This window comes from Aeromonas eucrenophila, from assembly GCF_000819865.1.
Classification (GTDB): Bacteria; Pseudomonadota; Gammaproteobacteria; order Enterobacterales; family Aeromonadaceae; genus Aeromonas; species Aeromonas eucrenophila.
The window spans coordinates 1-201,243 of record NZ_CDDF01000018.1; the positions used below are offsets into that span (position 1 = coordinate 1).

177 protein-coding genes and 5 tRNA genes are annotated in these 201,243 nt (G+C 62.0%); 72 read left to right on the forward strand and 110 right to left on the reverse strand.

The genetic code is table 11. The annotated features are described in order from the left end of the window. Positions 1-122: 122 nt before the first annotated feature. The 20 genes from fusA to BN1124_RS18795 all read right to left on the reverse strand — a co-directional run bounded on the left by fusA (position 123) and on the right by BN1124_RS18795 (position 19,627). The gene (gene fusA, locus BN1124_RS18700) at positions 123-2,228 is read right to left on the reverse strand and encodes an elongation factor G (protein WP_042644429.1); all 2,106 of its coding nucleotides are present in this window, start codon (positions 2,226-2,228) and stop codon (positions 123-125) included. A 74-nt stretch (positions 2,229-2,302) separates the two neighbouring features. Beyond that, entirely contained in the window at positions 2,303-2,773 is a 471-nt protein-coding gene (gene rpsG, locus BN1124_RS18705) for a 30S ribosomal protein S7 (RefSeq protein ID WP_033129801.1), read from the reverse strand. A 93-nt stretch (positions 2,774-2,866) separates the two neighbouring features. After that, positions 2,867-3,241 (reverse strand): 30S ribosomal protein S12, encoded by a 375-nt coding sequence (gene rpsL, locus BN1124_RS21040; protein WP_005306278.1) that lies wholly within the window; start codon positions 3,239-3,241, stop codon positions 2,867-2,869. A gap of 182 nt (positions 3,242-3,423) precedes the next feature. After that, on the reverse strand, positions 3,424-3,702 hold the full coding sequence (tusB, locus tag BN1124_RS18715) for a sulfurtransferase complex subunit TusB (protein WP_042644433.1): 279 nt from the start codon (positions 3,700-3,702) through the stop codon (positions 3,424-3,426). A 7-nt stretch (positions 3,703-3,709) separates the two neighbouring features. Next, entirely contained in the window at positions 3,710-4,066 is a 357-nt protein-coding gene (tusC, locus tag BN1124_RS18720) for a sulfurtransferase complex subunit TusC (protein WP_042644435.1), read from the reverse strand. A 9-nt stretch (positions 4,067-4,075) separates the two neighbouring features. After that, a complete protein-coding gene (gene tusD, locus BN1124_RS18725) occupies positions 4,076-4,468 on the reverse strand; it encodes a sulfurtransferase complex subunit TusD (protein ID WP_042644437.1) in 393 nt (130 codons plus the stop codon). Between the two features lie 86 nt (positions 4,469-4,554). Continuing rightward, positions 4,555-4,935 carry a RidA family protein gene (locus tag BN1124_RS18730; RefSeq protein ID WP_042644438.1) on the reverse strand — a complete coding sequence of 127 codons (381 nt, stop codon included), beginning with the start codon at positions 4,933-4,935 and terminating at the stop codon, positions 4,555-4,557. 25 nt (positions 4,936-4,960) lie between these two features. After that, entirely contained in the window at positions 4,961-5,677 is a 717-nt protein-coding gene (locus tag BN1124_RS18735) for a helix-turn-helix transcriptional regulator (RefSeq protein ID WP_033129797.1), read from the reverse strand. Between the two features lie 196 nt (positions 5,678-5,873). Then, the gene (gene rpoC, locus BN1124_RS18740) at positions 5,874-10,178 is read right to left on the reverse strand and encodes a DNA-directed RNA polymerase subunit beta' (protein ID WP_042644440.1); all 4,305 of its coding nucleotides are present in this window, start codon (positions 10,176-10,178) and stop codon (positions 5,874-5,876) included. Between the two features lie 80 nt (positions 10,179-10,258). After that, entirely contained in the window at positions 10,259-14,287 is a 4,029-nt protein-coding gene (rpoB, locus tag BN1124_RS18745) for a DNA-directed RNA polymerase subunit beta (RefSeq protein ID WP_042644442.1), read from the reverse strand. 222 nt (positions 14,288-14,509) lie between these two features. Further along, entirely contained in the window at positions 14,510-14,872 is a 363-nt protein-coding gene (rplL, locus tag BN1124_RS18750; protein ID WP_033130100.1) for a 50S ribosomal protein L7/L12, read from the reverse strand. Positions 14,873-14,923: 51 nt separating this feature from the next. After that, the gene (gene rplJ / locus BN1124_RS18755) at positions 14,924-15,424 is read right to left on the reverse strand and encodes a 50S ribosomal protein L10 (protein WP_033130101.1); all 501 of its coding nucleotides are present in this window, start codon (positions 15,422-15,424) and stop codon (positions 14,924-14,926) included. 257 nt (positions 15,425-15,681) lie between these two features. Further along, positions 15,682-16,383: a 50S ribosomal protein L1 gene (rplA, locus tag BN1124_RS18760; protein ID WP_033130102.1), complete on the reverse strand. Its 702-nt coding sequence runs from the start codon at positions 16,381-16,383 to the stop codon at positions 15,682-15,684. A gap of 4 nt (positions 16,384-16,387) precedes the next feature. Beyond that, positions 16,388-16,816 carry a 50S ribosomal protein L11 gene (rplK, locus tag BN1124_RS18765; RefSeq protein ID WP_042644444.1) on the reverse strand — a complete coding sequence of 143 codons (429 nt, stop codon included), beginning with the start codon at positions 16,814-16,816 and terminating at the stop codon, positions 16,388-16,390. 134 nt (positions 16,817-16,950) lie between these two features. After that, positions 16,951-17,502, reverse strand: a complete 552-nt coding sequence (gene nusG, locus BN1124_RS18770; protein WP_005323644.1) for a transcription termination/antitermination protein NusG — start codon at positions 17,500-17,502, stop codon at positions 16,951-16,953. A gap of 9 nt (positions 17,503-17,511) precedes the next feature. Further along, positions 17,512-17,883 (reverse strand): preprotein translocase subunit SecE, encoded by a 372-nt coding sequence (secE, locus tag BN1124_RS18775; protein ID WP_033130104.1) that lies wholly within the window; start codon positions 17,881-17,883, stop codon positions 17,512-17,514. A 60-nt stretch (positions 17,884-17,943) separates the two neighbouring features. Next, positions 17,944-18,020, reverse strand: a tRNA-Trp gene (locus BN1124_RS18780). Between the two features lie 52 nt (positions 18,021-18,072). Next, positions 18,073-19,257, reverse strand: a complete 1,185-nt coding sequence (gene tuf / locus BN1124_RS18785; protein WP_042644447.1) for an elongation factor Tu — start codon at positions 19,255-19,257, stop codon at positions 18,073-18,075. A gap of 173 nt (positions 19,258-19,430) precedes the next feature. Then, positions 19,431-19,505, reverse strand: a tRNA-Gly gene (locus BN1124_RS18790). A gap of 37 nt (positions 19,506-19,542) precedes the next feature. Then, positions 19,543-19,627: transfer RNA gene (locus tag BN1124_RS18795), tRNA-Tyr, on the reverse strand. Positions 19,628-19,888: 261 nt separating this feature from the next. Here BN1124_RS18795 and coaA point away from each other — a divergent pair. After that, the gene (gene coaA, locus BN1124_RS18800; protein ID WP_033131263.1) at positions 19,889-20,827 is read left to right on the forward strand and encodes a type I pantothenate kinase; all 939 of its coding nucleotides are present in this window, start codon (positions 19,889-19,891) and stop codon (positions 20,825-20,827) included. 75 nt (positions 20,828-20,902) lie between these two features. Here the strand turns inward: coaA and birA are convergent, their stop codons facing one another. Together birA and murB are read right to left on the reverse strand one after the other, a co-directional pair. Continuing rightward, positions 20,903-21,868 carry a bifunctional biotin--[acetyl-CoA-carboxylase] ligase/biotin operon repressor BirA gene (gene birA, locus BN1124_RS18805; protein ID WP_042644449.1) on the reverse strand — a complete coding sequence of 322 codons (966 nt, stop codon included), beginning with the start codon at positions 21,866-21,868 and terminating at the stop codon, positions 20,903-20,905. After that, positions 21,865-22,902: a UDP-N-acetylmuramate dehydrogenase gene (gene murB, locus BN1124_RS18810; RefSeq protein WP_042644451.1), complete on the reverse strand. Its 1,038-nt coding sequence runs from the start codon at positions 22,900-22,902 to the stop codon at positions 21,865-21,867. Before murB ends, birA begins: the two co-directional genes overlap by 4 nt. A gap of 126 nt (positions 22,903-23,028) precedes the next feature. Between murB and BN1124_RS18815 the strand changes: the two genes are divergently transcribed. Both BN1124_RS18815 and BN1124_RS18820 read left to right on the forward strand, forming a co-directional pair. Further along, complete coding sequence (locus BN1124_RS18815; RefSeq protein ID WP_042644453.1) at positions 23,029-23,682, forward strand: potassium channel family protein; 654 nt, start codon at positions 23,029-23,031, stop codon at positions 23,680-23,682. Beyond that, positions 23,679-25,034, forward strand: a complete 1,356-nt coding sequence (locus tag BN1124_RS18820) for a TrkH family potassium uptake protein (protein ID WP_042644455.1) — start codon at positions 23,679-23,681, stop codon at positions 25,032-25,034. Before BN1124_RS18815 ends, BN1124_RS18820 begins: the two co-directional genes overlap by 4 nt. A gap of 83 nt (positions 25,035-25,117) precedes the next feature. Here the strand turns inward: BN1124_RS18820 and BN1124_RS18825 are convergent, their stop codons facing one another. Then, positions 25,118-27,100 carry a DNA topoisomerase III gene (locus BN1124_RS18825; RefSeq protein ID WP_042644457.1) on the reverse strand — a complete coding sequence of 661 codons (1,983 nt, stop codon included), beginning with the start codon at positions 27,098-27,100 and terminating at the stop codon, positions 25,118-25,120. 332 nt (positions 27,101-27,432) lie between these two features. On the opposite strand from BN1124_RS18825, the gene BN1124_RS18830 reads away from it, so the two are divergent. Next, positions 27,433-28,563, forward strand: a complete 1,131-nt coding sequence (locus BN1124_RS18830) for a NapC/NirT family cytochrome c (protein ID WP_042644459.1) — start codon at positions 27,433-27,435, stop codon at positions 28,561-28,563. A gap of 22 nt (positions 28,564-28,585) precedes the next feature. Then, entirely contained in the window at positions 28,586-31,066 is a 2,481-nt protein-coding gene (gene torA / locus BN1124_RS18835; RefSeq protein WP_042644462.1) for a trimethylamine-N-oxide reductase TorA, read from the forward strand. A 144-nt stretch (positions 31,067-31,210) separates the two neighbouring features. On the opposite strand, the gene BN1124_RS18840 is transcribed toward torA, so the two are convergent. From BN1124_RS18840 to BN1124_RS18855, 4 genes are all read right to left on the reverse strand, one after another. After that, a complete protein-coding gene (locus BN1124_RS18840) occupies positions 31,211-31,672 on the reverse strand; it encodes a hypothetical protein (protein ID WP_042644464.1) in 462 nt (153 codons plus the stop codon). Between the two features lie 128 nt (positions 31,673-31,800). After that, a complete protein-coding gene (locus BN1124_RS18845; RefSeq protein ID WP_042644466.1) occupies positions 31,801-33,150 on the reverse strand; it encodes a sensor histidine kinase in 1,350 nt (449 codons plus the stop codon). 49 nt (positions 33,151-33,199) lie between these two features. Next, positions 33,200-33,856 (reverse strand): AHA_4052 family stress response regulator transcription factor, encoded by a 657-nt coding sequence (locus BN1124_RS18850; protein ID WP_005306366.1) that lies wholly within the window; start codon positions 33,854-33,856, stop codon positions 33,200-33,202. Positions 33,857-33,968: 112 nt separating this feature from the next. After that, entirely contained in the window at positions 33,969-34,301 is a 333-nt protein-coding gene (locus tag BN1124_RS18855; protein ID WP_033131253.1) for a PepSY domain-containing protein, read from the reverse strand. A gap of 63 nt (positions 34,302-34,364) precedes the next feature. Here BN1124_RS18855 and BN1124_RS18860 point away from each other — a divergent pair, with 63 nt between their 5' ends. Next, positions 34,365-34,616: a PepSY domain-containing protein gene (locus BN1124_RS18860; RefSeq protein WP_033131252.1), complete on the forward strand. Its 252-nt coding sequence runs from the start codon at positions 34,365-34,367 to the stop codon at positions 34,614-34,616. 12 nt (positions 34,617-34,628) lie between these two features. Here BN1124_RS18860 and msrQ read toward each other — a convergent pair whose 3' ends face one another. Then, the gene (gene msrQ / locus BN1124_RS18865) at positions 34,629-35,297 is read right to left on the reverse strand and encodes a protein-methionine-sulfoxide reductase heme-binding subunit MsrQ (RefSeq protein ID WP_042644469.1); all 669 of its coding nucleotides are present in this window, start codon (positions 35,295-35,297) and stop codon (positions 34,629-34,631) included. A 172-nt stretch (positions 35,298-35,469) separates the two neighbouring features. Next, a complete protein-coding gene (gene msrP, locus BN1124_RS18870; RefSeq protein WP_042644471.1) occupies positions 35,470-36,486 on the reverse strand; it encodes a protein-methionine-sulfoxide reductase catalytic subunit MsrP in 1,017 nt (338 codons plus the stop codon). A 365-nt stretch (positions 36,487-36,851) separates the two neighbouring features. Between msrP and BN1124_RS18875 the strand changes: the two genes are divergently transcribed. Next, positions 36,852-37,325: a DUF1097 domain-containing protein gene (locus BN1124_RS18875; RefSeq protein ID WP_042644473.1), complete on the forward strand. Its 474-nt coding sequence runs from the start codon at positions 36,852-36,854 to the stop codon at positions 37,323-37,325. Positions 37,326-37,406: 81 nt separating this feature from the next. On the opposite strand, the gene BN1124_RS18880 is transcribed toward BN1124_RS18875, so the two are convergent. From BN1124_RS18880 to cydH, 4 genes are all read right to left on the reverse strand, one after another. Then, positions 37,407-38,687, reverse strand: coding sequence for a sigma 54-interacting transcriptional regulator (locus BN1124_RS18880; RefSeq protein ID WP_042644475.1), 1,281 nt, complete (start codon positions 38,685-38,687; stop codon positions 37,407-37,409). A gap of 40 nt (positions 38,688-38,727) precedes the next feature. Then, positions 38,728-39,234 (reverse strand): hypothetical protein, encoded by a 507-nt coding sequence (locus tag BN1124_RS18885; RefSeq protein WP_042644477.1) that lies wholly within the window; start codon positions 39,232-39,234, stop codon positions 38,728-38,730. Between the two features lie 97 nt (positions 39,235-39,331). Then, entirely contained in the window at positions 39,332-40,732 is a 1,401-nt protein-coding gene (locus BN1124_RS18890; RefSeq protein ID WP_042644695.1) for a sensor histidine kinase, read from the reverse strand. A gap of 101 nt (positions 40,733-40,833) precedes the next feature. Next, positions 40,834-40,926 (reverse strand): cytochrome bd-I oxidase subunit CydH, encoded by a 93-nt coding sequence (gene cydH / locus BN1124_RS21455; protein WP_126623226.1) that lies wholly within the window; start codon positions 40,924-40,926, stop codon positions 40,834-40,836. A 127-nt stretch (positions 40,927-41,053) separates the two neighbouring features. Between cydH and BN1124_RS18895 the strand changes: the two genes are divergently transcribed. Beyond that, positions 41,054-41,602: a 2-amino-4-hydroxy-6-hydroxymethyldihydropteridine diphosphokinase gene (locus tag BN1124_RS18895; RefSeq protein WP_042644478.1), complete on the forward strand. Its 549-nt coding sequence runs from the start codon at positions 41,054-41,056 to the stop codon at positions 41,600-41,602. 74 nt (positions 41,603-41,676) lie between these two features. On the opposite strand, the gene BN1124_RS18900 is transcribed toward BN1124_RS18895, so the two are convergent. Next, positions 41,677-42,381, reverse strand: coding sequence for an SDR family oxidoreductase (locus BN1124_RS18900; RefSeq protein WP_042644479.1), 705 nt, complete (start codon positions 42,379-42,381; stop codon positions 41,677-41,679). Between the two features lie 74 nt (positions 42,382-42,455). Beyond that, complete coding sequence (locus BN1124_RS18905) at positions 42,456-42,992, reverse strand: DUF2301 domain-containing membrane protein (protein WP_042644480.1); 537 nt, start codon at positions 42,990-42,992, stop codon at positions 42,456-42,458. An 82-nt stretch (positions 42,993-43,074) separates the two neighbouring features. Here BN1124_RS18905 and BN1124_RS18910 point away from each other — a divergent pair, with 82 nt between their 5' ends. Then, entirely contained in the window at positions 43,075-43,839 is a 765-nt protein-coding gene (locus BN1124_RS18910) for a substrate-binding periplasmic protein (protein WP_042644482.1), read from the forward strand. 194 nt (positions 43,840-44,033) lie between these two features. Here the strand turns inward: BN1124_RS18910 and asnC are convergent, their stop codons facing one another. Further along, positions 44,034-44,495: a transcriptional regulator AsnC gene (gene asnC / locus BN1124_RS18915; RefSeq protein ID WP_033131242.1), complete on the reverse strand. Its 462-nt coding sequence runs from the start codon at positions 44,493-44,495 to the stop codon at positions 44,034-44,036. Between the two features lie 153 nt (positions 44,496-44,648). On the opposite strand from asnC, the gene asnA reads away from it, so the two are divergent. Beyond that, positions 44,649-45,641 (forward strand): aspartate--ammonia ligase, encoded by a 993-nt coding sequence (gene asnA, locus BN1124_RS18920; protein WP_042644484.1) that lies wholly within the window; start codon positions 44,649-44,651, stop codon positions 45,639-45,641. Positions 45,642-45,803: 162 nt separating this feature from the next. Here asnA and BN1124_RS18925 read toward each other — a convergent pair whose 3' ends face one another. The 4 genes from BN1124_RS18925 to rluD form a co-directional block, all read right to left on the reverse strand. Beyond that, positions 45,804-46,628: an MBL fold metallo-hydrolase gene (locus BN1124_RS18925; protein WP_042644486.1), complete on the reverse strand. Its 825-nt coding sequence runs from the start codon at positions 46,626-46,628 to the stop codon at positions 45,804-45,806. A 59-nt stretch (positions 46,629-46,687) separates the two neighbouring features. Beyond that, positions 46,688-49,264 carry an ATP-dependent chaperone ClpB gene (clpB, locus tag BN1124_RS18930; protein ID WP_042644488.1) on the reverse strand — a complete coding sequence of 859 codons (2,577 nt, stop codon included), beginning with the start codon at positions 49,262-49,264 and terminating at the stop codon, positions 46,688-46,690. A gap of 164 nt (positions 49,265-49,428) precedes the next feature. Beyond that, a complete protein-coding gene (pgeF, locus tag BN1124_RS18935) occupies positions 49,429-50,166 on the reverse strand; it encodes a peptidoglycan editing factor PgeF (RefSeq protein ID WP_042644490.1) in 738 nt (245 codons plus the stop codon). A 96-nt stretch (positions 50,167-50,262) separates the two neighbouring features. Then, positions 50,263-51,243: a 23S rRNA pseudouridine(1911/1915/1917) synthase RluD gene (gene rluD / locus BN1124_RS18940; RefSeq protein ID WP_033131237.1), complete on the reverse strand. Its 981-nt coding sequence runs from the start codon at positions 51,241-51,243 to the stop codon at positions 50,263-50,265. A 116-nt stretch (positions 51,244-51,359) separates the two neighbouring features. On the opposite strand from rluD, the gene BN1124_RS18945 reads away from it, so the two are divergent. Beyond that, positions 51,360-52,115 (forward strand): outer membrane protein assembly factor BamD, encoded by a 756-nt coding sequence (locus tag BN1124_RS18945; RefSeq protein WP_042644697.1) that lies wholly within the window; start codon positions 51,360-51,362, stop codon positions 52,113-52,115. A 252-nt stretch (positions 52,116-52,367) separates the two neighbouring features. Here BN1124_RS18945 and BN1124_RS18950 read toward each other — a convergent pair whose 3' ends face one another. The 6 genes from BN1124_RS18950 to yqhD form a co-directional block, all read right to left on the reverse strand. Continuing rightward, positions 52,368-53,696, reverse strand: coding sequence for a CoA-disulfide reductase (locus BN1124_RS18950; protein WP_042644493.1), 1,329 nt, complete (start codon positions 53,694-53,696; stop codon positions 52,368-52,370). Positions 53,697-53,778: 82 nt separating this feature from the next. Continuing rightward, positions 53,779-55,179 carry an L-cystine transporter gene (locus tag BN1124_RS18955; protein ID WP_042644495.1) on the reverse strand — a complete coding sequence of 467 codons (1,401 nt, stop codon included), beginning with the start codon at positions 55,177-55,179 and terminating at the stop codon, positions 53,779-53,781. A gap of 155 nt (positions 55,180-55,334) precedes the next feature. After that, a complete protein-coding gene (locus tag BN1124_RS18960) occupies positions 55,335-56,627 on the reverse strand; it encodes an L-cysteine desulfidase family protein (protein ID WP_042644497.1) in 1,293 nt (430 codons plus the stop codon). A 343-nt stretch (positions 56,628-56,970) separates the two neighbouring features. Continuing rightward, positions 56,971-58,455, reverse strand: coding sequence for a Re/Si-specific NAD(P)(+) transhydrogenase subunit beta (pntB, locus tag BN1124_RS18965; RefSeq protein WP_042644498.1), 1,485 nt, complete (start codon positions 58,453-58,455; stop codon positions 56,971-56,973). Positions 58,456-58,466: 11 nt separating this feature from the next. Further along, positions 58,467-59,993, reverse strand: a complete 1,527-nt coding sequence (locus tag BN1124_RS18970) for a Re/Si-specific NAD(P)(+) transhydrogenase subunit alpha (protein ID WP_033132136.1) — start codon at positions 59,991-59,993, stop codon at positions 58,467-58,469. A 506-nt stretch (positions 59,994-60,499) separates the two neighbouring features. Continuing rightward, positions 60,500-61,663, reverse strand: coding sequence for an alcohol dehydrogenase (gene yqhD / locus BN1124_RS18975; protein WP_042644500.1), 1,164 nt, complete (start codon positions 61,661-61,663; stop codon positions 60,500-60,502). A 142-nt stretch (positions 61,664-61,805) separates the two neighbouring features. Here yqhD and BN1124_RS18980 point away from each other — a divergent pair, with 142 nt between their 5' ends. Both BN1124_RS18980 and BN1124_RS18985 read left to right on the forward strand, forming a co-directional pair. Beyond that, positions 61,806-62,708, forward strand: a complete 903-nt coding sequence (locus BN1124_RS18980) for an AraC family transcriptional regulator (RefSeq protein WP_042644502.1) — start codon at positions 61,806-61,808, stop codon at positions 62,706-62,708. Positions 62,709-62,712: 4 nt separating this feature from the next. After that, positions 62,713-63,219 carry a lipocalin family protein gene (locus BN1124_RS18985; RefSeq protein WP_042644504.1) on the forward strand — a complete coding sequence of 169 codons (507 nt, stop codon included), beginning with the start codon at positions 62,713-62,715 and terminating at the stop codon, positions 63,217-63,219. Between the two features lie 59 nt (positions 63,220-63,278). Here the strand turns inward: BN1124_RS18985 and BN1124_RS18990 are convergent, their stop codons facing one another. Then, positions 63,279-65,168 (reverse strand): methyl-accepting chemotaxis protein, encoded by a 1,890-nt coding sequence (locus tag BN1124_RS18990; protein WP_042644506.1) that lies wholly within the window; start codon positions 65,166-65,168, stop codon positions 63,279-63,281. Between the two features lie 235 nt (positions 65,169-65,403). Here BN1124_RS18990 and BN1124_RS18995 point away from each other — a divergent pair, with 235 nt between their 5' ends. Beyond that, positions 65,404-65,928, forward strand: coding sequence for a class IV adenylate cyclase (locus BN1124_RS18995; RefSeq protein ID WP_042644508.1), 525 nt, complete (start codon positions 65,404-65,406; stop codon positions 65,926-65,928). Between the two features lie 47 nt (positions 65,929-65,975). On the opposite strand, the gene BN1124_RS19000 is transcribed toward BN1124_RS18995, so the two are convergent. Both BN1124_RS19000 and BN1124_RS19005 read right to left on the reverse strand, forming a co-directional pair. Beyond that, entirely contained in the window at positions 65,976-67,346 is a 1,371-nt protein-coding gene (locus tag BN1124_RS19000; protein WP_042644510.1) for a phosphatidylserine decarboxylase family protein, read from the reverse strand. Positions 67,347-67,639: 293 nt separating this feature from the next. Continuing rightward, positions 67,640-67,716, reverse strand: a tRNA-Trp gene (locus BN1124_RS19005). Positions 67,717-67,917: 201 nt separating this feature from the next. Between BN1124_RS19005 and BN1124_RS19010 the strand changes: the two genes are divergently transcribed. The 4 genes from BN1124_RS19010 (at position 67,918) to BN1124_RS19025 (ending at position 70,829) form a co-directional block, all read left to right on the forward strand. Then, complete coding sequence (locus BN1124_RS19010; protein ID WP_042644512.1) at positions 67,918-68,460, forward strand: hypothetical protein; 543 nt, start codon at positions 67,918-67,920, stop codon at positions 68,458-68,460. 274 nt (positions 68,461-68,734) lie between these two features. Then, positions 68,735-69,655, forward strand: coding sequence for an aspartate carbamoyltransferase (gene pyrB / locus BN1124_RS19015; protein ID WP_042644514.1), 921 nt, complete (start codon positions 68,735-68,737; stop codon positions 69,653-69,655). A gap of 16 nt (positions 69,656-69,671) precedes the next feature. After that, a complete protein-coding gene (pyrI, locus tag BN1124_RS19020; protein ID WP_042644516.1) occupies positions 69,672-70,136 on the forward strand; it encodes an aspartate carbamoyltransferase regulatory subunit in 465 nt (154 codons plus the stop codon). A gap of 201 nt (positions 70,137-70,337) precedes the next feature. After that, positions 70,338-70,829 carry an arginine repressor gene (locus BN1124_RS19025; RefSeq protein ID WP_033128966.1) on the forward strand — a complete coding sequence of 164 codons (492 nt, stop codon included), beginning with the start codon at positions 70,338-70,340 and terminating at the stop codon, positions 70,827-70,829. A gap of 196 nt (positions 70,830-71,025) precedes the next feature. On the opposite strand, the gene BN1124_RS19030 is transcribed toward BN1124_RS19025, so the two are convergent. The 4 genes from BN1124_RS19030 to arcA all read right to left on the reverse strand — a co-directional run bounded on the left by BN1124_RS19030 (position 71,026) and on the right by arcA (position 75,837). Then, complete coding sequence (locus BN1124_RS19030) at positions 71,026-72,432, reverse strand: YfcC family protein (RefSeq protein WP_042644518.1); 1,407 nt, start codon at positions 72,430-72,432, stop codon at positions 71,026-71,028. A 121-nt stretch (positions 72,433-72,553) separates the two neighbouring features. Continuing rightward, positions 72,554-73,558 carry an ornithine carbamoyltransferase gene (gene argF / locus BN1124_RS19035; RefSeq protein ID WP_042644520.1) on the reverse strand — a complete coding sequence of 335 codons (1,005 nt, stop codon included), beginning with the start codon at positions 73,556-73,558 and terminating at the stop codon, positions 72,554-72,556. A 69-nt stretch (positions 73,559-73,627) separates the two neighbouring features. Continuing rightward, positions 73,628-74,554, reverse strand: a complete 927-nt coding sequence (gene arcC, locus BN1124_RS19040; protein WP_042644521.1) for a carbamate kinase — start codon at positions 74,552-74,554, stop codon at positions 73,628-73,630. A 62-nt stretch (positions 74,555-74,616) separates the two neighbouring features. After that, positions 74,617-75,837 (reverse strand): arginine deiminase, encoded by a 1,221-nt coding sequence (arcA, locus tag BN1124_RS19045; RefSeq protein WP_042644523.1) that lies wholly within the window; start codon positions 75,835-75,837, stop codon positions 74,617-74,619. Between the two features lie 747 nt (positions 75,838-76,584). Between arcA and BN1124_RS21610 the strand changes: the two genes are divergently transcribed. Continuing rightward, positions 76,585-76,761, forward strand: coding sequence for a hypothetical protein (locus BN1124_RS21610; RefSeq protein WP_197066237.1), 177 nt, complete (start codon positions 76,585-76,587; stop codon positions 76,759-76,761). Between the two features lie 861 nt (positions 76,762-77,622). On the opposite strand, the gene BN1124_RS19050 is transcribed toward BN1124_RS21610, so the two are convergent. The 6 genes from BN1124_RS19050 to BN1124_RS19075 all read right to left on the reverse strand — a co-directional run bounded on the left by BN1124_RS19050 (position 77,623) and on the right by BN1124_RS19075 (position 87,880). Beyond that, positions 77,623-79,356 carry a methyl-accepting chemotaxis protein gene (locus BN1124_RS19050; RefSeq protein WP_042644525.1) on the reverse strand — a complete coding sequence of 578 codons (1,734 nt, stop codon included), beginning with the start codon at positions 79,354-79,356 and terminating at the stop codon, positions 77,623-77,625. 58 nt (positions 79,357-79,414) lie between these two features. Next, positions 79,415-80,425 (reverse strand): galactose/methyl galactoside ABC transporter permease MglC, encoded by a 1,011-nt coding sequence (mglC, locus tag BN1124_RS19055; RefSeq protein ID WP_042644527.1) that lies wholly within the window; start codon positions 80,423-80,425, stop codon positions 79,415-79,417. Between the two features lie 15 nt (positions 80,426-80,440). Beyond that, entirely contained in the window at positions 80,441-81,961 is a 1,521-nt protein-coding gene (gene mglA / locus BN1124_RS19060) for a galactose/methyl galactoside ABC transporter ATP-binding protein MglA (protein WP_042644529.1), read from the reverse strand. 54 nt (positions 81,962-82,015) lie between these two features. Next, on the reverse strand, positions 82,016-83,002 hold the full coding sequence (gene mglB, locus BN1124_RS19065; RefSeq protein ID WP_033128974.1) for a galactose/glucose ABC transporter substrate-binding protein MglB: 987 nt from the start codon (positions 83,000-83,002) through the stop codon (positions 82,016-82,018). A gap of 224 nt (positions 83,003-83,226) precedes the next feature. Continuing rightward, complete coding sequence (locus BN1124_RS19070; RefSeq protein ID WP_042644531.1) at positions 83,227-86,268, reverse strand: beta-galactosidase; 3,042 nt, start codon at positions 86,266-86,268, stop codon at positions 83,227-83,229. A gap of 607 nt (positions 86,269-86,875) precedes the next feature. Further along, positions 86,876-87,880 (reverse strand): substrate-binding domain-containing protein, encoded by a 1,005-nt coding sequence (locus BN1124_RS19075; RefSeq protein ID WP_042644533.1) that lies wholly within the window; start codon positions 87,878-87,880, stop codon positions 86,876-86,878. A gap of 218 nt (positions 87,881-88,098) precedes the next feature. Here BN1124_RS19075 and galE point away from each other — a divergent pair, with 218 nt between their 5' ends. The 6 genes from galE (at position 88,099) to bacA (ending at position 94,822) form a co-directional block, all read left to right on the forward strand. Next, on the forward strand, positions 88,099-89,112 hold the full coding sequence (gene galE / locus BN1124_RS19080; RefSeq protein WP_042644535.1) for a UDP-glucose 4-epimerase GalE: 1,014 nt from the start codon (positions 88,099-88,101) through the stop codon (positions 89,110-89,112). A 171-nt stretch (positions 89,113-89,283) separates the two neighbouring features. After that, complete coding sequence (locus BN1124_RS19085; protein WP_042644537.1) at positions 89,284-90,342, forward strand: UDP-glucose--hexose-1-phosphate uridylyltransferase; 1,059 nt, start codon at positions 89,284-89,286, stop codon at positions 90,340-90,342. After that, positions 90,339-91,487, forward strand: coding sequence for a galactokinase (gene galK / locus BN1124_RS19090; RefSeq protein WP_042644539.1), 1,149 nt, complete (start codon positions 90,339-90,341; stop codon positions 91,485-91,487). The genes BN1124_RS19085 and galK overlap by 4 nt, the downstream gene beginning before the upstream one ends. 11 nt (positions 91,488-91,498) lie before the next feature. Further along, positions 91,499-92,479 (forward strand): galactose-1-epimerase, encoded by a 981-nt coding sequence (galM, locus tag BN1124_RS19095; RefSeq protein ID WP_042644699.1) that lies wholly within the window; start codon positions 91,499-91,501, stop codon positions 92,477-92,479. Positions 92,480-92,720: 241 nt separating this feature from the next. Then, positions 92,721-93,716 (forward strand): aldo/keto reductase, encoded by a 996-nt coding sequence (locus tag BN1124_RS19100; protein ID WP_042644701.1) that lies wholly within the window; start codon positions 92,721-92,723, stop codon positions 93,714-93,716. A gap of 290 nt (positions 93,717-94,006) precedes the next feature. Further along, on the forward strand, positions 94,007-94,822 hold the full coding sequence (gene bacA, locus BN1124_RS19105) for an undecaprenyl-diphosphate phosphatase (protein ID WP_042644541.1): 816 nt from the start codon (positions 94,007-94,009) through the stop codon (positions 94,820-94,822). Positions 94,823-94,886: 64 nt separating this feature from the next. On the opposite strand, the gene BN1124_RS19110 is transcribed toward bacA, so the two are convergent. The 3 genes from BN1124_RS19110 to BN1124_RS19120 form a co-directional block, all read right to left on the reverse strand. After that, entirely contained in the window at positions 94,887-95,543 is a 657-nt protein-coding gene (locus tag BN1124_RS19110) for a ChrR family anti-sigma-E factor (protein WP_042644543.1), read from the reverse strand. Beyond that, positions 95,536-96,105, reverse strand: a complete 570-nt coding sequence (locus tag BN1124_RS19115) for a sigma-70 family RNA polymerase sigma factor (RefSeq protein ID WP_042644545.1) — start codon at positions 96,103-96,105, stop codon at positions 95,536-95,538. The genes BN1124_RS19110 and BN1124_RS19115 overlap by 8 nt, the downstream gene beginning before the upstream one ends. A 126-nt stretch (positions 96,106-96,231) precedes the next feature. Further along, positions 96,232-96,798, reverse strand: a complete 567-nt coding sequence (locus BN1124_RS19120; protein ID WP_042644547.1) for an LON peptidase substrate-binding domain-containing protein — start codon at positions 96,796-96,798, stop codon at positions 96,232-96,234. Between the two features lie 315 nt (positions 96,799-97,113). Here BN1124_RS19120 and argS point away from each other — a divergent pair, with 315 nt between their 5' ends. The 4 genes from argS to hslU all read left to right on the forward strand — a co-directional run bounded on the left by argS (position 97,114) and on the right by hslU (position 101,786). Next, positions 97,114-98,859 carry an arginine--tRNA ligase gene (argS, locus tag BN1124_RS19125; RefSeq protein WP_042644549.1) on the forward strand — a complete coding sequence of 582 codons (1,746 nt, stop codon included), beginning with the start codon at positions 97,114-97,116 and terminating at the stop codon, positions 98,857-98,859. A gap of 3 nt (positions 98,860-98,862) precedes the next feature. Beyond that, positions 98,863-99,684: an SPOR domain-containing protein gene (locus tag BN1124_RS19130; protein ID WP_042644550.1), complete on the forward strand. Its 822-nt coding sequence runs from the start codon at positions 98,863-98,865 to the stop codon at positions 99,682-99,684. 185 nt (positions 99,685-99,869) lie between these two features. Next, positions 99,870-100,403: an ATP-dependent protease subunit HslV gene (gene hslV / locus BN1124_RS19135; protein WP_042644552.1), complete on the forward strand. Its 534-nt coding sequence runs from the start codon at positions 99,870-99,872 to the stop codon at positions 100,401-100,403. A 54-nt stretch (positions 100,404-100,457) separates the two neighbouring features. Then, positions 100,458-101,786: an HslU--HslV peptidase ATPase subunit gene (gene hslU, locus BN1124_RS19140; protein WP_042644554.1), complete on the forward strand. Its 1,329-nt coding sequence runs from the start codon at positions 100,458-100,460 to the stop codon at positions 101,784-101,786. Positions 101,787-101,847: 61 nt separating this feature from the next. On the opposite strand, the gene BN1124_RS19145 is transcribed toward hslU, so the two are convergent. Next, a complete protein-coding gene (locus BN1124_RS19145) occupies positions 101,848-102,864 on the reverse strand; it encodes a LacI family DNA-binding transcriptional regulator (RefSeq protein ID WP_042644556.1) in 1,017 nt (338 codons plus the stop codon). A 508-nt stretch (positions 102,865-103,372) separates the two neighbouring features. Between BN1124_RS19145 and BN1124_RS19150 the strand changes: the two genes are divergently transcribed. The 3 genes from BN1124_RS19150 to BN1124_RS19160 all read left to right on the forward strand — a co-directional run bounded on the left by BN1124_RS19150 (position 103,373) and on the right by BN1124_RS19160 (position 107,147). Next, positions 103,373-104,806 (forward strand): glycoside hydrolase family 32 protein, encoded by a 1,434-nt coding sequence (locus BN1124_RS19150; protein ID WP_042644558.1) that lies wholly within the window; start codon positions 103,373-103,375, stop codon positions 104,804-104,806. A gap of 65 nt (positions 104,807-104,871) precedes the next feature. Beyond that, positions 104,872-105,831, forward strand: coding sequence for an aminoimidazole riboside kinase (locus BN1124_RS19155; protein ID WP_042644560.1), 960 nt, complete (start codon positions 104,872-104,874; stop codon positions 105,829-105,831). Between the two features lie 71 nt (positions 105,832-105,902). Continuing rightward, entirely contained in the window at positions 105,903-107,147 is a 1,245-nt protein-coding gene (locus BN1124_RS19160; RefSeq protein WP_231553680.1) for an oligosaccharide MFS transporter, read from the forward strand. A gap of 41 nt (positions 107,148-107,188) precedes the next feature. Here BN1124_RS19160 and BN1124_RS19165 read toward each other — a convergent pair whose 3' ends face one another. Continuing rightward, positions 107,189-108,571, reverse strand: a complete 1,383-nt coding sequence (locus tag BN1124_RS19165; protein ID WP_042644564.1) for an MFS transporter — start codon at positions 108,569-108,571, stop codon at positions 107,189-107,191. A 182-nt stretch (positions 108,572-108,753) separates the two neighbouring features. On the opposite strand from BN1124_RS19165, the gene BN1124_RS19170 reads away from it, so the two are divergent. The 7 genes from BN1124_RS19170 to rraA all read left to right on the forward strand — a co-directional run bounded on the left by BN1124_RS19170 (position 108,754) and on the right by rraA (position 117,389). Further along, the gene (locus BN1124_RS19170) at positions 108,754-109,689 is read left to right on the forward strand and encodes a LysR family transcriptional regulator (RefSeq protein WP_042644566.1); all 936 of its coding nucleotides are present in this window, start codon (positions 108,754-108,756) and stop codon (positions 109,687-109,689) included. A 294-nt stretch (positions 109,690-109,983) separates the two neighbouring features. Further along, positions 109,984-112,530, forward strand: a complete 2,547-nt coding sequence (nirB, locus tag BN1124_RS19175) for a nitrite reductase large subunit NirB (protein WP_042644568.1) — start codon at positions 109,984-109,986, stop codon at positions 112,528-112,530. Then, complete coding sequence (gene nirD / locus BN1124_RS19180) at positions 112,530-112,847, forward strand: nitrite reductase small subunit NirD (RefSeq protein ID WP_042644570.1); 318 nt, start codon at positions 112,530-112,532, stop codon at positions 112,845-112,847. The genes nirB and nirD overlap by 1 nt, the downstream gene beginning before the upstream one ends. 51 nt (positions 112,848-112,898) lie before the next feature. Next, positions 112,899-113,705, forward strand: coding sequence for a nitrite transporter NirC (gene nirC, locus BN1124_RS19185; protein WP_042644572.1), 807 nt, complete (start codon positions 112,899-112,901; stop codon positions 113,703-113,705). 12 nt (positions 113,706-113,717) lie between these two features. After that, the gene (gene cysG / locus BN1124_RS19190) at positions 113,718-115,124 is read left to right on the forward strand and encodes a siroheme synthase CysG (protein WP_042644574.1); all 1,407 of its coding nucleotides are present in this window, start codon (positions 113,718-113,720) and stop codon (positions 115,122-115,124) included. A 149-nt stretch (positions 115,125-115,273) separates the two neighbouring features. Continuing rightward, positions 115,274-116,698 carry a magnesium transporter gene (gene mgtE / locus BN1124_RS19195; protein ID WP_042644576.1) on the forward strand — a complete coding sequence of 475 codons (1,425 nt, stop codon included), beginning with the start codon at positions 115,274-115,276 and terminating at the stop codon, positions 116,696-116,698. Positions 116,699-116,903: 205 nt separating this feature from the next. Then, complete coding sequence (rraA, locus tag BN1124_RS19200) at positions 116,904-117,389, forward strand: ribonuclease E activity regulator RraA (RefSeq protein ID WP_042644578.1); 486 nt, start codon at positions 116,904-116,906, stop codon at positions 117,387-117,389. A gap of 281 nt (positions 117,390-117,670) precedes the next feature. Here rraA and BN1124_RS19205 read toward each other — a convergent pair whose 3' ends face one another. The 3 genes from BN1124_RS19205 to BN1124_RS19215 form a co-directional block, all read right to left on the reverse strand. Further along, a complete protein-coding gene (locus tag BN1124_RS19205) occupies positions 117,671-118,345 on the reverse strand; it encodes a 7-cyano-7-deazaguanine/7-aminomethyl-7-deazaguanine transporter (RefSeq protein ID WP_033128995.1) in 675 nt (224 codons plus the stop codon). Between the two features lie 93 nt (positions 118,346-118,438). After that, positions 118,439-118,726, reverse strand: a complete 288-nt coding sequence (locus BN1124_RS19210; RefSeq protein ID WP_042644580.1) for a DUF3630 family protein — start codon at positions 118,724-118,726, stop codon at positions 118,439-118,441. 26 nt (positions 118,727-118,752) lie between these two features. Beyond that, positions 118,753-120,180, reverse strand: coding sequence for a protein adenylyltransferase SelO (locus BN1124_RS19215; RefSeq protein ID WP_042644582.1), 1,428 nt, complete (start codon positions 120,178-120,180; stop codon positions 118,753-118,755). A gap of 111 nt (positions 120,181-120,291) precedes the next feature. Here BN1124_RS19215 and BN1124_RS19220 point away from each other — a divergent pair, with 111 nt between their 5' ends. Beyond that, on the forward strand, positions 120,292-120,597 hold the full coding sequence (locus BN1124_RS19220) for a c-type cytochrome (protein ID WP_033128998.1): 306 nt from the start codon (positions 120,292-120,294) through the stop codon (positions 120,595-120,597). A gap of 190 nt (positions 120,598-120,787) precedes the next feature. On the opposite strand, the gene recQ is transcribed toward BN1124_RS19220, so the two are convergent. Continuing rightward, complete coding sequence (gene recQ, locus BN1124_RS19225; protein WP_042644584.1) at positions 120,788-122,635, reverse strand: ATP-dependent DNA helicase RecQ; 1,848 nt, start codon at positions 122,633-122,635, stop codon at positions 120,788-120,790. A gap of 133 nt (positions 122,636-122,768) precedes the next feature. On the opposite strand from recQ, the gene BN1124_RS19230 reads away from it, so the two are divergent. After that, positions 122,769-123,233 carry a thioesterase family protein gene (locus BN1124_RS19230; RefSeq protein WP_033129000.1) on the forward strand — a complete coding sequence of 155 codons (465 nt, stop codon included), beginning with the start codon at positions 122,769-122,771 and terminating at the stop codon, positions 123,231-123,233. Between the two features lie 122 nt (positions 123,234-123,355). Beyond that, a complete protein-coding gene (locus BN1124_RS19235; protein ID WP_033129001.1) occupies positions 123,356-123,883 on the forward strand; it encodes an AbiTii domain-containing protein in 528 nt (175 codons plus the stop codon). Between the two features lie 236 nt (positions 123,884-124,119). Here BN1124_RS19235 and BN1124_RS19240 read toward each other — a convergent pair. The 9 genes from BN1124_RS19240 to BN1124_RS19280 form a co-directional block, all read right to left on the reverse strand. Beyond that, positions 124,120-124,196, reverse strand: a tRNA-Pro gene (locus BN1124_RS19240). A 147-nt stretch (positions 124,197-124,343) separates the two neighbouring features. After that, positions 124,344-125,063, reverse strand: coding sequence for an MOSC domain-containing protein (locus tag BN1124_RS19245; RefSeq protein ID WP_042644586.1), 720 nt, complete (start codon positions 125,061-125,063; stop codon positions 124,344-124,346). A 75-nt stretch (positions 125,064-125,138) separates the two neighbouring features. Further along, positions 125,139-125,981, reverse strand: coding sequence for an ABC transporter permease subunit (locus BN1124_RS19250; RefSeq protein WP_042644588.1), 843 nt, complete (start codon positions 125,979-125,981; stop codon positions 125,139-125,141). A gap of 73 nt (positions 125,982-126,054) precedes the next feature. Then, entirely contained in the window at positions 126,055-126,960 is a 906-nt protein-coding gene (locus BN1124_RS19255) for an ABC transporter permease subunit (RefSeq protein ID WP_042644590.1), read from the reverse strand. Next, entirely contained in the window at positions 126,957-128,111 is a 1,155-nt protein-coding gene (gene potA / locus BN1124_RS19260; RefSeq protein WP_042644592.1) for a polyamine ABC transporter ATP-binding protein, read from the reverse strand. The genes BN1124_RS19255 and potA overlap by 4 nt, the downstream gene beginning before the upstream one ends. A 58-nt stretch (positions 128,112-128,169) precedes the next feature. Next, a complete protein-coding gene (locus tag BN1124_RS19265; RefSeq protein WP_231553678.1) occupies positions 128,170-129,249 on the reverse strand; it encodes a polyamine ABC transporter substrate-binding protein in 1,080 nt (359 codons plus the stop codon). Between the two features lie 130 nt (positions 129,250-129,379). Further along, positions 129,380-130,477 (reverse strand): extracellular solute-binding protein, encoded by a 1,098-nt coding sequence (locus BN1124_RS19270; protein ID WP_042644596.1) that lies wholly within the window; start codon positions 130,475-130,477, stop codon positions 129,380-129,382. Between the two features lie 54 nt (positions 130,478-130,531). Beyond that, positions 130,532-131,893 (reverse strand): aspartate aminotransferase family protein, encoded by a 1,362-nt coding sequence (locus tag BN1124_RS19275; RefSeq protein WP_042644598.1) that lies wholly within the window; start codon positions 131,891-131,893, stop codon positions 130,532-130,534. A gap of 356 nt (positions 131,894-132,249) precedes the next feature. Further along, complete coding sequence (locus tag BN1124_RS19280) at positions 132,250-133,581, reverse strand: glutamine synthetase family protein (protein ID WP_042644599.1); 1,332 nt, start codon at positions 133,579-133,581, stop codon at positions 132,250-132,252. Positions 133,582-134,056: 475 nt separating this feature from the next. Between BN1124_RS19280 and BN1124_RS19285 the strand changes: the two genes are divergently transcribed. From BN1124_RS19285 to malZ, 9 genes are all read left to right on the forward strand, one after another. Beyond that, positions 134,057-134,443, forward strand: a complete 387-nt coding sequence (locus BN1124_RS19285; protein ID WP_033129010.1) for a TraR/DksA family transcriptional regulator — start codon at positions 134,057-134,059, stop codon at positions 134,441-134,443. A 199-nt stretch (positions 134,444-134,642) separates the two neighbouring features. Then, positions 134,643-135,506: a type 2 periplasmic-binding domain-containing protein gene (locus BN1124_RS19290; protein WP_042644602.1), complete on the forward strand. Its 864-nt coding sequence runs from the start codon at positions 134,643-134,645 to the stop codon at positions 135,504-135,506. A gap of 123 nt (positions 135,507-135,629) precedes the next feature. After that, positions 135,630-136,076, forward strand: coding sequence for an Mpo1 family 2-hydroxy fatty acid dioxygenase (locus tag BN1124_RS19295; protein ID WP_042644604.1), 447 nt, complete (start codon positions 135,630-135,632; stop codon positions 136,074-136,076). A gap of 17 nt (positions 136,077-136,093) precedes the next feature. Beyond that, entirely contained in the window at positions 136,094-136,561 is a 468-nt protein-coding gene (locus BN1124_RS19300) for a CreA family protein (RefSeq protein WP_042644606.1), read from the forward strand. Between the two features lie 77 nt (positions 136,562-136,638). Then, entirely contained in the window at positions 136,639-137,628 is a 990-nt protein-coding gene (locus BN1124_RS19305; protein ID WP_042644607.1) for a 2-hydroxyacid dehydrogenase, read from the forward strand. Positions 137,629-137,720: 92 nt separating this feature from the next. After that, a complete protein-coding gene (gene yegD, locus BN1124_RS19310) occupies positions 137,721-139,085 on the forward strand; it encodes a molecular chaperone (protein WP_042644609.1) in 1,365 nt (454 codons plus the stop codon). Positions 139,086-139,288: 203 nt separating this feature from the next. After that, positions 139,289-139,708: an META domain-containing protein gene (locus BN1124_RS19315; protein WP_042644611.1), complete on the forward strand. Its 420-nt coding sequence runs from the start codon at positions 139,289-139,291 to the stop codon at positions 139,706-139,708. An 80-nt stretch (positions 139,709-139,788) separates the two neighbouring features. Further along, positions 139,789-140,637: an HDOD domain-containing protein gene (locus BN1124_RS19320; RefSeq protein WP_042644613.1), complete on the forward strand. Its 849-nt coding sequence runs from the start codon at positions 139,789-139,791 to the stop codon at positions 140,635-140,637. Between the two features lie 239 nt (positions 140,638-140,876). Continuing rightward, positions 140,877-142,706, forward strand: a complete 1,830-nt coding sequence (gene malZ / locus BN1124_RS19325; RefSeq protein WP_042644615.1) for a maltodextrin glucosidase — start codon at positions 140,877-140,879, stop codon at positions 142,704-142,706. A 152-nt stretch (positions 142,707-142,858) separates the two neighbouring features. On the opposite strand, the gene BN1124_RS19330 is transcribed toward malZ, so the two are convergent. Together BN1124_RS19330 and BN1124_RS19335 are read right to left on the reverse strand one after the other, a co-directional pair. Next, complete coding sequence (locus BN1124_RS19330; RefSeq protein WP_033129019.1) at positions 142,859-143,392, reverse strand: ATP--cob(I)alamin adenosyltransferase; 534 nt, start codon at positions 143,390-143,392, stop codon at positions 142,859-142,861. Between the two features lie 91 nt (positions 143,393-143,483). Next, on the reverse strand, positions 143,484-144,599 hold the full coding sequence (locus BN1124_RS19335) for a DUF5610 domain-containing protein (RefSeq protein WP_042644617.1): 1,116 nt from the start codon (positions 144,597-144,599) through the stop codon (positions 143,484-143,486). Positions 144,600-144,768: 169 nt separating this feature from the next. Here BN1124_RS19335 and trmA point away from each other — a divergent pair, with 169 nt between their 5' ends. The 4 genes from trmA to BN1124_RS19355 all read left to right on the forward strand — a co-directional run bounded on the left by trmA (position 144,769) and on the right by BN1124_RS19355 (position 148,340). Further along, on the forward strand, positions 144,769-145,875 hold the full coding sequence (gene trmA / locus BN1124_RS19340; protein ID WP_042644619.1) for a tRNA (uridine(54)-C5)-methyltransferase TrmA: 1,107 nt from the start codon (positions 144,769-144,771) through the stop codon (positions 145,873-145,875). 137 nt (positions 145,876-146,012) lie between these two features. Then, positions 146,013-146,720, forward strand: coding sequence for a two-component system response regulator RstA (rstA, locus tag BN1124_RS19345; RefSeq protein WP_042644621.1), 708 nt, complete (start codon positions 146,013-146,015; stop codon positions 146,718-146,720). A 45-nt stretch (positions 146,721-146,765) separates the two neighbouring features. Further along, positions 146,766-148,091 carry a two-component system sensor histidine kinase RstB gene (rstB, locus tag BN1124_RS19350; protein ID WP_042644623.1) on the forward strand — a complete coding sequence of 442 codons (1,326 nt, stop codon included), beginning with the start codon at positions 146,766-146,768 and terminating at the stop codon, positions 148,089-148,091. A 54-nt stretch (positions 148,092-148,145) separates the two neighbouring features. Further along, positions 148,146-148,340 (forward strand): hypothetical protein, encoded by a 195-nt coding sequence (locus tag BN1124_RS19355; protein WP_033129024.1) that lies wholly within the window; start codon positions 148,146-148,148, stop codon positions 148,338-148,340. 82 nt (positions 148,341-148,422) lie between these two features. Here BN1124_RS19355 and BN1124_RS19360 read toward each other — a convergent pair whose 3' ends face one another. The 3 genes from BN1124_RS19360 to rpmE all read right to left on the reverse strand — a co-directional run bounded on the left by BN1124_RS19360 (position 148,423) and on the right by rpmE (position 151,652). Beyond that, a complete protein-coding gene (locus BN1124_RS19360; protein WP_042644625.1) occupies positions 148,423-149,667 on the reverse strand; it encodes a malic enzyme-like NAD(P)-binding protein in 1,245 nt (414 codons plus the stop codon). A gap of 177 nt (positions 149,668-149,844) precedes the next feature. Continuing rightward, positions 149,845-151,278 carry a DUF2867 domain-containing protein gene (locus tag BN1124_RS19365; RefSeq protein WP_042644627.1) on the reverse strand — a complete coding sequence of 478 codons (1,434 nt, stop codon included), beginning with the start codon at positions 151,276-151,278 and terminating at the stop codon, positions 149,845-149,847. Between the two features lie 158 nt (positions 151,279-151,436). Continuing rightward, the gene (gene rpmE / locus BN1124_RS19370; RefSeq protein WP_033129027.1) at positions 151,437-151,652 is read right to left on the reverse strand and encodes a 50S ribosomal protein L31; all 216 of its coding nucleotides are present in this window, start codon (positions 151,650-151,652) and stop codon (positions 151,437-151,439) included. Positions 151,653-151,798: 146 nt separating this feature from the next. Between rpmE and priA the strand changes: the two genes are divergently transcribed. Then, positions 151,799-154,006, forward strand: a complete 2,208-nt coding sequence (priA, locus tag BN1124_RS19375) for a primosomal protein N' (RefSeq protein ID WP_042644703.1) — start codon at positions 151,799-151,801, stop codon at positions 154,004-154,006. A gap of 135 nt (positions 154,007-154,141) precedes the next feature. On the opposite strand, the gene ompA is transcribed toward priA, so the two are convergent. From ompA to ilvG, 6 genes are all read right to left on the reverse strand, one after another. Beyond that, a complete protein-coding gene (gene ompA / locus BN1124_RS19380; RefSeq protein ID WP_042644705.1) occupies positions 154,142-155,263 on the reverse strand; it encodes a porin OmpA in 1,122 nt (373 codons plus the stop codon). Between the two features lie 377 nt (positions 155,264-155,640). Continuing rightward, the gene (ilvA, locus tag BN1124_RS19385; RefSeq protein ID WP_042644629.1) at positions 155,641-157,161 is read right to left on the reverse strand and encodes a threonine ammonia-lyase, biosynthetic; all 1,521 of its coding nucleotides are present in this window, start codon (positions 157,159-157,161) and stop codon (positions 155,641-155,643) included. Between the two features lie 3 nt (positions 157,162-157,164). Beyond that, positions 157,165-159,006 (reverse strand): dihydroxy-acid dehydratase, encoded by a 1,842-nt coding sequence (gene ilvD, locus BN1124_RS19390; RefSeq protein ID WP_042644631.1) that lies wholly within the window; start codon positions 159,004-159,006, stop codon positions 157,165-157,167. A 143-nt stretch (positions 159,007-159,149) separates the two neighbouring features. Then, positions 159,150-160,091, reverse strand: a complete 942-nt coding sequence (locus BN1124_RS19395) for a branched-chain amino acid transaminase (RefSeq protein ID WP_042644633.1) — start codon at positions 160,089-160,091, stop codon at positions 159,150-159,152. Between the two features lie 12 nt (positions 160,092-160,103). Next, entirely contained in the window at positions 160,104-160,364 is a 261-nt protein-coding gene (ilvM, locus tag BN1124_RS19400; protein ID WP_042644635.1) for an acetolactate synthase 2 small subunit, read from the reverse strand. Continuing rightward, the gene (ilvG, locus tag BN1124_RS19405; RefSeq protein WP_042644637.1) at positions 160,361-162,007 is read right to left on the reverse strand and encodes an acetolactate synthase 2 catalytic subunit; all 1,647 of its coding nucleotides are present in this window, start codon (positions 162,005-162,007) and stop codon (positions 160,361-160,363) included. Before ilvG ends, ilvM begins: the two co-directional genes overlap by 4 nt. 383 nt (positions 162,008-162,390) lie before the next feature. Here ilvG and BN1124_RS19410 point away from each other — a divergent pair, with 383 nt between their 5' ends. The 3 genes from BN1124_RS19410 (at position 162,391) to BN1124_RS19420 (ending at position 165,903) form a co-directional block, all read left to right on the forward strand. Continuing rightward, positions 162,391-163,905, forward strand: a complete 1,515-nt coding sequence (locus BN1124_RS19410) for a YifB family Mg chelatase-like AAA ATPase (protein WP_042644638.1) — start codon at positions 162,391-162,393, stop codon at positions 163,903-163,905. A gap of 138 nt (positions 163,906-164,043) precedes the next feature. After that, complete coding sequence (locus BN1124_RS19415; protein ID WP_042644639.1) at positions 164,044-164,943, forward strand: acyltransferase; 900 nt, start codon at positions 164,044-164,046, stop codon at positions 164,941-164,943. 9 nt (positions 164,944-164,952) lie between these two features. Next, entirely contained in the window at positions 164,953-165,903 is a 951-nt protein-coding gene (locus tag BN1124_RS19420; protein ID WP_042644640.1) for an acyltransferase, read from the forward strand. Here BN1124_RS19420 and BN1124_RS19425 read toward each other — a convergent pair. Both BN1124_RS19425 and BN1124_RS19430 read right to left on the reverse strand, forming a co-directional pair. After that, on the reverse strand, positions 165,852-166,334 hold the full coding sequence (locus tag BN1124_RS19425; RefSeq protein WP_042644641.1) for a 2-thiouracil desulfurase family protein: 483 nt from the start codon (positions 166,332-166,334) through the stop codon (positions 165,852-165,854). The two genes, BN1124_RS19420 and BN1124_RS19425, sit on opposite strands and share 52 nt — an antisense overlap. A gap of 109 nt (positions 166,335-166,443) precedes the next feature. Beyond that, entirely contained in the window at positions 166,444-167,094 is a 651-nt protein-coding gene (locus tag BN1124_RS19430) for an NUDIX hydrolase (protein ID WP_042644642.1), read from the reverse strand. A 74-nt stretch (positions 167,095-167,168) separates the two neighbouring features. Here BN1124_RS19430 and BN1124_RS19435 point away from each other — a divergent pair, with 74 nt between their 5' ends. Both BN1124_RS19435 and pncB read left to right on the forward strand, forming a co-directional pair. After that, positions 167,169-167,804, forward strand: a complete 636-nt coding sequence (locus tag BN1124_RS19435) for a nicotinamidase (RefSeq protein ID WP_042644643.1) — start codon at positions 167,169-167,171, stop codon at positions 167,802-167,804. Between the two features lie 71 nt (positions 167,805-167,875). Continuing rightward, positions 167,876-169,054 (forward strand): nicotinate phosphoribosyltransferase, encoded by a 1,179-nt coding sequence (gene pncB / locus BN1124_RS19440; protein ID WP_042644644.1) that lies wholly within the window; start codon positions 167,876-167,878, stop codon positions 169,052-169,054. Positions 169,055-169,118: 64 nt separating this feature from the next. Here the strand turns inward: pncB and BN1124_RS19445 are convergent, their stop codons facing one another. The 9 genes from BN1124_RS19445 to rph all read right to left on the reverse strand — a co-directional run bounded on the left by BN1124_RS19445 (position 169,119) and on the right by rph (position 178,808). Then, entirely contained in the window at positions 169,119-169,727 is a 609-nt protein-coding gene (locus BN1124_RS19445) for a thiol:disulfide interchange protein DsbA/DsbL (RefSeq protein WP_042644645.1), read from the reverse strand. A 305-nt stretch (positions 169,728-170,032) separates the two neighbouring features. After that, on the reverse strand, positions 170,033-171,022 hold the full coding sequence (locus BN1124_RS19450) for a serine/threonine protein kinase (protein WP_042644646.1): 990 nt from the start codon (positions 171,020-171,022) through the stop codon (positions 170,033-170,035). 87 nt (positions 171,023-171,109) lie between these two features. Then, positions 171,110-172,558, reverse strand: a complete 1,449-nt coding sequence (gene ccoG, locus BN1124_RS19455; protein ID WP_042644649.1) for a cytochrome c oxidase accessory protein CcoG — start codon at positions 172,556-172,558, stop codon at positions 171,110-171,112. A gap of 195 nt (positions 172,559-172,753) precedes the next feature. Further along, positions 172,754-173,017, reverse strand: a complete 264-nt coding sequence (locus tag BN1124_RS19460; RefSeq protein ID WP_033129044.1) for a YihD family protein — start codon at positions 173,015-173,017, stop codon at positions 172,754-172,756. Positions 173,018-173,047: 30 nt separating this feature from the next. After that, positions 173,048-174,202 (reverse strand): GGDEF domain-containing protein, encoded by a 1,155-nt coding sequence (locus tag BN1124_RS19465; protein ID WP_042644651.1) that lies wholly within the window; start codon positions 174,200-174,202, stop codon positions 173,048-173,050. A gap of 181 nt (positions 174,203-174,383) precedes the next feature. Further along, positions 174,384-174,773 carry a Cu(I)-responsive transcriptional regulator gene (gene cueR / locus BN1124_RS19470; RefSeq protein WP_042644653.1) on the reverse strand — a complete coding sequence of 130 codons (390 nt, stop codon included), beginning with the start codon at positions 174,771-174,773 and terminating at the stop codon, positions 174,384-174,386. Between the two features lie 10 nt (positions 174,774-174,783). Continuing rightward, positions 174,784-177,195, reverse strand: a complete 2,412-nt coding sequence (locus tag BN1124_RS19475; protein ID WP_042644655.1) for a heavy metal translocating P-type ATPase — start codon at positions 177,193-177,195, stop codon at positions 174,784-174,786. 161 nt (positions 177,196-177,356) lie between these two features. Then, complete coding sequence (gene pyrE / locus BN1124_RS19480) at positions 177,357-178,010, reverse strand: orotate phosphoribosyltransferase (protein ID WP_042644657.1); 654 nt, start codon at positions 178,008-178,010, stop codon at positions 177,357-177,359. An 81-nt stretch (positions 178,011-178,091) separates the two neighbouring features. Then, positions 178,092-178,808, reverse strand: coding sequence for a ribonuclease PH (rph, locus tag BN1124_RS19485; protein ID WP_042644659.1), 717 nt, complete (start codon positions 178,806-178,808; stop codon positions 178,092-178,094). 146 nt (positions 178,809-178,954) lie between these two features. Between rph and BN1124_RS19490 the strand changes: the two genes are divergently transcribed. Next, positions 178,955-179,818: a YicC/YloC family endoribonuclease gene (locus BN1124_RS19490; protein ID WP_042644661.1), complete on the forward strand. Its 864-nt coding sequence runs from the start codon at positions 178,955-178,957 to the stop codon at positions 179,816-179,818. A gap of 94 nt (positions 179,819-179,912) precedes the next feature. Here the strand turns inward: BN1124_RS19490 and BN1124_RS19495 are convergent, their stop codons facing one another. The 3 genes from BN1124_RS19495 to waaF all read right to left on the reverse strand — a co-directional run bounded on the left by BN1124_RS19495 (position 179,913) and on the right by waaF (position 183,065). Then, positions 179,913-180,473, reverse strand: a complete 561-nt coding sequence (locus tag BN1124_RS19495; RefSeq protein ID WP_197066238.1) for a tetratricopeptide repeat protein — start codon at positions 180,471-180,473, stop codon at positions 179,913-179,915. Between the two features lie 224 nt (positions 180,474-180,697). Further along, complete coding sequence (gene waaA, locus BN1124_RS19500) at positions 180,698-181,966, reverse strand: lipid IV(A) 3-deoxy-D-manno-octulosonic acid transferase (RefSeq protein WP_042644663.1); 1,269 nt, start codon at positions 181,964-181,966, stop codon at positions 180,698-180,700. A 1-nt stretch (position 181,967) separates the two neighbouring features. Continuing rightward, positions 181,968-183,065, reverse strand: coding sequence for a lipopolysaccharide heptosyltransferase II (gene waaF, locus BN1124_RS19505; protein ID WP_042644665.1), 1,098 nt, complete (start codon positions 183,063-183,065; stop codon positions 181,968-181,970). 317 nt (positions 183,066-183,382) lie between these two features. On the opposite strand from waaF, the gene BN1124_RS19510 reads away from it, so the two are divergent. After that, positions 183,383-184,159: a glycosyltransferase family 2 protein gene (locus BN1124_RS19510; protein WP_042644709.1), complete on the forward strand. Its 777-nt coding sequence runs from the start codon at positions 183,383-183,385 to the stop codon at positions 184,157-184,159. A gap of 73 nt (positions 184,160-184,232) precedes the next feature. On the opposite strand, the gene BN1124_RS19515 is transcribed toward BN1124_RS19510, so the two are convergent. Beyond that, positions 184,233-185,276 carry a glycosyltransferase family 9 protein gene (locus BN1124_RS19515; RefSeq protein ID WP_042644667.1) on the reverse strand — a complete coding sequence of 348 codons (1,044 nt, stop codon included), beginning with the start codon at positions 185,274-185,276 and terminating at the stop codon, positions 184,233-184,235. 136 nt (positions 185,277-185,412) lie between these two features. On the opposite strand from BN1124_RS19515, the gene coaD reads away from it, so the two are divergent. Further along, positions 185,413-185,895, forward strand: coding sequence for a pantetheine-phosphate adenylyltransferase (coaD, locus tag BN1124_RS19520; protein ID WP_042644669.1), 483 nt, complete (start codon positions 185,413-185,415; stop codon positions 185,893-185,895). 59 nt (positions 185,896-185,954) lie between these two features. Here coaD and BN1124_RS19525 read toward each other — a convergent pair whose 3' ends face one another. The 6 genes from BN1124_RS19525 to radC all read right to left on the reverse strand — a co-directional run bounded on the left by BN1124_RS19525 (position 185,955) and on the right by radC (position 189,617). Beyond that, positions 185,955-186,827: a VirK/YbjX family protein gene (locus tag BN1124_RS19525; protein WP_042644671.1), complete on the reverse strand. Its 873-nt coding sequence runs from the start codon at positions 186,825-186,827 to the stop codon at positions 185,955-185,957. Between the two features lie 176 nt (positions 186,828-187,003). After that, positions 187,004-187,816 (reverse strand): bifunctional DNA-formamidopyrimidine glycosylase/DNA-(apurinic or apyrimidinic site) lyase, encoded by an 813-nt coding sequence (mutM, locus tag BN1124_RS19530; protein ID WP_042644673.1) that lies wholly within the window; start codon positions 187,814-187,816, stop codon positions 187,004-187,006. Positions 187,817-187,843: 27 nt separating this feature from the next. Continuing rightward, positions 187,844-188,299, reverse strand: coding sequence for a hypothetical protein (locus BN1124_RS19535; protein ID WP_042644675.1), 456 nt, complete (start codon positions 188,297-188,299; stop codon positions 187,844-187,846). A 90-nt stretch (positions 188,300-188,389) separates the two neighbouring features. Continuing rightward, positions 188,390-188,557, reverse strand: a complete 168-nt coding sequence (gene rpmG, locus BN1124_RS19540; protein WP_005323752.1) for a 50S ribosomal protein L33 — start codon at positions 188,555-188,557, stop codon at positions 188,390-188,392. Between the two features lie 11 nt (positions 188,558-188,568). Continuing rightward, positions 188,569-188,805, reverse strand: coding sequence for a 50S ribosomal protein L28 (gene rpmB / locus BN1124_RS21050; protein ID WP_005307492.1), 237 nt, complete (start codon positions 188,803-188,805; stop codon positions 188,569-188,571). Positions 188,806-188,942: 137 nt separating this feature from the next. Further along, entirely contained in the window at positions 188,943-189,617 is a 675-nt protein-coding gene (gene radC, locus BN1124_RS19545; RefSeq protein ID WP_033132073.1) for a RadC family protein, read from the reverse strand. A gap of 147 nt (positions 189,618-189,764) precedes the next feature. On the opposite strand from radC, the gene coaBC reads away from it, so the two are divergent. The 5 genes from coaBC to pgi all read left to right on the forward strand — a co-directional run bounded on the left by coaBC (position 189,765) and on the right by pgi (position 195,403). Next, entirely contained in the window at positions 189,765-190,967 is a 1,203-nt protein-coding gene (coaBC, locus tag BN1124_RS19550; protein WP_042644678.1) for a bifunctional phosphopantothenoylcysteine decarboxylase/phosphopantothenate--cysteine ligase CoaBC, read from the forward strand. A 122-nt stretch (positions 190,968-191,089) separates the two neighbouring features. Next, positions 191,090-191,548: a dUTP diphosphatase gene (gene dut / locus BN1124_RS19555; protein WP_042644680.1), complete on the forward strand. Its 459-nt coding sequence runs from the start codon at positions 191,090-191,092 to the stop codon at positions 191,546-191,548. 70 nt (positions 191,549-191,618) lie between these two features. Further along, positions 191,619-192,215: a nucleoid occlusion factor SlmA gene (slmA, locus tag BN1124_RS19560; protein WP_042644682.1), complete on the forward strand. Its 597-nt coding sequence runs from the start codon at positions 191,619-191,621 to the stop codon at positions 192,213-192,215. Between the two features lie 276 nt (positions 192,216-192,491). Then, positions 192,492-193,328, forward strand: coding sequence for a mechanosensitive ion channel domain-containing protein (locus BN1124_RS19565; protein WP_042644684.1), 837 nt, complete (start codon positions 192,492-192,494; stop codon positions 193,326-193,328). A gap of 425 nt (positions 193,329-193,753) precedes the next feature. Further along, positions 193,754-195,403 (forward strand): glucose-6-phosphate isomerase, encoded by a 1,650-nt coding sequence (pgi, locus tag BN1124_RS19570; RefSeq protein WP_042644686.1) that lies wholly within the window; start codon positions 193,754-193,756, stop codon positions 195,401-195,403. A gap of 152 nt (positions 195,404-195,555) precedes the next feature. Here the strand turns inward: pgi and ilvC are convergent, their stop codons facing one another. After that, positions 195,556-197,037: a ketol-acid reductoisomerase gene (gene ilvC, locus BN1124_RS19575; RefSeq protein ID WP_042644688.1), complete on the reverse strand. Its 1,482-nt coding sequence runs from the start codon at positions 197,035-197,037 to the stop codon at positions 195,556-195,558. Between the two features lie 212 nt (positions 197,038-197,249). On the opposite strand from ilvC, the gene ilvY reads away from it, so the two are divergent. The 3 genes from ilvY (at position 197,250) to BN1124_RS19590 (ending at position 201,155) form a co-directional block, all read left to right on the forward strand. Next, positions 197,250-198,143 (forward strand): HTH-type transcriptional activator IlvY, encoded by an 894-nt coding sequence (gene ilvY / locus BN1124_RS19580; protein WP_042644689.1) that lies wholly within the window; start codon positions 197,250-197,252, stop codon positions 198,141-198,143. A gap of 147 nt (positions 198,144-198,290) precedes the next feature. Then, complete coding sequence (locus tag BN1124_RS19585) at positions 198,291-198,482, forward strand: hypothetical protein (protein ID WP_042644691.1); 192 nt, start codon at positions 198,291-198,293, stop codon at positions 198,480-198,482. Positions 198,483-198,572: 90 nt separating this feature from the next. Then, complete coding sequence (locus BN1124_RS19590) at positions 198,573-201,155, forward strand: bifunctional acetate--CoA ligase family protein/GNAT family N-acetyltransferase (protein ID WP_042644693.1); 2,583 nt, start codon at positions 198,573-198,575, stop codon at positions 201,153-201,155. Positions 201,156-201,243: the final 88 nt, after the last annotated feature.

Genomic DNA, 201,243 nt, shown 5'->3' on the forward strand with positions numbered 1-201,243 from the left:
TGGTCAACGTGGCCGATGGTGCCGACGTTTACGTGCGGTTTGTTACGCTCAAATTTTTCTTTAGACACGACGTAGTCCTTCTAGGTTAAACCCGCCTACCGTCGTAGGCGGGGAATCATAAATTACTTGGATTTGCGCTCTTCGATAACTGCCTGAGCCACGTTGTTCGGGGCATCGGAGTACTTAGCGAATTCCATAGCGTAGGAAGCACGACCTTGGGTTGCGGAACGCAGGGCGGTCGCATAACCGAACATCTCGGCCAGCGGCACCAGGGCGCGTACGATCTTGCCGGACGGGCCGTCTTCCATACCTTCGATCAGGCCACGACGACGGTTCAAGTCACCGATAACGTCGCCCATGTAATCTTCCGGAGTTTCGACTTCGACCTTCATGATCGGCTCGAGCAGGACCGGGCTTGCCTTCATGTAACCAGCCTTGAAGGCCAGGGAAGCTGCGATCTTGAACGCCAATTCGGAGGAGTCGACATCGTGGTAAGAACCGTAGTGCAGACGCACGCCCAGATCCATTACCGGATAACCTGCCAGCGGGCCGGATTTCAGCTGCTCACGGATACCCTTGTCAACGCCCGGGATGTATTCACCAGGAATCACGCCGCCCTTGATGTCGTTAACGAACTCATAGGCTTTGCCGGCTTCCAGCGGGTACATGTCGATGATGACGTGACCGTACTGACCACGACCACCAGACTGCTTGGCGTGCTTACCTTCGATATCCTTGACGGTTTCACGAATGGTTTCACGGTAGGCAACCTGCGGCTTACCTACGTTCGCTTCAACCTTGAACTCGCGACGCATACGGTCAACGATGATGTCCAGGTGCAGCTCACCCATACCGGCGATGATGGTTTGGCCAGATTCTTCGTCAGTCCATACGCGGAAAGATGGATCTTCCTGCGCCAGACGGCCGAGTGCCAGACCCATCTTCTCTTGGTCAGCCTTGGTTTTCGGCTCAACTGCGATGGAGATTACCGGTTCCGGGAATTCCATACGCTCGAGGATGATCGGCGCTTTTTCGTCACACAGGGTGTCACCAGTGGTCACGTCTTTCAGACCGATGGCAGCAGCGATATCGCCTGCGCGAACTTCTTTGATCTCTTCACGCTTGTTGGCGTGCATCTGAACGATACGGCCAAAACGCTCGCGCTTCTCTTTAACGGAGTTCAGCACGGAGTCACCGGAGTTAACCACACCGGAGTAGACGCGGAAGAAGGTCAGGTTGCCTACGAACGGGTCGGTAGCGATCTTGAATGCCAGAGCAGCGAACGGCTCTTCATCGGAAGCATGACGTTCGTCTTTGGTGACGCCATCCAGCTTCAGACCGTCGATGGCGGCTACGTCGGTCGGCGCCGGCAGATAGTCAACCACGGCATCCAGCATGGCCTGTACGCCCTTGTTCTTGAACGCGGAGCCACAGGTAACCAGGATGATTTCGTTGTTCAGAACGCGCAGACGAAGAGCTTTCTTGATCTCTTCCTCGGTCAGTTCTTCACCACCCAGGTATTTTTCCATCAGGTCTTCAGACGCTTCGGCAGCGGCTTCAACCAGGGTCATGCGCATTTCTTGCGCTTGTTCCAGCAGCTCGGCCGGGACGTCTTCGTAATCGAAGGATACGCCCTGGTCAGCTTCGCTCCAGTTGATGGCTTTCATCTTGACCAGATCGATAACGCCCTTGAAGTTCTCTTCTGAACCGATGTTCAGTTGCAGCGGAACCGGGTTACCTTTCAGGCGGGTCTTGATGTGCTCAACGCAGCGCAGATAGTTGGCGCCAGTACGGTCCATCTTGTTGACGAACGCGATACGGGGAACCTTGTACTTGTTAGCCTGACGCCATACGGTCTCAGACTGTGGCTGTACGCCACCTACGGCACAGTACACCATCACGGCACCGTCCAGAACACGCATTGAACGCTCTACTTCGATAGTAAAGTCAACGTGGCCCGGGGTATCGATGATGTTGATACGGTGCGGTTGGAACTGTTTGCCCATACCGGACCAGAATGCGGTGGTCGCGGCGGAGGTGATAGTGATACCACGCTCTTGTTCCTGTTCCATCCAGTCCATGGTGGCAGCGCCATCGTGAACTTCACCGATCTTGTGACTTACACCGGTATAAAACAGAACGCGCTCGGTAGTGGTAGTCTTACCGGCGTCGATGTGAGCAGAGATACCGATGTTACGATAACGCTCAATGGGGGTTGTACGAGCCATTGTCATCCTCTTACTAGGAGCGTGCCCCTAGATAACTGAAGGTGCGCAGAGCCAAAAGACCCTGCGCAAGCGGATTACCAGCGGAAGTGAGCGAAGGCCTTGTTCGCTTCAGCCATACGGTGAACGTCTTCACGTTTCTTGACAGACGAACCCTTATTGTCAGCGGCATCCAGCAGCTCGCCAGCCAAACGCTGAGCCATTGATTTTTCACCACGTTTACGAGCGGCATCAACCAACCAGCGCATTGCCAGGGCATTGCGACGGACCGGGCGAACTTCTACCGGTACCTGATAAGTTGCACCACCGACACGACGAGATTTAACCTCGACGGACGGACGGATGTTGTCCAGAGCGACTTCGAACAGGGCCAGGTGCTCTTTGCCAGATTTGGTGGCAATGATGTCCAGGGCGCCATAAACGATGGCTTCTGCAACAGATTTCTTACCGTCAACCATTACTACGTTGACAAATTTAGCCAGCAGCTCTGATCCGAACTTAGGATCCGGCAGGATTTTACGCTGACCAACAACACGACGTCTTGGCATTTCAAATTCTCCGTAACTTCAGGGATTACCCAAAACTAGAAAGTTATCTAACTAGAAACGAATTAACGTTTGGCCTTACTTAACGGAGAACCATTAAGCTTTAGGACGCTTCACGCCATACTTGGAGCGAGCCTGCTTACGGTCTTTAACACCGGCACAGTCCAACGCACCACGAACGGTGTGATAACGAACACCTGGCAAATCCTTGACACGACCGCCACGGATCAGAACAACGGAGTGCTCCTGCAGGTTGTGACCTTCACCGCCGATGTAGGAGGTGACTTCGAAGCCGTTGGTCAGACGTACACGGCACACTTTACGCAGTGCAGAGTTAGGCTTCTTCGGGGTGGTGGTATATACACGAGTGCATACGCCACGCTTCTGAGGGCACGCTTCCAGCGCCGGCACGTTGCTTTTTACAACGAGCTTGATGCGTGGCTTGCGAACCAACTGGTTAATAGTTGCCATCAAAAGGCTCCTGATAATGACTTCATAAACGTGTGAAAAATCCTCCCCGCAGATACGGGGACGCGAAATTTTATGCCCTGTTGTCTGGGGAGTCAAGATTTATACAATTCGTACGGCCAAAGGGCAAATGACATCCTGACAAGAGTGTGGTAACCATCTGAGCTACCGAATAAAAATAGAAACTAGCCAGCCCAGGTCTGCGGCGATCCCTGCTCGGCGATCAACGCGATCAGGCCAGCCATATCGAGTTCCATCCCGATCCGGCCCTGCAATCCCCGCGCCTTCAGGTCTTCTTCCATCACATAGAGCGGGATCCCGACCAAACGTGCGCACCATTGCGGGGCCGTTGCCGCCACCACGGCGTCCTGCATCAGCACCAGCACATCCTCGGTATCCCGATAACGCAGCGCCTGCTCCAGATCCTGGCTCAGGAAGGGGGAGTTCAATACCAGCTGTATCATGGGGACCTCAGAAGCTAATGTGGGTTGTGCAACCGTTCCACTGATGGCGGATCTCGGCAGGTGACAAAACCGTCACGGAGATCAGCAGATCCGAGGCGGTCAGGCCCCGTTCTGTCAGCGACGCCGCACAGACATAGGCCTCTTCGATATCGTACAGTTCCAACATCTTGAAGGTCGGCGCGTAGTGGCGCTGCAATATCCCCTGCGGTGACTGCTCCCTGACCAGTTGCAACACCCCGTCCCCGACCAGGAACAGGGCCAGAGATTCAGTCAATGCCGAGGTCGCCAGCAAGGCATCCAGTCCCTCCCGACCATTCGCCGTGCCGTGGGGACCCCGTCGACAGATAAAGGCAATCTTGCTCATCGCGCCTCCCTAGAACTGGACGAAGCGATCGGCGGTCAGGCTGGCCTCGGCCAGCTGTCCCAATCCACTCAGGCGAAACGGGGCCTGCAGGTTGAACTGGGTCTTGCCAACCCCTTTCGCCTCGGTTTCATCGAGCACACCGCGCCGCATGGCGGCCGCGACACAGACATCGATGGCAATGCCTTGCGCCAGCGCCAGCTCGCGCCACAGCGTCACCAGGTCGGTCTCATCGGAGGCAGGGGCATGCAAGCTGCTGCCGTTATGAACCCCATCCTGATAGAAGAACAGGTGAGACAGGCGATGACCCTGCTCGATGAGGCTCAGGGCAAAACGATAAGCGGTGCTGGCCGTCTGGGTACCATAGGCGGGCCCGGTCACCAGCAGGGCAAAACTCAGGCTCATATCCGGGATCCTGTGCAGGTTTTCATCCATTCTACCCCAAAGACGAAAAAGCCCCTCCAGAGAGGGGCTCTTCCTGTCACCCTGGATCAGACGTAGGCGATGGCTTCGACTTCGACCAATACATCCTTGGGCAGGCGTGCCACTTCCACGCAGGAGCGTGCCGGCGCGGCTTCACCGAAGTAGCGGGCATACACCTGATTGAAGGCCACGAAATCGTTCATGTCGCTCAGGAAGCAGGTGGTCTTGAGGACCTTGCCGGTATCGGCACCGGCCGCTTTCAATACTGCAACCAGGTTCTTCATCACCTGCTCGGCCTGCGCTTCGATGCCACCGGCGACGATATCCATGGTGGCGGGATCGAGCGGGATCTGCCCGGAGGTAAAGACCAGCTCGCCCAGCTTGGTGGCCTGTACATAAGGGCCAATCGCGGCGGGAGCCTTGTCGGTTGCAATCACTTCTTTAGCCATTCTTATCTATCCCCTTCTATGGCGCTTATTCGCTCTCTTCTTCACCCTGCTTGCGCTGTCGGATATAGAGATACACGGTATGTTTGGAAATGTTCAGCTTGTCGGCGACCAGGTTGATCGAATCCTTGATATCAAATATGCCCTTCTCGAACAGCTGGGTCACGATAAAACGGTTCTTGGCGTTGTTCGCCACGGACGGATCGCGATTGATCTCGTCGATAGTGTTGTCCACCGTCTGGGCGACCAACTCCTCCACGCTATTGGCGAAGGTCTCCGGCGATTGACGCTCCACTTGCTGTGGCGTCGGGAAGAACTCGGCCACGAACTCGTGGAAGGGCGCATTGATGTGCAGGTTGATGCAGATAAGGCCGATCACCTGCTTGTCGCCATTGCGGATGGCGATGGTGCTCGACTTCATCAGGGCACCGGTCCGGCTGCGGGCGAAGTAACTCTGGGTGTAATCCTGGCCCGTACTCTCGATGTCTTTCAGCATCCGCAGGGCCAGATCGGTGATCGGCGCCCCAAGGGTTCGACCCGTGTTGAAGCCGTTCGCTATCTTGATCACCGACTCGTGCAAATTCTCCAGGGAGTGCAGCACCACTTCGCAGTGCTTGCCGAACAGTTCGGCCAGGCCCTCGATGAGGCCCTCGTAAGAGCGTAACAACTCCCTGTCTTCGTCTGTAAAAGCGCGACCGCTCAGCTGCTCTTCGGGAAGCAGCACCTCCTCGATACCGACCGCCATGTTCTACCCCTGTAATAACCATTCAACTTTCCCGAGTTTTCAATTGCGGGGGATCAATGTCAACTTTTTTTGATTTTTTGCTCGATAAGCTTGCACTGGATCATCCCCTGCCCCAGCCCGGTGCAGGGCTTGCGCTCGGTCCCAGACAAAAAAAGGGCCCCATCAAGGGGCCCTTTCTCATCGCTACAGCGGAAGATTACTCTTCGTCAAAACTGCCGGCTGCGTTGAGCAGATCCGCCAGGTTTTGCTGAGCCTCATCGGCAGTCACCTGCGGCACACCGACAGCACGAGCTGCGGCGGCACGCTGGTTGATCCGGGTGTGGTGGTAGGCAAAGCCGGTACCAGCCGGGATCAGACGACCCACGATCACGTTCTCTTTCAGGCCACGCAGTTCATCACGCTTGCCGCCAACGGCCGCTTCGGTCAGAACCCGGGTGGTTTCCTGGAAGGAAGCCGCGGAGATGAAGGACTCGGTGCTCAGAGATGCCTTGGTAATACCCATCAGGATGTGACGGTAGGTGGCCGGGGTCTTACCCTCGGCAACCAGCTTACGGTTGGCAATCTTCACACGGGCCACTTCAACCTGCTCGCCTTCGATCAGGTCGGTGTCGCCAGCGCTCAGGATCTCGCACTTACGCAGCATCTGACGAACGATGACTTCGATGTGCTTGTCGTTGATCTTAACGCCTTGCAGACGGTAAACGTCTTGCACTTCGTTGGCGATGTAGTTGGCGACCGGGCTGATACCGCGCAGACGCAGGATGTCGTGAGCAGACTCAGGACCGTCCGCCAGCACTTCACCCTTCTCAACTTTTTCACCTTCGAACACGTTGAGGTGACGCCACTTCGGAATCATCTCTTCGTAGATGTCGCCACCGTCGGTCGGGGTGATGACCAGACGGCGCTTGCCCTTGGTCTCTTTCCCGAAGGAGATGGTACCGGAGATCTCGGCCAGGATAGCCGGTTCCTTCGGTTGACGTGCTTCGAACAGATCCGCAACGCGCGGCAGACCACCGGTGATGTCCTTGGTACCGCTGGATTCTTGCGGGATACGCGCAACCGCGTCACCCACACCCACGTTGGCACCATCTTCCAGGTTCACGATCGCCTTGCCCGGCAGGAAGTACTGGGCGGCTACATCGGTACCCGGGATCATGACATCCTTGCCGTTCAGGTCGACCAGTTTCACGGTCGGACGCATCTCTTTACCGGCACTCGGACGCTCGTTGACATCCAGCACGACGATAGAGGAGAGACCGGTCAGCTCGTCGGTCTGACGAGTGATGGTCACACCTTCGATCATGTGTTCGAAGTCCAGACGACCTGCTACTTCGGTGATGATCGGGTGGGTGTGCGGATCCCAGTTGGCGACGGTGTCACCGGTGCTCACGGCCTGGCCATCCTTCACTTCCAACACGGAACCGTAAGGCAGCTTGTGGCTTTCCTTGGTACGGCCCATCTCGTCCATGATGGTCAGTTCGGTAGAACGGGAGGTGATAACCAGCTTGTCGGCACTGTTGGTAACGAACTTGGCGTTCTGCAGCTTGATGCTACCGGTGTTCTTGACCTGGATGCTGCTCTCGGCAGCAGCTCGGGATGCGGCACCACCGATGTGGAAGGTACGCATCGTCAGCTGGGTACCCGGCTCACCGATGGACTGGGCGGCGATAACACCGACAGCCTCACCCTTGTTCACCAGGTGACCACGGGCCAGATCACGGCCGTAGCAGTGAGCACAGTTACCGAAGTCGGTCTCACAGGTGATGGCAGAACGTACCTTCACCCGGTCGACGGAGTTGCGCTCCAGCAGGTCACACAGATACTCGTCGAGCAGAGTGTTACGCGCTACCAGCACTTCTTCTTCAGTACCCGGCTTGATCACGTCTTCGGCGACCACACGACCCAGCACGCGCTCACGCAGCGGCTCGACCACGTCACCACCCTCGATCAGCGGAGTCATCCACAGACCTTCGGTAGTTCCGCAATCGTCCTCGGTGATCACCATGTCCTGTGCCACGTCAACCAGACGACGGGTCAGGTAACCGGAGTTCGCGGTCTTCAGTGCGGTATCCGCCAGACCTTTACGCGCACCGTGAGTGGAGATGAAGTACTGCAATACGTTCAGACCTTCACGGAAGTTCGCCACGATCGGCGTTTCGATGATGGAGCCATCCGGCTTGGCCATCAGGCCACGCATACCGGCCAGCTGACGGATCTGGGCGGCGGAACCCCGTGCACCAGAGTCGGCCATCATGAAGATGCTGTTGAACGAAGCTTGCTCTTCTTCTTCACCCAGGGAGTTGACGTTACGCTCCTTGGACAAGTTATCCATCATGGCCTTAGAGACGCGATCGTTCGCGCTGGCCCAGATATCGATAACCTTGTTATAGCGTTCGCCCGCGGTTACCAGACCGGACAGGAACTGGTCCTGGATCTCGGCAACTTCGGCTTCGGCAGCGGCAACGATGTCTTTCTTGGCATCCGGGATGACCATGTCATCGATACCAACGGAAGCACCGGACAAGGCCGCATAATGGAAACCGGTATACATCAGCTGGTCAGCGAAGATGACGGTGTCCTTCAGGCCCTGCTTGCGATAGCAGGTGTTCAGCAGACGAGAGATGAGCTTCTTGCCCAGCGCCTTGTTGGAGACGCACTTGATCCAGTTCTGCGGATTGGCAGCCAGATCAGCCTCTTCGGCAGCGGTCAGCACCTTGGGCTCGTCGATCAGCGCGTATTCCATGCCTTTCGGCAGGATCAGGCTCAGGATCGCACGACCAACGGTGGTGTTCTTCATCTCGGTGTGCGCGACCAGGGAATCATCTGCCTGACGCAGGTATTCGGTGATACGCACTTTCACGCGAGCATGCAGATCGGCCAGACCGGCGCGATACACCTTCTCGGCTTCTTTCGGGCCGGCCAGCACCATACCTTCGCCCTTGGCGTTGATACGGGCACGGGTCATGTAGTACAGACCCAAGACCACGTCCTGGGAAGGAACGATGATCGGCTCACCGGAAGCAGGCGACAGGATGTTGTTGGTAGACATCATCAGGGCGCGCGCTTCGAGCTGGGCTTCCAGGGTCAGCGGTACGTGGACCGCCATCTGGTCACCATCGAAGTCGGCGTTATAGGCGGCACAGACCAGCGGGTGCAGCTGGATGGCTTTACCTTCGATCAGGGTCGGTTCAAACGCTTGGATACCCAGACGGTGCAGGGTCGGTGCACGGTTCAGCAGCACCGGGTGTTCGCGGATCACTTCGTCCAGGATGTCCCAAACGACGGCTTCTTCGCGCTCCACCATCTTCTTGGCGGCCTTGATAGTGGTCGCCAGACCGCGGGATTCCAGCTTGCCATAGATGAAGGGCTTGAACAGCTCCAGCGCCATCTTCTTCGGCAGACCGCACTGATGCAGACGCAGGGTCGGGCCTACTGTGATAACGGAACGACCGGAGTAGTCGACACGTTTACCCAGCAAGTTCTGACGGAAACGACCTTGCTTACCCTTGATCATATCGGCCAAGGATTTCAGCGGACGCTTGTTGGAACCGGTGATGGCACGACCACGACGGCCGTTATCCAGCAGGGCATCCACGGACTCTTGCAGCATGCGCTTTTCGTTGCGCACGATGATGTCCGGGGCAGCCAGGTCCAGCAGGCGCTTCAAACGGTTGTTACGGTTGATCACGCGACGATACAGATCGTTCAGATCGGAAGTCGCGAAACGGCCGCCGTCCAGCGGTACCAGCGGACGCAGGTCCGGCGGCAGCACAGGCAGCACTGTCATGATCATCCACTCCGGCTTGTTGCCGGACTGTAGGAAGGCTTCCATCAGCTTCAGACGCTTGGTGGTCTTCTTGCGCTTGGTCTCGGAGTTGGTCTGTTCCAGCTCCTCGCGCATGGTCTTGACTTCACCTTCCAGATCGATGGCGCGCAGCAATGCCAGGATTGCTTCGGCACCCATCTTGGCGTCGAATTCGTCACCCCACTCTTCCAGTGCGTCCAGATAGTTCTCTTCGGACAGCATCTGGCTGCGCTCGAGGTTGGTCATGCCGGGTTCGATAACCACATAGGATTCGAAATACAGCACGCGCTCGATGTCACGCAGGGTCATGTCCAGCAGCAGACCGATACGGGACGGCAGGGACTTCAGGAACCAGATGTGGGCAGTCGGGCTGGCCAGCTCGATGTGGCCCATGCGCTCGCGACGGACCTTGGTCTGGGTCACTTCTACGCCGCACTTCTCGCAGATCACACCACGGTGTTTCAGGCGCTTGTACTTGCCGCACAGACACTCGTAGTCCTTCACCGGTCCGAAGATACGGGCGCAGAACAGACCATCACGTTCCGGCTTGAAAGTCCGGTAGTTGATGGTCTCAGGCTTTTTGACTTCACCGAATGACCAGGAGCGGATCATGTCAGGAGAGGCCAGACCGATCTTAATACTGTCAAACTCTTCGGTCTTAGTCTGAGCCTTCAAAAACTTGAGTAAGTCTTTCACGTGTTTCCCCTGTCAGGAGTCTAACCTCGGCGCCCCTTTCGGGGCGCCCACGTCAATTCTCGAACAATAAGAGCGAGCTCTTACTCTTCGTCCAGCTCGATGTTGATACCCAGAGAGCGTATTTCCTTCAACAGTACGTTGAAGGATTCGGGCATGCCCGGCTCCATACGGTGGTCGCCATCCACGATGTTTTTGTACATCTTGGTACGGCCATTCACATCGTCAGACTTGACGGTCAGCATTTCCTGCAGGGTATATGCCGCACCGTAAGCCTCCAGGGCCCACACTTCCATCTCACCGAACCGCTGGCCACCAAACTGTGCCTTACCACCCAGCGGCTGCTGGGTAACCAGGCTGTAGGAGCCGGTAGAACGCGCATGCATCTTGTCGTCTACCAAGTGGTTCAGCTTCAGCATGTACATGTAACCCACGGTGACCTTACGCTCGAAGGCGTTACCGGTACGACCGTCGAACAGGGAGATCTGACCGGATTCCGGCAGATCGGCCAGCTTCAGCAAGGCCTTGATTTCGCGCTCTTTGGCACCATCAAAGACAGGTGTAGCAACCGGCAGACCCTTACGCAGGTTACCCACCAGGGTACGCACGTCGTCGTCAGACAGTTCGGCAATGTTCACTTGCTGGGTGTCTTTCTCGCCCAGGTCATAGACCTGTTGCAGGAATTCGCGCATCTCGTGCAGCGCACGCTGCTCTTTGATCATGCGGTCGATCTTCTCGCCGATGCCCTTGGCCGCGAGGCCCAGATGCACTTCGAGGATCTGACCGATGTTCATACGGGATGGTACGCCCAACGGGTTCAGTACGATGTCGACCGGACGGCCGAACTCGTCATGGGGCATATCCTCGACCGGACAGATCTTGGAGATAACACCCTTGTTACCGTGACGGCCCGCCATCTTGTCACCCGGTTGGATGCGACGCTTGACTGCCAGGTAAACCTTGACGATTTTCAGTACGCCCGGCGCCAGATCATCACCCTGGATAATCTTGCGACGTTTGTTCTCGAACTTCTTGTCGAAGTCGGCTTTCAGCTCGATGTGCTGTTCAGCGATCTGTTCCAGTTCGATCTGCTTGGCTTCATCTTCGATGGCCAATTCAAACCACTTGGTACGATCCAGCTTGTTCAGACGATCTTCGCTGTAACCGGCGGCCAGCAGCAGGTTGCGGGAGCGGCCAAAGATGCCGTCTTCCAGGATCTTGAACTCTTCGGTCAAGTCCTTCTTCGCTTCCTTCAGCTGCATCTCTTCGATTTCTTTGGCACGCTTGTCTTTTTCCACACCATCGCGGGTAAAGACTTGCACGTCAACCACGGTACCGTACACACCGTTCGGCACACGCAGGGAGGAGTCCTTCACATCGGAGGCCTTCTCACCGAAGATGGCGCGCAGCAGCTTCTCTTCCGGGGTCAGCTGGGTTTCACCCTTGGGTGTTACCTTGCCGACCAGGATGTCGCCGCCCTTCACTTCGGCACCCACGTAGACGATACCGGACTCGTCCAGCTTGGACAGAGCGGCTTCACCCACGTTCGGGATGTCGGCAGTGATCTCTTCCGGACCCAGCTTGGTGTCACGGGAGATACAGGCCAGTTCCTGGATGTGGATGGTGGTCAGGCGATCTTCCTGTACCACGCGCTCGTTCACCAAGATCGAATCTTCGAAGTTGTAACCGTTCCACGGCATGAACGCGACGCGCAGGTTTTGGCCCAGCGCCAGTTCGCCCAGATCGGTAGACGGGCCGTCAGCCAGCACGTCGCCCGCCATGACCGGCTCACCCAACATCACGCAAGGACGCTGGTTGATACAGGTGTTCTGGTTGGAACGGGTGTACTTGGTCAGGCTGTAGATGTCGATGCCGGCTTCGCCTGGCAGCAGCTCATCTTCATTGACCTTGATAACGATACGGGAGGCATCGACATAGTCGATCATGCCGCCACGCTTGGCCACTACGGTTACCCCGGAGTCAACGGCCACGGCGCGTTCCATACCGGTACCTACCAGCGGCTTGTCGGCACGCAGGGTCGGTACGGCTTGACGTTGCATGTTCGAACCCATCAGGGCTCGGTTAGCATCATCGTGTTCCAGGAACGGGATCAGAGCGGCAGCCACAGAAACGATCTGTTGCGGGCTCACGTCCATGTACTGGATCTGGTCGGCATTCATAAAGGTGGATTCACCCTTATGACGGCACGGGATCAACTCATCTTTCAGACGGCCATCTTCGGAGGTCGCGGCGTTAGCCTGTGCGATCACGTACTTGCCTTCTTCGATTGCAGACAGGTAATCCACTTCATCGGTGATCACACCGTCGATGACCTTGCGGTACGGGGTCTCGAGGAAACCGTACTCGTTGGTGCGGGAATACACGGACAGCGAGTTGATCAGACCGATGTTCGGACCTTCAGGCGTTTCGATAGGGCACAGACGACCGTAGTGAGTCGGGTGTACATCTCGAACTTCAAAGCCAGCACGCTCACGGGTCAGACCGCCCGGGCCCAGCGCGGAAATACGACGCTTGTGGGTCACTTCGGACAGCGGGTTGTTCTGGTCCATGAACTGGGACAGCTGGCTGGAACCGAAGAACTCTTTAACCGCGGCGGAGATCGGCTTGGCGTTGATCAGATCCTGCGGCATCAGGGTGTCCAGGTCGCCCAGGGAGAGACGCTCCTTGACCGCACGCTCGACACGCACCAGACCGACACGGAACTGGTTCTCGGCCATTTCACCGACAGAACGAATACGACGGTTACCCAGGTGGTCGATATCATCCACCTCGTCATTGCCGTTACGGATGTCGATCAGGCGCTTCATGACTTCGACGATGTCGTCTTTGGTCAGCACGCCTACGCCGGTCTCGTCTTCACGACCCAGACGGCGGTTGAACTTCATCCGACCTACGGTAGACAGGTCATAACGCTCGGAAGAGAAGAACAGGTTCTCGAACAGCTGCTCGGCCGCTTCGCGGGTGGGCGGCTCGCCCGGACGCATCATGCGGTAGATCTCGACCAGGGCTTCCAGACGGCTGGAGCTGGAGTCGATGCGCAGGGTCTCGGACATATAAGCACCGTGGTCCAGTTCATTGGTGAACAGAACCTCGAAGTGCTTGAAGCCGGCTTGGGACAGGTTGGCAACCGCTTCCAGGCTCAAGGCCTGGTTGGCAGTCACGACCATCTCGCCAGTCTGCGGATGTGCGTAGTTCTTGGCTGCAACTTTGCCAACAACGTACTCCACCGGCACCTCGATCTGGGTGATGGCGTCTTTTTCCAACTGACGGATGTGGCGCGCGGTCACACGACGACCGGTCTCGACCACCACGGTGCCATTGGCAATGATGTCGAAGGTCGCGGTTTCGCCACGCAGGCGCTCGGGCACCAGGTCCATCATCAACTTGCCATCTTTAACCTCGAAACCGATGGTCTCGAAGAAGGTGGCCAGAATCTGTTCGGAACTGAAGTCCAGGGCGCGCAGAATAATGGACGCTGGCAATTTACGACGACGGTCGATACGGACAAACAGGTTGTCTTTCGCATCGAACTCGAAGTCCAGCCAGGAGCCACGGTAAGGGATAACGCGGGCGTTATACAGTACCTTACCGGATGAATGTGTTTTGCCTTTATCATGGTCGAAGAAGACGCCCGGGCTGCGGTGCAGCTGGGAGACGATGACCCGCTCGGTACCATTGATAACAAAGGTGCCGTTTTCGGTCATGAGCGGAATTTCGCCCATGTAAACTTCTTGTTCCTTGATGTCTTTGACGGTGCCGGCAGCTGCTTCACGGTCGTACAGAACCATACGAAGCTTGACACGCAGCGGCGCGGAGTAGGTCACTCCACGGATCTGGCATTCTTTTACGTCAAATACCGGCTCACCCAGGCGATAGCTGACATACTGAAGCTCAGCACTACCGGAGTAACTGGTGATCGGGAAAACGCTACGGAAAGCGGCCTCTAGGCCATATTCACCTTCCGGGTCAGCCTCGATGAACTGCTTGAAGGAGTCCAGCTGAATGGACAACAGATAAGGCGTGTCCAGTACCTGGTCTCGCTTACCGAAGTCCTTACGAATGCGTTTTTTTTCGGTATAAGAGTAAACCATAGGGTTCCTCAGCTCGCTGATAAGTGACCCACTCTGTCCCGCAGGACAGCTCTGTCTCAACACCGTTTTGTGTTGGCCCGGACGATGAGGCGGTCCGGATTGCTGGTGCACCGAGAGTCGTAAACGGCGTGAAATGCTCTCAGTCTACAGCGCAAAAAGGCTGGTGAACAAATATTCACCAGCCCTAGCCTGTTTTATCAGGCTAATCTACATAAATGCAGATTATTTGATCTCAACAGAAGCACCAGCTTCTTCAAGCTGCTTCTTCAGAGTTTCAGCTTCGTCCTTGGAGACGGCTTCTTTCAGGTTGGTCGGTGCAGCTTCAACCAGATCCTTGGCTTCTTTCAGGCCCAGACCGGTGGCAGCACGAACGGCCTTGATGACGGCAACTTTGTTGGCGCCAGCAGCAGTCAGAACTACGTCGAACTCGGTCTTCTCTTCTACTGCTTCAGCGGCCGGACCGGCAGCTACAGCAACAGCAGCGGAAACACCGAACTTCTCTTCCATTGCTTCGATCAGCTCAACAACTTCCATTACGGACATGGAAGCAACGGCTTCGATGATTTGGTCTTTAGTGATAGACATGACAAAAATTCCTGATGTTGAATAAACTCAAACAGCCTAAATAGGCGAGAATCAAGCAGCAGCTTGTTTCTGGTCGCGAACAGCAGCGATAGTACGAACCAGCTTGCCAGCAGAGGCTTCCTTCATGGTAGCCATCAACTTCGAAATCGCTTCGTCGTAGGTCGGCAGCGTGGCCAGACGATCAATTTGTGCTGCGGCGATAAACTCACCGTTAAAAGCGCCAGCCTTGATTTCGAACTTTTGGTTCGCTTTGGCAAACTCTTTGAACAGACGAGCGGCAGCGCCCGGGTGTTCGTTAGAGAAAGCAATCAAGGTAGGACCAGACAATACGTCGTTCAGGCAACCGAATTCGGTACCTTCAACTGCGCGACGCAGCAGGGTGTTACGCACAACGCGCATGTACACACCGGCTTCGCGAGCAGATTTACGCAGGCTGGTCATCTTTTCTACAGTCACACCGCGAGAATCGGCTACAACTGCAGAAAGAGCGCCTTTGGCAGCTTCGTTGACTTCAGCAACAATTGCCTTTTTGTCTTCGAGTCCCAATGCCATTGGCTTAACTCCTGGATTGAATCCGGGTCTATAGACCCAGTACTGACACATCCCCCCTACCTTCACAACAGAGGGGAACGATGCGGTAGCAGGATTCCAGAAGAGAAAGAAAACTTTCTCGCTGGGTTTCCGGCACCGTCTACGCAGGTAAGATTAAGGCCTCGCAGCCACCTGCGGTCTTGGACGGAGGTCGAAACCCCCAACCAATCAAGGCGCAAAATTATAGATTAAATTTTGCGCCTTGTAAAATCCATCAATTAGGCCTGAGCTTCCAGAGAAGCTTGGTCTACGGCAACACCGGCACCCATGGTGGTGGAGATGCTGACTTTCTTGATGAAGATACCCTTGGCGGAAGAGGGTTTGCCCTTTTTCAGAGCAACCAGCAGCGCTTCCAAGTTTTCTTTCAGCTGAACTTCGTCGAAAGAGACCTTACCCAGAGTGGTATGGATGATACCATTCTTGTCATTGCGGTAACGAACCTGACCGGCTTTAGCATTCTTCACAGCTTCAGCAACGTTCGGGGTAACGGTACCCACTTTCGGGTTAGGCATCAGACCACGCGGGCCCAAGATCTGGCCCAGTTGACCAACAACGCGCATGGCATCCGGGGATGCGATCACGACGTCGAAGTTCATCTCGCCTTTCTTGACCAGCTCGGCCAGGTCATCCATACCAACCAGTTCAGCACCGGCAGCCTTGGCGGCTTCGGCGTTGGCACCCTGGGTGAACACGGCGACGCGAATGTCACGACCGGTACCGTGCGGCAGTACAGTAGCACCACGTACGTTTTGGTCGGATTTACGAGCATCGATACCCAGGTTGACAGCAACGTCAACGCTTTCAACGAACTTGGCGGTAGCCAGTTCTTTCAGCAGGGCAATGGCTTCGTTGATGGAGTACTCTTTGGTACCGTCAACTTTTTCGCGAATAACGCGCATACGCTTGGAAAGTTTTGCCATTGTCTTAATCCTCCACTACCAGGCCCATGGAACGAGCGGAGCCTGCGATGCAACGTACTTTTGCATCCAGATCGGCACCAGTCATATCCGGCTCTTTGGTCTTGGCGATTTCTTGCAGCTGGGCAACAGTCACCTTACCAACTTTGTCTTTGTTCGGCTTGGCGGAACCAGAAGTGATACCAGCGGCTTTCTTCAGCAGGAAGGAAGCAGGCGGAGTCTTGGTTTCGAAGGTGAAGGAACGGTCACTGTAAACGGTGATCACGACCGGAGTCGGTGAGCCTTTTTCCAGTTTTTCTGTACGAGCGTTAAACGCCTTACAGAATTCCATGATGTTAACACCGTGCTGACCCAGAGCAGGACCAACGGGAGGGCTGGGGTTAGCACTGCCAGCCTTAACTTGCAGCTTGATATAAGCTGTGACTTTCTTAGCCATTACAAAAATACCTCAAAAATGGGTTCTAACGCCTCGGAGACATGCTCCTGCAAACGGCTCCCCAACAAATAAAGGGGCAGCGAATTATAGAGATATTCGCTGCCCCTGACAACCGTTAAACGTACAGACTTTAATCAGCCTTTTTCGACCTGACCAAAATCCAGTTCTACCGGCGTTGAGCGACCGAAGATCAGTACCGAGACCTTCACGCGACTCTTCTCATAGTCCACCTCTTCAACGGTACCGTTGAAGTCGGCGAACGGACCATCGGCAACCCGCACCATTTCACCCGGTTCGAACAGGGTTTTCGGACGCGGCTTGTCGTGGGCATCTTGCAGACGATTGAGGATGGCATCAGCTTCTTTATCAGAGATAGGAGCCGGACGATCGGAGGTGCCACCGATGAAGCCCATCACACGCGGTACGTTACGTACCAGGTGCCAGGTGGTCTCATCCATCATCATCTGAACCAGGACATAGCCTGGGAAAAATTTGCGCTCACTCTTGCGCTTCTGGCCAGCACGCATCTCGACCACTTCTTCGGTCGGGACCAGCACTTCACCGAACAGCTCTTCCATGCCATGCATCTTGATATGTTCACGCAGGGATTTGGCAACCCGGCCTTCGTAGCCGGAAAATGCCTGCACGACATACCATCTCATACGTTGTTCACGTTGTTCAGTCATGGCTTTTCCTTACACACCGGTAATCAGGTTGACCAACCACACCAAGGCGCCGTCCAGAATGAACAGCAGCAGCCCCATCACGGCGGTCACCGCCAGCACAATCAGGGTTGTCTGAATGGCTTCCTGACGGGTCGGCCATACGACCTTGCGGACTTCCAGGCGTGACTCACGGGCAAATGCCAGTGTTGCCTTACCTTTGGTGGTTTGCAGGGCCACAGCACCCGCTGCGGCGATGACAACGACCACACCCAGGGCGCGAACGGCGGCAACAACGTCATGGAGCAGGTAGTTACCTACTACAGCCGCCGCCAAAATGATGAAAACCAGACCCCACAGAAGGGTATCCTTGCTTCCGCCCTGTCCCTCAGAACTAACACTCATACAACCCACCTGTATCTGACGTAACCAAAGACACAAAAGCCCCGTACGAGACGAGGTATATGGCAGGGGCGGCAGGACTCGAACCCGCAACCATCGGTTTTGGAGACCGCTGTTCTACCAATTCGAACTACGCCCCTACATAAGAAAGCCCCTATTATAGGGGCTTTGCTTTATTTATGTAAGCCAAGATTAAGCGATTACGCTAGCTACAACACCAGCACCTACGGTACGGCCACCTTCACGGATAGCGAAACGCAGGCCGTCGTCCATCGCGATCGGTGCAATCAGGGTAACAACCATTTTGATGTTGTCGCCTGGCATTACCATTTCCACGCCTTCCGGCAGTTCGATGGTACCGGTCACGTCGGTAGTACGGAAGTAGAACTGAGGACGGTAGCCCTTGAAGAACGGGGTATGACGACCACCTTCTTCTTTGGACAGGACGTACACTTCAGATTCGAACTTGGTGTGCGGCTTGATGGAACCCGGCTTGGCCAGAACCTGACCACGCTCTACGTCTTCACGCTTAACGCCACGCAGCAGGGCGCCAACGTTCTCACCGGCACGACCTTCGTCCAGCAGCTTGCGGAACATTTCAACACCGGTACAGGTGGTGGTCACGGTATCTTTGATACCGACGATTTCGACAGACTCACCAACTTTAACGATACCGCGCTCTACACGACCGGTAACTACGGTACCACGGCCAGCGATGGAGAAAACGTCTTCGATAGGCATCAGGAACGGCAGGTCGATTGCGCGCTCCGGCTCCGGGATGTAGGTATCCAGGTGGCCAGCCAGCTCGATGATCTTCTCTTCCCAAGCAGCGTCGCCTTCCAGTGCTTTCAGTGCGGAACCACGAACTACCGGCAGGTCATCACCCGGGAAGTCGTATTCGGTCAGCAGCTCACGCACTTCCATTTCGACCAGCTCGAGCAGCTCTTCGTCGTCGACCATGTCGCACTTGTTCATGAACACGATCATGTACGGGATACCAACCTGACGACCCAGCAGGATGTGCTCACGAGTCTGCGGCATCGGGCCGTCAGTCGCTGCAACTACCAGGATCGCGCCGTCCATCTGGGCAGCACCGGTGATCATGTTCTTAACGTAGTCGGCGTGACCCGGGCAATCTACGTGAGCGTAGTGGCGGGCAGCGGTGTCGTATTCTACGTGGGAGGTGTTGATGGTGATACCACGCTCACGCTCTTCCGGCGCCTTGTCGATCTGGTCGAAGGCGAAAGCTTTACCACCGAAGTGCTTGGCCAGCACGTTGGTGATGGCGGCGGTCAGGGTGGTTTTACCGTGGTCAACGTGGCCGATGGTACCCACGTTAACGTGCGGTTTATTACGCTCAAATTTTTCTTTAGACATGATCGTCCCTCTAAACTAACGCTGAGTACGCGGTGGCAAGCTAACCACAGAACAGTTTATATGATGGATTTGAATCAGGGGGAGTAGAGAGGATGGAGGCTGACAGGCAGGTTCGATTGCCGAACTCACCCTAGGGTGTGGCTCTCAGTATTACCTGAGCCATATCAGCATCTTGGAGCGGGCAGCGGGAATCGAACCCGCATCATCAGCTTGGAAGGCTGAGGTAATAGCCATTATACGATGCCCGCATTTCTCTCACCCAAAGAACTCAAACCGCGAGAAATATGGTGGAGGGAGAAGGATTCGAACCTTCGAAGGCAGAGCCGTCAGATTTACAGTCTGATCCCTTTGGCCGCTCGGGAACCCCTCCAGTGCACAAATGCCACAACGGTAATTCTGCTTGCACCCGTTGTTTTATCGCTTTTGCTGGGCAAATAGGCGACAGACATCTAAGCGTCGCGCATTTTATGGGAAGGATTTTGGGGATGCAACCATTGCACTCGGCAAAATGTGCATTATTGCCGGGAACTATGCAAAAAAGTGCTCCTTCCTCGTCCGAACCAACCGCGTCCCTTGTCGCTCCCGATCCCTTGGTGTATGGTCGCCCTGCCCAAGAAACAGTGATGACACCATGACGACAGAGCATAACCCCTATTTGCAATTCACCCGCGAACAATGGGCGTTATTGCGCGATGCGGTCCCCCTGACCCTGACCGAAACCGACCTGCACACCCTGCGCGGGATCAACGAGAAGGTGTCATTGCGGGAGGTAGAAGAGATCTATCTGCCCCTCTCCCGTCTGCTCAATCTCTACGTCAAGGCCAAGCAGCGCCGCAGTCGGGTGCTGGAACAATTCCTCGGCCAGTCCCGTGGCAAGGGCACCTACATCATCAGCATCGCCGGCAGCGTGGCGGGGGGCAAGAGCACCACGGCCCGCATCATGCAGGCGCTGCTTGAGCGCTGGCCCGAGCACCCAAGGGTGGAGCTGGTCACCACAGATGGCTTCCTCTATCCAAACAAGGAGCTGGAAGCACGCGGCCTGATGCGCCGCAAGGGTTTCCCGGAATCCTACGACATCCGCCACCTGGTGGAGTTCGTCACCAAGATCCGGGCCGGTCACGAGCGGGTCGAAGCCCCCGTCTACTCTCACCTCATCTACGACATCCTGCCCGATGAGAAGAAGGTGGTGGAGCAGCCTGACATCCTGATCCTGGAGGGGCTCAACGTGCTGCAAAGCGGCATGGATTACCCCCAGGAACCCCATCGCGTCTTCGTGTCAGACTTCGTCGACTTCTCCATCTATGTGGATGCCGATGCCGAGTTGCTGCGCAGCTGGTATGTGGAGCGCTTCCTCAAGTTCCGCAGCGGCGCCTTCTCGGATCCGGACTCCTACTTCCATCACTACGCCAAGCTGGCGGAGACGGAAGCGACCGAGATCGCCAACAACATCTGGCAGGATATCAACTACCTGAATCTGCAAGAGAACATCTTGCCGACCCGGGAACGCGCCAACCTGATCCTGACCAAGGGACAGGAACACGCCATCGAGCAGATCAAGCTGCGCAAGTGATGGCAGTGGCCGGGGGAAACGAACAGAGGGGGCCATGGGCCCCCTCTGTTATTGGTGTCATCTCTGGCTCCGGGTTCAGTCGCCCCGGCGCAGGGAGATCTCTCCCCCCAGATAGAGCTTAACACCCTCCTCCGTCTCCAGCCGCAGGGCGCCGCGATCGTCGATGCCACGGGCGATGCCGCGGATCACCTGCTCCCCCATCAGCAACTTCACCGGCTGACCGGCGAAATAATCGAGCCGGTTCCAGCTATCGACGAAGCTGGCGAGGCCATTCTGTTCGAAGGTGATCATGGCTTGCTGCAGGTGCAAGAGCACGCAGGCCGCCAACTGGTTGCGATCCACCAGTTCGGGCTGGACGTGGCGCAGCTCTGACCAGGCCTGATCGATCTTCTCCCCCTGCCGCTGTGGCATCGCCAGATTGAGGCCGATGCCGATCACCAGATGACAGCTGGCGCCGGCGCTGCCGCTCATCTCCACCAGGATGCCGGCCAGCTTGCGGCCCTGATAGTAGAGATCGTTCGGCCATTTCAGCTCGACACCCGGATACCCCAGGGATTCCAGCGCCTCCACCACGGCCACGCCGACCGCCAGACTCAGCCCCATGGCTGCCGCCATGCCCTGCTCGAGGCGCCAGTACATGCTCAGGATCAACTGGCAACCGAAGGGGGAGACCCAGGGCTTGCCGCGCCGGCCCCGCCCTGCGGTCTGGCACTCGGCCAGACAACTCTCGCCGGAGCGCAGCTGATTGACCCGCTCCAGCAGATGCTGGTTGGTGGAGTCGATCACCGAGAAGCAGTGCACCGGCGCCATGGGGGCCAGGGCCTGCAACTGCGCCTCGTCGTAGAGCGCCATGGGCACCGCCAGCCGGTAACCCTTGCCGGTCAGGCTGAACAGGTCCAGCCCCAGATCCTTGAGGGCCGCCATGTGTTTGCTCACCGCGGCGCGACTGATGCCAAGCTGTTCGCCGAGCTGCTCGCCGGAGTGGAACTGACCGTCGCTGAGCAAGCCGATCAGCGTCTGCCTGATGGGAGTGAGTGTCATGCCAGCACCTCGTCGAGCCAGGTCTCACCGGTGAGCCCCATGAAACGCACCTCGTGCTCAAGCACGACTCCAAATTTCTGTTCCACGCTGTCACGCACGTGGGCGGCCAGGGCGATCAGCTCCATGGCGCTCGCCCCGCCGAGGTTGACCAGCACCAGCGCCTGCTCCTGATGCACGGCGGCGCGGCCGATGGCAAAGCCCTTGAGGCCGCATTGATCGATGAGCCAACCCGCTGCCAGCTTGGCCTGCCCCTCCCCGGCCGGATACAGCGGCATCTGCGGATGGCGCACCTTGAGTTCCTCCGCCAGCGCCATGGGCACCAGGGGATTCTTGAAGAAGCTGCCGGCGTTGCCAAGCACAGCGGGATCCGGCAGCTTGGCCATGCGGGTCTCGCAGACGGTATCGAAGATGGCCTGAGCACTCGGCATCTCCCCCAGTGCGGCAAGGGGGCCATAAGCCGCCACCGGCTGCCAGGCCTTGGGCAGACGCAGACCGACGGCGGTGATGAAGTGGGAATCCTGACAGGCGTGCTTGAAGATGCTGTCACGATAGCCGAACTGGCAATCGGCGGCCGCGATGCGCTCCAGCTCCCCCGTCTGCCAGTTGAACGCCTCCACGTAGGCGCAGAAGCGGGCCAGCTCGACCCCGTAAGCGCCGATGTTTTGCACCGGGGCGGCGCCGACGGTGCCCGGGATCAACGCCAGATTCTCCAGCCCATGCCAGCCCTGCTGCAGGGCATGGCACACCAGCTGATGCCACCCTTCCCCGGCGGCCACGTGCAGCAACCAGTGATCTCCCTCATCCTGCATCGAGATGCCTTGCAGACGGTTCTGCACCACCAGACCGGCGAAGTCATTGCAGAACAGGATGTTGCTCCCACCGCCCAGCACCAGGCGCGGCAAGGCCGCCAGTTCGGGGTTGGCCAGCAGTTGCCTGAGATCATCCAACTGGGTCACTTCGGCCAGCCAGAGGCAATGCGCCTCGAGGCCCAGGGTGTTGAGGGCCGCCAAGGGGGCGTGGGGGGTGAGTTTCATCTGCGTGTCCCGACAAGAGCAAGGGGGGCAGTTTACCCCAGATCCTCCGGGACGAAAAACCCGGGTACTTCTCGGACTCATTTCGCTGGAGTAGAGTAACTCCTTCAGTCCGTTGAGGAAGTACCAATGAACAACCAATTTGCCGTCATCGGCCTCGGCCTGTTTGGCAGCGCCCTGTGCGAGGAGTTGCAACGACAGGATGCCGAGGTGCTGGCCATCGACATCGATGAGGTCAAGACCCGCCAGATCGCGACCCTGTGCAATCACGTCATCGTCGCCGATGCCACCGATGAGGCCACGGTCGCCGAGCTGGGCCTCGCGAATTTCGACATCGTCTTCGTGGCCATCGGCGACAACCTGGAGACCAGCATACTCACCACGCTGGTGCTGAAGGAGGCGGGGGTGAAGAAGGTATGGGTCAAGGCCCGTGACAAGTTCCACGCCAAGATTTTGCAGAAGGTGGGTGCCGACAAGGTGATCAACCCGGAGTGGGACATGGGGCGCCGGGTCGCCCAGAGCATGCTGGACAACCGGCTGTTCGACTACCTAGAGCTGGGCCACGACATGGTGCTGACCGAGTTCGTCATCGGCCTGCAGCAAAACAGCCGCACCCTCGGCGATCTGCACCTGCTGCAACAGAGCGACTTCCAGCTGCTGGCCATCAAGCGCGGCGAGGTGCTGCACAACGTCCTGACCGGCAAGATGGAGCTGCAGCTCGGTGACATCCTGATCCTGGCCGGCAACAAGCACGCCATCGACCACTGGCTCGACACCCTATGATCCACTGGCGCAGCAACTACGCCTTCGCCTTGCACCGGGATAACAGCTCCCGCTGGAGCGAGGCCAAGCTGATCCTGGGCAGCTTTCTCATCATCCTGATGATAGGCACCCTGTTTCTGGTGCAGCCCTCCAGTCACAACGGCGAAGTCACCTTCATCAACGCCCTCTTTACCGCCACCTCCGCCATCAGCGTGACCGGTCTCGGGGTGGTGGATACTGGCACCGCCTTCACCCTGCAGGGGCAGATCATATTGCTGATGCTGATGGAAATTGGCGGCCTCGGCCAGATGACCATGACGCTGCTGCTCATCGCCATGTTCAGCAAGCGAGTCGGTCTGCGCCAACAGGTGCTGGCCAAGGAGGCGCTGGGGCAGGAGGGTTCGGTCAACATCATCCAGCTGGTCAAACGCATAGTGCTGTTCGCCCTCATCGCACAGCTCATCGGCACCGCCATCATGGCCATTCGCTGGGTGCCGGAGATGGGCTGGCACCACGGCCTCTACGTCAGCTTCTTCCACGCGGTGTCGGCCTTCAACAACGCCGGCTTCTCGTTGTTTGCCAACAACCTCATGGACTACAGAGACGATCCCATCATCAGCCTGACCATACCGGCCCTGCTGATCCTCGGCGGGATCGGCTTCACCGTCATCGTCGATCTGGTGCGCAACCGCCGCTGGCGCAAGCTCAAACTGCACAGCAAGCTGATGCTGCTGATGACGCCGGCCCTGCTGCTGCTGGGCACCCTGATGTTCTGGCTGCTGGAGCACAACAATCCGGGCACCTTCGGCAAGGCAGGCATGGGCGGCCAATGGCTGGCGGCCTTCTTCCAGTCCGCCACGGCGCGCACCGCGGGCTTCAACACGGTCGACATAGGCCAGATGGTGCCCGCCTCCCTGCTGTTCATGATGATGCTGATGTTCATCGGGGCCGGCGCGACCTCCACGGGGGGCGGCATCAAGGTGACTACCTTCGCCGTGGTGTTGCTGGCGACCAAGGCCTTCCTGACCAAGCGGCCCCATGTCACCGCCTTCGGCCGCACCCTCTCCCCCCAGATAGTGACCCGATCGCTGGCCATCATCATCGTCAGCACCATGGTGCTGATGCTCGCCATGTTTCTGCTGACCCTGACGGAGTCGGTGTCCCTGGACAAGATCATGTTCGAGACCATCTCGGCCTTCGCCACCGTGGGGCTCACCACCGGCATCACCCCCGGCTTGAGCTCCCCTGGCAAGTTCATCCTGGTGCTGGTGATGATCTGTGGCCGTCTCGGCCCCCTCACCCTGGCGCTGATGCTGGCCAGACCGAGCGAGACCCGCATTCGCTACCCGGAAGAGGGAGTCTACACTGGTTAATTCACTGCTTTAGATCGTAATTTCGATACAAAAGAGGGGCGAAAGCCCCTCTTTTTATATCACGACATCGGTCTCGGAACGACTCAGGCCGCCTTGGTGCGGGTGGTGCGCTTGCCCGTGCTCTTGCGGGGGCTGGCCCCGGTGCTGGCACTCGCCCCGCTCTTGCTTCCCTTGCGGGTGAAGCGACGCTTGGCGGCCCCTTCCGGTGCCTTGGGCAGGGCGCTGAAGCTGGCGCCGGAATCCTGCCTCGCCCCCTCGATCAGGCCGTGCAACTGCTCGGTGAGCGGCCCCATGAACTGCTGGTAGCTGGCGTGGCGCTCGGCGATCTTGCCGAGGTGCTGCTCCCAGAGCGCCGTCATGTCCGGCGTGGTGGCGCTGGGGGGCAGCGCCAGGATCAGTGCCCGCCCGGTGGGGGTGGCCTTGATGCTCTTGCCCTGGCGCACCAGGAAGCGGCGCTTGAACAGCAGATCTATGATGCCGGCCCGGGTCGCCTCGGTGCCGAGCCCATCGGTCTCCCGCAGGGTCTTGCGGATCTCGGGATCCTGCACGTAGCGGGCGATGCCGGTCATGGCGGCCAGCAGGGTGGCATCGGTAAACGCCTTGGGGGCCTGGGTCATCTTCTCCAGCAACTCGCCCCGCTCGCACAAGAGCCTCTCCCCCTGCCGCAGGGCGGGCAGGGTGCCGGCCTTCTCCTCGTCGTCATCTTCCTCGACCCCGAGCAGCGCCTTCCAGCCTGCCTTGAGGATGCGTCTGGCCTTGGCCTGGAACAGGCCACCGGCGATGCGCAGCAGCACCTTGCTGTCGTTGTACTCGAACGGCGGATAGAACTGCAGCAGGTATTGGCGGGCGACGAGGCCGTAGATCTTGCTCTCCTCGGCGGACAGGCTGGCCTCGTTGCCCCGCTTCTCGGTGGGGATGATGGCGTGGTGGGCGTCCACCTTGCTGTCGTTCCAGGCCTTGCTGCGCAGCTTGCCGTCCGCCTCGCTCACCGCCTTGGCCAACGCAGGAGCCGTGGCGGCGATGGCCTCACGCACTTGGGGAGCCCGGCTGAAGTGATCACTCGGCAGGTGGCGGCTGTCGGATCTGGGATAGGTGATGAGCTTGTGGCGCTCGTAGAGCCCCTGGCAGATGTCCAGCACCCGCTTGGCATCCATGCCGAAGCGCTTGGCCGCATCGATCTGCAGGCTGGAGAGGTTGTAGGGCAGCGGCGCCGTCTGCTTGCGGGCCTGCTCCTCCACCTCCTCCACCAGGGCATCCTGACCCTGAATGCGCTCCACCACCTTGGCGGCCAGCGCCCGGTTCAGCACCCGTCCCTCCTCATCCTGCCAGGGGGCGCAGGCCTCGGACGGCAGCCACTTGGCGCTGAAACGCTCGTTGCCCTGGGTCACCACCTGGGCCAGCACCTCGAAGAAGGGTTTGGGCACGAAGGCGTCAATCTCCAGATCCCGCCGCACCACCAGCCCCAGCAGCGGGGTCTGTACCCGACCGACCGACAGCAACTCGCTGCAGCCGCCCTTGCGACCCAGCAGGGTATAGGCGCGGGTCATGTTAATGCCGTAAAGCCAGTCGGCGCGACTGCGGGCCAGGGCCGACACCGCCAGCGGTACGAACTCCTTGTTGTCGCGCAGCTTGTCGAGGGCACGGCGCACCGCGGGCGGGTTGAGATCGCTGATGAGGCAGCGCTGGACGGGCTTGGTCTTGGGGTAGCCGAGAAAATCGATCACCTCGTCCACCAGCAGTTGGCCCTCCCGGTCCGGGTCACCGGCGTTGACCACGCAGTCGGCCTGCTTGATCAGCCGCTTGATGGCACTGAGCTGGGGCTTGGTCTTGGGCTTGGCCACCAGCTGCCACTGGCTCGGCACTATGGGCAAGGATTCCATGCGCCACTGCTTGTAGGCGGCATCATAGGCATCGGGCTCAGCCTGCTCCAGCAGGTGACCGATGCACCAGGTCACCACGTCCCCCCCTGCGGTCTCGATGAAGCCATCCCCCTTCTTGTGGGGCTTGGGCAGGGCATCGGCGATGGCGCGGCCCAGGCTGGGTTTCTCGGCGATAAAGAGTCGCATGGCTGGCATACCTGAATACTGTATATGCGAACAGTATACATTGCGCCCTCTCCAAACCCCAAACCCGGCGTTGGCCACGGCCCTTGGTGAAAGAGAGGCGCCACTGCCCGGTTGGCCCCTGCCTACGGCCCAGGCCCTGGAGGGCTTGAACACCCCAATTTCTGCCATGGAGCAGGCGCTTGATTTGGTAAAAATTCAAAATAAAAACAAATTTCGAAATTTAAATCTTACAAATAAACAATTTCAAAATAAAAACCATGACCGAGGTCAACCCCTCAAATATCATGACTACTACTATATTGGTAATACTCGATTCATAGGGAACTGCCGCCATGCTTGGAAAAATGTTGAGAAAGTCCTGGTTCTGGCTCCTGCTGCTCGGAGCCCTGCTGGGGGTGGCGGCGCTGGGGGTCACTGTCACCGTGTTGCACAAGACCAGCTCCACCGAGTTCTGCGTCTCCTGCCACAGCATGCAGACACCGCTCGCCGAGTATCAGGGCAGCGTGCACTTCCAAAACGTGAAGGGGATCCGCGCCGAGTGCGCCGACTGCCATATCCCCAATGATCCCGCCTCCTACCTGTGGACCAAGATCCGCGCCGTGAAGGATATCTACCACGAGGCCCTCGGCACCCTGGACACACCCGAGAAATACGAGGCGCACAAGCTGCGGATGGCCCAGACCGTCTGGGATCAGCTCAAGGCCAACGATTCGGCCACCTGCCGCAGCTGCCACAGCTACGACGCCATGGACATCCTGGCCCAGCGCCCGAACGCCCGTGCCGAGCACCCGGTCGCCATCAAGGAGGGTCAGACCTGCATCGACTGCCACCGTGGGGTCGCCCACATCATGCCGGACATGAGTGAGCTGGCCGCCGCTGGTGCCAGCGAACTGGCGGCAGCCGCCGCCCAGACCCCGGCCAGCGTCACCACCCGCTATGCCATCGCCACCACCCCCCTGTTCCTCGACGCCAAGGCCACCACGGACGAAGGCACCCTGATGCCGTCCACCCAAGTCGAGATCCTGGCCAACGACAACGGCCGTGCCCAAGTGCGGATCCAAGGCTGGCAACAGGACGGGGTGAGCGAGGTGTTCTATGCCGCGCCCGGCAAGCGGATCCTGAGCGTGTTGGTCGGCGACGCCGCCAGGCAGGCGCTGGTCACAAGCAAGAGCGAGACCGACGCCGCCACCAATCTGACCTGGCATCAGGTCCAGCTGACCGCCTGGGTAGACCAGGCCCAGCTCATCGGCGATCAGGGCAAACTGTGGCAATACGCCTCCACCCTGATGTCCAACAACTGTACCGGCTGCCACGGCCTGACCGCGCTGGATCATTTCAATGCCAACCAGTGGATCGGCGTCATCAAGGGCATGGAATCACGCACCTCTCTCACCCCGGAGCAGGCCCGCATGCTGACCCAATACGTGCAGAAAAACGCCAGCGACATGAGCGCGGCCCACTGAGGCTGGAACAGAGGAATTTCCTATGACTTTTTTCAATGACCAAGAGACCAATCTGTCCCGCCGCAGCCTGCTCAAGGGGTTGGGCGCCTGCGCCGCCCTGCCGCTGCTGGCTGGCATCTTCCCGAAAAATGCCCTGGCCCAGGCCATCAGCACGGCGCTTGAGCAGTTCCCCACCCTGGTGCCGGCCCAGAAGGGCATTCTCACCGGCGCGCACTGGGGAGCCTTCGAAGCCATAGTCGCCGATGGCCGCATGGTCCGGGTGCAACCGGTCGCCGATGATCCGGCGCCGAACGATCTCATCGACATGGCGCCCTTCCAGGTCCACGCCAAGAACCGCATCAAGTACCCCATGGTGCGCAAGAGCTGGCTGGAGCATGGCCCCGGTGCCAGCCCCGAGCTGCGCGGTGCAGACGAATGGGTGCGGGTGAGCTGGGACAAGGCCATCGCCCTGGTCGCCGGCGAGATCAAGCGGGTACAGGGCGACTTCGGCCCCCAAGCCATCCATGCCGGCTCCTACGGCTGGAAGAGTGTCGGCATGTTCCACAACAGCCGCACCCTGCTGCATCGGCTGATGAACCTCGCCGGTGGCTTCACCGGCTACGCCGGGGATTACTCCACCGGGGCGGCCCAGGTGATCATGTCCCATGTGATGGGCTCCATCGAGGTGTACGAGCAGCAGACCGCCTGGCCAAACGTGGTGGAAAACGCCGAATTGGTGGTGCTCTGGGGGGTCAACGCCCAGGTGACCCTGAAGAACAGCTGGAACATGCCGGACCACGAGGGTCAGGCCGGTTTCAAGGCGCTGAAGGGGAAGGGCACCCGCATCATCAGCATCGATCCCGTCTACAACGAAACCGCCAAGCTGGCGGGGGCCGAGTGGATTGCCCCTAACGCCTACACGGACGTGGCCATGATGCTGGGGGTGGCCCACACCCTCTATAGCGAGAAGAAGCACGATCAGGCCTTCCTCGATCGCTACACGGTCGGCTTCGACAAGTTCCTCGCCTACCTGCTCGGCAAGGATGACGGTCAGCCGAAGAGCGCCGAGTGGGCGGCCGCCATCAGTGGCGTCGAGGCGCCGGTGATCCGCCAGCTGGCCCTCGACATGGCGTCCAAGCGCACCATGATCATGGCGGGCTGGGGCATGCAGCGGCAGCACCACGGCGAGCAGCCGAACTGGATGCTGATCACCCTCGCCTCCATGCTGGGGCAGATCGGCCTGCCAGGGGGTGGCTATGGTTTTAGCTACCACTACTCCTCCGGCGGCAGCCCGACCGCCAAGGGCGGCATACTGGCTGGCATCTCGGCGGGCAACGCGCCGCAAAACAGCCCGGCCCCCATCCCGGTGGCCCGCATCGCCGATTGCCTCGCCAACCCCGGCAAGATCATCGACTTCAACGGTCGCAAGCTGACCTACCCGGACGTCAAACTGGTCTACGTGGCGGGTGGCAACCCCTTCCACCACCATCAGGACACCAACAACCTGCTGGAGGCCTGGCGCAAGCCGCAGACGGTGATAGTGCACGAGCCCTACTGGACCGCCACCGCCAAGCACGCCGACATAGTGCTGCCGGTAACCACCAGCTACGAGCGCAACGATCTGGAGATGGGAGGCGACTACTCCCAGCGTTACGTCTTCCCCATGCACCAGTGCGTGCCGCCCCAGCACGAGTCGCGCAACGACTTCGACATCTTCAGCGCCGTCGCCGACAAGCTCGGCCTGCAGGAGGCCTATACCGAGGGCAAGGACGAAATACTCTGGCTCAAGCAGATGTATGACGGCATGGCCGCCCAGGCCCGGGGCGCCAAGGTGGCGCTGCCGCCGTTCAACATGTTCTGGGAGTCCAACAACTACATCCGCTTCCCTATCCCGGAGGCGAACCGCCAGTGGATCCGTCACGCCGATTTTCGCGAGAACCCGCTGCTCAATCCCCTCGGCACCCCGTCCGGCAAGATAGAGATCTTCTCCAACACGGTGGCGGGCATGAACTATGCCGACTGCGCCGGTCATGCCAAATGGTTTGAGCCCAAGGAGTGGATCAAGGGGGAGCAGGCGAGCCGCTATCCGCTGTCCCTGAACACCTCCCACCCGACCCAGCGGTTGCACTCCCAGCTGGATAACACGCCGCTGCGGGACAAGTTCGCCGTCGCCGATCGGGAGGCCATCCTGATCCACCCGGACGACGCCAAGGCCCGGGGCATAGTGGAAGGTGACTTGGTGCGCGCCTTCAACGAGCGCGGCCAGATCCTGGTGGGCGCCCTGATATCGAAGGACATTCGCCCCGGGGTGGTGCGCGTCTGCGAGGGAGCCTGGTTCGATCCGGCCAAGCCCGGTGAGGTCGGCTCCATCTGCAAGAACGGCAACATCAACTGCCTGACCTTCGACGAGGGATCCTCCAGCCTGGCGCAAGGCAACTGCGGCCACATGGCCCAGCTGCAGATCGAGAAGTACAGCGGCCCCGAGCTGCTCAACACCGCCCATGCCGTTCCCGCCAACGCTTGAGTGAGCGGTTGACCAACAAAAACGGCGCCATTTTGGCGCCGTTTTTTTATTTATCACTGTTGTGGAGGTCCGGGAGCCGTTCAGCAGCCCTTCGTTTCACCATATAGTTCGCTAGTATCTAGCAAAATACATGTCATTCATCGATTAAAAATCGCCTTCGACCATATATTCTTCCGCACATTCCACCAGCTGCGGCCAGAGATCCTCCGGCACCCAGGCTTCGGGATCGTCCTCGTCGCCATCGTATTGGGTCCAGAAGAAGGCACGCAGCCCGCTGGCGAAGTCGTCGCTGATCTCCGCCAGCTCGGACAGCGGCCCCAGCCAGGCGATGCGGCGCAGGCCGGAAGCGAGATCGTTGATGGCATCCATCAGACCGCGATCATCCTGGCTCTGCTCCACCAGCAGGGTGAAGCGCTCGCGCGCGCTCTCGGTCTGATCCTCATCCAGCTCACCTGCGTCGGCCAGCAGCTCGACGAAGTCTTCCAGCAAGAATTCGATCAAGGATGCCCTGTCCTCGAACCACTGGAGCTGGGCGCCCTTGGTGCCCAGCACCGAGGCATCGAATGAATCATCGAGATGGCACAGTGCCCATGGATCGTCAGTCATTGCTACCCTTCCTACCACTTGAAATAAGGACCATATATTAAGCCTAGCTCTCGACCCATGCCACCTTGGGCAACGACAAAGGGCAAGACAGCCCGGCATGTAGCCTGTCGCATGATGAGACGGCGTTGCTAGCTCTCCACCCTGGCCACCTTGGGCAACGACAAAGAAGCGGCAAGACCGCCCAGCTCGGCTCGTCCCATGATGAGACTGCCTCTGTAGGCTTCCGCCAGGTCTGACACTATGTTGAGACCCAGGCCCGAGCCCGGCACCTTCTCGTCGAGCCGTACTCCGCGCAGCACCGCCTTGGCGATCTGATCCTCGCTCATGCCGGGGCCGTCATCCTCGATGCGCAGGGTGATCCAGCCCCCCAGCTCGGCGCTGGAGATGCGAATTTGAAGGCGAGACCACTTGAAGGCGTTCTCCAACAGGTTGCCCACCATCTCGTCGAAGTCCTGCTCCTCCACCCCGACCGCCAGGTTGGCCGGCACCTGCAGGTCCACCTCCTTGCCCGGATAGAGGCGGGAGAAGGCGCGGCAGATGTATTCCACCCGCGCCCGCACAGGCGTCGAAACCCCCAGGATCTTGGCGGCCCCTGTCACCCTGGCCTTGCCGAGGTGATAATCGATGTGGCGCTGGATCTGGTCGAGCTGCTCGCCGATGGCGGCCTGATCCTCGGGTGGCAACTGGGTCACCTGATTGCGCATGATGCTGAGCGGCGTCTTGAGGGCATGGGCCAGGTTGCCGGTGTGGGAGCGGGCCCGCTGCAGCAGCTCGCCGTAGTGGTGCAACAGGCGGTTGATGTCCTCCACCAGGGGCTGGATCTCCAGCGGGTAGCGCAGCCGGAATCCCTCCTGGTGGCCCTGATGCACCCGGCCGAGCTCACGGCGCAGCAGATGGAGCGGACGCAGGCCATAGATGATCTGGAACATGAAGCCGAGCACCAGGCCGGTGGCGGCAAAGCCGAGCCCCAGGAACAGGCTGATGCGGGTCTTCTTCAGGGTCTGGGTCAGGACTGTGCTGTCCTTGGCCATCGCCAGGGTAAACACCCGATCCGACCCCGGCAGCAGCACTGTGCGGGTCATGATCAGCAGCGGCTCCTTGTTGGGGCCCTTGCCGACGAAGAGATCCGGGTCACCGAAGGCCGACTTCAGGCCGTGAGTATTCAGATGGGCATCCCACAGGGAGCGCGAGCGGCTGATCACCTCCCCTCCCAGCTCCAGCTGCCAGTAGTAGCCGGAGTAGGGCTGGAGGTAACGGGGATCCGCCATGGGCTCGGTGGCCAGGGGCAGGCCGTTGGGCTGGATCTCGAGACGAGAGAGCAGATCGTAGAGCTGCAACCGCAGGCTATCGGCTTCTGCCTCCTGCCAGTAGTTGCGCATCATGGTCTGCAGGCTGAAGCCGGTGGCGAACAGGAACAGGCCGCACCAGACCAGTGCTATGACCACCAGCCGGCCGCGCAGGGTACGTACCAGTCTCATGGCATCAGCCCAGGTACAAGGTCAAGCCAGAGTCCGCGCCACACCAGTGTCATTCGTTTATCCTGTACCCGAGGCCGCGCACCGTCTCGATCAGATCGGCGTGGGTCTTCTTGCGGATCCGGCCGATGAACACCTCCACCGTGTTGGAATCGCGGTCGAAATCCTGAGCATAGATATGGTCGATGAGCTCGCTGCGGGACACCACCTTGCCCCTGTGCTGCATCAGGTAGCCCAGCACCCGAAACTCGTGGGCGGTGAGCTTGATGGGGGTGCCCTCGTACCAGACCTGGGAGGCCGCCATGTCGAGCCGCACCCCGCCGATCTCGAGGATCGAGCTGGCGTTGCCCGCGGCGCGGCGCACCAGGGCATGAACCCGGGCCACCAGCTCGGCGACCTGGAACGGCTTGGTGAGATAGTCGTCGGCGCCGGCGTTGAGCCCCTCTATCTTCTCGTGCAGCTGACCACGGGCGGTCAGCACCAGCACAGGAGTGTCGATACCCTTGCTGCGCCACTCTTTGAGCACGCTCAGACCATCCCTGCCCGGCAGGCCGAGATCCAGGATGATGGCGTCATAGGGTTCGGTCTCACCGAGGAAGCCGGCTTCGTTGCCATCGTGGCAGAGATCGGTCACGAAACCGGACAGGCGCAGTTGTTCTGCCAACTGGCCCGCCAGGGTCTTCTCGTCTTCAACTATCAGAATGCGCATGGTTTTTATCCAAAATGAGGGCTGTTTTTATCGGCTTTCCTGGCTCAAGGCCAAGCTGCCGACACAGATCCTGAGTCATCGCCCGGCGGACGGGCGTGAGAACCGTTCGGGCTCACTCTTCTTCCGGTGGCGGAGGAGATTCGAACAAGCGCTCCAGATGATGCCCTTTTAGCCACACCATCTCCAGGTTGTCGGCGCGGTAGCCCACCTTGATCACGCTGTTCTCGCTGTCGATGAGCTTGAGCTCATACAACCAGACGCCATCTTCCTCTCCCAGATCGACACGCAGCACGCGCACCGGCAGATGGGAAGCCACCTCCATCAGCTCATGAAAAGGTCTGATCCGCCCCTCGCTGACAGCCTGCTGCAGCAAGGCCTCGTTCGGCTGGGCTGCCTGCGCCAGCAACGGCAGCAGCAGTCCACACAGGGGCAGCGCTCTATTCATGGATGATTCATCTCTCAAAACCTAACATAATGCCGTTTATAGTGTGCCAGCCATGAATCCGGAATGAATATGATCCCACGCAGTATCCTGCTGATCCTTTGTCTCTTTTCCACTTTTGGCTGGGCGGCACAGACGCGCCTCGACATGCCGGGGCTGATCAAGATGCTGCTGGCACAAGGGTATCACGACATTCGGGAAGTCGAGCTGGAAGGCGACAGATTCGAGGTCAGCACCCTGAATGCCAAGGAGCAGAAGGTGCGGCTCAGCGTCGATGCCTACACCGGCGAGATCACCCAGCAGAAAGAGGCCGATTAGGCCTCTTTTTTGTTATGTGCGATCCACGCCGGTGAGCGGGGGACAGGCCTCTCTCAGGCGCTGGCGTTTCTGCTGCCACTGTCGCCAGGGCCGCAACAGCTTGTCGCGCCGCGGCACCAACAAGGCGCAGGCCAGCAGCAGATAGATGAGCGGCTCCTGCCAGCCGCTCTTGACCGACCACCAGTAGTGGATCGGCACCAGCAGGGCCACGGCGTAGATCCAGTTGTGCAGCCTCTGCCAGCTCGGGCCCATGGCCCGCAGCAGGGCCGGGATCGAGGTCAGACTCAGCGCCGTCAACAGCAGCAGCGCTACCGCCCCCACCACTATGTAGTTGCGCTTCACCAGCTCGCCGCCGATCAAGCGCCAGTCGAACTGCAAATCCAGCCCCAGCCACACCATGAAGTGCAAGCCCGCCCAAGCCGCGCACCAGAGCCCGAGGGGACGGCGCAGCTTGATGAGCTGCCCCTGCCGCCAGCGCTTGGCGAGCGGCGACACCAGCAGGGTCAGCAGCAGCAGGTGCAGAGCGCCCTTGCCGAGGTAGTGGGTCAGCCCCTGTATCGGATCCCCCCCCAGCAGACCCGCCGGCACCGCATAGCCCAGCCAGAGCAGGAATCCCAGAGAGCCCAGGTGTACCAGCGCACGCAGCATGCCGATGTGGCGATTGGTCAGTCTCAGTGCCATGAGTTCGATTTCCTCTTTAAGTCCGCTTTTAAGAGCCTGTTCACGATCTGTCGCGAGAGGTCGTCAACAAGGTAAAGAGCAGCGCAGGAACCGGAGTGTGTAAATACACATGAGATTTCGAGCAGCACATGAGCCTTGATCACGACCTCGCAGTAAGAGCGTGCACAGGTTCTCAATACCACTTGCGCAAATCCATGCCCTGATAGAGGGACGCCACCTCGTCACCGTAGCCGTTGAACAGCAGGGTGGGCTGGCGCTTGGCGCCGAAGATGCCGCCCTCGCCGATGAAGCGCTCGCTGGCCTGGCTCCAGCGCGGGTGATCCACCTGCGGATTGACGTTGGCATAGAAGCCATATTCATTCGGTGCCAGCAGATTCCAGGTCGTCGGTGGCATCTCCTCCACCAGCCGGATGGAGACGATGCTCTTGATGCTCTTGAAGCCGTACTTCCAGGGCACCACCAGCCTGATGGGCGCCCCGTTCTGGGCCGGCAGCGTCTTGCCGTAGAGCCCCATCGCCAGGAAGGAGAGCGGGTGCATCGCCTCGTCCATGCGCAGCCCTTCCACATAGGGATAATCGATGCCGCCCCCGAGGTTGCTGGAGGCCTGCCCCGGCAACTGCTCGGGATCGTAGAGCGTCTCGAAGGCCACGAACTTGGCGCGACTGGTGGGTTCGGCGCGACGGATGAGATCGGCCAGGGCGATGCCGCTCCAGGGCAGCACCATGGACCAGGCCTCCACGCAGCGCAGCCGGTAGATCCGCTCCTCCAGCTCGCTCTTGTTGATGAGATCCCACACATCCAGGGTGAAGGGCTTGGCCACCTCCCCCTCCACTTTGAGCGTCCAGGGCTCGGGCTTGAGGTAGTGGGCATTGCGAGCCGGATCCCCCTTGTCGGTGCCGAGCTCATAGAAGTTGTTGTGGGTGGTCGCCTTCTCCAACGGGGTGAGGGTCACTCCCTCCGGCCGGGCGGCGGCCTTGTAGTGAAGCGCCTTGGTGGCGGGGGCCGGGGCGGCTTTCTCATCGGAGAAGAGATCCAGCAGGCTGGCCTGGGCCGGGAAGGCCAGGCTGGCGGCGCCGGCACCCAGCCCAAGGCCAAGCCCCTTGAGGATGAGGCGGCGATCCTGATAGACGGCTTCCGGGGTGACATCCCGCTCGGTGGGGTGATGGGGGGTAGAACGCTTGATCAACATGAAGAAACTCCCGGGGCTGTGAGGCAACATTCATAAGACCGGCCCCGGTGAGGTTTTATTTCACGGCTTACATCATCTGGTAGAGAGGCAGCGCCTTGGCCATGGTTCCAACCAGGAACAACAGGATGAACACCAGCAGAGGAACGATCACATTTGGCACCATCAGACTCACTCCATGAGCAGGACAGGGCCTCTAACTATGGTGCAGGGTCCAAGACGCCACCATGAATTTTTTTCGCGAGCGCAAGCGTATTCCCGAGTTGAAAAGAGTGACCAAGATCACACACAATCCGGCCCCTGCTTGCCGCCCCTTCGCCGAAGGGTAGGCTGCCTCCTTTTCCAAATTCAACCACGAGAGTCATGTCATGAGCCCATTGATCGCCATCGCCATCACGACCGGGATCCTCTCCGCCGTCTGGGGTGGATTGGCAGCCGCCCTCGGCCTCATCTCCTGGGTCGGCTTCCTCGGTTGCACCAGCTACTTCGCCTCGAGCGGCGGCTACAAGGCGCTGCTGCAGACCCTGCTGTGCAATGCGAGCGGCATGCTGTGGGCACTGGTGCTGATCCACGGGGAAAACTGGTGGGGTGCCGGCATGGCGGGCTATCTGATGACGGGAGCGGTGGCGACCCTGATGTGCGCCCAGGCCAAGCAGCGGTGGCTCGGCTACATCCCCGGCACCTTCGCCGGTTGCTGTGCCACCTTCGGGGCGGCCGGCGAGTGGCGGCTGATCCTGCCTTCCCTAGTGATCGGCGCTCTGTTCGGCTACCTGATGAAGGCGAGCGGCCTCTGGCTCTCCCGCAAGACCCAGGCCACCACGGGTGTCACCGACCCCGCCTGATCCTTGATGCGAATACTCTGTTGCTGAATAGCAAAACGCCCTGACCACTGTGGTCAGGGCGTTTTCTGTTTGCCCTTCAGATCAGTTCTTCAGCTTGAAGTTCGCCGCCTCTATGCCGTGCCGGTTCAACAGCTTGTAGAAGTCGGTGCGGTTGCGTCCCGCCATGTTCGCCGCCAGGGTCACGTTCCCCTCGGTGGTGCGCAGCAGCCGGATCAGATACTCCTTCTCGAACTCGGCGCGCGCCTCGTTGAACGAGGGGATGCCGCCGACACCGCCGCTCAGCGCCGACTCCACCATGGCGGCGCCGATCACCGGGCTGCAGCAGAGGCTGGCAAGCTGCTCCACCACCCCGCAGAGCTGGCGCACGTTGCCGGGCCAGGCCGCGGCCGCCAGCAGGGCCAGTGCCTCCGGCGAGAAGCCGAGGGCGGCGCAGTTGTCATGGCGGCTACGATAGTCGTCGAGGGCCTGGCGAGCGAGCAGCGGTATGTCCTCGCTGCGGGCGCTCAAGGGAGGTAGGGTGATATTCGCCACGTTGAGGCGGTAGAAGAGATCCTCCCGAAAACGCCCCTCCTCCATGGCCGTCACCAGATCCTGATGGCTGGAGCTGATGACCCTGACCTCGGCGGTGCCCTGACCGTACTCCGCCAGCACCTGCAGCAACTTGGCCTGCAGCGACTCCGACAGATTGCCTATCTCGTCCAGGAAGAGGGTGGCCCCCTTCGCCTCGGCGAACAGGCCCGACTGTCCATCCTCCCCAAACAGCTGCAAGTCCAGCACCGGCCAGGGCAGGGCGGCGCAGTTGATGGTGTGCAGCGGCTTGTCCCGCCGGTTGCTGGCCTGGTGCAAGGCCTGGGCCATCACCCCTTTCCCCGAGCCGGAGGGGCCCAGGATCAAGACAGGTACCTCCATGGTGGCGATGTTGCTCGCCTGGATCAGCAGCTGCTCCATCTGCGGATTGCGGGTCAGGATGAGGGACTGCCACTCCTGCTGCTGTTTGGGGCGGGTCAGGCTCAGGGCATGTTCTATGGTGACCAGCAGCTCATCCTTGTCGATGGGCTTGGTGAGAAAGCTGAATACCCCGGAGCGGGTCGCCTGGATGGCATCCGGGATGGTGCCATGAGCAGTCATGATGATGACCGGCATGCCAAGCCACTGGGCCTGGATCCGCTCGAACAGTTCCAGCCCGTCCATGCCCCCCATGCGCAGATCGCTGAGCACCAGATCGGCCCGCTGCTGGCGCAGCCTGTCCAGCGCCCCTTCGGCGCTATCGGCGGTGTCCACCTCGTAGCCCTGACTGCGCAGGCGCATGCTCATCAGTTTGAGCAGGCTGGCATCATCATCGACCAGCAGGATGCGACTCATGCTTGTACTCCTTCCTCGCCCAAGGCGGTATTGGCGGCCATCATGGCTTGGCTCCGCCATTGAGCTTACGCTGATTCAGCTGCTCGTCGATGGCGGTGAGCTGTTCTATCTGGCGACGCAACCGCTGCACCTCCTGACTCTGATCCGTGCGTCGGCTGTCGCGGGCCAGCAGCTCCTCACCGAGGGCGATCCAGCTGCGCAGGAAGGCCTGGGCATCCAGCCCGAGCTCAGGCAGCAGAGACTTGAGCCTGTCCAGCCCGGCCCGGCGATTTGCCACCGATTCGGACGGGTGGGTGTTGACCATGGCGAGGCTGACCCGGCTCTCGAGATCGGTGGCGCCACTCAGACGCTGGCGCTCCTGCACCCGTTGCTGGGGGTGACTGGCCAGCAGCCAGTCCGAGTATTGCAGGCGTACCTGCATCTCTTTGTTGGCAAATTCCATCCGCTTGGCGACGGCCTGATCCGAGGGATCCGTCAGGCCGGAATGCGGCAACAGGGAGCAGCCTGAGAGCAGGCTCATCAATACGGGAATAAAAAATCGTTTCATCTTTGGCTTCACTTCAGCGTCAACCGGGAACAGGCATCCGCCTGCTCATCTTTAATCAGTGTCATTGCCCAGGCTCTGGGCCATCTCATCCAAGGCCTCATTTCAGCGTCAGCCGGAAGCAGACATCCGCCTGCTCATCCTCGATCAGCGTCAGCTCTCCCCCCAGGCTCATGGCCGATTCGCGGGCGATGGAGAGGCCCATCCCGGAGCCTTTCAACAGGCCATGGCGCACCGTGCTGCCCTGCTCGAACGGCTCGAAGATCCGTTCCCGCTCGGCCAGCGGGATGCTGGGGCCCTCGTTGGCCACCTCCAGCCAGCTGCCATTGGCATCCTGGCCGGCACGGATCCAGACTCGACCGCCCTTGGCGCCGTAGCTGACCGCGTTGGAAAACAGGTTGTCGAGTATGAGGCGCAGACGATAGGGCTCGGCCTGCAGAACGATGGGCTCGGGCGGCAAGTGTACACTGATTTGTTTGGATTCCAGCGCCAACCGGTATTCTGCCGACAGTTCAAGCAGCAAGGGGGTCAGCGGCACCGGCGTCAGGCTGAAGGCCTCCTGCTGGCTGAGGCGGTTGAAATCGAGCAGCCGCTCGATCAGGGTCTGCAGCCGACGGCTGTTCTCCTCCAGCATCTGGCAGATCTCCTGCTGATCCCCGTTGAGGGGCCCCATCAACTGCTCGGACAACAGATCCGCTCCCTCCCTCAGCACCGCCAGCGGCGTCTTCAGCTCGTGGGAGACATGACGCAGGAACTGATACTTCTGCTGCTCCAGCTCCTTGAGCTTGTCGTGCAGCCAGCCGATCCGCTCCCCCAGCAACACCAGCTCGGCGGGGCCATCCACCGGTCGCTTGTCCGGCTCTATGCCGGCCCCCAGGCTCAGGATCCGCGACTCAATCTGACGCACGGGGTGGATGATGAGGTAGGTAAACAGCAGGATCAGCAGCAGGCTGAGCACCGCCACGAAGCTGCTGATCCACCAGATCTCCGTTCTCAGCTCGGCGATGGCCGCCCGCATACGCACCACGTGCTCATCCACCTGGCTGCGGGTGATCACCTCCAGCTGCTGGTTTGACTCGTTGAACCGATCGAATTGGGGGCTGGTCGCCTCGGTCTTGGCCCTGGCCAGATCCTGCAAGCCGTCTAGCCAGCTCAGGGCGGTGTCGAGATCCCCATAGACGGCGGCATCCGGAATGGATTGCCGATGGACCTCGAGCAGCTCGCGATAGCGCGCCAGCTGCTGCCGATAGGTGTCGAGGATGCGCTCGTCCCCCAGCACCGCATAGCGGCGCAGGGTGCGTTCCAGATCGATGGCCTGGGTGGTGAGCAGGGTCGCCCGGCGGGTATCCCGGACCGCGCGCTCCACCTCGTCGCTGGTGAGCTGGCTCAGGTGGGAGAGGGCCTGACTGTCGTGCCAGATCATGCCTCCCAGGGGCATCAGGACCAACACGAAGCCCATCAATACCACCTGGAGCAGGGAACGCGGCCGAACCTTGGTCATCTCGAACAGTCTCTCTTCATCTTGGGGGGCCAGCATATCCGCACTCCCCCAAAAAGCAAAACCGGCCAAGAGGCCGGTTTGGTTGCATTCGGGAACAGGCGTCACGCCAGACCGACGGATGCCACACAGATGATCAGTATCACGGCGAGGGCCCCGGAGGCGGTCAACAGCGCCCATTTCAGCTCCACACTCATACGAACCTCCTTTTTTTACCAATCAGAGTTGGATCACAGTAGATAAAACTATGTTAATTCATAGTAAATCCGATAACCGTGAGCTGCGTATATATTTCAGACGAGCCCAACTCTAGAAAGGGAAAGCATGTTCTACCTGTGTAGCATTGGATCGAATCTTGACCCCGTCCAGCACGTCAGCCAGGCCGTGGGAGAATTGCTGGCGCGCTTCGGCCACCTGCGGCTGAGCTCGGTGATCCAGACCAAGCCGGTGGGCATGCGCTCGTCCCATGACTTCCTCAACTGCCTGCTCGTCGTCGAGAGCGAACTCTCGGCGTCCCAGCTGAAGGCCGAGTTCGTCACCATGGAGCTGACCCACGGCCGGGATCGCAGCAACCCGCTGTGCAAGGTGACGGACAGGCCGCTCGACATCGACATCCTGGCCAGCGCCCCCCTCGACAGCTTCGCCGCGGCCGAGGTGGACGCCTATCTCGGCGAGCTGCTGGCCGAGCTGTATGAACGGCGCTCGGTGCAGGCCCACAAGGTGGCGCTGCGCCTGCCGACCAGCAAGGTGTTTGCCGAGCAGATCTTTGGTCACGAGAGCGTCGAGCTCTGGTCCCATGCCGATGACCGCCAGGGTCTGGGCAGTCTCCCCCTCACGACGGATCCCCGCCCTGCCCCTCCCCGCCATCAGTAACCGGGATGACAACGAGGCCCCGGCCAGCCTCCACCCGATACACTTTTCCCTCGTCGTCATCGGCAGCCTAGGGCCTAGATGACGGCGAGGGCCCGGCCACCATCGACCCTGATGCTGGCCCCCGTCATGTAGTCGTTCGTCATCAGCAGCTGCACCGCCTGCCAGATGGGCGCCAGTCCCCCCTCCTTCGCCAGCGGCGTCCGGGCCAGCACCTGCTGGCGCCACGCCTCCCCGTGCTCGTCGAGGAACAGTATGGGGCCGGGCTCTATGGTGTTGACCCGCACCGCGGGGGCCAGCTCGCGGGCGAAGCTCATGGCCAGCGAATGGGCCCCCGCCTTGGTGGCCACATAGGCGGCGAACTGGGGCGCCGGGGCGTGGATGTAGATGTCGGTGATGTGGATGATGCCGGCGTTGCCCTGGCGTGCCAGTCGGGGTGCCAGCGCGCGATTGAGCTGGAAGGGCGCCGCCATATGCACCCGGTAGAACTGCTCGAACTGGGCGAGCTGGGCCGCCGGCTCCGCCGCCTGCGGCTCAAATGCCGAGGCGTTGTGGATGACCAGCGCCAGATCCTCGTGGGCGGCCAGGGCCGCGATCAGCCCCTCGACCTCCTCCTCTTTCGCAAAATCCGCCTGTACCAGCTCCACCCCCAGGGCCCGCAACTGCGCCAGCTCGGGGCGCTCGCTGCGATAGCTGCCCGTCACCTGCCAACCCGCGGCCACCAGCTGCTCGCACAGATAAAAACCCAGTCGACGGCCACACCCCGTCACCAATGCACGCATACCCTCTCCTTGTCGTTTGGCCACTCGGGCCCTGTCACTGCGCCATGCCGCCCGGGTGAACCGGGGCGGGCCACCTAGAGCTGATAACGCCCGCGGTCACCGATATCAAAATGCAGCGGCATGCGCCACTTCGCCAGGCACAGCAGGCAGAGCAGCAGGCCGCTCACCAGGGCCACCAGGGCGCTGGCCCAATCCAACCTGAGCCCTTCCAGCAGCCACAGCAAGGGCAGCAGCAGCGGCAACAGCCGGATGCCCGGGATGGCGAAACAGAATTGCTCCTTGAACGCCAGGCCGGACAGGGTGGCCAGGGCCGCCCCCAGCAGCAGGGCATCCGGCGCGCCACAAGCGGCCAGCAGCAGGCCGCCCCACCCCAGCCCCTGCAGGATAAAGCGGATCCGTTTGTCATAGATGTGCAGGCAGAATCCGCACAGGCCGCTCCCCACCACCAGCGCCATCAACCACAGCCTTGTCGGCAAAAGATCCTGCCCAATCAACAAGCTAACCCCTCGACACAACAGCAGCAAAGCTGCCAGACTCAGGCCGAGACGATAGAGACAGACCGAGAGCCTGTCGATGCCGTCCAGTTCGCTTTCAATTTCAGGATTCGCCATTCGGGGTCGCCTCTGTGAGATGTCTGCCGGTCACTATACCGAAATGATCGTGAGCCTGCCCCGTGCGCACAGGAGATGTGATTTGCGACGCTTGCTTCTGCTCTGTCTGCTACTGCCTTGCTGGCTGTCGGCCAAGGAGCTGATCATCGGCGGCACCCTGGAGCCGCCCCTGAAATGGCTGGATGAGGGCGGTCAGCCCCGTGGTCTGGATGTGGACTTGGTCACCGCCATCTTCGGCACCCTCAGGGTGCCCATCAGGATAGAGCTGATCGATTCCGGCGCCCGCCTCACCCGCGGGGCCGAGACCGGTGTTTACGATCTGGTGATGACCCACTCCTACAAGCCGGAGCGAGAGGCCTATCTGCTCTATCCGAAGCAGTCCCATCTGCGCCACAGCTGGCACTTCTTCGTGCGCAAGGGGGACGCGGGCAAGATCCACTACGAGCAGTTGGCCGATCTCAAGCCCTGGCGCATCGGCATCACCCGGGATTTCTCCTACACCCCCGAGCTGACGGCGGCCATGAGGGATCCCGGTTATCAGTTTCAGGAGATCCCCATCAATGCGCTGCAACTGCGCAAGCTGATCGCCGGCCGCATCGATACCGTCCCCATGCCGTTGGTCACCGCCTTCGCCCAGATCAAGCAGGAGGGGCTGGAAGGCCGGCTCGACTACCTGCCCAAGCCGCTCAAGACCGGCCTCTACTACAGCGTCTGGACCAAGGCTCGGGCCGATGCCGACACCCCGACGCTGATGGCGGCCTACGACGCCGAGCTGCTGCGCATGAAGCAGGACGGTCGCCTCAAGGCGCTCTACGACAAGTACGGCATCCCCTATGTCGCCCCCTGACCCCGGCCTTCCCCTCCCGAGATCCCGTCTTTAGCCCCCGCAGGCAGAGGGAGCCACTGAAATGAAATGCATTTTCATCATGTTAACTCCGTAAAACGTAACAAAAATAGCGTATTTATCTGCCTCGACGGGGTTCTTTCACCAGGGTCTCGCATAGAAATGGCTCTCGTTCCATGGCCCCGCACCTGCCCATATCAGGGCTTTACATCCCTCAATATCGGGTTCTGCAGCGAGATCAGCGTCTCGGTGGACTGGATCTCGTCTATGGTCTGGATCTTGTGGATCAACACGGTCTGCAGCTCGTCGATGGAGCGGGTCATCACCTTCATGAAGATGCTGTAGTGACCCGTGGTGTAGTAGGCCTCCACCACCTCGTCCAGGGCCTGCAACTTGGCCAGGGCCGAGGGGTAATCCTTGGCGCTCTTGAGGTTGATGCCGATAAAGCAGCAGACGTCATAGCCCAGCTTCTTGGCGTTCACCTGCACCCGGGTACCCTCGATGATCCCCGCCTGCTTCATCTTCTCCACCCGCACGTGAATGGTGCCTGGGCTGACGGTCAGTTGCTTGGCGAGCTCGGCGTAAGGGATCCGCGCATTCTCCATCAGGGCGGTGAGGATGGCCTGATCGAGATTATCGATCCGATAATTTTCCGGCACTTTTTTGTACTCCCGTTAACGATATCTCAGTAACTCAGCGGTTATTTTGAAGAAAAAAACACGTAAAGCCTATTTCTATTATCGAATATTGAATTTAGTGCACCATCTGTTGAAGAATCGCCATATCCAACGGGTTTTAGACAGGTAATCACCATGAAACAGCACTACATTCGCAGCCAACAGCAGATCAGCTTCGTCAAAGAGATGTTCTCCCGCCAACTCGCCTTGCAGCTCGGCCTGATGGAGGTGCAAGCCCCCATCCTGAGCCGGGTCGGTGACGGCACCCAGGACAACCTCTCCGGCTGCGAGCATGCGGTGCAGGTCAAGGTGAAGACATTGCCGGAGCACAGCTACGAGGTGGTGCATTCCCTGGCCAAGTGGAAGCGCCAGACCCTGGGCCGCTTCGGCTTCGGGCCCGGTGAGGGCATCTATACCCACATGAAGGCGCTGCGTCCGGACGAAGACCGCCTGACCCCCATCCACTCCGTCTACGTGGATCAGTGGGACTGGGAGAAGGTGATGCCGAGCGAGCGCCGGGATCTGGCCTACCTGCAAGACACGGTGCGCGGCATCTGGACCGCCATCAAGGCCACCGAGCGCGCGGTCTGCGCCGAGCACGAGATGACCCCCTTCCTGCCGGCGGAGATCCAGTTCCTGCACAGCGAAGAACTGCTGACCCGTTACCCGGATCTCGACGCCAAGGGCCGCGAGCGCGCCATCGCCAAGGAGCTGGGGGCCGTGTTCCTCATCGGCATCGGCGGCGATCTGTCCCACGGTGAGCGCCACGACGTGCGTGCCCCGGACTATGACGACTGGAGCAGCCAGAGCGAACTGGGGCTGGCCGGTTTGAACGGCGACATCCTGGTGTGGAACCCGGTGCTGCAGGATTGCTTCGAGATCTCCTCCATGGGGATCCGGGTAGACGCCGAGGCCCTGCGTCGCCAGCTCGCCACCACCGGCGACGAGGATCGCCTGCAGTACGACTGGCACCAGGCCCTGCTGGCGGGCGAAATGCCGCAGACCATAGGCGGCGGCATCGGCCAATCCCGCCTCGCCATGTTGCTGCTACAAAAGGAGCACATTGGTCAGGTGCAGGTCGGCGTCTGGCCGGCGGAAATGAAGGCCAGCATCCCGGGCATGCTGTAAGCGAATTGTGGCGGTTCGGGATGAGAGAGCGCATCCCGGACATGCTGTAAGGAGGGTGGCCGCTGGCCCTCTTCGACACCGGGGCTTGCCCTGCGACCCGCTCAACCCACCTCAGGTCGCTTCACTACATTCCTCTCGGCAATCCTCGGATTGCCGCTTTTTTTAGGGCAAAAAGCGGTATTCGAAGCCCGCCCCGATCCGGGTCTGCCCCGGCAACCCCGATTTGCGCTTGCCGGTGCAGTGGCAAGCGAACAGCTTGTCCACCCCTTCCCGCGCCAGATACAGGCCCAGTGCCCTCGCCCGCTGCGGGCCGGAGAATTTCAGGTGCAAGCCGCCGATGATGGCGTGCACCCGCTCCTCGCCGCAGACCTCTCTGGCCCGCTGCACTATGTTCTCGACCCCCGCATGGCCGCAGCCGATAAAGATGATGAGCCCTTGCTCACCCTTGTAGGCAATGGCGGAATCATCGCTGATGAGATCCTTCTCCACTCGCCCGCCGCGCACTATGTAGCCGAGCAGGGAGGGTTTGGCCTTATCCCGCCTCAGGATGGAGCCCAGAAACACCAGGTGCTCGGACAGCCAGACCGGCTCGGCCGAGCAGCGGGGGATCAGCCCTCTGGAGCGCAGCCGGGCGGGCTCAAGCTCCCCCGAGAGGCGGTAAAGGTTGTGGCGCCGAAACGGCCAGGGCAGGAAGTAACCCCGCTCATGAAATACATCCGGGCAGGCGATCAGGGGAATGGGGCTGGGAAAGACGGGCAGAGCGCCGACGCCGCCCACGTGATCGTAATGACCGTGGGACAGCACCAGGTGGGAGAGGGAAGCGAGATCCACCCCCATCGCCGCGGCATTGGGGCCCAGGGCCTGCCCTCTGCCGCTATCGAACAACACCCTGAGGCCGTCGCATTCCAACAGCAAGGCCAAACCTCTTTCCGGAACACAACCTGGACGATGGACCTCGTCGTCCACCAGCACAGAGAACTTGAGCATCTCGCCTCCCTAAAAGAAAAACGCAGGCACGAGGCCTGCGTTTTTTATCGATGACACCATCACGGCTGGCTCATGGTGAGCCCACTGCTGTCGGCCCCCAGCAACAGTTTCTTGCCGGGGATGACCCGACCGCTGAGCAGGGCCTGGGCCAGGGGGTTCTCCACCTTCTGCTGGATCGCCCGCTTGAGGGGACGCGCCCCGTAGACGGGATCGAAGCCGGCATGCACCAGCTTGGTCAGCAGCTCCTCGCTCACCTCCACCTCGAAGCCCTGGGACTCCAGACGGCCCATCAGGCTCTTGAGCTGGATGCGGGCGATGGACTTGATGTGATCCTCGCCGAGGGGGTGGAACACCACAGTCTCGTCGATCCGGTTGATGAACTCCGGACGGAAGCTGCGGGTCAGCAACTCCATCAGCAGGGACTTCATCTCCTCATAGTCCTTCTCGGCATAGTGCTCCTGAATGAGATCCGAGCCGAGGTTGGAGGTCATGATGACCACGGTGTTGCGGAAGTCCACGGTGCGGCCCTGACCATCGGTCAGGCGACCGTCGTCCAGCACCTGCAACAGGATGTTGAACACATCCGGGTGCGCCTTCTCCACCTCGTCCAGCAGGATCACCGAGTAGGGGCGACGGCGTACCGCTTCGGTCAGATAACCCCCCTCCTCGTAGCCCACGTAGCCGGGAGGCGCCCCCACCAGACGGGCCACGCTGTGCTTCTCCATGAACTCGGACATGTCGATGCGCACCATGGCGTCCTGGGTATCGAACAGGAACTCGGCCAGTGCCTTACACAGCTCAGTCTTGCCCACCCCGGTCGGGCCGAGGAACAGGAAGGAGCCGATGGGCCGGTTCGGATCGGACAGCCCGGCCCGGGAGCGACGAATGGCATTGGAAACGGCGTTCACCGCCTCTTCCTGGCCGATCACCCGGCTGTGCAGCTGATCTTCCATCCGCAGCAGCTTGTCGCGCTCCCCTTCCAGCATCCGCGCCACCGGGATCCCGGTCCAGCGCGCCAGCACATCCGCGATCTCCACATCGGTGACGCGGTTGCGCAGCAGGCTGGTCTCCTGCATCTCCGCCTGAGTGGCGAGATCCAGCTGTTTCTCCAGCTCGGGGATGCGGCCGTACTGCAGCTCGGACATGCGGGCCAGGTCACCGGCGCGGCGTGCCACCTCCAGATCCTGACGGGCCTGCTCCAACGCCGCCTTGATGTGCTGGGTACCGGCAAGGGCGGCCTTCTCGGCCTTCCACACCTCTTCCAGCTCGTTGTATTCCCGCTCCTTCTCGGTCAGCTCCTGATTGAGCAGATCGAGCCGCTTGCGGCTGGCATCGTCGTCTTCCTTCATCAGCGCCTGCTGCTCCAGCTTGAGCTGGATGATGCGGCGCTCGAGCCGGTCCAGGGACTCCGGCTTGGAGTCTATCTGCAGCCGGATGCTGGCCGCCGCCTCGTCGATGAGGTCGATGGCCTTGTCAGGCAGCTGGCGATCCGCAATGTAGCGGTGGGACAGCTGAGCCGCCGCCACTATGGCCGGGTCCGTGATCTGCACATGGTGGTGCAGCTCATAGCGCTCTTTCAGGCCGCGCAGTATGGCGATGGTGTCCTCCACCGAGGGCTCCTCCACCAGCACCTTCTGGAAGCGGCGCTCGAGCGCGGCATCTTTTTCTACGTACTGGCGATACTCATCGAGCGTGGTGGCACCGACGCAGTGCAGCTCACCGCGCGCCAGGGCCGGTTTGAGCATGTTGCCCGCGTCCATGGCCCCCTCGCCCTTGCCGGCGCCGACCATGGTGTGCAGCTCGTCGACGAAGAGGATGACATTGCCCTCCTCCTTGGCGAGATCGCTGAGCACGGCTTTGAGCCGCTCCTCGAATTCGCCGCGATACTTGGCTCCGGCCACCAGGGCCCCCATGTCGAGGGACAGCACCCGCTTGTTCTTGAGCCCTTCCGGCACCTCACCGTTGATGATGCGCTGGGCCAGCCCCTCGACGATGGCGGTCTTGCCCACGCCGGGGGCACCGATCAGCACCGGGTTGTTCTTGGTACGGCGTTGCAGCACCTGGATGGTGCGGCGGATCTCTTCATCCCGCCCGATGACGGGGTCGAGCTTGCCGAGTTCGGCCCGCTCGGTGAGATCTATGGTGTATTTCTCCAGCGCCTGGCGGTTCTCCTCGGCGTTGGCGTCATCCACCTTCTTGCCGCCGCGCACCTTGTCGATGGCGGCGTCGAGTTTCTCCTTGGTCAGGCCATGGCGGCGCAGCAACTCGCCGAGCGTGCCCTTCTCATCGAGGGCCGCCAGCACGAACAGCTCGGACGAGATGAACTGATCCTTGCGCTGCTGGGCCAGCTTGTCGCAGACGTTGAGCAGCCGGCCGAGGCCGTTGGAGAGCTGTACATCCCCCTCCACGCCGCTCACCTTGGGCAAGCGATCGAGCTCTTCGCCGAGGCGCGAGCGCAGGGCATTGATGTCCATCCCGCACAGGGTCAGCAACGGACGAATGGAGCCGCCGTCCTGATTGAGCAGGGCGGTCATCAGGTGGACGGGTTCGATAAACTGGTGATCACGACCCAGTGCCAACGACTGGGCATCGGAAATTGCGACCTGGAACTTGCTGGTCAGGCGATCTAAACGCATCGCACTCCCCCTTTGAAACGAGGCCGCCGCAGCGGCAACAACAGAACTTTCTGACAAGGAAGATGAGGTCTGGGGCCCGAATTTCAAGGGGAAGGGCTGTTTATTTTTTCCTCAATAGCGGAGCCAGAGGCACAGCGCCCCCGCCAGAGCGGGGGCGCTGTCATTCACTCGGCGAGCCAGATGAGGGAGGCCATGCGGCCGGTCTGACCGTCGCGACGATAGGAGTAAAAGCGCTCGCCATCGCCGTGGGTGCAGTACTCGCCCCCATAGACGGCGCTCACCCCGGCGCGGGCGAGGCGCAGCCGGGCCAGCCGGTAGATATCCGCCAGCCACTTGCCCTCGTTGGGGGAAGGTTTGAAGGCGGCAGCGGCCTCGGCCTGTTCGGCCATAAAGGCCTCGCGCACCTCGCCCCCGACTTCGAACGCCTCGGGGCCTATGGCCGGCCCGAGCCAGGCGAGGATGTCGGCGGGATCGCCCCCCATGGCGGCGAGGCTGGCCTCCAGCACCCCGGCCTGCAGCCCGCGCCAGCCAGCGTGGGCGGCGGCCACCCGGGTACCGGCTCTGTCACAGAACAGCACCGGCAAGCAGTCGGCTGTCATGACGATGCAGGCCAGCCCGGCCTCGTGAGCACAGGCGGCATCCGCCTCCGGCGCACTTTCGTATTGATTGCTGACCGGATGGACCGCGGTACCGTGCACCTGATTGAGCCAGTTGAGCCGACCCGGGATCTCGGCAACCTGTTGCAACAGGGTGCGGTTCGCCTCGACTTTCACCGCATCGTCGCCCACGTGGGCGCCGAGGTTCAGACCACGAAAGACACCCTCGCTGACGCCCTCGTCCCGGGTGGTCGACAGCGCCCGTACAGAGGCCGGTGCGGGCCAGTCGGGTTCGATCCAGTTCATCTGCGACTCCTTCATATCACTGATAAAAAAACGGGGCGCCTCATCAGAGGGCGCCCCGTTTGGCATGCTATCTGGGCGTTGCCAGGGCAAACCTCATCAACCCCAGACCAGATCGTCCGGGTTGGCGAGGGTATCCGCGCGCAGCACTTCCATCAGATCCAGCATGTCCTGCGGGGTGGACGAGTGCCACTCCATGACTTCCCCCGTGATGGGGTGAGCCAGTTTCAGCATGGTCGCGTGCAGCGCCTGGCGATTGAATTCGCGCAGGGCCTGGGTCAGCTCCGGGGTCGCGTTGCGCAGCAGGCGCAGACGACCACCGTAGGCGGGATCCCCTACCAGCGGGTGCTTGATGTGGGACATGTGTACCCGGATCTGGTGGGTACGACCGGTTTCGAGGCGCAACCGCAACCGGGTGTGGCCACGGAACTTCTCGTGCACCCGATAGTGGGTCACGGACGGACGACCGTTCGGCACCACAGCCATGTGGGTACGCTGGGTCGGATGACGACCGATGGGGGCATCAACCGTACCGCCGGCGGTCATGTGACCGATGGCGATGGCCTCGTACTCACGGGTGATCTGGCGCGCCTGCAGCGCCTCCACCAGATGGGTCTGGGCCGGTACCGTCTTGGCCACCACCATCAAACCCGTGGTGTCCTTATCCAGACGGTGCACTATGCCGGCACGGGGCACCTCGGCAATGCCGGGGTAGCGGTGCAGCAGCGCGTTGAGGATAGTGCCGTCCGGCGTGCCGGCGCCTGGGTGGACCACCAGACCGGCCGGCTTGTCGATCACCAGAATGTGTTCATCTTCATAGACGATGTTGAGTTCGATGTTCTGGGCATCCCAGCGGGTGTCATCTTCCAACTCGACATCGACATGTACCTGTTGTCCAGCCAGCACTTTTTCGCGCGGGGTATTGGCAACCTGACCGTCCAGGGTCACTCTGTCCTGTAAAATCCACTCCTTGATGCGGGTTCTGGAGTAGTCTGGAAACAATTCGGCCAGGGCCTGGTCGAGCCGTTGCCCGAATTGGTGATCCTGAAATTCGCCTGTCAGTTCAATATGCTGGCTCATGTATGGTCTCTTGAGCGGGGGTATCAATTCGAAATAATCCGGGTATTCTAGCTTTTCTTTTAGCCAAGCATAACGGATACTTTGCCAATTTCGTGGAAATGGACCGGATGTTGTTGATGGGAAAGAAGTCTCACCTGCTGATGTCGCTCGCCTTGATCGCTACCCTGATCACTGGTTGTTCCAGCACCAAACCCAAGGTTCCCGACGAACCGCCGGAAGTTCTGTACCAACAAGCCCGTCTCAAACTGGATACTGGTAACTACCTGAACGCCATCGAATTGCTGGAAGCGCTGGACTCGCGTTACCCCTTCGGTGCCTACTCGAGTCAGGTTCAACTCGATCTGATCTACGCCTACTACAAGCAGGATGACACCGCTCAGGCCATCGCCAATATCGACCGGTTCATTCGCCTCAATCCGGCCCACAAGAACATCGATTATGTGTTCTACATGCGTGGCCTGACCAACATGGCGGCAGATTACAACTTCTTCCAGGACTTCCTGGGGATCAACCGGGACGACAAGGACCCTTCCTACGCTCGTCAGGCCTTCCAGGACTTCAAGACCCTGTTGCAGAACTATCCCAACAGCGTCTATGCCGCCGATGCCCGTGCTCGCATGGTCGGTTTGAAGACCCGTCTCGCCCGCTACGATCTGAGCGTGGCCGAGTACTACGTCAAGCGCGATGCCCTGATCGCCGCCGCCAACCGCGCCAAACTGGTGGTCGAGACCTATCCGGACACGCCCGAGACCGAGAAGGCACTGGAGATCATGGTCAACTCCTACGATACCCTGAAGATGCCGACCCTGGCCCGCCACGCCCGCGAAGTGCTGGCCAAGAACTACCCGGACAATCGCCTCGGCCGCAGCTGAGTGCAGGCATTCGTTGAATGAAAAACCGGAGCCAATGGCTCCGGTTTTTTTATGGGAAGATCCCGTCAAGTTCCTATCTGTTCGCCCCGTTTCGCGGCACAACACGCCAACTTTGACTCATCTTCCTGCGTGGAACGAGACGGCGCAGCGATCTGCGCCGTCATGGCTTTCAGGCTACTTGGCGACGTTGTCCACTACGTTCAGCACGTCCCAAGTCCGGGTGGAGAGAGACGGCGCGCTATCTGGATTCCCTTATTTCGCGACGTTACCCGCCACGTTCAGCACGTCCCAGGTGCGGGAGAAAGGCGGCGCGTAGGCGAAGTCCAGCATGCCGAGCTGCTCCGTGGTGACCCCCATGGTGATGGCGACCGCCAGCGCATCGATGCGGTGCACCGCCCCCTTGCGCCCCAGGATCTGGCCGCCGAGCAGACGCTTGCTGCCCGCCTCATACACCAGCTTGACGTGGATGTCGGACTGACCGGGGCAGTAGTTGGTGTGGCACTTGTCCTTGATGACGACGGTACGATAGTCGATGCCCAGCGCCTGCGCCTCCCGCTCACTGAGGCCGGTGCGACCCGCCTCCAGCCCCAGCACCTTGAGCGCCGCCGAGCCCAGGGTGCCCGGGAATTCCTGCTCGGCGCCGGCCAGGTTCTCTCCCACCATGCGGCCCAGCTTGTTGGCGATGGTGGCGAGCGGCACATAGACCTGCTGCTGCTTCACGCTGTGCCAGACGCTGGCACAATCTCCGGCGGCCCAGACGTTCGGCAAGGAGCTGCGACCCTGACGGTCCACCTCGATGGCGCCGTTGGTCAGCCGCGCTATGCCGGTGCCGGCCAGAAACTCGGTGTTGGGTTTGACGCCGGTGCAGACCACCACTATGTCGGCCTCGTACTCGCCCTGGTCGGTGCGCACGCCGCTCACCCGCCCCTCCCCCAGCAGGGCCTCGACCCGCTCACCGAGGTGCAGCGAGACGCCCTGCTCCCGCAGCTCGCTCTCGATATGCTGGGTAATCTCCTCGTCAAACGCATCCGGGATGACCCGCTCGGCGAGTTCGATGAGACGCACCTCCTTGCCCTGATGGACCAGCGCCTCCACCACCTCAAGCCCGATGAAGCCGGAGCCGATGACCACCGCCTTTCGCTTGCTGGCGTCCTGCACTGCAGCCTTGAGGGCCAGCCCATCGGCCATGCGGCGCAGGCCGAACACCCCTTCCTGCTGCAGGCCGGGGATGGGCGGCATCACCTCACGGGCACCGGTGGCGATCATCAGCCGATCGTAGCGATCGCTGAAGGTATCGCCGCCGTGCTCGACGACCAGGGTCTGGGCCCCGGCATCCAGCGCGGTCACGCGATGGCCGGTCTTGACCTCAATGCCCTTGGCGGCGAACTGCTCGACGCTGAACTCGGCCATGAAGCCCGGCTCCTGAAAGTCGTCGCCGACGAAATAGGGCAGGCCGCAGGCGCCGAAGGAGATCACCTCCGAGGCCTCGTACACCACTATGTCGGCGTCCTTCGCCAGACGCCGGGCCTTGGCGGCCGCACTCATGCCGGCGGCTTCGCCACCGATGATCACAATACGCATTGTTTGACTCCTGTAACGACAGGGGAGGCAGCGCCTCCCCTTTACTATTCAATGACCTGAGGATGGGGTCCCCCAAGCGGGATCAGACCACGGCGTCCTCACCGTCCAGACTGACCTCGGCATCGCCGTTGAACACCGTCATGTCGGTCTGGCCCATCAGCCGGCTGGTGACGGTGCCGGCGGTGATGGAGCCGGAGACGTTGAGGGCGGTACGGCCCATGTCGATGAGAGGCTCGATGGAGATGAGCAGCCCCGCCAGCGCCACCGGGAAGTCCAGGGCCGACAGCACGATCAGCGCCGCGAAGGTGGCGCCACCGCCCACACCGGCCACCCCGAAGGAGCTGACGGTGATGATGGCAATGAGCGTCATGATGAAGCCGGGATCCAGGGGGTTGACCCCCACGGTCGGGGCTATCATCACCGCCAGCATGGCCGGGTAGATGCCGGCGCAGCCGTTCTGGCCAATGGTGGCACCGAAGGAGGCGGCAAAGTTGGCGATGCCGTCAGGGATGCCGAGTGCCTTGGTCTGGGTCTGCACGTTCATCGGGATGGAGCCCGCGCTGGTGCGCGAGGTGAAGGCAAAGGCCAGTACCGGCATGATCTTCTTCAGGAAGCGCCAGGGGTTGAGGCCCACCAGGCTCACCAGCAGCAGGTGCACGCCGAACATGATGGCGATGGCGCCGTAAGAGGCCAGCACGAAGTTCAGCAGGTTGAGGATGTCCGCATAGTTGGAGCCCGACACCACCTTGGCCATCAACGCCAGCACGCCGTAGGGGGTGAGTCGCAGCACCAGGGTCACCATCCGCATCACTATGACGTGGGCGACCTGCATGAAGTTCGCGAAGCTTGCGAAGATCTCCGGCTTCTTGCGGGCGATGCCCGTGGCCGACAGGCCGATAAAGATGGAGAAGATCACCACGGCGATGGTGGAGGTCTTGCGGGCGCCCGTCATGTCGAGGAAGGGATTGGCCGGGATGAACTCCAGCACCATCTTGGCGAAGGACATGCTCTCGACGCTATGCAGGCTGTGGTCCAGATCCGCACCACGAGCGATTTCGGCGGCGCCGACGGTGAGCCCCTCGGCGGTCAGGCCGAACAGGTTGGACATCAGTATGCCCGCCCCGGCCGCGATCATGGTGGTGAAGATCAGCACGCCTATGGTCATGGCGCTGATCTTGCCGAGCGCCGTACCGCCATTGAGCTTGAGGATGGCCCCTATGATGGAGACCATGATCAGCGGGATGATGATCATCTGCAGCAGCTTCACATAGCCGCTGCCGACGATGTCCAGATAGTCGTTGGTCTTGACCAGCACCTCGGCACCGGCGCCGTAGATCAGCTGCAGGGCAGCCCCAAACAGAATGCCAAGCCCCAGCCCCGAGAAGACCCGACGGGTGAAGCTGACGTGCTTTTGCTGCAGCCGATAGAGAAACAGCAACAACATGGCCAGGATAGCCAGATTACCGATAACGCTAAGTGTCATGACGATATTCCCCAAAAAAACCGGGACGGGCCCGCGATAATGGGACGAGTGCCGGGTATGCACACTCTTCCCTGAAAGGTGCCGCTCTGTGGCGGTCTGCCCCCCGGTTCAGCCGGAGCGACAAAAAACAGGGGTGGCCAGCGCCACCCCTTGCATCACTCGGCCTTGCCCTGTTGCTTGGCCCGCATGATGTTGATGATTTCGATATCGGTGTCCAGCATCCCCCGTTTGGAGAGGCGGCCCAGGTTGGCAATGGTCTGATCCACGTCGTCGGAGACGATGCCCTCGCTCTGGGGCACGTGCAGGTTGTTGATCGCCATCAGCGACGACTTGACCGCCGCCGAGGTGGAGGTGGAGACCTTCATGGAGCAGGCACTGCCCGCGCCGTCGCAGATGATACCGGAAACATCGCCAATCATGTTGTTGATGCAGTGGCTGATCTGCTCGAACTGGCCACCCAGCAGCCAGGTGATGGCGGCACCGGAACCCATGGCGGCGGTGCTGGCGGCGCACAGGGCCGACAGCTTGTTCTGGTACATCTTGATGTAGATGGCCACCAGATGGCTCATCACCAGCGCCCGCACCAGCTGCTCGTCGCTCGCCTTGAGGAAGCGGGCGGCGGCGACCACCGGCATGGTGGCGGCGATGCCCTGATTGCCGGAGCCGGAGTTAGACATGGCGGGCAGCATGGCGCCGTCCATGCGCGCATCGGACGCTGCGGAGGAGAGCCGCATGGCCAGGGTCATCAAGTCGTCCGACAGCAGCTTGCGCTCCACCTGCTCGGTCAGGATCTTGCCGATGCGCAGGCCATAGCCCTGCAGCCCTTCATCCGCCAGCGCCTGGTTCATGCTGGCCGCCTCCTGAATGAAGGCGATCTCCGTCAGCGGCACCTCCAGGGCGAAAGCCACTATCTCGCGCAGGCTCATGGCGGGCTTGTCGGATTTGGCCGGCTGGATCTGCACGCCGGGGGCGCTGGCCTGCTCCATCAGCACCTCGCCATCCTTCTCCAGCAGCACGATGCGGGTGTGATCGGTGCAGATCACCACTCGGGCGCTGTGGCCATCCGCCTCCGCCAGCACCTCGGCGTAGAGCACGTCAGGCACGTCCTTCACATCCACCTTGATGAGCGGCAACAGCGCCTTGGCAGCCTCCACCTGGGCCTGATTGAGGTGCTTGAGCACCTCCAGCCCGCCCTCGGGGTTGCCCCCGGTGATGCCGACGGCGGCCGCCACCGGCAGCCCTATCATGCCGGTGCCGGGCACACCGACCCCCATGCCGTTCTTGAACAGGTTGCCGCTGACCCAGACGCTGATGCGAGTCGGATCCTGTCCCAGCAGCTTGCGGCAGTTGGCCGCAGCCAGAGCGACCGACATCGGCTCGGTGCAGCCAAGGGCCGGCACCACTTCACGCTTGAGCAGGGTTATGAAATCGGTCCATTGTGCTTTCATCTGTGGGTTCTCGTGTTCACTATGCCGCAGCATACATCTGCCAGTATCGGGTCAAATTTGACGGTGACCTGGGACGCCGGAGAGCCCCATTCATTTCATGTAACTTTAGTTGATCATAAAAACAAATTAATCAAATAAAATTGAACCTGTTCACCTTTTGTCGTCATTATGCCTTCCAGCAGGGGCAACGTCACCGGATTGCGATCCCGATCACGGCCAGACGCCGGGGACCGGGCTCGCCAACGGGGATCTATGCCTTTTCCATCAATGCCTTGGCGCAGATGATAAAAAACGGGCAATAAAAAAGGAGGCCGAAGCCTCCTCTTGTCAGACCCTCTGCCGCTTACAGCGCCTTGAGGATCGCCTCGACGCTGGCCTTGGCATCGCCAAACAGCATCTGGGTGTTCTCCTTGAAGAACAGCGGGTTCTGCACACCGGCGTAGCCAGTGTTCATGGAGCGCTTGAAGCCGATGACGTTCTGCGCCTTCCACACTTCCAGCACCGGCATGCCGGCGATGGGGCTACCCGGATCTTCCATGGCGGCCGGGTTGACGGTGTCGTTGGCACCGATCACCAGCACCACGTCGGTGTCGTTGAAGTCCTCGTTGATCTCGTCCATTTCCAGCACGATATCGTAGGGGACCTTGGCTTCCGCCAGCAGCACGTTCATGTGACCAGGCAGACGACCGGCCACCGGGTGGATGCCGAAGCGCACCTTGACGCCGCGCTCGCGCAGCTTGTGGGTGATCTCGGCCACCGGATACTGCGCCTGTGCCACCGCCATGCCGTAGCCCGGGGTGATGATGACGGAGCTGGCATTTTTCAGCATGTCAGCCACGTCTTCGGCGTTGGTCTCGCGGTATTCGCCCATCTCCTGGTCAGCCGTGGAGGCCACACCGTCGGAGCCGAAGCCACCGGCGATCACCGAGATGAAGGAGCGGTTCATCGCCTTGCACATGATGTAAGACAGAATCGCACCGGAGGAACCCACCAGGGCACCGACCACGATCAGCAGGTCGTTGGAGAGCATGAAGCCCGCCGCTGCCGCCGCCCAACCGGAGTAGGAGTTCAGCATGGAGACCACCACCGGCATGTCTGCGCCACCGATGGAGGCGACCAGATGCCAGCCGAACGCGAAGGCGATCAGGGTCATCAGCAGCAGTGCGAAGGTGGAGCCACCGGCGTTGACGAAGTGGATCATCAGCGCGAGGGAGACCACCACGGCCAGCAGGTTCAGCTTGTGGCGATGGGGCAGTTGCAGCGGCTTGGAAGAGATCAGGCCACGCAGTTTGCCGAACGCAACGATGGAGCCGGTGAAGGTCACGGCACCGATGAAGACGCCGAGGAACACTTCCACCAGGTGGATGTTCAACATGGCGCCGGTCAGGTGCTCGACCTGGACCACGCTGGCCGCCTGCTCGAACGCCGCCCGGGCCGCGGCCAGGGTCGCATCCAGGTTGGAACCGACGGAGACCACGACTTCAGCCGGAGCGGAGGGGTGCAGATCGATGAAGCTGTTGAAGCCCACCAGCACCGCCGCCATGCCCACGAAGCTGTGCAGCACGGCTACCAGCTCGGGCATCTCTGTCATCTCGACCTTGAGTGCCAGCCGCACGCCGATGGCGCCGCCGATGACCATGGCCAGGATGATCCAGTGCACACCACTGGTTTCCGGATTGAACACGGTCGCGAGCAGGGCGATGGCCATCCCCGCGATACCGAACAGGTTGCCATGTTTGGCCGTTTCTTGCTTCGACAGTCCCGCGAGACTGAGGATGAAGAGCACGGCGGCAACGATATAGGATGCTGTTACCAGTCCTTGAGACACGTTAAACCCCCTTAATCCTTACGGAACATCTTCAGCATGCGCTGAGTGACGGTGAAGCCACCGAAGATGTTGATACTGGCAATCAGCACGGCGATAAAGGCCAACACGGTGACCAGGGTCGACCCTTGCCCTATCTGCAGCAGCGCACCGACCACGATAATGCCGGAGATGGCATTGGTGACCGACATCAGCGGCGTGTGCAGGGAGTGAGACACGTTCCACACCACGTAGTAACCGACCACACAAGACAGAATGAAGACGGTGAAGTGGGACAGGAACTCGGCAGGCGCCACCGCAGCCACCCAACCGAAGGCGGCGATGCCGAGGGCACCGAACACGAACTTCTTGTTGGAGGGCTTGGCCTCTTCCTTCTTCACGGCGGCAGGCTTGGCGGCCGGCTTCTGTGGTGCGGCGGAGACGGCGATGGGGGGCGGCGGGAAGGTCACGTCACCGGCCTGGATCACCGTCATGTTGCGCTGGACCACGTCCTCGAAGTCGATGGCGACCTGGCCGTCCTTCTCCTTGCACATCAGCTTCATCAGGTTGACCAGGTTGGTACCGTAGAGCTGGGAGGATTGGGCAGGCAGGCGACCCGGCAGGTCGGTGTAACCTATCACCTTGACGCCATTGGGCGTCACGAACAGCTCGGTCGGCACTGTGTATTCGCAGTTGCCGCCGGTGGCCGCCGCCAGGTCCACGATGACCGAACCCGGCTTCATGCTGTCCACCATCTCTTTGGTGATCAGCTTGGGAGCGGGACGACCGGGGATCAGGGCGGTGGTGATGATGATGTCCACTTCCTTGGCCTGCTGGGCGAACAGCGCCATCTCGGCCGCGATGAACTCATCGGACATGACCTTGGCATAACCATCACTGGAGGCGCCATCTTCGCTGCCGAAGTCCAGCTTGAGGAATTCACCCCCCATGGATTCGATCTGCTCGGCCACTTCCAGACGGGTATCGAAGGCACGCACTATGGCGCCCAAGGAACCGGCGGTACCGATGGCGGCCAGGCCGGCGACGCCGGCACCGATCACCAATACCTTGGCAGGGGGAACCTTGCCAGCGGCGGTGATCTGACCGGTAAAGAAGCGACCGAACTGGTGGGCGGCTTCGACCACGGCGCGATAGCCACCGATGTTCGCCATGGAGGAGAGGGCGTCGAGAGACTGGGCACGGGAGATCCGCGGCACCATGTCCATCGCCATCACATTGATGTTGCGCTCGGACAGTTTCTTGACCAGCTCGGGATTCTGGGCGGGCCAGATGAAGCTCACCAGAGTAGCACCATCCTTAATTTGTGCGATCTCGGCATCGGTCGGCGCGTTGACCTTGAAGATAAGGTCGGCTTGCCAGACGCTCGGCACCACGTTGGCACCGGCGGCCTCGAAGGCGGCATCATCAAAGCTGGCCAACAAGCCGGCACCGGCCTCGATGGCGACCTCGAAGCCGAGCTTTCTCAGCTGCTCGACGGTGGCCGGGGTCGCTGCGACCCGGGTCTCACCGGCGAGACTCTCTCTCGGTATTCCAATCTGCATGACTATTCCCTGATGGTTAATAAACAATCATTACCCAGTCTCTCATGTCTGAGCCGACAAGGCATGACCAAAGTGCAGGTCACGGGCCCTTTGTTATGAAAATCAGCAGGCTTTACCTCAACCTCCTGTCATGGCCAGGCCCCCGCTTTTCAGGCGCGAAGGTGATTAGTATCAAATTTTGGAGTTTTATTACAACCACGCCCCCCGCACCACGAGTACAGAATTCAGCCCATCTTGGCCCATGGTTTAAAAAAACAAACTAAATTAACGACTTATACCAGCAAAATACGCTGAAAAAAGTGATCCAACCAGTCAAAAAAAATGTTTTGCCGGCCCTCTATCTTAGCGTTTTTTGTTCTTACGAAATCTGCCATTGGCACATCGGATGAGATGAAAGGGGGAAAAGTAACTGTTTTGTAACGGACAGGAGGCCAGGTCCCTGCCAAGCGGCAGGTCAGGCCCCCTTCATTCACACCCGGCTGGCACCGGGTGTCGCGTCTGACGCCTTACCAGGCCGCCTCATAAATATGCCGGCTCTGCACCAGATCGATGTCGCCGTGCTCGCCCAGGCTGGTCATGCCGTGCTCCGCCAGCTTGGCCACCAGGGTATCTATGTTGGCATCGGCCAGGCCGTAGTCCCGCAGCCGGGTCTTGACGCCCATCCGCTCGAAGAAGTCGCGGGTGGCGGCGATGGCGCCGTCGATGCGCTCTTCCTCGCTGCCGCTGCGCAGATCCCACACCCGCTCGGCGTATTGCAGCAGCTTGGCGCGCTTCTGCTCACGCTTGGCCTGCAGTAGGGCCGGCAACACCACCGCCAGGGTCTGGGCATGGTCGAGACCGTGCAGGGCGGTGAGCTCGTGGCCCAGCATGTGGGTTGCCCAGTCCTGCGGCACACCGGCGCCGATCAGGCCGTTCAGCGCCAGGGTGGCGCTCCACATGATGTTGGCGCGCACATCGTAATTTTCAGGCTCCACCAGCGCCTTGGGGCCCTCTTCGGCCAAGGTCAGCAGCAGGCCTTCGGCGAAGCGATCCTGCACCTTGGCGTTGACCGGGTAGGTGAGGTACTGCTCCAGGGTGTGGATGAAGGCATCCACCACACCGTTCGCCACCTGACGGGCCGGCAAGGTGTAGGTGAGCACCGGATCCAGCACGGCGAAGCGCGGCATCACAAAGGGGGAGAAGAAGTGCTGCTTGTCGCCGCTGCTCTTGCGGGTGATGACGGCGCCCATGTTCATCTCGGAGCCGGTGGCCGGCAGGGTCAGCACGGCGCCGAGGGGAATGGCGGAGGCCACTTCACCGCCAACGGTCTCGAGGATGTGCCAGGGATCCTTGGCCAGATCGTAGTGGGCGGCGGCGGCGATGAACTTGGTGCCATCCAGCACGGAACCACCGCCGACGGCGAGCAGGAAGTCGACCTTCTCGGCGCGGGCCAGCTCGACGGCGCCCATCAGGGTTTCATAGGTGGGGTTCGGCTCTATGCCGCCGAATTCGAACAGGCTCATGCCCGCCAACTCGCTGCGGATCTGGGCCAGCAGGCCGCTGCGCACCACGCTGCCACCACCGTAGGTGATCAGGATGCGGGCGTCGCTGGGAAGCTGTTCACGCAGCTGGGCTACCTGGCCCTTGCCGAACAGCACCTTGGTCGGGGTGTGCAGAGTGAAATTGTGCATCGCTATTACCTTCATGATGACGGGGCGGCCGGGCCGCAAAATGTTGATTGCATTTTTCTACAGACAACCTCTACCATCAAGGCAACATTCTGCACATTGCTTGCCTATTTCTACAAACTATTGAATGTCACTCGGAGCGACCATGTCCAACCGCTACACCGAACTCGCCGCCAGGCTGACCCGCCACGTGCGCGAGCCCGGCATCACTGCCTCCCCGGTGGAGCAGGTGAGCCTCATCTACACCACCGAGTATCACGGCCGCACCCCGGTACTCTATCAGCCGCGGATGATAGTGATATTGCAGGGCCACAAGGTGGGCTACCTGGCGGATCAGGTGTTTCGCTACGATCCCAGCCACTACCTGCTGATGACGCTGCCGCTGCCGTGCGAGTGCGAGTGCTTCGCCTCCCCCGAGCAGCCCCTCATCGGCTTCACTCTGGAGATCAACGTCGCCACCCTGCAGGAGCTGCTGCTGGAGCTGGGGGACAGCCTGCCCGCGCCGCCACCCCAGAAGAGCGGGGTGCATTCGGTGCCTCTCTCCGAGGAGATGTTCTGCGCCGCCGAGCGGCTCATCGATCTGATGGACAAGCCACAGCACGCCCGGGTGCTGGGGCCGCAGACGGTGCGGGAGATGCTGTTCTACGCCCTCCATGAGGGGGGCGGGCCGGCGCTGCAGGCGCTCGCCAACCGCCACAACCACATGGGGCAGATTGCCCGGGTGCTGCGCCTCATCGAGCAGCGCTATGCGGACAGCCTGACCATGGAGGAGCTGGCGCGGGAGGTGAACATGAGCGTGTCCGCCTTCCATCACCACTTCAAGGCGGTCACCGCCACCTCGCCGCTGCAGTACATCAAGTCGTTTCGCCTGCACAAGGCGCGCATGATGATGCTGCACGACGGCATCAAGGCCGGCACGGCGGCGGCGCGGGTCGGTTACGAGAGCGGCTCCCAGTTCAGCCGGGAGTACAAGCGCTTCTTCGGCAGCACCCCCACGGATCAGGCCTCCCGCTTCCGGGATGGTCAGCTCAGCATCATGGAAGGCTAAACCTATGCGTTCACTGCTTTGCCTGCTCGGCGCCCTGCTGCTGACGGCCTGTACCGGCCTCGCCGACGGCATCCGCCCCGTCACCGGCTTCCAGCTCGATCGCTACCTCGGCACCTGGTACGAGATAGCCCGTCTGGATCACAGTTTCGAGCGGGGACTGGAAGAGGTCAGTGCCAGCTACAGCCTGCGAGGCGATGGCGGTGTCAGGGTAATCAATCGCGGCAAACAGAGCGATGGCAGCTGGCGCGAGGCCGAAGGCAAGGCCTACTTCGTCGACAAGCCGGACGAGGCGCGGCTCAAGGTGAGCTTCTTCGGCCCCTTCTACGGCGGCTACAACGTCATCGACCCCGACTACCGGCTCTCTCTGGTGACCAGCTACAACCACGACTATCTGTGGATCCTCTCCCGCTCCCCCAATCCGCCCAAAGCCAGGGTGGATGCCCTGGTGGCCAAGGCGAAGGCGCTGGGCTTTGCCACCGACCGCCTGATCTGGGTAAAGCAGACCCCCTGAGTCTCCACAGGAATGCAAAAGGGCAGCCCGCGGGCGGCCCTGTCTTTATGCGTAGCGGATCAGAGCCTGAAACGCCCAATCTCCTGCTCCAGTCGCTCGGTCAACCCCTTGAGGGTAGCGGCCTGGCTCGCCTCCTCCCGCGCCTGCTCCGCCAGCGCCTGGGAGACGTGGCGGATGTTCTCGGTGTTGCGGCTGATCTCGCCGGTGACCGAGGTCTGCTCCTCCGCCGCCGCCGCTATCTGGGTCGCCATGTCGCTGATGGCGCCGATGGCCTCGTTGATCTGGCCTAGGCTCAGGTTTGCCGCCTGGGCATCCTCCACGCTGGTACCCGCCAGCTGACGGCTGCTCTCCATGCCGTTGACGGCGCGTCGGGTGGTCTGCTGCAGGGTCTCGATCATCTGCTGGATCTCGGCGGTGGAGTCGTGGGTGCGGCGCGACAGCACCCGCACCTCGTCCGCCACCACGGCGAAGCCGCGCCCCTGCTCCCCGGCCCGGGCCGCCTCGATGGCGGCGTTGAGCGCCAGCAAGTTGGTCTGCTCGGCGATGCCGCTGATGGTGGCCAGGATGCCGCTGATCTTCTGGGCATGGGTATCCAGCTCGTGGATTGTCTGGCTCGCATCGGCTACCTCGTCGGCCAGCCCGGTGATGCTGCGCTGGCTCTGGCCAACCTGGGACTGGCCGGCGACGGCGAGCTTCACCGCCTCCCCCGAGGTGGTGGCGGCAAACTCGGCGTTGCCGGCGATCTCCTGGGTGGCGGAGGCCATCTCGGTCACCGCCGTCGCCACCATGACGATCTCGTCCTGCTGCTGGCGCACCCGCTGGCTGCGTTCCTCGGCACCGCTCGCCTGAACTCGGGACTGGGCCGCCAGCTCGGCGGTGACGTCCCGCAGGCGGCTGACGATGCCGTGCAGCCGGCCCACGAACTGGTTGAAACTCTGGGCCAGCTGGCCCACCTCGTCACGGCTGCGGGTGGCGATCTGCACCGTCAGATCCCCCTCGCCGTGGGCGATATTCGCCAGCGCCTTCGACACCCGGCCGAGATCGGCGAACAGGTAGTTGAAGGTGGCGATGAGCAGGGCGCTGAACAGCAACAGCAACACCAGGGTCAGCCCCACCAGCTGCCACAGCAGGGTGGCGAAGGGCGCCTCCAGCACGTCCTTGTACATCACCATGGCCAGCAGCCAGTCGGTGCCAAGCACCTGCTGCACCGACAGCAGCACCTCACGCCCCTCTATGGTGGCGGCATGCAGCTCCCCATCCCGGCTCCAGCCATCCAGGCTCGCGCCCGAGAGGCCGGGATCCAGCTCGGCCACCTGCTTGAGGGCCAGCTCCTTCTGCGGGTGGCCGACGATGAGACCGGAGCGATCCAGCAGCATGGCGTAGCCTTCCCCCTGCACCTTCATGGCCAACACCTCGTCGATGAGGGCGTCCAGGGAGAGATCCGCACCGGCGGTGCCGATCACCTGGCCCTGGTGCAACACCGGCTCCGCCAGGGTCACCACCAGCTGCTGCATGGTCACGCTGACGTAGGGGGCGGTGACGATGAACTTGCCCGCCTTGACCGCATTCTGATACCAGGGGCGCTGGCGCGGATCGTAGTTGGCGGTGTTGAGAGAGGGATCGTGGCGGGTCATCTCCCCCTGCGCCGAGCCGAAGTAGGTGAGGCCGAAGCCGCCGGAGGTGCGGGTCTGCAGCAGGTGCGGCACCAGGGTCGCCTCCGGGTTGTCGGCGATCACGGCGGCCAGGGCATCGACCGCGTGTTTGCGATCCGCCATCCAGTTGCCGATGGCCACCGAGTTGGCGTGACCGTAGTTGAGCGCCTCGCTCTGGATGGCCGCCAGGGTACGGGACTTGAGGGTGTGAAAGGCGACCACGCCGAGCAGGGCCGCCATCAACAGCACTACCCCCAGGCTGGTCGCCAGCAGCTTGCCGCGCAACGAGAGTGTCATGACTACAGATCCTTGTGGTGACAGGAGGCCAATGAGAGTCCCCATACTGACCAAGGCTATCGGCGCCACAGCCTCCTGACTTTAGTGAATCCGATTAATTTCGCGCTTCCTGACAACAGGACGTGCTGCCAGTCACGAAAATGACAGAAACCTCGACTGCCACTACCCTCCCACGCCGCCTTGGCCGGCCACATCCGTGATAGGTTGGACGGCCATCGTCCTCAAGGAGACTCCCATGCCCCGAAATATCGAGATCAAGGCCAGCATAGCGCGGGTCGATGCCCTGCTCCCCAAAGTGGCCGCCATCGCCGATCGGGGGCCCGTCGAGATAGCCCAGGATGACACCTTCTTTCGCTGCGACGCTGGCCGCCTCAAGCTGCGCACCCTGTCCCCTTCGGCCGGCGAGCTCATCTTCTACCGCCGCGCCGATCAGCAGGGTCCCAAGGAGAGCTTCTATCATCTGACCCCGACGAGCGAGCCGGACCGCCTGCGGGAGACCCTCAGCCTGGCCTGGGGCCAGATCGGCAGGGTGCAGAAGACCCGTACCCTGTTTATGGTCGGCAGGACCCGGGTTCACCTCGATCGGGTGCTGGGGCTGGGCCACTTCCTCGAACTGGAGGTGGTACTGGAGGATGACGAGCCCCTCGAGGCGGGGATGGAGGAGGCCCACGAAATAATGGCTCGCCTCGGGGTGGCGCCATCCCAGCTGATCGAAGGCGCCTATCTGGATCTGCTGACCCAGCAACAGAGCCCGCGCTGAAATGAAGAGGCCGCCCTGGGGCGGCCTCTGTCGATGTCTGGCGGGTCCTACTTCACCCTGGCCAGGGCGGTGTTGACCCGCAAGTTGGTGGCCTCCAGGCTCGGGGTCTGGCCATAGAAGTCGAACGCCAGCTCCACCCCCTTGCGAAACAGCAGGCAGTGGGTGGAGCCACCGAAGTGGAACATGCCGAGCTGATCCCCCTTCTTCACCCTGTCCCCCGCCTTCACCGTGATGTCGCAACTCGACACCTCCGCCATGCCCACCGGCACCACGCACATCAGGCCTATCTTGGGGTTGTCCGCCTCGATGAAGATCAGCGCCCGGGTCGCCACCGAGGTGAGGAAGGGCTGGGAGTTGTTGGGGGCGCTGGGATCGGCGCCGTCGGCGTCGAGGAAGCCCTCGTACTGGTTCTCCAGGTAGTAGGTGCCGTTGACCACCCTGACCTTGCGGATGGTGCCGCTCACCGGGCTGTGCCAGCGGTGGTAGCTCAGGGCGCTGAGGAAGGCCTGATAGACTGTGCCTCCCTCGAACTGGGAGGCGGTCTCGTCAAAGTCGAGCATGTTGTCCAGGGAATAGGGCTGGCCCTTGAGCCAGAAGCGATCGCTGCGGCTCACCCCTGTCTTGACCTGCAGCGGCGCCGACTCGCAGGCGTTGACGATGACACCGTCATTCCCCTGCGCCGACACCGGCCGCACGCCGGGGCGGAAGGTGCGGGTGAAGAAGGCATCCCAGCAGCCAAAGCCATAGTGGGGATCTGCCGGATCGCACTGGAAAATCTGCTCGAAGCTGGCCGGCGTCGGGTTGCTTCCCTCCCCCAGTGCCGCTCGTGCCACCTGCACCATCTCGGCCTGGGCCACCTGGCCGAGCCAGGGCACAATCAGGGTCTCTGCATCCAGCCGGCTGACCGGCTCGGTCAGCACGTAGCGGGAGGCCGGGCTCTGCAGGAACAGCGCCCAATGGCCGAGGATCTTCTTGAATTGCTGGTTGATCAAGGCATTGGCGAAGAACAGGTAGCCGGAGCGGGTCGCCATGGGCCAGTCCAGCAGGGCGTTGATGGGGAAGCCGATGAGGCCGGAAGGGGCGTGGGTGGGGATGTCCTGATAGGCCTCGGGGGCCGTGGTCATGATGCCGTTGAGCAGGATCAGAAACTCGTCGAAGTTCTTCACCTCGATCTGACCGAGGGGGGTCAGGTGCTCGTGGCGCCAGGCCTCTTCGAACATGGCGTCGGCCTGGGCGTGCAGGGCCGGATCGGCGTTGACCAGATCCCGCAGCTGGGCGATGGGCGGCACCAGTGGCCGCGGCTGTTGGGCGACGTATTTCTGCAGCCGCGCAATCCAGCGCTGGATGTGGACCTGGTCCTGCGGCACCCAGCCACCGGGGCGGGACTTGTTCAAACGGGTTTCAACGGCCTTGTTCATGACTCATCTCCTTCACGCTCGCTTCGCGCCTCCTCTCGGTCGGCGCTCCGGTGCCATGCGGCTGCACAGCCCATGTGATCTAGCACAGGGCGGCGGCTGGCTCGATTGCCAGAAACGACAGTGTGAAACGGCCGGGCAGCGACTAGCGCAAAGGGAGCACTACAACGCCTTGATGGACAAGAGATAACGAGCGAGGGCTGGCAGAAGAGAGCCACCGGGTGGGCGATTCGGGGAGAAAAAACCGGGGAGCGGAAATGCGAAAGGCCAGCTCAATGAGCTGGCCTTTCTAAAAATGGCAGGGGCGGCAGGACTCGAACCCGCAACCATCGGTTTTGGAGACCGCTGTTCTACCAATTGGAACTACGCCCCTGCAACAAACGAGGCGAATTATACAAAGCCGGGATCAAAGGTAAAGGCTTTTTTCGCACTTTTGATGCGATTGCACAAATGACGAGCAGATCCCGCCAATTCACGCAGCCACTCGGGGTAACTTGCTGTATTTACAGCCTGGCCCGGGTAGGAAAGTCCCAGGAATAGGGGTAGGGTGGATCCAGGCAAGAGGAGGCTGCTCATGCTCAATTACCGCTTACTTCAACAACTTGCACCGCTCAACTTCAGGGATGAGAGCAAAACCGAGTCCCTGCCAGACTATCTCGATCGGGTCGCCCCCCGGGTGCCTTCCATTCCCCCCAATGTGCTGGCCCAGTGGATTTACCGCCATTGGCGCGGGTTTGAGTCCAACTGGAGCTTTATCGATCTCGCCAGCCACCAGTTTGAGTGCGAGAGCTGGCCCACGACACGGGTGCTGACCGAGATAGACTCCCGCCACATGGAAGTGATCGAGCGCTGGGGCGAGATGCTGCGCCACAATCGCTACGTGCGCCGTTCCTGGCTCGGGGAGAAGATGCTGAGCCAGGGCACCTGGTCCGAGCCCATCATAGTGCTCGCACCCGGCCCCGGCGATTGCTACCCGGACGGCCAGCCCCTGCCCCGCCCCTATTGCCTGCTGGAGGGACACCACAGGCTGGGTTATCTGCGCAGCATGGCCGAAGATGGGCTGCCGCTGCAGGATCGGCACCAGCTGTGGGTTTGTCGGCCCATTCGCGACAGGTAAACGTTTTTTTGCCGAAAAAGTGCCTCTGAAATAAATTTTTGACAATTCAAAAAGCGACTCTATAATCTGTCCGGTTTTGAAAAAGATCAGGACAGGACGATGCAGTTTTTGATGGAAAAAACAGCCTTGCAGACGGGTGGAGCGCACCAGAGCGGCCCCGTTGTTTCCGGTTCCCGACCCACAGATCCCCAGTTATTTTTAAAAAGAGCCCCTGTTTCAGGGGCTTTTTTTTGTGCCCGAAAAACCCTTATCAACGCCACAGGGAATGCAGACGATGACCAATCCACTCTATAACAAACACGTCATCTCCATCTCGGATCTGACCCGGTCCGACATGGAACTGGTGGTCGCCACCGCTCAGCGGTTGAAGGCCGAACCCGACACCCGCCTGCTGAAGGACAAGCTGGTCGCCAGCTGCTTCTTCGAGGCCTCCACCCGTACCCGCCTCTCGTTCGAGACCGCGGTGCAACGCCTTGGCGGCAACATCATCGGCTTCGCCGACGGCGGCAACACCAGCGCCAAGAAGGGTGAGACCCTGGCCGACTCCATCAAGATCATCGGCTCCTACGCGGACGCCGTGGTGATGCGCCACCCGAAAGAGGGCGCCGCCCGCCTCGCCTCCGAGTTCTCCCGGGTCCCTGTCATCAACGGCGGTGACGGCTCCAACCAGCATCCGACCCAGACCCTGCTCGACCTCTTCTCCATCCACGAGACCCAGGGCAAGCTGGACGGCCTCAACGTCGCCTTCGTCGGCGACCTCAAGTACGGCCGCACCGTTCACTCCCTGGCCCAGGCCCTGAGCCTGTTCAACTGCCGCTTCTTCTTCATCTCCCCCGAGGCGCTGGCGATGCCGGACTACCTGTGCGAGGAGCTGGAAGAGAAGGGCATCCAGTTCAGCGTGCACGAGACCATGGAAGAGGTGATGCCAGAGCTGGACGTGCTCTACATGACCCGGGTACAGAAGGAGCGCTTCGACGAGACCGAATACAAACACATGGCCGCCAAGTTCGTGCTGGAGCTGAGCACCCTGGAAGGGGCCAAGCCGACCATGAAGATCCTGCATCCCCTGCCCCGCGTCGACGAGATCGAGGTGGCGGTCGACAAGACCCCGCACGCCTACTACTTCCAGCAGGCGGAGAACGGGGTCTATGCACGCCAGGCTCTGCTGGCACTGGTACTGAACGAAAACGTCTAAGGGAAAGGGGAACATCATGTCCGACAAGAACCAACTGCAAGTCGAAGCCATCCGTCACGGCTCCGTCATCGACCACGTCCCCGCCGGCCAGGGCATCAAGATCCTCAAGCTGTTCCAGCTGATCGAGACCCAGGAGCGCATCACCGTCGGTTTCAACCTGAAATCCGGCGCGCTGGGCAAGAAGGACCTCATCAAGATCGAGAACACCCGCCTGACCGAGCAGCAGGCGAACCAGCTCGCGCTGTTCGCCCCCAAGGCGACCGTCAACATCATCGAAGACTTCGTGGTGGTGAAGAAACACCAGCTGGCGCTGCCGGAGTTCATCGCCGGGGTGTTCCACTGCCCCAACTCCAACTGCATCTCCCACAACGAGCCGGTGGACAGCTACTTCCGGGTGCGCGAGGTGAAGGGTGTGGTGCGCATGAAGTGCAAATACTGCGAGAAGTCCTTCACCCAGGACATCGTCAGCGAACGTTACTGATATTCGATTGGGCCCGACAGGGCCCAATTTTGACCCCTGTCACATCACTTATTCCTCCTTTGGTTATAATTTGCCATCTCATAACGGCTATACATCGCTCATCACCTGCCTCACGCCTCACCATTAGAATTTTTTACTGTCAAAGACATGAGTGGCAGATTTAAGAGCGATAGCCATTGGTTATCATCAAAGGACATTTCCGTGGTCAAGACCCTCAGTCGCCCCGTTGAACAAGAGTCCGACCTGGCCCAGCTCGATGCCTGCCGCCAGATCATCGGTCAGCACTGTTACAGCACCCAGGAAGAGATCCGCCGCGAGCTGACGGTGCGGGGTTTTGCCGACATCAGTCAGTCCACCATCTCCCGCCTGCTGCGCCGCCTCGGCGTGGCCAAGGCCCAGAATGCCAACGGCAAGAAGGTCTACACCCTGGTGGACGACCAGCTGGAGCCCGCCGGCAGCACCCGCTCCGTCCACGACATGGTGCGCGGCGTGGTCCATAACCAGCAGATGGTGCTTGTGCACACCACCCCGGGCGCCGCGACTGTGGTGGCCCGCCTGCTGGATCGCAACGCCGACCCCGAGATCCTGGGAGCCGTGGCCGGCAACGACGTGGTGCTGGTCGCCCCGCGCCACATCAGCCGCACCCGTCAGGCCCACGCCGCCGTGGTGCGCACCCTGGCCCAGGCGCGCTGATCTTTCTCCCTGAATACAAGAGGCGACCCCGGGGTCGCCTCTTTCATCTCAGTATCTTGCTCTTTCTGTCGTATCTTCCTGCTGCCGTCGCGGACCTGCGAGCCATCCCTGCCCCCTCTCCCACGGGCTCTACCGCTTCGTTAGCTCAATAAAAAACGGGAGCCAGCGGCTCCCGTTTCATCACAAGGGCAAGGGCTTAGGACAGCATGGCCCCCAGGCTCAGGCAGACCACGATCAGCACGGTCAGGATGCCGAGCAGCGGCGCCACCCACTTCAGCCAGCGCACATAGGGCACCTTGGCGATGGCCAGGCCACCCATGACCACGGCGGAGGTCGGGGTCACCAGGTTCACCAGGCCGGAGGCAGACTGGTAGGCGGTGACCACCAGCTCGCGACCCACGTTGGCGAAGTCGGCCAGCGGCGCCATGATCGGCATGGTCAACACCGCCAGACCGGAGGAGGACGGCACCAGGAAGGAGAGCACCACTTCCAGCACGAACATCACGTTGATGAACACTACTGTGGAGAGGCCGGTGACGATCCCTTCCGCGCTGTTCAAGATGGTGTGGGTGATCATGCCGTTGTCCATCACCACGACTATACCGCGAGCGATACCTATGATGAGGGCCACGCCGAGCAGGTCACGGGCACCGTCGATGAAGTTGGAGGTCAGCTCCTCCTCGCTCATGCGGGAGATGAGGCCGACGATGATGGCGGCGGCCAGGAAGACGCCGGAGATCTGCGCCATCCACCAGCCGAGTACGGCCACACCGTAGATCATCACGGCGAAGGCGGCGACGAAGATACCCAGCACGATTTTGCGAGTCAGAGTGAACTCCAACATCTCGTCACTCTTGTTGCCGAGGAAGTGGGCACGGTTCTCGTCCCACTTGTCGGCCACCAGGGACTTGCTGGGGTCATTGCGCACCATCTTGGCGTAACGCATCACATAGGCCACACACAGCAGCCAGCCGGCCACCAGCATGGCGACCCGCAGCCAGATGCCGTCGGTGAAGGAGATGCCGGCCGCGTTGGCGGCAATCACGGTCGCGAACGGGTTGATGGTGGAGCCCAGAGTACCGATACCGGCGCCGAGCAAGACGGTTGCGGCTGCCACGACCGGGTCGAAGCGGGCGGCCATCATCACCGGCACCAGCAGGGTGTAGAACGGCAGGGACTCTTCCGCCATGCCGTAGATGGTGCCCCCTGCGGCGAACAGCGCCATCAGGATCGGGATCATCCACTCCTCGCGGCCACGCAGACGATCGGTGACGCGCTCGATACCGGCATCGATGGCACCAGTCTTGGTCACTATGCCAAGGAAGCCGCCGATGATCAGGATGAAGAGGGAGACGTCGATGGCGCCAGCCTCATAGGTATCGTGGTTGTAGAGGCCATCGATGGGTGCCAGCAGCACGTCGACTATGCCTTGGGGATTGGCCTCTACCAGCTTGTAGGTGCCTGCCACCGGCACTTCTTTGCCGAGGGCTTCATTCATTACCATGTCGTATTTGCCGGCCGGCACTATCCAGCTCAGGGCGGCCACCAGGGCGATCAGCACAAACAATATCGTGTAGGCTGACGGGAACTTGAATTTGGTCATGGTCCAGCTTCCTTCTGTGGTGCGGTATCCATGTATCTGCGGGTCGTAGGGTTAGAGGTATTATGCCGCCGTCACATGGTCGAAAAGCCGGGGGTCACCCCCCGGCACCACTACTGCGACCTTAGTCGCCCAGCGTAGCAACCATCACTGCCTTGATGGTGTGCATCCGGTTTTCGGCCTCGTCGAAGACAATGCTGTGCTCGGATTCGAACACGTCCTCAGTCACTTCCAGACCCTTCATGCCATATTTGTCAGCCACTTCCTTGCCCATGGTGGTCTCATCGTTGTGGAACGCCGGCAGGCAGTGCATGAACTTCACATCCGGGTTCTTGGTGGCGTTGATGACGTCCATGTTGATCTGATAGGGAGTCATCAGTTTCACCCGTTGATCCCAGGCTTCTTTCGCTTCACCCATGGAAACCCAGACGTCGGTGTAGAGGAAGTCGGTACCCAGCACACCCTCTTTCACGTCTTCGGTCAGGTGAATGCGCGCGCCGGTTTCTTCGGCGATCTGACGGCACTTGGCAACCAGCTCTTCTTCCGGCCAGAAGGCCTTGGGAGCAACCAGGCGGATGTCCATGCCCATCTTGGCGGCACCGACCATCAGGGAGTTACCCATGTTGTTGCGGGCATCACCCAGGTAAGCGAACTTGATCTGATCCAGGCGCTTGCCCTTGCCGTGCTCCAGCATGGTCATGAAGTCGGCCAGGATCTGGGTCGGGTGGAATTCGTTGGTCAGGCCGTTCCAGACCGGGACGCCGGCGTAGGCACCCAGCTCTTCCACGATTTCCTGGCCATAGCCACGGTATTCGATGCCGTCATACATGCGGCCCAGTACACGAGCGGTGTCCTTCATGGACTCCTTGTGACCGATCTGGGAACCGCTTGGGCCGAGGTAGGAGACCTGGGCACCCTGGTCGAAGGCCGCCACTTCAAACGCACAACGGGTGCGGGTGGAGGTCTTCTCGAAGATCAGGGCAATATTTTTTCCGCTTAGATGCTTACGCTCATAGCCACCGTATTTGGCCTTCTTCAGGTCGATGGCCAAGTCGATCATGTATTGGATTTCGCGCGGGGTGAAGTCCAGCAGTTTCAGGAAGTTACGGTTACGCAGATTAAAAGCCATGATGAGTTCTCTCTATATTTGTTCAGACCAATTTGGGCAGTGTTGTTAACTACGCAGTTATTCAACGACTCAAGCATTCACGGTATGGGTGGCGACGATATTGGTGCCGGCTTCGCCTCTGAGGATGGCCAGACCATCTTCCAGGGAGCCGATCCCGACCATGCCGCCGGTCGCCTTGACGAATTCACAGGACGCTTCGACCTTGGGCCCCATGGAGCCTGCATCGAACTTGACGCCCGCCAGTTCGGCCGGGCTGGTCACCCGCAGCGGATGCTGGGTCGGCTTGCCCCAATCCAGGTAGACGGCGTCGGCGTCGGTCAGGATCAGCAGGGCGTCGGCCTTGATCTGCTTGGCCAGGTAGGCGGCAGACATGTCCTTGTCGATGACGGCTTCGATGCCGGTCAGGCGCTGGCCATCCCAGGTCACCGGAATGCCACCACCACCGGTACAGATGATGAGGTGACCCTGGGCGATCAGGGTTTCGATGGCATCGCCTTCGACGATGCGTTGGGGCAGCGGGGACGGCACCACACGGCGGAAGAACTTGCCGTCGGCCTTGACGCTCCACTGCTTCTCGGCAGCCAGGGCGCGGGCTTCGGTCTCTTCGTAGACGGGACCGATGAACTTGGTCGGGTTGGCGAAGGCGGGATCCTTGGGATCAACCTGTACCTGGGTCAGCAGCGCGGTGACGTTGCGGCTCGGCATCAGGTTCTTCAGTTCCTGGATCAGCATGTAGCCGATCATGCCTTGGGACTCGGCGCCCAGCACATCCAGGGGATAGGGAGCGACCTTGGTGTAGGCGCTGTTTTGCAGAGCCAGCAGTCCGACTTGCGGGCCGTTGCCGTGCACCAGCACCACGTTGTAATCCTCGGCGATGCGGGCGATGGTCTTGGCGGCGGTGGCGATGTTCTTGCGCTGAATGTCAGCTTCAAGCGGCTCGCCGCGACGGAGCAGGGCATTGCCACCCAGGGCGACGACGACAGTTGGTTTTTTCATGAGTGTTACTCTCGAATCTTGGGGTATGTGGCGCCAGCCTCTGCCGGCGCCACGCCGTCTAGTTAGATGCCGTCACGTTCCATCGGGCAGCTCATGCAGCGGGCGCCGCCGCGGCCACGGCCCAGTTCTTCACCTGGGATGGACAGCACTGTGATGCCGGCCTTGTCGTACTTCTCGTTGGTGTAGGTGTTGCGCTCGTAACCCACGACCACGCCGGGGCGCACGGTCAGCACGTTGTTGGCGTCGTTCCACTGCTCGCGCTCGGCCTCGAAGCTGTCACCACCGGTGGTGATGAGCTTGAGCTGATCCACGCCCAGCGCCTTCTCGATGGCGGTCACGAAGTAACCTTCTTCCTTGATGTTCATGCCGGTGGCACCGCCCGGGGTCAGGCTCCAGCAGTTCACATCCTTGCGGATGACTTCCGGATAGACGGAGAAGGTGTCTATGTCCATGTGGGTCATGACGGTGTCGAGGTGCATGCAGCTGCGGTGTTTCGGCAGTTGCATGGCGATGACTTGCTTGGCCTGGCCATGTTTGAACAGGCTGCGAGCCAGGTGCTCGACCCCTTGCGGTGTGGTGCGCTCGGACATGCCGATGAGCACGGCGCCGCGGCCGATGACCAGCACGTCGCCCCCTTCGATGGTGGAGTTGTCGTAGTCACGATCCTCGTCACCGAAGTACTTGATGAAGTCCTGACCGGCAAACTGCGGGTGCCAGCGGTAGATGGCCTTCACGTGGTTGGTTTCGCGGCGACGGGCGGCCTTGGCCATGGGGTTGATGGAGACGCCACCGTAAACCCAGCAGGAGGTGTCACGGGTGAAGAGGTGGTTGGGCAGCGGTTCGATGATGAAATCGGTCGGGGCGTGCATGCCCACTACCATGTTGACGCCGCTGAACGGCATCTCGGAGTAAGTCAGGCCGCCGGAGAGGATGCGGGCCAGCTCGCGGTGTGGCATGTCGGCAAGGAAGCAGCGCACGTCGTTGGCCAGTGCGGTGCCGAGGCGGTAATCGGAGACCTGATGTTGCAGCAGCCAAGCTTTGGCTTCCGGCACATCCAGGGTTTCGGCCAGCAGATTGGTCAGCAAGAAGACTTCGACATTCTGATCGCGCAGCACTTGAGCGAATTTGTCATGCTCCTGGCCGGCACGTTCAACCGACAGGACATCATCAAACAGCAGATCCTGACAGTTGGAAGGCGTCAGACGCTTCAGACTGAGGTTGGGGCGGTGCAACATGACACGGCGCAATTGGCCAACTTCAGAACCTACATAAAATTTGCTCATGATTATATTCCGTCTTGCAGTGGTCCCTGCGAGTGATTGAATAGATTCCTTCTATTCATGCTCGTGGCTAAGGCGGGATATTCTTTATGTAGGGTACTCGGCTTGTGTTCTATCCTGCCCTTGCCTTTCGTGACAGAGGTTAGGCCTGCGAATCACCTAAAACTTGGACATTGATCACATTCACTCAGAACTGAATAAAATCAGGAGTTAATTTTTGATGGAGTTTACATAAATGACATTTCCTCATTAAACACCACAGCATGAACATGCATAAAACCCCTTGTTTATTTCAATTTGAGACCGATTTCATTCATTGAAAATATCTACAAAGGGATAATCACAATAATGAATTACCAATAAAATCATAAAGATAAAAAATAAAATCAATTGAATTGAATTTTATATGCAGATGTATGAATTTATCTCCGATAGAGTCTCCACAACTCCCCACATAAATAGTCATAATCACCGCCCAGCCTGAATAATCTGTTTTTTGTCCCAGATCATGGCATCCGGGTCAGGCCGCACCAGCAGGCCCTCAGATGATGCGGCTCATCTCATGTCTCTTATATGGATATGCATTCTGAACGCATCCTGTCGGTGATTTTCTCAGCGAGGCTACCTCATCCTGTTTTTAAACTTTTTTCATTAGTTGAATTTATTTCACTCCCTTGCGTAGCACGACGGCTCGGCTTAACTCAAAAAGTGATCCATGTCACACCGAGTCCTATCACCAAGGAGATAATCATGAAGGTCAAATCGCTGTTTCTGCTCGTCGCCCTGGTTCTTCCCGCCACTCCCACCCTGGTCAGTGCCCAGGGAGCCCCCGCCATGCCGCTGGTGGTGTGCCATGTTGGCCAGGCTCCCCAGATGCTGGTGCCCGAATATGTGTGCCTGTGGCAGGGTGGCAGCCAGCACTACTAGCAGCTCAAGGGAGGCAGCCTCCTCTTGGCTTGCCTCTCTCCTCGTTATCAAACAGCCTGCCCGCCACCTGGCGCTCGATCCGCACCGCCCCGATGAACCGACAATCAATCGCACGCTGAGATGATCTGGCGCTTTCCTCTCCCCTTCTGATGAAGCAACCAGTCGATGGACTCCCCACCGGCGATGAGCGGCATTTCGCTGAGCCCACCTCCAACCCCATGAGGTCCTATGACGGCCTCATGGGCGATGGCTTGCACTCATACGCAGCCCCCGATCCGGTGAACGTCGCCGGCCCTTGTTAACTTTCTGAACCTCAGTTAAACGACGTGTAAGACATTCGCCATTGCAGACGTAAGTCAAACACCTATAAATCTCTCGCCATAGTCGGAAGAGAAGATCGAAAAACCTGCACATAGAAATTACAACAAAATGATTTACAACAATAAAATGCCATTATCATTTCTTGGGAAACCAGTTACATAAAAACGTTTTTCAAGGTGCCGTTGTCGTCCCCGCCGAAATCCTTATAGTTACTCCTGCACGGACGCAATGAAGTCGGTCAGGAAGACTGGCTGCCAGGGTTGGGCAAATGGACTCACCACAGGATGTGGTAAAGGACACCTCCCAGGACGGAGAAAGTGCGACGGGAATGGATGACTCGTCAGGCCAAGATGGCTAAAGGACACCCCAAAGGATTGGGAAGGGGAAACCTAAAGGAAGAGGTATAGTCAGGGATTGCAGGGAGCAACTTCGTTCAAGGACATGAGCGATAAGACTATCGGGGGCGACGCAAGTCGCCCCCATCTTTTTGGCCGCTTTTCACGGCGGCCATTCTGTCAGATACCGCAACGCCAGCCGCCATTACTCCAGCCGGAAGTGCCCCACTATCTCCCTCAGCCTTTCGTAGGTGTGCTGCATCGAGGCTGAGCTGTCTGCCGTCCGCTCGCCATTGCCCTTGAGCTGGGTGATCACCTCGGCAATCGCGCTCATGTTGCGGTTGATCTCCTCGGCGACGGCGCTCTGCTCCTCGGCCGCCGTGGCAATGTGGCTGATGAGGTCGTTGATCTCCACCACCTCCCCCGCCATCAGATCCAGAGACGCATTCACCTTGTTGGTATTCTCCGCCGCGTCCTGGCAGCTCTGCCGGGTGTTGCCCATGGCGACCACCACGGTCTGGGTGCCGCGCTGCAATCTAGTCAGCATGGTCTGGATCTCGGCGGTGCTCTGCTGGGTGCGCCCAGCCAGGGAGCGCACCTCATCGGCCACCACGGCAAAGCCACGCCCCTGCTCACCGGCCCGTGCAGCTTCTATCGCCGCGTTCAGGGCCAGCAGATTGGTCTGCTCGGCGATACTGCCGATGACCCCGAGGATGGAGCCTATCTGCTGCACGTCTTGCTGCATGGCGGCGATGGAGTTCGCCGTGGTCTCCACCTCGGCCACCAGCGCGGTCACGCTGGCCATGGCCTGATCGACCACTCGCCGCGACTGGCTGGCCAACTGCTGGCTCTGGCCGGTCAGCTCGGCCGTGCTGGCCGCACTCTCCGACACCGAGACGGCAGTGCGGCTCATCTCGTTGATGGCGGTGACCACCTGCTCCGTCTCGCGCACATGCTCCGCCAACAACCCCTGCGCCGAGCCCGTTTGCCTGGCCAGCCCCGAGATCCCCTCGTTGAGCTGCCCGCTGGCCTCCCTCACCTCCCCCATCATCTCCTGCAGCCGCTCGATGAAGCGGTTGATGCCGGTCGAGATCTGGCCGAGATCGTCCTTGCTGGTCACCGTCAGGCGGCGGGTCAGATCGCCGCTGCCCTGTGACAGCTCCTGCACCAGATCCCGCAAGGAGAGAATGGGCCTGTAGGCCAGATTGAGCGCCACCATGGAGATCAGCAATACCAGGGCCGCCACCCCGAGCAGGGCCAGGGTGATCTTGCCGTTGAGTGCCTGGGTCATGGCCTGGATGTGGTCGAGATCCACGTAACCGGTCAGGGTCCACTGGCTGCCCCGGATATCCAGCTGGTTGGGGCGAGTCTCGCTCTCTCCCTTGGGCTTGCTGCTGTAGAGCACATTGCCCTTGCTGTCGCTCAGGGAGAAGTAGCGCCCCTCTCCGCTCACCCGCTCGAGCAACTGCTTGAATTCGCTCATGTCGAGGTAGTAGAGGTAGGCGGAATCGGCACCGCGCGGCACCAGGATCGAGATGACGGGCTTGCCGTCCTGCTGCTCCAGCGAGCCGACGGTGATCTGGTTATTGGCAGCCGGGATCAGCTTGCGCAGGGCCTCGACCCTGGCGGCATCGTCGATGACTCCGTTCACGTCGAACGCCATGTCGCCGATCAGCTTGACGATGTTGTGAAAGCCGGTCTCTTGCAGTGCCTTCTTGACGCTGGTGACACCCAGGTTGAGGTTGGCCGCCAGCAGCACCTTCTGATTGATGTCCCCAGCCAGCTTCTCTTTGACCAGGGTGATCTGCTCGTTGATGTTCTGGGTGGCCTGGGTGCGGATGTAACCGCTGATGAAGTGATTCACGCTGAGCCAGGCGGTGCCGATGGTGACCAGGATGGCGAGCAGCAAGAGGACGTTGATCTTGACTTTGAATGGCATGGATTGGGTCCCTCCAAATAGAGAGGGCCGGAATATTTCCGGCCCTCTCTGGTAACGCTTACTTCTTCTTGGCGTATTTCATGGAGTCCAGTGCGACCGCCAAAATGATGATGCCGCCCTTGATGATGAACTGCCAGTAGGGGCTGACGCCGATGTAGGTCAGACCGTAGTTGATCAGGGTGAAGATGAGCACACCCGTGATGACACCGGCTACGGTGCCCACACCGCCGGCGAAGGAGACGCCGCCCACCACGCAGGCCGCGATGGCATCGAGCTCATACATGAAGCCGAGGTTGTTGGTGGCACTACCGACCCGACCCGCTTCCAGCATGCCGCCGAAGGCGTAGAAGACACCGGCCAGGGCGTAGATGATCACCAGGTTGACGGCGACGTTGACGCCGGACACCTTGGCCGCCTCGGGGTTGCCACCGATGGCGAAGATGTTCTTGCCGAAGCGAGTCTTGTTCCACAGTACCCAGACAAACACGCTAGCGATGGCCGCATAGAAGGTCAGATACGATAGTTTAAAGCCCCCTATCCGGATAAATCCCTGCGCGAAGCTGGAGAAACGGGGATCGAAGCCGGCCACCGGAGAGGCACCCACGGAGTCGAAGTACAGCGAGTTGATGCCGTAGACGATGATCATGGTACCCAGGGTGGTGATGAAGGGCGTCACGTTCAGGTAGGCCACGATCAGACCGTTGACCAGGCCGATCAGGGCCCCCACGGCGCACACCAGCAGGATCACCACCGGAATGGGCACTTCACCCAGGGTCGGGAACACCTTGTTGACGTTGGTCAGGGCCTGCAGCATGGTGGCCGCGATCAGCGCCGCCAGGCCGACTTGGCGACCGGCCGACAAGTCGGTCCCCTGGGTGATGATGATACCCGCCACCCCGAGGGCGATGATGACCCGCACCGAGGACTGGGTCAGGATGTTGCTGAAGTTGGTGAGGCTCAGGAAGGAGGGCTCCTTGATCACGATGATCATGAGCAACACCAGCAACACCACATAGATGCCGTTCTCTTTGAGCGCCTGCATCAGATTGAAATTTTTAGCCGACTCCATAAATGTCTTCCTGTCTTATAGGTACAGAGATGCCAGGCGCAGGATCTCGCTCTGGTCAGTTTCTTTGGTGTTGACGATCCCCGCGACCCGGCCATTGCTCATGACCAGGATGCGATCCGTGATCCCCAGCAATTCCGGCATCTCTGAGGAGATGATGATGATGCCCTTGTCCTTCTTGGCCAGCTCCAGAATGAGCTGATAGATCTCGAACTTGGCGCCCACGTCGATGCCGCGGGTGGGTTCGTCCAGCATCAGGATCTCCGGCTGGGTCAGCAACCAGCGGCCTATGATGACCTTCTGCTGGTTGCCACCTGACAGGGAGCCTATCTGTGTCTGTTGGGTCGGGGTCTTGACCCGCATGGAGTCGATGACCCACTGGGTATCGCTCTTCATCTTGTTGTTGCTGAGCAGCCCCATGGAGCTCTTGTAGCTGTCCATGTTGGCGATCAGGGAGTTGAAGGCGATGTCGAGACGGGAGTAGATACCGGTGGAGCGACGCTCCTCGGTCACCAGCGCGAAGCCGTTCTGGATCGCCTCGTGAGCATTGTGATTGGCCACCACCTTGCCGTGCAGCTTGATGACGCCCTCGTTGTGATCGCGGATGCCGAACAGGGTCTCGACGATGTCGGTACGCTTGGCCCCCACCAGTCCGGCGATGCCGAGGATCTCCCCCTTGTGCAGGTCGAAGGTCACATCCTTGATGGAAGGCTGGTTCTTGGCCGTCAGATGCTCGACCTCGAGGATGACTTCTTTCGGCTGGTTGGTTTTCTCCGGGAAGCGCTGGGTCAACTCACGACCGACCATCATGCCGATGATCTGATCCATGGTCATGCCCTTGAGCGGCTGGGTGGCCACCCACTGCCCATCCCGCAATATGGTGATCTCGTCGCACAGCTGGAAGATCTCTTCCATCTTGTGGGAGATGTAGACGATGCCGCAGCCCTTTTCCTTGAGCTTGTTGATGATCTTGAAGAGGTGATTGACCTCTTTCTCGGTCAGTGAGGAGGTGGGCTCGTCCATGATGACGATCTTGGCGTCATAGGAGAATGCCTTGGCGATCTCGATCATCTGCATCTGGGAGACGGAGAGGGTCGCGACCTTGACTCTGGGATCGATGTCGATGTCCAGTTCGTCGAAAATTTGTTTGGTGTCGTGGTACATCTTGCCGTGGTCGACGAACAGACCCTTGGTGGGGTAGCGGCCGAGCCACATGTTGTCCATCACGGTGCGTTGCAATACCAGGTTCAACTCCTGGTGCACCATGGAAACGCCGTTTTCCAGGGCTTCTTTGGAGGAGGTGAAGTTGATCTCCTCGCCCTTGAAGAAGATCTTGCCCTGATCCTTTTCATAGATGCCGAACAAGCATTTGAGCAGCGTGGACTTCCCTGCGCCATTCTCGCCCATCAACGCATGCACAGAATGAGGACGGACCCGTAAATTGACATTATCGAGTGCCTTGACGCCGGGAAAGCTCTTACTGACGTCAATCATCTCCAACAGCCATTCTGATTGTTGCCGTGTTGTCATATCAGCCATCACATCTGGTTGAAATAGAGGGCAAGGGGGTCTCCCTTGCCCAGGAGGAGGGAATTATTCGAATTGAGACAGGTTGTCTTTATCTACACCCACGTAGGCAACGCGGACGACCTTGTTATCGATCTTCCAGTTGGTGCCTTCACCGGCCGGCTTGCCTTCAGCCAGGTTCTTGGTCAGCTCGAAGGTAGCCTTGGCCTGGTTGGCCGCATCGTTCAGCACTGTACCCGCCATGGCACCGCTCTTGACCATGGCCAGGGCTTCCGGCAGGGCATCGACGCCGAACACCGGGATGGCGGTCTTGCCTTGAGCCTTGAGGGATTCAACAGCGCCCATTGCCATGCCGTCGTTGTTGGCGATGACCACTTCGATCTTGTTGGCGTTCGGGCCAGAGATCCAGGCGTCCATCTTGTCCTTCGCCATGGCGGTATCCCACATACCGGTATCCATGTGCAGCTGCTGGGTCTTCAGGCCGCCATCGTTCAGAGTCTTGATGACGTAGGTGGTGCGGGCTTCCGCATCCGGGTGGCCAGGCTCACCCTTCAGCAGCACGAACTGGATGACGCCATCCTTGTTCAGATCCCACTCAGGGTGTGCCTTCCAGTGCTTGGCAATCAGCTGACCCTGGATGATGCCTGACTCCTTGGAGTCGGTACCCACGTAGTAGGCCTTGTCATAGCTAGCCAGATCCGCTGCGCTCGGTTCCTTGTTGTAGAACACCACGGGGATCTCGTCGGCACGGGCCTTCTCGATCACGACAGGGGCCGCCGCCGGGTCAACCAGGTTGATCGCCAGCGCTTTCACGCCCTTGGCCAGCAACACGTCGACCTGATCGTTCTGCTTGGACTGGTCATTCTGGGAGTCATTCATCAGCAGCTCGACCCCGGGGTTGGCCACCGCTTCCTTCTCGATGGCCTTGCGCACGACGGCCATGAAGTTGTCGTCATATTTGTAGACGGTGACGCCGATACGGGTGTCGGCTTGTGCTTGGGCTCCCGCCATCAGTCCCATCAGCAGGGTGGCGACTGTCGTGAGTTTTTTCATTGTTATGCTCCGATCTCTGATATCTGTTTTTGTAGGGAATGCTGTACACCGTTTGAACTGGCGCCAGCCTAATGTAATCAGTTTGTTGTTCGATGATCTGTGATCCTGACGACAAAATGAAAACGTTTACACTCTGTTACATAGAGACAAAATCGTTATAAATTAATTACTTGAGCCATTTTGGCGTCTAACGGGTCTTTTTGCGGTTCAGGGCCGAGTCAGATTCAGCGTAGAACACAGTTCCAATGGTAGCTCCCCGGCCGCAACCAATATTCGGATCGCACGCTCTGGCTCCAGGAATCATCGCCCCCCACGCCCATGTGGAAGCCATCGAGGCAGAGATGCAACCCTCCCTCTGCCCGCAGATCGGTCTGGTGGCGCGCCTGGGCGAGCTGTTGCTGGCTGTAGCGGCTGACGCTGAAGTGGAACTGGCCCTCGACCGCAATCTCGCCAAGCTGCAGCTGGCGGGTGTCGCAACGCAGCCCGTTGTCGGTCGGAAACACGTAGCCGGTGTGCAGGGCATCGAGCGGCAACTGCCAGCGATCGATGTCGGCGGCGAGCAGCCTGTCCGGGTAGTTCTCGTGGGGACCGCGTCCCAGCCAGCTCACATCGCTTGTTTCCTCCACCAGCCAGAGCTTGGCGCCGATGCGGGGCAAGGAGGGCATGTCGGGAGCCACCTCCACCCGGATATCGAGTCTCATGGCCCCATGGATATCGAAGCCGTGCTGCCAGCGCGTCAGCAGCTTGAGTTCCTCGCCGACGAAGTAGCCATGGCGGACCAGGATCACGCCTTGGTCAGGGCTCACTTCCAGCCCGAGGCAACGGTGGCTCAGATCGTTCAATCCAGCCTCCTGCCAGCGGGCGATCCAGGCGTTGGGATCGGCGTGATCCGCCTCGCTGGTGCCGATGTCATTGTCGAGCGGCGCCCGATAGAAGTGATCGGCGATGACCTCTCTCAACTGCTCCCGGCCCTGCTTGTGCCAGCTGCTGATGCGACCGCTGGTTTTGTCCAGTCGCCATTCACTGCCTGAGGCGGTGATTAGCCAATGATCTGACTGCTCACTCAAGGTGGCGCAGTCAGAGACCGCAGGTAATGCCAAAGGTGTTGGCAGAATAAACTGCTGGCGTGCCACCTCGTGCCCCGCCTCGACCCAGGCCGTGGCCTCCGGTTGCACCACGGCGAGATCCAGCCAGGCCTGTGAGCCGGCGGTGAAGCTTGGCAGCCCCTCGAGCAGAGTCAGCGTCACGCTACCCTGGGGGGCCAGCGTGAGCGGGCACTCACCCTCCTGCAGGACCACACCGTCCTCGCAGAGCCGCCAGCGCAGCGACTCGTTGTCGGTGGCGCGGAACAGATACTCGCTGCGGATCTCAACCACCAACGGCCTTTGGCTGCTAAGCGCCAGCACGAAGGGCTGCTGGGCGCGCTTGGCCTCGAACAGAGAGGGGTGAGGCGTCCTGTCCGGGAACAGCAGGCCGTTGCAGCAAAACTGGCGATCGTTGGGGGTGTCGCCGAAGTCGCCGCCGTAGGCCCAATAGTGGCGCCCGTCATCGGTGTGTTTGTCGAGCCCCTGATCGACCCAATCCCAGACGAAGCCGCCCTGCAGTCGGGGATGATCGCGAAATGCCTGCCAGTAGTGGGCATAGCCCCCCAGGCTGTTGCCCATGGCGTGGGCGTATTCGCACAGGATCAGTGGCCGGGTCTCGTCCGGCAGGCCTATCCACTTGGCCAGCGCCCACTTGGGCACCGCCGGGAAGGGTTGATCCTGATGGGTGCGGGCATACATGGGGCAGATGATGTCGGTGGCCGGGGTATCGGCACCGCCGCCCTCATACTGGACCGGGCGGCTCGGATCGGCCCGTTTGACCCACTGATACATGGCGTCGTGGGCCGCGCCATAGCCGGATTCGTTGCCCAGCGACCAGATGATGATGCTGGGATGGTTGAAGTCCCGTGCCACCATGCGGGTGACCCGCTCCAGGAAGGCGCAGCTCCAGGCGGGATCCCGCGCCAGCCGCCCCATGGGGCTCATGCCGTGGGTCTCCAGGTTCGCCTCGTCCACCACATAGAGGCCGAGCCGGTCGCACAGTCGATAGAAATCGGGGTGATTGGGGTAGTGGGAGCAGCGCACCGCGTTGAAGTTGTTGCGCTTCATCAGCAACAGATCCTGCTCCATGGCGGCGGGGGTCACCACGTGACCGAGGGCGGGGTCATGTTCGTGGCGATTGGCGCCACGGATCAGCAGGGGCTGGCCGTTGACCCGTAGCAGACCGCCACAGATCTCCACCGCCCGAAAGCCCACATCATAGGCCTCGCTCTCGATGGGCCTGCCCTGCTCGTCCAGCAGGGTCAGGGTCAACCGATAGAGATAGGGGGTCTCGGCGCTCCACTTGTGCGGGGCAGGCACCTCCAGCCACAGCTCGCCCCTGTCCCCGTAGGCGCCCTTCTCGTCGATGGGGTCAGTACCCAGGGGCTGACGCAGGCGGGCGACCGGCTGCTCACCGAAATAGAGGTTCGCCTCCACCGCCAGCCCGGCACCGTCGTTGACCTGCAGCTCCACCTTGAGGCGGGCATCCCGATAGCAGGCGTCCAGCACCGGCGTCAGCCGGATGTCCTGCAGCTGGCGCGCCGGCTTATGGAGCAGGCTGACGGAGCGGAAGATGCCGCTCATGCGCCACATGTCCTGATCTTCGAGGTAGGAGCCATCGGACCAGCGCAGCACCAGCGCCGCCAGCCGGTTGGTGCCGGCGTGCAGGTAGGGGGTCAGATCGAACTCGGCGGGCAGCCGGCTGTCCTGGGAGTAGCCGACCCAGCGACTGTTGCAGAACAGATAGAAGGCGCTGTCCACCCCGTCGAAGATGATGCGGGTCTGGCCGTTGGCCAGCCAGTCGGCGGGCAGCTCGAGCTCGCGGGAGTAGCAGCCGGTGGGATTGAGTGCCGGCACCCTGGGTGGATCACAGGGGAAGGGGTACTTGATGTTGGTGTAGATGGGGCGATCGAAGCCTTGCAACTGCCAGTTGCCAGGCACCCGTATGCTGGTCGCCCCGGGGAGATCCTGCTCGAGCCAGGCATCGGGCACCTGCTCGGGCGCCTCGAAGAAGGAGAACTGCCAGTCACCGTCGAGCAACATCCGTGACGACGAGGGGAGCCCCGCCCGCGCGGCGGCTTCACTGCGCCAACTGGACAGAGGGGTATGAGCGGCCAACCGGTTGACGGACGTAATCGCCTGGGTCTGCCAGTCCTGACGGGCCAAGATCTCCCTGAGCATCCTCTTCTCTCCCTGCATGAATATTGAAAACCCATGCAGTGTAGGAGAGTTTCACACCAGAAACGGCGATCCTGCTCACACAGGTGTAAACGATTACACCATAATTGTTAAGTAAAACGGGGTAAAAATTATTAAAGATGAGTAAAAATGAGCAGCCGTCGCCATCAACCGGCTGATGAGGACGATGGAGGGAGGGATCGAGGGCTGATCGCACGGCAGAGTAACGACTGAGGGGATGACCCGGCGGGTAGCTGACACCTCAACCCCGTCATTGCAGCGGCAAAGTAGCCGCAACCAGGGTTGGACTGACGTAGCAGAGTGACGACTGAGGGGGTGACCTGGTGGCTAGCTGACACTTCAACCCCGTCATTGCAGCGGCAAAGTAGCCGCAACAAGGGTTGGACTGGCGTGGCAGAGTGACGACTGAGGGGGAGACCCGGCGGGTAGCTGACACCTCAACCCCGTCATTGCAGCGGCAAAGTGTCCGCAACAGGGGTGGACTGACGTGGCAGAGTGGCACAACAAGGGGTCGACTGGCTCGGGAGCCTTGGCGGTTATACGCCACTGCGGCCCCATCGTTATCGAGGTGGCAAAATAGAAACCGGGATCAGGGTCTGACTGGTGCCACCGAGTGGCGATTGATCAGGGTCGGCGTGTAGACGCGGCTCTGCACCGCCTCACTCTCCCCCGCGGCGAGCTGCAGCGCCAGCTTGGCGGCCTGGGCGGCCATCAGCTCTATGGGATAGCGCATGGTGGAGAGCTTGGGTCTCAGGTATCTGGCGTAGATGATGTCATCGAAGCCGACCACCGAGACCTCTTCCGGCACCTTGAGGCCGTTGTCCGCCAGCACCGAGATGGCACCGGCCGCCATGGCGTCGTTGTAGGCCACCACGGCCGTGATGGGCAGCCCCTTGGCCAGCAGGTTGAGCATGGCGCGCTCTCCCCCCTCTTCATTGGGCATGCCGCTCTCGACCAGTTCGGGATCCGCGCTCAGGCCCGCCTCGAACAGGGCGTCCTGATAGCCCTGGTGACGCAACAGGGCATCCTCGATGGCGTGATCCGAGCTGACGAAGGCGATGTGGCGATGACCCAGCTCCAGCAGATGGCGGGTGGCGGTGGCCGCCCCCTGCCGGTTGTTGAGGGAGATGCAGCGCCCCTTCAGAGCCGGAATATCGCGGTTGATCAGCACCATGCCCGGGGCCCGCAGGGCGTAATCGATCAACTCCTCATCGCTCAGCGCCTTGCTGTGCACCACCAGTGCCTCGCAGCGTTTACCGATCAGCAGGTCGATGGCTTCCCGCTCTTGCTGCGCCCGGTGAAAACCATTACCCATCAACAGATGCAGCCCTTGCTCCACCGCCACCGCGGACACCCCCTTGACCAGAGCGCCGAAGAAGGGATCCGCCACATCGCCGACCACCACCCCCATGGTGTCGCAGGTCTGGCTGACCAGCGCCCTGGCGTTCGCATTGGGGGTATAGCCCAGCTCGGCCATGGCTTTCTGCACGACCTCGCGGGAGGCGGCGCTGGCCTTGGGTGAGTTGTTCATCACCCGTGAAACCGTTGCCACCGATACATTGGCCAAACGGGCGACATCCTTGATGGTGCTCATGCTGTTTTCACTTCTTTCACGGTTCGAGACGGAGCCATTATACCGGGCAATGCCAGTGATGACAGGGGAAATGCCGCTGCTGTCTAATCTTCATCCAACCAAGAATAGTGTAATCGTTTACACGATTATGTTACGCTGCTCACAGTTTAAGGTGGAACGCCTCGGCTAGACTCCTGTTCAGGCTTTCCTTTGTGTGGGGAACGAGTGTGGAGAAGAGGATGAAAGTACTGGTCACCGGCGGTTGCGGCTATATCGGCAGCCATACCTGCCTTGCCCTGCAGGCGGCGGGCATGGAACCCGTGGTAGTGGACAATCTGTGCAACAGCAAGCGCGGCGTGCTGGCCAGGATCGCGGCCATCAGCGGGCAAGAACCCCTGTTCTATCAGGGAGATATTCGTGATGAGGCCCTGCTGGATCGGATCTTCGCCGAGCAGGAGATCACCGCTGTCATCCACTTCGCCGCCCTCAAGGCGGTCGGCGAATCGACCCGCATTCCGCTCGACTACTACCAGAACAACCTCGGTGGCAGCCTCACCCTGCTGCAGGCGATGAAACGCGCCGGCGTCCACAACCTGGTGTTCAGCTCGTCGGCCACCGTCTATGGGGATCCGGCCAGCACGCCCATCCGCGAGGATTTCCCCCGCAGTGCCACCAACCCTTACGGCCAGTCCAAGCTGATCATCGAGCAGATCCTCGAGGATCTGCAGGCCGCCGAGCCCCACTGGAGCATGACGCTGCTGCGCTACTTCAACCCGGTCGGCGCCCATGAATCCGGCACCCTGGGGGAGGATCCGCAAGGCATTCCGAACAATCTCATGCCATTTTTAACCCAGGTGGCCATAGGTCGCCGCGACTGCCTCTCCGTCTTTGGAAACGATTACAACACCCCGGATGGCACAGGAGTGCGCGACTACATCCACGTGATGGATCTCGCCGAGGGCCACGTCAAGGCGCTGCAGCATTGCACCCACAAGGGTGGCGTGCACGCCTATAACCTGGGTACCGGCCAGGGTCAGAGCGTGTTGCAGATGGTGGCGGCCTTCGAGGCGGCCAGCGGTCGCCCCCTGCCCTATCGCATCGAACCCCGGCGCCCCGGCGACATCGCCGAATGCTGGGCCGACCCGACCAAGGCGGAGCGCGAGCTGGGCTGGCATGCCAGCCGGGATCTCGCGGCCATGTGCGCCGACAGCTGGCGCTGGCAGTCCACCAATCCACAGGGCTACGAAGCCTGATGCGCTGTGACCTGCTGACACTGGCAGTCCGCGATCAAGCCAGCAGAGTCATGAGGCGTGATGTCCGTTTTGCCCCCTTCTCCCCTCATGGGAGAAGGGCCGGGGATGAGGGGCGCAAATCCCCTCACCCTGCTACCCGCAACCCTTTTCATTCAGTTTTGAGGAGTGACGATGTTCAACCCGGTTGATCACCCCCACCGCCGTTTCAACCCGCTGACCGGCCAGTATGTGCTGGTCTCCCCCCACAGGGCCAAGCGCCCCTGGCAGGGACAGATCGAGAAGATAAGTCAGGCACCGAGCCAGTCCCACGATCCGGACTGCTTCCTCTGCGCGGGCAATCATAGGGTCACCGGCGATATCAACCCCGACTATCAGGACACCTTCGTCTTCACCAACGACTTCGCCGCCCTGATGCAGGACACCCCGGCCGCCGGCGACGAGCAGGATCCCCTGCTCAAACTGGAGGCTGCCCGTGGCACCAGCCGGGTCATCTGCTTCTCGCCGGATCACGGCAAGACCCTGCCCGAGCTGCCCCTGCCCGCCATAGAGGCGGTGATCCGCACCTGGATGAGCCAGGTTGCCGAGCTGTCCCAGCAGTGGGAATGGGTGCAAGTCTTTGAAAACAAGGGCGCCGTCATGGGCTGCTCCAACCCGCATCCCCACGGTCAGCTGTGGGGCAGCGACTTCCTGCCCAACGAGATCGCCCGTGAAGAAACCAATCAGCGCGACTGGCTGGCCGAACACGGCCGTCCGCTGCTGCTCGACTATGTGGAGCGGGAGCTGAAGGATCGCTCTCGCATCGTGGTGGAGACGACACACTGGCTGGCGGTGGTACCGTTCTGGGCCGCCTGGCCGTTCGAGACCCTGCTGCTGCCCAAGACCCATGTGCCCTCCCTGTTGAGCCTCACCTCCGATCTGCAACAGGATCTGGCGGTGGCGCTCAAGGAACTCACCAGCCGTTACGACAACCTGTTCGAATGCAGCTTCCCCTACTCCATGGGCTGGCACTTCGCGCCGCCGAACTCGGATTGTCCCGAGGCCTGGCAACTGCACGCCCACTTCTACCCGCCCCTGCTGCGCTCAGCCACAGTGCGCAAGTTCATGGTGGGCTTCGAGATGCTGGCGGAAACCCAGCGGGATCTGACCCCGGAGCAGGCCGCCGAAAGGCTGCGCGCCCTCTCCCCCATTCACTACAACCAGACCAATCAAGCCAATGAGGTAACCCCATGACCCCCAGCCAACGCGTCAGCGCCGTTTTTGCCGAGCAGTTTAAGCAGCAACCCGAGCTGCTGGTGCGCGCCCCCGGCCGCGTCAACCTCATCGGCGAGCACACCGACTACAACGACGGCTTCGTGCTGCCCTGCGCCATCGACTACGAGACCTGCGTCGCCATCGGCCTGCGCAGCGACAATCTGGTGCAGGTTGTGGCCGCCGACTACGACAACCAGCAGGACCTGTTCAGCCTCGATCAGCCCATCAGCCATCACCCGGACCAGCGCTGGAGCGATTACATCCGCGGCGTGGTGAAGCACCTGCAGGAGCGCGGTTACTCGCTGCGCGGCCTCAACCTGGTGGTCTCCGGCAACGTGCCCCAGGGCACAGGGCTCTCCTCCTCCGCCTCGCTGGAGGTGGCCATAGGCCAGGCCTTCAAGGAGGCGCTGGGGCTCGATATCAGCCAGGCCGAGATCGCGTTGAACGGTCAGCAGGCGGAGAACCAGTTCGTCGGCTGCAACTGCGGCATCATGGATCAGATGATCTCCGCCAGCGGCAAGACGGACCACGCCCTGCTGCTGGACTGCCGCTCCCTGGAGACCCGCCTCATCCCCATGCCGAGCGATCTGGCGGTGCTGATCATCAACTCCAACGTGCGCCGCGGTCTGGTGGACAGCGAATACAACACCCGCCGCCAGCAGTGCGAACACGCCGCCCGCCACTACGGGGTCAAGGCGCTGCGGGATCTGGATCTGGCCGCGCTGGAAGCCGGCAAGGCCGGTCTGGATGAGACAAGTTATCGCCGCGCCCGCCACGTGGTCGGTGAGAATGCCCGCACCCTGGCCGCTGCCGATGCCCTGGCCAGCGGCGATCTGGTGCGCCTCGGCGAGCTGATGGCCGAGTCTCACGCCGCCATGCGCGATGACTTCGAGATCACAGTGCCCCCTATCGACGGTCTGGTGGAGATCATCAAGGCCAGGATCGGCACCCAGGGCGGCGTGCGGATGACAGGCGGCGGCTTCGGCGGCTGCGTGGTCGCCCTGCTGCGCCCGGAACAGGTGGACGAGGTGATCGCCCTGGTCGAGGCCGAGTACCCAGCCAAGTTTGGTCTCACCGCCGACTGCTATGTGTGCAGCGCCAAAGCCGGGGCTGGCAGACTATGACCAACCAGGCCATGAAGTCGTTCGAGCTGGAAAACGAAGAGGGGCTGCGCCTGCGCGGCCTCGATTTCGGCGCCACCCTCAGCTCTCTGACCCTGCCGGTCGGGGGGGAGCGACGCGAGGTGTTGCTCGGCTGCGCCGATGACGCCTATCCAACCCAGCAGGTGTGGCTTGGCGCCATCGCCGGACGTTTCGCGAACCGGATCGGTGGCGCCACGCTGCTGCGCGATGGCCAGCACTGGTCGCTGGATGCCAATCAAGCGCCCCACTGCCTGCACGGCGGGCGGGAGGGATTTCATCGCCGTCAGTGGCAGATCAAGGAGCTGGAGCCGGATCGGGTCAGGCTGGCCCTGCTGTCACCGGCGGGGGATCAGGGTTTTCCCGGCAACCTGAGGGTGACGCTGGAGTATCGGCTGGAGCAGTGCGATCTGGTGGTGGAGTTCAAGGCCACCACGGATGCACCGACGCCGGTCAGCCTCACCAGCCACGCCTACTTCAATCTGGATGCCAGCCATCAGGAGGGTGACGTGCGCAGCCACCGCATCCGGCTCAACGCCGATCGCTTCCTGCCCACCGATGAGCGCGGCCTGCCGCTCGCCGTTGAACCGGTGGAGGGCCCCTTCGATCTGCGTGCCGAGCGCCTCATCGGTCAAGAATGGCTGAGCCACCCCCAGCAACAACAGGCCAAGGGTTACGATCACGCCTTTCTGCTGAACGGCCCCGAGCAGGAGTGCGCGGCGCGGGTGCTGTCGGGGGATGGGCAACTGGCGATGGAGGTCTACACCAACCAGCCTTCGATCCAGTTCTACACCGGCAACTGGCTGGCCAACACCCCGGATCGGGCGGGCGGTTGCCATCAGGACCACGCCGGCTTCTGTCTGGAGGCGCAACAGCTGCCGGACAGCCCGAACCGGCCCGAGCTGGGGGACCCCTGGCTGCTGCCGGGCCAGCTGTATCACCACCAGACCCGCTACCGCTTTATCCCCGCAGGCTAAGAACCTGTCACGATCTGTGGCGAGAGGTCGTCAGCAAGGTAAAGAGCAGCGCAGGAACCGGAGTGTATAGGGATACATGAGGATTCCGAGCAGCACACGAGCCTTGATCACGGCCTCGCAGTAAGATCGTGAACAGTTTCTAAGGCCTGGACAGGCCCCTTCTTCCACTTGCTTGAGCAACAGAGTGGAAGCAGGGGCCGAACCTGCTACTTATCGAGCCAACTCAGGAGTCTTGATGAACATGGATGAAAGCTATCTCGCCGCTACCGACCGCTACCAGCGCCAGCCTTATCGTCAGGCCGGTCGTCACGGCCTGCGCCTGCCCAGCATAGGGCTGGGGCTATGGCACAACTTCGGTGAGGGCAGCGATCCCGCCAGGGTGAAGGCCATGGTGCACCAGGCCTTCGATCTCGGCATCACCCACTTCGATCTCGCCAACAACTACGGCCCGCCGCCGGGCTCCGCCGAGACCACCTTCGGCGCCGTGCTCAAGGGCAGCCTGGCGCCCTACAGAGACGAGCTCATCATCGCCAGCAAGGCGGGCTACGTGATGTGGGACGGTCCCTATGGCGACGGTGGCAGTGCCAAGTACCTGTTCGCCAGCCTGCACCAGAGCCTACGCCGCCTCGGCCTCGACTATGTGGATATCTTCTATCACCACAGACCGGACGCCCGCACCCCACTGGAGGAGACCTGTCAGGCACTGGCCTTGATGGTGCGCCAGGGCAAGGCGCTCTACATCGGCCTCTCCAACTACCCGGCCGAACTGGCCGCCCAGGCGGCGACCCGGCTGGCCGAGCTCGGCACCCCCTGCCTGGTCAATCAGCTCAAATATTCCCTGTTCCAGCGGGAGATAGAGGCGCAAACCCTGCCGGTCTGCCGCGAGCAGGGGGTGGGCGTGGTCGCCTTCTCGCCGCTGGCGGGGGGCCTGCTGAGCGATCGCTATCTGGCCGGGATCCCCGCCGACTCTCGCGCCGCCAGCAACAGCCCCTTCCTCCAGCCCGATCAGATCACCCCGCAGAAGCTGGCCACCATCCGGGCCCTGCACGGATTGGCCCAGGAGCGCGGACAGGCGCTGTCCCAGCTCGCGCTGCAATGGGTGTTGCGTGACCCCGTGGTGAGTTGCGCCCTGATCGGTGCCAGCAGCCCGCAGCAGATAGTGAGCGCGGTCGATGCCCTGAGTCTGCCGCCGCTGGACGGGGAGACGCAGCACAGGATAGAGGCGGCGCTGGCCTGACGAAACCGGCCGCCAGCCGGAGCGAGATCCCGACGAGGCGCCTCAAACGACGGGCGGCAGCAAAAGATGCTGGCTACAGCACCCCAAGCAGCCAGCATGAGCGGCACCATCCACCCGCGCGATGGGTCACGCTGAAAAAAATGGCGGTGAATGCCGAAAATCCTGCCATCACTCCCTCCAGGGCGCCGCAATATTCTCTGGTTGCCCGCCCGCTTTTCCTCCATCATTGGCTACCCCGACTCCGCTCGGGGCTGCTTTTATCCGGACCCATCAACCAAGAGATCTGAATCATGACAGAGTCCTACGCCCTCTTTGTCGCCTTCGTGCTGGGCATAGTGGAAGGCCTGACCGAGTTTCTGCCCGTTTCCTCCACCGGCCACATGATCATCGTCGGCCATTTGCTCGGTTTCGAAGGCCCCAAGGCCGCCACCTTCGAGGTGGTCATTCAGATGGGCTCCATCCTGGCGGTGGTGGCCGTGTTCTGGCGCCGGCTGTTCGGCCTGATCGGCATCCATTTCGGCCAGAAGCCGGCCCCCGGCCACGCCACCCTGTCCCTGGTGCACATCATCCTCGGCATGCTGCCCGCCGTGATCATCGGCCTCGCCATCCACAGCTGGATCAAGGCCAACCTGTTCGGGCCCGAGACCGTCATGTATGCCCTGGTGGCCGGCGGTATCTTGCTGATCATCGCCGAGAAGTGCCGCCCGGCCGTGCGCTCCGAGACCCTGGATGACATCAGCTACAAACAGGCGTTCGGCATAGGCCTGTTCCAGTGCCTCGCGCTCTGGCCCGGCTTCTCCCGCTCCGGTGCCACCATCAGTGGCGGCATGCTGATGGGCATCAGCCGTCAGGCGGCGGCCGAGTTCTCCTTCATCCTGGCGGTGCCTATGATGGTGGCGGCCAGCGGGCTGGATCTCTACAAGAGCCGCGACTTCCTCTCCATGGCCGACTTCCCCATGTTTGCGGTGGGCTTCATCACCGCCTTCGTGGTGGCCATGATCGCCATCAAGACCTTCCTGGCGCTGATCCGTCGCCTCGACTTCATCCCGTTCGCCATCTACCGCTTCGCGGTGGCCTTCGCCGTCTATCTGGTGTTTGTGGCCTGATCCCGCGCGGTGACATGAATGAAAAAAGGGACCTTTCGGTCCCTTTTTTATTGCGTCAGCGTCCTCAGTAGAGGCGATGACTGATGCCATTGAGCAGCCGCGACAGCCCCCTGATGAACTGCACAGGCGCATCCTGCACCGTGTAGCAGAGACAACCGTCCGGGGTATGCGGGCTGTGGGCGTGGTTGGCATCACACCAGATGAAATCGCCGGCCTGATAGCGGGTCTCGCCATCCTGCATGCTGCCCGCCAGCAACAGGGTCAGCTCATAACCGCGATGGGTGTGCTCCGGGATGCGCCCGCCGGCTTCGATGTGCAGCAGGCTGGCACGGGCCCCCTGCTCGGTCAGCGGCAGACTGTGCTGGCGAATGGCGCCAAAACGACGCCAGTTGACCCTGTGGTAGCGGGCCAGGGCCCTGGGCAGCCGATAGCCTCGATCGCCCACCTGCAACTCGGGGGCCGGCGAGACGGGGGCCACCTGGTGGAGCACGGGTTGTTGCAAGATGTTCGCCAGCAGGGCGTCCAGCGCAATCGCCTCGGCCTCTGCAGCCACCGGCTCGGGAAGATGATGGGCCGCCAGCTCCGCTTCGAAGCTACGCAGCCTGGCGCCGCACTCGGGGCAGAGTTCACAGTGGGCGGAGACGCCGACCGTCAGCGGCAGTGGCAGTTCGCCGGCGGCAAAGGCATGCAACATGGCGTGGGTGGGGTGGGCTTTAATCATGATCTTGCTCCACTTGCTCTTTGAGTTTCTGTAAGGCGAGGCGCAGACGGGACTTGATGGTGCCGAGCGGTACGCCGAGCCGCGCGGCCAGCTCCTGCTGGGAGAACTCCTGCAGATAGATGCCGCGCACCACCTGCTGCTGGGATTCCGGCAAGATGGCGAGGTAATGGGCCATCTGGCTCGTCAGCACGGCGCCTTCCCCCTCGCTCAGGTGATCCTCCTGCGCCCTGAACTCCAGCACGGGCCACAGCTCCTCGGCACAGAGATCCTCCTTGCTGGCCCGGCGGCGGCGCAGCATGTCGAAGCACTGGTTGCGCATGACGGTGTAGATCCAGGTGGTCGGTGCCCCCTTGTCGGGGTGATAGAGCCGCGCCTTCTGCCACACTAGCAGCATGGTCTCCTGCACCAGCTCCAGGGCGTTGGCCTCGTTGCCGAGATGGCGCAGGCCATAGCCGCGGATGCGGGGGGCGAAGTGGTGAAACAGGGCGCAGAAGGCCGCCCGGTCGGCCTGTTCGGCCACCCGCAGCAGTTGCGATTTCAGATCCCCATCGGGACTGTCCATGGGCGCGGAGGTCCTGTGCCGGATAAGTGATGGTTGGCTAGTATATGTCATCGCACCCTACCTTGATGGGAACTGTCCTCTCCAGTACGAAGGCCCGCCAAAAAGGATCTGCGGCGGCGATCAAATTCAGTGGCTCGCCACCAGCAGGCCGCTCAGCAGGGAGAGCGCGGGCTGATTGTCCCTCGCCGCCAGCAACCACTGCTTCTGCTCCACCGGGATGGGCAGCACCTCTAACCAGCGCTGCGCCACCCAGCTGGCGTCCTCCCAGTCCGGCTGGGCGTAGAGGGCCGCGTATTCGGGGTAATCGTTGAACACATCCTGCAGGGCCTTGGCGAGGGCATGTTGATCGGCACTGAGCCGACCGGTTTGCCAGGGCGGCAGCAGCTCCACCTCCCCCACCCGCAGGCCATCGGACTCCTGCCACAGATCGCAGATCCTGACTCTGTCCAGCCCCAGCACTGTGATGCCGAGCAGGCCGTCCGGCAGCAGATCGAAATCGATGATCCGCCCCCGGGTGGCGATGGGGTACATGTTGCGCATCGCCTCCGGCTGGCGGGGATCCAGCATGCAGAGCGCAAACGCCCTCTCCTGCGCCTCGGCGACCATGCGCTGATAGCGAGGCTCGAAGATGCGCAGGGGCATGATGCCGCCGGGCAGCAGGTGAGCGGAGAGTGGAAATAACGCCAGTTTCATCGAAATAGTCCTCATGCCGACTTCTCCTGATGATACGACGACCCCGGAGGGCGAGATCATTCCGATCGGGCCGGAATAAATAACCCCTTAACAATCAGGGGAAAATAGCCTGGACAAGCCGCTTCGATATGCAGTAAAAATGGATAACCACCACTTATTCGGCTCATTATTCTGGAATGTGGTGGCAAACGCAGTGAAATATCCGCCGCACCAAGACGGTCGGGCCATTCCTATAGTTTTCTCGGCCCGATGCGGGTAAAATTCACGCCCTTATCTAGTCAGTCATTTTTCGACGCGCAACCTCGGTGGTCAGTTATGAAAGAGCATATTCATCATCTACTTGAACAAACGGTAGCCAATCTGAAGTCTGCAGGCGTGTTGCCAGCCGACCTGGAAGCCCGGGTGCAAGTAGACCGATGCAAGGAGAAGGCTCACGGTGACCTGGCCACCAACCTGGCCATGCTGCTGGCCAAACCGGCCCGCAAGAATCCCCGCGAGCTGGCTGCCGCCATCATCGAGCACCTGCCCGCCTCGGATCTGATCGCCAAGGTCGAGATCGCCGGCCCCGGCTTCATCAACTTCTTCTTCGACCAGCGCTGGCTGGCCGGCCAGGTCGAGGCCATGGTGCAGAGCGCCAACGCCAACGTGAAGCTGCCAACCCCGCAAACCGTGGTGGTGGATTACTCTGCCCCCAACGTCGCCAAAGAGATGGCGGTGCACCACATCCGCTCCACCGTCCTCGGTGACGTGGCGGCCCGCGCCCTGGAATTCCTCGGCCACAAGGTGATACGTGCCAACCACATCGGTGACTGGGGTACCCAGTTCGGCATGCTGATCGCCTATCTGGAGAAGATGGCCAACGAGCACGCCTCCGACATGGAGCTGCGCGACCTGGAAGCCTTCTACACCCAGGCCAAGCGTTACTACGACGAAGACGAAGCCTTCGCCGAGCGCGCCCGTAACTACGTGGTCAAGCTGCAGGGTGGCGATGAGTACTGCCGCACCATGTGGAAGAAACTGGTCGACATGACCATGGAGCAGAACCAGCGCAACTACGATCGCCTGAATGTCTCCCTGACCAGCAAGGACATCATGGGCGAGTCCATGTACAACGACATGCTGCCGGAGATAGTCGCCGATCTGAAGGCCCGCGGCCTGGCTGTCGAGAGCGACGGCGCCACCGTCGTCTACCTGGACGAATACAAGAACAAGGATGGGGAGCCCATGGGCGTCATCATCCAGAAGAGCGATGGCGGTTTCCTCTACACCACCACCGACATCGCCTGCGCCAAATACCGCTACGAAACCCTGGGCGCCGACCGGGTCATGTACTTCATCGACTCCCGTCAGCACCAGCACCTGATGCAGGCCTGGACCATCACCCGCAAGGCGGGCTATGTGCCGGAATCCGTGCCCCTCGAGCACCACGCCTTCGGCATGATGCTGGGCAAGGACGGCCGTCCCTACAAGACCCGCTCCGGCGGCACCGTCAAGCTGGTCGAGCTGCTGAACGAGGCAGAAGATCGCGCCGCCGCCCTGCTGGAGAGCCGCAACAGTGATCTGTCCGCCGAGGAGAAGGCCAAGGTGGTGCAAGCCATCGCCATGGGCGCGGTCAAGTATGCGGATCTGTCCAAGAACCGCACCACCGACTACATCTTCGACTGGGATCTGATGCTGTCGTTTGAAGGCAACACCGCCCCTTACCTGCAGTACGCCTACACCCGTATCCAGTCCATCTTCCGCAAGGCCGGCGTCGATGCCGACACCCTGGGCGGTAACCTGGTGCTGAACGAAGAGGCGGAAGAGGTGCTGGCCCAGAAGCTGATCCAGTTCTCCGACGCGGTCAACAGCGTGGCGGACAAGGGCATGCCGCACCTGCTCTGTACCTATCTGTACGAGCTGTCCGGCAACTTCATGACCTTCTACGAAGCCTGCCCGATCAACAAGGATGGCGTCGATGAGACCAGCCGCCAGAGCCGTCTGCTGCTGTGTGCCGCCACCGCCAAGGTCCTGAAACTGGGCTTGGGCGTACTGGGCATCCACACCCTGGAGCGCATGTAATAGATGGCGACCCGGGATTACGTCGGCAACAGCCCGAGACGACGGGCCGGTGGTCGTAACACCAAGAAAGCGGCACCTCGCCGCTTTCCTGTTATCCCGGCACTGCTGGCCGGGGCCCTGGTCGTCGGCTTTGGCGCCTTCCTCTATCTGATCAACGGCAAGGGGGCGGATGCCCCCACCATCGAAGAACAGGTCAAGGCCAACAAGCCGAAGGCACAGAACGATGGCCTGCCCCAGGAGAAGTGGAGCTACATAGAACGGCTGGAAAACAAGCAGGTGGACATCATAGAGCCGCCGCCCCAACCGGGCGTGTTGCCACCGCCACCGGCCGACACCCTGACCCTGCAGCCGGAGAAGCTGCCGCAGCCGATACCGACCGACATCCCTCAGCCGGGCACCCCCATCGGCCAGGTGAAACCCTTCCAGCCGCAACCGGTACAACCGACCAAGCCCGCCACCGGCGCCCCCGTGGCCAGCGCCCAGGAGCAGGTGATCGACCGCAAGGCCGAACTCGCGCGGATGGAGAAGGAGATGCGGGCCGAGCAGGAGAAAGCCAAGGCAGCCGCGGCACAAACGGCGGCCGCCGACAGTGGCCGCTACATGATGCAATGCGCCGCCCTGCGCTCACAGGATTCTGCCGAGTCGCTCAAGGCGCGCATCGCCTTCACCGCCGGCCTCTCCTCCAGCCTGCAGGTGGTCAATGGCGCCAACGGCGCCGTCTACAAGGTGATGGTCGGTCCCTTCAGCGGCAAGGCCGCCGCCGATGGTGCCAATCGCAAGCTGCAAGGCGCCGGAATCAGCGGCTGTATCCCCAAGAAGGGCTGATCCCCTTTCCCGAAAGCCAGAAGGCAGGGCCAGCGCCCTGCCTTCTTTTTATCCGCCCTTTACCTGCCAGCCAAACCATCCCATCTTAAACTGCTGTGTCGACAGGGTTGAAAAACGCCGACCCGCCCCCATCTTTCTTGTCATGCACAGTCAGGCCGTTTTTCGGCGCTAGCGAGGTAAATGAAGTGACTACCATAGTTTCTGTTCGCCGCAACGGCCAAGTCGTGATCGGTGGTGATGGCCAGGTCTCCCTCGGCAACACCGTCATGAAGGGCAACGCCCGCAAGGTTCATCGTCTCTATAACGGCAAGGTGCTGGCGGGCTTCGCCGGCGGTACTGCCGATGCCTTCACCCTGCTCGAGCGTTTCGAGGCCAAGTTGCAGGCCCACCAGGGCAACCTGGAACGCGCTGCCGTGGCACTGGCGAAAGACTGGCGCACCGATCGCGCCCTGCGCCGCCTCGAGGCCCTGCTGGCGGTCGCCGATGAGCACAAGTCCTTCATCATCACCGGCAACGGTGACGTGGTGCAGCCGGAGCACGATCTCATCGCCATCGGCTCGGGGGGCAACTTCGCCCAGTCCGCCGCCACCGCCCTGCTGGAGAACACGGATCTCGACGCCAAGAGCATCGTCGAGAAGTCCCTCAAGATCGCGGGCGACATCTGCGTCTTCACCAACCAGCACCACACCGTCGAAGTGTTGGATTACGAGCCCAAGTAAGGCCCCATTTTTCAAGGGGTGGGCCCTGCCCGCCCCGGATACAGGAACGCCATCATGTCCGAGATGACCCCGAGAGAAATCGTCCACGAGCTGGACCGCCACATCATCGGTCAGGCCGATGCCAAACGCGCGGTGGCCGTGGCCCTGCGCAACCGCTGGCGCCGCATGCAGCTCAGCGAAGAGATGCGCCACGAGGTGACCCCGAAAAACATCCTGATGATAGGCCCGACCGGCGTCGGCAAGACCGAGATCGCCCGTCGTCTGGCCAAGCTGGCCAACGCCCCCTTCATCAAGGTCGAAGCCACCAAGTTCACCGAGGTCGGCTATGTCGGCAAGGAAGTGGACAGCATCATCCGTGACCTGACCGATGTCGCCATCAAGCTGGTGCGCGAAACCGAGATGGAGAAGATGAAATACCGCGCCGAAGAGGCCGCCGAGGAGCGCATTCTCGACGCCCTGCTGCCGAACCCGCGCAACAGCTGGGGTGAGGAAGAGAAGGCCGACAACTCCAACACCCGCCAGATCTTCCGCAAGAAGCTGCGGGAGGGTCAGCTGGATGATAAAGAAATCGAGCTGGAGCTCTCCGCCAGCCCCATGGGCGTCGACATCATGACCCCACCTGGCATGGAAGAGATGGCGAACCAGCTGCAGGGCCTGTTCCAGAACCTGGGTCAGCAGCAGAAGAAGAAGCGCAAGGTCAAGGTCAAGGAGGCCATGAAGGCGCTGATCGAAGAGGAAGCCGCTCGCCTGGTCAACCCGGAAGAGCTGAAGCAAAAAGCCATCCACGCGGTGGAGAACAACGGCATCGTCTTCCTCGACGAGATCGACAAGATCTGCAAGCGCGGTGAGTCTTCCGGCCCCGACGTCTCCCGCGAGGGGGTACAGCGTGATCTGCTGCCATTGGTGGAAGGTTGCACAGTTAACACCAAGCACGGCATGGTGAAGACGGATCATATCCTGTTTGTCGCCTCCGGCGCCTTCCAGGTCGCGCGTCCGTCCGATCTCATCCCCGAGCTGCAGGGCCGCCTGCCGATCCGGGTCGAGCTGACCGCCCTCACCACGGAAGACTTCGAGCGCATCCTGACCGAGCCGAACGCCTCCCTGACCGATCAGTATCAGGCGCTGATGGCCACCGAAGGGGTCACCATAGAGTTCACCAAGGACGGCATCCGCCGTCTGGCCGAGGCCGCCTGGCAGGTCAACGAGCGCACCGAAAACATCGGCGCCCGCCGCCTGCACACAGTGATGGAGCGACTGATGGAAGACATCTCCTACGATGCCTCCGAAAAGTCAGGCGCGACCTTCACCATAGATGCCGACTACGTCAACGCCCACCTCGGCAAGCTGATCGAGGACGAAGACCTGAGCCGCTTTATCCTGTAAGCCGGCCAGATGCAAAAACGCCTCCCTTGTGGAGGCGTTTTTTATGGTGGATCCGAACCGGCTAGCGGGGGCGAGCGCCGGGCAGGATGGAGCGCCTCGGCAGATAGGGGCTGTCCACCAGCATGGTGTCCTGGTGCGTCTCGCCCTGGATGAGGTGCAGGGCGCTCAACCGGCCAATCTCGTAGTGGGGCAGTTGCACCGTGGAGAGGGCGGGGACGAACAGCTCCCCGGTGCCGACCATGTTGTCGTAACCCAGCACCGCCACGTCCTCGGGGATCCTCAGCCCCCGCGCCAGCAGCACCTGATAGGCCACGAAGGCGACCCGATCGTTGCCGCACACCACCGCATCGAAGGTCGGCCCCTGACCGTCCAGGTGGCTCATCAGGATGTCGGCGGCATCGATGTGATGCGACTCCCCGACGGGCAGGTAGTGGTGCAGCAAGGCATCAGGATCGACACCGGCCTCCCGGCAGGCCCGCTCCAGGCCCGCACGGCGGCGGGCGGTGGAGGGGAGCTCCTGCGGCAAGTGGATGCAGAGCAGTTTGCGATGCCCCGCCGCCAGCAGCGCCTTCACGCCGAGGTACTGCCCCTCCTCGTCGTTGGGGATGTAGCTCGGCAGCCGGTGAGTCAGGCTCTCGCAGTTGGCCAGCACGCAGGGGATGCTGAGCAGCTTCTCGGGAACGGGCACCTGGCGCAGCCCCATGGTGGTGTAGATGATGCCGTCCGGCCGGTGGGCCAGCAGCAGATCGACGATCTTGCCCGGCTGATCATTGCTGAACATGTTCACCACGAAGCTGTTCCAGCCGTGCGCCCTGGCCGTCTCCTCAATGGACAGGGTCATCTCCACCGAGAAGGGGGTGGTCATGGTATCCAGCGCCAGCACCCCTATGGTGTTGACCGTCGACCTGGCCCCCCGGATCTTCCTGGCCGAGGCGTCGGAGACATAACCCAGGGCCTCCACGGCGGCCATGACGGTCTGATAGGTCTCAGGCCTGAGGCGCTGCGGCTCGTTGATCGCCCTGGAAACCGTCATCAGCGATACGTTCGCCAGCTTGGCGACATCTTTTAAAGAAGCCATTCCCTCTCTCTTTCTCCTGGTTGCCGAGCGACTCGCTCACCATATCACCACACCGCTCTGTCATGAGCCGACCATCCTCTCCGATCTGGACGGCCCTCTCGGGCGACGACCGCCGAAGGCTAGCCAGAACCACCACATGGCGCCAGCGGATCCGCGCAGAGGCCAATCTAACCCCGAATCCGCCCCCGAAAACAGGCCGGATTGCCATCAAAACGCGATCTTGCCGACACATCCGCAATGTTAACGTTATCTTTCGTGATTAACATCATGTATCGCCGATCTTTAGCGGGCATAACGCTAATGTTAACGTTATCTTTTCTGAAAATTGGCACCAGCAGTATGAGAAACGACCGCATCTCCTCAGCCGCCGGTTGCCTGACCCGAAGAGTGAAGGATCTCGCGCCTCATCGCGCATGGAGACCTGGTTGACAAGGATCGGGGACGAATTCAGCCCGTTCTTATGCCCATAAGAACCCATTGCCCAACTTTGATTGATGAGAGAGACCCTATGACACCCGCACTGTCCCAGGCGAACGGCGCCATCCTGGCGAAGAAAGATGACATCAACCCGCGCTGGTACCCCAGCTATCACCTGGCGCCCCAGGCGGGCTGGATGAACGACCCCAACGGCCTCTCCTGGTTCGACGGTTACTATCACGCCTTCTACCAGCACTATCCTCACGCCCCTGTCTGGGGGCCCATGCACTGGGGGCATGCCCGCAGCCGCGACATGGTGAACTGGGAGCACCTGCCCATAGTGCTGGCGCCGGAAGGGGCGGAAGACAAGGATGGCTGCTACTCCGGCTCGGCGGTGGTGGATGGCGACCAGCTTGCGCTGATCTACACCGGCCACAAGTTCCACGGCCAGCCCTGCGACGACAATCTGTTCCAGGTGCAGTGCCTCGCCACCAGCCGTGACGGCGTGAGCTTCCAGCGTGAGGGCATGGTGCTCGACACCCCGCTAGGGGTGCACCACTTCCGCGACCCCAAGGTGTGGCGCGAGGGGGAGCAGTGGTTCATGGTGGTAGGCGCCCGGGTCGACGACATCGGCGAGGTACAGCTCTATCGTTCCGATGATCTGCGCCAGTGGGAATACGCCGGCGTGATCGGCCGGGCCGACGCCGACATGGGCTACATGTGGGAGTGTCCGGACTTCTTCCCCCTCGGCGACCAGCGCGTGCTGATGTTCTCCCCCCAGGGCATGGCCGCCAAAGGATACGCGAATCGCAACCTGTTCCAGAGCGGCTACATGACGGGCCAGTGGCAGATCGGCGGCGAGTTCAACGTTGAGCAGCCCTTCCAGGAGATGGATCACGGCCACGACTTCTACGCCCCCCAATCCTTCGAGACCCCGGATGGCCGCCGCATCGTCATCGGCTGGCTGGCGATGTGGGAATCCCCCATGCCGGAGCAGGCCGATGGCTGGGCCGGCATGCTCTCCCTGCCCCGCGAACTCTCCCTGTCGGCGCAGGGCAAGCTGCGCATGAACCCAGTCAAGGAGCTGGAGAGCCTGCGTGGGGAGCCGCGTCCCTGGTCGGTGAGCGAGCTTAAAGATCAGGCGGTGACGGTGGAGACCCACGCCGAGGCGATGGAAGTCTGCCTCGAGTGGGATCTGAGTCAGAGCCGCGCCGAGACGTTCGGCCTGCGCCTCGGCAAGGGAGCATCCATCCATGTCGACAGCCAGTCCCAGCGCCTCGTGCTCGAGCGCGACTACCCGGAATTTGGCCTTTGCGGCTATCGCAGCGTGCCGCTGCCGGCGGGGGATATCCTCAGCCTGCGGATCTTCATCGACCGCTCCTCCATCGAGGTCTTCGTCAATGCCGGCGAATACAGCCTGAGCAGCCGGATCTACCCGGCGATGGATGACCGCCAGTTGACCCTGTTCAGCCAGCACGGTCAGGCCCTGGTGCATCAGGCGCAAGCCTGGGTGCTTGCCGACTAATTTACCGACTCCGCCATGGCGATGAGCCATCGATTGCCATGGCAACGCAATTATTGGGTACACATATGAATATCTGGACTCTGGGTGATGCGGTGGTGGATCTGCTGCCGCTGGAAAATATGCAATATGAAGCCTGTGCGGGCGGGGCGCCGGTCAACGTCGCCGTCGGTGCCGCCCTGCTCGGCCAACCGAGCGGCTTTATTGGTCGGGTAGGAAAGGATGCGTTCGGTTATTTCCTGCGAGACACCATGGCGGCCGCCGGGGTAAATACCAAGCACATGGAATTCGATCCCAAATATCGCACCAGCACGGTTCTGGTCTCACTCGAAAAGCAGGGTGAGCGTCATTTCGAATTTCTCGTCAACCCGTCCGCGGATCAATTCCTGAGCCCTACCGCCCTGCCGGAACTGGGTCGGGACATTCTGCACTGCTGCTCCCTCGCCCTGGTCGCCGCCGAATGCCGCCAGACCCTGGAGCAGGCGGTGACACAACTGCGGGATGCGCACGGCATGTTGAGCTTCGACATCAACCTCAGACCCCAGATGTGGGCCGATCAGGGGGAGATGCTGACCCGCATCGACCAGCTGGCGCGGCAATCCGACATCCTGAAGATGTCGGAGGAGGAGCTGCACTGGCTCACCCAGAGCCAGGGGATGGAGGCGGCGCTGCAACGGCTGGCGGCCTACCCGGCGCCCCTGAAGATCATCACCCGGGGGGCCGAGGGAGCCCTGGTGCTCTGGCAAGACCGGGTGCTCGCGTTCACCAGCTATAGCGTGGAGAGCATGGACACCACGGGGGCCGGCGACGCCTTCATGGCGGGCCTGCTGGCCGCCATCGCGGCCCACGGCTGGCCCGGGGATGAGGCCGCGATCTGCACCCTGATGACACAGGCGAGTGCCTGTGGCGCCCTGGCGACGACCCGAAAAGGCGCCCTGAAGGCCCTGCCAAACAAGGAGGCCCTAAACGCCTTCATCGATTCACAACCAACCCTCGATTTCGAATCCCAAATAGCACCAGTAAAATAATAAATAAGGTGCATGGACCAGATAGAACACTCTGACTCACTCTGTACTTGGAATTAGACATGAAAATAAATATGCCCTTCGGCAACAGCAAATATTGCTATTCATCCGGATACTTATTGTTTTTCTTCGCCGCCTGGTCCCTCTGGTGGTCCTTTTATGCCATTTATTTGAAAAATAAAATTGGCCTGTCGGGCACCGATCTCGGCATGCTCTATTCCGTCAATCAGTTCTTCAGCATGATATTCATGATTGGCTATGGCTTTATTCAGGATAAGCTCGGCACCAAGAAGACCCTGATCTGGTTGATAGGCATCGTCATCACCCTGACGGGCCCCTTCCTGATCTATGTGTATGAACCGCTGCTGGTCTCCAACTTCAAGCTGGCCATGGTGCTCGGCGCCATCTTCTTCGGGGTGGGTTATCTGGCCGGCTACGGCCTGGTGGACAGTTTCGTCGAGAAGATCAGCCGTCGCTTCAACTTCGAGTTCGGTACAGCCCGCTTCTGGGGCTGCCTCGGCTATGCCGCGGGAACCTTCGTCGGCGGCATCTTCTTCAGCATCAATCCGCACATCAACTTCTGGTGCGTCTCTGTCATGGGGGTGCTGTTCCTCGCTATCAACCTGCTGTTCAAGACCGACGACGCCGCCGGCCAGGTCGCCAGGGTCGAATCCAGCCAGATGGAAGCCATCACCAGACAAGACTTCGTCACCATCTTCAAGGACCGCCAGTTCTGGTGCTTCGTGGTGTTCGTGGTCGGCACCTGGTCGTTCTACAACATCTACGACAACCAGATGTTCCCGGTCTTCTACGCCGGCCTGTTCGAGGATCCCGAGCTGGCGCCCCGCGTCTACGGCTACCTCAACTCCCTGCAGGTGGTGCTTGAAGCCATCGGCATGGCGCTGATCCCCTTCGTGATCAATCGCATCGGGCCCAAATCCGCACTGTTGCTCGCCGGCATGATCATGACGATCCGGATCCTGGGCTCGGCGCTGTTCACCGATGTCTACGTCATCTCCTTCATCAAGATGCTGCATGCCCTGGAGGTACCGCTGTTCATCATCTCGGTGTTCAAGTTCAGTGTGGCCAACTTCGACAAGCGGCTCTCCTCCACCATGTATCTGGTCGGGTTCAACATCGCCAGCTCCATCGGGATCATACTGCTGTCGCTGCCCATGGGACGCCTGTTCGACAAGGTGGGGTACCAGTCCATCTTCTTCATCATGGCCGGCATAGTGGTCACGACCATAGTGTTTGGGTGTGCGACCCTGAGCAAGAAGCACCATGAGGTCGAGAAGTTGACCCCCGTAACCGGTTGATCCCCAACAATGCGACCAAGGGAGCCAGTGGCTCCCTTTTTCTATGCCACATTGTGATTTACGCGCCGACCTCCGGCCCCCGCCAGCACTAAAGCCAGGAGGATGGGCAGCAGCGTCAGGGCGAAGGTCCCCTCCATAGCCCGGGTCAGTGCCGCCTCATCACCACCGCCCGCCAGCCAGACGAACAGGCCGCCGAGCCCGGCAACGCCCGTCAGCTGACCCAGGTTGCGCGACAGGGTCAGCAGGCCCGCCACGGCGCCCCGGCTCTGCTCCGTCGATGCCCCGACCACGGCACTGTTGTTGGCGGTCTGGAACAGGGCGTAGCCGGCCGTCATCAGCAATATGGGCAGCAGATACCCGAGCGGCCCCAGACCCGCGGCCAGGGTCGCGAACACGAGGGCGGCGATCGCCATGGCCCCCAGTCCCAGCCGCACCACGGGCCTGGCTCCCAGCCTGTCCACCAGCCAACCGGCGGGCATCCCCGCCAACGCGGCCAGCAGCGGGCCGCCCGAGATCCAGAGCCCGACGGTCACCATGTCGAGGCCGAACACCCCCTGCAGATAGAAGGGGCCCACCAGCAGGGTCACCACCATCACGCTCGCCACCAGGCCGCTGCCGAGCAGGCCACCCCGCAGCGCGGGCTCCCGCAGCAGCGCCAGTGGCAACAGGGGGGCGCTAGCGTTGCGCTCACAGCGCACAAAGAGCACGGCGGCGAGCACGGCGATCGGGAGCAGCCAGAGCAGACGCCCGCCCCCCGCACTCAGCAGCAAGCCATAGCAGAGCAGCGTGATCACCAGTGCCAGCAGGCTGCCGGGGTTGATGCCCTCGCCCTTTCGCCCCGGCTCATCCGCCGGCAAGCCCACCAGTGCGGCGCCCAGTGCCAGCAGGCCGAGGGGAACCAGCAACAAGAAGGGAGCCTGCCAGCCGAGGGTACCGATCAGCAGGCCACCGAAGGAGGGGCCGAGCGCGGTGCCGCAGGCTGACAGGGTGCCGAGCAGCCCCATTCCCCAACCACGCCGCGCCGGCGGCACCAGTTGCCCCACCATGGCCAGCGCCAGGGAGAGCATGCAGGCCGCGCCGATCCCCTGCAGCACTCGGGCACCGATCAACCAGCCGATGCCGGGTGCCAGGGCGCACAGCAGGGAGGCCAGCGCAAAGAGCGCCAGCCCCCACAGCAGCAAGCGGCGACGACCGAATCGATCGCCCAGCCGCCCGCTCACCACCGTCAGACAGCTGATCCCCAGCAGATAGGCCACCAGCACCCATTGCAGGCTGGACAGGGAGACGGCGAACGCCTGCCCCAGCGCCGGCAGCACCAGGTTGGCCATGCTGCCCGCCAGCATGGGCAGCAGGGTGCAGAGCCCGAGCGCCAGCAGGCCGGTGCGACGGGTCGTCGCGGCAGAAAGTGAGATGGAATGGAACATGACATGCACTCGGCGAGGAAAGATGTCGACAAGGCTAGCCAGCGTGCCGAGCGGGCGGAAGACGCATGGCTTGCAGCTTATCCGTGCATCTGGCGCCATATACGGTAACACCGCATCCTGTATGCTAAGCACTGAGGGCCCGGAGATTCACTCGCAGGCTCCAACTCGGCGAAGGCACGCTCATGACAACACCGGACTTCAACCTGCTGATCACCCTGGATGCCCTGCTCGATGAGGGCAGCGTGGCCGGCGCCGCCAGACGGCTGCACCTCAGCCCCTCCGCCATGAGCCGTGCCCTGGCCCGGCTGCGCGCGACCACGGGGGATCCCCTGCTGGTGCGGGCGGGCCGGGGTCTGGTGCCCACCCCCCGCGCGCTGGCGCTGCGCGAGCAGGTCAGCCAGCTGGTGCAAGATGCCGAGGCCGTGCTGCGCCCCGAGCGGGAGATAGATCCGGCTCATCTGGTGCGCACCTTCCGTCTGCGCGCCAGCGATGGCTTCGTGGAGAGCGTCGGTGCGGCCCTGCTGGCCCGGCTCGCCGTCGAAGCTCCCGGGGTTCGGCTGCACTTCGTGGCCAAGCCCGACAAGGAGAGCGGCCCCTTGCGCGGCGGCGAGCTGGATTTCGAGACCGGAGTGATCGGGGCCAACACGGCGCCCGAGCTCCATACCCAGGCCTTGTTCCACGACCATTTCATCGCCGTGGTGAGGCCGGGCCACCCCCTGTGCGAAGGGCCCCTGACAGCCGCCCGCTACGCCGCCGCCCGCCACATCATGGTGTCGCGCCGTGCTCAAGAGCACGGTCCCATCGATCAGGCGCTCGCCGCCCTCAAGCTGGAGCGCACCATCACCACCCTGGTGCCCGGCTTTGCCACGGCGCTGGCCCTGGTGCGGGGTAGCGATCTGGTGGCGACCGTGCCCGAGCTGCACTGCGCCAGCCTGCATGACGCCCTGGTGCGGCTGCCCCTCCCCTTCCCCCTGCCCGGCATCACCCTGGCCCTGCTCTGGCACCCACGATTGGACGCCGATCCGGCCCACCGCTGGCTGCGCCGCCTCATCCGCGAGACCTGTGCCAGACCCCCCTATGCCACGCGGCAGAGTGGTGACAGGAGTGATGAAAGTTAACAACCGATTGAGCGCCCACAGAACCACTCCCCGCTAGCCCGATCCCCTCCCGCATGTCGATGGCTGGCCCGGTGGCGGCCATGCTCCCTCCATCAGCCTCAATCAATCCCCTCATTCCGCTGGCGTGGCCAATTTGACTACTGGTATACCTATTTATAAATAGCTTTCAATTTCACCAAACCACCCCTTTGGGGATATATAAAGAGACACTTGATTTGCATCAATTGCCCGCCCCCTCCAACTGGGTAGCCTAACCCCAGAATGATGTTTTATTACTCCAATCCAGAGGCAATCATGAGCAAAGTCAGACTGGCCGTCATAGGTAACGGCATGGTGGGGCACCGCTTCATCGAAGAGTTGATCGAACGGTCCGATCCCGGCCAGTTCGAGATCACCGTCTTCGGTGCAGAACCCCGTCCCGCCTACGATCGTGTCCATCTCTCCTCCTACTTCTCCCACCACACCAGCGAAGATCTCTCCCTCGTCAAACCCGGTTTCTACGAGAAGCACGGCATCCGCCTGCTGCTCGGCGAGGCGGTCAAGCTGATCGATCGCGCCAAGCGCGAAGTGCACTCCAACAAGGGCACCGTGGTCGAGTATGACAAGCTGGTACTGGCCACCGGCTCCTACCCCTGGGTGCCGCCGATCAAGGGCAGCGAGCATCATGAATGCTTCGTCTACCGCACCATCGAGGATCTGAAAGCCATCCGCAGCGCCGCCAAGAGCGGCAAGAACGGGGTGGTGATCGGCGGTGGCCTGCTCGGTCTGGAAGCGGCGGGTGCCCTCAAGGCCCTGGGCCTCGAGACCCACGTGGTGGAATTTGCCCCGGTATTGATGGCGGAACAGCTCGACGGTCAGGGTGGCCAGCTGCTGCGCCGCAAGATCGAATCCATGGGCGTGCAGGTACACACCAGCAAGAGCACCAGCGAGATCCTGATGCACGGCGGCAAGGAGGCCAAGCATCGCCTCGCCTTCGCCGACGGCAGCCAGCTTGAAGTGGACGTGGTGGTCTTCTCCACCGGGATCCGCCCGCAAGACACCCTCGGCCGTTACTCTGAGCTGACCATCGCCGACCGTGGCGGCGTGCTGATCGACGATCACTGCCTCACCTCCGACCCCGACATCTATGCCATCGGCGAGTGCGCCGCCTGGCAGGGTCGCTTCTTCGGCCTGGTGGCACCGGGCTACAAGATGGCCCAGGTCACCGTCGATCACCTGCTCGGTGGCGACAACCGCTTCGAAGGGGCGGACATGAGCGCCAAGCTGAAGCTGCTCGGCGTCTCCGTCGGCTCCATCGGCGATGCCCATGGCCGCACTCCCGGCAGTCACAGCTATGTGTTCCAGGACGACCAGGCCGGCGTCTACAAGAAAATCGTGGTGAGCGAAGACAACAGCCGCCTGCTCGGTGCCGTGCTGGTCGGTGACGTCGATGACTACGGCAACCTGCTGCAGCTGATGCTCAACGCCATACCGCTGCCCGCCCACCCGGATACCCTGATCCTGCCTGCCTACGCCGGTGCCAAGCCGACCCTGGGGGTCGACGCCCTGCCCGCCAGCGCCCAGATCTGCTCCTGCTTCGACGTCTCCAAGGGCGACATCGCCCAGGCGGTCGCCGAGGGTCACACCACCCTGGCCGCCATCAAGCAGCACACCAAGGCCGGTACCGGCTGCGGCGGCTGCGTGCCCCTCATCAGCCAGGTGCTCAACGCCGAGCTGGTGAAACAGGGCATCGAGGTCAACAACCACCTGTGCGGCCACTTCTCCTACTCCCGCCAGGAGCTGTTCCACCTGGTCAAGGTGGAAGGGATCAAGAGCTTCGACGAGCTGCTGCGCAAGCACGGTCAGGGTTACGGCTGCGAGGTGTGCAAACCCACGGTCGGCTCCATCCTCGCCTCCTGCTGGAACGACTATGTGCTGACCCCGCAGAACACCCAGCTGCAGGACACCAACGACATCTTCCTCGGCAACATGCAAAAGGACGGCACCTACTCCGTCATCCCGCGCATGGCCGGTGGTGAGGTGACCCCGGAAGGCCTGCTGGCGGTGGCCGAAGTAGCCCGCGACTACAAGCTCTACACCAAGATCACCGGTGCCCAGCGCATCGGCCTGTTCGGTGCCCAGAAAGACGATCTGCCCGCCATCTGGCGCAAGTTGCTGGCCGCCGGCTTCGAGACCGGTCAGGCCTACGCCAAGGCGCTGCGCATGGCCAAGACCTGTGTCGGCAGCACCTGGTGCCGCTTCGGCGTGCAGGACAGCGTCGGCCTCGGGGTCTTCCTCGAGAACCGCTACAAGGGCATCCGCACCCCGCACAAGATGAAGTTCGGTGTCTCCGGCTGTACACGCGAATGCGCGGAAGCCCAGGGCAAGGACGTCGGCATCATCGCCACGGACGCGGGCTGGAACCTCTATGTGGGCGGCAACGGTGGCATGAAGCCGCGCCACGCCGACCTGCTCGCCTCGGATCTGGACCGCGAGAGCCTGATCAAGCTGATCGACCGTTTCATGATGTTCTACGTCACCAGCGCCGACAAACTGCAACGCACCTCGGTCTGGCTCGGCAACCTGGAAGGGGGCGTCGACTACCTGCGCGAGGTGATAGTCGACGACAAGCTGGGACTGAATGCCACCCTGGAGCACGACATCCAGGTGCTGATCGACAGCTACGAATGCGAATGGTCCCGCACCCTGAATGAAGAGGAGCAGCTCAAGCGCTTCAGCCACTTCATCAACAGCGGCAAGCGCGATCCGGACGTGCAGTTCGTCACCGAACGTGAGCAGCACAGACCGGCCACCCCGGCCGAGCGCATCCCCGTCTACCAGATCGACATGGAGGCAAAGTGATGAAACTCGCATGCCAACTCAATGATATTTTTCCGGGTACAGGCGTTTGCGCCCTGCTCGAAGGTCGCCAGATCGCGCTGTTCCGCCCGAGCGAAGCGGCCGAGGTGTTCGCCATCGACAATCAGGACCCCTTCTTCGCCGCCAACGTGCTGTCGCGGGGCCTCATCTGCGAGCACGAGGGCGAGCTCTGGGTCGCCAGCCCGCTCAAGAAGCAGCACTTTCGCCTGAGCGACGGCCACTGCCTCGAAAATGCGGCCATGTCAGTGCAGGGCTACCCGGTCGAAGTACGTGACCAGCAGGTCTGGGTCGCCGTCTAACACCATGAATATCAGGGCTGCCCGCGGGCGGCCCCTCTAAAGAGAATCCATATGTATACCGACAGCATCAACAAGTGCGCCGCCAACGCGGCCCGCATCAACCGCTTCGAGCGCAGCGACAAGCTCGGCTTCTGGCTCAGCTCCGCCATGGCGGGGGCCTATGTGGGCCTCGGCATCATCCTCATCTTCACCCTGGGCAACCTGGTGGATCCCAGCGTGCGTCCGCTGGTGATGGGGGCCACCTTCGGCATCGCCCTGACCCTGGTGATCATCGCCGGCTCCGAGCTGTTCACCGGCCACACCATGTTCCTCACCTTCGGGGTGAAGACGGGCAAGATCTCCATGGGGGATCTGCTACGCATCCTGCCCCAGACCTGGGCCGGCAACCTGCTCGGTTCCATCGCGGTGGCGCTGATCTACTCCTACGGCGGCAGCCTGCTGCCGGACGCGGGCAGCCTGGCCCACAAGGTGGCGCTGGCCAAGACCCAGGCCCCGGCCCTGACCCTGTTCATGAAGGGCATACTCTGTAACTGGCTGGTCTGCCTCGCCATCTGGATGGCACTGCGCACCGAGGGTGCCGCCAAGTTCATCGCCATCTGGTGGTGCCTGCTGGCCTTCATCGCCTCCGGCTACGAGCACTCGGTCGCCAACATGACCTTGTTCGCCCTCTCCTGGTTCGGCGCTCACTCAGACGCCTACACCTTGGGCGGCATCGGTCACAACCTGCTCTGGGTGACCCTCGGCAATACCGTCTCCGGCGCCCTCTTCATGGGTCTGGGCTACTGGTATGCCACCCCCAAGGCGGAGCGCCCGGTTGCCGTGACCGAGAACACCGTCAGCCAGACTCAAACCGCCTGATCCGGAGGTCCCATGGACTACTTGCCCATCTTCTGTCGACTCGATAACAAACCCGTGCTGCTGGTCGGCGGCGGCGACGTGGCGGAGCGCAAGGCGCGCCTGCTGCTGGACGCCGGTGCCCGCCTGACGGTGGTGTCTCCCGAGCTCGACCCCGAGCTGGCCGAGCTGGCCACCAACGGGACCATCGAGTGGCTGGTCGGCGAATTCGAGCCGGTGCAGCTGGCGGGCAAGTGGTTGGTGGTGGCCGCCACCGACAGGCGCGAGGTCAATGCGCTGGTATACCAGAGTGCCAACCAGGCCGGCATCTTCGCCAACGTGGTGGATGACCCCAAGCGATCCAGCTTCATCATGCCGTCGATCATAGACCGCTCGCCGCTGATGGTTGCCATCTCCTCCGGCGGCAAGGCCCCGGTGCTGGCTCGCCTGCTGCGCGAGAAGCTGGAGGCCCTGCTGCCCCAGCATCTCGGCGCCGTGGCAGCCTTCGCCGGCGGCCTGCGGGAGCGGGTCAAGGCCCGCTTCGCCACCATGGGGGAGCGCCGCCAGTTCTGGGAGCGCCTGCTCGGCGCCGACCGGCTCGGTCAGGCGCTGGCACGAGGGGATCAAGCCTCGGCCAATCAGCTGGCCGACAACCTGTTCGCCGAGGAGGGGGCCAGCCAGGGTGAAGTGATCCTGGTGGGTGCCGGCCCCGGTGATCCCGGTCTGCTCACCCTGCACGCCCTGCGCCAGATGCAGCAGGCGGACGTGGTGGTCTATGACCGGTTGGTATCGGACGAGGTGATGGCCCTGGTGCGGCGGGATGCCAAGCGCATCTTCGTCGGCAAGCAGGCGGGCAACCACTGCGTGCCCCAGGAGGGCATCAACCAGCTGCTGCTGGATGAGGCGAAAAAGGGGCAGCGGGTGGTGCGGCTGAAGGGGGGCGACCCCTTCATCTTCGGTCGCGGCGGCGAGGAGCTGGAGACGCTGGTCGGCAGCGGTGTGGGCTTCCAGGTGGTGCCGGGGATCACGGCGGCGAGCGGCTGCGCCGCCTACGCCGGCATCCCGCTGACCCACCGGGATCATGCCCAGAGCGTGCGCTTCGTCACCGCTCACGGCAAGGGTGGCACCCAGGATCTCGACTGGCCCCTGCTGGCCCGGGACAAGCAGACCCTGGTGTTCTATATGGGGCTATCAAGCTGCGCCACCATCCGCGAGCAACTGATGGCTCACGGCAAGGAGGGGGACACCCCGGTGGCTCTGGTCGAGCGCGGCACCCAGCCCTGCCAGCGGGTCATTCGCGGCACCCTTGACCAGTTGCCCGAGCTGGCCGTCGGCGTCGAGAGCCCGGCCCTCATCATGGTGGGCTCCGTCGTCACACTGGCCGACAAGCTCGCCTGGTTCGGACAGGCCAAGGCGCCGTCACGGATAGCGGCATCGGCCTGAGAGGACCAACCCCGCCTGTATTGACAACGCCACCCTGAGGGTGGCGTTTCTTTTACTGCGTTGACTGTCATAACCTCTTGTTTTGAGTCTGGTATCCTATGGGGCATGGCCAGCCGGCCCACCGAATTCGAATTCAGGAAACCTGTTGCATGTCTCTCCCCGCCAAGAACAGCGCCAAACAGCGTGAACACGACAGATCCCGCATCCTCAGCCTGCTGCTGGCCGACGATGCCCTCACCGACAGCCTGCTCGATCCGCAAGGGGTACAGGATGCCGAGCTGCGGGATCAGACCAGCGAGCTGACGCGGCTGGTCAACAGCCTGCCGGCCGCCGACATCGCCGATGCGCTGGAATCCCTGCCACCGGACGAGCGCCACGTGCTCTGGCAGCAGGTGGACCCGGAGAAACATGGCCAGATCCTGGTCGAGGCCTCGGAGACAGTGTGGGACAGCCTGATCAGCGGCATGAGCGACAAGGAGCTGCTGCAGGCCCTGCGCAGCCTCGACATCGACGATCAGATCTACCTCGGCCAATACCTGCCCCGCAACCTGATGGGACGGCTGCTCACCTCCATGGCCCCCGATCAGCGCGACCGGGTGCGGGAGGTGATCCGCTACGGCAAGCACACGGTCGGCGCCATGATGGACTTCGAGATCATCACGGTGCGGGCCGAGATAAGCCTGGCGACGGTGCAGCGCTATCTACGCCAGCTCGGCAAGATCCCCGTCAACACCGACAAGCTGTTCGTCACCGATCGCCGCAACCGGCTGCAGGGGGAGCTGCCGCTCACCACAGTGTTGCTGCACAAGCCCGCGACCAAGGTGAGCGAGGTGATGGAGCGCAACCCCGTCACCTTCGATCCGGAAGACAACGACGAGGCGGCGGCCCGTACCTTCGAGCGGGACGATCTCGTCTCCGCCGCCGTGGTGGATGCCAAGGGCAAGCTGATGGGGCGGCTCACCGTCGCCGAGGTGGTGGATCTGGTCTATGAGGAGAGCGACACAGATCTGCGCCGCATGGGGGGGATCAGCGAGGACGAGGACATCTTTGCCCCCGTCAGCAAGGCGGTGAAGACGCGCTGGGCCTGGCTCGCCCTCAACCTCTGTACCGCCTTCATGGCCTCCCGGGTCATAGGGCTGTTCGAGCACAGCATCTCGCAGTTGGTGGCACTGGCGGCGCTGATGCCCATAGTCGCGGGGATAGGCGGCAACACCGGCAACCAGACCATCACCATGATAGTGCGGGCGCTGGCGCTGCAGCACATCCAGCCGGGCAACGTCTCCTTCCTGCTGTGGCGCGAGCTGGGGGTGGCGCTGGTCAATGGTCTGGTGTGGGGCGGCACCATGGGGGTCGCCACCTACTTCCTCTATCAGGATGCCCAGCTCGGCGCCGTGATGACGCTCGCCATGATGCTGAACCTGCTGGTCGCGGCCCTGATGGGGGTCATCATCCCCATGACCATGACTCGCCTCGGCCGGGATCCGGCGGTGGGGGCCAGCGTGATGATCACCGCCATCACCGACACCGGTGGCTTCTTCATCTTCCTCGGCCTCGCGACCCTGTTCCTGCTCTAGGGGCGGCCCACCCGATGAAGAAGGGAGCCTGTACGGCTCCCTTCTTTCCTTTGTGGTGCCAAGTCGTTGTCGAATATGGGAATGCATCCTGCCACCCCGGCCGCAAAAGCGGTGATTCCTTGACCAGAACAAGGAATATTCGTTGAAATGCCCCCCCCACTCCTTATACTGGATCCCACCTGTTTCCAGCGGTGGATCTGACTCAATGGAATACAATACTTCAGAACTGTGCGACATCTATCAGGACATGGTGGATGTGCTCGAACCCATGCTCTGCTCCTTCGGCGGACGCGCCTCCTTCGGCGGTGTCATCACCACGATCAAATGCTTCGAATCGAATGGCCTCATCCGTGAACTGGTCAAGGAGAACGGCATCGGCCGCGTCTTGCTGATCGACGGCGGCGGCTCCATGCGCCGGGCGCTGATCGACAGCGAGATCGCCACCACGGCGGCAGAGAATGGCTGGGAAGGCATCGTCTGCTACGGCTGTGTGCGTGAGGTCGACATCCTGGAAGATCTGGACATCGGCATCCAGGCTCTGGCGGCCATCCCGGTCGGCGCCGACAGCAAGGACGTGGGGGAGACCGATCTGCCGGTCAACTTCGGCGGCGTCACCTTCCTGCCGGATGATCACCTCTATGCCGACACCACTGGGGTGATCCTCTCCCCCGATGCACTCGACATCGAATAAACCGACACAGACTGAAGATGGGAGCCTTGGCTCCCATTTTTTATGGCCGTCATTTAGCGGCAAGCGGCTGAAAAAAGACAAAAAAAGAGGGCCAGTAAACTACTGGCCCCTTAACTGGAAGCAATGTGAGCAATGTCGTGCCTTCACAAGAAGTCCATCACGTTGGAACGAATGAAGTCTTTCCCGGAAAACAAGTTAACAATAATCATTCTCATTTGACTGTGCAAGTTTTATTTACCAGAAATGCAAAAAAAATGACCACCCTGGGGTGGTCATCTTCATCAGGCCTGACGGCTCGCGGTCTGCAAACCGGCGATGCCGGCCTCTCCCACCAGCTTGCGGCTGAGGTAGCGCAGCAGCACGCCGTAGAGCGGCACGAACAACCCCAGGCTTATCAGCAGCTTGAACACATAATCTACGGTCGCTATCTCGACCCAGTGCTCGGCCATGAAGGGATCCGTGCTGCGCCAGAAGGCGATGCTGAAGAAGGCGATGGTGTCCACCAGGTTGCCGAACAGGGTCGAGGCCGCCGGTGCCACCCACCAGGCCTTGAGCAGCCGCAGGCGGTTGAACACCACCACGTCCATGAACTGGCCCACCAGATAGGCCATGAAGCTGGCCAGGGCGATGCGCGCCACGAACAGGTTGAACTCCGCCAGGTTGCCCATGCCCTGGTAGCTGCCCTCGAAGAACAGCACCGAGAGCACGTAGGAAACCGCCAGCGCAGGCAGCATCACGGTCTGGATGATCTTGCGCGCCAGCCCGGCGCCGAAGATCCGCACCGTCAGATCGGTGGCCAGAAAGATGAACGGGAAGCTGAAGGCGCCCCAGGTGGTGTGGAAGCCAAAGATGGTGATCGGCAGCTGCACCAGATAGTTGCTGCTGGCAATGATCAAAATGTGGAACAACGAGAGACGCACCAGCGCCGTCTGGTGCTGAGCAGGGGTCAGATTCATATTGTGACCTTTTTGGTTAATGGGGTTAGGGAACCCATACCGCCACCATGGCGATAATTGAGGGGCGAGATTATACGCCCCAAAACTGATAGTTCAATCCTTATGCTGCCGGCCGAGCCAGAGCACCACCTCGTTATCATCCGGGTGCACCGCCTCCAGCCAGCAGCCACCGTGATGCTCGAACTCCAGCCGCAGCGGGCTGCCCTCAAACGCCAGCAGCCAGCTGTGGCGATCCGCCCCCCAGTCCCGCTCGACGGGCTCTAGCTCCCACGCCTTCAACAAGGCATCGGCCAGGGTAGGGAAGTTGTCCCAACAGAGCCCGGGGCAGTCCAGCATCAGCACCGCTGGCTCCATGTTTACCTGCGTGATATGCCAAGTCATCTTTCATCCCTCCACTGCTGCATCTCTCAGCTACTGCAAGAAAGCTCGCCGCCGCAATACCAGGCAGGTGCCGGGGTGGCGAGATCCTCATATTCCGGTTGCTCGTCGTAGGGGCGCCGCAGGGCCGCAAACAGCCGCTCGAACGGCGCCATGTCGCCCCGCTCGGCGGCCGCTATCACCTGTTGGGCCAGGGCGTTGCGCAGCACGTACTTGGGATTGACCGCGTCCATCCGCCCCTTGCGGGCAACGTCTTCACTCCCTTCCCGGATCAGGCGCTCCCGATAGCTCGTCAGCCACTCCTGCCAGAGGGCTGGATCCGGCAGCAGCGCCAGCAAGGGGGCGGGCCAGTCTCCTGCAAGGGTCAGCTCACCCAACCGGCGCAGGAAGAGGTGATAGTCCACTCGCTGGTTCGCCAGCAGCTGGAACAGCTCGCGGAACAGGGCCGGATCCTGATCCTCCCAAGTGCCCAGGCCGAGCTTTTCACGCATCAGCTCCGAGTAGTGCAGCATCAGCTGGTGCTCGTACTGGGCCAGCGCCCCTGCCAGAGCCTCGCCCTCCACCTGGCCCGCCAGCGCCTGGGCGAGCTTTTGCAGGTTCCAGTAGCCGACCGCCGGCTGCTGATCCAGTGCGTAGCGACCGCCCGGATCCGAGTGATTGCAGACAAAGTCCGGCACATAGGCGTCGATGAAGCCGTAGGGGCCGTAATCCAGGGTCAGCCCCAGCAGGGACATGTTGTCGGTGTTCAGCACCCCGTGGCAGAAGCCGGCGGCCTGCCACTTGGCGATGAGCCGCGCGGTGCGCCGCACCACCTCGGTAAACAGCTCGGCCCCGTCGTTCAGTTCGGGGAAGTGGTGGCGCAGCAGGTAGTCGATGAGGGCGGGGATCTTCTCCCCCTGCCCGCTCCAGGCGAAATACTCGACGTGGCCGAAGCGCAGGTGACTCGGCGCTGTGCGCAGCACGGTCGCCCCGCTCTCGGTCTGCTCCCGGTAGATGGGCTCGTCACTGCCCACCAGCACCAAAGCGCGGGTGCTGGGGATGCCGAGGGCGTGCAGTGCTTCCGAGGCCAAGTACTCGCGGATGCTGGAGCGCAGCACCGCCCGGCCATCGCCGAAGCGGGAGAAGGGCGTCTTGCCCGCCCCCTTCAGGTGCAGATCCCAGCGGCTGCCATCGGGGGCTTGTTGCTCCCCGAGCAACATGGCGCGGCCATCGCCGAGCCGCGGGCTGTAGCCGCCGAACTGATGGCCCGCATAGACCTGGGCCACCGGCTGCATGTCCGCCAGCGGTTGGCCCAGGCCGCAACAGGCGAGCCAGTCCGCCTCGCTGACCTCATCCAGCCCCAGCTCGCGCAGCAAGTCGTGGTTGAGGTGCAGCAGTCTGGCGTTGTGCAGGGGTTGGGGCGCCACGGCTTCACAGGCCCAGGGCAGTTCGGTGGCGAAAGTATTGATCAGCTTCATGGTGGTGAGGGTCGTCCCTGCGTATGCTCGTGTCACTCTTTATACCGCCGTTGTCCCCTCTTGGGCCAACGCGGATGACGCTATTTCTATTTCAAATCGAGGAAAATGAAGATGCAAAAATGGGTCTATGTCCTGCCACTGCTGGCACTGTTCTCGGGTCAGCACGCCAGGGCGGCCGATGTGGACGCGGGCAAGGCGAAGGCCGTGCTGTGCGCCGCCTGCCATGGACCCGAGGGCAAGGCCAGCGTGCCCATCTATCCCAATCTGGCGGGACAGAATGCCCCCTATCTCCTCAAGCAACTGAAGGCGTTCAAGGACGGTCAGCGCAAGGATCCCATGATGGCGCCCTTTATGGCACCGCTGACCGAGGCGGATCTGGAGAATCTGGCCGCTTACTACGCCAGCCTGAAGCAGTGAAAAATATCGTCTATATAGTGAATTAATTCACCAGGCTCTCACAAGACAGCTCGTTCCGCTGCCTTTGACGAGGTGGTCGCCCACCCGATTGGGCATCAGTTGCTCGCCTTCGGTCATCGGCATCGCCGCTGACCCCATCTCCCCCTGTGGCTCCGCTACCGGCGGGAGATCGTCTTCCTGAAAGGCACTTCTACCGCCGGCAGTACTCGATGATCAGGTCCATAAAGGCCTCGCCGAAGCGCTCCAGCTTGCGGTGGCCGACCCCGTTCACCGCCAGCAGCTCGTCTTCCGTCATCGGCATGAGTTGCGCCATCTCCACCAGGGTGGCGTCGTTGAACACCACGTAGGGCGGCACCTCTTCCTCCTCGGCGATCTGCTTGCGCAGGTTGCGCAGCTCCTTGAACAGCCGCTTGTCGTAGTTCGCGCTGTCGAGCAGGCTGCTGCGCTTCTCCTTGCGACTGGAGATGGGCTGCAGCCGCGGCACCGCCAGGGTCAGCGCCAGCTCGCCGCGCAGCACAGGGCGGGCCGCCTCGGTCAGCTGCAACACCAGGTTGCGGGTGATGTTCTGGGTCAGCAGCCCCTTGTGGATCAGCTGGCGGATGACGCTCATCCAGTATTCGTGGCTCTGATCCTTGCCGATGCCGTAGGTCGACAACTTGTCGTGGCCGTGATCCTTGATGCGCTGGTTGAGCGAGCCGCGCAGCACCTCCACCACGTAGCCCACCCCGAAGTTCTGCCCCACCCGCCAGACGCAGGAGAGCGCCTTCTGAGCGTCTTGGGTGCCGTCGTAGCTCTTGGGAGGATCCAGGCAGATGTCGCAGTTGCCGCAGGGCTTGTCGTTGTACTCGCCGAAGTAGTTCAGCAGCACCTGGCGGCGGCAGGTCTGCGCCTCGGCGAAGGCCGCCATCACGTTCAACTTGTACTGCTCGACCTGCAGCTGCTGCGGGTTCTCGATGTTGTCGAGCAGGCGGCGCACCCGACCTATGTCGGCGGGATCGTACAGCAGCAGCGCCTCGGCCGGGGTGCCGTCGCGACCCGCACGACCGGTCTCCTGATAGTAGGATTCGATGTTCTTGGGGATGTCGTAGTGCACCACGAAGCGCACGTTCGGCTTGTCGATGCCCATGCCGAACGCCACCGTCGCCACCACTATCTCGACGTCGTCCTTGAGGAAGGCATCCTGGGTGCGCAGCCGTTGCTCCAGCGGCAGGCCCGCATGGTAGGGCGCCGCCTTGCAGCCGTGGCGGGAGAGGCGCTCCGCCACCTCCTCCACCCGGTTGCGGCTGGAGCAGTAGACGATGCCGCAGTTGCCCTTCTGGCTCTGCACGTAGCGCAGCAGCTGCTCCGCCGCCTTGAACTTCTCCACCAGGCTGTAACGGATGTTCGGTCTGTCGAAGCTGGCGGTGTGGATAAAGGGGTCATTGAGCTCAAGCCGGTGCAGCATGTCGCTGCGGGTCGCGTCGTCGGCGGTGGCGGTGAGTGCCACCACGGGCACCTGAGGGAACCACTGCTTTAGCCGCCCGAGCGCTGCGTATTCCGGCCGAAAATCGTGCCCCCACTGGGAGACGCAATGGGCCTCGTCGATGGCGAACAGGCCGAGCGGCAGCTCCGCCAGCCGATCCATGAACTCGTGCTGCAACAGCCTTTCCGGCGAGACATAGACCAGCTTGATCTCGCCGCGGCGCATGGCGGCGAAGTTCTGGATCATCTCCTCCCGGCTCAGGGCCGAGTTGATATAGACCGCCGCCACGCCGTTGGCGCGCAGGCTATCGACCTGATCCTTCATCAGCGAGATAAGGGGGGATACCACGACCCCCAGACCGGGGCGCAGCAGGGCCGGGATCTGGTAGCAGAGCGACTTGCCGCCGCCGGTGGGCTTGAGCACCAAAGCATCGCGTCCCGCCACTATCTGCTCGATGATCTCCAGCTGGCCCGGCCGGAATTGCTGGTAGCCGAACACCGCCTGCAGCAGGGCAAGTGGCGTCTCTGGCACAGCATCGGGCTGAGAGTCGGGCTGGATGTCGGCGATGGCGGTCATGGGCTCTCCTTTGGGGTCGCCATTCTAAAGCAGCCGCCGCTCACAATAAACCTGCCATTGCGACTGTTACGGAACTGTTGCAGACTGGCTGGAGTTTTTACTCGGCTTGACTGCCAGGGATTGGGATCAGGGAATGAAACACATGCTGAAGAAGATGGCGCTCAGTGGCATCGCCAACCTGTTTGCCGAGCGGATGCCATTCAACAAGCTGATCGGCATGCAGGTGACTCACTATGACTTCGAAAAGGTGGAGCTGCGCATCAAGATGGAAGACAAGCTCATCGGCAACCCCTTCCACAACATCCTGCACGGGGGCGTCACCGCCAGCCTGCTGGACGTGGCAGGGGGCATGATAGTGGCCGCCTCCTGCATCGACGAGCTGGAGGACTTCTCCCCCAGCTATCTCAAGGAGCGCTTCTCCCGCCTCGGTACCATAGATCTGCGGGTCGACTACCTGCGTCCCGGCCGCGGCAACGAGTTCATCGCCACCGCCCACATCATCCGTGCCGGCAGCAAGGTGGCCGTCGCCCGCATGGAACTGCACAACGAGGAGGGGACTCACATCGCCTTCGGAACCGGTACTTATCTCGTCGGCTAAGGGCTTTATTGCATAAAAAATGCACTTCTAAGCTGATTTTAATCAATAGAATCCCTACCCCCGCGCCGTCTCGGGGTCCATACTGAAAGTCGGGATTGTGTGCAGAGGGAGGATTGCAGACGATGAGCGCGACACTGGCTACCAAACCATCCAGAGCCTTACTGACACAGCTCGAGTTCATGCTCGACGAGGTGCATACACCTGAGTGTCGCCACTGGTTGGAACAGGAGCTGGAGGGGTATTCTCTTTGCTCGCCCCTGCCTTGGTATCGCATCATCGCCTGTCGGCAACGCGGTCACTTCTTGAACCTGAAGACGGGAAAATTTTTGACCTGCCATATCGGCAGTCAAACGCTGAGCCAACGCGACCTGGCCCAAGTTCAGTTCATCTATGCCCGTGAACCCGCCGCCCACTATTTACTGCGTCATGATTCCGGTATAGAACCCTGGCCAGAACAGCTGCTGGAAGCGTATCGAGAGCAGTTGATCCCCGGCCATCTCTGCCTGCAAGCCTGGCATGAGCCCGTGTCTTCGTTGCGCTCACAACTGGTGGAGGGTCTCGGCCACTTCATCAGCGAGTACCCCAAGCATGCGGCCCTGCAAACTCAACACGGCTTCAAGGCATTGCGCCATCAACACTGGCACATCTAAGCAAGCGCCTTGGGCGCAAGGAGGGCACCATAGACAAGACCCACAACGAGATTGCCACAATCTAGAGTGCCGGAGTCAACATCAGACTCCACCAGTGGGCCACCGAGCGGTGGCCCTTTTACTGGCTGGCATTCGGTCCGGGCAATGCATCGAGGTCGATCCTGCCTTAGGTTGACCGAAGTCCCGGCCAGATTTCAAATGCGAAAAGGCCGCTCTACGAGCGGCCTTTTCTAATATGGTCGGTGTGAGAGGATTCGAACCTCCGACCCCTTCGTCCCGAACGAAGTGCGCTACCAAGCTGCGCTACACACCGATGTCTGCGGGGCGAGAATTTACCGAAAGCCCCGACCATACACAAGCCTTTTTTGTCTCTGGCGGGAAAAAATCACTTATCGCTCAACAATTCAGCATTTTTCGCACGCTCGGCATGGGCTGCAACAGGAGAGGGCCGTGATCCCCCTTACACCGGTAGCTGGAACTCGACCGGCCCCAGCAGACGGCGCCGCCAATCCGCCACCACCCCGTGCTCCAGCCAGTTGGCCGCGTGCTGGCGCCAGTTCGGCGAGAGCGCCGAGTTATCCAGCAGCAACTGCAGGTCATCCTCGTTGCGCACCTGGTTGAACAGGATGTCGGCGGTGCGCTTCACTGTCAGTTCGGGATAGGGCCTGTCGACCAGTTGCAGCTCGGCACCCGGCGCCACCTCACCCTCCTCCAGCACTCGCAGCAGCCAGCCACAACGGCCATTGAGCTGCATCACCTGCGAGAGGTGCGCATAGCCAAAGCGCTGATTCAGCTTGAAGCAAGGGGATCTCGGCTGGCTGATCTGGATCAGGGCCTCGCCGAGGCGGTAGACATCGCCGATGCAGGCTTGCGTCTCGGTCAGCCCGAGGCCGGAGAGGTTCTCGCCAAAGGCGGCCGGTTGCCAGGGAGTGCGGGGAATGGGCAAGCCCAGCGCACGTTGCCAGGTCTGCCACCAGAGATAGTGATCGGCGGGATAATAATGCAGCGCTCTGTCCGGGCCACCGTGATGGCGCTGGTCGCTCTGCTCATCGCCAGCCAGACCCGAGAAACTGCACCACAGGGGCCTGTCGGCGGCTTGCTTGTGGATGGCACTGACGAGGCCGGGAGCCAATTCGGGATTCAGTTCGGCGCCTTGGCCAATAAAGAGGGAGATCCGCATTCTATCCTCCTGCTGGATGAGAGAATGCGGATCTTAGGGGCTGTCGACGCTTGGACGCAAGCCCCAAACAGGACGTCAGGCGACGGCTTGCATCTGGGTAGTCATGGCGATCTCGGCGCGGCGGCGTTTCTCCGCCCTGGCCATCAAATACCAGCTACTGAAGGTGAACAGCGACACCGACAGCAGGATCAGGCTGGCCACCGCGTTGATCTCGGGTTTCACGCCGAGGCGCACCGCCGAGAAGACTTCCATCGGCAGGGTGGTAGAGCCAGGACCCGACACGAAGCTCGCCAGCACCAGATCATCGAGCGACAGGGCGAAGGACATCATGCCACCCGCCGCCAGCGAGGGGGCTATCATCGGGATGGTGATCAGGAAGAACACCTTCCAGGGTTTGGCCCCCAGATCCATGGCCGCCTCCTCGATGGAGAGATCCAGTTCCCGCAGTCGTGCCGACACCACGATCGCCACGTAGGCGGTACAGAAGGTGGTGTGAGCGATCCAGATGGTCAACATGCCCCGCTCGGCCGGCCAGCCAATCAGCTGGGCCATGGCCACGAACAGCAGCAGCAGTGACAGACCGGTGATCACCTCCGGCATGACCAGGGGCGCCGTCACCAGGCCCCCGAACAGGGTGCGGCCGCGGAAGTGCGGGATCCGGGTCAGCACGAAGGCCGCCATGGTTCCCAGCGCCACCGCCGCGATGGCGGTATAGAAGGCGATCTCCAGCGAGCGCAACACAGAGCCAATCAGCTGCTTGTTGTCGAGCAGGCCGAAGTACCACTTCAGGGACCAGCCTCCCCACACCGTCACCAGCTTGGAGGCGTTGAAGGAGTAGATCACCATGATCAGCATGGGCAGGTAGATAAACAGCAACCCCAGCCACAGCATCAGCTTGGCAAAACCGAAGCGCCTCATACTTTACCCTCCAGCTCTTTGGCCTGGTTGCAGTTGAACAGGGATGACAGGGGGACTATCAGCAGCTCCTTTTTCATACCTTGCCCTCCAATTCCTTCGCCTGGTTGCGGTTGAACAGGATAATCGGGACTATCAGCACCGCCAGCATCACCACCGCCAAGGCGGAAGCCACCGGCCAGTCACGGTTGTTGAAGAACTCCTGCCACAGCACCTTGCCGATCATCAGGGTCTCGGGGCCGCCGAGCAGTTCCGGGATGACGAACTCACCCACCACGGGGATGAACACCAGCATGCAGCCAGCGATGATGCCGTTCTTGGAGAGCGGTACCGTGATCTGCCAGAACCGGGTCAGGTTGCGGGCGCCGAGATCCGAGGCCGCCTCCAGCAGGCTCTGATCGTGTTTGACCAGGTTGGCGTAGAGCGGCAGCACCATGAACGGCAGGTAGGAGTAAACGATGCCGATATAGACCGCCAGATTGGTGTTGAGGATGGTCAGCGGCTCGTCGATCAGGCCAATGCCCATCAGCAGGCTGTTGAGCAGGCCGTTGTTGCTGAGGATCCCCATCCAGGCGTAGACCCGAATCAGGATCGCGGTCCAGGTCGGCATCATGATGAGCAGCAGCAGAACGGTCTGGGTCTCCTTGTTGGCCCGGGCGATGGAATAGGCCATGGGATAGCCGATCAGCAGACAGAGAATGGTGCTGATGAGGGCCATCTTGAGGGAGCCAAGGTAGGCCGCGATGTAGAGTTCATCCTCCTGCAACAGCAGGTAGTTGCCCATGTTGAGCAGGATGGTGAGCTGATTGTCGGCCCAGCTCACCACGTCGGTGTAGGGCGGGATGGCCACGTCCGCTTCGGCGAAGCTGATCTTCACCACTATGATGAAGGGCAGCAGGAAGAACAGGAACAGCCAGAAGAAGGGCACGCCGATCACCAGCTGGCGCCCGCCCAGTCGCTTCAGTCGTCTCAATGCCTTCATGATTGCAACACCACGCCGCTGTCATCTTCCCAATAGAGGAACACCTGGTCATCCCAGGTCGGCCGCTTGCCGTGGCGTTCGGCATTGGCGATGAAGGCCTGCACGATTTTGCCCGAAGGCAGCTGGATGTGATAAACGGAGTGGCCGCCGAGGTAGGCGATGTCGTAGACCAGCCCCTTGGTCCAGTTGAAGTCGGGATGCTCCAGATCGCTCGGTTTCTGGGTGCTCATCAGCAGCTTCTCGGGACGCAGGGCGTAGGTCACCTTCTTGTTTTCGGCGCGGGAGCTGATGCCGTGGCCCACGTAGATGGGCTGCTCCAGATCCGCACAGGCGATGGTGGCGTGGTCCTGCTCATCTTCCACCAGCAGGCCGTCAAACAGGTTGACGTTGCCGATGAACTCACACACCAGGCGGCTGGCCGGGGTCTCGTAGATGTCCATCGGGCTGCCGATCTGTTCGATGCAGCCCAGGTGCATGATGGCGATCCGTTCGGCCATGGTCATGGCCTCTTCCTGATCGTGGGTCACCATGACGCAGGTCACGCCGACTCGCTCGATGATCTCCACCAGTTCGAGCTGCATCCTGGAGCGCAGCTTCTTGTCCAGCGCGCCCATGGGTTCATCCAGCAGCAGCAGCTTGGGGCGCTTGGCCAGGGAACGGGCCAGTGCCACCCGCTGGCGCTGGCCACCGGACAGCTGGTGCGGCTTGCGGCGGGCATACTGGGTCATCTGCACCAGCTTGAGCATCTCCTCGACCTGCGCATCGATCTCGGCCTTGGGCAGCCCATCCTGCTTGAGGCCGAAGGCGATGTTCTGTGCCACCGTCATGTGGGGGAACAGGGCGTAGGACTGGAACATCATGTTGATCGGACGCTCGTAGGGCGGCATGTCGGTAATGTCGACCCCGTCCAGGAACAGACGCCCCTCGGTGGGGCGCTCGAACCCGGCCAGCATCCGCAGCAGGGTGGACTTGCCGGAGCCGGAGCCACCCAGCAAGGCGAAGATCTCGCCCTTATGGATGTTGAGAGAGACGTTGTCGACCGCCAGCGTTTCGTCGAACTGCTTGCTAACCCTGTCTATTTTGACCAGCACTTCTTTACGCTGCTGGCTGCCCTCGAGGGCTTTCTTGTAGGCACTGGAGGCTATCGCCATTACCAAACTCCCAAACGTGATACCGATACAATCTGGCGCCCCGGGATGGGCGCCAAGGTTAGGTTCCGGACTTGATCTTGGTCCAACTCCGGGTGATCAGGCGCTGCACCGAACGCGGATGTGCATCCTGCACATAGAGCCGCTCCAGCACTGCCTGGGGGGGATAGACTGATTCGTCATCGCGCACGCGCTTGTCCATGAATTCTCCCGCCTTGGTGTTGGGGTTCGCATACCCCACGTAGTCGCTCACCTTGGCGATCACTTCCGGCTCGAGAATATAGTTGATCAGGGCGTGTGCCTCTTTGACGTTGGTGGCGTCCACCGGGATGGCCATCATGTCGAACCAGAGGTTGCCACCCTCCTTCGGGATGCTGTAGGCGATCTTGATCCCCTTGCCCGCCTCGTCGGCACGGGCCGCGGCCTGCAGTATGTCACCGGAGAAACCGGCGGCGACGCAGATGTCGCCGTTGGCCAGATCGCCGATGTACTTGGAGGAGTGGAAGTAGGCCACATAGGGGCGCACCTTCAACAGCAGCTCCTCGGCACGCTTGAGATCGGCCGGCTCATGGCTGTTGGGGCTGAGGCCGAGGTAGTTCAACGCAGCCGGGATCATCTCGTCCGCCGAGTCGAGGAAGGCGACGCCGCAGTGGGACAGCTTCTTCATGTTTTCCGGCTCGAAGATGACGGCCCAGGAGTCAATCTTGTCGACCCCGAGCACGGCCTTCACCTTCTCGACGTTGTAACCTATGCCGTTGGTACCCCACAGATAGGGCACGGCGTATTGATGACCCGGATCCACCTTGTCGAGCTGCTTGAGCAGCATGGGATCCAGGTTGGCCATGTTCGGCAGCAGAGCGGGATCCAGCTTCTGGAAGGCCCCCGCCTTGATCTGTTTGGCCAGGAAATTGTTGGAGGGCACGACCAGATCGTAACCGGTTCGCCCGGTCAGCAGCTTGCCTTCCAGCGTCTCGTTGGAGTCGAACACGTCGTAGACGGTCTTGATCCCGGTCTTCTGCTGAAAGTCACTGAGGGTGGTCTCGCCGATATAATCGGACCAGTTGTAAAAATGAACCACAGGGGCTGCCTGGGTCAGATTTGCAAACCCCAGGGTCAGGGCCAGCGTTGCTATCTTGGTCATGTGCACTTTGATCAGTCCTCATATTGTGATTTTGCCAGTCGCGCATCCATACACGCCGTCCAACCTGTTCGGGTGGTCACTACCCTCCCGGCCGAACTGCGGACCGGGAGGGGCACTCGTCACTTACTTGCTACTTGCCTGATTTGATCTTGGTCCAGCTGCGGGTCATCAGACGCTGCACCTTGGCCGGCAGATCCGGGAAGACGTACAGCTTCGCCAGGACCTCATCGCTCGGGTAGATACCCGGGTCGTTGCGGATCGCCTCCGAGACCAGCGGCACCGAGGCCTTGTTCCCGCTCGGATAGCTGACCGCATCCGAGATCTTGGCAATCACCTCAGGCTTCATCAGATAGTTGAGGAAGACATGGGCCTCTTCCACGTTCTTCGCATCGGCCGGGATGGCCAGCATGTCGAAGAAGCTGCCTGCCCCCTCTTTCGGGATCACATAGGTCAGATTGACACCGTTTTTGGCCTCGATCGCCCTGGACTTGGATTGCTGCAAGTCCCCGGAGTAACCGACCGCCACGCACAGGTTGCCGTTGGCCAGATCCGAAATGTATTTCGAAGAGTGGAAATAGGCGGTATAGGGACGGATGGAGAGGAACAACTCCTCCGCCTTCTTCAACTCATCCGGCTTCTGGCTATCCGGTTTGAAGCCCAGATATTGCAGGGCCGCCGGCAGCATTTCGGTCGGTGAGTCGAGGAAGGAGACACCGCACTCCTTCAACTTGGCCATATTTTCCGGCTTGAACACCAGATCCCAGGAGTTCACCGGCGCATCGGCACCCAGCACCGCCTTCACCTTGTCGATGTTGTAGGCGTAGCCGATGGTGCCCCACAGGTAGGGGATGGAGTACAAGTTGCCCGGGTCACTCGGCTCGAGCGCCTTGAGCAAGGTAGTGTCCAGGTTCTTCCAGTTCGACAGCTTGGCGCGGTCCAGCTTCTGGAACACCCCGGCCTTGATCTGCTTGGCCAGGAAGGGGTTCGATGGCACTACGATGTCATAGCCCGAACTGCCCGCCAGCAACTTGGCTTCCAGCACCTCGTTGCTGTCGAACACGTCATAGATGACCTTGATGCCCGTCTCTTTCTGGAAATCTTCCAGGGTATTTGGCGCGATATAGTCGCTCCAGTTGTAGACGTGCAGTACCTTGTCATCGGCCATCGCCCCAGTACTGACCATGACCAGCGCCACTGAGGCGGCCAGCATTCCCGTTTTAAAAGACATAGTCCTTGTCTCCTAAGCAAATTGTATGCGTAAGCCAACCTGCTCGGGTACAGCCTATTCCTGCAGCTTCGCAGCCGTCAGATCCAGACTGAGCCTGGCCAGTTTGACCAATTCATCTACCTGTTCCTCGGTGATCACCAAGGGGGGCGATATGATCATGGTATCGCCGACCGCCCTCATCACCAAGCCATTGTTAAAGCAGAACTCCCGACAGGTCATCCCCGCCTGCTGCTGGGCCGGGAAGCGACGCTTGGTCTGCTTGTCCTGGACTATTTCCAACGCGGCGACCAGGCCTTTACCCCGGGTTTCTCCCACCAGCGGGTGATCGGCAAGCTCGCTCCAGCGACGTTGCAAATAGGGGCCGATGCTATCATGAATTCGCTTAACTATGCTCTCCCTCTGCATAAGCTGGATGTTGGCGATGGCCACGGCGCAGGCGACCGGGTGGCCGGAATAGGTGAAGCCGTGGTTGAACTCGCCCCCCTCTTCCACCAGCACCTTGGCGACTCTGTCGCCGACCATCACGGCCCCCATCGGCAGATAGCCCGAGGTGATGCCCTTGGCCAGGCACATCAGATCCGGCTTGATGCCAAAGTCTTCGCTGGCGAACCAGTGGCCGGTGCGACCGAAACCGCAGATCACCTCGTCGGCGATCAGCAGGATGCCGTACTTGTCACAGATGCGCTGGATCTCGGGCCAGTAGCTCTCGGGCGGGATGATGACGCCGCCGGCCCCCTGAATGGGCTCGCCGATGAAGGCGGCGACCTTGTCCACCCCCAGTTCCAGGATCTTCAGCTCCAGCTGACGGGCGCGCTCCAGCCCGAACTCATGGGCGCTCACCCCCTGCCCCTCACCGAAGTGGTAAGGCTGATCGATGTGGACTATGCCGGGGATCGGCAGCCCGCCCTGGGCGTGCATGCCTTTCATCCCACCCAGGCTGGCCCCCGCCACGGTGGAGCCGTGGTAGGCGTTGTGGCGGCTGATGATCACCTGCTTGTCCGGCTGCCCCTTGCTGGCCCAGTAGTGGCGCACCATGCGCAGCACGGTGTCGTTGCACTCTGAACCCGAGCCGGTGAAGAAGACATGGTTGAGATGAGACGGCGTGATCTCGGCCAGCAGGGTCGCCAGCTCGGCAGCGGGCGGATGGCTGGTCTGGAAGAAGAGGTTGTAATAGGGCAGTTGCTGCATCTGTTTGGTGGCGGCGTCCACCAGCTCCTGGCGGCCGTAACCCATGTTGACGCACCACAGGCCCGCCATCCCGTCCAGAATGCGGCGCCCGTCGGAGTCTTCCAGATAGACCCCCTCGGCCTTGGTGATGATGCGGCTGCCCTTGTTGTTCAGCGCCTGAAAATCGGTAAAGGGATGCAGGTGATGGCTGGCATCCAGTTGTTGCCACTCACGAGTGGTGTGCTGCATTGCTTGCTCCTCGGTTCCTTCGATATGAGCGGGAAAGGCCGGTATCAGCCTCCATGCACTACCACCCTCGAGTGGTGTGCGACCCAGTTTGCTGCTGCTTGGTACTATCGCCATACGGGAGCGGCGGGTACTCGTCGCCCTGCACTGCCACTCATAATGCGCGGCGTGCGACCCGGTTTGTTTCTGCTTGGTGCTGTCGTCATACGGGATCGGCGGGTACTCATCACCCTGCACCGCCACTCATCATGAGCGGCGTGCGACCCGGCTTGTTGCTGTTTGGTGCTTTCACTCTCGGCGGGAGAGGCCGGCATCGACCTCCCCCTGTCGGGGTTGCGTGCGCCTTGCACGCACCGACATCACACGTTCAGCAGCAGGAATTCCCGCTCCCAACGACTGATCACCCCGAAGTAGGTCTCGTATTCCTTGCGCTTGACCGCGACGAAGGCGCGGATGAAACGCTCGCCCAGCATCTCCTTGATGGGCTCGCACTGTTCCAGGTGGCTCAGCGACTCCTCCAGCGAGCGGGGCAGGCTGTAGGGCAGGTCGTAGGCGCTCGCCTTCATCTCCTGCATCGGCTCCAGCTTCTCCATCATGCCGAGGTAGCCGCAGGCCAGGGTCGCGGCCAGCGCCAGATAGGGGTTGGCATCGGCGCCGGCGAAGCGGTTCTCCACCCGACGCGCGCTGGCCTCGGAGAAGGGCACCCGCAGGCCGCAGGTACGGTTCTCCACGCCCCACTGCACGTTGCGCGGCGCACTCTCACCGAAGGTGAGGCGGCGGTAGGAGTTGACGTTCGGTGCCAGCAGCGCGGTCACGGCCGGGGTATATTTCTGCAGGCCGGCGATGAAGTGCATGAACAACTCGGTGTTGCCGCCATTGTCCGTGCCGAACAGGTTGCGCCCCTCGGCATCCTCCAGGCTCTGGTGGATGTGCATGGCGGAGCCCGGCTCTTCACTCATGGGCTTGGCCATGAAGGTGGCGTAGATGCCGTGCTTGTGCGCCGCCTCACGCATGGTGCGCTTGAACAGGAACACCTGATCCGCCAGGTCGATGGCGTCACCGTGCAGGAAGTTGATCTCCATCTGGGCGGCACCGGACTCGTGGATCAGGGTATCCACCTCCAGCTCCTGCGCCTCGCAGTAGTCGTACATGTCCTCGAAGATGGGATCGAATTCGTTGACCGCATCGATGCTGAACGACTGGCGGGCGGTCTCCGGGCGGCCGTTGCGGCCGATCGGCGGCACCAGGGGATAGTCGGGGTCTTCGTTGCGCTTGACCAGATAGAACTCGAGCTCGGGGGCCACCACCGGCTTCCAGCCCTGCTTCTCGTAAAATGACAGGACCCGGCGCAGCACGGAGCGCGGTGCTATGTCGATGAGCTTGCCATTGATGTCGAAACAGTCGTGGATCACCTGAGCGGTCGGCTCCAGTGCCCAAGGGACGAAGCGAATGGTGTTGGGATCGGGATAGAGCTGCATGTCCCGCTCCAGCGGGTCAATCATGCTGTCGTCATCCGGATATTCGCCAGTCACCGTCTGGGTGAAGATGACTTCGGGTAGCCGCATGCCCCCTTCGCGCAGAAATTTATTGGCTGGAATGATCTTGCCTCGGGCATTGCCGGTGAAATCCGGAAACAGGCACTCCACTTCCGTGATGCGATTGCTCTCCATCCAGCCCTTGATACTGTCCATGTTAAACCCCGACTCTACGGTTGTCATAGGCAAGGGTGTCTAATATAAGGAACACCCTTGTTAAATAAATGTAATCAACATCACCATAAAAGCCCGCGATAAGGGCCCTTGTCAAGCGGTGGTGTTTAAAAAACTATAAACATTGGCCTATATAATGACCAGGCCGACACCAAATACTAAACACCTTGTAGCCCTATCAAACTACTGTGAACCCAGGCTGCAAAGCCGATGCCAATCGTGGACAAATTCAAGACGATACTCAGTCAGCCCCTGTCGGATGAAGGGCATTTCTTTGCAAGGGCGCACAATCCTTACCCGATGTGCTTTGCATCCGTGCTTTTTTTTGGTACAAGGCCCGCCCTGATTTGCACTCTCCTGCCTGGATTTGGTGCAAATCGGGATACGAGGGCTTGGTCTGCAGGCAGACAGCCCCCATAAATGGGTAAAATTGGGAAACTGACTGGTAGCTAACCGTATGTGTGATTTCATGACTGAAGACCAACTGGCCTTTTACAAGGGCCAGATCGAGCGACAAATCATCGAGCTCGAAGAACGTCTCAACTCCCAAGCCAGCCAGGCCATCGCCACCGATACCAACGAGATGGCTGATGAAATTGACCGTGCCAGCATCGAGGAAGCCCGCCGTCTGGAGCTGAACCGCATCGAGCACGACAAGTTGCATCTGCGCAAGCTGAGAGGGGCGTTGAAACGCATCAACGAAGGTGACTTTGGCTACTGCGAATCCTGCGGTGACGAGATCTCCCTCAAGCGGCTGCAGGCAAGGCCTGAGTCTCGTTTCTGTGTCGAGTGCCAGAGCACCAAGGAATTCAACGATACCCACGTGTTCCGTCGCGTCGCCTGATCCTGCCGGGCACAGTTCCGATCGGTAGTGGACCCGCCTCCCGCGGGTGACCATACTCCGCCGGGTGAAGAGAGCCGTTACTCTGGATAGACAGGGATAACTGGCGACACCCGAGCCCGGATCATGGTGTCGACATCAGATCGTGAACAAGTTCTGATAGACTCCGGGCAAGTCCCGGAATCTATCAGGAGAGCAGAGAGTGAAATGGCTCATCAGACTGTGTTTGTGCCTGCCGCTGCTGGCACAAGCACAGACTCTCACCGTCAAGGTCCCCAGCCGGCCTATCAATGACCTCGACAACGAATACCAGCTCAAGCTGCTGGAACTGGCGCTCGATCGCGCCGGGCAGCCGTTCAAGCTGGAGCGGGTCGAACTCAACCTCAATCAATACAGCCTGCAGCAGGAGCTGCGTCGGGGTAAGACCATCAATGTGTTCTGGATGGGCACCTCCAGCACCCTCGAATCCAATCTCATCCCTGTCCCCATCCCGCTGTTCCGCGGCCTGGAAGGCCTGCGGATCGCCTTCATCCACAGCGACGCCCAGGAGAAGTTCAACCAGGTCAACTCCCTGGCGGACCTCAAGAAACTGAAGGCGGCGCAGGGAGTCGGCTGGGCCGACAACAAGATCCTGGAGCATGCGGGCATCCCCACCTACGCAGGGCGCTACAGCAACCTGTTTCGCCTGATCAACGACGGCGACAAGCTCGACTTCTTCCCCCGCAATCTGGTGGAGATCTTCGCCGAGCGCGCCGAACTGGTGGCCCAGTATCCCAACCTCGCCGTCGAGCAGCACTTGCTGCTGCGCTACCCCTTCGCCGAGTTCTTCTTCGTCAGCCCCGAGTACCCCAAGTTGGCCAAGGCGCTCCAGCTCGGGCTGGAGCGGGCCTACGCCGATGGCAGCTTCATGAAGTTCTTCCACGAGAACCCCAAGATCCGCGAGGCCCTGGCCAGCGCGAACCTGGATCAGCGGGTCAGCATCCCGCTGGTCAATCCGGACATGACCCCCTTGCTCAGGAGCATTCCGGCCCAATATTGGGATTATCCACCCCAGCAGGGGCAATAAGAGCAGGCTTCCGACTGGGAGTACCGACCCGAGAACAGAGGCAGTGACAGCAGCCAGCTGACAGCAGATCCGCCCGGGATGGGCGGGAGAGACAGGTTTCACTCACAGCACCAGGGAGGTGCCATGAAACGACTCGAACAATGGTTCAACGACTACGGCCAGAGCCACCGTCACCCGACCAACGTCGCCATTCACAAGGTGGCGGTGCCCGGCATCTACCTGTGCGGGCTCGCCCTGCTCTGGTGCCTGCCCCAGGGGCCGCTGCCAGCGGGGCTCAACTGGGCGATGCTGGCGGCCGTGCCTGTGCTGCTGTTTTATCTGCGGCTGTCCCTTCCCCTGTTTCTGGGCATGGCGGCCTTCACCGGCCTCGGGCTGCTGGTCTGCGCCCTGTGGCAGGGGCCCCTGCTGCTAACCGCGCTGGCAGGGTTCGTGCTGCTCTGGATAGCCCAGTTTGTCGGCCACCAGATCGAGGGCAAACGCCCCTCCTTCCTCGCCGACCTGCAATTTTTGCTGATCGGCCCCGCCTGGGTGCTGGCCAGCCTCTATCGTCGCTTGGGCCTCTCCTATTGAGGCCAGGAGGAATCTTGATGTCGTATCAACGCATGCTGCCACTGCTGCTGACCACCCTGCTCGCCGGGCCCGCCCTGGCGGACAAGGCCGATCCCATCGGCGAGGTGAGTACCGCCTTCCAGCTGGTCGGCCCCAACCACAAGATCCTGGTGGAGGCGTTCGACGACCCCAGGATCGCCGGTGTCGCCTGCTATCTGGCGCGCCCCAAGACCGGGGGCGTCAAGGGCGGCCTCGGGCTGGCGGAGGATCCCTCCCATGCGTCCCTATCCTGCCACCAGACGGGACCCATCACCCTGCCCGCCAAGTTGAAGGCGGGGGAAGAGGTGTTCGATGTCAGCACCTCCCTGGTGTTCAAGGAGCAGAAAGTGGTGCGTTTTTACGACGAAAAACGTAACGCCCTGGTTTATCTGACTTACAGCACCAAGTTGGTGGATGGTTCTTATAAAAGCGCGGTTAGCGCCGTTCCCATCATGCCCTGGGGCTAATCCCCCACCATTTATCCCGTGATGAAGGGCGCGAGTTGTTGTAATTTAACCACATCGAAACCTGCGGAGAGCGCATCATGAGAGTCGCCGTTTTCAGTACCAAGAGCTATGACAAGGAACACTTCAACCAAGCCAACAGCCAGTACGGTTTCGAGCTGGAGTTCTTCGACGTGCGGCTGGAGGCCAAGACCGCCCGTCTCGCCCACCAGTTCCCCGTGGTCTGCCTGTTCGTCAACGACGACGCCGACCGTGAGGTGCTGACCGAGCTGGCCGCCAACGGCACCAAGGTGATCGCCCTGCGCTGCGCCGGTTACAACAACGTGGATCTGGTCGCCGCCAAGGAGCTGGGGCTGAAAGTGGTGCGGGTGCCTGCCTACTCACCGGAGGCGGTGGCCGAGCACGCGGTGGGCCTGATGATGACCCTCAACCGCCGCATCCATAAGGCCTATCAGCGCACCCGCGACGCCAACTTCTCCCTGGAAGGGCTGGTCGGCTTCAACATGCACGGCCGTACCGCCGGCATCGTCGGCACCGGCAAGATCGGCATCGCCACCCTGCGCATCCTCAAGGGCTTCGGCATGCGCCTGCTGGTGAGCGACCCCTACCCGAGCCAGGCGGCGCTGGATCTCGGTGCCGAGTACGTGGATCTCGACACCCTGTTCCGCCAGTCCGACGTCATCAGCCTGCACTGCCCACTGTTCAAGGAGAACTATCACCTGCTGAACAAGGAGGCGTTCGCCAAGATGAAGGACGGGGTGATGATCATCAACACCAGCCGTGGCGGTCTGCTGGACGCCAACGCCGCCATCGAGGCGCTCAAGACCTCCCGCATCGGCGCCCTGGGGCTGGATGTGTACGAGGAGGAGGAGGATCTGTTCTTCTCCGACAAGTCCAACGAGGTGATCACCGACGATGTGTTCCGTCGCCTCTCCGCCTGTCACAACGTGCTGTTCACCGGTCACCAGGCCTTCCTGACCCGGGAGGCGCTGCACGCCATCGCCGATACCACCCTCAGCAACATCGAGGCCATCGCGCGTCAGGGCCGCAGCGACAACGAGGTGGAATAAGCTTTCCGCGCAATAAAGCGGGCGCCGGGTTGTGAGACCCGGCGCCATCGGGTAGGCTACCAGCCCTTTTTTACTCAGGAGCCTGGCTGCCCATGTTTGTCGGATTTGATTACGGTACCTCCAACTGTGCCGTCGCCGTGATGGAACAAGGTAGCCCCAGGCTGCTGAGCCTGTGCGGTTCCCATTATCTGCCCTCCACCCTGCACGCTCCCCACCGGGAGGCCATCGCCGGCCTGCTGGCCGAAGGGCTGGCACCGGCCCAGCAGCAGGAATACCTCAAGCTGCGCGGCCCAGTGGTGCCCCGTGCCCAGGCGGTGCGTCGCCAGATGCGCGAAGAGGGGCTGATCGACGAGCTCAGCTTCGGAGCCGCCGCCCTCGAGCGTTACCTGGAAGAACCGGACGACGGCTACTACATCAAGTCCCCCAAGTCCTTCCTCGGTGCCTATGGCCTCAAGGCCCCCCAGATCGCCCTGTTTGAAGACATCGTCTGCGCCATGATGCTGCACGTGCGCCGCGAGGCGGAGCAACAGCTCGGCAAGCCGGTGCGCAGCGCCGTCATTGGTCGCCCGGTCAACTTCCAGGGGCTGGCGGGGGAAGAGAGCAACCGCCAGGCCATCGCCATCCTGACCGAGGCGGCCCGTCTGGCCGGTTTCGAGCAGGTGGAATTCCTGTATGAACCTGTGGCGGCCGGCTTCGAGTTCGAGGCGCGCCTCGACGAGGACGCGGTGGTACTGGTGGTGGACATCGGTGGCGGCACCACCGACTGCTCCATGCTGCGCATGGGGCCGAGCCACAGAGACCGGCTGGATCGCAGCGGTGATCTGCTCGGCCACAGCGGTCAGCGCATCGGCGGCAACGACTTCGACATCCGGCTGACGGTGGAGGGTATGATGCCGCTGCTCGGCATGCACGAGACCCTCAAGACCGGCAAGCCGCTGCCCCACCCGCTGTTCTGGGACGCGGCCGCCATCAACGACGTCAGCGCCCAGAGCCGCTTCTACAGCCTGGATACCGCCCGTCAGCTGCAAGACCTGCAGCTCGACAGCGGGCCCGGCAGCAAGCTCCCTCGCCTCGCCAGTCTGCGCGCCCACAAGCTGAGCCACCAACTGGTGTGGCGGGCCGAACAGGGCAAGATCGCCCTGTCCGATCACGAGCTCAATCACCAGACCCTGAACGAGCTGGAAAAGGGGCTGGAGGCGGAGCTCAGCCGCGCGCAACTGGCCAGCGCCTCGGCGCCGCTGCTGGAGAAGATCGGCGAGCTGATGGACGAAGCCATCGCCGCCGCCGGCGTGCAGCCGAGCCGGATCTTCGTCACCGGCGGCAGCGCCAAGTCGCCACTGATCAAAGCCTTCATTCGCCAGAAGCTGCCGGCGATCCCGCTGGAGGGTGGCGATGACTTCGGCTCGGTGGCGTCCGGTCTCGCCCGTTACGCCGAACGGCTGTTTGCCGACGCATAACGCGGTTCGCCGCTCGATAAACAAAGGGGTCACAGGGTGGCCCCTTTTGCTTGTGGCTCGACCCAGCCGGGACAGCTGTTGCCATTTACCGACACCCCTGTTGCCATGAGGGCGACAGAAGCGGTCGGGATCCCCCCCCCTTGCCCTGCCCCGGGGGCCATGCCGAGGGTATGCTTGTCGCTCCCATCACCGGAGCCCCTTCAATGCCCAGATTTTTGCTACTGTTGCTCGCCTTGCTCCTGCTCAGCGCCTGCAGCAGTACTCCCGCCTTCGTCCAGCAAGATCTGCAGCACCACCACTGGGTGCTCGACAAGCTGGACGGTCAGGCCGTCGCCAGCCCCCGTGACAACCCGCCCGACCTCGAGATAGGTGAACACTTCACCGTCAACGGCATCGCCGGTTGCAACCGCTACTTCGGCCAGGGCCACCTCGAGGACGGCAAGTTCTGGGTCACCAGCCTCGGCAGCACCGCCATGGCCTGCCCGCCGCAACTCGATCAGATAGAGCAGGCCGTGCTCGCCACCCTGACCGAGGGCGCCACCCTGAGCGGGACGACGCAGACGCTGATCCTGAAGGGAAAACGGCACCGTTTGGAATACAGGCTGCGGGACTGGGTGTTCTAGGAGGCTCCAGGGCTCACGAAACCAGACGCCATACAGGAACAACTGGCCAGGCTGTGGCACACTATGAGGCACTGTTCGCAATGGAGGCTGCCTCAGCCATGTCGATGGATCGCCTGTTTGACAAGATCAAACAACTGCCCACAATCCCCAAGCTGCTGCACGAGCTGATGCAGAGTTTCAATGACGAGAACGCCCGCATCGACGAGATCGCGGCCAAGATCGCCATGGATCAGGTCATCAGCGTCAAGGTGCTGCGGATGGCCAACTCGGCCGCCCTGCGCCGGGGCAACGAGGTCACCTCCATCGAGCAGGCGGTGATCCGGCTCGGCTTCAACCGCTTGCGCTCCGTGGTGGTCGCCTCCGGCATCATCAGCAGCTTCAAGGCCCCCCCCAGCTTCGACAAGAACCGCTTCTGGACCCAGACCTTCCAGGTCGCCACCATAGCCCGCACCCTGGCCCAGCAGACCAAGGTGGTGGATGCCGAGACCGCCTTCACCTGCGCGCTGATCCACAACATCGGCGAGCTGCTCATCCAGAGCACCCTGCCGGAAGAGGCCGAGCTCATCAACCTGGCCATCGAGAAGGGCAGCAGCCGGGTCGAGGCCCAGCGGGAGATGCTGGGGTTCGACTATGCCCAGCTCGGCGCCGAGCTGGCACGACGCTGGAACCTGTCGGAATCCTTCGTCGACGCCATCGCCCAGCAGCTGGATCCGCTTTCCTATCAGCCGGTCAGCAAGGAGGCGGTGCTTATCCGGCTCGCCGTCTTCGTCTCCTTCGCCTGGCATGCCGGCGTACCGGCCCAGGCCATCATAGCCCGCTTCCCCAAGCCGTTGGCCGATGAGCTGGGGCTGGACCCCGCCACCCTGGCGGATCAACTCGAGCAGTTGCACGAGCAGGGTAATGCCCTGGCCGATTTGCTGACCCAGTAGATGTACAACGACCGATCAGCAGGAGCCGGATCCCCGTCTCATTCTGGCGGATCAGCTCGAGCAGTTGCACGAGCAGGGTAATGCCCTCGCCGACTTGCTGACCCAGTAGTCCCAGTAGACCCAAGGCTGACTGACCAGCCCGAGCCGGATCGCCGTCTCATTCTGGTCGGTCAATACACACAATCTCACGAACGGGGTAGTAATATGGCCCTCGCCGACCCTCTGACGCAGTGGACACCATGACCCCTCCCTTCCTGTTTCACCCCCAGGTGGCACCCTGGTTCAAAGAGCGTGCCGATGCCCTGTTGCTCACCCTGTTCAGCGAGCTGGACGCGCCTATCCGGGAGGTGTGGCTGCGCCACGAGCCGGACAACGAGGAGTACCTGCTGGCCATGCGCCCGGTCTCGACCCGGGACCGGCTGCAGGTCTGGCAGGTCGAGCTGCCGCTGGCCAGGGGGCAGGACATTCATCTCTACTGCTTCAAGTGCCTCACCGACGACCAGCAATGGTGGCTGCACGGGGCCGGCGTCAGCGCCGCCATGCCACCTCGGGAGCAGCATTTTCGCTTCAACGGCCAGCACCAGCCACCGGCCTGGGTGCAGGATCAGGTGTTCTACCAGATCTTCCCCGACCGCTTCTGCAACGGCGATCCCTCCCTCAGCGTGCGGCACCACGAATATCAGTACAAGGGCAAGGCCGTCATCAGCAAGACCTGGGGGGCGCCGGTCAGCCGCCACGAGGAAGGGCACGGCGCCTGCGAATTCTACGGCGGTGATCTGGCGGGGATCGACGCCAAGCTGCACTACCTGCAATCCCTCGGCGTGACGGCGCTCTACCTCAACCCCATCTTCGACTCGCCGAGCAACCACAAGTACGACACCCTGGACTACTTCAAGGTCGACCCGCACCTCGGCACCAACGCCCAGTTTGCCGAGCTGACCCGCAACCTGCACCAGCGCGGCATGAGGGTGATACTGGACGCCGTGGTCAACCACACCTCCACCGAGCACCCCTGGTTCTGCCCGCCGCTGGGGGCCCAGAGCAACCCTGACTCCCCCTGGCGCAGCTTCTACACCTTCGATCAGGAAGGGGATTATGTCAGCTGGAAGGGCATTCGCAGTTTGCCCAAGCTGGATTTCTCAAGCGAGCAGGTGCAAGACGCCGTTTATCGGGCCGACAACGCCATCCTGCGCCACTGGATGCGTGCCCCCTACCAGATCGATGGCTGGCGCTTCGACGTCATCCACATGCTGGGGGAACGCGGCACCGCCGAAGGAAACCGCGGCCATGTGCGTGCCATTCGCGGCGCCGTGAAGCAGGAGAACCCGGACGCCTATGTGCTCGGCGAGCACTTCTTCGAGGCGAGCCAGTGGCTGCAGGGGGATCAGGAGGACGGTGCCATGAACTACTACGGCTTCGCCCACCCCATTCGCGCCTTCCTGGCGGGGCAGGACATCGCCTATCACCCCATCAGGATCAGCGCCACCGAGCTGGACCACTGGCTCAAGCTGGCGCGGGCCCATATCCCGTTCAAGAACCAGCTGGCCCAGTTCAACCTGCTGGACAGCCACGACACCGCCCGCTTCCTGCACCTGCTGGGGGAAGACAAGCAGCGCATGCGCCTCGCCGCCACCCTGCTCATCACCTACATAGGCGTGCCCTCCATCTACTACGGCGACGAGGTGGGGCTCTCCGGCGGCAACGATCCGGACTGCCGTCGCTGCTTCCCCTGGGAGACCACCGACTGGGATCACGTGCTACACGATCACTATCGCCGCCTGATCCAGCTCCGCCGCCAGCGGCCGGCCCTGCGCCGGGGGGACATCCAGACCCTCTACGCCGGTCCCCACAGCTATGTGTTCGCCCGCACCCTGCAAAGCGATCAGGTGGTGGTGGCATGCAACCGCCATCCGACCGAGCCGCGCACCATCAGCCTGCCCCTGTGGCAGACCGCCAGCCCCGCCAGCCGCTTCACCGACGCCTTCAACGGCGACAAGTTCGAGGTGGTGCAGGGCCAGTTGCAGCTCACCATCCCGGCCAACTCGGCCAGGGTGCTGCTCTCGAGCTGAGCGTCACGACAATAAAAAACCGGAGCCTGTGCTCCGGTTTTTTTATGCGGGATCCGCTTGGGTGACGGGTGCTGCTATGACACACATTGTCGGCGATTTCTCGCTATTCAAAGTGATCCAGCAGCACTAAACATCCATCACAGCCGTCAAAATCAGTAGTTGATGCTGACGTAGGGTACCTCCGGCACCTCCCAGCACTGCTTGAGGTAGACGGTCAGCACGAAGAAAAAGTTCGCCAGCAGGTTCGCGAAGCGGTAGAGGATGGGATCGAAGCGCACCCCGCTCTCCTCGAGCCGCACCAGCAACCGCACCACCTTCTTGCTGCCGCAGCGGCACAGGTGCAGGGTTGGGATGGGCTGGGGCCCCTGGGGCAGCACGAAGCCGGTCACCCGGCCGCGGCTCGCCTCGTTGTAGTGATCGTAACGCCCCTTCAGCCAGTCCAGATCTTCCTCGAAGATGCCGAGCCTGCCGCGCACCGAGCCGTTGAGGTTGTAGATGAGCCGCTGCAGGGCCGCGAGATCCGCCAGCATGGGCTGGGTATCGGCATCCGGCGCAAGGTGTGACAACACGGCCCCCACCTGGCAGCAGAGCTCGTCGGTGGCGATCTCGTAGTCGCACTGGAACTGGGTCTCGAAGATGAAGGGGTAGCAGAGCTCGCGCTTGTCTCTTGGCTTCTTGGGGTTCATGGCCGTTTCTGATTGAGGAAAAGGGCAGTGTGCCAGCCCGGCCATGGTCTAGCAAACAGGGCTGGCAAACCGCTCAGGGTACGGATAGGCGTCAGACCTGGCCGAGCAGCCTCATGGCCTCCAGCATCCGCTGGTTGAAGCCCATGAAACCTGCCCCGTCGGTCTGGCCTCGCGCCGCCAGCACGGCTGGGGTCAGCGCCTGCTGCTGGGATTCCGGCAACAAGCCGTCGGCCTGCTGCTGCAGCTGACTCAACCGCGGCAGGTAATCCGCCAGCGGCTTCAGACTGTCTTGCAGGGAGTGAGCCCCCTGATAGGTCTGGCTCAGCTTGGCAGACTGCCTGAGCTTGAGGGAGTAGGAGGCCAGCTGGCTGTCATCCAGTTGCAACCCGTTCAGCTTGTCCGCCAGGGTCTTGCCATCCCCGTTGAAGAAACTGCCCGCCAGCTCGTCCAGCCCCTTCACCAGCCGGCCCATGGCCTCCAGCTCGTCACCGTCGAGATCCCCCTCCAGGGAGAAGTCGAAGCTCTGGCTCGATTTCAAGCTGAACTGGCTGCCCCCCTCCTCGCTACGGGACTTGAACTGCCAGCTGTCGCTGAAGCGCAGTATCACCTTGTCCCCGTCCCGGGTCTCTATCTCGAGGGAGCTCTGCTGGCGGCTGGCCATCTCGGCCGCCCCCAGCTCGGTGGTCGAGACCTCGCCGAAGAACTCCTTCTCGAAGGACGCCAACCCCTCCTGGATGAGCTTGTAGCTCTGATCGATGCCGGTCTTGATGTCCTCGTTGTCGGTGGCCCAGCTGCCGAGCTGCTCCCTGGCACTGCCAAAGCCCATGTCCACCCCCTTGCGGGCTTGGGCCATCATCTCGGCCAGCTCGTCGTCGTTCTTGCCATCCGCCCGGGCCGCCCCTAGCCGCCCGGTGACAAATTGCAGCACGTTGTCCGCCACGGCGTCGAAATCGAACAGGGTATCCGGGGTGATCGCCTCCGGCGGATTCAGCTTGAACTCCTGGCTCTTGGGGGCCTGATAGTGCTGGCCGTTGATCTCCAGCGCGAACTGCAGCGCCTGCTGGATGAGTCGCTGCGCCCATTTCGGGGGCTGGTTGAGGGAGACCTGATCCCCTTCCTCCGCCTGCTTGCTCTGGGTAATTTGGGTTGCCTTGGGGGAGGCACCCACTCCCTTGGGTTGGGCCGCGCCCATGCCATCGATCTGCATCATTCTTCCTCCCGCCATAGTGGTGGATCGGTTATCGGCCTGACTGGACACTTCTTGACCATAAAAACTTGGAGAATCTGCGGCCGCCTCTTACAATCTTGCCCCTTTGGTTGGCCAAGGCCTTCCCCCGGTTTCTGCCCGGCCCTGCCGGTGTGCATCTGAGGTATCTATGACCCAATCCCAGCGGACCCCCGCCGACTATCAGGCCCAGCTCGACGAGAAGCGCACCCGCCTCACCGAGCTGTTCGCCAGCAGCAACCCGCCCGCGCTGGAGGTGCACGCCTCCCCCGCCGAGCACTACCGGATGCGCGCCGAGTTTCGCATCTGGCACGAGGGGGACGATCTCTTTCACTGCATGTATACCCCGGCCACCAAGGAGATCATCCGGGTCGACCTGTTCCCCACCGCCAGCCTGCTCATCAACCAGCTGATGCCCAAGCTCATCGAGGGCCTGCGCCCGCACCCGGTGCTGCGCAAGAAGCTGTTCCAGATAGACTACCTCTCCACCCAGTCCGGCCAGCTCTGTGTCAGCCTGCTCTATCATCGCCAGCTCCAGGCCGATTGGCAGCCGGTCGCCGAGGCGCTGCAAAGCGAGTTGCGCGCCCAGGGCTTCGATCTGCGGCTCATCGGTCGCGCCCACAAGCAGAAGATCTGCCTGGGAGAGGAGTTCGTCATCGAGCGGCTGAAGGTGCAGGGCCGTGAGCTCATCTACAAGCAGGTGGAGAACAGCTTCACCCAGCCCAATGCCGCCATCAACGAGCAGATGCTGGGCTGGGCGCTGGACGTGACCAAGGGGAGCGAGGGGGACCTGCTGGAGCTCTACTGCGGCAACGGCAACTTCTCCATCGCCCTGGCCCAGAATTTCCGCAAGGTGCTGGCCACCGAGATCGCCAAACCGAGCGTGGACTCCGCCCAGTTCAACATCGCCGCCAACGGGGTAGAGAACCTGATCATACTGCGCATGTCCGCCGAGGAGTTCACCCTGGCGATGCGTGGCGAGCGGGAGTTCAACCGCCTCAAGGGCGTCGACTTGAAGAGCTACCAGTGCAACACCATCTTCGTCGACCCGCCCCGCGCCGGCCTCGACGATGCGACAGTCCGGCTGGTGCAGGAGTACGACAACATCCTCTACATCTCCTGCAATCCGGAGACGCTGCAGGCCAACATGGCGGTGCTCGGCGAGACCCACGAGATCGCCCGCTTCGCCCTGTTCGACCAGTTCCCCTGGACCCACCATATGGAAGCCGGGGTCTATTTGAAGCGCAAGGAAGGCTGATCCCACCGCTATCCCCACGCAAAATGACGACAGGGCCCAAGGGCCCTGTCTGATTATTTATCCCGGTGCAGATCGGCAGCGGAGCCGTTATGCTGGCGACACGCGCATTCGCGCCATTGCCTGGGCCTCATGCCACCATGCCACGCGTTCTCTTTGTTGAAGATGATCCCGAAATAGGCCAGCTCATCAGCAGCTGGCTCGGCCGCCACGATATCGAGGTCCTGCTGGAGACCCGGGGCGATCTCGCGCTCGCCAGGGTCGAGGCCGAGCAACCGGATCTGGTGCTGCTCGACATCATGCTGCCGGGTCAGGATGGCCTCTCCCTGTGCCGGGATCTGCGGCCGCGCTTTGCCGGCCCCATCGTCATGCTCACCTCCCTCGACAGCGACATGAACCAGATCCTGAGTCTGGAGCTCGGTGCCAACGACTACATCCTCAAGACCACGCCGCCGCCGGTGCTGCTGGCCCGCCTGCGGGTCCAGTTCCGCCAGCAGGGGCAGATGCCGCAGGCGAGCGCGCCTGGCACCCCGCCCCAGCGCCTGCAATTCGGCCGCCTGCAGATCGACGGCCCCGGCCGGGATGTGCGGCTCGATGGCAACAACATCCCCCTCTCCACCGCCGATTTCGATCTGCTGTGGGAGCTCGCCTGCCACGCCGGCCAGATCCTGGGGCGGGAGGCGCTGTTTCGCAGCCTGCGTGGCCGCGACTACGACGGTCAGGATCGCAGCATGGACGTGGCCATCTCCCGCCTGCGCCGCAAGCTCGGCGATGACACCACCAATCCGACCCGGATCAAAACGGTACGCCAGAAGGGCTATCTGCTGGTGCCCCACGCCTGGGAATAGGGGAATCGTGCCCCATCGCTTGCAACCGACAGAGGGAGAGCGCCCATGCGTCGCCTGTTTATCCAGTTCTACCTGCTGCTGATCGGCTGTTTTGGCCTCGCCATCCTGCTGATCGGTCTGGTCTATCAGGTCAGTGCCGAGCGGGCGGGGGATCGCTATCTGGAGCACATGATGCAAGGCTCCCTCGGCCTGCTCACCGGCGAGCTGGCCCGCCTGCCGCCGGAGCGCTGGCCGGAGCGCATGGCTGAGCAAAGCCGCCAGCTCAACCTGCCGCTGCAGATAGGGGCCCTCGCCAACCAGCCCCTGGCCCGGGAGGATCAGAGCTTTCTCGAGGAGGGCAACATCGTCATCGTCGAGGAGGATGACACCTTCCTGCAGCGCATTCCCGCCACCGATCAGGTGCTGATCGTCGGCCCGGTTCCCTATCTCTCCTATCTGCACGAGCTGCACTGGGTCGATGTGGGCCTGCTGCTGCTCATCGGTCTCTCCCTCGGCCTGCCCATACTGCTCTGGCTGAGGCCCCACTGGCGCGGCCTGCAACAGCTCGAGCAGACCGCCCGCCGGGTCGGCGACGGGGATCTCTCCAGCCGCACCGGCCTACCCGCCAACAGCAGCCTAGCCAGGGTCGGCCGCACCTTCGATCTGATGGCGGAGCAGTTGCAGGCCATGCTGGCGAGCCGCAAGCAGCTGACCGATGCCATCGCCCACGAGCTGCGCACCCCCCTGGTGCGGCTGCGCTACCGGCTCGCCATGCTGGAGCCACAACCGGCCGAGGCCGACCGGCAGGGGCTGGAGCGCGACCTCGGGGCACTGGATGCCCTAATCGAGGAGATGCTGACCTATGCGCGGCTCGATCGCCCCGAGCTGCCGCTGCAATGCAGCGATCTGGAGCTCGGCGACTGGGCCGGGGCACACCTTGCCGACTGGCAAGCGCTGCGGCCGGACAAGCAACTCGAGCTCATTCCCCCCGCCAGCCCCCTGCCCTGGCGTGGCGATGCCAGGTTGCTGGAGCGGGCGCTGGAGAACCTCATCGGCAATGCCCTGCGCCATGCCAGCAGTCGGGTGATCCTGCACATGGAACGGCAGCAGGAGCACTATCTGCTGGAAGTGAGTGACGACGGCCCCGGCATAGACCCGGCGCTGGCGCCCCAGATCTTCGAGCCCTTCGTGCGGCTGGATCAGAGCAGGGACAGGCGCACCGGTGGCGCCGGGCTCGGGCTCGCCATAGTGCGCAGCATCGCCCGCCACCACGGCGGCGAGGTGCAACTGCTGCCCTCTGCCAGCGGCGCCCGTTTCTGCCTGACCTTGCCCGTACATTTGGATACAAACCGTCACCAGCCACTCACTGAAGCAAACCAGGCGCTGCCCTAGGATGAAGTCATGGAGAAACGCTCCATGTCATCAACCCGAATGAGGAACTGGAATATGAAAAAGCTGATCCCCCTGACCCTGGCCGCTGTCTTCGCCCTGACCTCTGGCTTCACCATGGCTGCCACCCCGACCAAGGCTGCCGCTCCCCATGCCACCCAGACCAAGGTAGTGAAAAAGCATCACAAGGCGGCCCACACCTCAGTCGCCCCTGCCAAGGTCAAACCTGCTGCTGCAGCACCCAAGGCCTGATAGCAACAGTTCGGCTTTGCCCTAACGAGAAGGGGCCCCATCGCGGGGCCCCTTCTGTTTTTGCCGAGGACGAACCTGAGGCTCAATCCAGCATATAGTCTGCCGGCAGCGCGATGCGCGCCACGCCGGAAGCCACCGCCGCCAGCGCCACGGCGCGGGCCACCCGCGGCAGCAGGCGGGCATCCATCGGCTTGGGAATGACGTAATCCTTGCCAAAGTGCAGCTCGCTCACCCCGGCGGCCACCAGCACCTCGGCCGGCACGGGTTCTTTCACCAGACCGCGAATGGCCTCCACCGCCGCCACCTTCATGGCATCGTTGATGCGGCTGGCACGGGCATCCAGGGCACCACGGAAGATGAAGGGGAAGCAGATGACATTGTTGATCTGGTTCGGGTAGTCAGAGCGACCCGTGCCCATGATGAGATCGCCCCGCACGGCGTGGGCCAGGGCGGGCTTGATCTCGGGATCCGGGTTGGAGCAGGCGAAGATCACCGGGCGCGGCGCCATCAGGGCCACCGCCTCGGCGGGCAGCACGTCCGGACCGGAGACGCCGACGAACACATCGGCCCCTGCGATGACATCCATCAGGGTCCGCAGTGGGGTGTCGTTGGCGAAGCGCTGCTTGTACTGGTTCAGATCGGTGCGGCCTGTGTGGATCACCCCCTGGCGGTCCAGCATGAAGATGTTCTGCGGCGCGGCGCCACACTTGATCAGCAAGTCCATGCAGGCGGTGGCGGCGGCGCCGGCGCCCATGCAGACGATGCGGCTCTGCTCGATGCGCTTGCCCTGCACCTCCAGGGCGTTGAGCAGGCCGGCGGCGGTGACGATGGCGGTGCCGTGCTGATCATCGTGGAACACCGGGATGTCGCAGCGCGCGATCAGCGCCTGCTCTATCTCGAAGCACTCGGGGGCCTTGATGTCTTCCAGGTTGATGCCACCGAAGGTGTCGGCGATGGCCGCGACCGTGTCGATGAACTGCTGGCTGGTCTCATGTTTCACTTCGATGTCGATGGCGTCGATGCCGGCGAAGCGCTTGAACAGCAGGGCCTTGCCCTCCATCACCGGCTTGGAGGCCAGCGGACCCAGGTTGCCCAGCCCCAGGATCGCGGTGCCGTTGGAGATGACGGCCACCAGGTTGCCCTTGCCGGTGTAGCGGTAGGCGTCGTCCGGGTTGGCGGCGATCTCGCGCACCGGCTCGGCCACACCCGGGCTGTAGGCCAGCGCCAGATCGCGGGCGGTCTCGGCGGGCTTGGTGAGGGCGATGGCAATCTTGCCGGGAATGGGATGGGCGTGGTAATCGAGCGCTTCTTGACGCAGATCGGACATGGGGGACCCCGATACGGAAGTGAATGTGGTGGTGCATGCTCGCCGCTGGCGAGGGCTGGGGATCATAAAGAAAAGCCCCGGGCTTTCACAGCAGAAAATATCGCCCAGAGCCTCTGACATGATAGTTATTAGCAGGTCACACCAGCCACCAATACCTATTTAGTTATAGATATGGTTTCAATCCATCACGGGTATACCGGCTCTCTGCTCCGCCTGACGAGCGATGGCCTCGGTCATCCCCTGGAAGATGAAGAGGTGGAACGGCAGCATGGCGAGCCAGTAGGCCAGCCCCCAGGCGCCCTGCGGGTGCCAGTGGGCCGTCACCTTGAGCCGGGTCAGGCCGGATTCCTGCGGCAGTATGTTGAACTCCAGCCGCCCCACCCCCGGCGCCTTCATGTTGAACAGCAAATCCAGCCTGCGTCCCTCATCCACCCCGAGGATCTGCCAGGAGTCCAACATGTCCCCCTTCACGAACTGCGCCGGGTTGGTGCGGCCCCGGGTCAGTGCCGGGCCACCGATCAGGTGATCCATCCACTCGCGTACCACCCAGAGCTCGTTCATGTAGAAGTAGCGTTGCTCACCGCCGAGCTGTTGCAACACCTGCCATACCACTTCGGGGCTAGCGAGGCAGTCGGCCTCTCCACTGGCGGTGCGATCGTAGAAGCCGTACTCGGGATGGCGCCAGCGCAGGCCGAGCGGCGTCTCCTCCCCCTGCTGTTCGGCGCCGAGCTTCTGCTCCAGCGCCAGACTCTCGGTCAGCGCCTCGTCGAAGCTGAGCAGGTGCTGGGGCAGCAGCACCCGCAGCGGGCCGTCGTCGGCCGGGATATCGTGCTTGAGCCCGCCCACCAGCGCCTTGGCGATGGGTTGCGGCACCGAGGTGGCAAACTGCAGCCACCAGGCGGAGAGGCGGGGGCTCAGCAAGGGGATGGGGATGATGGGGCAACGCTTGCCGATGTGGGCCGCAAACTTCTGCAACTGCTGCTGGTAGCTGAGCAGCTCGGGCCCGGCGGCGTTGAACACCTGGCCCTCCACCCCCTCGGCCTCCACCAGCCCGACCAGATAGTGCAGCAGGTTGGACAGCGCGATGGGGGGCGTGCGGGAGCGCACCCACCTGGGGGTGACCATCATGGGCAGGTTGAACACCAGATCCCGCATCACCTCGAAGGCGGCGGAGCCGGGCCCGATGATGATGCCGGCCCGCAGCTCCACCGTCGGCACCTCCGCCTCGCGAAACAGCTCGCCACAGTGGCGGCGGGAGTTGAGGTGACGGCTGTTGCAGCGCTCCGGCTGGATGGCGCCGAGATAAATGATGCGACGCACCCCGGCGGCACGGGCGGCGGCGGCGAAGTTCTTCACCCCCTGCTGCTCCAGCCGGTGGAAACCGGCGCCGGCCCCCATGGCGTGCACCAGATAGAAGACGGTATCGACCCCGGCCAGGGCCGGTGGCAGGGTGTCGGGCTTGAGGCTGTCGGCGAGGCGAAAGTCCACCCCCTCCGGCAGACGGCAGGGACGGCGGGCCCCGGCGATCACCCGATAGCCCAGCCCTTGCAGATGAGGCACCAGGTAGGAACCTATGTAACCCGCAGCCCCCATCACCAGACAATTTCGCATCCGCTCACTCCCTGTTCTTCCCATTCACTTAGCGCTCCCTTCTCCCGCAAGGGGAGAAGGGAGAGTCCCACCATAGGGCAAAGCGTTGCAATACAGAACGGCGCGCAATAAAAAAGGCGCCCATTGGGCGCCTTTTTCAGAATTCTTTAGAAGTAAGATTACTTCTTGGCAGTCAGACCACCGAAACGCTTGTTGAACTTGTCTACGCGGCCGCCGCTAGAAACTTCTTTCTGCTTGCCGGTATAGAACGGGTGGCAGGCAGAGCACACGTCCAGGTTCAGATCTTTACCCAGGGTAGAGAAGGTATTGATGACGTTACCGCAAGAGCATTTGCAGGTGATGGCGACGTACTCGGGATGGATATTAGCTTTCATGGACAACCTCGATAATAGGCCGTGTCGCCATCCGATCTCTTGTCGGACACCACACGATTGTTGAACACAGTTTCAAAGGCTGCGAATAATATAGGAAATGCCTGAGATCAGGCAAGTGGCTTCGCAGAAAAAATAGGCAACCCTTGGTGGATTCATCGCAAACGCTTGATCTGGTTCGTGTCGCAGTGCCGGTGCCGTTACGCCGTCACTTCGACTATCTCTCCCCCCTGCCCCTGCCTGCCCCCGGTTGTCGGGTCGAGATCCCCTTCGGCCCCCAGACCCTGGTCGGCCTGGTGGTGGCCCATCCGACCGAGAGCCAGGTGCCGCGCAACAAGCTCAAGCCCATTAAACGGGTGCTGGACAGCGAGCCGGTGCTGGGGCCGGACATTCTGGCGCTGATGGCCTGGAGCGCCAACTACTACCAGCATCCGCTGGGAGAGGTGCTGCCCCACGCCCTGCCGGTGCTGGTGCGCAAGGGCGAGTCCGCCTCCTATCGGGAGCTGGAGTTCTGGTTCGCCACCGACGCCGGGATGGAGATCGATCTCAACGAGCTCAAGCGATCGCCCAAGCAGCAGCAGGCCCTCGCCTGGCTGCGCAAGGGACCGCAGACGCCATCGGCCCTCAAGCAGGAGGAGATCCTGAGCCCGGCGCTCACCGCCCTGGCGAAGAAGGGCTTGCTGGAGAAGCGCAGCCTGGAGCCGAGCCATGAAGGGGACTGGGCCAGCCGTTTCGATGCGGGCGAGGGGTTGCGCCTGAACGGCGAGCAGGCGCTGGCGGTGGCCGCCGTCACCAGCCAGAGCGACAAATTTGGCGCCTTCCTGCTGGATGGCATCACCGGCTCCGGCAAGACGGAAGTGTACCTGAGCATCCTCGAGCCCCTGCTCAAGGCGGGCAAACAGGCGCTGGTGATGGTGCCGGAGATCGGCCTCACCCCCCAGACCATCAACCGCTTCCGCCGCCGCTTCCAGGTGCCAGTGGTGGCGATGAACTCCGCCATGAACGACAGGGAGCGGCTCGATGCCTGGCTCGCCTGCCGCGACGGGGGTGCCGCCATCCTGATCGGTACCCGCTCCGCCGTGTTCACGCCGTTCAAGGATCTCGGCATCATCATCATCGACGAGGAGCACGACGGCTCCTTCAAACAGCAGGATGGCTTCCGCTACCACGCCCGGGATCTCGCGGTGATGCGGGCCCATCGCGCCGGCATCCCCATACTGCTCGGCTCGGCCACCCCGTCCCTGGAGACGCTGCACAACGCCCGCACCGGCAAGTATCACCACCTGCACCTGACCCGGCGCGCCGGCAATGCCCAGACCGCCCGTCAGGTGATCCTGGACATCAAGAGCGTACGGCTGCAGGCCGGGCTCTCCCCCCAGCTCGAGCAGCTGATGGCGGAGCATTTGGTGGCAGGCAATCAGGTGATGCTGTTTCTCAATCGCCGCGGTTATGCCCCCTCGCTCATCTGCCACCAGTGCGGCTGGAGCGCCGCCTGCGAACGTTGCGATGCCTGGTACACCTGGCACCAGGCCGGACGGCGACTGCACTGCCACCATTGCGACAGCGTCCGACCCCTGCCCCATCACTGCCCCTCCTGTGGCAGCAACGAACTGATCGGCTCCGGGGTCGGCACCGAGCAGCTGGAACAACTGCTTGCCACCGTTTTCCCGCAATATCCTGTGGTGCGCATCGACAGGGACAACACCCGCCGCAAGGGGGAGCTGGAGACTCACCTCGGCGACATCAAGGCGGGCAAGTACAAGATCCTGATCGGCACCCAGATGCTGGCCAAGGGTCACCACTTCCCGGACGTGACGCTAGTGGGCCTACTGGACGTGGATGGGGCCCTGTTCAGCGCCGATTTTCGCGCCGCCGAGAAGCTGGCCCAGCTCTATACCCAGGTCGCGGGCCGCGCCGGGCGCGCCAGCAAGCCCGGTCTGGTGGTGTTGCAGAGCCATCACCCCGAGCACGCCCTGCTGCAGGATCTGACCCAGAACGGCTATGGCCACTTCGCCGACACGGCGCTCAAGGAGCGTCGCCTGCTGGGGTTGCCGCCGTTCAGCTATCAGGGGCTGTTCCGGGCCGAGGCCAACGGTCGCGACGAGGTGCAGCTGTTCCTCGGCCGCCTCGCCGACACCCTGCGCAGCGCCCACTACCCGCAGGTGCAGGTGCTGGGGCCCATCAGCGGCTTCATGGAGCGCAAGGCGGGCAAGTTCCGCATGCAGTTGCTGGTGCAGGGGCCGAACCGGGCCCCGCTCGCGCAGTTGCTGGATTGGGTGGTCAAGGAGCTGGATGGCTGGCCGGAGACCAAGAAGGTGCGCTGGAGCCTGGATATAGACCCCACGGAGCTGAACTAGCGATAGCAGGCCCCCGTCATGGCGTCTTTACTCCCTTCTCCCCTTGCGGGATAAGGGTTGGGGATGAGGGGATAACCAGAACACAACGAGGGGGTCTTGGCCCCCTCGTTGTTTTTACCCCATGACTGCAGAGGCTTATTCGGCGGCCTGGGAGACCCCGGTCAGCCGCACCTCGACCCGGCGATCCGGGGCCAGACAGGCGATCATCTGCGCCTTGGCACCATCCGGGCAACTGCCCCCCGTCACCGGGGAGGATTCACCCCGTCCCTCGGCGCGCACCTTGTCGGCAAACAGGCCCTTGGCGATGAGATAATCCGCCACGCTACGGGCACGTTGCTCGGACAGAGACTGGTTATAGGCATCGGAACCGATGCGGTCGGTGTGGCCGATCACGGTCGCCACCCCATCCTTCGGATTGGCGGCCAGGATCTGGGCAAACAGGTTATCCAGTGCCTGGCTGGCCTCAGGCTTCAGGGTCGCCTTGTTGAATTCGAACAGCACATCCGAATCCAGGCTGAACTGTTTCTCCACCAGCACAGGGGCTGGCGCGGGTTCCGGGGCGGGCACGGGCGCCACCGGCTCGTCGCCGACCTGGCCGAAGCGATAGAGCATGCCGACCGACAGCAGGCCGTTGTCCAGCTCTATGCCTGACTCATCGAGGGAGGTCTTGCCGAGTGGCGTGGTGTACTGATACTCGAGGCGGGCGGCCCAATCCTTGTCGATGGCATATTCGACCCCGAGAGCCCCGACGAAGGCGGCCCCATGGTACTTGCCACCGCCAGACAGGGACTGATTGTTGATGCCATCGTTGGCAGATGCACTGATGGAGCTGTCGGTCCAGGCGTAGGCGCCCCCCAGTCGGCCGTAGATGTCCAGCGCCTGGGTCGCAGGGAAGCCTATCTTCATGGTGGCCTGGATCATCTGGGCCTTGGCTTCACCATCCAGCCTCGCATCGACGCCATTACCCGAGAAGTGTTGATTGACCTGGTACTTGCCGAGCCAGTCATAACCGAGCTCGACGGCCACATTGCGGTTGACCTGATAGCCGGCGAAGGCGCCCAGGCCAAGGTCGCTGTGATCCTTGCCAGGATCGAAGGCATCGACCAGCGCCTTGACGTCGGCGTCGTAATCCACCCCGTAGTAATTGGACCAGCCGGCCTTGCCACCGACGTACCAGGTATTGTCCTGAGCGGCAGCCTGCACCGCCCCCGTTGCCATCAGGCCGCCGACGAGCACGGCAAGCGTAGACTTGTTCATGATGAGCCCCTGCATTGAATTGTTATGACGCACTGCGTCTCTCTTCCCTGACGAGGCCCAGAACCCAAGCCTCACCCTGAGATTATCCTATCTCTTGGTAGCCTCAAATGACCAGGGACTCAGGAGTGTGATATTGGCGACATTATCGACAGATGCCACCCCCTTCCCGGTCGCGCCCATAAAAAAACGAAGGGCAAAGCCCTTCGTTTTCAGACGGTTGCCAGCAACCTAGTCTAGCTCGCCAGGAACAACCGTGTAGATGGGATCCTCGCTCATCTCCTGCCAACCATCGCCGACCTCGTGCAACGCACCATAAAAAACCGGAGAGCGAGGCTCTCCGGTCGTGGATCAGGGCTAGGCGTTCAGTCCCTCCGACTCTAGCTCGCCAGGAACAACCTGTAGGCGGGATCCTCGCTCACCTCCTTCCAGCCGTAGCCAATCTCGCGCAGGTAGTCGTGGAAGGAAGCCACGTCCTCGTCCGGCAGCTCGAAGGCGCAGAGCACCCGGCCATAGTCGGCGCCGTGGTTGCGGTAGTGGAACAGGCTGATGTTCCAGCGACAACCGAGGGTCTCCAGGAAGCGCATCAGGGCACCGGGTTGCTCCGGGAACTTGAAGCTGTAGAGCCGCTCGCCGAGGGGCCGCGCCGGGCGGCCGCCAATCATGTAGCGCACGTGATTCTTGGCCAGCTCGCTCTCGGTCATGTTGACCACCGGATAGCCGTTGCCCTCCAGCTGGCCGGTGATCTGGGTCAGCTCCTCGTCGCCGCCGGTGAGGCGCACCGACACGAACAGCGAGGCCTGCACGGCATCCGCGTAGCGGTAGTTGAACTCGGTCACCATGCGTGGCCCGAGCTGACGGCAGAAGTCGAGGAAGGCCCCCTTGCGCTCGGGGATGGTCACCGCCAGCATGCCCTCGCGCTTCTCGCCGATCTCGCAGCGCTCCGACACGTAACGCAGGCTGTGGAAGTTGACGTTGGCGCCGGACAGTATGGCCGCCATCCGGCCGCCCTTGACCTGCTCCCGCTCGCTGTAGGCCTTGAGCCCGGCCAGCGACAGGGCACCCGACGGCTCGGCGATGGCGCGGCAGTCGTCGAAGATGTCCTTCAAGGCGGCGCAGATCTGGTCGTTGGAGACGGTCACCACCTCGTCCAGATACTGGTTGCACAGGCGGAAGGTCTCCTCGCCGATGCGCCTGACCGCCACCCCGTCCGCAAACAGCGAGACCCGCTCCAGGTTGACCGGCTCACCGGCCGCCAGCGCGGCCTTGAGGCAGGCTGAACCCTCGGCTTCCACCCCGATCACCTTCACGTCCGGCAGCAGCTGCTTGATGTAGACCGCCACCCCGGCGGCCAGGCCGCCGCCACCCACCGGCACGAACACGTGGGTGAGGTGGGTGTCCTGCTCCAGCAGCTCCTTGCCGATGGTGCCCTGGCCCGCGATCACCTCAACGTCGTCGAACGGCGGTATCAGGGTGTAGCCCTCCAGTTCGGCGAGGCGGCGACTCTCGCCGTAGGCCTCGTCGAAGCTGTTGCCAAACAGCATGACGTTGCCGCCCAGGCGGCGCACCGCATCGATCTTGATGTCCGGCGTGGTCTTGGGCATCACTATGATGGCCTTGATGCCGAGCTTGGCCGCCGACAGGGCGACCCCCTGAGCGTGGTTGCCGGCCGAGGCCGCCACCACGCCATTCGCCTTCTGCTCGGCGCTTAAGGTCGCGATCTTGTGATAGGCACCGCGTAGCTTGAAGGAGTGCACCGGTTGCAAGTCTTCCCGCTTGAGGGAGACCTGGTTGCCGAGCCGCTCGGACAATTTTTTAAGGGTCTGCAAGGGGGTCACCCGCGCCGCCTCATAGACGGGGGAGAGCAACACCTTGCGTAGATAATCTGCCGCTGAAACCATGTCCTATTCCTCCAGCTTGCTGAGGTCGCGCACCGCGCCTTTATCTGCGCTGGTGGCGAGCATGGCGTAGGCACGCAGGGCGTAGGAGACCTGACGCTGACGGTTCAGCGGTTTCCAGCCACGGGCCTCGACGGCGGCGCGGCGCATGGCCAGCACGCTGTCGGCCACTTCCAGCACCATGCTGCGGGCCGGGATGTTGATGTTGATGATGTCCCCATCCTCCACCAGCCCTATGGTGCCGCCGGAGGCCGCCTCGGGGGAGACGTGACCGATGGAGAGGCCCGAGGTACCGCCGGAGAAACGACCGTCGGTGATCAGCGCGCACGCCTTGCCGAGGCCCATGGATTTGAGATAGGTGGTGGGGTAGAGCATCTCCTGCATGCCGGGGCCGCCCTTGGGCCCTTCGTAGCGGATCACCACCACCTCACCGGCCTGCACAGTGCCATCCAGGATGCCGGCCACCGCCGTGTCCTGGCTCTCGAACACCCGGGCCGGGCCGCGGAAGCAGAGGTTCTCTTCATCCACCCCGGCGGTCTTGACGATGGCGCCGTTCAGGGCAAGGTTGCCGGAGAGCACGGCCAGGCCGCCTTCCAGGCTGTAGGCGTTGTCCAGGGAGCGGATGCAGCCCTCGGCACGGTCCAGATCCAGCTCGGGCCAGCGGCAGCTCTGGCTGAACGCCTTGGTGGTGCGGATGCCGGCCGGGCCGGCGCGATAGAAGTCGTGCACCGCCTTGTCATCGCAGCGGCTGACGTCGTACTGCTCCAGCAGCTCGTGCAAGCTGGTGCCGAGCACGTTGCGGGTATCCCCGTGCACCAGCCCGGCCTTCTCCAGCTGGCCCAGGATGGCGACCACGCCACCGGCGCGGTGCACGTCTTCCATGTGGTACTTCTGGGTGGAAGGCGCGACCTTGCACAGCTGGGGCACCCGGCGGGACATGCGATCGATGTCGGTCATAGTGAAGTCCACCCCGGCCTCCTGGGCCGCCGCCAGCAGGTGCAGCACGGTGTTGGTGGAGCCGCCCATGGCGATGTCCAGCGCCATGGCGTTCTCGAACGCCGCCTTGGTGGCGATGTTGCGCGGCAGGGCGCTCTCGTCATCCTGCAGGTAGTAGCGGTTGGCCAAAGCGACGATGCGCTGACCAGCCAGCTTGAACAGCTGTTCCCGATCGGAGTGAGTCGCCAGCATGGAGCCGTTGCCCGGCTGGGAGAGGCCCAGCGCCTCGGTCAGACAGTTCATGGAGTTGGCGGTGAACATGCCGGAGCAGGAGCCGCAGGTGGGACAGGCGCTGCGCTCTATCTGATCGCTCTGGGCGTCGGACACCTTGGGGTCGGCACCCTGGATCATGGCGTCCACCAGATCCAGCTTGATGATCTGATCCGACAGCTTGGTCTTGCCGGCCTCCATGGGGCCGCCGGAGACGAAGATCACCGGAATGTTGATACGCAGGGCAGCCATCAGCATCCCCGGGGTGATCTTGTCGCAGTTGGAGATGCAGACCATGGCGTCAGCGCAGTGGGCGTTGACCATGTACTCCACGGAGTCGGCGATCAGTTCCCGGGACGGCAGCGAATAGAGCATGCCGCCGTGGCCCATGGCGATGCCGTCATCGACGGCTATGGTGTTGAATTCCTTGGCAACCCCGCCGGCGGCCTCGATCTCGCGGGCCACCAGCTGGCCGAGATCCTTGAGGTGCACGTGACCGGGTACGAACTGGGTGAAGGAGTTGACCACGGCGATGATGGGCTTGCCGAAATCCTGATCGGTCATGCCGGTGGCACGCCACAGGGCGCGCGCCCCGGCCATGTTACGTCCGTGGGTGGTGGTGGCGGATCTCAACTTCGGCATTTTCTCTACTCCCTGAATGCCCATATGGGCTGCGTTATGCGGCGATAATTTAAGTGGATCGGAATCGACCCTGCTGAGAGCACGACTCATGCCCTGAGCGGAGACGACTCGGGGAGGACTGGCCTCCCCGTCATCATCGATCGTTATGACTCTTTATCATCTACCGGGGTCAGCCAGCCCCACTTGTCCTCGGTCTGGCCGTTGAACAGACCGAAGAAGGCGTTCTGCAGCTGCTCGGTCACAGGACCGCGACTGCCGGCGCCGACCTTCATGCGATCCACCGAGCGCACCGGGGTTACCTCGGCGGCGGTGCCTGTCATGAAGATCTCGTCTGCCACATAGAGGGCTTCGCGCGGCAACGCCTGCTCGCGTACCTCATACCCCAGATCCCGCGCGAGCGTCATGATGGTGTCGCGGGTGATGCCGGGCAAGATGGCGGCGGTGGCGGGCGGGGTGAACAGCACCCCATTCTTCACCAGGAACAGGTTCTCCCCCGCCCCCTCGCTCAGGTAGCCGTTCACGTCCAGCGCCAACCCCTCGGCGAAGCCGTTGCGCTTGGCCTCCCGGCTGATCAGCTGAGACGACAGATAGTTGCCCCCCGCCTTGGCGCCGGTGGGAATGGTGTTCGGCGCGAGTCGGCTCCAGGAGGTGACGCACACATCCACCCCGTTTTTGAGCCCCTCCTCGCCGAGGTAGGCGCCCCAGGGCAGGGCCGCGACCATGAGATCGGCCTTGGCATCGAGCGGCGGGTGCAGCCCCAACCCCACGTTGCCGACGAAGGCCAGCGGGCGCAGGTAACCGCTCTTCAGGCCGTTCTCGCGCACCACGGTACGGCAGGCTTCGTTCACCTCGGCCTCGCTGTAGGGCACATCCATCCAGTAGATCTTGGCGGAGTCGAACAGCCGGCGGGTGTGCTCCTGCAGGCGGAAGATGCAGGTGCCTTTAGGGGTGTCGTAGGCACGCACCCCCTCGAATACCGAGGAGCCGTAGTGCAGGGCGTGGCTCATGACGTGAACCTGGGCATCTTGCCAGGGCACCAGGCTGCCGTTGAACCAGATGTATTGCGGGTGGGAAGGCTGTGACATTGGCTTTGCTCCTTAAGCGCTGATCCGGGATGGCTGTTCCAGTGCCTCGACCCGGGAGACGTCCGCCAGCTTGACCAGCTGGCTCCATAACTGCTGGATGGGACGCACCGACTCGACAGTAACCGTGATCCGCAGTTGTTGGCAATCTTGCTCGGCGCCCACCTCCATGTTGAGGGCGCAGAGCGCGAAGCCACGGTGGCGTACCACTCGCAGCACCCGCTCCATCACTTCGGGCGTGGGTCGGGCGTGGATATGCAGTCTGTGCTGGTTCATGGACGTTGCTCCATCATCTTGTGGTTGGCGACACCTGGCGGGACCAGGGGCCAGACGTTTTCTTCCTCTGAAATGGCGACATGCAGCAGGTAGGCGCTCTCGCTTGCCAGCAGGCGGCCCAGGGCCGGCGCTATCTCCTCCTTGCATCTGATGGTCTCCCCCGGGATGCCGAAGGCGGCAGCCAGGGCGATGAAGTCCGGGTTATCGGTGAGTATGGTCTCGCTGTAGCGGCCGTCGAAGAACAGCTCCTGCCACTGGCGCACCATGCCGAGCCGCTGATTGTCGATCAGCACCATCTTCACCTTGAGCTGGGCGCGGCGGATAGTGCCGAGCTCCTGCACGTTCATCATGAAGGAGCCGTCGCCGCTCACCAGCACCACCTCATCTTCCGGCCGCGCCATCTTGGCGCCGATGGCAGCGGGCAGACCGAAACCCATGGTGCCGAGGCCGGCGCTGGAGAGGTGGTTGCGCGGGCTGGTGAAGCGCATGTGCTGGGCCACCCACATCTGGTGCTGACCCACGTCGCAGGCCACCACGCTGCTGTCGGGCAGGCGAGCTGAGAGCTCTTTCAGCAGGGCCGGGGCATAGATGGGCTGGCCGGGGTGGTCGTAGCGGAACGCATATTCCCGGGCCATGGTGGCGCAGTGTTCGCGCCAGGGGGCGATGTCGAGGGCCATGGCCAGCGCCGGCAGCACCAGGGTAAGGTCCGTGGTGATGCCCACCTCGGCGGCGCGGCGCTTGCCGAACTCGGCGGCGTCCACGTCCAGATGGATGACTCTGGCGTGGGGGGCAAACTCGTCCAGCTTGCCGGTCACCCGATCATCGAAACGGGCGCCCACCACCAGCAGCAGATCACACTGCTGCACCGCGTAGTTCGCGGCCTTGGTGCCGTGCATGCCAAGCATGCCGAGATAAACGGCGCTGTCGGGTTCCAGCGCCCCTATGCCCTTGAGGGTGGTGACCGCCGGCATGCCGGTGGCAGCGGCAAAGTCTCGCAGCTGGCTCTCGGCATTGGCCATGCCCACGCCGCCACCGACGTAGAGCACCGGGCGCTCGGCAGCTCCGAGCAGGGCGCGGGCCGCATTGATCTCGGCCGGGTTGAGGGGCTCTGGCTCCTCCACCGCAAACAGGGGGCTCTGCGTCGGCACAGGGGCCAGCTGGATGTCCTTGGGGAAATCGATGAGCACGGGGCCCGGGCGACCCGAGGTGGCGATGGCGAAGGCTTCCGCCAGCACCCGTCCCAGATCCGCAGGGTCGGTCACCATGAAGGAGTGCTTGGTGCAGGAGAGAGACATGCCGAGCACGTCCACCTCCTGGAAGGCATCTGTCCCCACGGCGGCGCAAGCCACCTGGCCGCTGATGGCCACCAGGGGCACAGAGTCCAGCAGCGCCTCGGCCAAGCCGGTCACCAGATTGGTGGCACCCGGGCCCGAGGTGGCGATGCAGACGCCCACCTGACCGGAGGCGCGGGCATAGCCTACCGCCGCCATGGCGGCGCCCTGCTCGTGACGACAGAGCTGATGGGCCAGGCCACCGTCATACAGGGCGTCGTAGACCGGCATGATGGCCCCGCCCGGGTAACCAAACACCTGAGTCACACCCTGTTTCTTGAGAGCCTGTACCAAAAACTGCGCGCCGTTCATGTGGAAATCCTGTCCTTTGGTCGAAAAAAAACCCCCGGGCCGTGAGGCTCGGGGGTCGCTTGTTTCGTTCTGTCCGGTGGTGGGTCTATCCCTTGTTCCGTGCAGCTAAACGAGCCCCGAGCGGTGAGATAATAATCACCACTAGGACCACGATAATGCTGACGAAACGGGAGGCCATGTTCATAGTTACAACCGGAAATCCTGTGAAATGGGGGCGGTTCTTACCGCGAATGGCTATTAGAACTAGCACGGTGATTTTTATTGGGCAAGCGTTTTTTACCTGACAAGATCCTGGTTTAAAGCGAGTCCAGTGCCTCTAACTGGCACAAAAAACTAATAAAAAACGGTTAACCAGCATATACATCAAACCAAGGACGGGATTTATGTCATTAGCTGTGGTTTATAGCCGTGCCAGCCTGGGGATAGCGGCGCCGCAAGTCACGGTGGAAGTGCACCTCTCCAACGGCTTGCCCGCCTTCAACATGGTGGGGCTGCCGGAAACCTCGGTGAAGGAGTCGCGGGATCGGGTGCGCAGCGCCCTGCTCAACGGCAACTTCGAGTTTCCGAGCAAGCACATCACGGTCAATCTGGCCCCCGCCGACCTGCCCAAGGAGGGAGGCCGGTTCGATCTGGCCATCGCCATCGGCATCCTCGCCGCTTCCAAGCAGATACCGGCAAAATACCTGCTCGATCACGAATTTTTGGGAGAGTTGGCGCTGACCGGCGAGATCCGCCCCGTACTCGGGGTGCTGCCGGCGGTGCTCGCCTGCCGCGACGCGGGCCGTACCCTGTTGGTGCCGCGAGAGAATGGCCCCGAGGCCTCCCTCATTCAGGACGCCGAGGTGCGCACCGCTCATCAACTGTTGGCGGTCACCGCCTGGCTGGCGGGTCAGTATGAACTGCCGCTGCCGGATCCCCAGACCACGGATGCCCTGCCCGATGTGCCGGACCTGCAGGATGTGATCGGCCAATCCCAGGCCAAGCGGGCGCTGGAGATCGCCGCCGCCGGCAGCCACAACCTGCTGTTCATCGGCCCGCCCGGCACCGGCAAGAGCATGCTGGCGAGCCGCCTGCCCGGTATCTTGCCGCCGCTGAGCGAGCAGGAGGCGCAGCAGACCGCCGCCATCCACTCCATCGGCGGCCTGACCCCGCGCGCCGGCCACTGGCACCACAGGCCCTATCGCACACCCCATCACAGCGCCTCCGCCGTGGCCCTGGTGGGGGGTGGCAGCCACCCGAGACCCGGTGAAATATCCCTGGCCCACAACGGGGTGCTGTTTCTCGACGAGCTGCCGGAGTTCGAGCGCAAGGTGCTCGACTCCCTGCGCGAGCCGCTGGAGACCGGCCACATCACCATCAGCCGGGCCGCCCGTCAGGTGGATTTTCCCGCCCGTTTCCAGCTGATCGGCGCCATGAATCCCAGCCCCTGCGGCCACTACGGCGATGGCCAGACCCGCTCCAGCCCGGATCAGATCCTGCGCTACCTCGGCAAACTCTCGGGCCCTTTCCTCGACAGATTCGACCTGACGGTGGAGGTGCCGCTGCTGCCCAAGGGCAGCCTCACCGGCAAGGTGGAGCGCGGCGAGTCTAGCCAGCAGATCCGTGAACGGGTGCTAGGGGCGCGGGAGCGGATGCTGGCCCGCAACGGCAAGCTCAACAACCTGTTGGATAGCCGTGAGATCGAAGACATTTGCCGACTATCGCCGCAGGATGCCGAATTTCTGGAGGGAGCCATCCAGAAGCTGGGGCTCAGCATCCGGGCCTGGCACCGCATCCTGCGGGTGTCGCGCACCATAGCCGATCTGGCGGGCCAGCCCGGTATCGGCAAGGAACATCTGATCGAGGCGCTCGGCTACAGGGCCATGGACAGGTTGCTGTCACGGCTGCACAGCAGTTGAATTGCGGGGGTTTTAGGAGTAGTGAGTCCCATGTGGTGCATGGAGGCCACACATAGTCTCGCGGCGCATCGGCTGGTATTATGGCCACAGATCAGACCACTTGATGGTCGCCCACCGACAAGAAAACGGATCCGACTCATGCAAAACAAGCTGATAGAGCGGCTGCGTGGCAGCCTCTCGACCCTGCTCTATTTTCTCAACACCCTGTTCTGGTTTGTCCCCATCCTGCTGCTCGGCCTGCTCAAGCTGCTGCTGCCGCTCAAGGGCTGGCGCACCCTCTGCAACGCCCTGCTGGATGGCTGCGCCAGTTGCTGGATAGGTTTCAATAATCTGATCCAGAAAGTCATCATCAGGACACCTTTTGAGGTGGTCGGACTGGACAAAGGGAGCCGGAATGAGTGGTATATGGTGATTGCCAACCATCAATCCTGGGTCGACATACTGGTATTACAGCGGATTTTTAATCAGAAAATCCCCTTCCTGAAGTTTTTCCTCAAGAAAGAACTGATTTGGGTACCTTTTCTCGGTCTGGCCTGGTGGGCGCTGGACTTCCCCTTCATGCGACGTTATTCCCGTAAATTTCTGGAAAAACGCCCCCATTTGAAGGGAAAAGACATAGAAACGACGCGCAAGGCCTGTGCCAAGTTCCGCCACATTCCGGTGAGTGTGATGAACTTCGTGGAGGGCACCCGCTTCACCGCTCACAAGCATGACAAGCAGGCCGCCCCCTATCGCCACCTGCTGCACCCGAGGGCAGGGGGCGTCGCCTTTACCCTGGCGGCCATGGGGGATCAACTGCACAAGCTGGTGGATGTGACCATCGCCTATCCGGGCGGTATCCCCAGTTACTGGGACTTCATGTGTGGTCGGGTCAAGGAGATCAAGGTTCGGGTCCGCTTTCTGCCGATCGAACGCAATCTGGTGGGGGATTACTTCAATGACCCCGAGTTCCAACAAGAGTTTCAACAGTGGTTGAACGGGATCTGGCACGAGAAGGACCAGACCCTGAGCCAGCTGCTGGCGGACGAGACACAGTAAACGACACCCATGCTAACCTTTCTGCCCGGCCCGCTGGTGATGCTCATCAGCGCCAGCCTGACCATATTGTTCATCATCCTGGTCTCCAGCCTGATCCTGCTGGTTTCCTTGCTCAAGCTGCTGCCGATCCCGGCTCTCAGCCGCGCCTGCAGCCGGATCAACAACGGCATCATGCGCTTCTGGCTGGGCTGCAACGCCTTCGTCATCCGCCTCACCACCCGCATCGAGTGGCAGATCGAAGACGATAGCCGGCTGCGCAAGGATGGCTGGTATCTAATCGTCAGCAACCACATGAGCTGGACCGACATAGTGGTGCTGGGTCACCTGTTCCGCGACCGGCTGCCGGTGCCCAAGTTCTTCATGAAGCACGAACTTATCTATATACCGCTGATGGGGCTGGCCTGCTGGGGGCTGGACATGCCCTTCATGCGCCGCTATTCGAGGGAATTTTTACTGCGCAACCCGCACCTGCGGGGCCAGGACATAGAGACCACGCGCAAGGCCTGCGAGAAGTTTCGCCACATCCCCACCACCGTCATCAACTTCGTGGAAGGCACCCGCTTCACCGAGCCCAAGCGGGACGCTGTGCGCTCACCCTATCGTTACCTGATGCCCCCCAAGGCGGCGGGGCTGGCCTTCACCCTGGCGGCCATGGGGGAGCAGTTCGACAGCCTGATCAACGTCACCATCAGTTACCCGGACAACAGCGAGACGCCCTTCAAGGACTTCCTGATGGGGCGGATGAAGCGTATCCGGGTGCGCATCGAGGAGCTGCCCGTGGACGAGCAGCTGGTGGGGGATTACTTCAACGACAAGCAGTTCAAGCGCGGCTTCCAGCAGTGGCTGAACCAGCGCTGGCAGGAGAAGGACAGGACCCTGGCCCAGTGGCAGGAGGCCGATGCCCTGAGTCAGGCGGAGGTAGCCGCCAAGGCGAGTGCCGAGGCCAACTCCGGCAACTGATCCTCCGAGAAGACTTGGATGCCGTGGCGGCGCAGCAGGGCCGTGGTCTTGCCCTCACCCGCCATGGAGGTGCCCTCGAAGCGGCCGTTGTAGATGCGGCCGCTGCCACAGGAGGGGCTACCCTCCTTGAGCAGGGCGAAGCGAATGCCCTGGGCCTGGCAGAGTTGCAGCGCCAGTTCGGCGCCACGATCAAATTCCACCGTCACATCCAGCCCGCTTGCGGTCACCACCCGCTCCCCCTGCCGCTCGGCGGGGGGACGAGGGGTGGGCAGGCCACCGGCCACCTCGGGGCAGAACGCCAGCGCCCTGCCCTCGGCCCCCAGCGTCTTCAGCCAGTCGGTGACGATGCCCTTGCTCTGGCCGTCGTAACGCACCGGCTGACCCAGCAGACAGGCGCTAACCAGTACCTTGGGTGATGCAATTCCCTTCATGGTTTGGTTCCTGACAGGCTGATGAGATGACCCTGAGCCTGGCCGTCGTAATGCAGCGAAACTTGGCCCAGCAGACAGGCACTGACCAACACCTTGGGCTTGATCAGCGTCATGCTTCGGCTCCATTCATCACCTGATCGAACATCACGCAGCAGGGGCTCTCCAGCCGGTAGAGGATGGCGGGGCGCTGCTTGCCGGTACGCTTGCGGCCGGTATCCACCAGGATGTCGGCGCGATGGATCCGCTTGCGAAATGCCGCCGTGTTCATCGGGGTCTGCAAGATGAGCTCGAAGGCGCGCTGCACCTCGGAGAGCGTGAACTCGGGCCCCAGCAGTTGCAGCGGCAGGGTGCTGTAGCGGCTCTTGATGCGCAGTCGCTCCAGCCCCACGGCGATCAGCCGGGCATGATCGAAGGCGAGGCTGAGCCCCGGCAGCTCACAGAGTGGATGCCAGCGACCGCGGAGCACCTCCACCTCGGGTTCCACCAGGCACAGATAAACGAGCGTGGTCGACCAGCCGCGCGGATCCCGCTCCAGGTTGCCGAGGGTGCAGACCTGCTCGCTGTAGCAATGGCCAAGCCCCCACTCCGCCAGCAGGCGGTGGCGGGCGGCGTCCAGATCCCTGTCCCGCGTCTCGTCGATACGCAGCGCGGGCAACTGCCAGCATTGGGCAAAGGGAGGGCGATCGCGGGTCTCGAGTAGCAACTCGAGTCGCTCCTCGTTCAACCGCAGCACCACCATATCCAGACTCATTCTCGGCATCTTGGTCGACCTGCTCGCCTTCTAATAATGTTTGGTAGATAATATCACAAGAATAATATGTGCAGGAGCCAATCATGGGAACCGTCGCCAGCCTGGATATTGATGCGCAGAAGGGGTTCACCCCCCTCTGTCCGACCGAACTGCCCGTCGCGGGCGGGGATGATATTGTGGCTGCGCTCAACGCTCAGGCCCGCCTCGCCAGCCTGCGCGCAGGCAGCAAGGATGCCCATCCCCGCAATGCCGTCTGGGCCGTCACCCATCCGGCCGCCGCGCTGCAGCCACTGACCCTGCCCAACGCCGATCTCAGCTGGCCGGTGCACTGCGTGCCGGGCACCCCGGGCTTCGAGCTGCTCGATGGCCTGCCCGCCCCCATCGATTACGACTTCTTCGTCTGGAAGGGGGTCGAACCGGATCTGCATCCCTATGGCGCCTGCTTCCACGACTTGGCCGAGAGACGCAGCACCGGCCTCATCGAGTTTCTGCACTCGCGCGGCGTCGATACCGTGCTGGTTGGCGGCCTCGCCACCGACTACTGCGTCAAGACCAGCGTGCTGCAACTGCGCCGGGCCGGGCTGAGAGTGATAGTGCACCTCGATGCCTGCCGCGGCATCGCCGCCGGCACCGTCGCCCTTGCCCACACCCAGATGATCGAGGCCGGGGCCGAGCTGGCCCAGACCCTGACCGATGTACAACGCCTGCTGGACGCCTGATATGCCCCTCACGACCCTCATCCGTTTGCAGGAGTTATCCGCTGCCCTCACCCGCCTGCGAGGAGTCTGATATGCCTCCGATCCTCACCAGCCTGCTCGACACCGATGCCTACAAGCTGCACATGCAGCAGGCCGTCTTCCATCGCTATCCGGATGCCGAGGTGGTGGCCGAGTTCCACAGCCGCAACGACGAGGATCTGCTGCCTATGATGGGCCAGATCGAGGAGCAGCTGCGGCTCGCCGGCTCATTGCGGTTGACCAGACCCGAGCTCAACTTCCTGGCCGAGCGCCCCTTCTTCACCGCCGACTACCTGGATCACCTGCGCCGCAAGCCGCTGGACGCCTCATTATTGCGGGTGTTTGAGCAAGATGGCCGCATCAACGTCCGCGTGGAAGGCCCCTGGCAGGATGTGATCCTGTGGGAGATCCCGGTGCTCGCCATCATCAGCGAGATGCGCAATCGCTTCCGCTATCCCCAGTTCGGGGTGAGCCACGCCCTGACCCGGCTGGACCAGAAGATAGACAAACTGGAACAGACCCTGAGCCGGGAGGAGATGAGCGAGTTCAACCTCATCGACTTCGGTACCCGCCGCCGCTTCTCCCACGCGGTGCAGGATGCCGTAGTGGGCCGCCTCAAGGAGCGCCTGCCGGCGTTTCGTGGCACCAGCAACTACATGCTGGCCCAGAAGTACGGGCTGCCGGCGGTGGGCACCCAGGCCCACGAGTGGTTCCAGGCCCACCAGCAGCTCGGCTTCCCACTGGAGCACAGCCAGCGCGCGGCCCTCACCAGCTGGCTGGACGAGTTCACCAACCACCTCGGCATCGCCCTGACCGACTGCATCACCATGGATGCCTTCCTGCGGGACTTCGACTTCGAGCTGGCCAGCCGCTACCAGGGGCTGCGCCACGACTCCGGCGATCCCGTGGTGTGGGGGGAGAAGGCCATCAGCCACTATCAGCGGCTCGGCATCGATCCCACCGACAAGACCCTGGTGTTCTCCGACGGCCTCAACCTCGACAAGGCGGTGCAGCTGTTCCGCCACTTCCGTGGTCGCATCAATACCAGCTTCGGCATCGGCACCAAACTCACCTGCGATCTGCCCGGCGTCACCCCCATGAACATCGTGTTCAAGCTGATGGAGTGCAACGGCGGCCCGGTCGCCAAGATTTCCGACAGCCCCGGCAAGACCCTGTGCCGGGATGCGGACTTCATCCGCAACCTCAAGCAGGCCTTCCACGTCGGGGTCTGATCCCCAACAAACAAAAAGCCCGCCGGTTTGCACCGACGGGCTTTTTTCATGGGATCAGACGGGATCAGTCTTTCTTGGCCAGCAGGAATTTCACCAGCTGGTTGAACTGCTCCTGGGAAGTGATGGATTCAATCTTCACCATGTACTTGCCATTGACCAGGAAGGCCGGCACGCCGCGCACGTTGTAGCTCTCGGTGTTGCGATCGAACTGGGAAACCATGCCGGACACGGCGAAGCTGTCGACGGCACCGTCGAACTCTTCGGCCGGCACGCCGCTGTCCACGAAGATCTGCTTCAGATCGCCGCGGCTCTGCGGAACCTGCTTCTGGGTGTGGATCTTGTCGAAGATGACCGGGGTCAGCTTGCCTTCCACGTTCAGCAGGTTCGCAACGGCGTAGGCACGCTGGAACTCAGGACCCATCTCGCGACCCAGGAAGGCCACCGGGTTCTTCTTCATCGGCACGCCTTCCGGCAGGCTCTTCTTCAGATCCTCGGCGATCGGTTCGAACTTGGCGCAGTGCGGGCAGAGGTAGGAGAAGAACTCCAGCACTTCCGGTTGGGCACTGCCGGTCTGCTTGACCACGTCATAGTTGACGCCTTCCTTGAATTCCGGGGCGGCGTGAACCATGGGGATCATCAGCATGGTAGCGAGGAAAAATAGTACTTTTTTCATGACGTTTCCTGTTAAGGGATCACTGTGAGGCACGCCCGGCGAACCGAAGCAGTCCAAGCCTATTGTGTCCCTCCGCCAACGTCAATGACAAAGGCGGGCTGGCAGCGCAAGGCATTGGCTACGTCACAGCCCCGCCGTCAATGACAGAGGAGGACTGCCAGGTCTCCTCCCCCTCTCTCAGATAAGCAACTTGGGCAGGGTCGTCTCACCAGTCCGGCATCAGGCTCAGCGGCGGAGCCTTCAAGACCTCCAACTGATTATCCAGAGGGCTGGCGAACTGCAGCGCCCATGACCATTCACGCGTATCACCAATCCGGCATCAGGCTCAGCGGCGGAGCCTTCAAGGCCTCCAGCTGATCGTGCAGGGTGGCGATCTGCTGGTGCCAGTAGTGGTCGCTGTTGAACCAGGGGAAGTGGCGGGGGAAGGCCGGATCTTCCCAGCGTCGGGCCAGCCAGGCCATGTAGTGGACGATGCGCATGGCCCGCAGGGGCTCTATCAACGCCAGCTCCCGCGAGTCGAACTCCATGAACTCCTCGTAACCCGCCAGCAGGGTATCGAGCTGGATCAGTTGCTCGTTGCGATCGCCGCTGAGCAGCATCCACAAGTCCTGAATGGCGGGACCGGTGCGGCAGTCATCCAGATCCACGAACATGGGACCGTCGCGCCACAGTATGTTGCCGGGGTGGCAGTCCCCGTGCAGGGAGATCTGGGCCACGTCCAGGGTCATGGCGTCGCACACGTGGCGGATCAGCTCATCCAGCACCCCGAAGAACTGCTTGGCCAGTCCGCTCGGTACCCACTCCCCGGCCGCCAGCAGCTGACGCGGCTCGTGCAACATGCTCTCCACATCCAGCCTGACCCTGTGATGGAACGGCCGGCTGGCACCTATGCGGTGGATGCGGCCGAGGTAACGCCCCACCCACTCCAGCTGCTCCAGGTTGTCCACCTCGAACTGGCGACCGCCGACACTCTGCCAGATGGCGAAGGGGTAGCCCTGATGCTCCAGCAGGGTTTCGCCAGCGAAGCTCAGGGGCGCCGCTACCGGGATCTCGGACTCGTTGAGGCGAGCTGCGAAGCCGTGCTCCTCCAGGATCTGGGCCCGGCTCCAGCGGCCGGGACGATAGAATTTCACCACGTAGCGGCGGCGATCTTCGTCCTGAAACTGGTAGACCCGGTTCTCGTAACTATTGAGTTCGATGAGGCCGGAATCGATGCGCAGGCCGCTGAGATCGATAGCATCCATGATGAGATCGGGATTGAGGTCGGAATAGTTGAAACGCATGTCATCCACCATGAGAAAGGGGCGCTGTTGCGCCCCATTCTATCTCAACACTGCCCCAGATGGCGGCTAAAACTCACCCGCCATCTCGCGCACCAGCCGTCACAACCGGCTGATAAACTTGCTGGCCTGACGCAGAGAGCCCTTGCTGTCATCCGCGGCGGCCCCTTCCCGTTTGAGCACGAACTGGATATCCAGGGTCGGCTTCTTCAGGTTGAAGGGATCCACCGCCAGACTGACCGGCAGGGTGTAGATCTCGCCCGCCTTCAGGGTCACCTCCCGTGGGCCGAACCACTGGTATTCCGGCAAGCCTTCCACGTCCAGCTGGTAGCGCTGGGGCTGCAGGGTCTTGTTGAGGATCTTGAGGGTATAGGTGTTCTCGATGAGCCCCTCGCTGTTCTCCCGGAACAGCTGGTTGCGATCCCGCAGTATGTCGAGCCCCATGGGCATGATGGACATGGCGTTGTAAACGAAGACCCCCAGCATGATCACCATCACCAGGCCGTAGCCGAGCAGCTTGGGCCGCGCCACCTGAGTGGAGTTGTGGGCCAGCTTGTGTTCGGTGGTGTAGCTGATGAGCCCCTTCGGATAACCCATCCTGTCCATGGTCTGGTCGCAGGCATCGACGCAGGCGCCGCAGTTGATGCACTCGTATTGCAGGCCGTCACGGATATCGATGCCGGTCGGGCAGACCTGGACGCAGAGATCGCAGTCGATGCAGTCCCCCAGCCCCAGCGCCTTGGGATCCGCCTTGCGAGCACGGGGGCCGCGCGCCTCACCACGCTTGGCGTCATAGCCGACGATGTAGGTGTCCTTGTCGAACATGGCGGACTGGAAGCGGGCATAGGGGCACATGTGGATGCACATGATGGCGCGCATCCAACCGGCGTTGCCGTAGGTACAGGCGGCGAAGAACAGCGCCCAGAAGATGACCCAACCACTCGCCTGCAGGGTGAAGAAGTCCGGCACCAGCTGATACACGTCCTGGAAATAGGCCACGAAGGTGAGGCCGGTGCCCAGCGACAGCAGGATCCAGGCCAGGTGCTTGGCCCCCTTGCGGGCCAGCTTCTCGCCGCTCCAGGGGGCGGCATCCAGCTTGCGGCGCTTGTTGGCGGAGCCTTCCAGCTTCTCCTCAAACCAGATGAACATGAAGGTCCACACCGTCTGCGGGCAGAGGTAGCCACACCAGACCCGGCCGAGGAAAGTCGTCACGAAGAAGAGGGCGAAGGCGGCGATCATGAAGACCCAGGCGAGCAGGGTCAGATCCTGCGGCCAGATGGTGGCACCGAAGATGTGGAACTGCTGGTGCTCGAGATCGAACAGCACGGCCTGACGGCCGTCGTAGCGCAACCAGGGCAGGGCGACAAAGAGGGCGACGAAGAACCAGCCCATGGCCTTGCGCACCCGCTGCCAGTAGCCGGTCTGGGATCTCACATAGATGCGGTTGCCCGGATTGAACCTGTCATCGCTGGCTTTGAAGGTGTTGGGATTGAAGGTCCCGGTAACATCGCCGGTGACATCCTTGATATCGATCTTGTCCTGGTCGGCCATTGCAGCACATCGCTCCACTTATATTGTTATGAAGCAGATTATATCTTAAACAACCTGCTAATTGTGTGGGTTAAATGTATCTATAGTTCGAGTGCCGTCGCAATTTCGGGTAACAAAAAAGGCCCGTCGCCAGTTGACTACGGACCTTTTTAGAGATTCTTTTGAAAACCTGCCAGCTTCCCGTCGGGGCAAGCTTTACTTGATGCCGCGGGCCTTGAGCAGGGCTTCCTTGAAGTCGGGAACATGGTCCTTGGCAAGCCCGGGGATCAGCGCCTGCTTGTCCGCATCCCGCATCTTGAGGTGGTAGATCAGCATGTCATCGGTCAGCTCGGACAGGGCGCCCTCATAACCGGCTTCCGCCGCCAGCTTGGTGATGAACTGCACCAGGCTGAGGTCCTGTTCCTTGATCCAGGCGGGCTGCAACAGCTCCAGCAGCTCTTCGATACGATGGCATTGCATAGACGACCTCTCTCATCTGTCTTTTGAAACTCAGGCAACCTTACCCATCAAGGCTGCTTCGATACGATCCCGCCCATTATGCTTGGCCTGATAGAGGGCCGCATCCGCTTTTTGGATAAGCTCGGCGATGGAGAGACTCTGGTCAGGCACCAGAGTCGCCACTCCGAAGCTGCAACTGACCCGTCCCGAGACCCGGGATTGCTGATGCGGGATGCCCAGGGCGCGCAGGGCGGCGCGTACCTGCTCGGCGATCTGGACGGCCCCCTGCTGGCTGGTGCAGGGCAGCAGCAGGGCGAACTCCTCCCCACCGTAACGGGCGGCCAGATCGTCCTCCCGCCGCAACACTTCCGCCAGCAGGCCCGCCACCTCTTGCAGACACTGGTCCCCCAGCTGGTGACCATAGTGATCGTTGAACTGCTTGAAGTAATCCACATCCACCAGCACCAGCGACAGAGGCGCTCTGGCGCGCTGGCAGCGACGCCAGGCCCGTGCCAGAGAGTCGTCGAGGTGAGCGCGATTGGCGATGCCGGTCAGCCCGTCCAGGCGGGAGGTGAGCTTGAGGTGTTCGGAGACCGCCTTGAGCTCGGCCACCAGATCCGCATTGGAGAAGCGGTGATAGAGGGAGGCGACCTGATCTCGCCGCAGCCGGCGCAGCAGGGTCGGCAGAAACACGAACAGGTAACCCGCCAGCATGCAGGAGACGATCCGCTCCTGCTCGTTGCCACCGCTGAGTTCGAACAACATGGCAAACCCGAGCGGCAGCACGGCGCCATAGAGGGTGCGTCGGCTGCCGAACAGCATGATGGCGCTGCCGGTGAGGATCAGGCTGGCGAGCATCATCATGGCTGCCCTGTAGGTGTCGGGCAGCTTGTCCATGTAGAGCAACACCCCGAGCGCCCAGACGATGGAGGTGATGGTCACCCCGATAAACAGCTCGCGCTCCAGCACCGGCAAGGGGAGCTGTGCCAGTCTTGGCCGGCGCCAGCGCAGATGCCACCAGCGTCCCAGCAGCAGCAGGCAGACCAGTCCAAGCCAGCCCAGCGCCTCCCTGGCCGGCAGGTAATCGTGGAACAGCAGGCTCCAGCTGATCGCCATCAACCCCAGACAAGGCAGGCTGAAGGAGGCATGGGTGTAGAGCTGGACCATGATGGCCTGCCTCACCTGACGTGTCACACTCTGAGTCAACTGCGTACTCCCTGTACAATAGCCGACCAGTTTAGCACTCCCTCTTCCGGGCCAACAATCAATCGGCCGCTATTAAGCTGCCACTCAGCCGCACTCCAGATCGTCGAGCATTATGAGCACGCAGGGCTCTGGCTTAACCGCGCTCTAGTTCGTCGAGACTGAAGCACTATGGGCTGCTGGCTTAGCCGCGCTCCAGCTCGTCAAGGATGGGGCACTCCGGGCTCGCATCCCCGTGGCAGCAACCCACCACCTCCTCGAGGGAGGCCAGCATGGCCTGCAGGCCGGCGATGCGGGTACGCAGATCCACAATCTTCTCCTGGGCCAGCTTCTTCACCTGGGCGCTGGTCCTGTGCTCGTCCCGGTAGAGCGCCAGCAACTCCTGGCACTCCTCCAGATTGAAGCCGGTCTCCCGCGCCCGCTTGACGAAGCGCAGCTCTCGCAGAGCCCCGTCGCTGTAGCTGCGGTAGCCGTTGTCGCTGCGCACCGGCGCCGAGATGAGGCCGATGCTCTCGTAGTAGCGGATGGTCTTGGCGGTCAGTCCCGTCGCCTTGGCAACCTTGCTGATGTTCATCGATGACTCCTTAGATGTGCGGGTGAGCGCTGACACGGTTGCCCGCCTTGGGCCGCCAGCGTTTCAGTAACAGGGAATTGCTCAATACGGTGATGCTGCTGAGCGCCATGGCCGCCCCCGCCAGCTCGGGGCTGAGGTAGCCCAGTGCCGCCAGCGGAATGCCGACCACGTTGAACACGAAGGCCCAGAACAGGTTCTGCTGTATGGTGCGCCAGGTCGCCGCCGAGATGTCGATGGCATCCGCCACCAGCCGCGGGTCAGATCGCATGAGAGTGATGGAGGCGGTCTCCATCGCCACGTCGGAGCCGGAGCCCATGGCTATCCCCACGTCGGCCGCCGCCAGCGCCGGGGCATCGTTCACCCCGTCCCCCACCATGGCCACCAGGCCGTCAACTTGATTGCGCAGCGCCTCCACCTTCTCCACCTTGCCGGCTGGCAGCACGGAATCGAAAGCACCGTCCAGCCCCAGCTTGGCGGCGATATGGGCCACCGGCGCCGGTGCATCGCCGCTTACCAGCCAGCTGGCGATGCCGCGCTGACGCAGGGTCGCGATGGCCGCCGGACTCTCTGGCCTCAGGGTATCCGCCAATGCGGCTATGCCGACCGCCACCCCGTCGATGGCGACCCAGACCCGGGTCGCTCCATCGTTGCCAGACTCGGCATCCGGCTCGGCTTTTTCCGGCATGGGGATCCCGAGTGCAGCCAGCAGGGAGGGGTTGCCGATGGCAACAGAGTGACCCGCCACCTTGCCGAGGATACCGGCGCCGACACGCACCTCCACCTCATCCGGCTGGGGCAGGCTGGCGCCCTGCACGGCCTCCCGCATCGCCAGCGCCAGCGGGTGTTCGCTAGCCTGTTGCAGGGCGGCGGCCAGGCGCAGCTGCTCCTCGTTGCCGCTCCAGCTCGCCAGCACGGGCCGACCCTGAGTGAGAGTGCCTGTCTTGTCGAAGATCAGCGCCTTGATGCCGTGAGCCTTTTGCAGGGTATCCACGTCTTTGATCAGAATGCCGTGACGGGCCGCCACCCCGGTACCGGTGACGATGGCGGCTGGCGTCGCCAGCCCAAGGGCACAGGGACAGGCGATAACCAGCACAGCCACCGCCGCCAGCAGCGCCTGACCGAAGTCGTTGCTATAGGCGTACCAGGCCAGCAGGGTGAACAGGGCGATGGCCATCACCACGGGCACGAACACGGCGGAGACCCTGTCCACCAGCTGCTGCAGCGGGGCCTTGCCCATCTGGGCATTCTCCACCAGGGCGATGATCTTGCTGAGGCTGGAATCCTCCCCCACTGTGGTGGCTTCGATCTCCAGCACGCCGGATCTGTTGATGGCGCCCCCCAACACGTTGTCACCCGGGGTGCGCAGCACCGGCAGGCTCTCGCCGGTGAGGATCGACTCATCCAGCTCGCTCTCGCCGCTGGTGATCTTGCCATCCACCGGCACCCGCTCACCCACCAGCACCCGCAGCCTGTCGCCGCGCAGCACCTCGTCGACGGAGAGGCTCTGCCACTCTCCCCCGCGCCAGACGGTGGCGCTCTCCGGGCGCAGGGCCATCAGCTCGCGAATGGCGGACTGGGTACTGCGTCTGGCCCGCGCCTCCAGCAGTTTACCGAGTGAAATCAGGGTGATGATGATGGCGCTCGCCTCGAAATAGAGCTTGCCGCTGGCGGCCACGCCCAGGGTCAGCAACAGGTAGAGGCTGTAGAAGTAGGAGGCGCTGGTGCCGGTGGCGACCAGCACGTCCATGTTGGCGGAGCGGTTCTTGATGGCGAGCCAGGCGCCGCGATAGAAGCGGGCCCCGATCCAGAACTGTACCGGGGTGGCAAGCACCAGCTCCAGCCAGGCGGGCAGATGCCAGGGCAGAAGCCCCGCCATGGCCAGCATCCCCACCAGCAGCGGCAGGGTCAGCAGGGCAGAGATGCTGACCTGCACCAGCGCCTTGTGGGCGGCGGCAGACTCTTGCTCTTCCCGGGCCAGCAGTTGCTGGCGGCGGGCGCTGGCACTGCCTTGCGCCAGCTGGGCCCCGAAGCCGAGCCCTTCAATCTGCTCGCGTAACGAGGCCGGGGTCTGCACGCCGGGCACCTGGGTGATGCGGGCCTGCTCGAGGGAGAAGTTCACGTCCGCCGAGATGACCCCCGGCAGCGCGCTCAGCATCTTGTTCAGCCGAGCCGAACAACCGGCGCAGGTCATGCCAGTAATTTGAAACAACAGCGTCTCTTCGCCGTAGTCGTAACCCTGGGATTTGATGCTCTCGAGCACCGCCGGCAGCTGGGTATCCTGACTCAGCTCGATGGCCGCCTGCTCCAGCGCGAAGTTGACGGTGGCTTCGACCCCGTCGAGTTTGTTGAGGGCGGTGGTGATCCGGCTGGCGCAGTTGGCGCAGCTCATGCCGCTGATGGGAAGTTGAATGTGCATGGTCATGACAATGCTCCTCGGAGTTGACCAGCAAACATTAACCTTTACTGTAAGGGTAAGCTCAAGCCGCTGTCTTCACTTTTTGTGCAAATAAAATACGGCGCCTTTTGGCGCCGTATTTTGCTCTCGATCGGAGCGACGAACTCAGGCCGCAGGCCAAGTCGTCGTCAGATCCCGTACTGGGCGCGGTAGGCCTGCATGGCCGCCAGTTGCTCGGCCAGCTCTGGCCGCTCTGCCTGCTGCTCTTCCAGATAGGCGATGAGATCGGCCATCTGGATGATGGCGATGATGTGGGCACCGTAGTCGCGCTCCACCTCCTGGATGGCGGAGAGCTCGCCCTTGCCCTTCTCCTGGCGATCCAGGGCGATCAGCACCCCGGCCAGCGTTGCGCCGTTGGCCTGGATCAAGTCCATGGACTCGCGAATGGCGGTGCCGGCGGTGATGACGTCATCCACCAGCATGATGCGCCCCTTGAGCGGGCTGCCCACCAGGTTGCCGCCCTCGCCGTGATCCTTGGCTTCCTTGCGGTTGAAGCACCAGGGCACGTCCACATCGTGCTGCTCCACCAGCTGCACCGCGGTGGCGGAGGCGATGGGGATCCCCTTGTAGGCAGGCCCAAACAGCACGTCGAATGCTATGCCCGCATCCATCAGGGCGGCGGCATAGAAACGGCCGAGGCGGGCCAGATCGCGGCCGCTGTTGAACAGGCCGGCGTTGAAGAAGTAGGGGCTCTTGCGGCCGGATTTCAGGGTGAACTCACCGAATTTGAGGACCTGTTTCTCCAGGGCGAACTCGATAAATTGACGCTGGTAGGCTTTCATTCTGGCTCCTTGCTTGTCTCGTCTTGGTGTGGGGTAAAACAGGGGGGTATAAAAAACGCGGCCAATGCCGCGTTTTTAAAATCAGGAGAGCGACTGCTTCTGCAGCGCGATGATGTCGGCGATGCCGCCCTTGGCGAGCGCCAGCATGGCCAGCAGCTCCTCGTGGGTGAAGGGCTCGGCCTCGGCGGTGCCCTGCACCTCTATGATGCGACCGTCTTCGGTCATCACCACGTTCATGTCGGTCTCGGCGGCGGAGTCTTCGATGTACTCCAGATCGCAGATGGCTTCGCCCTGGAACATGCCGACGGAGACGGCGGCGATCATCTGCTTGAGCGGGCTCTGCTTGAGCATGCCTTTCTCGACCATCCAGTTCAGCGCGTCCACCAGGGCCACGCAGGCGCCGGTGATGGCGGCGGTGCGGGTGCCGCCGTCGGCCTGCAACACGTCACAGTCCACGGTGATGGAGTGCTCGCCCAGGGCGGTCAAGTCCACGGCGGCGCGCAGGGAGCGGGCGATCAGGCGGGAGATCTCCAGGGTACGGCCACTCTGCTTGCCGGCGGCGGCTTCACGGTTCATGCGGGAATGAGTGGAGCGCGGCAGCATGCCGTACTCGGCGGTGACCCAGCCCTGACCTTTGCCCTTGAGGAAGCGCGGCACGCTGGTGTCGACGCTGGCGGTGCAGAGTACGCGGGTGTTGCCGAACTCCACCAGCACAGATCCTTCCGCATGTTTGGTGAAGTGGCGGGTGATGGTAACCGGGCGCACTTGCGCGGCACTGCGATCGCTGGGACGTGGCATGGGATGGCTCTCTGGGCTGGCTGAATTGGCGCAGGAGTATAAGCCATCGTGGCCCAAATATCAGCCGCTAATACCAATACATCGGCTGACGCCCTGCCCCCTGCTGGGTATAATCCAGCCACACTTTATCAAGCCCGGAACAATCAATGATTCACAGCATGACCGCCTACGCCCGCAAGGAACTCAAGGGCGACTGGGGCACAGCCGTTTGGGAAATTCGTTCGGTCAACCAGCGCTATCTGGAAACCTACATCCGACTGCCGGAGCAGCTGCGCAGCCTGGAGCCGGTCCTGCGTGAGCGTTTCCGCGCCAAGCTGCAGCGCGGCAAGGTGGAGTGCAACCTGCGTTTCGAGGCCGCTCAGGCTGCCGCCAGCCAGCTGCACATCAATGAAGATCTGGCCAAGCTCATCATCGAGGGCGCCAACTGGGTGATGAAAGAAGCCGGTCAGGGTCAACTCAATCCGGTCGACGTGCTGCGCTGGCCCGGTGTCATGGCCGCCGCCGAGCAGGACATGGACGCGGTCGCCACCGAGCTGATGAGCGGTTTCGATCTGACCATGGAGGACTTCATCGCCTCCCGCGCCAGCGAAGGGGCTAACCTCAAGGACCTGATCCAGCAGCGTCTGGACGGCATCCAGGTGGAAGTGAAGAAGGTGCGCGTGCACCTGCCCCAGATCATCGAGTGGCAGCGCCAGAAGCTCACCGACCGCCTGGCCGAGGCCAAGGTGGAGCTGGATCCGGCCCGCATCGAGCAGGAAATCGTGCTGCTGGCCCAGAAGATCGACGTGGCCGAGGAGCTGGATCGCCTGGAGATGCACATCAGCGAGACCATCAAGATCATGAAGAAGGGGGGCGCCTGCGGCCGCCGTCTCGACTTCATGATGCAGGAGTTCAACCGCGAGTCGAACACGCTGGGCTCAAAGTCCATCAACGCCGAAGTGACCCAGTCCGCCGTCGAGCTGAAGGTCCTCATCGAGCAGATGCGCGAGCAGATCCAGAACATCGAGTGATCCCGCTTTGTTGCTGATCCTATTAAAAAAGCCCTTGGTAACAAGGGCTTTTTTGTTGGCATCGAATGGACGATAAGTTGGCCGCTATCTGGACTCAGCCACCGAGCAGGAAACCGGACTTTTCTTTTGCCGGTTGGGGCGCGGCCTTCAACGCCGTGGTCAGATCCTGCGCCTCCTCGCACTGGCCGCACAGCTTCTGCAGGATCTGCAGTTGTTCCTGGGCCTTCTGTCGCTCACCGTTTTGCAGGTAGGCCTCCCCCAGGTATTCGTGGGCGCCACGGTGTTTCGGGTCGATCTCCAGCGCCTTGTCGTAATAGGGGAAGGCCTCGGACAGACGGCCGGACTTGCGGGCCACGTAACCCGACCAGTTCCACACATCGGCCGAGTGGGATGCGCTGTGGCGCAGCTCCCGCAGTTCTGCTTCCGCCTGCGACCATTGCTGCGCCTTGACCAGTTGCTCGACGTGCTGCAACTTCTGCTGGGTCATGGACCAGCCACCGCCGCCGCTGCTTCCTCCCCCTCCACTACTGCCACCACCTCCGCCGCTGCTGCCCCCACCGCCCCCACCGCCACTGCTACCGCCGCCCCCCGCCGCCAGCGCCAGGCCGCTGCTGAGGCACAGGATAGCCACCAGCAATGTTCTCAGGATTTTCATGACTCACCTCCACAGGTTCGATCTCGGGATCCCAACTACTAGATTAGACCCCTCCCAGGCCCGAAGATGCGCGGCCGTACGGCTTGCCTGCCCGTGAGAAAGGCACGCCATCCCGCACTACCCGAGGAACAGGTTGCGAAGGCGCCATACGGGAAAACGGGATTGCAGGAGCGGCAGGAGAAGATGGGAGGGTAAAGCGGGCCGACAGGCTGCCGGCCCGGGGGTCAGTCGTTTTCCAGGCTGGCGAGGCAGTGGGACAGAGTGCGGGCCAGCGCGCCCTGATTGCGCAGCACCACGGCGCGGGCCTGCTCGCCCATCTCGCGGCGCTGATGCTCATCGGCAAGCAGCTCGCTCACCCGGGCCCCCAGCTCGGCAACATCCGCCACCACCAGGGCGCCCCCCTGAGCCACCAGCTGGCGGGTGATGTCGCTGAAATTGAAGAAGGCGGGGCCGGTCAGGCAGGGCTTGCCGAGCGCCGCCGGCTCCAGCAGGTTGTGGCCGCCGATGGGCACCAGACTGCCGCCGACGAAGGCCAGATCCGCCGCCGCCAACATCAGCGGCAGCTCCCCCATGGTGTCGCCAAGGTAAACCTTGTCGCTCGCCCCGATCACGCCGTGGTGAGCAGAGCGTCGCACGCAGCCATAGGGCACACACAGCTCGGCCACCCGCTCGAAGCGCTCGGGATGGCGCGGCACCAGCACCAGCAAGGCTTCGGGATGCGTCACCAGCACCCGATCGAAGGCGGCCAGCACCTGCTCGTCCTCCCCCTGATGGGTGCTGGCGGCGATCCAGACCGGTCTGGCCTCCCCCAGCTGCTGGCGCAGGGCGCGGCCCTTGGCCAACAGATCGTCGTCCAGCTGGATATCGAATTTGATGGAGCCGGTCACCGCCAGCCGCTCGCGGCCGATGCCGAGGCGATGGAAGCGATCCCCGTCGTCCTGGTGCTGGCACAGCAGGTGAGTGAGCGGTCGGCTCAAGGCGTCGAATGCCCCCTGGAAGCGGGCATAGCGCTGGCAGGAGCGCTCGGAGAGGCGGGCGTTGAGTATGGTCACCGGCAGGTGGCGCGCCTCGCAGGCCGCCAGCCAGTTTGGCCACAGCTCTGTCTCCATCACCCAGAGGGCGCGGGGCTTGAAGGTGTCGAGAAACCCTGCGACGGCCCAGGGATAGTCGAGGGGCGCGTAGCGATGCACCACCAGCTCGCCAAGCTTGGCGGCCTGCTCGGCGCCGGTGCGGGTGGTGGTAGTGAGCAGTATGGGCAAGTCCGGCCGCTCGGCCTTGAGGGCACGAATGAAGGGGCTGATGGCCAGCGTCTCGCCGACGCTGACCGCGTGGATCCAGAGTGGTGCCTCCTGCCCGCTCGGTGGCAGCCGGCCGAGGTGCTCGGCCCAGCGCGCTCCGAACCCCGGCTTACCCTTCTTCGGTCGATAGAGAGCAAGCAGCACCAGGGGCAAGCCGAGGTGGATCAGCAGGTTGTAGATCAACCGATAGATCATGCTATTTACTACCGGTATCAGTAGATGAATATTCCACCGGCTGTAGGGCTATGGTCAGATCCCCTGCCTCGCTGCGCTCCAGCCGCTTTCCCGCCGCGATGACCTGCTCCGGCATCAGCTCGATCAGGCACTTGAGGTGGCCGAACTTGCAGGTGCGCTTGAAGCAGGGGCGACACTCGATATCGGTGTGCACTATCTCGACCCTGTCCGCCAGCGGCGGCGTGTAGAGCGGCGAGGTGGAGCCATAGACCCCGATCAGCGGCCGGTTGAGGGCGGCGGCGACGTGCATCAGGCCAGAGTCGTTGGCGATGACCCGGCCCGCCAGCGCCATCAGATCGATCGCCTCGTGCAGACTGGTCTTGCCCGCCAGCACGTGACAGTTGGGGCGCGACAGCGGATTGATCCGATCGCGGATGGTGTTGGCTACCTCCACGTCCTTGCCGGAGCCGAAGATCCACACCTGCCAGCCCTCATCCAGGAGCTTCTGCGCCACCACGGCGTAGTGGCCTTCCGGCCAGCGCTTGGCCGGGCCGAACTCGGCTCCGGGGCAGAGCACCAGCACGGGGCGGCCACGATCCAGCCCGAGTCGCGCCAGCGCCTTCTCCTGATTGATGAGATCCACGTGCAGTGAGGGGTGGGGAATGGACGGGATATCGGCCCGACTCTTCATCTGCGCCTTGGGATAGGCCAGCGCCAGATAGGCTTCCACCATCAGCGGGAAGGCCTGCTTGTTGCTGCGCAGATCGTTGAGCAGACCGAAGCGGTGCTCCCCCTTCCAGCCGGTCCGCACCGGGATCCCGGCGAACCAGGGGATCAGCGCCGACTTCATGGAGTTCGGCTGGATGATGGCCTGATCGTATTGCTCGGCGGCCAGCTGTTTGCCGAGCCGGCGGCGGGCCCCCAGCTTGAAGTCGCCGTGGCCGAGCGGCATGGGGATGGCTTTGTCCACCTCGGGCATCCGCTCCAGCAGCGCCACGCACCAGGCCGGGGCCATCACGTGCAGCGCACAATCGGGGTGATTGGCCTTGATCGCCTTGTAGAGGCTCTGGGACATCACCATGTCGCCGACCCAGGAGGGGCCGATCACCAATATCTTCATCTCACGCATCTCTTGGGCCAAGCCCAGCGGTTAATCGTTACTGGCCGAGATTATGCCCCAAGAGTAGCCGGATAAATAACAGAAGATCCGTCATCCGGGCTTGTACAGGCCCCGAGGGCGCGGCCCGGCGCGGGATCCTGCCAGCAGCGGGGGCCATCAGATAAGCATCGGAAGCGTCCCGCTCACCGGCCAAGGTGATGCTCCGCTTCCCTTTTGAATCTTTCCCGGGATCCCTGATCCGACCGCTATTTTAGGCTAGAATGGGCGCCAATTTGACCGTGGCCCGCCAGCCGGGCGCCAACAAGAGCCCTGAACCCGTGAAAAAACCGACTCTGGCGGCTGTCCTGATCGTCAAGAATGAAGCCGACAACCTGCGCGCCTGCCTCGCCTCCCTCGGCGATCTGGTGGACGAGATCGTCATCCTCGACTCTGGCAGCCAGGACGATACCCCGAGCATTGCCGCCGAATTCGGCGCCCGCTTCTTCGTCAACAAGGAGTGGCCGGGCTTTGGCCGCCAGCGCCGCCTCGCCCAGTCCCACGTCCAGTCGGAGTGGGTGTTGTGGCTGGATGCGGACGAGCGGCTCACCCCCGAGCTGAAAGCGGCCATCGCCGCCACCATGGCCAGCCCGGCCCCCGACACCATCTATTCGATCCCGCGCCTCTCCTGGGTGTTCGGTCGCTTCATCCGCCACAGCGGCTGGTATCCGGACCGGGTGCTGCGGCTCTATCCCAAGGCGCTGACCAGTTACAACGAGGTGCTGGTGCACGAGAAGGTGGAGGTGCGCGCCAACATGAAGATCGTCAACCTGCACGGTGACCTGCTGCACTTCACCTACCGGGATCTGGAGCACTATCTGGTGAAGTCCGCCGGTTATGCCAGGGCCTGGGCCGATCAGCGTACCGCACGCGGCAAGAAGGGCTCCCTCGGTCAGGGACTGGTGCACGCGCTCGGCTGCTTCCTGAAGATGTACCTGCTCAAGGCGGGCTTCCTCGACGGCAAGCAGGGACTGCTGCTCGCCATCCTCTCCGCCCACTCCACCTTCGTGAAGTACGCCGACCTCTGGATCCGCCAGCAGCCCCAGGCGCCGAAATAACGGTGCAAGGCACGGCCGCGACCCGCGGCTTCGGATAATGAAACAGGGCCCGCGAGGGCCCTGTTTGCATTTGTCAGCGCTGTCCCTGCCAGAACGGAGGAGCCCAGCGGGCGATCGCCGCCGCCATGGTCTTGGGATCGAGCTGGCTCATGTCCTCCGGGTGATCGCTGTCCTCCGGCGGGCTGAACGCCAGGTGGCGACCCTCGCTGTTGAGGGGACGCCAGCGCAGCGGGGTGGCGGAGCGGTGGGCCGGGAAGAAGCCGACGGTGGGCACATCCAGCGCCGCCGCTATGTGCAGCGGCCCGGTGCTGCCCGCCACGAACAGAGCGGCGTTGGCCATCACCTGGCAGAACTTCGGCAGCCCCTCGTCGGAGCGATAGATCCAGCCGTTGCCGCCGTGCGCCAGCAATTCCGCGGCTAGCTGCTCGGCCTTGCTCTCTTCCCCCGGCCCCGCCGTCAACAGGCACTGCAACTCGGGGCAGGCCTGGTTGAGCTTGATGATGAGGCGGGCGTACTGCGGGATCGAGAGGTTGTTGGCCGAGCCGCCGCTGCCGGCGTGCACCATCAGCCAGGGGCGACTGGCATCCAGCTTGAGCTTGGAGGCCAGCTGCTCGCGCACCTGCTGCAGGCTCTGGGGATCGAAGCTGAGGTAGGGGGTCTGGGGCTCCACCGCGCTCAGCTGCTGATCGGCGAGGAAGCGGCGCACTAGATCCAAGTTGTACTCGTACTCCGGCTTCTGGGAGCGGGAGCGACGCTGGATCAGGCGCTGGTTGTAGAGCACCTGGGCCAACTTGGTGGCGGGGGCCAACCGGTAGGGGATGTGTGCCTTCCACACCAGCATGGCGTTGCGGGAGTTGGAGAACAGACAGATGGCGGCATCGAAGGTAGCGGCCTTGATGCGGGCCTGCAAGGCACGTTGCTGCTCCTTGTCGGCCCGGGCGCCCGGATCCAGGATGATGTCGTCAATCCAGGGGCAGAGACGGGCCAGGGGTGCCGTGTAGGCAGGCACCAGGGCAGTCACATGACAATCCATGGAGCCCTTGAGCATGGCGAAGCTCGGCCAGGCCAGCATGAAGTCACCAATCTTGTCATTGCGAACTACCAGAATGCGTTTCATAAGAAATCCCTTTGCTTCCTGTCACCAATGCAGGAAGGCTTGATGCGCGGTGCCGGTATTCTTGCCTGATGCACTGCTATTCTCAAGCGACGACCTTATAATGCGACCAAAATTTCCGGTTGCAGGAATCAGCAGCATGACCAACAAGGTAATTTATCCAGGCACCTTCGATCCCATCACCAATGGCCACACCGACCTGATTGGCCGGGCTGCCAGGCTGTTTGACGAGGTGGTGGTCGGGGTGGCCAACAGCCCGAGCAAGCGGCCGCTGTTCGATCTGGCAGAACGTGTCCTGCTTGCCCAGCAAGTGACCGCCCACCTGCCCAACGTCAGGGTGGTCGGCTTCTCCGGCCTGCTGGTGAGTTTTGCCAAGGAGCAGGGGGCCAACGTGCTGATCCGTGGCCTGCGCGCCGTCTCCGACTTCGAATACGAGTTCCAGCTCGCCAACATGAATCGCCGGTTGATGCCGGAGCTGGAGAGCGTGTTCCTCACTCCGGCGGAGGAAAACTCCTTCATTTCCTCGACCCTGGTGAAAGAAGTCGCCCTGCACGGTGGCGACATCCACCAGTTTGTCGATCCCATCGTCGCCCGGGCCATTGCCGCCAAGCAGGGCAAGTAACGAGAAGGGTCGCCCGCAGGCGACCCTTCTGTTTTCTGCCGCCGCCAACCGGGAGGCCATTACTCCGGCCTCAGCGCCCGTTGGCACGCCAGGGTCAGCTCGTCGAGCCACTCGTAGCGGCGCCGATACATGGCGCGCTTCTTGGAGGCAACCTCCTCCAGCGGCTTGCGCACCGCCGGCTGCAGCCGCACGAAGTTGGCATCCAGCGGAACGGCGCCAAACTCCTGCCACAGCTCGTCATAATCCGCCTGCAGACAGGCTTTCTTCTTCCGGCTGTAACGCCTGGCCTGGAAGATATGCGCCCTCATCCGCACCGCGGAGACACGACTGGCCCCCATCGCCTCGGCCAGCGCCAGCACCAGCATCACTACCAGCGACTTGGGCCTCAGCCCGTGACCGGCCTTGGTCAACGCCCGCACCTGCTCCTGTGGCTGCACGACACAGGGTTCAGGCCCCTGCACCGAGCCGATCACCAGCGCCAGCTCACGCTCGCTGCCCGCCAGAGAGAAGGCACAGCTGTAGAGCCGTTCTCCCCGCTCGTTGACGATGGAAAGGGCCAGCTCGGCCTCCCGGCGGAAGGTGCCGTCGTGGCGCAGCAGGATGCGGCAATCGCTCTGGGGATAGCGGCCCAGCTCGATGCCCTGCCCCAGATAGAGGGGCTCGATGAGAGTCGGGTAACGGGCCAGCAGCAGGCGGTAGTGCGCCTCCACCATCTCGGTGCGCTGGTTCACGGTGGAGCAAGCGAAGCGATAGGGTCGCATCGGCTTGTCGAGCAACTCGGGATAGTGGGCAGGCAGAGCCCTGAGCGGCTCCGCCTGGAACAGCGCAAACACCCGGCTCAGTTGCGGCCGATAGAGCAGGCTGCGCAGCACGAACTTGCCGCGGTTGAAGGTCTTGCGGCTGCTGCCATCGGGGTAGAGGTAGCGCGCCATTTTTTGGGCACAATAGTGCCCCTGCCGGGACAAATTATCCCAGTCTATTGATTTTGCTGTCATTTTCTTATCTCGCTGCGTGCGTGAGCGAGATAGTAGTAATGGACGTGCGGGGCTTCAACAGACTGGCAATACTCGCTTACAACTTCAGCTCCTTTCCCCCCAAATGGTGACCATCAGCGCTGACAGTGGGAGCAGAATACAGTGGTGCGCTGCCCGAGCCGCACCTCGCTGAGCAGGGTGTGGCAGTGGAAGCAGGGCTGGCCGCCACGGCCATAAACCTGCAACTGCTGCACGAAATACCCCGGCTTGCCGTCGGCGCTGGTGAAATCCTTGAGGGTGGTGCCCCCCTGACGAATGGCTTCGGTCAATACCCGTTTGATCTCGGCCACCAGGGTTGCCAGCCGCTCGGCGCTGATGTTGCCCGCCGCCCGCTTGGGGTGAATACCGGCGGCATAGAGCGCCTCGTTGGCGTAGATGTTGCCCACCCCGACCACCACATGGTTGTCCATCAGGAAGGTCTTGATCGGGGTGCTGCGCCCCTTGGCCCGCCCTTGCAGGTAGCTGGCACTGAAGACGTCGGTGAGCGGCTCTGGGCCGAGCTTGGCCAGCAGCGCATGGGCCTCGGCCGGTTCACGGGTCCACAGCAGGGCGCCGAAGCGACGGGGGTCGTTGAGCCGCAGCAGCTTGCCGTTGGCGAGCTCGATGTCCACGTGATCGTGCTTCTCGGCCGGGGTGCCGATGTCCAGCACCCGCAGGCTGCCGGACATGCCCAGATGCAGGATGGCGGTGCCAAAATCGGTCTCCAGCAGCAGGTACTTGGCCCGGCGGCTGACCCGATGGATGGTGAGATCCACCAGCTCCTGGATCTCGCCGGGCACCGGCCAGCGCAGGCGGCCGTCGCGCACCACCACCCGGGTGACCTTGATGCCGGTGAGCCAGGGAGAGATGCCCTGGCGGCTGACTTCGACTTCCGGTAATTCAGGCATAAGTGACTCTCGCGCTAACAGGGTGGATCAGGGGGTCGGCCGCAGCAGGCCGCGGTACTGCTGCTGGCTCAGTTCGAGCCAGGTCGAGGGGGGCAACAGGGCGGCAAACTTGCCGCTGTCCTGATAGAGCCCCACCTCGATGGGATCGCTCTGGCCGGCCACCCATATCTTGAGGGTGACTGGGGTGCCGCGCAGAGCCTCAGCGGGCGGCAACAACCAGCCTTGCCACGCCTCGATGTGGGCCGCCAGCTGGGCGCTATCCAGCCCCAGATCCGGGCCACTGCGCCAGCCCTGGCCGATGCGTTCGATCTGCCAGCTCGGCCCCTGCCAGGTCAGCACCACGGTGGACTCCGGCAACAGGGAACGCGGCCGCTGAGCGTTGTTGTCCTGCTGCGCCTGCTCCAGCCGGTGCAGCAGGGTGATCACGATCAGCACGGCGACGATAATCAGGTTGTTCCAGCCTTTACGGCTCAATTTGAACATGACGACTCTCCCCTCGAACCGGCAGTGTACTGAATTGCGGCCATAAAAAAACCCGGCACCAGGCCGGGTTTTTGAGACAAATTCAAGTGGTTACTTGATTTTGCCTTCTTTGTAGATCACATGCTGACGAATCACGGGATCAAATTTCTTGATCTCCATTTTTTCGGGCATGGTGCGCTTGTTCTTGGTAGTGGTATAGAAGTGACCAGTACCGGCGCTGGAGTTCAGGCGAATCTTATCGCGAATACCTTTAGCCATGATCTAATTCCTTATACCTTAACGCCGCTGGCACGCAGTTCAGCCAGAACCACTTCAACGCCGCGCTTGTCGATGATACGCATGCCTTTTGCGGATACGCGCAGGCTCACGAAGCGTTTTTCACTCTCAACCCAAAAACGGTGAGTGTGCAGGTTCGGCAGGAAACGACGCTTGGTAGCGTTGTTAGCGTGCGAACGGTTGTTACCAACTGCCGGGCGCTTGCCGGTTACTTGGCATACTCTAGACATGTCAGTCTCTCCAAATCTTACTTCATTGCTCGAGCAAATATCTGCCCCGCTGGCCTTCGATTGCGGGGCAAACAGAAGGCGGCATTTTATACAGCATCCGTGATCAAAGATCAACTAATACAGTGCCAGAGCCCAGTTCATAGCCAACCACGCTCAGCAAAAGAAACCGTGATGCCGTCACCGATCACCAAGTGATCCAGCACTCTGATATCGACCAAGGCCAGGGCGGCCAGGATCCGATCCGTGATCTGGCGGTCGGCCCGACTGGGCTCGGCTACGCCGGACGGGTGATTATGCGCCAGAATCACGGCGGCTGCATTATGTTTGAGCGCGATCTGCACGATTTCCCTGGGCCAGACGCTCGCCGCATCCAGCGTACCGTAGAAAAGTTCAACGAATTGAATGACTCTATGCTGATTATCCAGCAACAACAGGGCGAACACCTCTCGTGGCCTGTCCCGCAACTGGGCCTGCAGGTAGTCCCGGGTCAGCTGGGGCGAGGTCAGCGCATCTCCCCGCTGCAGCTGCTCGGCCAGATGACGTTTGCTCATCTCCAGCACCGCCTGAAGCTGGGCATATTTGGCTGGCCCCAGCCCATGAGCGGCACAAAAGGCCGGTTGTTCGGCACCGAGCAGGGCCCGCAGCGAACCAAATTGCAGCAACAGCTGGCGGGAAAGATCCACCGCACTCAGCCCGTTGACCCCGGTACGCAGGAAGATCGCCAGCAATTCGGCGTCGGACAACACCCCAGCACCGTGACGCAGCAGCTTCTCCCTTGGGCGTTCATCCTGTGGCCACTCCTTGATGCTCATTTGTCTCTCCCGCCAGCCTGTTGAGAGAAAACATAGCAAAAAAACGCGGGAGCCCGACCACAAGTCCCCCATGTCAGCCTCTGTCGTCATCCACAGCCTGTGGTATCTTAGCCGACCAGTCAGAGTGAGTCGGAAGAGAGACAGCAGATGAGATTGGCCGATAAACGCATCCTGTTGGGTGTCAGTGGTGGCATCGCCGCCTACAAGAGTGCCGAGCTGGTACGCCGCCTGAAGGATCAGGGGGCCGAGGTGCGGGTGGTGATGACCCGCTCCGCCAAGGAGTTCATCACCCCGCTGACCCTGCAGGCCGTCTCCGGCCACCCGGTCGCCGACAGCCTGCTGGATCCCGCCGCCGAAGCCGGCATGGGCCACATCGAGCTGGCCAAGTGGGCCGATCTGGTGCTGATCGCCCCCGCCAGCGCCAACCTGATGGCGCGCATGGCCGCCGGCATGGCGGACGAGTTGCTGACCACCCTCTGCCTGGCAACCCCGGCACCCGTCGCCTTGGCACCGGCCATGAACCAGCAGATGTATCGCAACGCCGCCACCCAGGCCAACCTCGATACCCTGGTCAGCCGCGGCATCCTGCTGTGGGGGCCGGACTCCGGCAGCCAGGCCTGCGGTGACGTGGGCCCCGGCCGCATGCTGGACCCCCTCGAGCTGGTGGAGCGCTGCTGCCAGCAGCTCGCCAGCGAACCCCTGCTGGCCGGGGTCAGGCTGCTGCTCACCGCCGGGCCGACCCGCGAGGCGCTGGATCCGGTGCGCTACATCAGCAACCACAGCTCCGGCAAGATGGGCTACGCCATCGCCCGCGCCGCCCGTGAGGCGGGTGCCGAGGTGACGCTGGTGAGCGGCCCGGTCGCCCTGGCCACGCCGCAAGGGGTGGCACGGGTCGATGTAGAGAGCGCCGAGCAGATGCACCAAGCGGTAATGAGCCGGGTCGGCGACTGCGATCTCTTCATCGGCTGCGCCGCCGTGGCGGACTATAGACCCGACCAGGTCGCCAGCCAGAAGATCAAGAAGACCGGGAGCAACGACCAGATGGTGCTGACCCTGGTCAAGAACCCGGACATCATCGCCGCCGTGGGGGCACTGCCGGACAAGCCCTTCACCGTCGGATTTGCCGCCGAAACCACGGATGTGGAACAATACGCCCTCGATAAATTGGGGCGTAAGCGGCTGGACATGATCGCCGCCAACGACGTGTCCCGCGCGGGCCAGGGCTTCAACGCCGATGACAACGCCCTGACCGTGTTCTGGCACGGGGGTCAAGCCCCCCTGCCCCTGGCCGATAAGCTGACGCTGGCTCGTCATCTCATCGCCTTGATTGCGCGTCACTATCGACCCTGAGACCGCGATCCCGACAGACAACCGATTCAGCGGGAGCTGACAGCACTGCCTGTACCAGCTTCCACAGCAGAATTCACTGAGCCATTCGATCGTCACAGTGCGATCTCATTGAAAAGCGATTCATGAACACACAAATTGAACTGAAAGTCCTGGATGCCCGCATCGGTACCGAATTCCCGCTGCCTGCCTACGCCACCCCGGGTTCCGCCGGCATGGATCTGCGCGCCCTGCTGGATGCCCCACTGATCCTGGCACCGGGTGACACCACCCTGGTGCCAACCGGTCTGGCCATCCATATCCAGGATCCGGGCCTGTGCGCCACCATATTGCCGCGCTCCGGCCTCGGTCATAAGCACGGCATCGTGCTGGGCAACCTGGTCGGCCTCATCGATTCCGACTACCAGGGCCAGCTGATGGTCTCGGTCTGGAACCGTGGCAACGACAGCTTCACCATGCAACCCGGTGAGCGCATCGCCCAGCTGGTGATCCTGCCGGTAGTACAGGCCAGCTTCCAGCTGGTCGACGAATTCAATCAGAGTGAACGGGGTGAAGGCGGGTTTGGTTCTTCTGGTCGCCAATAACAAGACCACACCGTCCCCTCGGGTCGGTGGCTAATAACAGAATCAAGCCATTGTTTTTTTAGGGGAATCCATGGCAAGCAGTAACCAGAAACAGAGTCGGCGCGATCAGATCCTGCAGGCACTCGCCCATATGCTGGAGATCGGTCCGGGCCAGCGTATCACCACGGCTCGCCTGGCGGCCGAGGTGGGCGTCTCCGAGGCCGCCCTCTATCGACACTTTCCGAGCAAGGCGCGGATGTTCGAGGGGCTGATCGACTTTATCGAGGATTCCCTGCTGTCACGGGTCAACCTGATCATGGCCGAGGAGAAGGACACCATGGCCCGCTGCCACCACATACTGCAGCTGCTGCTGGTGTTCGCCGAGCGCAATCCCGGCATCACCCGCATCCTCAACGGCGATGCCCTGCTGGGGGAACACGACCGGCTGCGGGATCGTATCAGCACCCTGTTCGACAAGCTGGAGACCCAGCTCAAACAGGCGCTGCGGGAGAAGCGGTTGCGGGAAGGCCAGGGCTTCCAGCTCGACGAGACCATGCTGGCCAACCTGTTGCTGGCCTATGCCGAGGGCAGGATCAGCCAGTTTGTTCGCTCCGAGTTCAAGATCAAGCCCACCGCCGGTTTCGAAGACCAGTGGCAGTTTATGCGCAGCCAGTTGCTGCAAAGCTGATTCAGAGGGCGGATCGACCAATGCATCCGCTCCGAATGCAAGCTCAAGCCCATCATCGGATGCGAGGAACGGCGGCAGTTTATGCGCAGCCAGTTGCTGCAGAGCTGATACCGCAAAGCTGAGTCATACTGGAATGTGCAAAGTGGGAGGCCTTGGCCTCCCTTGTTTTTTGTGGCAGCTTTCTATAGTGGAAAATAAGCACCAGATGCGACCCAAGCTGTCGCATTTGGGTGTTAGATTCATGCGCCATAAACCTTTAGAACAACAGGACATCCTATGGAACCCGAGATCATCACAGAAGCGCAGACCTGGCTGGTCAACAACCAGGGACTGCTGATCGAATATGCCGTCAACATCGCGGCCGCCCTGCTCACCCTGCTGGTCGGTTACATCGCCGCCAACCTCCTCAGCGGTGGCGTGGTCAAGGTGATGCAGACCCGCAAGCTGGACACCACGGTCACCCACTTCGTCGGCAGCATCCTCAAGTACACCATTCTGGTGTTCGTGGTGATCGCCGCTCTGGGCCGGGTCGGGGTGCAGACCGCCTCCTTCGTCGCCATCATAGGTGCCGCCGGTCTGGCCATCGGTCTGGCGCTGCAGGGTTCGCTCTCCAACTTCGCCGCTGGCTTCCTGCTGATCATCTTCCGCCCCATCAAGTCCGGTGAATTTATCGAGGTCGCGGGCACCGCGGGCGTGGTGCAATCCGTCCAGCTGTTCACCACCACCCTCACCTCCGGTGACAACAAGATGGTGGTGGTACCGAACTCCGCCATCCTCAACGGCACCATAGTCAACTACTCGCGCATGGATACCCGCCGGGTCGACATGACCTTCGGCATCGGTTATGGCTCCGATCTGCGCAAGGCCAAGCAGATCCTGGAGCGACTGGTGAGCGAAGAGCCCCGCATCCTGAAAGACCCTGAGGTCACCATCGCCGTCGCCGCCCTGGCCGACTCCTCGGTCAACATAGTGGTACGCCCCTGGGTCAAGACCGCCGATTACTGGGGTGTCTGGTTCGACTTCCACGAGAAGGTGAAGCTGGCCTTCGATGCCGAAGGCGTCGAGATCCCCTTCCCGCAGATGGTCATGCACATGCAAAAGACCCAGGCCTGATTTCAGAGCCCATGACCACAATGCCAGCCCTCGCGCTGGCATTGTCATTTCTGGAGGGCAGTCAGCCAGCGGCCGCACGAGCGCGACGGCGATGGCTCCCGCCGAGCAGGATCCGCTGCCACAGGCCCATGAGCCGGACCCGCGGTGCCTTCTCCTTTCCTCAGATGGAGGAGGTCCAGCGTCAGGCCCGGCTTGAAATCCCTTTCAAGCCCACGAGGCTGGCGAAGCATGCGCCAACGCAAGATCTCATGGTCAGAGCTGACTCATAATCCCAGCGTTTTGGTTGTAAACTCGGTCGATGGCAGACAATTGGTAATGCTCTGTTACACGGGCAGCACACCTGGCCCGGTATAATGCTCGAATAATAAGGTTTGGCGGGGCCTTGCCTGCAAGGTTCAAACACAACTTGGAATCTCAGGAATCCTATGAAAAACATCAATCCAACCCAGACCAAGGCCTGGCAGGCTCTGGAAACTCACTTCGCGGCTCATCAAGAGACCCAACTCAAGGATCTGTTCGCACAGGATCCCCAGCGTTTCGACAAATTCTCCCTCACCTTCGGTGGCGACATCCTGGTCGACTACTCCAAGAACCTGATCACCGAGGAAACCCTCAAGCTGCTGATCGAGCTGGCCAAGGAGACCGATCTGCGCGGCGCCATCGACGCCATGTTCAACGGTGACAAGATCAACATGACCGAAGGTCGCGCCGTGCTGCACGTGGCCCTGCGCAACCGCTCCGATCGCCCCATCGAGGTGGATGGCAAGGATGTGATGCCGGAAGTGAACGCCGTGCTGGCCAAGATGAAGGGCTTCTGCGAGAAGATCATCGGCGGTGAGTGGAAAGGCTACACCGGCAAGGCGATCCAGCACGTGGTCAACATCGGCATCGGTGGCTCGGATCTCGGCCCGGTGATGATCACCGAGGCGCTGCGCCCCTACAAAAACCACCTGCAGATGCACTTCGTTTCCAACGTCGATGGCACCCACATCGCCGAGACCCTGAAGAAGATCGATCCGGAAACCACCCTGTTCCTGGTGGCCTCCAAGACCTTCACCACTCAGGAGACCATGACCAACGCCCTGACCGCCCGCGACTGGTTCGTCGACATCGCCGGTGACAAAGCCCACGTCGCCAAGCACTTCGCCGCCCTCTCCACCAACGGCAAGGCCGTGGCCGAGTTCGGCATCGACACCGCCAACATGTTCGAGTTCTGGGACTGGGTCGGCGGCCGTTACTCCTCCTGGTCCGCCATCGGCATGCCCATCGCGCTCTCCCTGGGCTTCGAGCACTTCGAGGCCCTGCTGCAAGGCGCCTTCGAGATGGACATGCACTTCGCCACCGCCGCCTATGAGCAGAACGTCCCTGTGCTGCTGGCGCTGATCGGCCTCTGGTACAACAACTTCCACGGTGCCGAGTCCGAGGCAATCCTGCCGTACGACCAGTACATGCACCGCTTCCCTGCCTACTTCCAGCAGGGCAACATGGAATCCAACGGCAAGTTCACCGACCGCAACGGCAACAAGGTCGATTACCAGACCGGCCCCATCATCTGGGGTGAGCCGGGCACCAACGGCCAGCACGCCTTCTATCAGCTGATCCACCAGGGTACCAAGCTGATCCCCTGCGATTTCCTGGCGCCGGCCGTCAGCCACAACCCCATCGGTGACCACCATCCGAAGCTGCTGGCCAACTTCTTCGCCCAGACCGAGGCCCTGGCCTTCGGCAAGAGCAAAGAACAGGTCGAGGCCGAGTTCCTGGCCGCCGGCAAGACGCTGGAGCAGGTCAAGGATCTGGTACCGTTCAAGGTGTTCGAGGGCAACCGTCCCACCAACAGCATCCTGTTCAAGAGCCTGACCCCGAAGACGCTGGGTTCCCTGATCGCCATGTACGAGCACAAGATCTTCGTGCAGGGCGCAATCTGGAACATCTTCAGCTTCGATCAGTGGGGCGTTGAACTGGGCAAACAGCTGGCCAACAAGATCCTGCCGGAGCTGACCACAGACGCGGCCGTCACCAGCCACGACTGCTCCACCAACGGCCTGATCAATACCTGGAAAGCCTGGAAAGCCTGATCCATCACGCTTCCCTGAATGCAAAAGCCCCGCTCATTGAGCGGGGCTTTTTATTGCCGGAAAACCGGCGTTGTCATCGTCTGGATAGCTGACCGGGTGTCCAGGCCGGCCAGAAGACGGGAGTCGTCACCCCCGTCCTTCCATCTGTTGGCTTAGCCGCCGACGGCGATGCGCTTCATGTCCTTCATGTAACCACGCAGGGTATGGCCGATCGCTTCGATCGGGTGGTTGCGGGTCGCCTCGTTGGCGGCCAGCAGCGCCTGGTTGTCGACAGCTTGGCTGTCGGCCTGGCTGGTCCCCAGATCACCGGCCTTCAGAGTCGGCATGAAGTGCTCGCGCAACAGCGGCACGGCGGCGTTGGCGAACAGGTAGTTGCCGTATTCAGCGGTGTCGGAGATCACCACGTTCATCTCGTACAGGCGCTTGCGGGCGACGGTGTTGGCGATCAGCGGCAGCTCGTGCAGGGACTCGTAGTAGGCAGACTCTTCATAGATTCCGGAAGCCACCATGGTCTCGAATGCCAGCTCGACCCCCGCCTTGACCATGGCCACCATGACCACGCCATTGTCAAAGTACTCCTGCTCGGCAATCTTGCCCGCAAACGCCGGGGCATTCTCGAAGGCAGACTTGCCGGTCTCTTCACGCCAGCCGAACAGCTTGGCATCGTCTTCGGCCCAGTCGGCCATCATGCCGCGGGAGAACTCGCCGGCGATGATGTCATCCATGTGCTTCTCGAACAGCGGGCGCATCAGGGTGCGCAGTTGCTCGGACAGCTCGAAGGCGCGCAGCTTGGCCGGGTTGGACAGGCGGTCCATCATCAGGCTGATGCCACCCTGCTTCAGGGCTTCGGTGATGGTCTCCCAACCGAACTGGATCAGCTTGCCGGCGTAGGCCGGGTCTGTACCCTCGGCGACCAGCTTGTCGTAGCACAGCAGGGAGCCGGCCTGCAGCATGCCGCACAGGATGGTCTGCTCACCCATCAGGTCGGATTTCACTTCCGCCACGAAGGAGGACTCCAGCACCCCGGCGCGATCGCCACCGGTGGCGGAAGCCCAGGCCTTGGCGATGGCCATGCCCTCGCCCTGGGGATCGTTCTCCGGGTGCACCGCCAGCAGGGTCGGCACGCCGAAGCCACGCTTGTACTCTTCACGCACCTCGGTGCCCGGGCACTTGGGCGCCACCATGACGACGGTGATGTCGGAGCGGATCTGCTGGCCTTCTTCCACCACGTTGAAACCGTGGGAGTAGCCCAGCGCAGCGCCTTGCTTCATCAGCGGCATGACGGTCTTGACGACGTCGGAGTGCTGCTTGTCCGGGGTCAGGTTCAACACCAGATCGGCGCTCGGGATCAGCTCTTCATAGGTGCCGACCGCGAAGCCGTTGTCGGTGGCCTTCTGCCAGGAGGCACGCTTCTCGGTGATGGCGGCCTTGCGCAGGGCGTAGGAGATATCCAGCCCGGAGTCACGCATGTTCAGGCCCTGGTTCAGGCCCTGGGCGCCACAACCCACAATCACCACCTTCTTGCCCTTGAGCGCCGCACAACCGTCAGCGAACTCTTCGCGCTGCATGAAACGACACTTGCCCAGCTGGGCCAACTGCTGACGCAGGTTCAGGGTGTTGAAATAATTAGCCATGGTGATTGCTCCGTTCGATTGATTCCATGCCGGGTGACGGCGTTGTCGAAACCACTATAGCGCGGGACACTTATTGCCTGAACTGATATATTCGAAACAGTACGTTGCAAGAATTGAAAGACCATTCTTCGCAATCTCGGGCGGTTTCTCCCACTCAATGAATGACGCTGAACGGATATATTCGGCACATGTGCCGTCACAGGAAATGAACGATGGATCTTCGCAATCTCGAGCTGTTTCTCCACCTCGCCGACTCCCTCCACTTCGGCAAGAGCGCCGATGCCATGGCGGTCAGCCCCTCCACCCTGAGCCGCGCCATCCAGCGCCTGGAGCAGGAGACCGGCTGCGTGCTGTTCGAGCGGGACAATCGCAGCGTGCGGCTCACTCCGGCCGGCGAGAAGCTGCGGGAGTTCGGCGGTAGCCTGTTGCAGGAGTGGCGCCAGCTCAAGCAGGAGCTCAGGCGTAGCGATGAGCCACTGCAGGGCCGGCTGCGGGTGTTCTGCTCGGTCACCGCCAGCTACTTCCTGCTGCCCGAGGTGCTCGAGCGTTTCCGTCGCCGTTACCCCCAGCTCGAGATCAAGCTCGAGACCGGCGATCCGGCGCTGGCGGTGGACAAGATCCTGGCCGATGAGGCCGATCTCGCCATCGCAGCGCGACCCGATGCACTCTCCGCCAAGCTGGAATTTGCCAGCCTGCAGCAGGTGCCGCTGGTATTCATCGCACCGCGCACCGCCCCCCAACTCAGTCAGTGGTTCCAGCATGGCGAACCGGACTGGGAGCATCTGCCCCTCATCCTCTCCGAGCAGGGGCTGGCGCGAAAGCGCTGCGATCAGTGGTTCCGCAACAAGGGCATAGCCCCCAACATCTATGCCGAGGTCGCCGGCAACGAGGGCATAGTCGCCATGGTGGCGCTCGGCTTCGGTGTGGGTCTGGTGCCCGCCGCCGTGATCGATCACAGCCCCATGGGAGACAAGGTGCGCATCGCCCTGCCCAAGCCCGCCCTCAAGCCCTTCGATGTCGGCATCGCCGTGCTCAAGAAGCGGCTGGAAGAGCCCCTGATCCGCGCCTTCTGGGACACGGCCCGTGGTCAGGGCACGTTGCGCTGAGGCACTGCGGCGAAAGCGGAGCCAGATAGCGAGCAACCACGCACGCTGGCTCGCCCGATTTTGGTGTCAAATGTGTCAGTATGAAAGGCTCGGGAAAGAGGGGACACTGGCCCGGCAAACCCATCAGCCGGAAATAAGGAGTACGTCGTGAGCCAGCATCTGGTCGAGATCAAGGGTTCCATCCTGTTTGAAGAGTATCTGCAGAGCCTGGGAGTCCGCCGTTGTCAGCTAGAGCAGGAGCAGGAAATCTATCTGCAGGATCGCCACCTGGCCACGGTGCGCCGCATCCGGGGCGAGCTCCGATTTTATCTGCGCGCCAATGCCCTGGTCGCACGCTGACCCGAAATCGGTCACAGAACAAAGGCACAAAGCGTATTAGACTGGCACCATCCGTCACCCTCGCTTTGGGGGTCGCCATGAGGAGTGCCCATGAAACCAAGCGGCCTGGATCGGCTCTTCAAACCCCAGTCAATTGCCGTCATCGGTGCCTCCAGCGACCCGCAGAAGGCGGGTCATGTGGTGATAAGGCATCTGCTCGCGGGCCAGTTCAAGGGCCCCATACTGCCGGTCAGCCCTCATAGCAAGGCCATCGCCGGCGTGCTCGCCTATCCCGATATCGCCAGCCTGCCGCTGGCCCCGGATCTCGCCATTGTTTGCACCAAGCGCGAGCGGGTGTTGCCACTCATCGAGGAGCTCGGCAAGAAGGGCACAGGCGCCGCCATCATTCTGGCCGCCCAGTTCTCGGCAGAGGATCGCCTGCGACTACAGCAGCTGTGCCGGCAATACGGCATCCGCCTGCTCGGCCCCAACAGCATGGGCATGCTGCTGCCGGGTCAGGGCATCAACGCCAGCTTCTCTCCCATCGCCGCCACTCCCGGGCAGGTCGCCTTCCTGTCGCAATCGGCGGCGGTCAGCACCACCATTCTCGACTGGGCCAAGCAGCGTGAACTCGGCTTCTCGGCCTTCGTGTCACTGGGAGATCACTGCGACATCGACTTCGGCCAGCTGCTGGATCAGCTCTCTCGCGATGGCAGCACCCGCGCCATCCTGATCTACATGGACAAGCTGCACGATGCCCGCCACTTCCTCTCGGCGGCACGCGCCGCCTCGCGCAACAAGCCGATCCTGGTGCTCAAGAGCGGTCGCCACGATCCCGCCAACGGCCTCGACAACGTCTATGATGCGGCCATCCGCCGAGCCGGCATGCTGCGGGTGCGGGACACCCACGAACTGTTCGCCACCGTCGAGACCCTCAGCCACTCCTTGACCCTCAAGGGGGAACGGCTCGCCATCCTCTCCAACGGACGCGGCCTCGCCAACATGGCTGCCGACGTGCTGCTGGAGCGCGGCGGCAGGCTGGCCATGACCCCGCTGGACATCGGCAGCGATGCCGATATCGAGGCCTATCGCAGTGCGCTGGACGAACTGCTGCAAGGGGACAAGGCTGACGCCATACTGCTGATCCACGCCCCCTCCCTCACCGCACAGGGCGCACGGCTTGCCAGCAACCTGATCGACTTTATCAAGCAACATCCCAGGGCCAGGCGTTTCAACATCCTGACCAACTGGGCCGGTGAATACTCCGCGCAAGAGGGCCGCCGGCTGTTCAATGAGGCCGGGATCCCCACCTACCGTACCCCGGAGAGTGCGGTCACCGCTTTCATGCACATGGTGGAATACCGCCGCAACCAGAAACAGCTGATGGAGACACCCGCTTCCCTGCAAGGGGGTCGGCTCAACGTCGAACGCTGCCAGCAGCTGATCCGCCAGGCGCAGGATCGCAAACAAAGGGTGCTCGATACCCACCTGGTGCATCCCATCATGCAGGCCGCCGGCCTCTCCACGCTGCCGACCTGGATCGTCTCGGATGCCAGCGAGGCGGCGTTGACGGCAGAGCAGATAGGCTATCCGGTGGCGGTGAAGCTGCGCTCTCCGGACATTGCCCACAAATCGGAAGTTCACGGTGTCATGCTGAACCTGCGCACCTCGGCCGAGGTGGCCCAGGCGGCGGACGCCATTCTGGACAGGGTGCGTCAGCACGATCCGGGAGCCCGGGTAGAAGGCTTGCTGGTCCAGCGTATGGCAAAACGCAGCGGTGGGCTCGAACTGCGCATCCGCCTGCAGCAAGACCCCGTGTTCGGGCCCGTGATCCTGCTCGGGGAATCCGGCGCCGAACCGCACCAGATGGTCGCTGCCCTGCCGCCCCTCAATCAGGCATTGGCGCGCTATCAGATCATCGGTGCCCTCAAGAACGGCAAGATCCGCGAGCAGGCCACCCCCGTGCGGCTCGATATCGATGCGCTCGGTCAGGTGCTGTGCCAACTGTCTGAGCTGCTATTGGCCTTTCCGGAGATCCAGGAGCTGGATCTGCACCCGCTGCAGGCCTGTGGCGACGAGATGGTGATCCTGGATGCCAGACTGGCCCTGATGGAGGAAGGGCAGCAAATGCTGCCGCTGGCCATCCGCCCCTATCCCACCGAATTGGAAGAGGGGGCCTGGCTCAAGGATCAGAGCCATGTGCTGCTTCGCCCGATCCGGCCGGAGGACGAGCCCGCTCACAAGCAGTTCGTGCTCAGGGTATCCGATGAGGACAGGTACAAACGCTTCTTCGCCGACGTGGGGGAGCTGGGTCATGAAGAGTTGGCCCGCATGACCCAGATAGATTACGACCGGGAGATGGCCTTCGTCGCCGTAGGACAGGATGGGGCCTTCAACCAACAGATCCTGGGAGTGGTGCGGGCCATCTCCAATCCGGACCAGTCCGATGCGGAGTTTGCCATCCTGATCCGCTCAGACCTGAAGGGGATAGGGCTCGGCAAGTTGATGATGGAGAAGATAGTGCGCTACGCCAGGGAGCGCGGCATAGGCCAGCTCTCCGGCATGACCATGCCCAGCAATCGCGGCATGATCAATCTGGCCAAGCGACTTGGCTTCCAGATCGATATCCAGTTGGAAGACGGGGTAGTGAATATGATGCTGCCCTGCGTGGAGCAGAGTCAGCAAGATCGGTAAAAGGCTTATAGGCAGGCGTTTATAGCGTAAAAATGAGAAATTTCAGGCAATAAAAAAGCCCGCTCGATTGAGCGGGCTTCTTCTAATT

Excerpts from the sequence above, each read along its gene's own strand:
- waaF (WP_042644665.1), bottom strand. The coding sequence starts at position 183,065 with ATGAAGATATTGGTGATCGGCCCCTCCTGGGTCGGCGACATGGTGATG.
- BN1124_RS19460 (WP_033129044.1), bottom strand. The coding sequence starts at position 173,017 with ATGCAATGCCATCGTATCGAAGAGCTGCTGGAGCTGTTGCAGCCCGCC.
- nusG (WP_005323644.1), bottom strand. The coding sequence starts at position 17,502 with ATGACTGAACAACGTGAACAACGTATGAGATGGTATGTCGTGCAGGCA.
- BN1124_RS19075 (WP_042644533.1), bottom strand. The coding sequence starts at position 87,880 with ATGAGCACCATCAAGGATGTCGCCCGTTTGGCCAATGTATCGGTGGCA.
- ompA (WP_042644705.1), bottom strand. The coding sequence starts at position 155,263 with ATGAACAAGTCTACGCTTGCCGTGCTCGTCGGCGGCCTGATGGCAACG.
- galM (WP_042644699.1), top strand. The coding sequence starts at position 91,499 with ATGAAGTCGTTCGAGCTGGAAAACGAAGAGGGGCTGCGCCTGCGCGGC.
- ilvY (WP_042644689.1), top strand. The coding sequence starts at position 197,250 with ATGGATCTTCGCAATCTCGAGCTGTTTCTCCACCTCGCCGACTCCCTC.
- BN1124_RS18825 (WP_042644457.1), bottom strand. The coding sequence starts at position 27,100 with ATGCGACTCTTTATCGCCGAGAAACCCAGCCTGGGCCGCGCCATCGCC.
- argS (WP_042644549.1), top strand. The coding sequence starts at position 97,114 with ATGAAAGAGCATATTCATCATCTACTTGAACAAACGGTAGCCAATCTG.
- ccoG (WP_042644649.1), bottom strand. The coding sequence starts at position 172,558 with ATGGCCGACCAGGACAAGATCGATATCAAGGATGTCACCGGCGATGTT.
- BN1124_RS19085 (WP_042644537.1), top strand. The coding sequence starts at position 89,284 with ATGTTCAACCCGGTTGATCACCCCCACCGCCGTTTCAACCCGCTGACC.
- BN1124_RS18850 (WP_005306366.1), bottom strand. The coding sequence starts at position 33,856 with ATGCGCATTCTGATAGTTGAAGACGAGAAGACCCTGGCGGGCCAGTTG.
- dut (WP_042644680.1), top strand. The coding sequence starts at position 191,090 with ATGAACACACAAATTGAACTGAAAGTCCTGGATGCCCGCATCGGTACC.
- BN1124_RS19150 (WP_042644558.1), top strand. The coding sequence starts at position 103,373 with ATGACACCCGCACTGTCCCAGGCGAACGGCGCCATCCTGGCGAAGAAA.
- rph (WP_042644659.1), bottom strand. The coding sequence starts at position 178,808 with ATGCCACGTCCCAGCGATCGCAGTGCCGCGCAAGTGCGCCCGGTTACC.
- BN1124_RS19300 (WP_042644606.1), top strand. The coding sequence starts at position 136,094 with ATGTCGTATCAACGCATGCTGCCACTGCTGCTGACCACCCTGCTCGCC.
- trmA (WP_042644619.1), top strand. The coding sequence starts at position 144,769 with ATGACCCAATCCCAGCGGACCCCCGCCGACTATCAGGCCCAGCTCGAC.
- nirC (WP_042644572.1), top strand. The coding sequence starts at position 112,899 with ATGTATACCGACAGCATCAACAAGTGCGCCGCCAACGCGGCCCGCATC.
- recQ (WP_042644584.1), bottom strand. The coding sequence starts at position 122,635 with ATGACCGCCATCGCCGACATCCAGCCCGACTCTCAGCCCGATGCTGTG.
- BN1124_RS19415 (WP_042644639.1), top strand. The coding sequence starts at position 164,044 with ATGCAAAACAAGCTGATAGAGCGGCTGCGTGGCAGCCTCTCGACCCTG.
- BN1124_RS18875 (WP_042644473.1), top strand. The coding sequence starts at position 36,852 with ATGAGCCCATTGATCGCCATCGCCATCACGACCGGGATCCTCTCCGCC.
- BN1124_RS19525 (WP_042644671.1), bottom strand. The coding sequence starts at position 186,827 with ATGGCGCGCTACCTCTACCCCGATGGCAGCAGCCGCAAGACCTTCAAC.
- BN1124_RS19475 (WP_042644655.1), bottom strand. The coding sequence starts at position 177,195 with ATGACCATGCACATTCAACTTCCCATCAGCGGCATGAGCTGCGCCAAC.
- tuf (WP_042644447.1), bottom strand. The coding sequence starts at position 19,257 with ATGTCTAAAGAAAAATTTGAGCGTAATAAACCGCACGTTAACGTGGGT.
- rplL (WP_033130100.1), bottom strand. The coding sequence starts at position 14,872 with ATGTCTATCACTAAAGACCAAATCATCGAAGCCGTTGCTTCCATGTCC.
- BN1124_RS19070 (WP_042644531.1), bottom strand. The coding sequence starts at position 86,268 with ATGCTCAGGGAGATCTTGGCCCGTCAGGACTGGCAGACCCAGGCGATT.
- BN1124_RS19110 (WP_042644543.1), bottom strand. The coding sequence starts at position 95,543 with ATGATTAAAGCCCACCCCACCCACGCCATGTTGCATGCCTTTGCCGCC.
- BN1124_RS19305 (WP_042644607.1), top strand. The coding sequence starts at position 136,639 with ATGAGAGTCGCCGTTTTCAGTACCAAGAGCTATGACAAGGAACACTTC.
- BN1124_RS19280 (WP_042644599.1), bottom strand. The coding sequence starts at position 133,581 with ATGGACAGTATCAAGGGCTGGATGGAGAGCAATCGCATCACGGAAGTG.
- BN1124_RS19145 (WP_042644556.1), bottom strand. The coding sequence starts at position 102,864 with ATGGCTTCTTTAAAAGATGTCGCCAAGCTGGCGAACGTATCGCTGATG.
- BN1124_RS18885 (WP_042644477.1), bottom strand. The coding sequence starts at position 39,234 with ATGAAACGATTTTTTATTCCCGTATTGATGAGCCTGCTCTCAGGCTGC.
- BN1124_RS18950 (WP_042644493.1), bottom strand. The coding sequence starts at position 53,696 with ATGCGTATTGTGATCATCGGTGGCGAAGCCGCCGGCATGAGTGCGGCC.
- rplA (WP_033130102.1), bottom strand. The coding sequence starts at position 16,383 with ATGGCAAAACTTTCCAAGCGTATGCGCGTTATTCGCGAAAAAGTTGAC.
- BN1124_RS18815 (WP_042644453.1), top strand. The coding sequence starts at position 23,029 with ATGAACAACCAATTTGCCGTCATCGGCCTCGGCCTGTTTGGCAGCGCC.
- tusB (WP_042644433.1), bottom strand. The coding sequence starts at position 3,702 with ATGATACAGCTGGTATTGAACTCCCCCTTCCTGAGCCAGGATCTGGAG.
- cueR (WP_042644653.1), bottom strand. The coding sequence starts at position 174,773 with ATGAACATCAGCAAGGTTGCCAAGGCGACGGGACTGACCGCCAAGACC.
- rstB (WP_042644623.1), top strand. The coding sequence starts at position 146,766 with ATGCGTCGCCTGTTTATCCAGTTCTACCTGCTGCTGATCGGCTGTTTT.
- mglC (WP_042644527.1), bottom strand. The coding sequence starts at position 80,425 with ATGGAGTCGGCTAAAAATTTCAATCTGATGCAGGCGCTCAAAGAGAAC.
- torA (WP_042644462.1), top strand. The coding sequence starts at position 28,586 with ATGACTTTTTTCAATGACCAAGAGACCAATCTGTCCCGCCGCAGCCTG.
- cydH (WP_126623226.1), bottom strand. The coding sequence starts at position 40,926 with ATGAGTGTGGAGCTGAAATGGGCGCTGTTGACCGCCTCCGGGGCCCTC.
- BN1124_RS19205 (WP_033128995.1), bottom strand. The coding sequence starts at position 118,345 with ATGAATCTGACCCCTGCTCAGCACCAGACGGCGCTGGTGCGTCTCTCG.
- BN1124_RS19590 (WP_042644693.1), top strand. The coding sequence starts at position 198,573 with ATGAAACCAAGCGGCCTGGATCGGCTCTTCAAACCCCAGTCAATTGCC.
- BN1124_RS21610 (WP_197066237.1), top strand. The coding sequence starts at position 76,585 with ATGAAGGTCAAATCGCTGTTTCTGCTCGTCGCCCTGGTTCTTCCCGCC.
- BN1124_RS19330 (WP_033129019.1), bottom strand. The coding sequence starts at position 143,392 with ATGAACCCCAAGAAGCCAAGAGACAAGCGCGAGCTCTGCTACCCCTTC.
- arcA (WP_042644523.1), bottom strand. The coding sequence starts at position 75,837 with ATGAGCAAATTTTATGTAGGTTCTGAAGTTGGCCAATTGCGCCGTGTC.
- hslU (WP_042644554.1), top strand. The coding sequence starts at position 100,458 with ATGTCCGAGATGACCCCGAGAGAAATCGTCCACGAGCTGGACCGCCAC.
- galE (WP_042644535.1), top strand. The coding sequence starts at position 88,099 with ATGAAAGTACTGGTCACCGGCGGTTGCGGCTATATCGGCAGCCATACC.
- BN1124_RS19425 (WP_042644641.1), bottom strand. The coding sequence starts at position 166,334 with ATGAAGGGAATTGCATCACCCAAGGTACTGGTTAGCGCCTGTCTGCTG.
- rplJ (WP_033130101.1), bottom strand. The coding sequence starts at position 15,424 with ATGGCATTGGGACTCGAAGACAAAAAGGCAATTGTTGCTGAAGTCAAC.
- BN1124_RS19320 (WP_042644613.1), top strand. The coding sequence starts at position 139,789 with ATGGAGGCTGCCTCAGCCATGTCGATGGATCGCCTGTTTGACAAGATC.
- msrP (WP_042644471.1), bottom strand. The coding sequence starts at position 36,486 with ATGTTGATCAAGCGTTCTACCCCCCATCACCCCACCGAGCGGGATGTC.
- rpmG (WP_005323752.1), bottom strand. The coding sequence starts at position 188,557 with ATGGCTAAAGGTATTCGCGATAAGATTCGCCTGAACTCCAGCGCCGGT.
- mglA (WP_042644529.1), bottom strand. The coding sequence starts at position 81,961 with ATGGCTGATATGACAACACGGCAACAATCAGAATGGCTGTTGGAGATG.
- BN1124_RS18905 (WP_042644480.1), bottom strand. The coding sequence starts at position 42,992 with ATGGCGAATCCTGAAATTGAAAGCGAACTGGACGGCATCGACAGGCTC.
- rpsG (WP_033129801.1), bottom strand. The coding sequence starts at position 2,773 with ATGCCAAGACGTCGTGTTGTTGGTCAGCGTAAAATCCTGCCGGATCCT.
- BN1124_RS18925 (WP_042644486.1), bottom strand. The coding sequence starts at position 46,628 with ATGCTCAAGTTCTCTGTGCTGGTGGACGACGAGGTCCATCGTCCAGGT.
- BN1124_RS19160 (WP_231553680.1), top strand. The coding sequence starts at position 105,903 with ATGCCCTTCGGCAACAGCAAATATTGCTATTCATCCGGATACTTATTG.
- BN1124_RS18840 (WP_042644464.1), bottom strand. The coding sequence starts at position 31,672 with ATGACTGACGATCCATGGGCACTGTGCCATCTCGATGATTCATTCGAT.
- BN1124_RS19445 (WP_042644645.1), bottom strand. The coding sequence starts at position 169,727 with ATGAAAAAAGTACTATTTTTCCTCGCTACCATGCTGATGATCCCCATG.
- BN1124_RS18895 (WP_042644478.1), top strand. The coding sequence starts at position 41,054 with ATGTTCTACCTGTGTAGCATTGGATCGAATCTTGACCCCGTCCAGCAC.
- BN1124_RS19430 (WP_042644642.1), bottom strand. The coding sequence starts at position 167,094 with ATGCCGAGAATGAGTCTGGATATGGTGGTGCTGCGGTTGAACGAGGAG.
- BN1124_RS19010 (WP_042644512.1), top strand. The coding sequence starts at position 67,918 with ATGCTCAATTACCGCTTACTTCAACAACTTGCACCGCTCAACTTCAGG.
- BN1124_RS19165 (WP_042644564.1), bottom strand. The coding sequence starts at position 108,571 with ATGTTCCATTCCATCTCACTTTCTGCCGCGACGACCCGTCGCACCGGC.
- BN1124_RS19120 (WP_042644547.1), bottom strand. The coding sequence starts at position 96,798 with ATGAAACTGGCGTTATTTCCACTCTCCGCTCACCTGCTGCCCGGCGGC.
- ilvM (WP_042644635.1), bottom strand. The coding sequence starts at position 160,364 with ATGAACCAGCACAGACTGCATATCCACGCCCGACCCACGCCCGAAGTG.
- BN1124_RS19355 (WP_033129024.1), top strand. The coding sequence starts at position 148,146 with ATGAAAAAGCTGATCCCCCTGACCCTGGCCGCTGTCTTCGCCCTGACC.
- BN1124_RS19100 (WP_042644701.1), top strand. The coding sequence starts at position 92,721 with ATGGATGAAAGCTATCTCGCCGCTACCGACCGCTACCAGCGCCAGCCT.
- mutM (WP_042644673.1), bottom strand. The coding sequence starts at position 187,816 with ATGCCTGAATTACCGGAAGTCGAAGTCAGCCGCCAGGGCATCTCTCCC.
- birA (WP_042644449.1), bottom strand. The coding sequence starts at position 21,868 with ATGACACTCACTCCCATCAGGCAGACGCTGATCGGCTTGCTCAGCGAC.
- coaA (WP_033131263.1), top strand. The coding sequence starts at position 19,889 with ATGACGACAGAGCATAACCCCTATTTGCAATTCACCCGCGAACAATGG.
- BN1124_RS19265 (WP_231553678.1), bottom strand. The coding sequence starts at position 129,249 with ATGACCAAGATAGCAACGCTGGCCCTGACCCTGGGGTTTGCAAATCTG.
- rstA (WP_042644621.1), top strand. The coding sequence starts at position 146,013 with ATGCCACGCGTTCTCTTTGTTGAAGATGATCCCGAAATAGGCCAGCTC.
- BN1124_RS19050 (WP_042644525.1), bottom strand. The coding sequence starts at position 79,356 with ATGCCATTCAAAGTCAAGATCAACGTCCTCTTGCTGCTCGCCATCCTG.
- pyrI (WP_042644516.1), top strand. The coding sequence starts at position 69,672 with ATGTCCGACAAGAACCAACTGCAAGTCGAAGCCATCCGTCACGGCTCC.
- BN1124_RS19295 (WP_042644604.1), top strand. The coding sequence starts at position 135,630 with ATGAAACGACTCGAACAATGGTTCAACGACTACGGCCAGAGCCACCGT.
- tusD (WP_042644437.1), bottom strand. The coding sequence starts at position 4,468 with ATGAGCCTGAGTTTTGCCCTGCTGGTGACCGGGCCCGCCTATGGTACC.
- BN1124_RS18845 (WP_042644466.1), bottom strand. The coding sequence starts at position 33,150 with ATGAGACTGGTACGTACCCTGCGCGGCCGGCTGGTGGTCATAGCACTG.
- rluD (WP_033131237.1), bottom strand. The coding sequence starts at position 51,243 with ATGAGCCAGCATATTGAACTGACAGGCGAATTTCAGGATCACCAATTC.
- BN1124_RS18955 (WP_042644495.1), bottom strand. The coding sequence starts at position 55,179 with ATGACACTTAGCGTTATCGGTAATCTGGCTATCCTGGCCATGTTGTTG.
- BN1124_RS19420 (WP_042644640.1), top strand. The coding sequence starts at position 164,953 with ATGCTAACCTTTCTGCCCGGCCCGCTGGTGATGCTCATCAGCGCCAGC.
- pyrB (WP_042644514.1), top strand. The coding sequence starts at position 68,735 with ATGACCAATCCACTCTATAACAAACACGTCATCTCCATCTCGGATCTG.
- ilvA (WP_042644629.1), bottom strand. The coding sequence starts at position 157,161 with ATGGTTTCAGCGGCAGATTATCTACGCAAGGTGTTGCTCTCCCCCGTC.
- slmA (WP_042644682.1), top strand. The coding sequence starts at position 191,619 with ATGGCAAGCAGTAACCAGAAACAGAGTCGGCGCGATCAGATCCTGCAG.
- BN1124_RS18830 (WP_042644459.1), top strand. The coding sequence starts at position 27,433 with ATGCTTGGAAAAATGTTGAGAAAGTCCTGGTTCTGGCTCCTGCTGCTC.
- BN1124_RS18730 (WP_042644438.1), bottom strand. The coding sequence starts at position 4,935 with ATGGCTAAAGAAGTGATTGCAACCGACAAGGCTCCCGCCGCGATTGGC.
- malZ (WP_042644615.1), top strand. The coding sequence starts at position 140,877 with ATGACCCCTCCCTTCCTGTTTCACCCCCAGGTGGCACCCTGGTTCAAA.
- bacA (WP_042644541.1), top strand. The coding sequence starts at position 94,007 with ATGACAGAGTCCTACGCCCTCTTTGTCGCCTTCGTGCTGGGCATAGTG.
- fusA (WP_042644429.1), bottom strand. The coding sequence starts at position 2,228 with ATGGCTCGTACAACCCCCATTGAGCGTTATCGTAACATCGGTATCTCT.
- rpoB (WP_042644442.1), bottom strand. The coding sequence starts at position 14,287 with ATGGTTTACTCTTATACCGAAAAAAAACGCATTCGTAAGGACTTCGGT.
- tusC (WP_042644435.1), bottom strand. The coding sequence starts at position 4,066 with ATGAGCAAGATTGCCTTTATCTGTCGACGGGGTCCCCACGGCACGGCG.
- BN1124_RS18985 (WP_042644504.1), top strand. The coding sequence starts at position 62,713 with ATGCGTTCACTGCTTTGCCTGCTCGGCGCCCTGCTGCTGACGGCCTGT.
- BN1124_RS18820 (WP_042644455.1), top strand. The coding sequence starts at position 23,679 with ATGATCCACTGGCGCAGCAACTACGCCTTCGCCTTGCACCGGGATAAC.
- BN1124_RS19315 (WP_042644611.1), top strand. The coding sequence starts at position 139,289 with ATGCCCAGATTTTTGCTACTGTTGCTCGCCTTGCTCCTGCTCAGCGCC.
- BN1124_RS19250 (WP_042644588.1), bottom strand. The coding sequence starts at position 125,981 with ATGAGGCGCTTCGGTTTTGCCAAGCTGATGCTGTGGCTGGGGTTGCTG.
- BN1124_RS18900 (WP_042644479.1), bottom strand. The coding sequence starts at position 42,381 with ATGCGTGCATTGGTGACGGGGTGTGGCCGTCGACTGGGTTTTTATCTG.
- argF (WP_042644520.1), bottom strand. The coding sequence starts at position 73,558 with ATGGCTTTTAATCTGCGTAACCGTAACTTCCTGAAACTGCTGGACTTC.
- BN1124_RS19275 (WP_042644598.1), bottom strand. The coding sequence starts at position 131,893 with ATGCAGCACACCACTCGTGAGTGGCAACAACTGGATGCCAGCCATCAC.
- BN1124_RS18980 (WP_042644502.1), top strand. The coding sequence starts at position 61,806 with ATGTCCAACCGCTACACCGAACTCGCCGCCAGGCTGACCCGCCACGTG.
- rplK (WP_042644444.1), bottom strand. The coding sequence starts at position 16,816 with ATGGCTAAGAAAGTCACAGCTTATATCAAGCTGCAAGTTAAGGCTGGC.
- BN1124_RS19495 (WP_197066238.1), bottom strand. The coding sequence starts at position 180,473 with ATGAAAATCCTGAGAACATTGCTGGTGGCTATCCTGTGCCTCAGCAGC.
- rpsL (WP_005306278.1), bottom strand. The coding sequence starts at position 3,241 with ATGGCAACTATTAACCAGTTGGTTCGCAAGCCACGCATCAAGCTCGTT.
- rpmE (WP_033129027.1), bottom strand. The coding sequence starts at position 151,652 with ATGAAAGCTAATATCCATCCCGAGTACGTCGCCATCACCTGCAAATGC.
- BN1124_RS19535 (WP_042644675.1), bottom strand. The coding sequence starts at position 188,299 with ATGTTCAAATTGAGCCGTAAAGGCTGGAACAACCTGATTATCGTCGCC.
- pncB (WP_042644644.1), top strand. The coding sequence starts at position 167,876 with ATGCCTCCGATCCTCACCAGCCTGCTCGACACCGATGCCTACAAGCTG.
- pyrE (WP_042644657.1), bottom strand. The coding sequence starts at position 178,010 with ATGAAAGCCTACCAGCGTCAATTTATCGAGTTCGCCCTGGAGAAACAG.
- BN1124_RS18990 (WP_042644506.1), bottom strand. The coding sequence starts at position 65,168 with ATGACACTCTCGTTGCGCGGCAAGCTGCTGGCGACCAGCCTGGGGGTA.
- coaBC (WP_042644678.1), top strand. The coding sequence starts at position 189,765 with ATGAGATTGGCCGATAAACGCATCCTGTTGGGTGTCAGTGGTGGCATC.
- BN1124_RS19000 (WP_042644510.1), bottom strand. The coding sequence starts at position 67,346 with ATGAACAAGGCCGTTGAAACCCGTTTGAACAAGTCCCGCCCCGGTGGC.
- BN1124_RS19395 (WP_042644633.1), bottom strand. The coding sequence starts at position 160,091 with ATGTCACAGCCTTCCCACCCGCAATACATCTGGTTCAACGGCAGCCTG.
- BN1124_RS18970 (WP_033132136.1), bottom strand. The coding sequence starts at position 59,993 with ATGCAGATTGGAATACCGAGAGAGAGTCTCGCCGGTGAGACCCGGGTC.
- BN1124_RS19235 (WP_033129001.1), top strand. The coding sequence starts at position 123,356 with ATGAGCGCGACACTGGCTACCAAACCATCCAGAGCCTTACTGACACAG.
- secE (WP_033130104.1), bottom strand. The coding sequence starts at position 17,883 with ATGAGTGTTAGTTCTGAGGGACAGGGCGGAAGCAAGGATACCCTTCTG.
- arcC (WP_042644521.1), bottom strand. The coding sequence starts at position 74,554 with ATGAAAAAACCAACTGTCGTCGTCGCCCTGGGTGGCAATGCCCTGCTC.
- pgi (WP_042644686.1), top strand. The coding sequence starts at position 193,754 with ATGAAAAACATCAATCCAACCCAGACCAAGGCCTGGCAGGCTCTGGAA.
- BN1124_RS19255 (WP_042644590.1), bottom strand. The coding sequence starts at position 126,960 with ATGAAGGCATTGAGACGACTGAAGCGACTGGGCGGGCGCCAGCTGGTG.
- BN1124_RS18960 (WP_042644497.1), bottom strand. The coding sequence starts at position 56,627 with ATGAAAGCACAATGGACCGATTTCATAACCCTGCTCAAGCGTGAAGTG.
- BN1124_RS19215 (WP_042644582.1), bottom strand. The coding sequence starts at position 120,180 with ATGAAGCTGATCAATACTTTCGCCACCGAACTGCCCTGGGCCTGTGAA.
- BN1124_RS19335 (WP_042644617.1), bottom strand. The coding sequence starts at position 144,599 with ATGCAGATCGATGGCATGGGCGCGGCCCAACCCAAGGGAGTGGGTGCC.
- BN1124_RS19410 (WP_042644638.1), top strand. The coding sequence starts at position 162,391 with ATGTCATTAGCTGTGGTTTATAGCCGTGCCAGCCTGGGGATAGCGGCG.
- BN1124_RS18735 (WP_033129797.1), bottom strand. The coding sequence starts at position 5,677 with ATGGCGGTCGGTATCGAGGAGGTGCTGCTTCCCGAAGAGCAGCTGAGC.
- pgeF (WP_042644490.1), bottom strand. The coding sequence starts at position 50,166 with ATGAACTGGATCGAACCCGACTGGCCCGCACCGGCCTCTGTACGGGCG.
- msrQ (WP_042644469.1), bottom strand. The coding sequence starts at position 35,297 with ATGGCACTGAGACTGACCAATCGCCACATCGGCATGCTGCGTGCGCTG.
- ilvG (WP_042644637.1), bottom strand. The coding sequence starts at position 162,007 with ATGAACGGCGCGCAGTTTTTGGTACAGGCTCTCAAGAAACAGGGTGTG.
- BN1124_RS19270 (WP_042644596.1), bottom strand. The coding sequence starts at position 130,477 with ATGTCTTTTAAAACGGGAATGCTGGCCGCCTCAGTGGCGCTGGTCATG.
- rraA (WP_042644578.1), top strand. The coding sequence starts at position 116,904 with ATGGAATACAATACTTCAGAACTGTGCGACATCTATCAGGACATGGTG.
- ilvC (WP_042644688.1), bottom strand. The coding sequence starts at position 197,037 with ATGGCTAATTATTTCAACACCCTGAACCTGCGTCAGCAGTTGGCCCAG.
- BN1124_RS19220 (WP_033128998.1), top strand. The coding sequence starts at position 120,292 with ATGCAAAAATGGGTCTATGTCCTGCCACTGCTGGCACTGTTCTCGGGT.
- BN1124_RS19285 (WP_033129010.1), top strand. The coding sequence starts at position 134,057 with ATGTGTGATTTCATGACTGAAGACCAACTGGCCTTTTACAAGGGCCAG.
- cysG (WP_042644574.1), top strand. The coding sequence starts at position 113,718 with ATGGACTACTTGCCCATCTTCTGTCGACTCGATAACAAACCCGTGCTG.
- nirB (WP_042644568.1), top strand. The coding sequence starts at position 109,984 with ATGAGCAAAGTCAGACTGGCCGTCATAGGTAACGGCATGGTGGGGCAC.
- BN1124_RS19245 (WP_042644586.1), bottom strand. The coding sequence starts at position 125,063 with ATGCGGATCTCCCTCTTTATTGGCCAAGGCGCCGAACTGAATCCCGAA.
- BN1124_RS18880 (WP_042644475.1), bottom strand. The coding sequence starts at position 38,687 with ATGAGTCGCATCCTGCTGGTCGATGATGATGCCAGCCTGCTCAAACTG.
- rpmB (WP_005307492.1), bottom strand. The coding sequence starts at position 188,805 with ATGTCTAGAGTATGCCAAGTAACCGGCAAGCGCCCGGCAGTTGGTAAC.
- clpB (WP_042644488.1), bottom strand. The coding sequence starts at position 49,264 with ATGCGTTTAGATCGCCTGACCAGCAAGTTCCAGGTCGCAATTTCCGAT.
- mglB (WP_033128974.1), bottom strand. The coding sequence starts at position 83,002 with ATGAAAAAACTCACGACAGTCGCCACCCTGCTGATGGGACTGATGGCG.
- BN1124_RS19450 (WP_042644646.1), bottom strand. The coding sequence starts at position 171,022 with ATGGTGGATGACATGCGTTTCAACTATTCCGACCTCAATCCCGATCTC.
- yqhD (WP_042644500.1), bottom strand. The coding sequence starts at position 61,663 with ATGCACAATTTCACTCTGCACACCCCGACCAAGGTGCTGTTCGGCAAG.
- mgtE (WP_042644576.1), top strand. The coding sequence starts at position 115,274 with ATGTCTCTCCCCGCCAAGAACAGCGCCAAACAGCGTGAACACGACAGA.
- nirD (WP_042644570.1), top strand. The coding sequence starts at position 112,530 with ATGAAACTCGCATGCCAACTCAATGATATTTTTCCGGGTACAGGCGTT.
- BN1124_RS18855 (WP_033131253.1), bottom strand. The coding sequence starts at position 34,301 with ATGAATAGAGCGCTGCCCCTGTGTGGACTGCTGCTGCCGTTGCTGGCG.
- coaD (WP_042644669.1), top strand. The coding sequence starts at position 185,413 with ATGACCAACAAGGTAATTTATCCAGGCACCTTCGATCCCATCACCAAT.
- BN1124_RS18860 (WP_033131252.1), top strand. The coding sequence starts at position 34,365 with ATGAATATGATCCCACGCAGTATCCTGCTGATCCTTTGTCTCTTTTCC.
- potA (WP_042644592.1), bottom strand. The coding sequence starts at position 128,111 with ATGGCGATAGCCTCCAGTGCCTACAAGAAAGCCCTCGAGGGCAGCCAG.
- BN1124_RS18995 (WP_042644508.1), top strand. The coding sequence starts at position 65,404 with ATGCCCCGAAATATCGAGATCAAGGCCAGCATAGCGCGGGTCGATGCC.
- BN1124_RS19130 (WP_042644550.1), top strand. The coding sequence starts at position 98,863 with ATGGCGACCCGGGATTACGTCGGCAACAGCCCGAGACGACGGGCCGGT.
- waaA (WP_042644663.1), bottom strand. The coding sequence starts at position 181,966 with ATGATCTATCGGTTGATCTACAACCTGCTGATCCACCTCGGCTTGCCC.
- BN1124_RS19115 (WP_042644545.1), bottom strand. The coding sequence starts at position 96,105 with ATGGACAGTCCCGATGGGGATCTGAAATCGCAACTGCTGCGGGTGGCC.
- galK (WP_042644539.1), top strand. The coding sequence starts at position 90,339 with ATGACCCCCAGCCAACGCGTCAGCGCCGTTTTTGCCGAGCAGTTTAAG.
- BN1124_RS18945 (WP_042644697.1), top strand. The coding sequence starts at position 51,360 with ATGGGAAAGAAGTCTCACCTGCTGATGTCGCTCGCCTTGATCGCTACC.
- BN1124_RS19565 (WP_042644684.1), top strand. The coding sequence starts at position 192,492 with ATGGAACCCGAGATCATCACAGAAGCGCAGACCTGGCTGGTCAACAAC.
- BN1124_RS18890 (WP_042644695.1), bottom strand. The coding sequence starts at position 40,732 with ATGACCAAGGTTCGGCCGCGTTCCCTGCTCCAGGTGGTATTGATGGGC.
- BN1124_RS19365 (WP_042644627.1), bottom strand. The coding sequence starts at position 151,278 with ATGCGAAATTGTCTGGTGATGGGGGCTGCGGGTTACATAGGTTCCTAC.
- BN1124_RS19155 (WP_042644560.1), top strand. The coding sequence starts at position 104,872 with ATGAATATCTGGACTCTGGGTGATGCGGTGGTGGATCTGCTGCCGCTG.
- asnA (WP_042644484.1), top strand. The coding sequence starts at position 44,649 with ATGAAACAGCACTACATTCGCAGCCAACAGCAGATCAGCTTCGTCAAA.
- BN1124_RS19230 (WP_033129000.1), top strand. The coding sequence starts at position 122,769 with ATGAAACACATGCTGAAGAAGATGGCGCTCAGTGGCATCGCCAACCTG.
- ilvD (WP_042644631.1), bottom strand. The coding sequence starts at position 159,006 with ATGCCGAAGTTGAGATCCGCCACCACCACCCACGGACGTAACATGGCC.
- BN1124_RS19515 (WP_042644667.1), bottom strand. The coding sequence starts at position 185,276 with ATGAAACGCATTCTGGTAGTTCGCAATGACAAGATTGGTGACTTCATG.
- BN1124_RS19210 (WP_042644580.1), bottom strand. The coding sequence starts at position 118,726 with ATGACTTGGCATATCACGCAGGTAAACATGGAGCCAGCGGTGCTGATG.
- BN1124_RS19435 (WP_042644643.1), top strand. The coding sequence starts at position 167,169 with ATGGGAACCGTCGCCAGCCTGGATATTGATGCGCAGAAGGGGTTCACC.
- radC (WP_033132073.1), bottom strand. The coding sequence starts at position 189,617 with ATGAGCATCAAGGAGTGGCCACAGGATGAACGCCCAAGGGAGAAGCTG.
- BN1124_RS19490 (WP_042644661.1), top strand. The coding sequence starts at position 178,955 with ATGATTCACAGCATGACCGCCTACGCCCGCAAGGAACTCAAGGGCGAC.
- yegD (WP_042644609.1), top strand. The coding sequence starts at position 137,721 with ATGTTTGTCGGATTTGATTACGGTACCTCCAACTGTGCCGTCGCCGTG.
- murB (WP_042644451.1), bottom strand. The coding sequence starts at position 22,902 with ATGAAACTCACCCCCCACGCCCCCTTGGCGGCCCTCAACACCCTGGGC.
- BN1124_RS19170 (WP_042644566.1), top strand. The coding sequence starts at position 108,754 with ATGACAACACCGGACTTCAACCTGCTGATCACCCTGGATGCCCTGCTC.
- BN1124_RS19030 (WP_042644518.1), bottom strand. The coding sequence starts at position 72,432 with ATGACCAAATTCAAGTTCCCGTCAGCCTACACGATATTGTTTGTGCTG.
- BN1124_RS19360 (WP_042644625.1), bottom strand. The coding sequence starts at position 149,667 with ATGTCCGATCTGCGTCAAGAAGCGCTCGATTACCACGCCCATCCCATT.